Source organism: Ramlibacter pallidus, from assembly GCF_015070875.1.
GTDB classification, from domain to species: domain Bacteria; phylum Pseudomonadota; class Gammaproteobacteria; order Burkholderiales; family Burkholderiaceae_C; genus Ramlibacter; species Ramlibacter pallidus.
In genome coordinates, this window is the sequence record NZ_JADDIV010000002.1 from 332145 (window position 1) to 558095 (window position 225951).

Here is a 225951-nt window from a genome sequence, read left to right on the forward strand (position 1 = left end):
GACAACGGCATCGGCCTGTCGCAGCAGGAAGCCATCGACAACCTGGGCACCATCGCCAAGAGCGGCACCCGCGAGTTCATGAACCGCCTCTCGGGCGACCAGAAGGCCGACGCGCAGTTGATCGGCCAGTTCGGCGTGGGCTTCTACTCCGGCTTCATCGTGGCCGACAAGATCACCGTGGAGTCGCGGCGCGCCGGGCTGAAGCCCGAGGAAGGCGTGCGCTGGGTGAGCGGCGGCGCGGGCGACTTCGAGGTGGAGGCCATCACCCGCCCGCAGCGCGGCACCAGCGTCACCCTGCACCTGCGCGACGATGCGCTGGACTATCTTTCCACCTGGAAACTCAAGTCCATCATCGGGAAATATTCCGACCACATCTCCCTGCCCATCCTGATGCAGAAGGAGGAGTGGAAGGAGGGCGTTGAGGGCCAGCCCGGCGAGCACGTGCTCACCGACGAATGGGAGGCCGTCAACAAGGCCACGGCCCTCTGGAGCCGGCCCAAGAAGGACATCACGCCGGAGCAGTACAAGGAGTTCTACAAGACGGTCAGCCACGACTTCGACGACCCCCTGGCCTGGAGCCACAACCGGGTGGAGGGCAGCACCGAATACACGCAGCTGCTGTACGTGCCGGCGCGCGCGCCCTTCGACCTGTGGAACCGCGACAAGGCCGCGGGCGTGAAGCTGTACGTCAAGCGCGTGTTCATCATGGACGACGCCGAAGCGCTGCTGCCCTCGTACCTGCGCTTCGTGAAGGGCGTGATCGACTCGGCCGACCTGCCGCTGAACGTCAGCCGCGAACTGCTGCAGGAAAGCCGCGACGTGAAGGCCATCCGCGAAGGCAACACGCGGCGCGTGCTGGGCATGCTGGAAGACCTGGCGAAGGCCGAAAAGGAAGAAGGCGCGAGCGAGGAAGACAAGGGCAAGTACGCGAAGTTCTGGGCCGAGTTCGGCGCCGTGCTGAAGGAAGGCCTGGGCGAGGACTTCGGCAACCGCGAGCGCATCGCCAAGCTGCTGCGCTTCGCCTCCACCCAGAGCGATACGCCGGCCGTCTCGCTGGCCGACTACAAGGCGCGCATGAAGGAAGGCCAGGAGGCCATCTACTACATCACCGCCGACACGCAGGCCGCCGCCGCCCACAGCCCGCAGCTGGAGGTCTTCCGCAAGAAGGGCCTCGAAGTGCTGTTCATGACGGACCGCGTGGACGAGTGGGCGCTGAACTACCTGCAGGAGTTCGAGGGCACGCCGCTGCAATCGGTGGCGCGCGGCCAGGTCGACCTGGGCAAGCTGCAGGACGAGGCGGAGAAGAAGGCGGTGGAGGAAGCCGCCGAGACCTTCAAGCCCGTGTTGGCGCGGCTGAAGGAGGCGCTGAAGGGCAAGGCGGAGGACGTGCGCGTCACCACCCGCCTAGTGGACTCACCGGCCTGCCTGGTGGCGCCGGAAGGCGGCATGAGCCTGCAGCTGGCCCGCATGCTGAAGCAGGCCGGGCAGAAGGCGCCGGAGGTCAAGCCGGTGCTGGAAGTGAACGCGTCGCACCCGCTCGTGCAGAAGCTGGATGCCTCGCCCCACTTCAACGACCTGGCGCACATCCTGTTCGACCAGGCGCTGCTGGCCGAAGGCGGGATGCCGGAGGACCCGGCGGCTTACGTGAAGAGGGTGAACGCGCTGCTGGGCTGAGCTTCGTCGGCTGCACCGCGCAATAGTCCCAGGTGAAGAACGCCAGGTCCTCCCTGGCGACGTTCTTCAGCTGCACCCTTTCCCCCGACCAGATGCGGACGCGCTCGCCCAGGGGCAGCGGTGCGCCGTTGGCGCGCAGCCGGCCCCGGACGGCGGCGAGGTGGCCGCAGCGACGCGGCTGCAAGGTGGTCGCTTCGCCCGCGGCGAGCGACCAGGCACCGGTGGGATGTTCTGGTTTCATGATTCGACAATAGTCGAATTATGTCCGGGATGCAACTGCCCGAGATGCCGGCCCCAAAGAGAAAGCCCCGCCAGGCCAGGGACCTGCGGGGCTTTGCGTGGGGCGGGAACGGGTTCTTAGGCCGTCACCGACGCCTGGCAGTAGTGCTTCACCAGGCTCATCAGTTCCTCTTCCGAGTACGGCTTGCCCAGGTAGTGGTTCACGCCCAGTTCCTTGGCGTGCTCGCGGTGCTTCTCGGCGATGCGCGAGGTGATCATCACGATCGGCAGGTGGGCCAGGCGGCTGTCGCCGCGGATGTTGCGGGCCAGGTCGAAGCCGTCCATGCGGGGCATCTCGATGTCCGACAGCACCACCGACGGCAGTTCGTCCGCCAGCTTTTCCAGGGCCTGCAGGCCGTCGGCGGCGAGCGCCACGCGGTAGCCTTCGCGCACCAGCAGGCGCTGCGTCACGCGGCGCACGGTGATGGAGTCGTCGACCACCAGCACCAGCGGCACGGCGGGCACGGCCGGGGCGACCGGCGTCACCACCTTCACCGCGCCTTCGCCCAGGGCGTCCGGGCTGGCACGGTCGGCGCTCAGCGCGCGGGCCTGCTCGCCGTACACCTGCGTCAGCGCCACCGGGTTGTAGATCAGCACCACGGCACCGGAGGCCAGCACCGTCATGCCGGCCAGGCCGGGCAGGCGCGCCAGTTGCGGGCCGAGGTTCTTCACCACCACTTCCTGGTTGCCCAGCACTTCGTCGACGTGCACGGCGACGCGCTGCGCGGCGGAGCGGAACACCACCACCGGCATCGTCTTGCCTTGCGGTTCGGTGCTGTGGGCGGAAGACTGCAGCAGCGCACCCGACCAGAAGAAGGGCAGCGACTCGCCGGCGAACTCGAAGCTGCCGGAGTTGTAGGCCTGCTGCACTTCCTTCTGGCTGGCGCGGCGCACCAGTTCCACCAGGTTGGCGGGCACGCCGATGGCGAGCTTGCCGGAGCGGATCATCACCACCTGCGTCACGGCGGTGGTCAGCGGCAGCACCAGCTTGAAGCTCGTGCCCTGCCCCGCCTGCGTCGCGGTTTCGATGCGGCCGCCCAGCGCATTGACTTCAGCGCGGACGACGTCCATGCCGATGCCGCGGCCGGCGAGTTCCGTCACCTGCGCGGCGGTGGAAAAGCCGGGCAGGAAGATCAGGTTGGCCGCTTCGGCGTCGGTGATCTGCTGGTCCGGCGCGATCATGCCGTTCTGCACGGCCTTCTCGCGGATGCGGGCGATGTTGAGGCCGGCGCCGTCGTCCTGGAACTCCACCGAGACGTCGTTGCCTTCCTGGCGCACCGAGATGACGATGGTGCCCGCGGCTTCCTTGCCGGCGGCGGCGCGCGCGTCCGGCGTCTCGACGCCGTGCGCCACGCAGTTGCGCAGCAAGTGTTCGAAGGCGGGCGTCATGCGGTCCAGCACGCCGCGGTCCATCTCGATGGAGCCGCCGATGATGTCCAGCTTGACCTGCTTGGCACTTTCCTTGGCGGCCAGGCGCACCACGCGGTACAGGCGGTCCGAGATGCCCTCGAACTCCACCATGCGCGTGCGCAGCAGGTCACGCTGCAGTTCGCGCGTCTGGCGCGCCTGCGCGATCAGGTCGTCTTCGGTCGCTTCCACCACGCGGTGGATGTTGCGCTGCACCGTGGCCACGTCGTTCACCGACTCGGCCATCAGGCGCGTCAGTTCCTGCACGCGCGTGAAGCGGTCGAACTCCAGCGGGTCGAAGCCCGCGGCGGTGTCCTTGGCCTGCGCCATGCGCGACTGCATCTGCGACTCGGCCTGCACCTCGATCTCGCGCAGCTGGGCGCGCAGGCGGTCCAGGTTGCCCGAGAGGTCGCCGAGCGAGCCGCGCAGCTGGCGCAGTTCGGATTCGAGGCGCGAGCGGGTGATCATCACCTCGCCGGCCTGCGTGACCAGGCGGTCCAACAGCTGCGAGCGCACGCGCACGGCCTGGTTGGCGGCCTGGCGCGAGGGCGCGACGCTGGTCTGCACGGGCATCGCGATCGCGGTGCTGCGCACGGGGGCAGCAGCGGGCTGCGCGGGTGCGGCCTGCGCCGGGGTCGGCATCTCGAACACGGGCGCGGCCGGTGCCGGCTTCGCTTCCGGCGCCTTCACCTCCACCTGCGGCTGCATCTGCAGCGGCGCGGACGGCGCGGGCGTTTCGGCCGGGGCGACGCCACCGGTGGCACGCAGCGTGTCGAAGCGCGACTGCATGGCGTCGAAGCGGTGCAGCAGGGCTTCGATGTCGGCCGAGTTGATGTTCTCGTGGCCCAGGTATTCCACCTCGGACTCGAGCCGGTGCGCCAGTTCGCCCAGCTGCAGCGCGCCGGCCAGGCGGGCGCTGCCCTTGAGCGTGTGCAGCGCACGCAGCACGATGTCGCGCGGCTCGCGCTGGTCCGGACGCGCGGCCCACTGGCGCAGCGAGCTGCCCAGTTGGGGCATCAGTTCGGCGGCCTCTTCCTCGAAGATCGGGAACAGGTCGGGGTCGATCGCGTCGACGACGTCGAGTTCTTCCTCGGTGTCGACCTGCACCACCGGCGCGCGCGGCGCGGCTTGCGTCGTCAGGCCGAGCGGCTGCGCGATCGGGCCGCGCGGCACCACCGGGGCGGCCTTCGGCTTTTCGGCAACGACGACCTTCTTGTCGCCGAAGCCGGTGAGCGTGTCGTCGCCGTCGCGGCGGTCGGAGCGCGTCTCGCCTTCGGCGTCGCGCAGCGCGTGCAGGGCCTGCAGCAGGCGCGGGTCGGGTTCCTTCAGGAAACCGGCGGCGAACTGGTGCAGCAGGCGGCGCACTTCTTCCGCGGCCTCGGTGAAGATGCGCGCGTGCTGCTCGCTGCCGCCCGCGAGAGACTGCGTGTGCTGCAGCGCGCCTTCGAGCGCGCGGGCGATCTCGGACAGCGCCTGGAAGCCCACCGTGGCGGAGCTGCCGGCCAGCGAGTGCGCCCAGCCCACCGTGGAGTCGGACACGCGCTGGTTCATCTCCAGCGTCCACTCGCTGATTTCGGTGGCGAGGCGGCGCGACCATTCGTCCGCCTCGTTCAGGTACACGTTGTAGAGCGGGATGCCGATGCGCAGGTTGCCGATCACCTTGACCTGCTCGTCGCGCGACGCGTCGGCATCGTTGGCGGCGGGCTCGGGTTCCGGTTCCGGCATCGCGGCGGCGACGACCACTTCGGGGGCCGCCGGTGCCGGCGTGTCGAACACGAAGTCGTCGTTGCCCAGGGTGATGGGTTCGCCAGCGGGCGCGGCTTCGACCACCGGCTCCGTCGGGCCGGCGACGGCGGACAGGCTGGAGAAGTCGATGCCGGAGATCTCCATCGGCTCCTGCATGTGCGCCGGCGGCTCGATGTCCATGCGCGGGAGGATGGCCGTGGAGACGAGCTCCGGCAGTTCCTCTTCGGGCTGCGCCGGCGCGGCGGCGCCGAAGTCGGCGAACTCGGGCGGCAGTTCGTCCGCGCTGAGTTCGGCGATCTCGGTGGAGGGCGTCGCGGGGGCGGTACCGAAGTCGATGTCGAATTCGGCGGGCAGTTCGGTGGCTTCGATGGCCACCGGCGCTGCGGGTTCGGCGGGCAGGTCGATCGAGAAACCGAGGTCCTGCAGTTCCGCGACGGGCGCCGCAGGGGCTGCGTCCGGCTGCGGCGCGGCGCCGTCGTCCAGCGCCATCAGGTTGGAGAGGATGGCGCTGTCGGTGGCGGGCAGTTCGGCCGGTGCCGCTTCGGCGGCGGGGGCTTCGGCTTGCGCGGTTTCGCTCACGACGGCCTGCAGCGCCTGCGTCGCTTCGTGGCTCACGCCAGGCATCTCGATGGCCACCAGGCGCGACTCGGTGCGCAGCGTGTCGGCGGCGGTGCGGAAGGCGGCGGCCGTCCAGCCGGAGTCCTTGCCGTCGGCGATGTCCTCGACCCAGCGGCCGAAGCCCAGCATGGCCTGCGTGGACAGCGAGCGCAGTTCGTCGCCGGCGGGCTTCTGGTCGGCCAGCCAGGTGTTCAGCACCTGCTCCAGCGACCAGGCGGCTTCGCCGAATTCGTTCAGGCCCACCATGCGCGAGCTGCCCTTGAGCGTGTGGAACGCGCGGCGCAGCGTGGTCATGTCGGCCAGGTTCTTCGGGTCCTCGGCCAGGGCGGTCAGCGCGGCCAGGCCGTTGCCGACCACTTCGCGCGCTTCCTCCAGGAAGATCTCGCGCAGTTCGCTGTCGCCGTCGTCCTCGTCGGCCGCGGCGGCAGGGGCCGGAGCGGGTGCGGGGGCCGGCGCAGGCGCGGCGGCGCGCACGGGCGCGACCGGCGCGGGGGCCGGTGCCGGCGCGGGTGCCTTCGCGGCGGGCGCGAAGTCGAGCGGCGGCAGTTCGAACGTGGGCTCGGCGGCCACGGCGGGAGCAGCCACCGGCGCCGCCACGGGGGCGACCGGTGCGCTGAACGCCGGCAGTTCCGGCGCCTGCGGCCGCGCGGCGGGCTGCTGCGCGGGCAGGTCGGCACGGCCCATCAGCGGGCGCAGCTCGCCCTGTGCGTCGTCCCACACGAACAGCTTCTTCGCCAGGCTCGGCTGGTAGTTCAGCATGTCGATGAGGAAGCCGAGCGCACCGAGGTTGGTGCCCAGCTTGTCGAAGGTCCCCGCGGCGCGGGCCTTCTCCTCTTCGATCTCGGTGGTGATGATGTTCTCGACCGTCTCGCGCATGCGCATGACGGCCTGCGAGGCGTGGTCCAGCCCCAGCACCGACAGCACGCCGCGCATCTGCGCGAGGAAGGTCGGGGCGTCGCGCAGCGGGCCCTTGTCGGCCGGGTTGCGGAAGAACTGGTCGAGCAGCTTCTCGAGCTCGCCCATGGTGCCGCGCAGTTCGCCGACCACGCTGCCCATGGTCTGCTTGTCGCTCACGCGGCGGTAGAGGTCTTCGACCCAGTGCTCGAGCGGCTCGGGCTGGCCGCCCTGCACGACCTTGCGCAGGCGCTCGGACAGGCGCTGCGTGCGGTCGGCCAGCTGCGCGTCGTTGGGGTCCAGGTCCTGGAAGGCGGCTTCGAGGTACAGCACCGCGGTGGCGACTTCCATCGCCAGTTCGGCGCTGGGCGGACGGTTGCTGCGCACGACGTTGTCGATGGCCGTGTTCAGCGTCTGGGCCAGCGGCTGGCTGCCGGGGTACAGCTTGATCAGCGTGTCGGCGAGGTTGTGGAACTGCTCGCCCACGCCCTTGACCTTGCTGGCTTCGCCGCCGGACAGCGCGGACCAGGTTTCCTTGGCCGTCGCCAGGCGCTTGCGCAGCTGGTTCAGCAGCGTGGGGTCGAAGCGGCCGAACGGGCTGCTCGCGTAATCCACCGGCTTGCTGGCGGACAGGCCGTAGCCTTCGCGCGCGGCGACCAGGGCCGGCGCGAGCGCCGGGTCCGTGGGCATCGCTTGCGCGCAGAAGAACAGGAGGTCCTGCGCCAGGCGGTCGGAGACGGTCTCGTCACCCTTGGCGAGCGAGGCGTACTGCAGCAGCACGCGCGAAGCGGCGCGCTTGACGTACACGTCCGGCGGCAGCAGGCCCAGCGCGATGGCTTCGAAGTAGCCGGCGGCGATCTTCCAGAACACCTTGGGCTGGCGTGCCGCCTGCGAAGCGGCCAGGCCCATGCTCACTTCCGCGAGCTCGCGCCCGGCGGCGGGGTCGGCCGCCTTGACGATCTTCAGCACCGCCTGGTCCATCCGCGAACGGGTGGACGGCTCGTAGGCCAGGGGCTGCGTGCCCTGCGGGCCGGCGAAATCGTTCCAGCGCCAGTCGGTCGTCCAGAGGTCGGCCGGGTGCACGCGGTCGGCGCCGCAGACGTCCTGGACTTCCTTGTACTGCAGGAACAGGCTGACGGGCGAGACGGCCTTGCCGCCGAGCATCGCCTCGAGGTATTCGGTCAGCGCGAAGCCGGCACGTTCCACCTTGGCGGCGGCCGCCTCGGTGCACAGCTCGGGACGCTCGATGAACTTCTGGGCCGCGCCTTCCATCGTGCGCAGCATGTGCGCGGGCGCGCCCATGCCCACCATCTCCAGCGCGCCGACGGCCTGGTGCATGTGCTGGCGGGCGATGCGCAGGTGGCCGGTGTCGACCGAGGACATGTCCTGCCCGCGGGCCTGCGCGGCGTCGCGGACGAAGCGCCGCAGCGCGGAGGAGGCGGACTCGAGGGACTTGCGCAGTTCGTCCAGCACCCAGGCCAAGGGGCCCAGGTCGTTGTTCGGCGCCAGTTCGAGATCTTGGGCTGCTTGCATGAGGATTCCGTCTGGTGACGCGCTGCGCGTGGTGCCGCGCACGCGGCGCCACTGCGTCTGTTGTTATGCGATCTTGAACCGCGACACAGACTGGCGCAGTTCCTCGGCCATCCGCGTCAGTTCGCGCACCTGCTGCGCCGTCGAGCGCGTGCCTTCACCGGTCTGCTCCGTCACGGCGAAGATGTGCTGGATGTTGCCGGCCACCACGTTGGCGGACTCGGCTTCGCGGGAGGCGGAGGTCGAGATCTGTTCGATCAGCTCGGCGAGGCGGCGCGACACCTGGTCGATCTCGGTCAGCGCGGTACCGGCGTTGTCGGACAGCTTGGCCCCTTCCACCACGCCCTGCGTCGAGCGTTCCATGGCGGCCACGGCGTCCTGCGTGTCGGTCTGAATGGCCTTCACCAGCGCCGAGATCTGGCGCGTGGCGTCCGCGGAGCGTTCGGCCAGTCGCTGCACTTCTTCCGCAACCACCGAGAAGCCGCGGCCCGCTTCACCGGCCGACGCGGCCTGGATGGCGGCGTTCAGGGCCAGCACGTTCGTCTGTTCGGTAATGTCGGAAATCAGTTCGGTGATTTCGCCGATCTCCTGCGACGACTCGCCCAGCCGCTTGATCCGCTTGGAGGTTTCCTGGATCTGGTCGCGGATGGCGTTCATGCCGCCGATGGCGTTCTGCACGGCCGCGAGACCCTGCTCGGCGGCGTTCAGCGACTGGCGCGCAACCTGTGCCGATTCCTGCGCTTGACCGGCCACCGAGTTGATGCGGGAGGCCATGTCCAGCACCGACTGGCCGGTTTCGCGGATCTCGCGCAGCTGTTCGGTCGAAGCGGCCAGCAGCTCAGTGGAGGTGCTTTCCACCTGCGCCGTCGTCTGCGCCACCTTGGTCGCCGTGCTCTGCACGTTGCCCACCAGCTGGCGCAGTTCTTCCACCGTGTAGTTCACCGAGTCGGCGATGGCGCCCGTGATGTCCTCGGTCACCGTCGCTTCCTGCGTCAGGTCGCCCTCGGCGACAGACTGCAGTTCGTTCATCAGCCGCAGAATGGCCGCCTGGTTGGCGTCGTTCACGCGCTTGGCTTCCTGCTCCTGGCGCTCGGCTTCCTGGCGCTGCGATTCGGCGCGTTCCTGGCGGGCCCGGCTGTCCTGCAGCTGCACGTAGGCGAGGCCGATGGCGCAGAGGATGGCGAACACGGAGGAGATCGCCAGGGCGGCCAGCGCGCCGGCGCCCAGGCCGGTCTGCGCGGACAGCTTGGCCTGCAGGCCTTCCAGCGCGCCGCGCAGCTTCTCGCTGTCGGCAATGATCTTGGACTGCGCTTCACGGGCGGACACCAGGCCCTGCAGGTTGCCCAGGATGGCGCCGGCCTGCGTGCGGGTCTGTTCGTACAGCTTCAGCAGCGCGTCGAGGCGTTCGCGGGTCTGTTCGTCCTTGGTGGCGGCCAGGCGCAGCTCGGGGCTGCCATCCAGCATGCCCTGCGCGATTTCCTTGAAGGAGTTCAGGTCCTTGCCCAGCAGGAACACGGCTTCCGGCGACACGCCTTCCATCGTCAGGAATTCGTTGGCGGACTTGCCGATCCGCTGGGTCAGCATCACCAGCTGGCCGGCGGCGGAGATCTCGGCCGGGGGCGCGTTCTGCTGCAGCTTGAGCGAAGACACCGTTTCGGCGATCTCCAGCAGGTCGGACGACTGGCGGTTGATCGTGCGCAGGGCGGCGCCCACCTGCGTCAGGATCTTCTGCTGGCTCATCACGGTGTTCGCGTTCTTCTCCGCGTCCTGCATCATCGGCATGATCACGGCGATGTCGTTCTGCAGCTCCTCGGAGACCGGGGCCACGTTGACGCCGGCGTCGCCGTCCTTCAGCGCGCGCACCGTCTGCGCCAGCACGCGGGCGCTGTCCTGCACGTCGGGGAAGGCGGCGGGGCTGCCGATCAGCGCCTGCGACACCGACTTGGCCAGCCGCTGCGACTGCATCAGCGAGTTACCGGTACCGGCCACCTGCTGGGCGACCTTGTCGGCCTGCCGCACCGCGAACACCGCCACCGCGGCCAGCACGAACAGCGAGAACGCCAGCAGCGTGAACAGCACGCGCTGGTGCGTCGCCGCGGTGCGCTTGCCCAGCACCGGGACGGAGATCCGTTCCGCTTCGTAGGCCTCGTCGCCGACCTCTTCGCCGATGGTGTCGGGGTCGTTCGGGGCCTGCGTGCTGCCGGCCTCGATCGCCGCGGTCGAGCCCATGCTCATTTCCTGGGTGACGGACGGGTCGATGTCCTCGGCGTCTTTCTTGCCGAACAGGTTTTTCAGGGTAAAAGCGGACATGGTTGCAGCCTTCGGAGAGGGTCTAAGCGCTGATGCTCAGGAATTGCTGTTGTTGCGAAAGCGCCTGGAGATTGATTTCCTGCCAGTAGGCGCCACTGGCATCGGTGTAGCCGCTGCCGAAATAATCCGGCGAGCCTTCGGGCGCGTTGCCCGAGGCGACGAATGCGTCGGTGTTGCGCAGGCCGGCGAGCCGGTCGATCAGCAGTGCGCAGTTCACTTCGAGGAGCTGGTTCAGGGCGACCAGGCGCGCTTCGGCGCGGCCCGCATCGGAGCGCTGGGCCGGGGCCTGCCCGCTCACGTAGCTGGCGAGGTCGACCACGCCGAACAGGCCGCCGCGCAGGTTGGCCACGCCCAGGAACCAGTCCTGCGTGTAGGGGACGGCCTGGGCCGGGCTGTACGGGAAGATCTCCCCGGACTGGCTCAGGGGGAAGAGGTACTTGCGCCCGGCGGCTTCGACGGCGAGCCAGCCGGCCTGCACGCCTTCGGTACGTGCAGCCTGCAGCCGGCTGGCGAGCCGGCTTTGCAGCTCGCGGAGGGCTTCGCGGTTGGCCATGGTCGGTGGGTGGTACTGCTCGAAAGCGTGGTCAGCCGAGGGCCTTGATCTTGGCCATCAGCTCGCTGGCGTCCACCGGCTTGGTGATGTAGTCGCGCGCGCCCTGGCGCATGCCCCACACACGGTCGGTTTCCTGGTTCTTGCTGGTGCACATGATGATCGGCACGTCGGCGTAGGCCGGGTCGCGCGTGATGGCGCGCGTGAGCTGGAAGCCGTTCTGGCCGGGCATCACGACGTCCATCAGGATCAGGTCCGGCTTCTCTTCGCCCAGGCGGCGGAACGCGTCTTCGGCGCTCTCGGCCGTCTTGACGGAAAAGCCGTTCTTCTGCAGCAGGTCCGTCATGAACATCAGCTCGGTCTTGGAATCGTCGACCACGAGAACTTTGCGGATGGCCATTGCATCTCTCCTTGTTATTTCCCAGTGCCGAACTGCTGCACGGTCTGCAGCAGCTGGTCTTTCGTGAACGGTTTGGTCAGGTAGTCCTGCGAGCCGACCATGCGGCCCCGCGCCTTGTCGAACACGCCGTCCTTGGACGAAAGCATGACGACCGGCACGCCGGAGAACTTGGCGTTGCGCTTGATGATCGCGCAGGTCTGGTAACCATCCAGCCGCGGCATCAGGATGTCGCAGAAGATCAGGTTGGGCTCGTAGTCGTTGACCTTGGACAGGGCATCGAAGCCGTCCTCGGCCAGCATCACCTCGTGGCCGCCTTGCTTCAGGAAGATCTCCGCACTGCGCCGGATGGTGTTGCTGTCATCGATCACCAACACCTTCAATCCAGTGGTGCTCACTTGACGCCTCTCCTCATCTTGTTACTGCTCGAGGTGCGGCATCCCTCTTGCGTCCCAACGCCGCGGCCTCTGTTAGATCTGGACCATTTCGAAGTCTTCCTTGCGTGCCCCGCATTCAGGGCAGGTCCAGTTCATCGGCACCTGCTCCCACGGTGTTCCGGGGGCGATGCCATGTTCAGGAGAGCCTGCGGCTTCGTCGTAAATCCACCCGCAAATCAGACACATCCAGGTCTTCGTATCAGTCACAGCTTAAAGGGCCTTCGCATAGAATGCAACGATTGTATCGGGGCCTTTTCCCTACCCTTCCCAATGGAGAGGGTGCACAAGATACGGGCCGCCATGACGAATTCCACACCTATCCAGACGAAGCCCTCCGAGCCCGAAGGCGAGGACGCGGGGCCGGCCTGCGTGCTGGTGTTCAACGCGAGCGACCCGAGCGGCGCCGGCGGACTCTCCGCCGACATCACCGCGATCGCATCGGTCGGCGCGCATCCGCTGCCCATCGTGTGCGGCGCGTATGTGCGTGACACCGGCGAGGTGTTCGACCATTTCGCCTTCGACGAAGACGCTGTCGCAGAGCAGGCGCGCACGATCCTCGAGGACGTCCCGGTGCAGGTGATCAAGGTCGGTTTCGCCGGCAGCCCCGAGACCCTGAGCACCATCGCCGAGATCGCCGCGGACTACCCGGACGTGCCCGTCATCTCGTACATGCCGCAGCTTTCCTGGTGGGACGAAGGCCCCACCGACCTGTACGAAGACGCCTTCCGCGAGCTCATGTTGCCGCAGACCACCGTGTTGGTAGGAAACCACAGCACCTTGTGGCGCTGGCTGTTGCCGGATTGGAACAACGAGCGTTCGCCGACCGCCCGCGACCTCGCCAAGGCGGCTTCCGAGATGGGCGTTCCGTACACGCTGGTCACCGGCGTGCCCTTGCCGGACCAGTTCGTCGAGAACGTGCTGGCCACGCCGCAGACCGTGCTGGCCAGCGAGAAGTTCGAGCGCTTCGACGCCGTCTTCTCCGGCGCGGGCGACACCTTGTCCGCCGCCCTCGCCGCCCTGGTGGCGGGCGGTGCCGACCTGTCCGCCGCCGCGGGCGAAGCCCTGGCCTACCTGGACCGCTGCCTCGACGGCGGCTTCCGCCCCGGCATGGGGCACGTCGTCCCGGACCGCCTGTTCTGGGCGCAACCCGACCTGGAAGGCGACGAAGACGAAGTCGCCGCCGATCCGGCCGAAGGCTTCGACCTCCCCGCGCACGACACCAAGCACTGATCCCCTGCCACGCATGGCCACCGACAAGAACCTGGAACTCTTCGAGCGCGCCCGCGCGCTGATCCCCGGCGGCGTGAACTCGCCGGTGCGTGCCTTCCGCGCCGTGGGCGGCACGCCCCGCTTCGTGGCGCGCGCGCAGGGTGCGTACTTCTGGGACGCCAACGGCGACCGCTACATCGACTACATCGGCTCCTGGGGTCCGATGATCCTGGGCCACGGCCACCCGCGCGTGCTCGAGGCCGTGCAGAAGGCGGCCACCGAGGGCTTCTCCTTCGGCGCGCCGACCGAGCGCGAGATCGAGCTGGCCGAGGAGATCGTCAAGCACCTGCCGGCCGTGGAGATGGTGCGGCTGGTCAGCTCCGGCACCGAAGCGGCGATGAGCGCCATCCGCCTGGCGCGCGGGGCCACCGGCCGCAGCCACATCATCAAGTTCGAGGGCTGCTACCACGGCCACGCCGACGCGCTGCTGGTGAAGGCAGGTTCGGGCCTGGCCACCTTCGGCCACCCGACCAGCGCCGGCGTGCCGCCGGAAGTGGTGCAGCACACGCTGGTCCTCGAATACAACAACGTCGCCCTGCTCGAGGAGGCCTTCGCCACGCATGGCGCCGACCTCGCCTGCGTGGTGATCGAGCCGATCGCCGGCAACATGAACTTCGTGCGCGCCAGCGTGCCCTTCATGCGCCGCCTGCGCGAGCTGTGCACGCAGCACGGTGCGCTGCTGGTGTTCGACGAGGTGATGACCGGCTTCCGCGTGGCCCTGGGCAGCGCGCAATCGGTCTACGCGAAAGCGATCCCGGGCTTCAAGCCCGACCTGACGGTGCTGGGCAAGGTGATCGGCGGCGGCATGCCGCTGGCGGCCTTCGGCGGGCCGCGCGCGGTGATGGAGCAGCTCGCGCCGCTGGGCCCCGTCTACCAGGCCGGCACGCTTTCCGGCAACCCGGTCGCCACGGCCTGCGGGCTGGCGACGCTCAAGGAGATCACGCAGCCCTCGTTCTTCCCTGCCCTGGCGAAGAAGACGCAGGCGCTGGTCGACGGCCTCAAGGCCGCGGCGTCCGAGGCCGGCGTGCCCTTCGCCGCGGATTGCGAAGGCGGCATGTTCGGCTTCTTCCTGCTGCCGGAACTGCCGCAGAACTATCCGGCGGTGATGAAGAGCGACGCCCCGCGGTTCGGCAAGCTGTTCCACGGGCTGCTGGATCGCGGCGTGTACATCGCGCCGGCGCTGTACGAAGCGGGGTTCGTGAGTTCGGCGCACAGCGACGAGGACATCGCGCGGACCGTGGAAGCCGCGGGCGAGGTCTTCCGGTCCTTGCGGACCTGAGAAGCCGCCATTCCCGCGCAGGCGGGCATCCAGGGCGCCCTGGGTCCCCGCCGGCGCGGGGACGACGTTCAGTGCCGGAAGTGCCGCACCCCTGAGAACACCATCGCCACGCCGCGCTCGTCGGCAGCGGCGATGACTTCGGCATCGCGCATCGAGCCGCCCGGCTGGATCACGCAGGTCGCGCCGGCGTCCACCACCACGTCGAGGCCGTCGCGGAACGGGAAGAAGGCGTCGCTTGCGACCGCCGTGCCCTGCAGCGACAGCTTGGCGTGCTGCGCCTTGATGCTGGCGATGCGTGCCGAGTCCAGCCGGCTCATCTGCCCCGCACCCACGCCCATCGTCATGCCATCCTTGCAGAACACGATGGCGTTGGACTTCACGTACTTGGCGACCTTCCACGCGAACAGCAGGTCCTGCAGTTCCTGCGCGGTCGGCTGCTTCTTCGTGACCACCTTCAGGTCGGCCAACGCGAGCTCATGGTTGTCGGCGGTCTGCATCAGCAGGCCGGACCCCACGCGCTTGATGTCCATGAGGTTCTGGCCCTTGTCCCAGGGTTGGGCGCCGCCCGGCGGCAGCGCGATCTTCAGCAGCCGCACGTTGGCCTTGCCGGCGAAGGCCGCCAGGGCCTCCGGCGTGAAGTCCGGTGCCATCAGCACCTCGACGAACTGCTTGGCGACCGCCTGCGCACCGGCGCCGTCGAGCGGCCGGTTGAAGGCAATGATGCCGCCGAAGGCCGAGGTCGGGTCGGTCTGGAACGCCTTCGAGTACGCTTCCAGCGGATCCTTGCCGACCGCCACGCCGCAGGGGTTGGCGTGCTTCACGATCACGCAGGCGGGCGCGTCGAAGCTCTTGACGCATTCCCACGCGGCGTCGGCGTCGGCGATGTTGTTGTACGAGAGTTCCTTGCCCTGCAGCTGCTGCGCCATGACCAGCGAGCCGGGCGCGGGATGCAGGTCGCGGTAGAACGCCGCCTGCTGGTGCGGGTTCTCGCCGTAGCGCAGGTCCTGCAGCTTGACGAAGCGGCCGTTGGCCTGCGCCGGGAACGCCGCGCGGGAGCCGTCGTCCTGCAGCGACGACAGGTAGTCGCTGATCGCCGCATCGTAGTTGCTGATGCGGTTGAACGCGGCCACGGACAGCGCGAACTTCGTCTGCTTCGAGACCTGGCCGGAAGCCTTCAGCTCCTGGACCACCTGCGCGTACTGCGAGGCATCGGTGAGCACCGCGACGTCCTTCCAGTTCTTCGCGCCGCTGCGCACCATCGCCGGGCCGCCGATGTCGATGTTCTCGATCGCGTCCTCCAGCGTGCAGCCCGGCTTCGCCACCGTGGCCTCGAACGGATAGAGGTTCACCACCAGGATGTCGATGGTGGCGATGGCGTGCCGGTGCAGCGCCGCCATGTGCTCGGGCAGGTCGCGCCGGGCGAGCAGGCCGCCGTGCACCTTGGGGTGCAGCGTCTTCACGCGGCCATCGAGCATCTCCGGGAAGCCGGTGAGCTCCGCCACCTCGGTGACGGGCAGGCCGCTGTCGGCCAGCAACCTGGCGGTGCCGCCGGTGGAGAGGAGGCGCACGCCCAGGTCGTGCAGCGCACGGGCCAGGTCGACGATGCCGGTCTTGTCGGAGACGGAAAGGAGGGCGTTCATTTCAGGAGCTTGTGTTCGATCAGCTTCTTGCGCAGCGTGTTGCGGTTCAGTCCCAGCCATTCCGCCGCGCGGGACTGGTTGTTCTCGGCCTTGGCCATCACCACTTCCAGCAGCGGCTTCTCGACCACCTTCACCAGCATCTCGTACATGCCGTCCGGCTCCGTCCCGCGCAGGTCGCGGAAATACGCCTCCAGGCTGGCACGGACGCACTCCTCGATGTGCTTCTTGCTCATGCGTCGTTCTCTTCGTATTCCTCGGCCGCCACCGGCACCACGGCCGGCATCCGGTCCGTGCGCGCCGCCAGCGCGTCGAAGAAGCGTTCCACCGCGGACAGCTGCGTGAAGCTGTCCTCGATGGCATTCATCTGCGCGCGGAACGCTTCCCCCTCCGGAAGCGACCGCACGTACCAGCCGATGTGCTTGCGCGCGCTGCGCACGCCCGTGAACTCACCATACAGCGCGTAGTGGTCCTGCAGGTGCGCGGCCAGCGCCCTGCGCACCTCCTCCACCAGCGGCGGCGCGAGCTCGGTGCCGGTGGCGAGGAAGTGGGCGATCTCGCGGAAGATCCACGGCCGGCCCTGCGCGGCGCGCCCGACCATCACCGCGTCGGCACCGGTCGCACGCAGCACCTCGCGGGCCTTGCGCGGCGAATCGACGTCCCCGTTGGCCACGACCGGGATGCGCACCGCGGCCTTGACCGCCGCGATCGTGTCGTACTCGGCCTCGCCCTTGTAGCCCTGCTCGCGGGTGCGCCCGTGCACGGTGAGCATCTGCACGCCGGCCTGCTCGAAGGCCCGCGCCAGCGCCACGGCGTTGCGGTGGGACGCCGCCCAGCCGGTGCGCATCTTCAGCGTGACCGGCACGCCGTGCGGCAGGCAGGCCTGCACCACGGCGCTGGCGATCGCGACGGCGAGCGGCTCGTCCTGCATCAACGCGGAGCCCGCCCACTTGTTGCACACCTTCTTGGCCGGGCAGCCCATGTTGATGTCGATGATCTGCGCGCCGCGGTCGATGTTGTATTGCGCGGCCTCGGCCATCATCTGCGCGTCGGTGCCCGCGATCTGCACCGCGACCGGGCCCGGTTCGCCCTCGTGGTTCGCGCGGCGCGAGGTCTTGAGGCTGTTCCACAGGTCGCGGCGCGACGTCACCATCTCGCTGACCGCATAGCCGGCGCCGAACGCGCGGCACAACTGGCGGAACGGCCGGTCCGTCACTCCCGCCATCGGCGCCACGAACACGTTGTTCGCGAGGGTGTAGGGGCCGATGTGCATGGGAGGGGCGAAAGGGGCTGCCGAAAAAAGAGGCACGATTGTAGGCCCGCGGGATTTCAGCGCTTGAAAAGCATGGAGCTGTCCAGGACGGCCGCCGGCGGGCCTTGCGCGCTTACGATGCGCGCCGATGCAAGCGTGGTTCGATTCCCTCCTGGCGCTCCTGGCGCTGCCGCAGTACGGGCTCAGCAGCCTGTTCGCCGCCGCCTTCGTTTCCGCCACGCTCCTGCCGATCGGTTCGGAGCCGGTGCTGTTCGGGTTGCTCAAGCTGAACCCTGGCCTGTTCTGGAGCGCCATCCTCGTGGCGACCGCGGGCAACACGCTGGGAGGCATGCTCGATTGGTGGATCGGCTACGGCGCCCACAGCGTCGCCGACAAGTACAGCCATTCGCGCCACCACCTGAAGGCGCTCGACGTGCTGGAGCGCCTGGGACCGCGGGCCTGCCTGCTGTCGTTCCTGCCGATCGTCGGCGACCCGCTGTGCGCGGTCGCCGGCTGGCTGCGCCTGCCCTTCTGGCCGTGCGCCGGCTACATGCTGGTCGGCAAGTTCCTGCGCTACCTCGTCGTGACGGTGCTGCTGCTGCGCGTGTTTCCGCACTGAACGGTTTCCGCCGCGGCGACCTGGCCGGCCGCTTCGAAGGCGGCAAACGCCATGGCGAGCAAGGAAGCGCACAGCGCGGCTTCGTAGCAGTACAGGGCGCGCCGGCGCAGGCGCAGCGAAAGGCGGGGGAAGGAGGGCATGGCGGTCTCGGCTGGCGTGGAGCCGCCATGGTCCGCGCAAGCCGCGCGCATTGCAGTGATGTCTGCACGCGCCCGGCGGGCGTCGCCGGGTCGGTCAGCGCGCGGCGACCGTCCCGGTGTAGCTCAGGCTGCCGAGTTCGGCTTTCGCCTTCTCCGGCGTCTCCGGTTCCAGCACCACGCGACCCACCATCACGCCGAAGCCGATGGAGGACCGGATGTACTTCGTCTCGCCGGCCTGCAGGTTGAAGCTCACGGTCTTTTCGGTCTCGGTGCTGGTGCTCGCCACGTAGTTGCCCGCCGGGCGGTCCACGTAGAAGAAGCCCCCTGGCTTCGACTGGCCCACCACCTGGCCGCTGAGGCGGATGTCCGGCTGCACCGCGGCGCCCAGCATTGAGGCGGAGCGCAGGAAGTAGATGCGGCCGTGGCCGGCTTTCAGGCTGGGCATGCTCGATGCCATCTGGTCGTGCTTGACGCCGGTGGCGCAGCCGCTGACCAGCGCCAGCGCGGTGGCCGCGAAGGCCAGCTTGAGGAAACTCCGTCTCATCGTTTTGCTCCTGTGGAGGGTGGAAGGGAAAGCGGGGGAACGAGGGGTGAGTAGTTGCCCTCGCCCGGAAGATAGAAGCCCTGGACTGCGCCTGCGTGCACCACCAGCCAGGCTTCGTGCACTTGCCGGCCTTCGATGGCGAAGACGGTCCCGACCGGACGGTAGACGGCGCCCTGCGGCAAGGCACCCGCGAGGCGCCACAGGCTGCCCTTGGGAATGGCGCGCGTGTACCCGGTGGAGAGGCGGATCGGAAGTTCGGTGTCGAAGCGGAGTTCGGGGACGGCAGCCGGCGGCGCGGCGGCAAGCGGGTCCGCAGGCTGCACGGGCACGACGCTCGCACACCCGCCGAGCATTGCGCAGAGCAACAGCGCGCCGGCGGCGCGCGCGACTTCGAGATGCATGTTTCCCCCTCCGCTGTCTCCTGCCGGGACTTTGGAGGCAATCACGCGACACCGCAAGCGGCGGCGCTCCTGCATTCGGGGGAAACGTGGCGCGGCAGCCACGTGCAGGCCCCTCCTTTGGGAGGAGCCGTGCCGTCAGACGTTGAAAAGGAAGTTCATCACGTCGCCGTCCTTGACGACGTATTCCTTGCCTTCGCTGCGCATCTTGCCCGCGTCCTTCGCGCCCTGCTCGCCCTTGTAGGCGATGTAGTCGTCGAAGGCGATGGTCTGCGCGCGGATGAAGCCGCGCTCGAAGTCGGTGTGGATCACGCCGGCCGCCTGCGGTGCCGTCGCGCCGATCGCCACCGTCCACGCGCGCACTTCCTTTTCGCCCGCCGTGAAGTAGGTCTGCAGCCCCAGCAGCTTGAAGGCGGCGCGGATCAGCCGGTTCAGGCCGGGCTCGTCCTGGCCGATCTCGGCCAGGAACATCTTCTTGTCCTCCTCGGCCATCTCGGCGATCTCGGATTCGATCTTCGCGCAGATCGCCACCACCGGCGCGTTCTGCGTCACCGCGTACGCGCGCAGCTTCTCCAGGTGCGGGTTGTTCTCGAAGCCGCCTTCGTCGACGTTGCCGACGAACATCGCCGGCTTGGCGGTGATCAGGAACAGCGGCTTGAGCAGCGCCTTCTCGTCGTCGGTCAGCGACAGCGTGCGCACCGGGCGGCCTTCGTTCAGCGCCGCCTGCACCTTGGGCAGCAGCTGCACCATCTTCGCGGCTTCCTTGTCGTTGCCCGACTTGGCGGCCTTGCTGTAGCGCGCGAGCGTCTTGTCCACGGTGCCCAGGTCGGCCAGGCACAGCTCGGTCTGGATCACCTCGATGTCGGCGACCGGATCCACGCGGCCCGCGACGTGGATCACGTTCGCGTCCTCGAAGCAGCGCACGACGTTCACCACCGCATCCGTTTCGCGGATGTGCGCGAGGAACTGGTTGCCCAGGCCCTCGCCCTTGCTGGCGCCCGCGACCAGCCCGGCAATGTCGACAAACTCGACAATGGCTGGCACGATGCGTTCAGGCTTGACGATCCCGGCCAGCGCGTCCAGGCGCGGGTCCGGCAACTCCACCACGCCCACGTTGGGCTCGATGGTGCAGAAAGGATAGTTCTCGGCGGCGATGCCTGCCTTGGTCAAGGCATTGAACAAGGTGGATTTGCCCACGTTGGGCAAGCCCACGATCCCGCACTTCAAACTCATGTCAGCACCCGGTAGCGAAGCCCGAAAGTGTATGCGATGGTCCCCGGCCCGGTCGGCCGCGGTCCTGCTGGGCCTGGTGCTGTGCTGCCTCTCCGCCCCCGCCGCGGCCGAGACGTTGCTGCGCGACGCGGTCCCGTCCGTGGAGGCGTCCGCGCAGGCCCGGGCCTGGGTGGACGCGCGGGGCGACGCCACGGTGGCGCAGGTGCACCGCGGCGCCGGCACGCTGTTCCAGTCCCCGCCGCCCGGCGCCGTGCACCGCCTGTCCACCGAGGGCGCGCTCTGGCTGCACCTGCGCTTGCGGCGCGGCCCGGCGGAGCGCCAGGACTGGGTGCTGCGGCTGCCGATGTCCGTGCTCGACAAGGTCACGGTGCACCAGCAGGACGGCAGCGGCTGGCGCGCCGAGAGCGCGGGCGACACGCTGGCGGTCGACCGCTGGCCGGTGCGGGGCCGCTACCCCGTGTTCCGGCTCGACCTGCCACCCGGCGAAGCGCGCGACGTGTACGTGCGCATCCAGCACTCCACGCCCACCCAGTTCCCCATCGAACTCGTCACCGGCACGCACCACACGGAATCCGTGCAGCTGGATTACCTCGGCCTCGGGGCGGCGCTCGGGGCGCTCCTGCTGCTGATCGCCAGTTGCCTGGCCACCGGCTGGGTCTACCGGGACCGGGCCTTCGCCTGGTATGCCGCCTACGCGGCGCTGACCAGCCTGGCCATGTCGGCGTACACCGGCATCGCCAGCCAGTTCCTCTGGCCCGGTTTCGGCCTGCTGCAGGACGCTCCGACCAACATGCTGGCCTGCATCGCGGTGGGCGCCGCGGTGCTCTTCGTGCGCAAGACGCTCGGCCTGCGGCGGCGCCTGCCCACGCTGGACCGCCTGTGCCTGGTGCTCGGCGCGGCCGCGCCGGCGGCGGCCCTGCTCGCCCTGGTGGTCGGCAAGACGGCCTTCTACGCCGCCATGGGCGCCTACGTGTGCGTGGCCAGCTGCACGACGCTCCTGATGTCGGCCATGGCGTGGCGGCGCGGCGACACCGTCGCGCCCTGGGTGTTCGCCGCCCAGTTCCCGCTAGTGGCGGCCGTGGTCCTCACCGTCACCCGCAACCTCGGCTGGGTCGACCTGCCCTTCGTGCCGCAGTACCTGGTGATCCTGGCGCTGGGCATCGAGGTGCCGCTGCTGCTGGTGGCGCTGTTCATGCGCTCGCGCGATCGCCACAGCGCCGAGGTGCGCGAACAGGCGCTGAGCACCCACGACGCCCTGACCGGCCTGCTGGCGCCGCACCTGTTCCAGGACCGCCTCTCGCAGGTGGTCACGCGGTTCCGCCGCGACCAGCAGAACGCGGCCGTCATGTTCATCGACCTCGTGAACCACGCGCGCATCCGCGAGATCTACGGCAGCGCCGTGGCGGAGCAGAGCCTGCTGCGCAGCGTGATCAAGCTGCGCCGGCTGCTGCGCGACGTCGACACCGTGGCCCGCGTCGGGGAGGCGCGGTTCGCCGTGGTGCTGGAAGGCGCCATCGCGCGCTCTTCCGTGACGGACCGTGCCACGCGGCTGATCGCCGCGGGGCTGATGCCCTTGCCGGGGCTCAAGCCTGACGTGACGCTGCACTTCCATGTCGCCGCGCTCCTGCTCAGCGACCGCCCGATGGAAGCCGACGGGATCCAGGCCGCGCTCTCGGACCAGCTGGCCCGCATGTCGCGGCGCACGCGCCGGCCGATCCGCTTCATCGAGAAGGAACTGCCGCCCGCCGCCGCCGACGAGCCCGATTCGCAGTTCCCGAACGACGACGAGGGCGTGCCCGAGCGCGGGCTGGCGCCCGCGCCCTAAGGCGTCAGTCGAACTTCCAGTCCGCCAGCACGTCCTGGCCGACGCGCAGCTTGCAGCCGTCGCCCGCCAGCACGATGGCGTTCATCGCGAAGCTGATCGCGCCGCCCAGCACCTCGCTGCGGCGGTAGCCCTGCAGGGTGTCCGTGACGATGGGGTCCACGGCCGCGGTGGCCGGGTCGACGTTGGGGATCGGGCAGCGCGCACAGGGCTTCACCGCCTTCAGTTGCACCTCGCCCTCGGCCGTGGCGATGCGCATCACGTCCAGCCGGTCCTCGTCGTGGGCCTCGATGCCTTCCAGCACGATGTTGGGACGGAAGCGCTCCATGCCCACCGCCGGCCGGCCCTGCGCGGCCAGCTTCTCGTTCAGCTGCGCCAGCGACGCGGTGCTCGCCACCAGCACGGGATAGCCGTCGCTGAACTGGTTGAGGGCCTCGATGCCGTTGGTCCACTTCATGTTCGACAGGCGGCGGTGTTCCGGGTCGAAGCGCACCAGCCGCAGCGGCTGGCCGAGGAAATCCGTGAACCATTGCTCGGCCACCGCACCCATGTCGTAGGCCGGGACCTCGTCGTTCCACAGGCGCACCTTGACCGGCTCCTCCACCGTGTCCACCTTCAGGTGCAGCGCCAGCATGCCGGGCGCGCGCAGCACCACTTCGCTGCCGCGCAGCTGGGTGCGCACCAGCGCCATGCGGGGCAGTTCGCGCTGCGTGACGAACTCGCCGCGCGCGTCCACCACCATCCAGGCCCGGTCCAGGTCCAGCCCGGCGTCGGTGAGTTCGGCCTCCACCAGTTCGATGCCGGCGCAGGATTTCACGGGGTAGACGAACAGGCGGGCGATGCGGGCGGTGACTTCGGCGTTGCTCATGGGCGTGGGTGCGGCTTGGCGACAGGGGCTGGCGGATGCCAGCCGGGATTGTGCCCGGCTCCTACAATGCCCTCATGCCCGCTCCTCTCGACGTCTGTATCCGCGGCGCCGGCATCGTGGGCCGGACGCTCGCGCTGCTGCTGGCGCGCGACCGCCTGCGCGTCGGCCTGGTGGAGACGCCGCCCCCCGCCGAGGCCCGTGCCGACGTGCGCGCCTATGCGCTGAACGCCGCCTCCCGCGAACTGCTGCTGCGGCTGCGCGCCTGGCCGGACGACCCGCACGCCACGCCCGTGCTGGCCATGGACGTGCACGGCGACGACGGCGGGCGCGTGCAGTTCTCCGCCGCCGCCGAGGCGGTGGGGGCGCTGGCCTGGATCGTCGACGTCGAAGCGTTGCTCGCGCGGCTGGCCGAGGCCGTGCGCTACCAGCCGCAGGTCGAGGTCCTCTCCGCACCCCGCGACGCCGCGCTCACCGTCGTCTGCGAAGGGCGGGCGAGCGCCACGCGGGCCGAATTCGGCGTGAACTTCGAGGTCACCTCCTATCCGCAGCGCGCCATCGCGGCCCGCCTGGAATGTGAGAAACCGCATGGTGGCGTGGCGCGGCAATGGTTCGACGACGGCAACATCCTCGGCCTGCTGCCGCTCGGCGGCCCGTCGGGGAACTCGGCGGCGCTGGTGTGGTCGGTACAGGAGGCGCGTGCCGACGAGCTGCTGGCGCTGCCCGCCGCCGACTTCGAGGTGCGCCTGCAGGAGGCCATGGGTCACGAACTCGGCGCCGTGCAGCTCACCACCGAGCGCATGGCCTGGCCGCTGCAGCGCGCGCAGGCGGACCGCTGGTGCGGTGCCGGCTGGGCCCTGGCCGGCGACGCAGCGCACAACGTGCATCCGCTGGCCGGGCAGGGATTGAACCTCGGCCTGGCCGACGCGGAGACGCTGGCGCAGGTGCTGCACGGGCGCGAATACTGGCGCGGCCTGGGCGACGAGAAACTGCTGCGGCGCTACGAGCGCGCCCGCAAGCTGGACGTGCTGGCGATGGGCTGGACGACCGACGGCCTGCAGCAGCTGTTCGCGCAGCCTGCGGAACCTTGGGCGGTGTTGCGCAACTGGGGCATGCGCGGCTTCGACCGCAGCGGCCCGGTCAAGCGCTGGGTGGTGCGGCAGGCCATGGGCAACGGACGGAACCTCTTGAGAACGGGAAGAACATGAAGAAGAACACGTTGCGCGGCCTGCTGGCGACGGCGCTGCTGGCGGCGATGCTTCCGGCCGGTGCCAACACCGGCAGCCAGGCGCCCACCGTGGCGAACGCCGCCGCGCAGGTGCCGCCGGCCGTGGAAAGCGCGCTGCGCCGCACGCTCGCCGAGCGCCTGCCGGGCGCCGGCCGCGTCGACGAGATCCGCCGCACGCCGATGGCCGGGCTGTACGAGGTGCGGATCGGCTCCGACATCCTCTACACGGACGCCGAAGGCAACCACCTGATCCAGGGCGAGATGATCGACCTGCGCAACCGCCGCAACCTCACCGAGGAAAGGGTGGAGAAGCTGATGGCGGTCGACTTCGACGACCTCCCGCTCAAGGACGCCTTCGTGATGGTGCGGGGCAACGGCAAGCGCAAGGTCGCCGTGTTCGAGGATCCGAATTGCGGCTACTGCAAGCGCTTCGAACGCGACCTGCAGAAGGTGGACAACGTCACGGTCTACCTGTTCCTGTACCCGATCCTCGGGCCGGACTCCACGGAGAAGTCGCGCAACATCTGGTGCTCCAGGGACAAGGCGCGCGCCTGGCTGGACTGGATGATCCGCAACGAACCCGCCGCCCGCGCCGACGACAAGTGCGATGCCGGCGCGCTCGCCCGCAACACCGAGTTCGGCAAGCGGCACCGGATCACCGGCACGCCCACGCTGATCTTCACCAACGGCACGCGGGTGCCGGGGGCCATCGGCCCGGCGGACCTCGAGAAGCTCCTGGCGGCCGGCGGCAAGTGATCGCGTCGCGCCACGCCGGCCCGCACTACCGCGTCGAGGCCGCGGACCCGGCGGCCCACCTGTTCCAGGTCACGCTGACCATCGCGCAGCCGCAGGCGGCCCAGCGCGTGTCGCTGCCCGCGTGGATCCCCGGCAGCTACCTGGTGCGCGAGTTCGCCCGCCACCTGCAGAAGCTGGGCGCGCGGCAGGACGGCAAGACGGTCGCGGTGCACCAGCTGGACAAGGCCTCATGGCAGGTGGACTGCGTGGCGTCCAGCCCGCTGGTCCTCACCTACGAGGTCTACGCCTTCGACAACTCCGTGCGCACCGCGTGGCTCGACAGCCAGCGCGGCTTCTTCAACGGCACCAGCCTGTGCCTGAAGGTGCACGGGCAGGCGCAGGAACCGCACGAGCTGGAACTGGTGGCGCCCCGGGCCTATCCGCATTGGGAAGCCGCGACGGGGCTGGAGCCGCTCAAGACCGGCAAGCGCGGTTTCGGCACCTACGTCGCCGTTGACTACGACGAACTGGTCGACTGCCCGGTGGAGCTCGGCGCCTTCTTCAGCGCGGAGTTCCGCGCCTGCGGCGTGCCGCACCGCATCGTGGTCGCCGGGGCGACGGAAGCCTTCGACGGCGACCGCCTCGTCGCCGACACGCAGCGCATCTGCGAACAGCAGATCCGCTTCTGGCACGACCGCCGCAAGCCGCCGTTCAAGAGCTACGTGTTCCTGCTCAACACGGTCGACGACGGCTACGGCGGGCTCGAGCACCGCAATTCGACGGCGCTGATCGCCGGCCGCCGCGACCTGCCGCGCCGGGGCGACACGCGCATGAGCGAAGGCTACGTCACGCTGCTGGGCCTCATCAGCCACGAATACTTCCACACCTGGAACGTGAAGCGGCTGCGTCCGGCGGAATTCGCCTACTACGACTACAGCGGCGAGAACTACACCCAGCTGCTGTGGTTCTTCGAGGGCTTCACCAGCTACTACGACGACCTGCTGCTGCGGCGCGCCGGCCTCATCGACGACGCCACCTACCTCAAGCTGCTGACCAAGACCGCCAACCAGGTGCTGCAGACGCCCGGCCGCGAGGTGCAGTCGGTGGCGCAGGCCAGCTTCGACGCCTGGGTGAAGTACTACCGGCAGGACGAGAACACGGCCAACGCCACGGTGAGCTACTACACCAAGGGCGCGCTGGTCGCCCTGTGCTTCGACCTCACGATGCGCCTGGAAGGCCACACCACCCTCGACGAGGTGATGCGCGCGCTCTGGCTGCGCTGCAAGTCCGGGCCGATGGCCGAGGCCGATTTCGCCGCGGTGCTCAAGGAGCTCGGCGGCCGTTCGTACAGCCGCGAACTGGCCGCGTGGGTGCACGGCACGCGCGAGCTGCCGCTGCGCGAACTGCTGGAACGGCACGGCGTGCAGGTGATGGACGAGCCGGCGCAGCTGCAGCAGCGGCTGGGCGTGCGCGTGAGCGAATCGCAGGGCGTCGTGCTGAAGAACGTGCTGCGCGGCGGCGCCGCCGAACAGGCGGGGTTCGCCGCGAACGACGAATGGGTCGGGGTCGAAGTGGCCGGCAGCGCCTGGCGCCTGTCCAAGCTCGACGACCTGCTGCTCTATGCCGGCAGCCACCGCAAGGTCACGGCCATCGTCGCGCGCGACCGCCGGCTGCTGCGGCTGGAACTGGGCATCCCCGCGGCCGTCACGACCTGGCGGCTGGTCCTGCGCGACGCCTCGCGCGCCCAGCAGTGGTACGCCGCGCAGCACTGAAGCTGGCGCTGCTCGCGGCGCTGGTGCTCGCCGGCCACCTCGTCGCGCTGGAGTGGCTGGGCCGCCAGGCCGACGCCATCTCCGGCATGCCGCGGATGGCGCCGCCGATGTTCACGCGCATGCTGCGGCCGGCTACGCCGCCGCCGGTGGTGTCGATCGCGCCGGCACCGGCCGCCGTGCCGAAGCCGCGAGTGGCGCCGCGTCCCAAGCCCGCGGCGTCCGCCGCGCAGGAACCGGCCGAGGTGCAGCCGGCGGCCGCCGAACCGCCGATTCCGCCGGAGGAACCCGTGGTCGCGCAGCCTCCCGAGCCCGCCGCATCGGCGGCCGCGGCCGCGGCCGTCGCCGCATCGCCCGCGGCGAGCGCCGCCACCACGGACAGCGCGGCCCTCGACACCTGGCCCACCGACACGCGGCTGAACTACCGGCTCACCGGCCACTGGCGCGGCCCGCTGCACGGCAACGCGCGCGTGCTGTGGCAGCGCGAGGGCGACAAGTACCAGGTGCGGCTGGAGGTGACGATCCACCTGCTGGGCGACCAGGCGCTCACGAGCCAGGGCGAAGTCACGCCGCAGGGCCTGGTGCCGCGCGCCTACGAGGAGCTGCGCCCGGGCAAGCGCCGGTTCGCGCAGTTCGGCGACCAGGTGCTGGTGTTCGAGAGCGGACGCACGGCAAAGCGGCCGCCCGGCGTGCAGGACACCGTCAGCCAGTTCGTCGAGCTCACGCACCGCTTCGCCACCGGCCGCGAGGTGCTGGAGGTGGGCCGCAGCGTCGACATCTGGCTGGCGCGTCCCAGCGCCGTGGACCTGTGGACCTACGACATCGTCGCGCGCGACCTGCTGCAGACCGGCAGGCTCGGCGTGGTGGAGGCGTACCACCTGAAGCCGCGGCCGATCGCCAACCCGCGCGGCAACATCACCGCGGAGATGTGGTTCGCGCCGAACCTGCTGTACCTGCCGGTGCGCATCAAGGTGGTGATGGGCACCGAGGCCTGGCTCGACCTCGTGGTCGAGCACATCGAGCAGCGCTGAACCTACGGCCTGCGCTGGTCGACCACGCGCCGGGCCTTGCCCATGCTGCGCTCGACGCCGCCGCAGGGCCGCAGCTCGATGCGTGCGGTGGTGCCGATGTACACCTTGATCTCGTGCGCCAGCAGCTCCGCCGCCGCCTGCACCTCGCCATGCCCGGGGTCGCGGCCGGGGCCGCACTCCACCGCCACGGTGAGCGCGTCGAGCGGCCCTTCGCGCGTGAGGATGCACTGGTAATGCGGCGCCAGCGCCGCCTGTTTCAGGATCAGTTCCTCGATCTGCGTCGGGAACACGTTGACGCCGCGCACGATCATCATGTCGTCGCTGCGGCCGGTGATCTTCTCCATGCGGCGCATCGTGCGCGCCGTGCCGGGCAGCAGGCGCGTGAGGTCGCGCGTGCGGTAGCGGATGATGGGCAGGGCTTCCTTGGTGAGGCTCGTAAACACGAGTTCGCCGAGCTCGCCGTCCGCCACCGGCTCGCCGGTTTCGGGGTCGACGATCTCGGGGTAGAAATGGTCCTCCCAGATCGTCGGGCCGTCCTTGGTCTCGACGCACTCGTTCGCCACGCCCGGGCCCATCACTTCCGAGAGTCCGTAGATGTCGACGGCGTCGATGCCCATGCGCTGCTCGATGGTGGCGCGCATGTCGTTGGTCCAGGGTTCGGCGCCGAAGATGCCCAGGCGCAGGCTCGAAGCCCGCGGGTCCAGCCCCTGACGCTCGAATTCATCGGCGATGGCCAGCATGTAGCTGGGCGTGACCATGATGATGTCGGGGCGGAAGTCGGTGATCAGCTGCACCTGCCGCTCGGTCTGGCCGCCGCCGAAGGGCACCACCGTCAGCCCGAGCTTCTCGGCGCCGTAGTGCGCGCCGAGCCCCCCGGTGAACAGGCCGTAGCCGTAGCTCACGTGGACCATGTCGCCCGGCCGCGCCCCCGAGGCGCGGATGCTGCGCGCCATCACGTGCGACCAGGTCTCGACGTCGTTCTTCGTGTAGCCGACCACCGTGGGCTTGCCCGTGGTGCCGCTGGAGGCGTGGATGCGCACGCACTGTTCGCGCGGCACGGCGAACATGCCGAACGGATAGGCGTCGCGCAGGTCGCCCTTGCCGGTGAACGGGAACTTGCGCAGGTCCGCGAGGGTGGCCAGGTCGTCCGGGTGCACGCCGGCGGCGTCGAACTTGCGGCGGTACACGGGCGAATGCGCATAGGCATGCCGCAGGGTCTGCTTCAGCCGCTTGAACTGCAGCGCCCGCAGTTCGTCGACGCTGGCCTTTTCGATCGGCTCGAGCGGGAACGCCTTCATGCGCCCTCCGGCAGCACCGTGCCCTGGAGGCTGGCGCTCTTGCCGCGGAACATCGCGACGACCTCGCCGTCCTGGTTCGTGACCTTCATGTCGTAGATGCCGTGGCGCCCCTGCAGGACCTGCTCCACGCCTTCGCACGTGAGCACGTCGTCGAGCTGGCCGGGCTTGAGGAATTCGATGCTGCAGCCGGCCGCCACCGTGACCTTGTTGCGGCTGTTGCAGGCGTACGCGAAGGTGGAGTCGGCCAACGTGAAGATCAGGCCGCCATGGCAGATCCTGTGGCCATTGAGCATGGGGGCGCGCACCTTCATGCGCATCACGGCGCGGCCGGGTTCGCAGGCCAGCAGTTCGATCTGCATGAAGTCGCGCACGGCGGGGTCGTTCGCGTACATCGCCTCGCCGACGGCGGCGGCGAGCTGTTCGGGCGTGCGCATGCTCATTCGCCCTTGAAGCGTGCGGGGCGCTTCTCGCGGAAGGCCATCACACCCTCGATGTAGTCGTGCGTGCGGCCCAGGGCCGACTGCGTGTCGCGCTCCAGGTCCAGCTGCGCGTCGAGGTCGTTGGAGGCCGCCGCGCGCAGCAGCTTGCGCGTCTGCGCCAGCGCCGTCGTCGGCAGGACGGCCAGGCGCTCCGCTAGCTTCATCGCCGCGGCGACGCAGTCCTCGCCTTCCGGCGCCACGTCCCAGATCATCCCCCACTCCTTCGCGTCCTGCGCCGACAGCTTGTCCCCCAGCATCGCGCAGCCCATCGCCCGCGCGAGCCCGAGCTTCTTGACCAGGAACCAGGAGCCGCCGGCGTCGGGCACCAGCCCGATCTTGCTGAAGGCCTGGATGAAGGACGCCTTCGGGTCCGCCACCGCGAGGTCGCAGGCCATGGCGAACGAGGCGCCGGCGCCGGCGGCGACACCGTTGACGGCGGCGATGGTCGGCACGCGCAGCGCCATGAGCTTGCGGATGGAGGGATTGAAGGCCTGGTCGATCACGGGGCCCGGATCGGCGCGCTTCACCAGGTCCGGGCCCGGCTCGAAGTCGAACTCCGCCAGGTCGGCCCCGGCGCAGAAACCGCGGCCCGCGCCGGTGAGCACGGCGGCGCGGATGGACTTGTCGGCGTTGATGCGATCGAGGATGTCCCAGAGGTCCTGGTGCATCCTGCGCGTGAAGCTGTTCAGCGCCTGCGGCCGGTTCAGCGTGATCAGCGCGACGCTGGCGCGCGCCTCGAAGAGGACGGTGGCTTCTTCGCTCATGGGGTCTCCTTGCCGCCGAATCTAGCATCCGTGCGCGCGGCCCTGCAGCATGGTTTCCCTTGGTTATAGTTCCCCGATCCCACTGGAGAAACCATGGCCTACGAACTGATCGAGGTGCGCACCGAAGGCGGCAAGGTCGGCGTGATCACGCTGAACCGGCCCAAGCAGCTCAATGCCCTGAACGACGCGCTGATGGACGAGCTGGGCGCGGCGCTGAAGGCCTTCGATGCCGACGAAGCGATCGGCTGCATGGTGCTCACGGGCAGCGAGAAGGCCTTCGCCGCGGGCGCCGACATCGGCGCGATGGCGAGCTACAGCTTCGCCGACGTCTACAAGGGCGACTACATCACGCGCAACTGGGAAGCCATCCGCGCCATCCGCAAGCCGGTGATCGCCGCCGTGAGCGGCTTTGCCCTGGGCGGCGGCTGCGAGCTGGCCATGATGTGCGACTTCATCATCGCCGCCGACAACGCGAAGTTCGGCCAGCCGGAGATCAAGCTGGGCATCATCCCCGGGGCCGGCGGCACGCAGCGGCTGCCGCGCGCCGTCGGCAAGGCCAAGGCGATGGACCTCACGCTGACGGGCCGGATGATGGATGCCGCCGAGGCGGAGCGCGCCGGCCTGGTCAGCCGCGTGGTGCCGGTGGACAAGCTGATGGACGAGGCCCTGGGCGCGGCGCTGATGATCAGCGACTACTCCCGCGTCTCCGTCATGGCGGCGAAGGAGTCGATCAACCGGGCGTTCGAGTCCGGCCTGGCCGACGGAGTGATGTTCGAACGGCGCCTGTTCCATGCGCTGTTCGCCACCGAGGACCAGAAGGAAGGCATGGACGCCTTCGTGAACAAGCGCAAGGCGCGGTTCCGCCACCAGTGAACTAGCGCAGCAGGCGGGCGACCTCTTCGCGCAGGTCCTCGTCGAGGGAGGCCGCCGGACGCAGCAGCCGCGGGACCTGGCCGGGCTCCACCGGCGTCCACCGCCAGTGCTCGCCGAGGCGTTCCAGCACGCCGAGCGCTTCGTTGCCGCGGGCGAGTTCGAGGCGCAGGGACGCCGTGCCCGCCGTGGCGCCGTTCGCCGCGGCCGGCGACGCGAACAGGCGCACGACCAGGGCGGGCAACAGGCCGGCCTGGTCCGCCGGCAACACCAGCGACCTTCCACCGGCTTCGACGCGCACCTGCGTGAAGGTCGCCGCTTCCGCGCGCGCACGCGCCGCGGGGGCGGCCGCCGCGAGCGGCGCTGGCGGAGCGGCGGCGGGTGGGGGTGCAGGCGCGCGTGCGAGTGCAGGAGCGCTGCGGCGTTCCTCCAGCGCCTGCGGCGCGGGTTGCGCGGCATCCGCCATGGCGGCCGGCGGCGCGGTCGCGGGCGCGGGTGCGGGTGCGACGGCAGGTGCGGAGGGCGCCGACGGTGCAGCGGGAGCCGGCACCACGGACGGAGACGCGGCGCGTCCCTGCGGCGTGATCGCAAGGCCTGGCCGCGGCGCGGGCGCCGGTGCCTTGGCGGATTCCGGCAGCACGGTCGGTGCGGGGGGCGGTGCCGGCTGCGGCGCCGGCTGCACCGCCGGGGCGGCCGGCACCTCCGGCTTGGCGGCGGCCTGCGGCGCCGCCGCCACGCGTTCGCCCGCCGGCTCGGTCCTCGCGCCGGGCACTTCTTCATCGTTCCACAAGACGGTGACCAGCGTGGCCACCATCAGCGTCGCAAAGGCGGCGGCCCACGGCGTGCCGCTGCGGCCGACGGGACGCCACCAGCGCCGCCATGCGGGCTGCACCGCCGCACGGGCGGCGGCATGGATGGCCTCGCGCGTGCGCGCCTGCGGCTGCAGACCGGCGTCGGGTGCGGCATCCAGCGCCTGGCGCAGCCGCGCGTCGCGCAGGTCGGTCATCGCGCGGGCTCCAGGGCGGCCAGGTAGTCGCCCATGCAGCCCCGCAGCTTCTTCAAGGCATAGCGCAGGCGGCTCTTGGCCGTCTCGAAGGGCAGCGACAGGCGCCGCGCGAGGTCCTCGACGCTGGCGCCGTCCTCGTGGTGCAGCAGGAAGGCCGCGCGCTGTGCCTGCGGCAGCGCCTCCAGGCAATGCAGCAGCTGCGCGCCGGCCGCGCGCCAGTACGCGAGGTCCTCGCTCGAAGGCGCGAGCTGGTCGGCCCGCGCGAGCAGCCAGTCGAGCGGATCGTCGCCGTCTTCGTCGCGGTCCACGCTGACCTCGCGCCCGGCCACGCGCAGGCGGTCCATGGCGGCGTTGTGCGCGATGGTGAACGCCCAGGTCCGCCAGGCCGCGCCCTGCGGCTGGAAGCTCGCGCGCGCGGCGACGATGCGCAGCCAGGCGTCCTGGAACACCTCGTCGGCCTGGGCGGCCAGCGACGCGCCCAGGAGGCGCCGCACGAAGCGGTACAGGCCCGCCTCGTGGCGCGCATAGAGCAGGTCGAAGGCGGAAGCGTCGCCGCGGGCATAGGCGAGCATCAGGTCCTCGTCCGGCAGGTCGCGCTGGGGATGCATGGGCAGATTCTCACATCACGTTCTACGGCGGCCACCGGGCATCGGGGTTAAACCGGGCGCGGGCACCTGACCCCGTCCGCGTGCGCGCCGCGTGCAAAGGACATCCCAACCAGGAGTGGTCCATGAAGAAACGCAGTCCGTCCCGCTTCCTTCCCTGCGCCCTGTGCGCGCAATTCCTGCTGGCCGCCTGGCCCGCAACGGCGCAACCCCTGTGGCCGGAGCCCCGGCTGGAGCCCACGCGCTCGCTGGTCGCGCGGCCGACGCCCGGCTTCCACGCACCGTCCGCAACCCACTGCGCCCGTCCGGTCGGCACGCGCGAGGTGCCGGGCCGCGCGCACGCACAGCACGGAGGCGACCCGCGGCTGGAGGAATCCGCGAAGCCGTCCGCCGACGCACGCCTGGAGCGCCGCAGCCGCGGCGAAGCCGCCGCGTCCGCACCGGCGCTGGCCGCGGCGCCGTCCGCCGTCCCGGCACCTCCCGCCGGCGCCCGCGCCGCCGCACCGGTGGCGCCCCAGGCCATGCACGACGGCATCGCGCCGCACCAGCCGTCACACGGCCAATGGACGGCACCGCCCGTGGTCACGGCTGGCGTGGTCGACGACAACGCGGACTTCAGCGCCTACCTCGCCTTCCGGGATCGCACGCAGGTGCACCACCGGCCCCGCGACGTGCGCGAGCGCCACCTGCTGGAAGTGAAGGACCGCCGCGGCCGCCCGGTCGGCGACGCCGAAGTGTCGGTGCAGGGCACGAGCGGACACGCGATGTGGGCGCGCACCGATGCGGGCGGGCGCGCCTGGCTGCACCCGGACGCCTTCGACCCCGCGGGCTCGATGCACTACGACGTGGCCGTGCGCAAGGACGGCCGCGAGACCGCCGCCCGCCTCGCGCGCGGGCAGAAGAGCGCCGTGCAGGTGGTCCTCGATGCTGCGACGGCTCCCGCGCGGGCCCGCCTGGACCTCGTCTTCCTGGTCGACGCGACCGGCTCCATGGGCGACGAGATCGACAAGCTCAAGGCCACCTTGCGCACCATCACGGCGGAAGTGGCGTCGCTCCCCAGCCGGCCGGACATCTGCCTGGCGCTGGTGGCCTATCGCGACCGCGGCGACGCCTTCCTGCTGCGCAGCCACGACTTCACCAACGACGTGGGGGCGTTCCTGCAGCACGCGCTGTATCCGCTGCGCGCCGGGGGCGGCGGCGACTACCCGGAAGCCATGAACGAGGCGCTGCACGAGACGGTGCACCAGCTCAGCTGGCGCGGCGACGGCGCCACGCGCCTCGTGATCCTGCTGGCCGATGCCCCGCCGCACCTGGACTACGGCGCGCCGCAGTACGACGACGACATGCTGGCCGCGTTGGGCAAGGGCATCAAGGTCTTCGGGGTGGGCGCCAGCGGGCTGGACCGCCAGGGCGAGTTCATCCAGCGGCAGATCGCCCAGTACACGGGCGGCAAGTTCGTCTTCCTGACCTATGCCGACCCGCACCGGCCTGCCAGCGGGCCGGGCCGCGAGACCGTGCACGACGTGAAGAACTACTCGGTCGACACGCTCGACCGGCTGGTCGTGCGGCTGGTCACGGAAGAACTGGCGAAAGGCGCGCCGCGTTGAGTGCAAGGCCCGTCCGCGCGTTGCTATAATCTTGGGCTCAGGCGCTTTAGCTCAGTCGGTTAGAGCGACGGAATCATAATCCGCAGGTCCGGGGTTCGAATCCCTGAAGCGCCACCAGATACACCGCGCCGCTCGGCCTGCACGGGCGGGGTTGCGGCCCGCGATGGACATCCCCGGGGCCCAGAAATCCCGCCAGGCGCTGCGGCCCAGGCCGAGCCCGGGCCGATCGCGGGATCTCCGCAGCACATGATCGAGAGATGCCGCGCGCCAGCGGCGGGCCGGGCACGACCCGGAAGACGCGAGGACGCAGAATGACTGGTTTCATCCGCCTCGTGCTGGCCGTCCTGGCCGCAGCCTGCGCAGCCACCGCGGCTGCCGCGCCTGCTCCCGCCGACGTCCAGCCGAGTGGTTCCGGCAAGTACAAGATGTACTTGTGGAGCTTCTCGCCGTCGCACAAGTACGAGCTCGAGAAGCACCTGAAGGACGGGGATCCCCTGCGGGCGGTCTGGAGTACCTGGGCGCAGTACCACCACACCCGCGACCTGCCCCTGGCGCTCCGCAACGTCGACGCCATCGTGCGCCACTGGAACGTCGACAGCACGGCGAAGGTGACCTACGGCTACGCGTACAACAACATGCCGGCGGGCTGGTGGTCCGGCATGGACGGTCTGATGCTGCCCTGGCTGCTCGTCCAGCTCGGACAGGAAGGCGGGCGCCGCGACCTGGTCGACCTGGGACGCAAGGTGCTGAAGAAGTCCCTGGCCTCGCCGCTGGAAGGCGGAACGCTCTGGCGCGAGGGCAACCGCTGCTGGTTTTCGGAGTACGCCTGGCCCGGGATGAAGAAGTCCGAGGAGTTCTACGTGCTGAACGGCCACCTGTTCTCCCTGGGAGCGGTGTTCGAGCTGGCACGGCTGCTCAAGGACAAGGAGGCCGCCGCAGCCTATGAATGCGGGATGCGGGGGATGCGGGAGCGGCTGCCGGAATTCCTCGGGGCGGGCGACCACTGGGCGCGGTACATGACCACGCCGTCCACCATCAACCCCAGCCTGTACCTCATCTACGAGATCGTCCAGCTCGATTCGCTGCACGCCATGACCGGGGAGTCGGTGTTCTTCGACGAGGGCATCCGGCGGCGCGCCCTGCTGCAGCGCCAGTATCCGATCTATGCGGTGGAGAAGAACGGCCGGAAGGAGGTCTTCTTCAGTTCGAGCGGCGCGCCCCACCCGTACCAGCTCGATCCCTACCAGCGGGTGGTGCGGTGCCGGGGCCCGGGCGGCGCGGTGTCGCTCGCCACCTTTCCGGCCAGGGACGGGTTCGACAAGTCGGCCTTCCTGTCGGCACCGGTGCGCGACTTCGACCTCACGTGCGAGTTGTACGCACGGGCCGGGTCGAGCGAGATCCTCATCTACTCCACGTCCGATTTCGTGAAGGCCGGTGCCGCGGCGCCCCAGCCCCTGCGGTACGAAACCCGGGACGTCATGCTGGATGCGGTGCCCCAGAAGGACGGCTCGATCCTGCTGCAGCCGGACATCGTGTCCGCGCCGAACGGGCCGCAGTACCTCAACACCTCGGGGCGGGTGTCGCTCGCCTTCCGCTCGCGTCCGCTGTCGCCCACGGACCTGGTCGTGCTGGAGGTGGAAGCGTCGGAGCCCCTCAACTACAGCATTTCCCTGAATGCCGCCGGCAAGACCATCATGCGCTACGGCAAGCCGCTGAAACAGGGCCGGCAGCTGGTGGTGCTCTCGTCGCTGGGTTTCGACGAAGGCATGCATTTCCACGCCATGGACGGCATCACCTTCTACTTCGACACCACGCGCCTGGGGAAGCAGGCCCGGGTGAAGCTCGCCAACCTGTACGTGGTGGATCAGTACGGCTTGTACCTGGTGCACAAGTCGACCGGCATTCCCATGTTGAGCGAAGATCCGGCTTCGCTCGTGAAGATGTGATGGCGGCCGCTGTTGATGTGCCGCCACAACGCGGCGGCATCGTTTGACACCACGTGCCCCGCATTGCACAGTCACCCGCACTACCCCTCAGCCCCTGGCTCTACACCATGACCCGCTGGACCCGCACCACCCTCCTCGCCCTCGGCCTGGCCGCCGCGGCCGCCACCGCGCAAGTCACCTCGATCCGCGGCGCGCCCCTGAACGTGAAGCCGGCGATCATCGCCGTCAGCGCCACGCCCCCCATCATCCAGCTTGACGGCAAGGAAGACCGCTTCTCGCCCGGCGCGCGCATCCGCGACCGCGACAACCGCCTGGTGCTCACCGGCACGCTGGCCGGCAAGTCGGTCTACACCGTGTACAAGCGTGACCCCGCCGGCCTCGTGCACGAAGTCTGGCTCCTCAACGAGGAGGAGTTCCGCAAGGTGGGCGGCATCAGCGACCTGGGCAACCCGGAAGGCTACAAGCGCTTCGCCGAACTGCTGGACCTGATCTGGGCGGCGCGGTCGCTGTACATGCTGCGATGAACGCGTCCCCGAAAAAGGTCTTCATCAAGACCTTCGGCTGCCAGATGAACGAGTACGACTCGGACAAGATGGCGGACGTGATGAACGCGGCCCAGGGCTACGAGCCCACGCAGGACCCCGAGCAGGCCGACCTGATCCTCTTCAACACCTGCTCGGTGCGCGAGAAGGCGCAGGAGAAGGTGTTCTCCGACCTCGGGCGGGTGAAGCACCTGAAGAAGAAGGGCGTGCTGATCGGCGTGGGCGGCTGCGTGGCCAGCCAGGAAGGCGCGGCCATCATCGAGCGTGCGCCCTACGTCGACGTGGTGTTCGGCCCGCAGACGCTGCACCGCCTGCCGGAGCTGCTGGAGGCGCGCCGCCGCCACCGGCGTCCGCAGGTGGACATCAGCTTCCCCGAGATCGAGAAGTTCGACCACCTGCCGCCGGCACGGGTGGAAGGTGCCTCCGCCTTCGTCAGCATCATGGAAGGCTGCTCCAAGTACTGCAGCTATTGCGTGGTGCCGTACACGCGGGGCGAGGAAGTTTCGCGCCCCTTCGACGACGTGTTGACCGAAGTCGCCGGCCTGGCCGACCAGGGCGTGAAGGAAGTGACCCTGCTCGGGCAGAACGTGAACGCGTACCGCGGGCGCATGGGGGACACGGCGGAGATCGCCGACTTCGCGCTGCTGCTGGAATACGTGGCCGGGATCCCGGGCATCGCGCGGATCCGCTACACCACCAGCCACCCGAACGAGTTCACGCAGCGCCTGGTCGACGCGTACGCGAAGGTGCCGCAGCTGGTCAGCCACCTGCACCTGCCGGTGCAGCACGGCAGCGACCGCATCCTGATGGCGATGAAGCGCAACTACACCGCCATGGAATACAAGAGCACCATCCGCAAGCTGCGGGCGGTGCGGCCCCAGCTGTCGCTGTCCAGCGACTTCATCGTGGGCTTCCCCGGCGAGACCGACGATGACTTCGCGAAGATGATGAAGCTGGTGGAGGACGTCGGCTACGACGCGAGCTTCTCCTTCATCTTCAGCCCGCGTCCCGGCACGCCCGCCGCGGCCCTGCACGACGACACCCCGCACGAAGTGAAGCTCGCGCGGCTGCAGCAGCTGCAGGCCGTGCTGGAGGACAACGTGCGGCGCATCAGCGCCAGCCGCGTCGGCACGGTGCAGCGCATCCTGGTCGAAGGGCCTTCGCGCAAGGATGCGAACGAGCTGATGGGACGCACCGAGTGCAACCGCATCGTCAACTTCGCCGGCCCGCAGCGGCTGGTGGGGCAGATGGTGGACGTGACCATCACCCAGGCCCTGCCGCATTCGCTGCGCGCCGAGGTGCCGCTGGCCGAATCGGTGCTCGCGGCCTGAAGGCGCGATGGGTTCGTTCCGGCAGCTGCTGCTGGTGGCCTTCATGCTGATCGCCGCCCTGCTGGGCGGGACGGCGTGGCGGGCGGTGGTCATCCTGGAACGGCTGGTCGCGCAGAGCGGCCAGGAGGCGGACCGCGCACTGGCGCTGAACGCCGCGGCCCAGGCGCTCGCCACCCGCACGGCGGGCATGGAGCGCACCGCTCGCCAGTCGCTTGTGCTCAACGACACCCCGTTGCGGCGCCGCTTCGACGAGGAGTGGCGCGCCGCGCGCACCGCCTTGCAGCAGATGGCCGAAGCCGGGCTGCAGAGCCCCGACCTGGCCGCGTGGCGCCAGCAGGCCGAAGGCATCGCGCAACTGCTGCAGGGACCGGCCGAAACGGCGCTCGACCGCGAGCGCCTGGTGGCCGCCGAGTTCCGGGAGCTCGATGGCGTGAACGCGCGGCTCGCGGGCCGGGTGCAGGCGCTGGTCGAGGACCGCGACCGCGCGCTGCGCCAGCAGCTCAACGTCGAGCGCAACCAGCTGGTGCAGCAGGTCTGGGGCGCGATCGGCCTCGCCGTCCTGCTGGCGGTGGCCTTCGGCATCTGGCTGGCGCGGCCGTTCAAGCAGCTCGAACGCGCCATCGTGCGGCTGGGTGAGAACCGGCTGGAGGCGCCGGTGGACATCCGCGGGCCGTCCGACGTGCGCCGGGTGAGCCAGCAGCTGGACTGGCTGCGGCTGCGCCTGACCGAACTCGACGCGGACAAGGCACGCTTCCTGCGACACGTCTCGCACGAGCTGAAGACGCCGCTGGCTTCGCTGCGCGAAGGCGTGGCGCTGCTGGAGGACGGCGTCGCCGGCAAGCTCGCCCCCAAGCAGGAGGAAGTGGTGGCCATCCTTCGCCAGAACACGCTGTCGCTGCAGGGCCAGATCGAGGCCCTGCTGCAGTTCAACGCCGCCGCCTTCGATGCCCGCCAGTTGCGCCGCCGCCGCACGGACCTGCTGGCCTTGCTGCGTTCCGAGGTGGAAGCCCAGCAGCTGCAGTGGCAGGCCCGCCAGCTGGACGTGCGGGTGGAGGGCGCGCCGGTCACGCTGGAGATCGATGCCGGCAAGATCGGCACGGCGGTGGCGAACCTGCTTTCCAACGCCATCCGCTTCTCGCCCCCGGGCGGTACCATCGCGCTGCAGGTGGCCGCCGGCGACGGCGCCGTCCGCATCGACGTGCGCGACGACGGGCCCGGCGTGGCCGAGGGCGACCGCGCGCGGGTCTTCGAACCCTTCTACCGTGGCGAACGCCAGCCGGAAGGCGCCGTGCGCGGCACCGGCATCGGCCTGTCCATCGTGCAGGAATACATTGCAGCCCATGGCGGGCGGGTGCGGCTGGTGCCGGCCACCGCCGGCGGCCACTTCCGGATCGAGCTTCCCCATGCATCGTGAATCCACCGCCGCGCACGCGCTGGCGGCCACCTTCGTCCTCCTCGTGGCCGGCTGCGCCGCTCCGGTGCCCGCGACGGCGCCCCCGCCCGCGCCCGAGCCGATGCGGGCCATGGTGCTGCCGTCGGCGCCGCCCGCGGTCCCCTTGCCTGCGCCCACGCCCCCGCGGACCGAGGTCCACCCGCTCGAAGCCGCCGTCGCGCATGCCGAACGGGTGCGCGGCCTGCCGGCTTCCGAACTGGCGACGGAGATCCAGCGCCTCGGCGAGACCAGCTACACGCCGCTGCGCGCCACGCAGCTGGCGCAGGCCCTCGCCTTCGCGCGCGGCCCCGCCAATGCCAGCCGGGCGCAGGCCCTGCTGCAAAGGGTGCTGGCCGACCCCGCGGGGGAGGCGCAGCCCTTGCACCCTTATGCACGCGTGCTCGCGGCGCAGATCGCCGAGCAGCGGCGCGTGGACGAACAGGCCGAGCGGCAGGCGCAGCAGCTGCGCGAGGCCCAGCGGCGCATCGAGCAGCTGAACGACCGGCTGGAGGCCGTGCGCGCCATCGAACGCAGCCTGCCCGGCGCGCCGCGCGCTCCGGCGCCGAGATCCCCATGACCGGCCCGAACGCCGCACGCCTGCTCGTCGTCGACGACGACGGCGACATGCTGCGGCTGCTGTCCATGCGGCTGGAGGCCGCCGGCTACCGTGTCGCCACGGCGGGCTCGGCCGAAGCCGCGCTCGCACAGCTCGACGTCGAACGGCCGCAGCTGGTGATCAGCGACGTGCGCCTGCCCGGGCGCGACGGCCTGGCGCTGTTCGACGAGGTGCGCCAGCGCCATCCTTCGCTGCCGGTGATCCTGCTCACCGCGCATGGCACCATCCCGGACGCCATCGAGGCCACGCGGCGCGGCGTCTTCACCTATCTCACCAAGCCGTACGACAGCAAGGAGTTGCTGGAGCGGGTCGCACAGGCGCTCGCGCTGCACGCGCCGGCCCCAGCGAGCCCGCAGGCCGAGGAGAAATGGCGCGCGGACATCATCAGCCGCTCCGCGCGCATGGCGGACCTGCTGGCCGAGGCGCGGATGGTGGCGCGGTCCGACGCCAGCGTGCTGCTGCGCGGCGACAGCGGCAGCGGCAAGGAGATGCTGGCGCGCGCCATCCACCGCGCCAGCGCCCGCGCGGCCAAGCCCTTCATCGCGGTGAACTGCGGCGCCATCCCCGAGGCGCTGCTGGAGTCCGAGCTGTTCGGCCACGTGAAAGGGGCCTTCACCGACGCCGTCGCCAACCACAAGGGCCTGTTCCAGGCGGCCGACGGCGGCACGCTGCTGCTCGACGAGATCGGCGACATGCCGCCGGCCCTGCAGGTCAAGCTGCTGCGCGTGCTGCAGGAACGCGCGGTGCGGCCCGTGGGTTCGAGCCAGTCGCACCCGGTCGACGTGCGCATCCTTTCCGCCACCCACCGCGACCTCGAGGCCGCGATGGCCGCCGGCCAGTTCCGCGAAGACCTCTACTACCGCCTCAACGTCGTGACGCTCACGCTGCCGACGCTGGCCGAGCGGCGCGAGGACATCCCGCTGCTGGCGAACCACTTCCTCAACAAGCTGGCCGCCAAGTACGGCCGGCGCCTCTCGGGTTTCGCGCCCGAGGCATTGAAGGCGCTGATCGCCGCGCCCTGGCCGGGCAACGTGCGCCAGCTCTACAACGTGGTGGAGCAGGTCTGCGCGCTGGCGACCACGCCGCTGGTGCCATTGGCCCTGGTGCAGCGCGCGCTGCGCGTGCCTTCGGTGCAGGTCCTGACCTATGCCGAGGCCAAGCAGCGCTTCGAACGCGACTACCTGGTGGGTTTGCTCAAGCTCACCGACGGCAACGTCGCGGACGCGGCGCGCCTGGCCGACCGCAACCGGACCGAGTTCTACCGCCTGCTGCAAAAGCATGAGCTGACCCCTGGCCATTTCCAGTCGCAGGCCGGCGACCGTGCCGTGTCGCCGTCCGGCGACGACGGCAAGTAGTTGATCCGCAAGGCTTTTCTTCCACTCGCCTGGATGGGCTGTCGCCGTGCGGCGACAAAAACGCCGCTGCGGCGCAGCAATCTTCGGGAAAACCCGAACTGCCGAGCTGATGAACCGCGCAAGTCCCTGATCTAGAAGGACAATTTCCGCTGGCACGGGCCTTGCCCTGTGGCCTGCATGAAAGCGTTGTTCCGTCTGCTGCGGCTGCTGGCCCTGCCCGTCGTGGCCGTGCTGCCGCAGGCCGCCACGGCGCAGTCCGCGCCGGTGCCCGCCTTCGACTTCGAAGGTGTCGCGGCGATCGCGCGCGAACGCGCCGCCCGGCCGCACCGGCCCGACGCCGCGCCGCTGCCCCCCGAGCTGGGCGCGCTGGACTACGACGCCTACCGCGACATCCGCTTCCGTCCGGACCGCGCGCTCTGGCGCGAAGCCCAGCTGCCGTTCGAAACGCAGTTCTTCCATCGCGGGCTGTACCAGCGCGAACAGGTGCGCGTGCACGAACTGCACGAAGGCCAGGCGCGCCCCGTCCCCTACGCCAGCGGCGACTACGACTTCGGCCGCAACGCCTTGCAGCCGCAGTCCTGGGCCGACCTCGGGCACGCCGGCCTGCGCATCCACTATCCGCTGAACACGCCGCAGTACAAGGACGAACTGGTCGTCTTCCTGGGCGCGAGCTACTTCCGGGCGCTCGGCCAGGGGCAGCAGTACGGCCTGTCCGCCCGCGGGCTGGCGATCGATACGGTGGGCGGCAGCGGCGAGGAGTTCCCGCGCTTCACGGACTTCTGGCTGCAGCGGCCCGCGCCGGACGCACGGCAGGTCACGCTCTACGCGCTGCTCGAATCGCCGCGCGCCACCGGCGCCTACCGCTTCGACATCGTCCCCGGCGAGCAGACCGTCACGCGCGTGCAGGCGCGCATCTTCCTGCGCGCGCCCGTCGCGCGACTGGGGATCGCGCCGCTCACGAGCATGTTCCTCTCCGGCGAGAACCAGCCGCGGCCGGGCGACTTCCGTCCCGAGGTGCACGATTCCGACGGGCTGATGGTCGCCGCCGGCAACGGCGAGTGGCTGTGGCGGCCGCTGCAGAACCCGCGCCGCACCAGCGTCAACAGCTTCGCCGTGCAGCAGCTGCGCGGCTTCGGCCTGATGCAGCGGGACCGCGCGTTCGCCAGCTACGAGGACACCGAGGCCCGCTACGAACGGCGTCCCAGCGCCTGGGTCCGGCCTCTGTCCGACTGGGGACCCGGCCGCGTGGAGCTGCTGCAGCTGGCCACGCCCGACGAAACGCACGACAACATCGCCGCCTACTGGGTGCCGGACCGCGTGCCGGCGCCGGGCGAGCCGCTGGACCTCGCCTACGAGATCGCCTGGCAGGGCGACGCGCAGCAGCAGCCCCCGGGCAGCCGCGTCGTGCAGTCGCGCCGCGGCGTCGGCTACACGCGCCTGACGCCGCTGGAGCTGTCGGCGCAGGTCCAGTACGTCCTCGACTTCGAAGGCCCCGCCCTGGCGGCGCTGCCGCCCGGTGCGCCGGTGCGCGCCGTCGCCAGCGCCGACGACAACGGCCGCGTCCTCGAAGCCATCGCCTATCCGCATCCCGCCGGCCAGCGCTGGCGCCTCACCCTGCGCGTGCAGCGCCTGGACCCTTCGCGGCCGGTCGAACTGCGCGCCTTCCTGCAACACGACACCCACATCCTGAGCGAGACATGGAGCAACATCATCCTTCCCGAGTGAGCGCCGCACAGGCGCCCGGCCGCTCCCGCCTGCGCGAGGAGCGCCACCCGAATTCCGTCACCGCGCCGCCGATCCGGCGCGGCTCGATGCCGCCGCGTCCCTGGCGCGGGTTCTGGAACGGCGTGGGGACCGCGCTGCTGTCCGGAGCGGACCGCCTGCTGCCAGGCGGCGCGCGTCCCGCCGCGCGCGAAGTGCGCGAGCCGTGGCAGGACGCGGCCGCGCGCCGCCGCCTGGTCTTCGCGCTGCTGACGCTGGTCACGACCAGCGTGGCCAGCTGGCTGTTCGCGCAGGCGCAGCCCGACTACGGCAACGAATTCCTCGAATGGGGCCAGATCGCGCTGTTCGCCATCCTCTCCACCTGGGTGGTGACCGGCTTCGTCACGGCGCTCATGGGCTTCTGGGTCAGCCTGTTCGGCGACGCCGCCTCCGTGTCCGCGCGCGCCGTGCAGCACCACGGCATCGCACCCGACGCCCGGACCGCGATCATCATGCCGATCTGCAACGAGGACGTCGCAACCGTCTTCGCCGGGCTGCGCGCGACCTGCGAATCGGTGGCCGGCACCGGCCACGCGCCGGTGTTCGACGTGTTCGTGCTGTCCGACAGCAACGACCCGGCCATCATCGCCGCCGAACGCGCCGCCTGGGCGGACCTGCGCGCCGCGCTCGCGGGCCATCCGCAGCAGCCGCAGATCGAGGTCTACTACCGCCTGCGCCAGCGCCGCACGCACCGCAAGGCGGGCAACGTCGCCGACTTCTGCCGGCGCTGGGGCAAGGACTACCGTTACATGGTGGTGCTGGACGCCGACAGCGTGATGAGCGGCGACTGCATCGCCACCCTGGTCAAGCTGATGGAGGCGCACCCGCGCGCCGGCATCATCCAGACCGCCAGCCAGGCCGTCGGCCATGCCACGCTGCATGCGCGCGCGCAGCAGTTCGCCTCGCGCGTCACGGGCCGCCTGTTCACGCTGGGCATGCAGTTCTGGCAGCTGGGCGAGTCGCACTACTGGGGCCACAACGCGATCCTGCGCGTCGAGCCTTTCATGCGGCATTGCGCGCTGGCGCCCATCCCGGGCCGTGGCGGCCTCTGCGGCCCCATCCTGTCCCACGACTTCGTCGAAGCCGCGCTGATGCGCCGCGCCGGCTACCACGTGTGGCTGGTGTCCGACCTGGAAGGCAGCTACGAGCAGCAGCCGCCCGACCTGCTGTCGGAGCTGCAGCGCGACCGGCGCTGGTGCCAGGGCAACCTGCAGAACTCGCGGTTGATCGCCGAGCCCGGCCTGCACCGCGTGCACCGCGCGATGTTCGCCATCGGCGCCATGTCGTATCTCTCCGCGCCGCTCTGGCTCGCGTTCCTGACCTTCGGCACCGTGCTGTGGATGACCGGCGCCGCGATCGAGCCGGGCTGGCATGCGGTGCCCGCGGAACTGCGCAGCCTGTGGCTGTGGACGCTGGCGATGCTGTTCATGCCGCGCGTGCTGGGGCTGGCCGCCGTGTTCCTGAAGCGCGGCCAGAACGGCTTCGGCGGCACGCTGCCGCTGCTGGGCAGCGCGGTGGTCGAGACGGTGATGGCGCTGCTGCAGGCGCCGGTGCGCATGCTGGCGCATTCGCTGTTCGTGCTGGTGGCGCTGACCGGCTGGAAGCTGGAATGGAAGTCGCCCCCGCGCGAAGCCTCGGGCCTGTCCTGGGGCCAGGCCGCGCGCCGCCTCGCACCGATGACGGCGCTGGTCGCGGTGCACGGGACCGCGCTGGCCGCGATCCAGCTCGGCGCGCTGGTGTGGCTGGCACCGGTGGCGCTGCCGCTGCTGCTGGCGGTGCCGCTGGCCGTGCTGACCAGCCACGTCGCGCTCGGCGACTGGATGCGAGCGCGCGGCGTGCTGGTGATCCCGGAAGAGTCGCGTTCGCCCGCGGTGCTGCGGCGCGCGTGGCGGCATGCAGGTTTGCTGGCCGCGTAAGTCGACCTCTCTCCTGCACAGCCACCCTCGCGTGCAAAGCGGCCCACGGGCCGCTTTTTTCATGGGGCAGGCAGCGTGCGGCGGACGTGGCACAGCAATCAACGGTTGCACGATGACCTGTTGGTTTTTGTCTCGCAACGGGCCAAACCGCCCCAGGCCGCTCTGCTCTTCCCGATACTCCGCCTTCGCATTTGATCGTCGTTCGGAGCTTCATCGTGAAACCACAAGAGTCATCCTTCTTCCGCCACCGCCTGCATGCGGTCGGCCTCGCCGTGCTCGGCGCCACCCTCGGCGCACCGGCCATGGCGCAATGGGCGCAGTGGTCGCAAAGCGGCTATGTGGGCGGCAGCATCGGCGCCACCCAGTCCCGCTTCGACAACGCGCCGGCGACCTCGCCGCCCACGGCGCTGACCTCGACCAGCGAGGACGACAGCGAGATCGGCGGCAAGCTGTTCCTCGGTTACCAGTTCCACCGCAACTTCGCGGTGGAAGCCGGCCTGTTCCACCTGGGCAGCTTCGACTACGCGTATGGCGGCCCGGCGGGCACCATCAGCGGCACCTCGCGCTTCCGCGGATTGAATCTCGACCTGGTCGGCACCCTCCCGATCACCGACCGCTTCTCGGGCATCGCGCGCATCGGCGCCGCCTACACGCAGACCCGCTCGAGCGTCGCGACCACCGGCGCCATCGGCGGCGGCGGCACGAGCAGCGACCGGAACTGGGGCCCGAAGATCGGCGTCGGCCTGGAGTACGCCTTCACGCCCACCCTGTCGATGCGCGCCGAACTGGAGCGCTACCGTGTCGAGGACCGCGCGCGCGGCCGCGACTATGTCGACATGGCTTCGATCGGCCTGGTCTACCGCTTCGGCGCGCCGGCGCCGACCATGACGCGCGTCGTCTCGCCGCCGCCCCCGCCTCCGCCGCCGCCCCCGCGGGCTGTCGCGGTGCCGCCCCCGCCGCCGGCGGTGCAACCGCCTCCGCCCCCGCCGCCGCCGGCCCCCGCACCCGCACCGCTGCCGGCCAGGCCGTACCGCAACTGACGGCCAACACGCAAACCCGCTTCGGCGGGTTTGTCGATGGTGCGGTCAGGGACGCTGGAAAGCGGCCGCCGTCGACGCGTGCACGACGCGGGGCGCGTCCACGTCGTACGAGCCGAACAGTTCCTGCGGGCGCCGCTGTTCCGGCAGGATGTAGACCACGCCGCCTCCCGCGAACGCCGGCCGCACCACGCCGTCGTAGAAGGCCGCGGGCACGTTGATGCAGCCATACGTGATGCGGCGGTCGCCCGCGACCTGGCTGGCCAGGCGCTGCAGCCGCCGCTCCTGCGGCACGTTCGTCACCACGCGGTGCAGCGCGAGCGCGTTCTGGTAGTCCACCCAGAGGATGTCCTCGCCCTTGGGCCCCACGCCCATGCGGGCTTCGAAGCGGCCGGCCGGCGTCGTCCGTTCCTCCGGCCGGATGCTGGCGATGGGACGCTCACCGATGCCGGGCACGGACAGGTCGCCCGGCGCGGAACCCACGAGTGCCGCTGTCGCTCCCAGCAGCCCGCCCTGCGCGTCGAACACGTAGAGCCGGCCATGGACCTTGTCCACCACGGCGAAGGGCCGGCCCTGCGGGTCGCGCGAGTGCACCGCCCAGTCCGCCACGTGGCGCACTTCCGGCGAAGCGCCTTCATGCCCGGCTTCCGCGACCTTGGCCGAGCGCAGGCTCTCGCCGCCTTGCTGCGCAAGGGCGTGCGTGCCGTGCAGCGCGACCATGCACGCCACCCACACCGCCACGGCCGACACCGGATACCTCGCCAACGGGCGCATCGTCTCGCCTCCCTGTGCAGAACTGAGGCGAGATTCTTCGGCGCGCGCGCACGCGTCCGCGTGGCTCCGCAGGCAGCAGCGCGCGCCGGATCGCGCGCGAGATCAGGAAGGACGGCGCCTACAGCGGCGCGAAGCGGCGGCTATTCGATGCGCGCGCCGGACGCCTTGACGATGGCGCCGGCGGAGTCCCAGTCGGCGCGCAGCAGCTTCTGGAACTCGTCCGGGGACAGCGTGCCGCCCTCGACGCCCAGGCGCGTCAGGCGCTCCTGCACCACCGGGTCCTGCAGCACCTTGTTGATCGCGGCGTTGAGGCGATCGACTTCGGCCTTCGGCGTCCCCGCAGGCGCCAGCACGCCGATCCAGGAATCGAACTTGTAGCCGGGGACGCCGGCCTCCGCCACGGTGGGCAGCTCCGGCATGAACTTGGACCGCTGCGTGCCGGTATAGGCCAGGATCTTCAGCCGCGCATCCGACTTGAACCCGGTCACGCCGATCAGCGACGAGGTCACGCCCTGCACGCGGCCGGCCAGCACCTCGTTGACGGCATCGCCGGTGGACTTCATCGGCACGTGCTGCATCTCGAGGCCGGCCTTCGCGAGGAAGTAGGCCATGCCCATGTGCGTCGCGCTGCCGTTGCCGGCCGACGCGTAGTTCATCTGCCCGGGCTTCGCCTTCAGCAGCTTCACGTAGTCGGCGAGCGTGTTCACGCCCAGGTTGCCGGGCGCGGCAATCACGTAGCCGGAGTTGCCGACGTACGAGACGCCGACGAAATCCTTCACCGGGTCGTAGGCCAGCTTGCTGTACAGGTGGCCGGCCAGGGTGTGGCTGGCCGCCGCCAGCACCAGCGTGTTGCCGTCGGCGGGCGCCTTCGCGACCGCGGCCGTGCCGACGGTGCCGCCGGCGCCGGGGCGGTTCTCCACCACGACGGAGGCGCCCAGCGCCTGCCCCAGTTCGGCGTTGAAGGTGCGCGCCACGGTGTCCTGCACCGCGCCGGGGCCGAAGGGCACCACGAGGCGGATCACGCGCTGGGCGAATGCGGGCGAGGCCGCGGCGGCCGCGAGGACGAGGGCGACGGTGGCGCGGCGGAAGACGAGGTTCGGCATGTTCACGGCTCCTGGATGCTTTGGGCAAGCCACTTCTGCGCCAGGCGGACGAAATAGCTGGCGCCGATGGGGATGATCTCGTCGTTGAAGTCGAACGAGGTGTTGTGGATGATGCAAGGACCGGGCCCATGGTCCGGCAGGCGGTGGCCGCCGTCGCCGTTGCCGATGAAGGCGTAGCAGCCGGGCCGGACCTTCAGCATGTGGGCGAAGTCCTCGGCGCCCATCACCGCCGGAAAGTCCGCGTCCACGCGGTCGCCGCCCACGATGTCGCGCATCACTTCGGCGGCGAAGCGGGCTTCGTGCGCATGGTTCACCACCGGCGGCGACGCGCGGCGGAAGAAGATCTCGGCGCGGCAGCCGTGCGCCTGGGCGATCCCGTCGGCGATGCGGCGCATGCCGCCCTCGATCGCATCGGTCGCCGCTTCGGAGAAGGTCCGCACCGTGCCGCCCACCCAGGCTTCGTCCGGGATCACGTTCGGCGCTCCCGAGCCCTGGATCTGCGTGACGGCCAGCAGGGCGCGCTCGGTGGACGCGATCACCCTGGGCACCAGCGTCTGGAGTTGCTGCCCCAGGTCGATCACCGCCGCCACCGGGTCGATGCCGGTGTGCGGCAGGGAGGCGTGCGTGCCACGGCCGTGCATCGTCACCTTCCAGGTGTTGCTCGACGCCATCAGCGCGGCCTCGTTCAGCGCGAACCCGCCGACGGTCTCGATCGCGAAGTTGTGCAGCGCGAAGACGGCCTCGCAGGGAAAGCGCTCGAACAGGCCGTCCTGGATCATCTTCAGCGCCCCGGCCTTGCCCATTTCCTCGGCCGGCTGGAAGATGAAATGCACCGTGCCGTCGAAGTCGCGCGCCTGCGCCAGGTGCCAGGCCGCGGCCAGCAGCATGGTGGTGTGGCCGTCGTGGCCGCAGGCGTGCATGCGGCCGTCGTGCGTGGAGCGGTGCGGGAAGCGGTTCTCTTCCTGCAGCGGCAGGGCGTCGAGGTCGGCGCGCAGGCCGATCGTGCGGCGGCCGGTGCCGCACTTCAGGACGCCGACGACGCCGGTGCCGGCGATGCCCTCGTGCACCTCGATGCCCCATTCGCGCAGGAGGTCCGCAACGACCTTCGAGGTGCGGTGCTCCTCGAAGCCGAGCTCCGGATGGGCATGGATGTCGCGGCGCAGCGCGACGAAGCGAGAGATGTCGGCGAAGCTGTCAACGAGGTTCATGGCCCCGGAGTATGCAACGCCGCCCGGCGCTAGAACGGAAGCTTCGGCATCCCTTTGCCGCCGCCGCCCATGCGCTTCATCATCTTCATCAGCCCGCCGCCCTTCATCTTCTTCATCATCTGCTGCATCTGCTCGAATTCGTTGAGCAGGCGGTTCACTTCCTGGACCTGGACGCCGGCACCGGCGGCGATGCGGCGCTTGCGGGTGGCCTTGATGATCTCGGGCTTGCGGCGCTCGGCGGCCGTCATGCTGCAGATGATCCCCTCCTTGCGGCGGATGTCGCGCTCGGCCTTGTCCATGTCGACCTGGCCCGCCTTGGCCTGCACCTGGGCCGGCATCTTGTCCATCAGCGTCGACAGGCCGCCCATGCTCTTCATCTGCTGCAGCTGCGCGAGGAAGTCGTTCAGGTCGAAGCCCTGGCCGCTCTTGACCTTGGCCGCGAGCTTCTGCGCCGCCTCCATGTCGACGCCGGCCTGCACCTGCTCCACCAGCGCGACGATGTCGCCCATGCCGAGGATGCGGCCGGCATGGCGTTCGGCGTCGAACACCTCCAGCCCGTCGATCTTCTCGCTCACGCCCGCGAACTTGATCGGCGCGCCGGTGATCTGCCGCACCGAGAGCGCCGCGCCGCCGCGCGAGTCGCCGTCGAGCTTGGTCAGCACGATGCCGGTGAGCGGCAGCGCCTCCCGGAAGGCCTTGGCGGTGTTGACCGCGTCCTGGCCCTGCATCGCGTCGACCACGAACAGCGTCTCGACCGGGTTCACGGCCGCGTGCAGTTCCTTGATCTCGCGCATCATGGCCTCGTCGATCGCCAGCCGGCCGGCCGTGTCGACCAGCAGGACGTCGAAGTACTGGCGGCGTGCGTGGTCCAGCGCGGCGCGCGCGATGTCCACCGGCTTCTGGTCCGGCGTGCTCGGGAACCACTCGGCGCCCGCCTGCTTCGTGACGGTCTTCAGCTGCTCGATGGCGGCGGGGCGGTAGACGTCGCCGGACACCGTCAGCACCTTCTTGCGGCGTTTCTCGATCAGGTGCTTGGCCAGCTTGGCCGTGGTCGTGGTCTTGCCGGCGCCCTGCAGGCCCGCCATCAGGATCACCGCCGGCGGCTGCGCGGCGAGGTTGATGTCGCTCACGCCCTCGCCCATGGTCGCGACGAGTTCGCGATGGACGATGCCCACCAGCGCCTGCCCGGGGTTCAGCGAGCCGACCACCTCCTGCCCGAGCGCCTTGTCCTTGACGCGCGCGATGAAGTCGCGCACCACGGGCAGGGCGACGTCGGCTTCGAGCAGCGCCATGCGGACTTCGCGCAGCATCTCCTGCACGTTGTCCTCGGTGATGCGGGCCTGGCCGCGCATCTGCTTGACGAGGCGGGAAAGTTTGTCGGAGAGGGCGGAGGCCATGGGAAGTGGGGGTGGCGCCACAGGCTGGCCGCGGAGCGGCAGAGGCAGGAAGGCCAGGGGCTAAACTTGGTCCATGATTTTATCCAGTGCCTCCCCGGCGAGTGTGGCGCTCTCCGTCGCCGCGGCCACGGCCTATGCCGTGCCCGCCGCGGCGGCGGCCCGCCTCAGCGAGGGGGCGGCACGCGCGGCCCTGCTGGTCGCATGGGTGCTCCACGGCGCGGCCCTCGCGTGGGGCCTGGTCGGGGATTCGCCCCGGTTCGGCTTCGCGCCGGCGATCTCGGTGACCGCGTGGCTGGTGCTCACGGTGTATGCGGTGGAACGCCAGGTGTTCCCGCAGCTGCAGGCCCGCTGGGTGCTGGCCGCGCTGGGCGCCGCGGCGGTGCTGCTGGCCGCGGTGTTTCCCGGGACGCCCCTCCACGTCAACACCTCCGCGTGGTTGCCGCTGCACTGGGCGCTGGGCATCGCCTCCTACGGCCTCTTCGCCGCCGCGGTGGTGCATGCCTGGCTGATGCAGCGCACCGAGCACACCATGCGCATGGCCACCGCCGAACCGCAGGCCGGGCTGCCGCTGCTGACGCTGGAACGCCTCACCTTCCGCTTCGCGGGCGCCGGGTTCGTGCTGCTGACCGCCACGCTGGTGGTGGGCGTCTTCTTCTCCGAGCGCGTGTACGGGCGCGCCTTCCGCTGGGATCACAAGTCGGTGTTCTCGGTGCTGGCGTGGGTCGCGTTCGCCCTGCTCCTGCTGGGGCGGCTGCGCTTCGGCTGGCGCGGACGCAAGGCGGTGCGCGTGATCTACATCGGCTCGCTGCTGCTCCTGCTGGCGTACGTCGGCTCGCGCTTCGTGCTCGAGGTGGTCCTGAGGCGGCCCGCATGAAATACCTCCTGCTGCTGGCCGTCCTGGGGGTGGCCTACTTCCTCTGGCGCAACGCGCGGGTGGCGGCACGCGGCGCCCCGAAGCGGCCGCCGCCGCCCCTGCCGCAGGAGATGGTGCGCTGCGCCGAATGCGGCGTGCACCTGCCGCGGGCCGATGCCGTCGCCGGCACCAACGGCCTGCCCTACTGCAGCGCGGAGCACCGGCTGCGCTCCGGCAGCTGAGGCGGCACATGGCACCGCCTCCGTCCACCTGGGCGAACTCCACGTGGGCCTGGGACACGCCTCCCGCGCCGCCGCCCGAGCGGCCGGAAGACTCCGCCTTCTACCGTCTCTGGCTCGGCTTCATGATGGCGCGCATCGCCATCGCGATCACCCTGCTGGTCCTGCTCGGGGCGCTGATGGTTGCCGGCGTCGCCCCCATGAACCCGTGGCAGCTGGGGCTGTGCGGCACCTACCTGGCGGCCTCGCTGGCGGTGCGCGCGTTCACCCGGCCGGCACCGCCCGGGCGCACCTTCGATCCGCAGTGGGTCTCCACCATCGGCATCGACCTGGTGGCGTTCTCCACGCTGCACTTCCTCGAGGCCGCCAGCCTCAACTACGCGCCGCTGTTCGCCCTGCCGGTGCTGACCGCGTCGGTGCTCGGTTCCGGGCTGCTGGCGCTGGGCACCGCCGCGGCGGTCACGCTGCTGCTGCTGGTCGACGCCTGGCTGCAGTCGCTCGTGTTCCTCGACCCTGCGGCCCGCCTGGTGCAGGCGGGCTTCGCCGGCGGCGGCTACTTCCTGGTGGCCTTCCTCGCCAACCAGCTTTCGCAGCGACTGGCCGGCGAGGAGCAGGCCGCGCGCCGCAGCCTGTCGGCGGCGCGCACGCAGGGGCAGGTCAACGAGCTCGTCATCGAGAGCCTGCGCGACGGCCTCCTGGTGGTCAGTGCGGACTGGCGGGTCCATGCCGCCAATCCCGCCGCGCGCGCGCTCCTGGGGTGGCAGGCCCGCGAGGCCCCCGCGTCGCTGGCGCTGGTGTCCCGCCCCGGCTGGAGGCCGCTGGCCGCGCTGGCGCAGCGCACCTTCGACACCGGCGACCCGCAGAGCGCGGAGCTCGCGCTGGAACTGGCGGCGGGCGAGAGCCTGCACCTGAAGGTGCGCACGCGCCTCACGCCGCCGCCGGACGCATACGCCGAGACGCTGTGCGTGATGTTCCTGCAGGACCTGCGCGAGGTGGAGGCGCAGCTGCGCACCGAGAAGCTGGCCGCCATGGGCCGCATGTCCGCCGCCGTCGCCCACGAGATCCGCAATCCGCTCGCCGCCATCGCACAGGCCAACGGCCTGCTCGCCGAGGAGCTGACCGAACCGGGCCAGCAGCAGCTGACGACGCTGGTCCAGAAGAACGCGCAGCGCCTGTCGCAGATCGTGGAGGAGATCCTCAACCTCGCGCGCGTGCAGCCGCGCACCGCCGACTGGCTGGAGCTCGACGCGGTCGTCCGGGGCTTCGCGGGGGAATGGGAGCGCAACGCGCAGGCGGGAGACCGCCTGCGGCTGCAGCTCGATTCGCACGCCGCCTGGGCGGCGTTCGACGGCGAGCACCTGCGGCGCGTGCTCGTGAACCTCCTCGACAACGCGCTGCGCTACGTCTCCGGCGCGCCCGCCGCGATCATCGTCGCCACCGATTGGTCGGCAGGCGACTGCCGGCTGCACGTCTGGAGCGACAGCCCGCCGCTGGATGCCAGCGTGCAGCGCCACCTGTTCGAACCCTTCTTCTCGTCGGAGAGCCGCTCCAGCGGCCTGGGGCTCTACATCTGCCGCGAGTTGTGCAAGCGCCACGATGCGGAAATCTCTTATGCCCGCGCGCCCGCGCCCGACGCGAGCGGCCGCGAGGGGAACGCGTTCACCGTGACTTTCCGCACGCGCACGACGGTGGTGCCAGGCGGCGCACCGTTTGCCACAATACGCGCCTGATGGCAGCGCCCAATCCGTCCCCGGCCCACGTCCTCGTCGTCGACGACGAACCCGATCTCCGCACGCTCTACGAGCTGACGCTGCTGCGCGAGGGCTACCGGGTGGATGCCGCCGGCACGCTGGCCGAAGCCTGGCAGCTGCTCGAAGGCGCGAAGTTCGACGCGGTGATCACCGACATGCGCCTGCCCGACGGCCTCGGCCTGGAGATCCTGAACCGCATGGCCGCGCAGCAGCGGCGCGAACGCTGCGTCGTGATGACCGCCTACGGCTCCGCGGAGAACGCGGTCGAGGCCCTCAAGGCCGGCGCCTTCGACTACCTCACCAAGCCGGTGGACCTGAAGCAGTTCCGCAGCGTCGTCGCGGCCGCCATCCTGGAAGGCAACGCACCGGAACGCACGCGCGGCAGCGGCGGCACGCGCCCCGGCATCGCGCAGGAACGCTCCGGCGGCTCCGCGCTGCAGCGGCTGGTCGGCGATTCGGCGCCCATGCGGACGGTGAAGGAGCGGATCGGGAAGGTCGCCCGCAGCATGGCGCCGGTGCTGGTGCGCGGCGAGTCGGGCACCGGCAAGGAGCTGGTGGCGCGCGCCATCCATGCCTGCAGCCACCGCGCCGACGGCCCCTTCGTCGCCGTCAATTGCAGCGCGATCCCGGAGACGCTGCTGGAAGCGGAGTTCTTCGGGGCGAAGAAGGGTTCGTACACCGGCGCCGCCGCCGACCGCGAAGGGTACTTCCAGGCCGCCCGCGGTGGCACCTTGTTCCTCGACGAGATCGGCGACCTGCCGCTGCCCATGCAGTCCAAGCTGCTGCGCGCCATCCAGGAGCGCAGCGTGCGCGCGCTCGGCTCCACGCAGGAAGAGGCCGTGGACGTGCGCATCGTCAGCGCCACGCACAAGGACCTCGCCGCGGACGTCCAGGGCGGCCGCTTCCGGCAGGACCTGTTCTACCGGCTGAACGTCATCGAGATCGTGGTGCCTCCGCTGCGCGAGCGGCGCGAGGACCTGCCGGCGCTGTGCAACGCCCTGCTTGCCCGCATCGCGCAGGAAGCCGGCATGCCCGCGCCGCACCTGTCGGAGCAGGTGCTGCAGCAACTGCAGGCGCACCCCCTGCCGGGCAACGTGCGCGAGCTGGAGAACCTGCTGCATCGCGCCCTGGCGCTCTCCGACGGCTCGCAGTTGCAGGTGGACCTGGCCCCCGGCGCGGCCCCGGCGACCGCCTCGCCCGCGCCCGCCGCCGGGGCATCGGCCCCGCCCGCGGCGCCGGAGGCCGCGGCGCCGGCGGCCGTGCCGAACGACCTGCAGGCCTACCTGGACCAGCAGGAGCGCGAGATCCTGGTCAAGGCGCTGCGCGAAACCAATTTCAACCGCACGGCGGCGGCCCAGCGCCTGGGCCTGAGCCTGCGCCAGATCCGCTACCGCATCGCGCGCCTGGCGATCGCCACGCCCGGCAGCGACGAAGCCGATGACCCCGCCACGCCGGCCTGAGGGCGCCGCGGCGCTCTGGGACGGCGGCTGGTACCGCTTCGCGCACCGCATCGCCTCGCCGAACTTCGGCCCGCGCCCCGGCGGCGCCAGCATCGACCTGGTGGTGGTGCATTCGATCAGCCTGCCGCCCGGCGTCTTCGGCGGCGACGAAGTGCAGCGCCTGTTCACCAACACGCTGGACTGGGACGCCCATCCCTACTTCCAGCAGATCCGCGGCATGCAGGTGTCGGCGCACTTCTTCATCCGCCGCGACGGCGCGCTGATCCAGTTCGTGGATTGCGACGCGCGCGCCTGGCACGCCGGACCTTCGCGCTGGCGCGGGCGGGACAACTGCAACGACGATTCGGTGGGCATCGAGCTGGAAGGGCTCGAAGGCGGGAGCTTCGAGCCGGCGCAGTACGAGGCACTGGCGGTGGTGTGCGCCGCCCTCGCGGAGCGCTACCCGATCCGCCATGTCGCCGGCCACGAGCACATCGCGCCGGGCCGCAAGAACGACCCCGGCGCCGGCTTCGCATGGCCGCTGCTGCAACGCGAACTCGGCTGGCCCGCCGAGTGGTTCCCCCCTTCCGCCTGAAGCACCCGCCGGCAAGTTGCTGAGGCACAACGCGACAACTGCGAAGCAGTTCACGCTTTGGGGCGGCGCGTCGCGGCGTCCGGCCCGCCTCACAGGCTGCGCACAGCGTTGTCCACAGCTCGTTCACCGGGTTGCTCGGTACAACCACTACCTGTAGTGGCTTGCAATGCCCCGAGACCCTATCTATAGTGCCCCGGCAGACGGAAGGCGATTAAACTTCGCCCCCTTCGCAGAACAACCGCAGCACGAGGACGAACCGCATGCAACCTGCCCTGAGCACCCCCACCGTTGCCTCACCCGGCGCCGCCGCCGCTCCGCTGGCCTCCGCCGCGCAGTCCGGCGCCACGCCGCTGGCGCACTACCAGATCATCCGCCGCAACGGCGCGGTGGTCCCGTTCGAGCCCAGCAAGATCGGCATCGCGATGATGAAGGCCTTCCTGGCGGTGCACGGGACGCAGGGCGCGGCCTCGGCGAGCGTGCGCGAGACGGTGGACGTGCTCACCCAGAGCGTCGTGCGGGCGCTGGTGCGCTCCCGCCCGGGCGGCGGCACCTTCCACATCGAGGACGTGCAGGACGCGGCCGAACTGGGCCTGATGCGCAGCGGCCACCATGAAGTCGCCCGCGCGTACGTGCTGTACCGCGAGCGCCGCGCGCAGGAGCGCGCCAAGCAGTCGCAGGACCAGGCGCCGGTCGCGCCCCAGTTCCACGTGCTCGACGGCGGCCAGCGCGTGCCGCTGGACACCGAAGGCCTGCGCGCCCTGATCCTCGCGTCGTGCGAAGGCCTGGGCGCCGACGTGAAGCCCGAGCCGATCTACGCCGAGACCCAGCGCAACCTGTACGACGGCGTGCCGCTCGACGAGGTCTACAAGGCCTCCATCCTGGCCGCCCGCACGCTGATCGAGAAGGAACCCGACTACACCTTCGTCACCGCCCGCCTGCTGCTGCACACGATCTTCAAGGAAGTGGTCGGCCGCGAAGTGGCCCCGGCCGAGCGCGCCGAAGCCTACGCCGACAACTTTCCGCTGTTCATCAAGAAGGGCGTGGAAAACGAGCTGCTGGACGAGCGCCTGCTGCAGTACGACCTGGCCCGCCTGGGCGGCGCCCTGAAGGCCGACCGCGACCTGAAGTTCGACTACCTCGGCCTGCAGACCCTGTACGACCGCTACTTCCTGCACGTGCGCAAGACCCGCATCGAGCTGCCGCAGGCCTTCTTCATGCGCGTGGCCATGGGCCTGGCGCTCAACGAGATCGACCGCGAAGCGCGCGCGATCGAGTTCTACGAGGTGCTCAGCAGCTTCGACTTCATGTCGTCGACGCCGACGCTGTTCAACGCCGGGTCGCTGCGCTCGCAGCTGTCCTCCTGCTACCTGACGACGGTGCCGGACGACCTGGACGGCATCTACGAGTCGATCAAGGAAAACGCGCTGCTGTCCAAGTTCGCCGGCGGGCTGGGCAACGACTGGACCCGCGTGCGCGCGCTGGGCTCCCACATCAAGGGCACCAACGGCGAGTCGCAGGGCGTCGTGCCCTTCCTGAAGGTGGTGAACGACACCGCCGTGGCGGTGAACCAGGGCGGCAAGCGCAAGGGCGCCGTCTGCGCCTACCTGGAGTCCTGGCACCTCGACGTGGAAGAGTTCCTGGAGCTGCGCAAGAACACCGGCGACGACCGCCGCCGCACCCACGACATGAACACGGCCAACTGGATCCCGGACCTGTTCATGCGCCGCGTGATGGAAAAGGGCGACTGGACCCTGTTCTCCCCCTCCTCCGTCCCCGACCTGCACGACAAGTTCGGCGCCGACTTCGAGCGCGCCTACCTGGCCTACGAGGAAAAGGCCAGGCGCGGCGAGATCAAGCCGAGCAAGACGATCCCCGCCAACGACCTGTGGCGCAAGATGCTCTCGATGCTGTTCGAGACCGGCCACCCCTGGATCACCTTCAAGGACGCCTGCAACGTCCGCTCGCCGCAGCAGCACGTGGGCGTGGTGCACTCGTCCAACCTGTGCACCGAGATCACGCTGAACACGTCCGACACGGAGACGGCGGTCTGCAACCTGGGTTCCGTGAACCTGCTGCAGCACCTGAAGGACGGCCAGGTCGACCACGAGAAGCTGAAGAAGACGATCGCCACGGCGATGCGGATGCTCGACAACGTCATCGACATCAACTACTACGCCGTCAAGAAGGCCCGCGACTCCAACATGCGCCACCGCCCGGTGGGCCTGGGCGTCATGGGCTTCCAGGACGCGCTGTACGAACTGCGCATCCCCTACGCCTCGAAGGACGCGATCGAGTTCGCCGACCGCTCCATGGAAGCCGTCTGCTACTACGCCTACTGGGCGTCGACCGAGCTGGCCCGCGAGCGCGGCAAGTACTCCAGCTACAAGGGCTCCCTGTGGGACAAGGGCATCCTGCCGCTGGATTCGCTGAACCTGCTGGCCGACGCCCGCGGCGAGCAGTACGTGGACGTGGACCGCTCCACCACCTTGGACTGGGACGCCCTGCGCAAGAAGATCGCCGCCGACGGCATGCGCAACAGCAACTGCGTGGCCATCGCGCCGACCGCGACCATCTCCAACATCATCGGCGTGGACGCCTCCATCGAGCCCTGCTTCGGCAACCTCTCGGTCAAGTCCAACCTGTCCGGCGAGTTCACGGTGATCAACCACTACCTGGTGCGCGACCTGAAGCGCCTGGGCCTGTGGGACGACGTGATGGTCATGGACCTGAAGCACTTCGACGGCTCGCTGCGGCCGATCGACCGCGTGCCGCAGGAAGTCAAGGCGCTCTACGCCACCGCCTTCGAGGTGGAGCCGGTGTGGCTGGTGGAAGCCGCCGCCCGCCGCCAGAAGTGGATCGACCAGGCGCAGTCGCTCAACATCTACATGGCCGGCGCCTCGGGCAAGAAGCTGGACGAGACCTACAAGCTCGCCTGGCTGCGCGGCCTGAAGACCACCTACTACCTGCGCACCACCAGCGCGACGCAGGCCGAGAAGAGCACGGTGCAGTCCGGCCGCCTGAACGCGGTGAGCAACGGCAACGGCGCCGGCGGCATGAGCGCGCTCGAAGCGGCGGCGGCGGCGGCGCGCGCGCAGATCGAGGCGCAGACGTCGGGTGCGACGCCCGCGACCGACATCAAGTTCTGCGGCGTCGACGATCCCACGTGCGAGGCTTGCCAGTAATTCGAAGCGCGAAGCACACGCGAAATGAACGAGGTATCGGCGTTCTCCGACAGAACGCCGATGCAATCAAGCAACAAAATGCGAGCCGGATGTGAACGGACACTTTGATTCCACCATCCGGGCTCGCATAATCCGAGCACTGGAACACCTATGTTGACCTGGGACGACGAAGTCACGCCCACACCGTCAAAGCCCGTGAGCAGCGGTTTAGCCACCAACCGCGAGGCGATGCATTCACCGCTCGCGACCGCACCCGCTTCCGTTCCCCAGCCTGCACTGCGCACCCTCGACGACGGCGCCATCGCGCCGGCCGCCGTCACGCCGATCGTGACGAAGCCCGCCGCCGCCGCACAGACCGCCGCACGCCGCGTCACCGCCGCCGACAAGCGCATCATCAACGGGCAGACCGACGTCAACCAGCTCGTCCCCTTCAAGTACAAGTGGGCCTGGGAGAAGTACCTGTCCACCTGCGCCAACCACTGGATGCCGCAGGAAATCAACATGAACCGCGACATCGCCCTCTGGAAGGACCCGAACGGGTTGTCCGAGGACGAGCGCCGCATCATCAAGCGCAACCTCGGCTTCTTCGTGACGGCCGACTCGCTGGCCGCCAACAACATCGTGCTGGGCACCTACCGCCACATCACGGCGCCCGAGTGCCGCCAGTTCCTGCTGCGCCAGGCGTTCGAGGAAGCGATCCACACCCACGCCTACCAGTACATCGTGGAGTCGCTCGGCCTGGACGAGTCCGAGATCTTCAACGCGTACCACGAGGTCGCCTCGATCCGGGACAAGGACGAATTCCTGATCCCGTTCATCGACGCGATCATGGACCCCAACTTCCACACCGGCACGCCGGAGACCGACCAGACGCTGCTCAAGAGCCTGATCGTGTTCGCCTGCCTGATGGAAGGCCTGTTCTTCTACGTCGGCTTCACCCAGATCCTGGCGATGGGCCGGCAGAACAAGATGACTGGCGCCGCCGAGCAGTACCAGTACATCCTGCGCGACGAGTCGATGCACTGCAACTTCGGCATCGACCTCATCAACCAGATCAAGCTCGAGAACCCGCACCTGTGGACCGCCGACTTCAAGGCGGAGATCAAGGCGCTGTTCCTCAAAGCCGTCGAACTCGAGTACCGCTACGCCGAGGACACCATGCCCCGCGGCGTGCTGGGACTCAATGCCTCCATGTTCAAGGGCTACCTGCGCTACATCGCCAACCGGCGTGCCACGCAGATCGGCCTGGAAGCGCTTTTCCCGAACGAGGAAAACCCCTTCCCGTGGATGAGCGAAATGATTGACCTGAAGAAAGAGCGCAATTTCTTCGAGACCCGCGTGATCGAATACCAGACGGGTGGCGCTCTTTCCTGGGATTGAAACGGCAACTGCGAGTGAGTTTGGAATAGTGCCCGCATGCACCACCGCCCGGAAAGAGGCGGGGGCATGACGGGTGATGGTGTTCGTGGGGCTGGGCCAAGGCCCAACCCCGCGGATCGCTTCGCGCTACCAACAATGCGCGGAGTGCTTCTTATGGTTGATGTGATCAACTTGACTAGGAGATAGAGAAAATGGCAACTGCGAAGAAATCGGCCGCGCGTAAAGCCCCGGCCAAGAAGGCATCCGCGAAGAAGACGACGGCGAAGAAGGCCACCGCCAAGAAGACGACGGCGAAGCGCCCGGCCGCCAAGAAGACGGCCGCCAAGCGCCCGGCCGCCAAGAAGACCGCGGCGAAGCGCCCGGCCGCGAAGAAGGCCGCAGCGAAGCGCCCGGCCGCCAAGAAGGCCGCCGCCAAGCGCCCCGCCGCCAAGAAGTCGGCTGCGAAGAAGACGACGGCGAAGAAGGCCACCGCGAAGAAGAGCACCGCCCGCAAGGCGACTGCGAAGAAGAGCACGGCCAAGAAGGCTGCGAAGAAGGCCTCCGGCGGCGCGAAGAAGGCTGCGAAAGCGCCTGCTGCGAAAAAGGCTGCCAAGAAGGCGCCTGCTGCCAAGCCGGCTGCTTCGGCCTCCGCTTCGGCTGCGCCCGCGGCTCAGACCACCCTGAACCCGCAGGCCGCCTGGCCTTTTCCGACCGCGGCCAAGCCGTAAGTCGCACCACGGGGAAGACGCCCTCGCGTTTTTCCCCGTGGCCGGCAGGTCACCCGACGCCACGGCGATGCCGTGGCGTTTTTCATTGGCGCGATACTTCGCGCATGCAGCCGCAGGACGACCTTTCCGGCGATGCACCCGGGCCGGTGCTGCCGGACGGCATGCGCTACGAGGCGGGCTTCCTCTCGCCCGGCGAGGAAGCAGCGCTGGTGCAGCGCATCGCGCAATTGCCGCTGGCGCCCATGAAGTACCAGCAGTACGAGGCCCGGCGGCGGGTCGTGAGCTACGGCGGGACGTACGACTTCAGCGCGCAGAAGCTGCATGCGGCCGCCCCCCTTCCGGATTGGCTGGAGCCACTGCGCTCCCGTGCCGCCGCCTGGATCGGCGTCGCGCCCGAGGCGTTCACGCAGGCGCTGGTGGCGGAGTACAGCCCCGGGACGCCCCTGGGATGGCACCGCGACGTGCCGGACTTCGAGGACATCGTGGGCATCTCGCTCGGCCACGACGCCGTGATGCGGTTCCGGCCGTACCCGCCCGAGGGCGGCCGCCGCGCCGACGTGCTCAAGCTGGTGGTGGCGCCGCGCTCCATCTACCTGCTGCGCGGGGCGGCCCGCTGGAACTGGCAGCACGCGGTGTCGCCGACGAAGGCCCTGCGCTACTCCATCACCTTCCGCACGCCGGCGGCAGCCCCGCGCGGGAAGCGCTAGCGCTCCTCGGCGGCCAGCTGCATGCGGCGGCGCAGCCGCGCGGCTTCCTCGGTGGCGCCGGCCTTTTCGGCACGCAGCGCCTGCGCCCCGAGCCAGGCCATCACCGCGCGCCGCCAGCCCTGCGCGGAAGCGGTGTCGGTGGCGAGCTGGAGCACCTCGGGGTCGGCCCGGTCGGTGCGCAGCAGGACCGCGGCGGCGACCAGCCGCGACAGCGGCACCTCGATGCCCTTGACGGCCGCGGCGCCGCCGGAGCCGCCCGCGACGCCGCGATAGGCCTCGGGCAGCGCCTTCGCCTGTTCCGGCGACAGCGGCACGCCGGCCAGGAAGTCGGCATACGCGCGCTCCGCATCGCTGGCATCGCGCCGCAGCGGCTCGAAACCCGCGCAAGGCGTGAAATCCAGGCTGGCGACCTGCACCGCGCAGCGCGTGAGTTCGGCCCGCGCGACCAGCGCCGGCTGCGCCGTGCTGGCGACCTCGCTGCGAAAGCGCGTGAACTCGGCCTGCGCCACGCGGTCGCGCGCCGACAGGTACGCGCGCTCGTAGCGCTCCTGCGCACCGTCGGCGTTCACCAGCCAGTCGGGCTGGCGCGGCTTGTTGCCGCAGGCCGTCAATGCGAGCACGGCCAATGCCAGGGCCGCCGCGGAACCGGCTTTGCCGGGCCGCTGGGGGCGCCCCCTCGAGGGGGAGGCGGCCGAAGGACGCTTCGGGGGGGAGTCCATCACGGCAACTCGACCTTCCGGTCCTTGGCGAAGGGCCAGCGGCGGTTGAGGTCGTTGATCATGTCCTCGATCTTGCGCAGGTTGGCCTCGACGTCGCCGCGCAGCGCGCCGAGATCCTCGGTCGCCTTGTTCACGTTGCCGGCGATGCCCTGCGCTTCCTTCAGCACCGCATCCACGCGCTGCAGGCTGCCGCGCGTTTCCTGCAGCAAGGCCTGCAACTGCCGCATGCTGGCCTGCGCGTCGTCGGCGATGCCGTTCTGGCCGAACACGCGCTGGTCGGCGTTGGCCACCAGGCGCTGCCCGTTGGCGGCCAGGCCCTGGATCTGCGCCATCGCGGCGTTGGCGCGGTCGACCGCGGCCACCAGCTTGCGCGCGTCCTGCTCGTTGCCGAAGATGGCGTGCAGCGCGCCCTGCCGGCTTTGCAGTTTGTTGGTGAACACCTGCAGGTTCACCATGGCCTGGTTGAGCTCGGAGTTCGCGGCCGTCATCTGGTTCACGTTGTCCAGCACGTCCTTCGCCGCCCCGATCACCCGTCCCACTTCCTCGTTGAAGTCCCCGCGCAGCACCGGGCGCTCGGCGCCGTCCGGCAGGGGCGGGTCGGTCAGCACGCCGCTGTAGGCGCGCAGCGTGGCGCCACCGAACAGCGGCTTGATCAGCGTGAACACGCTGGACGTGCGCAGCCACTTGGCGTCCTTCTTCGCGACGTCGATCTCGATGCGGACCTGGCCCTGGTCGCTGAGCGACACGCGCTGGACGCTGCCGATCGGGAAGCCCGAGAAGCTCAGGTCCATGCCCGCCACCACGCCTTCGGCGTTGTCGGCCACCAGGTACAGCTGCTGCTTGGGCTCGAAGTACCCGCGGGCGCGCATCAGGAACAGCCCGGAGCCGATGATCAGCGCCAGGGTGAAGGCGAGCAGCATGATCGCCTTCAGCTCCAGGTTGCGGATGTTGCGGTTCTTCGCCGTCGGCTCCGATTTCTGCACCGGCGTCTCGGGCGGCGGCGGTGCGGTGGGTGACGGAGGGCCGGGGCGCGGGGGGTCTTCGACCATGCTCAAATGTAATTGGCGACCAGCGACAGCGCCTCGAGCATCAGCAGCACGCCGAACATGCGGACCAGGCCCTGGAGCGCCGCGCTCTCGCGCGAGCCGTCGTCCTCGATGTTGTTCAGGCCCGAAGCCATCGGGATGACCGAGACGGCGATGGCGAAGAACAGCGTCTTCAGCACGAAGATGAACGTGAACATGGGCTCGAACACCCGCCCCACCATATGGACGTACGCGGACGTGCCGGCCACCGTGAACCCGTAGACCGCCAGGTAGGCCAGCGTGCCGGCGACGACGCAGCTGAGGGCCGCCAGCGTGATGCAGCAGAAGATGCCGGCCAGCAGCCGGGGCAGGACCTCGACGGCGATGGGGTCCAGCCGCCGGCGGTGCAGCGTGCGGAAATGGCCGATGCGGCGCATCTCCACCAGCGCGGCGCCGCTCGGGATGGTGCAGCGCAGTGCCACGAAGAGCGCGGCCGTCAACGGGATGAGCTCGATCACCAGGACCCGGATCACCATTTCCAGCGCGTATTGCGAGAGGCCGTAGCTGGCCGACGTGACGATCACGATGCGCGTGATGATCAGCGTGAAGAGCGCGATCATCACCGTGAACCAGCCGAGGATCGGCGCGGTGTCCACGTAGACGTGGCGCGCCAGGTTGCTGCGCGTCTCCGGCCCGTAGCTTTCGGGGGAAAAGGCCCGCACTACCATCACCGAGCCGAAGAAGGTGATGCGCGCCCATGCCGCCGCCCAGCGCACGGGCGCCATGCTCCTGTGCCCTACGGCGCGGTACCAGGTCGTCAGCGGCATAACGCCCGCATGGTAATGGGGCGCCGCCAGCGCGGGCGTAAGGCGGCGCCTACAGTTGAGCCACGCGGGGCATGTTCAGGACGCCGCGACGGCCGCGTGACAACTTCACGCAGCCTGCGGGCAGGTCGGACGCGGACTACGGCCTTTACACGCCCTTAGCTGACATCCAAGCTGACTCAGGCGTTCAATAGCGCATGAGCGCGATCGACACACGGACCGGAGGTGCGGGCTGCCGCCGGTGGAATCATGGCCTTGCAGCCCTGGCCCTGGTGTGCAGCGGCGTCGGCTGGGCGCAGGTGGTGTCCGTGCCCACGGCACACCTCCACCACGCGGAAGGGTCGGTCGCGCACGCGCCGCAGGGCGACAAGGAATGGCACGACGTGCAGCCCCGCAGGCTGCTCAAGCGCGGTGACCGCCTGTGGACCGACCGCGGCTCGCGGGCCGAACTGCAAGCCGCCGGACACCAGCTGCGCATCGACGGCCAGACCCAGCTGGTGCTGGAGAACGTCGGCGAAACGGCCACCCAGCTCAGCCTGACGCAGGGCAGCCTCGCGTTCAGCGTCACGCGCATGAACGCGGGCGACAGCTTCGAGGTGGGCACGCCGAACCTGGCGTTCCGCGCCCGCCAGGCCGGCGACTACCGGATCGACGTCGACACGAAGCAAGGCGTCACGCGCGTCGTCGTGCTCTCGGGCGCCGGCGTCGTGTACGGCGAACAGGGCGAGGTGCTGGAGATCCGCAACGGCCAGCGCTTCACGTTCCGCGAGCGCAGCCTGCACAAGGTGCAGCAGGCGGCTTTCGCCGTCACCGACGATTTCGACCGGTGGGCGGGCGCACGCCGGCGCGGCGAACCCACGGTGTCCATGCCCGCCGTGGCGTCCGCGGAGAAGGCCCCGGCCCCGGCCGTCACGGACGGCCGCAAGACGATCATCATCCCGGGCGGTCCGCTCGTGGCCGCGGCGAAGCCCGCCGCGGTGCCGCCGATGCCGGCGCCGCAGTCCACCGCGGCACCGATGCGCGTGACCGCCGCCGCAGCGCCGGCGGCAGCCTCCCTATCCAACGCGGCGATCCCGGCGGCCCCTTCGGCCATGCTCCCGCCCGCGGCCACGGCGCAGAAGGCACCCGCCCCGCAGTCCGCACCCGCCGCGCCGCCGGCGCAGGCGGCTGTGCAGGCCAAGGCAGCGGCCGAGGCCCAGGCGGCGCGCGAACAGCAGGAACGCCAGCGCGCCGCGCAGTCGAGGGCCGAGCAGGAACGTGCCGCCCAGGCCCGTGCGGAGCAGGAGCGCACTGCGGCCGCGGCCGCACAGCGCGCCGAGCAGCAGCGCCGGCTGCAGGCGGAGGCGCGCCGCGCCGAGGAACGCCGCGCCGCCCAGGCGAAGCGTGAAGCCGCGGAACAGAAGCGTGCGCTCGTGGCGAAACGCGCCGAGGACGAGCGCCGCCAGGTCGCCGCGAAACGCGAGGCGGATCTCAAGCGCGTGGCCGCGGCCCGACGGGCCGAGGACGAGCGCCGGCAGGCGCAGGCCCGCCGTGCCGCCGAGGAAAAGCGGCTCGCCGCCGCGCGGCAGGCGGAAACGCAGAAGCTGGCGGAGCAGGCGCGGCGACAGCAGCTGGCCCGGCTGCAGGAACAGGCGCAGCGCGAGGAGCAGTCCGCGCGCAGCCGCCGCGAGGCCGCAGCGCGGCGCGCCGAGGAAGACCGCCAGGACGAAATGGCGCGCCGGGAAGAACAGGCGCGGCGCGAGGATCAGGCCCGCCGGGACGAAGCCCGTCGCGACGAGGAGGTCCGGCGCCAGCGCATGCTGGCGGACCAGTGGCGGCGCGAGCAGGAGCGCCGCGAACAGGAAGTCTGGCTGCGGCAGCAGCAGTACCAGCCGCCGCCGATGATGCGCCCCGCCCCGATGGGCGTGCCGGCGCGCAGGGTCAGTTGACGCGGCGCGTGTAGGTCCGGGTCACCGGTGCCGGCTTGTCTTCTTCCGGCGGCAGGTAGATGGTGGTCCGGTCGATCTTGGCGTCGAAGGCCGCGATCTCCGCGCTGGCGCAGCGGATGACGGCTCGGTCGAGCGGATGGCACTGGCGCTGGCTCAGCTTGCCGAGTTCCTCGGAACGGTCGATGTGTTGCTTCACCTGGGCCGGATCGACCATGAGGGCAAAAGGATTGCTGGCCATCGCTGTCGTCATTTTCTTGGACTCCTTGTGCTGCGTTTTCGTCGGTCAACGACGTCGTTCTGGATGACGCAGACTGTCGGCCCTGGCTGAAAAAAGCCCGGTCAGCGGAGTGCGTTACACCTTGTAGGACACCGGCGCACTGCCGGCCGCGGGCGAGGCGCGCGAGGGCAGTTGCACAATAGGCGCATGCCTTTCATGCCGCCCTTCATCGCCCCCACCTTCCACACCGACGCCGAGAGCGCGCTGGCGCAGGTCGGCGCGATCTACGCGCAGCAGATCAACCACCTGCGCGAAGCGATGCAGAGGTTCGTCGCGGGCGAGGCCATGCCGGGCCGCGTGCGAGCCTGCTATCCCTTCGTGCGCATCCACACCGAAAGCGTGGTGCCGCAGGCCGCGCTGGAGAACGCCGGCCTGTCCTACGGCTTCGTGGCGAGCGCGGGCCGCTACGAGACCACGATCACGCGTCCCGACCTGTACGCGAACTACTACCTGGAGCAGTTCCGCCTGCTGCTGCAGAACCACGGCGTGCCGCTCGAGGTGGGCACCAGCAACGAGCCGATCCCGGTGCACTTCTCGTTCGCCGAGCATGACCACATCGAGGGCAACCTGCCGCCCGCGCGCCGGATGCTGATGCACGACGTCTTCGACCTGCCCGACCTGGGCACCATGGACGACGGCATCGCGAACGGCACGGTGGGCTTCGCGCCGGGGCAGCCGCATCCCTTGTCGCTGTTCACCGCTTCGCGCGTCGACTACTCGCTGCACCGCATGCGCCACTACACCGGCAGCGCGCCCGACTGGTTCCAGAACTACGTGCTGTTCACGAACTACCAGTTCTACATCGACGAGTTCGTGAAGCTCGGGCACCAGGAGATGAACCGGCCGGAAAGCGAATACATCGCCTTCGTCGAACCGGGCAACGTCGTCACGCGGCGCATCGGCGCGCCGCGCGAACCGATGGACGCGCTGGGCGCCCCGCCGCCGCGGCTGCCGCAGATGCCGGCCTACCACCTGATCCGCCCGGGACATGGCGGCATCACGATGGTGAACATCGGCGTGGGCCCGTCCAACGCGAAGAACATCACCGACCATGTCGCGGTGCTGCGCCCGCACGCGTGGATGATGCTGGGCCACTGTGCCGGTCTGCGCAACAGCCAGCAGCTGGGCGACTACGTGCTGGCCCACGGCTACGTGCGCGAGGACCACGTGCTGGACGAGGAGCTGCCGCTGTGGGTGCCGATCCCGGCCCTGGCGGAGATCCAGCTGGCGCTGGAACAGGCGGTGGCGGACGTGACGCAATGCCAGGGCGCGGACCTGAAGCGGATCATGCGCACCGGCACCGTGGCGAGCACGGACAACCGCAACTGGGAATTGCTGCCCGGCAACGAGCCGCAGCGGCGCTTCAGCCAGAGCCGCGCGGTGGCCCTCGACATGGAAAGCGCCACGATCGCGGCCAACGGCTTCCGCTTCCGCGTGCCCTACGGCACCCTCCTGTGCGTGAGCGACAAGCCGCTGCACGGCGAGATCAAGCTGCCCGGCATGGCCAACCAGTTCTACCGCGAGCGGGTCGACCAGCACCTGCGCATCGGCATGCGCGCCATCGAGATCCTGCGCGCCCAGGGCTCGCAGCGGCTGCACAGCCGCAAGCTGCGCAGCTTCGACGAGGTGGCGTTCCAGTAGGCGCGGCGGCCGGGGAGGGTCAGCCCTTCACCGGGGCGTCCGGCGTGGCGTGCACGGTGCGCCGCCGGGCACCGCGGAACGGTACCGCTTTGCCCAGGACCAGCAGCACGGCGAGCCCCGTGGCCATGCCGATCGACACCGAGTAGCCGGCCGCCACGAAGTACTCCGCCACTTCCTCGCTCAGCACGATCAGCGCAGTGAGCGCGGCGACGGACATGGCGAGCGCGGCCATGAAGAAGGCGAGGAAGTCACCCAGGACCACTTCCTGGCCGCAGGCGGCGCAGGTCGAGATGTCCTGGAGGAAGAGCTTGCGGACGTTCAGGCCCGCGTGGCACATGGGGCAGCGATAGTTCATGGTGCGACTCCGGCAAGGCGGCGAAGGTACACCGCCCCGCGCCGCATCGGCCTCTACCGACCAGGGGAGCCGGGGCTCCCGACCGTGTCAAAGTGCCGCTTCCGACTCCAGGAGCGTGGCCATCGCCTCGCCCAGCCGCACCGGCCGCGTCGGCGCCCAGTCGGGCGTGAAGGTCAGCACGTTCTTCGGGAACAGCATGACCACGGTCGAGCCGAGCAGGAAACGGCCCATCTCGGCGCCCTTGGCAAGGACGATCTCCTGGCCGTCGTAGCGCCACTCGCGCGGCTCGCGGGTGCGCGGCGGGTTCACCTGCCCGTGCCACACGGTGGCCATGCTGCCGACGATGGTGGCACCGACCAGGACCAGCACCATCGGGCCGTGGGCACAGTCGAATTCGCAAACGACGCGTTCGTTGCGCGCGAAGAGGCCGGGCACGTGCCGCGCCGTCAGCGGGTTCACCGAGAACAGGTCGCCGGGGATGTAGATCATCCGCTTCAAGCGCCCTTCGCAGGGCATGTGGATGCGGTGGTAGTCCTTGGGCGCCAGGTAGAGGGTGGCGAAGTGCCCGTGGTCGAACCGCTGCGCCAGCGCCTGGTCGCCCCCGACCAGGGCGCGCGTGGAATAGCTGTGGCCCTTGGCCTGGAACAGCTGGTCGTGCTCGATGGGGCCGAACTGGCTGATCGCGGCGTCGACGGGGCAGATGAACGGCGACGCCGCCAGCGGCCTGGCACCTTCCCTCAGGGGCCGGGTGAAGAAATCGTTGAAGGTGGCGTAGCTCCCGATCCGCGGGTCCGCCGCCTCCTGCATGTCGACGCGGTAGGTCGCGACGAAGCGCCGGATCATCCATTGCGTGACGGGGCCGAGGCGGGCAGAGGCCAGCTTGCCCATCAGGACGGTCAACAGCTTCTTGGGCAGCGCGTACTGGTGGGCGATCGAAAGCGGTGGGAACAAGCGCGGTCCTCGGAGTGAAGGGAAATTCTAAGGGCCCGGTGCCGTCTCCGGCAGACCGGGCGGCTCTGCGACACAATGGCCCCCGCCCATGACCGAGCCCCTCTTCGCAGCCCGCGCCCTGACCAAGCGCTACGGCGCCACCACCGTCGTCGACGACCTCTCGTTCGCGATCGCCCCCGGCGAATGCCTCGGAGTCATCGGCCCCAACGGCGCCGGCAAGACCACCACCATCCGCATGTGCCTCGGCCTCACGGAGCCGGACAGCGGCGAGATCGAGGCCCTCGGGCTGCGCATGCCGCGCGACGCGCTGGCGATCAAGGCGCAGCTCGGCGTGGTGAGCCAGTTCGACACGCTGGATCCGGACTTCAGCTGCGCCGAGAACCTGATGGTGTACGGCCGCTATTTCGGCATGCCGGAGGCGCGCATCCGGGAACGCATCCCGCAGTTGCTGGAGTTCGCGGCCCTGTCGCACAAGGGGCAGGCCAAGCCGGGCGAGCTCTCGGGCGGCATGCGCCGGCGGCTGTCGCTGGCGCGCGCGCTGGTCAACGACCCGCGCCTGCTGCTGCTGGACGAACCGACCACGGGCCTCGATCCGCAGGCGCGCCACCTGATGTGGGAACGGCTGCAGGTGCTGCTGCAGCAGGGCAAGTCGATCCTGCTGACGACGCACTTCATGGACGAAGCCGAGCGCCTGTGCACGCGGCTGCTGGTGCTGGACCACGGCCGCAAGATCGCCGAGGGCACGCCGCGCGACCTCATCGCCGAACACCTGGAGCCGGACGTGGTGGAGGCGTACGGCAACGGCGCGCTGTCGCTGGTGGATTCCCCGCTGAAGGCGCTGGCCGGGCGCACCGAGGTCAGCGGCGAGACCGTCTTCTTCTACACGCAGGATGCCGGCCCGCTGCTGCAGGCCCTGGGGCGCGACCACCCCAAGCTGCGCACCCTGCACCGGCCGGCCAACCTGGAGGACCTGTTCCTCAAGCTGACCGGCCGCCAGATCCGGGAGGGTGGATGAACAACCATTGGCGGCTTCCTTCGCTGTCGCTGCGCTGGTGGCCGGTGTTCCGGCGCAACCTGCTGGTGTGGCGCAAGCTGGCGATCCCCAGCCTGATCGGCAACATCGCCGAGCCCCTGATCTGGCTCGTGGCCTTCGGCTACGGCATGGGGGCCCTGATCGGGCAGCTGCAGGTGAACGGCACCACCGTGCCCTACATCCTGTTCCTGGCCAGCGGCTCCATCTGCATGAGCGCGATGAACGCGGCCACCTTCGAGGCCTTGTACTCCGCCTTCTCGCGCATGCACGTGCAGAAGACCTGGGACGGCATCCTCAACGCGCCGGTGAGCCTGGACGACATCGTGATGGCGGAGATGCTGTGGGCCGCCTGGAAGGCCATCTTCACCGTGACGGCCATCCTGCTGGTGATGCTGGCGCTGGGCATCAGCTACAGCCCCAAGCTGCTGGTCGCCTGGCCGGTGCTGCTGGCCGCCGGCATCACCTTCTCCTGCATCGCGCTGATCTTCAACGCGCTGGCCAAGGGCTACGATTTCTTCACCTACTACTTCACGCTGTTCCTCACGCCGATGATGTTCCTGTCGGGCGTGTTCTTCCCTCGAGAACAGCTGCCCGGCGCCGTGCGGGCGTTCTCGGATTGGCTGCCGCTCACCAGCGTGATCGAACTGGTGCGCCCGATGTTCATGGACCAGTGGCCGACGCATCCGGTGCGCAACCTGCTGGTCCTGGGGGCGTACGCGGTCGTCACGTTCTGGATCGCCCTGGCGCTGACGCGGCGCCGCTTCGCCACCTGAACACGCCATGGCTGCCGTGCTGCCCGCCGACCTGCTGGCCATGATGGAGCGCGGCGTATCGGTGATCGTCGGCTCCCGCGACGCGGCCCTGCGGCCCAGCGTCATGCGCGGCGTCGGCAGCCGCATCGAGGCGGACGGCCGCGCCATCACCGTGTACCTCTCGCGGCCGCAGTCGCGGCAGCTGGTGCAGGACCTGGCCGCGACCGGCCGCATCGCGGTGGTGTTCAGCGAGCCTTCCACGCACCGGACCGTGCAGCTGAAGGCGTCGCGGGTCGAGATGCGCAATGCGGACCCCGGCGACGCACCGGTGCTGGAGCGCTACCTGCGCTCGATGGAGCACGAGGTGCAGAAGGTCGGCTTCGGTCCGCCGCTCACGCGGGCCATGCTGGCGCACCGGCTGGAGGACGTGGTGGCCGTGCGCTTCACGCCCGAACAGGCCTTCGACCAGACGCCCGGGCCGCGTGCGGGCGCGGCGCTCGGGAGCGGCCGGTGAGCGCTCCGACGCTGCAGGACATCCGCGCCTGCTTCGAGGGCGCGATCCCGGCGATCGTCGGCACCTGCAGCGCCGACGGCGTGCCGAACGTCGCGTACATCTCGCAGGTGTTCTACGCCGACGAGCGCCACGTGGCGCTGTCGTTCCAGTTCTTCAACAAGACGCGCCAGAACATCCTGGCCAACCCCCACGCCACGGCGCTGCTGCTGCACCCGGGCACCGCGCGCTTCTACCGCCTGCACATCCGGTACCTGCGCACCGAGACGGCCGGGCCGCTGTTCGAAGGCATGCGGGCGCAGCTCGCCGGCATCGCGTCGCACAGCGGCATGCAGGACGTGTTCCGGCTGCTGGGCGCGGACGTGTACGAGGTGGAACAGGTCGAGGCGCTGGAGGGCGACACGCTGCCCGCGCCGCCACCGCGCGCGGGCTTGCTGGGCGCCGTGCGCCGCGCGAGCGAACGGCTGGCCCGTTGCGCGGGCCTCGACGACGCGCTGGCCGCCGTGCTGGCCAGCCTCAACGACCACCTCGGCATCCGTCACGGCATGGTGCTGATGCTGGACCCCGCGGCGCGGCGCCTCTACACGGTGGCGAGCTGCGGGTATGCGACCTCCGGCGTGGGTTCGGAGGTCGGCCTCGGGCAGGGCGTGATCGGCGTGGCGGCCCGCGAGCGCACGCCGGTGCGCATCGGGCACATGACGAACGCGGCGCTCTACGGCCAGGCCATGCGCAGCAGCTTCGACGCGAACGTGCCCGACTTCGAGCCGGTCACGGAGATCCCCTACCCCGGGCTGGCGCAGCCGCACAGCCAGCTGGCGGTCCCCATCGTGAACGGCGGAAGGCTGCTGGGCGTGCTGTTCGTCGAAAGCAGCCAGGAGCTGCAGTTCACCTACGAGGACGAGGACGCGCTGGTGGCGATCGCGGGCCACCTCGGCGCCGCCATCGAACTGCTGCAGGCCACCGAAGCGAGCGATGCGGCGAGCCCGCCCGCCCCGGCGTTGCCGGACCCGCCTGCGCGCGCCGCGCCGCTGACGGTGCGCCACTTCGCGGCCAACGACAGCATCTTCCTGGGCGACGGCTACCTGATCAAGGGCGTGGCCGGCGCGATCCTCTGGAAGCTGTTGCGCGACCACGTGGCGCAGGGACGCACGGAGTTCACCAACCGCGAACTGCGGCTCGATCCCGCGCTGGGCCTTCCGGACGTCAGCGACAACCTCGAGGCCCGGCTGCTGTTGCTGCAGCGGCGGCTGTCGGAACAGGGCGGCGGCCTGCGCATCGAGAAGACCGGGCGCGGACGATTCCGGCTGGTGGTGGAGCGGGCCGTGGTCCTGGTCGAAGCCTAGGCCGGCAGCCCGAGGTCGCGCGACAGCTTGTCCCAGTCGCGCTGCGCGAGGCAAGGGCGCACGCCCTGCAGCATCGCGTCGAACGCCGCGGCGGGCGCCTTCGCGCGCATGTCGGCGACCACGTGGAAGCGCTCCAGCGGGTTCATGAAGGGCACCAGCCAGCGGGAGATGACCATCATCTCGTCCGGCGGGATCGAGGCGACCAGCGCATCGTGCACGGCCACCAGCTCCGCGTCGGTGTAGCGGGCCCAGAGCACGGCGTTGTGCGCCGTTTCCTCGACGTGCATGTGCCGGAAGTTGTCGGCGACGAAGAGGGCGAGTTCGCGGTACAGCGTGGTCGCGAGCGCATGCCGCTGCGCGTCACCGGCGGTTTGCAGGATGCCTGCCAGCTCGCCAAGGGACGCGATGTGCTGCCGGTGTTCCTCGTGTTCGTGCGCGATCGCGTCGCTGGCGCCGGCGGCGCGCGCTTCGATCGCCGCGTGCACGAAGCGGTTCTCGTGCTCCAGGTGCGATGCACAGAAGCCGAGCAGCTGCAGCACGCGTCCGGTGGTCTCGGCGACTTCGGCGGGGTCGGCCGGGTCCATGCGGCCGACGGCGACCAGGGTGTCGGCCATGAAGGCGCGCAGCGCCTTGTGGATGCCGGTGTACATGTCGAAGCGCGGTGCTTCGGCGGCCGCGACGCGGGCCAGTTCCTGCGGGGAGATCTGCATGGTCTTCTTTCGTGGGAGGACGGCGGGTTGCCGTGGAAAGAAGTCTAGGAACGCACCCCGCGGCGCGTTCTGAAGAATCCCTTAAGCAAACCTTCCAGGAACCTTAAGCAGCGACGGCCTCGCGCGGCACGTGAACTGGTTCACGGCCCGCGCGCGCCGCGGCCCGGACGAGGTCGGCCGCCTTCTCGCCGATCATGATGACCGGCGCGTTGGTGTTGCCGCCGACGATGGTCGGCATGATCGACGCGTCCACCACGCGCAGGCCTTCGAGTCCGTGGACCCGCAACTGCGCATCCACCACGTCGAGCGGGCCGGTGCCCATGCGGCAGGTGCCCACCGGGTGGTAGATCGTGTCGGCGTGGTTGCGCACGAAGGCCTCGATCTCGGCGTCGGTGCGGGCGCCGGCGGACGCCGCCAGTTCGCGCCCGCGATGGCCGGCCAACGCGGGCTGCGCCAGGATGTTCCGCATGGCCTTGAAGCCGCGCACCAGGCGCTGCACGTCGTCGGGATCGGCGAGGAAGTTCGGGTCGATGCGCGGCGCGGCCAGCGGGTCCGCGCTCTTCAGGCCGACCGAACCCCGGCTCTTCGGCCGCAGCAGGCAGACGTGGCAGGAGTAGCCGTGGCCGAACACCGTCTTGCGCCCGTGGTCCACCAGCTTGCCGATGACGAAGTGCAGTTGCAGGTCGGGGATCGCTTCCGCCGGGCTGCTGCGGATGAAGCCGCCCGCCTCCGCGAAATTGGTCGTGAGCAGTCCGGTGCGGGAGCGCCGCCATTCGAGGATGCCCTTCACGGCATTCACGAGGCCGGAGAACGACAGCCCGAACAGCTCCGTGACCGTCGGCGCGTCGACCACCTGCACCACGTCGACGTGGTCGTGCAGGTTGCGCCCGACGCCCGGCAGGTCGTGCAGCACCGGAATGCCGTGGGCCTGCAGTTCCGCGGCGGGGCCCACGCCCGACAGCATCAGCAGCTGGGGGGACAGCAACGCCCCGGCGGAGAGGATCACCTCGCGCCGGGCCCGCATCTGCCGGCGCTGGCCGCCCTGCTCGTATTCGACGCCGACCGCGCGCCGGCCCTCGAACACGACGCGGCTGGCGTGCGCGCCGGTCACCACCTGCAGGTTCGCGCGGCCGCGGTTCGGCGCGAGGTAGGCCTTGGCCGCGCTGTACCGCTCGCCGTCCTTGTGCGTCACCTGGTAGAGGCCGACGCCTTCCTGCTGCGCGCCGTTGAAGTCGCGGTTCTCGGGATAGCCGGCCTGCTTGCCCGCCTCGACGAATACGCCCCCGAAGCGGTGCGGGCTGCGCAGGTCCATCACGTTCAGCGGCCCGCCCGTCCCGTGGAAGGCGTCGGCGCCGCGCTCGTTGTGCTCGGAGCGGCGGAAGTACGGCAGCACGTCGTCCCAGCCCCAGCCCGCGTTGCCTTCCGCCGCCCAGCCGTCGTAGTCGGCGCGGTGCCCGCGCGCATAGATCATCGCGTTGACCGAGCTCGAGCCGCCCAGCACCTTGCCGCGCGGCTGGTAGCCGCGACGGCCGTTGAGGCCGGGCTGCGGCTCGGTCTGGAAGCCCCAGTTCGCCTGGCCGTTCTTCGCCAGCAAGGCGAGGCCCGCCGGGCAGTGGATCAGGATGCTGGTGTCCGGCGGGCCGGCCTCCAGCAACGCCACCTGCACGTCCGGGTCTTCGCTCAGGCGTGCCGCCAGCACGCAGCCGGCGGAGCCGCCGCCCACGATCAGGTAGTCCACAGTGGCGATGTCGCTTGCAGCCATGGCTGTCTCCTCCGTTGCACCAGTCTAGGCCGCCGCCCCGCCGCGGCCACCGGGTGCCTGCTCTAATGACGCTCATGGAAAACGCCAGTCCGCCCGCCGAGGGCACCATCCGCACGGAGCGACGTGGCCCGCTGCTGCTGGTCGGCATCGACCGCCCCGCCAAGCGCAACGGCTTCACGCCCCGCATGTTCCGCGAGCTGGCGCAAGCGTACACCCTGCTCGACGACGACGCCGAGCTGCGCGCCGGCGTGCTGCACGCCCTCGGCGACCATTTCACGGCGGGGCTGGACCTGCCGTCGATCGCCCCTTTCATGCAGAAGGGCGAGAAGTTGTGGCCGGCCGGGCTGGTGGAGCCGCTGGACCTGGGCAGCCCGGGCTACCGCCGGCGGACCAAGCCGATGGTGGTGGCCGTCCAGGGCATCACCTTCACGCTGGGCATCGAGCTGATGCTGGCCGCCGACATCGTCGTCGCGGCGGACGACTGCCGCTTCTCGCAGCTGGAGGTCAAGCGCGGGATCATGGCCACGGGCGGTGCCACGCTGCGGATGGCGGAGCGCGCCGGCGTCGGCAACGCGCTGCTGCACCTGCTGACCGGCGACGAGTTCGGCGCGGCCGAAGCGCTCCGGCTGAACTTCGTGCAGAAGGTGGTCCCTGCCGGACGGCAGCTGGAAGAGGCAATCCGCATCGCAGAAGCCGTCGCTGCCCAGGCGCCGCTGGCCGTGGTGGCCACGCGGGCGAACGCGCGCAAGGCCGTGGAAGACGGCCCGCTGGCGGCCATGGCCGAGTTCGTGACGGTGCAACAGCGGCTGTCGCGCAGCGAAGATGCGGCGGAGGGCGTGCGCTCGTTCATCGAGAAGCGCGCGGCGCGGTTCAGCGGCCGGTAGGGCCGGACGGCGCAGGGACCCTGCCGCCGGCGCCAATGCATTGCACGCAATTTGATTTTGAACTACACTTCACGCCATGCCGGCCCGCAACCCTTCCGTCGACCCGATGCTCCTGCTGGACAACCAGCTGTGCTTCGCGCTGTATTCGGCTTCGCTGGCCATGACCAAGCTCTACAAGCCGCTGCTCGACGAACTCGGCCTGACCTACCCGCAGTACCTCGTGATGCTGGTGCTGTGGGAAGGTGACGGCCTGATGGTCTCCGAGCTCGGCCAGCGCCTGTATCTCGATTCCGGCACGCTCACGCCGCTGCTCAAGCGGCTGGAGGGCGCGGGCCTCGTCAGCCGTCTGCGCGACGTGGCCGACGAGCGCCGGGTGCACGTGCACCTCACGGCGGCCGGCCGCAAGCTGAAGGCCCGTGCGGCCCGCGTGCCCGCCTGCGTGCTGCAGGCCAGCCAGTGCTCGCTGCCCGAACTGAAGCAGCTCACCGACCAGGTGCGCAGGCTGCGCGAGCGGCTCGCCGCCTGACGCCCATCCTTTTCCCCTCCCGCTTCTCCCGAAGCTCCAACCCCCAAGGACCTCCATGACCACCCAACTCGACAAAGTGCTGTACACCGCAAAGTCCCACGTGACCGGCGGCCGCGAAGGCGAAGGCCGCTCCAGCGACGGCCGCATCGAAGTGAAGCTGTCCTCGCCCGGCGGTCCCGGCAATGGCACCAACCCGGAGCAGCTGTTCGCCATCGGCTATTCCGCCTGCTTCATGGGCGCGATGAAGGCCGTCGCGCCGAAGCTGAAGGTCACGGTGCCGCAGGACGCCGCGATCGACGCCGAAGTCGACCTGGGACCCACCTCGCTGGGCTACGGCATCGCCGCCCGCCTGAACATCAGCCTGCCCGGCATGGAGCGCGCGCAAGCCGAGCAGCTGGTGGCCGAGGCGCACAAGGTCTGCCCCTATTCCAACGCCACCCGCAACAACATCGACGTCCAGATCAACGTCGTCTGACGCTCCTGGGTGTCCCGCAGGCGGCCCGCCGGTGTTGAGCCGGCGGGCCGCCTGCCTTAGCGTGCGGGCATGAGCAACACCACCCTCCTCGTGCGCAAGGACCGCATCGCCGACGCCCGCCTGGACGAGAGCGAAGACCCGGCCCTGTCGGCCGGCGAAATCCGCGTGCGCGTCGACGCCTTTTCCCTCACGGCCAACAACATCACCTACGCGGCATTCGGCGACGCCATGCACTACTGGCGCTTCTTCGCGGCGCCGCAAGAGGGCTGGGGCATCGTGCCGGTCTGGGGATTCGCCACGGTGGTGCAGTCGCTGCATCCTGGTGTGGCCGTCGGCGAGCGGCTCTATGGCTACTGGCCGATGGCGCGGCATGCGGTGCTGCGGCCCGACCGGCTGGACGAAGGCGGCTTCCTCGATGCCACGCCGCACCGGCGCGAGCTGCCCGTCACTTACAACCACTACGCGCGCAGCAGCCGCGACCCGTTCTACACGCCGGACAGCGAGGACGCGCAGTCCGTGCTGCGGCCGCTGGCGACCACCGCCTGGCTGATCGACGATTTCCTCGCCGAACAGGGCTTCTTCGGCGCGCGGGCGGTGCTGATGTCGAGCGCCTCGAGCAAGACCGCGTACAGCACGGCGTTCCACCTCCGGCGGCGCCAGGGGATCGAACGCATCGGCTTCACGTCGCCGGCCAACCGGGCGTTCTGCGAGAGCCTGGGCTGCTACGACCGCGTGCTCGCCTACGAAGAGCTGCCACGGCTGGATGCCACCCTGCCCTGCGTGTACGTGGATTTCGCGGGCAACGCGGACTTCCGGGCCCGGCTGCACGGCCACTTTCCCGACCTGAAGTACAGCTGCGCCGTGGGCGGCACGCACGTGTCGGCGCTGGGTGGCGGCAGCGGCTTGCCCGGTCCGCGGCCGACCCTGTTCTTTGCCCCGGCGCAAGCGCAGAAGCGGCAGAAGGAATGGGGCGCCGCGGACTTCGGCAAGCGCCTGGTCGAAGGCTGGAATGCCTTGCGCGACCGCGCCACGGACCCCGCACGCCCCTGGCTGCGCGTGCAGCACCACGACGGACCCGACGCGGTGCTGGCGGCCTACCGCCGCATGGCCGCGGGCGACACCGACCCGGCCTTCGGCCACGTGCTGAGCCTGCGCTGAGGGCGGGCAGCGACAATCGCTGCATGACCGACGCCCTGCACCCTTACGAGACGCTCACGCCCGACGTGGTGATGGACGCCTTGTCCTCCATCGGGCTGCATGGCGACGGCCGCCTGCTGGGCCTGAGCTCCTACGAGAACCGGGTCTACCAGGTGCACCTAGAGGACGCCTTCGAAGGCTGTCCCATCGTGGTCGCCAAGTTCTACCGGCCGGCGCGCTGGAGCGAAGCCCAGATCCTGGAGGAGCACGCCTTCGCCGCGGAGCTGCTGCAGGCCGAAGTGCCGGCGGTGGCGCCGCTCGCGCCGGGCGGCGCCACGCTGCACCACCACGCGGGGTTCGCCTTCAGCGTGTCGCCGCGGCGCGGCGGCCGCGCGCCCGAGCTCGACGACGGCGAGGTGCTGGAGTGGATCGGCCGCTACCTCGCGCGGCTGCACACGGTGGGCGCGCGCCGGCCCTTCGCGGTGCGGCCGGCGCTGGACGTCGCCTCCTTCGGCGAGGAGCCGCGCGACTGGCTGCTGGCGCACCACGGCATTCCGCTCGACGTGCAGGGCGACTGGCAGCGCGCCTGCGAGCTGGCGCTGGCGCGGATCCGCACGGCGTTCGACGCGGCGGCCGCGGCCGGCGTGCGCACGCTGCGCCTGCACGGCGACTGCCATCCCGGCAACATCCTCTGGACACCCGATGCCGGACCGCACTTCGTGGACCTCGACGACGCGCGCACCGGCCCCGCGGTGCAGGACCTGTGGATGCTGCTGTCGGGAGAGCGGGCCGATCGCCAGCGGCAGCTCGGCGGGCTGCTGGACGGCTACGAGCAGCTGCGCGACTTCGACCGCACGGAGCTGGCGCTGATCGAGCCGTTGCGCACGCTGCGGCTGATCCACTATTCGGCCTGGCTGGCGCGGCGCTGGGACGACCCCGCCTTCCCGCATGCGTTCCCCTGGTTCGGCACCTCCGACTATTGGCGCGGCCAGGTGCAGATGCTGGAGGAGCAGCTGGAGGCGATGGACGAACCGCCCGTGGTCGCCTGAGCGGTCAGCGCAGCGGGTTCTCCAGCACGCCGATGCCGCCGATCTCGATGCGCACGACGTCGCCGGACTGCAGGTACTTCGGCGGCTTGTAGCCGATGCCCACGCCAGCGGGAGTTCCGGTGGCGATCAGGTCGCCGGGGTACAGCGTGATGCCGGCCGAGATCGTTTCGATCAGCGTGGGGATGTCGAAGATGAAGTCCTTCGTGTTGGCGTCCTGGCGCAGCTCGCCGTTGACCCAGCACTTCACGTCGGTGGCCTGGCCGTCCATCTCGTCGGCCGTCACGAGCCACGGGCCCATCGGGCAGAAGGTGTCGAAGGACTTGCCCAGCAGCCACTGCGAATGCCGGCCCTGCCAGTCGCGCGCCGTCATGTCGTTGATGATCGTGTAGCCCCACACGTGCTGCATCGCGTCCGCCTTGCGGATGCCCTTGCCACCGCGGCCGATGACGACCGTGAGTTCGGCTTCGTAGTCGATCGAGGTCGACACCTCGGCGGGGATCAGGATCGCCTCCTTCGGGCCGATCACGGACTCCGGCACCTTGGAGAAGATGATGGGCGCGGAGGGGATGTCGCCGCCCGACTTGGCGCTGGAATCGAAACCGCTGCCGGCGAACTCCTTCGCGTGCGCGTGGTAGTTCTTGCCGACGCAGAACACGTTGCGGCGCGGGCGCGGGATCGGCGCGACGAGCTGCACCTGCTGCAGGGGAATGGCGGGGCCGGTGGCGGGCAGGGGACGACCCGCGGCCTGCGCCTCCACCAGCGGCAGCGCGCCCAGCGCCGCCTCGGCGTCGCCGAGCTGGTAGGGTTCGACCTGCTGGCCGTCGGCGGAAACAACGCCGACGCCAGCGCGGCCCTGGTAGCGGAATGCAGCGATTTTCATCGGGAAAACTCTCTTTCGCGCCGCCGCCGGCGCTTCATAGCATGCTAACAAAACCCCACCGGAGTGATCCCCCCATGATCCGTCGTTTCCTCCTCGCCGCAGGCCTTGCCGCCGCGGCCGGCCTGGCTGCCGCCCAGGCCGCGTACCCGACCAAGCCCGTCACCATGGTCGTGCCGTTCCCGCCCGGCGGCCTCGCCGACATCGTCGCGCGTCCGGTCGCCGAAGCCATGGCACGCGAGCTGGGGCAGCCGGTCGTGATCGAGAACAAGGGCGGTGCCGGCGGCGGCATCGGCATGGCCCAGGTCGCGAAGTCGGCCCCGGACGGCTACACCCTCCTGATGGCGCTGTCCTCGTACAGCGTGCTGCCCGAAGCGGACGAAGTGCTCGGCCGCCCGCAGATGTACGCGTACAGCGCGCTGCGGCCCATCGCGCGCTTCACCGCGGACCCCACCGTGCTGGCCGTGCGGGCCGACGCGCCGTGGAAGACGGTCAAGGATTTCGTCGAGGACGCGAAGAAGCGCCCCGGCGCGATCAACTTCGGCAGCTCGGGCAACTACGGGACCATGCACGTGCCGATGGAGATCCTGAACCAGGTCGCCGGCATCAGGCAGACGCACATCCCCTACACGGGCGCCGGCCCGGCCGTCGTGGCCCTGCTCGGCGGCCAGGTGGATGCGCTGTCCACCGGGCCGGCCACCGTGCTGCAGCACGTGAAGGCCGGCAAGATCCGCGTGCTCGGCCACTGGGGCACCGGCACGCTCGCATCGATGCCCGAGGTGCCCTCGATGAAGCAGGCCGGCTATGACGCCGAGTACGCGCAATGGTCCGGGCTGTTCGTGCCGGCCGGCACGCCCGATGCGGTCGTCCAGCGCCTGCGGGCCGCCGCCCGCGCCGCCGCCAACGACGCCAGGGTGAAGGACGTGATCCTCGGCGCCGGCAGCCCGGTGCTGTACCAGGACACGCCGGACTTCGAACGCTACGTGCAGAACGACGTCAAGCGCATGTCCGACGTGGTCAAGAAGATCGGCAAGGTGCAGTAGACCCCACCAGGAGCACGCCATGCAGCGTCACGCCTTCCTTCGCCGGCTCGCCGGCGCTGCCTGTGCCTGCGTGCTGCTGCAGGCGCTGCCTGCCGCGGCGCAGGCGTGGCCCACGCGGCCGATCCGCATCGTCGTGCCTTTCGCGGCCGGCGGCTCCGCCGACGTGTACGCGCGCTTCCTCGCGCAACGGCTGCCGGACATCCTGGGGCAGCCCGTGGTGGTGGAGAACCGTCCCGGTGCGGGGGCGGTGATCGGCACGGACCTCGTGGCGAAAGCGCCGCCGGACGGCTACACGCTGCTGCTGATGTCGAACACGCACACCGTGAACGAGACGCTGGTCGCGAACAAGCCCTACCACCTGACGCGTGACTTCGTGGCCGTCGCGCCCATCAACTCCGCGGACCTGGTCTTCGTGGCGCACCCCTCGGTGCGCGCCGGCAACGTCCGTGAAGTCCTCCAGCTCGCGAAGGAACGGCCGGGCCGCCTGAACTATGCGTCGTCCGGGACGGGTACGCCGTACCACATGGCCGGCGAGCTGTTCAAGAGCCTGTCGGGGACGTACCTGGTGCACATCCCGTACAAGGGCAGCTCGGGCGCGCGCGCCGACCTGCTCGGCGGCCAGGTCGACCTGATGTTCGATGCCGTGACGACCATGGTGGAACAGGTGAAGGCAGGCAAGGTCAAGGCCATCGCCACCACCGGCAGGCAGCGCTCCGCCGTGCTGCCGGAGGTGCCGACGGTGCACGAATCCGGCCTGCCGGACTACGAAGCGACGATCTGGCTCGGGCTGCTGGCGCCGAAAGGCACGCCACCCGCGGTGGTGAGCCGGCTGAACGAGGCGGTGAGCCGCATCACCAGCCAGGCGGACGTGCAGCAGGGCTGGACCCGCCAGGGCGCCACCGCGATGGTGATGAACCCGCAGGCGTTCGACCGCTACCTGCAGGAGGACATCCAGAAATGGGCGCGGCTGATCCGCTCCGCCCAGATCAAGGCCGAGTGATGGAACGCACCCTGCATCTCCTGAGCGGCGGTGCCGCGCAAGGCCTGCTGACCCGCCTGCAGCCCGCTTTCGAAGCAAAGCACGGATGCCGCATCGCGGGGACCTACGGCGCCGTGGGACTGATGAAGGACAAGCTGCTGGCGGGCGCGCCCTGCGACCTGCTGATCCTGAGCCACGCGCTCATCGCCGACCTCGTCGCGCAGGAGCGCGCGGAAGGCGCCACGGCGGCACCGGTCGGCGTGGTGAAGACCGGCGTGGCGTTGAAAGCCGGTGCCGCGCCCGCGGCCCTGCGCACGGAAGGCGACCTGCGGGCGCTGCTGCAGGCGGCCCCCGCGATCTACTTCCCGGATCCCGCCAAGGCGACGGCAGGCATCCACTTCATGAAGGTGCTGCACGCCCTCGGCCTGGCCGGCGAGGACGGCAAGCTGCGCACGTTCCCCAATGGAGCCACCGCCATGGCAGCCCTCGCGCAGGCCGCGGAGCCCGGCGCCGTCGGCTGCACGCAGGTGACCGAGATCCTCTTCACGCCGGGCGTGCAGCTCGCCGGCTTGCTGCCGCCGCCGCACGAACTGGCAACGACCTACACCGCCGCCGTCGCGGCGGGCGCGCAAGAGGCCGCGCTGGCCCGGGAACTGGTCGCGGCACTCACCGCGGCCCAGGCGGCCGGCGTGCGCAGGGACTGCGGCTTCGAATGAATCGCGCCGCCCCATGAAAAAAGGGCTGCATCGCTGCAGCCCTGCTTCTTCAGGGAGGTGAAGCCGCGGGATCAGAAGCTGGCTTCGCCCGACGGGATCTTGCCCAGGCGCAGCGCCTGGATCGCTTCGGCGCGGACGGTGCCGGCTTCCAGCGAGGTCTTCATCGGTGCGAGCACGCGCGAACCGGCCGGCTCGGTGCTGCGGGTGGCGGCGACCTTGGAGGCTTCGGCCATCACTTCGGCGCGGGTGCGGTTGCCTTCGAACTTGATGGCGAACTGGGACGCATCGGCTTCGTCGGCGCGGGCGGCACCGGAGGCGGCGGCAGCGAAGGCGACGGCGGCGAGGAGGAACTTGGCGTTCATGGCGAGGGACCTTTCAGTGGATGAGGAGTTTCTTTTTCCCGGTGAGCGGGAGGGCCCGTATTCCCTCGCGTTCACCGTGACTCCACTGTAGGTTTCGCCCTTTAGGCGAGCCTTAGCGCTCTCTTAGCTGCGCATTAGGCGATGGACTCGACGCGCGCGATCAGCCCGCTGCGGTCCTGGCGATTGCGCAGCGTGAGCAGCAGGCCGGCGCGTTCGGCGGCCGCCTGCGCGATGGCGAGGCCCAGGCCGCTGCCGTTGGCGCCGTTGCCCGGCACACGGAAGAAGCGGTCGAACACGCGCGGCAACATGTCCTGCGGGATGCCGGGGCCGGTGTCCACGACTTCCACCGCGACGCGGCCCTGGTCCTGCACCAGCCGCACGTCGACGACGCCGCCTTCGGGGGTGTAGCGCAGCGCGTTCTCGATCAGGTTGTCCAGCAGGCTGCGCAGGTCGCCCGCCGCGCAGTGCAGCGGCACCGGGGTGGTTTGCTCCGGGCCGACGAAGCCCAGGTCGATGTTGCGCTGGTCGGCGATGCCGATCAGCGTGTTCATGCTGTCGCGCAGTTGCGCGCGCAGGTCGACGATCGCGGGGCCGTCGGCGCCCGCGGCTTCCTGCCGCGACAGCCGCAGCAGCTGGTCGACGAGGCGCTGCGCCCGGCGCACGCCGGTCTCCAGCTGCGCGAACCGGTCGGCCGCGGCCTGGCAGTTGACGTCCTGGCGCATGTTCTCGACCTGCAGCGCGATCGCCGTGATGGGCGTGCGCAGTTCATGCGCGGCGTCCTGCACGAAACGGCGCTGGGTGGCGAAGGCATCGCGCAGGCGCCGCAGCAGGCTGTTGAAGGACTGCACCAGCGGCGCGATCTCGCTCGGCACGTGGCTGACCGGCAGCTCCGCGATGTTGTGCTCGTCCTGCTGCGCGGCCTGGCGCGCGATGTCCTGCAAGGCGCGCGACATCGTGCGGGCCACCAGCCAGAGCACCAGCATGGACAAGGGCAGCAACAGCACGATCGGCAGGACCGCCGCGCCGGCGCGCTCGGCGGCCAGCTTCGCGCGGAACCCTTCGCTCTGGATCACCTGCACGGTGTGCCCGCCCGCCTGGCGGGCCGGCAAGGTGTAAATGCGCCACTCGCGGCGGTCGTGCCGCACCTGGTGGAATCCGGGCGCCGGCTGCAGCGGCACGCGGAGCTCCGGCCAGGACGTCACCTGCAGGTGGCCGGCGGCGTCATAGGTCTGCACGACGTATGCGCCCCACTCCAGCACGCGCTCGGCGTTCTGGCGCGCCGGTTGCACCGCCTGGTTGTCCTCGAGCGCGGTCGCGAGCTGCTGCATCTGTTCGTCCATGAACGTGCTCACCATGCGCGAGTACGACCAGTACGACAGGCCGGCGGCGGAGATGCCCACGGCCAGGAACACCGGCACCAGCCAGAGCAGGAGCGCATGGCGGATCGAGCACAGCGGGCCGCGCGGGAAGACGTGGACGTGCCAGTGTTTCATGCCACCGCTCCGGCGCCCGTCGCGCTGCCGCCGCTGACACGCCAGCCCAGCCCCCGCACGTTGCGGATCGCGTCCGGCCCGAGCTTGCGGCGCATCCCGTGGATCAGGACGTCGACGGCGTTGCTGCTCACTTCCTCGCCCCAGCCATAGATGCGGTTCTCCAGTTGCTCGCGCGAGAGGATCGCGCCGGGCCGCTCCAGCAAGGCGTGGAGCAGTGCGAATTCGCGGGCGGACAGCTGCGCGCGCTCGCCCTGCACCAGCACCTCGCGGGTGGTGAGATCGAGCTGCACATTGGCGTTGCCGATGACCGAGTGCGCGCTGCCGTCGCGCCGGCGGATCACCGCCCGCATGCGCGCGAGCAGTTCACGGACTTCGTAGGGCTTCACCAGATAGTCGTCGGCGCCGACATCGAGGCCGCCGACACGGTCATCGACGCCATCGCGCGCCGTCAGCACCAGGACGGGCGTGGTGTCGCCGCGCGTGCGGGCGTGGCGCAGGACCTCGACACCATCGCGCTTGGGCAAGCCCAGGTCGAGCAGCACGCAGGCGTAGTCGCCATCGGCCCACGCGCTCTGCGCGAGGAGTCCGTCCTTGACCCAATCGACCGACCAGCCTTGCGTCGACAGCGCCTCTTTCAGGCTGTGGCCAATCATCTCGTCGTCTTCGACCAGCAGGACACGCATCGTCACCTTCCCTCGTGAGAAGCGAAAGATAGCCCCACTCTCTTACGTTGCCGTTAGCCCCTGGCGCGGCGTCCGTTGCATTTTCGCCAATGCCGGGCCCGCCGGTCCTGCGACCGGCGCCACTCGTCCCGGGGGGCCGTGTTGCATAGCCGTTGAAGTATGCCCCTTAGGTATCGTGCTTAATCCACAGCCGGGCCGGGTTTTCAGGGGGCCGGGCCGCCAAGTGGCTGATTCCGCGGGCCTTAACGGCGTAATGCCGAGCTGCAGCAGCTTCTCGCTGGCTGACAAGCTCGTAACAGGAAGTTGCAAAACCGGTCCGTAGATTCTAGATTCGGCCCAGATGCAGGTCCCCATGGATGCCCAACAACAGATCGTCAACAGCAGGGAAGCGGGTGAGCGCGTGGCGCTTGCCCACCGCCGCGGCCCTGGCCCTGGCGATCGCGGCACAGGCGTCCGCGCAGGGGAACGTGCAGTCGCTGGACCGGGCGCAGGCTGAACAGGAAAGGTTGCGGAAGATGCTCGAGGGCAGGCCGAAGGCCTACGAGGACAAGGTGATGGATACGACGCCGCTGCCGGACGCGTCGGATCCCGCCACGTCCGTGCCCGCCGAGGAAGGCCTGCGGACCTGGATCTCGGAAACGCGCGTCGGTCACGGCACCGGCGACTCCGGCCTGGAACTGCGCCAGTCCACCGAACTGGGCCAGCGCATGGAATACCGCCGCGAAACCCTGAGCCACGGGACTCTCCTGGCGCAGGTGGACGTGCGCCACGCCAACGGCGACACCAGCTTCGGCCCGCTGGGATTCACCAACAAGGCGACCAGCGGCCGCGTCACCCTGCGCAACATCGGCTTCCCCGTCACGACCCGCACGTTCGCGGACACGGCACTGGGCGACGTCGGCAGCGAGGTGACCGATGCGCTGTCGCGCTCCTACCGCCTCTCGCTGGGCAGCAGCGTCGTGCGGGGCGCCAGCGCCCGGGTGTTCGACGCCGAATCCGACCTGCGCGCCGGCTACGGCCTGCGCGGCAACCTGCGCGGCGGCCCTTATCCGGGCTTCGAACGCACGCGGGGCGCCCTGGGGTGGGCCGGCTACAGCCGGCGTTTCGGCGAACAGGCCTTCGCCGGCGTGCAGGCCAGCCACGCCACCGAGGTGCCCGTCTTCTCGCTCACCGCTCCCGCCGGCGCGGCGACGGCCACCATCCACAGCGCCGCCGCGAGCGTCGGCTATGGCAAGGAACTGCTGGGACCGGGCGAGCATCGCGCCCGCGCGACCGTCCTGCACAGCTCCACCTCCGGCGTCGGCCCGGCCAGCGGCCTGTTCCTGGAAGGCGCGGCGCGCACGGGCAGCCTGCGCCACGAATTCGGCGCGTATCGCGCGGATGCCGACCTCTATTACGGCGACTACCTGCTGGCTTCGGACAACCGGGGCGCGTACTGGCGCGTCGATTCCAGCAGCCTGCGCCTGAACTGGGGCGCCGGCATCGACGTCGAGGAACAGAACCCGGGCCGCGAGGCCGGCCGGCCGAACCGCCTGGCCGTCGGCCTGCAGGGCAACGTGCAGTTGCGCATCGACCGTGACCAGATGATCGGCGGCAGCGCGGTGGTGCTGAACAGCCGCTACGACGCGGCCGCTTCGCTCGCTTCCGGCTTTCCCGAGGGGGCCCGCAGCGCCCACCTGAGCGCCTACTACGACGTGCGCATGCGCGAGTGGGGCCGCAGCCGCTTCCGCGTGACGCTGCGGCGCAACGAGGTGCTGGTCGCCAACGAGGCGCCCGCCACCGGCGAGGAATTCGAGTGGGAGCATGACTGGATCACCGGCCGCTACGAAACCATGCGCCCGGAGTTCACGACCGTGCTGGGCGTCTCGCGCGAGCGCAACAACGGCACCACGGAACTGCGCCCCATCGCCGGCGTGAACTTCCGCTGGTGGCCCACGCCGGACTGGACGGTCGGCGGGAACCTGCGCTACACGGCCACGAACAGCAACCTGGCCATCTCGCGCGGGCTGTCCGGCGCGGTCGACAGCGAAGTCACCTTGGCCGGCGGCTGGGTGCTGGGCGGGTCGCTCACCCTCAACCAGGCGGTGGTGGAGATTCCCCCCGGCGGCATCGGCACCCCCGTGGTCACCCGCAGCAACGACAAGTACGCGTCGGTGTACCTGCGCTGGCAAGGCACCAGCGGCGGTGGCTTCAGCGGCGCGGGTGTCGGCGTGGGCGGCGCCGTGGGCGCGGGCTCGGTGGCGGGCACGGTCTACTTCGACGCCGACCGCGACGGCGAGCAGTCGTCCGGCGAAGCCGGCGTGCCGAACGTGGAGGTCGTGATCGACGGCCGCTATCGCACGACGACCGACCGGCAAGGCCGGTTCGCATTTCCGCTGGTGGGCACGGGACGCCACCAGCTGACGCTCACGCTCGAAACCGTGCCGCTGCCCTGGGGCGCGTCGTCGGAACAGGCCGTGAGCATCGATGTCCCGCTGCGTGGTCAGGCCAACCCCCGCATCCCCGTGGTGCGGGTGGGGGAATGAGCATGTGGACCATCCGACCCAGCGGGGCAGCGGCCATGCGGGTCCATTTCGTTGTTTGACAAATCGTTGGAAGGAAAGACCATGAAGACCAAGATGAAGGCGATCGCCGCAGCCGTCGGCACCGTGATGCTGTTCGCCGCGCAGCAAGCTGCCGCGGAAAGCACCTACGGCTACGAGACGAACGCGCTCAACCCCGTCACCGCGACGTCGCGCGTGACGATCACCGTCACCACGCCGAAGCTGATCCTGCTGCGTGTGGGCGTTCCCGGCGCGACCTGGCAGACCGTGAACCTGGGCCTCACGCCGGACGTGCAGACCGCCCCGGGCCCGCTGCCCACGACCGTGGGCAACAGCCAGGCCGCCACGTGGGACGGCAACGCGCCGGTGTTCACGGCGAACACCGTGAACGTCAACGCGTTCCTCTGGCACAACAACAACGGCAACGCGCAGCTGACCTGCGTGGTGGGCACGCCCTTCCCGACGCTGGCGGCTTCGGCGGTGACCGTCAGTTCCCTGGCCGGCGGCCTGCAGCACCCGGGCAGCGACACCACCTGCGCGACGCCCACGACCGGCCTGGCGCGCAACACGGTGCACACCGGCACCTGGACGTACGGCGTCTCCGCGGCCGCGCTGACCAGCGCGATGCCCGGCAGCGAGTCGCAGACCGTGACGTACATCGCGACGACCCTGTAACGCGCAAGTGTCGCCGGGCGCGGCCCGGCGACGGGAGCAACCATGAAGAACATTCGTTGGGGAGCGCTGGCGACAGCGCTGGGCGCAGCCGTGGTCTCGAGCGGCGCGATCGCCGAAAGCACGTACGGCTACAACGCCGCAGGCACCGGCTCGGTCACGGCCACGGCCCGCGTCAACCTGCAGGTCACGGTGGCCAAGCTGATCCTGCTGCGCGTGGGTTCGACCAATGCGGCGGTCGACACGCTGGCGTGGACGGTCGGCAAGTCCATTCCGGCCGTGCCGACGACGCCGGCCACCGGCAACAACACCGCCGTGGACTGGAGCGGCGCGGCCCCGACAACACCGGCGCTGGCCAACCCTGCCGCGGTGAACGTGTTCGCCTGGACCAACGCGACCACGCCCACGATCAACTGCGCGGTCGGCGCCTGGACCGGCCCGGCCGGCGGCCCGACCAACGCCAACTTCACCGTGGCGGTCGGCGGAGCCACCCCCGTGCCGCACCCCGGCGCGAACCTCGGCGCCTGCGCGTCGACGAACTTCACGGCCAACACGCTGCTGACCGGCACGTGGACCTATGCGCTCGGCGGCACGCCGGGGACCTGGCCGGCCGGCGTCTACTCCACCACGGTGACGTACACGGCGACCGGCCTCTAAGATGCGGGGATGAGCACGTCCCGGACCGTCGAACGCGCCCGCGGCTGGTTGTTGGCCGCCGCGGCGGCCGCAGCCGCGGCGCCCGCCGGCGCGGTGTTCACGTTCACGCCCCTGGACACGCCGCGCGAGGTGACGCTGCAGGTCGGCTCGCCCGGCAACCTGGTGAACGAAGTGCGGTTCACGGTGAACAATGCGGCGGTGGCGCCGAACCCCGTGCCGGTGACAGGCATCCCCAGCAACAACACCCCCAACACGTCGCCGGCGGGCGGCGTGGAGATCATCGTCACGACCCGCATGCCGCCTTCGGTCTTCGGATCCGACACGATGACGCTGACCGTCGATTCGACCCAGGGCCTGGCCTGCGTGGGCGGATCGGGATGCGGCACCACCGTCATCCCGTTCACCACCATCGGCTGGACCTCGTACAACACCGACCCGTCCGGCCAGGACATCCAGGCCGGCACCTTCAACGCGACGGCCACGCAGCAGCTGGCCACGTACACCGTGTACACGGGCTTCCCCTGGACGGGGCAGAGCGTCAACATGCGCAACGTGCTGGTCTTCCGGTACGACAACGCGACGCTGTATCCGTCGGGCACCTACGAGGGCCGCGTGGTCTACACGGCAACCAACCTGTGAACCCGAAGTGGGCCATGGCCATGTTGCTTGCCGCCGCCACGGCGGCACAGGCCGTCGAGCGGCTGGACGACAGCGCGTCGCCGCGCAGCCGCGTCCGCGCGCCGGTGGTGCTCGGCGAGGACGGCAGGCCGCTGCAGGACAGCCGCAACGCCACCCGTGCCACCGTCCGCTTCGGCCGGGTGGACTACAAGCTGTCCACCGCACGCCATGCAGGGCGCACCGCGCGCATCTACTACGTGGTGCCGGCGGCCATTCCCGGCCTGCGTTCGCCATCGGGCCTGCGCGTCGAATGGCGGGGCAGCGGCCTCTTCGCCGACGGCAGCGCCATGCCCGGGGAACGCCGGCTGGTCTGGAGCGGCGTGGTGCCCGGTCCGTGGATGACCGAAGGGCTGGACCTCACCTTCCACGTGGACCTGCGACAACTGCAATTGCGTCCGAACGAACCGTTCGGCTTCGAGTCGTACTTCGAGATCGAGATTTCCCCATGACTTCCCTCCTGCGCTCCGCCGCCCTGCTGGCCCTTGCCCTGGCCGCAGCCGCGCCCGCCTTCCCGGCCTCCTTCGAGGTGGCGATCTCCCCTTCGCGGTTCGAAGTGGCCGGCAAGGCCGGCGCCCGCATCGGCCAGTCGCTCACCATCCACAACCTCGGCAACACGGCAACCGACGTCTCCGTGCGCACCCTGGACTGGAGCTATTCGCCCGAAGGCCAGATCACGTACCACGACGAACTCGTTCCCGGCAGCTGCCGGCCCTGGGTGACGCTGGAACGGCGGACGTTGCGCGTGCCGCAGCAAGGCCGCAGCAACTTCCGCTTCCAGATCGACATTCCGCCGGAAGCCCCGCGCGGGGAGTGCCGCCTGATGCTGGCGGTCGAGGGCATCGAGCCGGCGTACCAGGCCCAGATCCAGAGCGGCAACGCCAGCCTCAGCCTGCCGGTGAGCGGGCGCATCGCGCTCGCGGTGTACGTGAAGGTCGGCGGCGCGGAGCCGAAGCTCGAGGTGAACCAGGTGGGCGTGAAGTCCGTCAACGGCAAGCCGACGCCGGTGATCACCGTGACCAACAAGGGCGATGCGCACGGGCGGCTGGAAGGCGGCCTCGAATCGACCGATGCGAAGGGCCTCCGGTTCGACCTGACGCCCGAGAGCACGCCCATCCTGCCGGGCCAGACCCGCACGCTCCCGCTGGCACCGCGGGGCGAAGCCAACCAGAAGCCCCCGGAGATCACCCTGCCCGTCCGGAGCAAGGGCCAGATCGACTGGGAACTGGGAAGCTTCAAGGTGGACGTGGAGTTCAAGTGAATCCGCTCGCGCGCCGGGCCTGCTGCGCTGTCCTGGCGCTGGCGCCAGCGCTCGCCTCGGCCGACCGCGGGTCGGGCACGAACGCCGCCAGCGCGGATCTCGACTTCCGCATCGACATCGGGAAGTTCCTGTTCTTCCGGGTCGGCAGCGGCGCGTACCCGACGGCGAGCACCACGGTCGACACCGTCACGCTGAACACCGCCCCGAACATCCCGCCGGGCGCCGTCGTGCCGGTGCCCGGCAACAGCACCACCGTGAACTGGGACGGCACGCTGCCGATCCCGGCGAACTCGGCCAGCGTGCCGGTGGAAGTGCGCAGCAATGCAGGTCAGGTGACCATCCGGGCGACGGTGGTGCAGCCGCTCACCAGCGGCGCGAACACGATCCCGATGTCGCAGATCGTGATGGGCACGAGCGACCCCGCCTTGCCCGCGCCGGTGCTGCCGAACACGCTGACGGGGCCCGCGGTGAACGTGGCCGGCACCGCGTTCAGCAACCTGGTGACGCTGCGCAGCGCCACCTGGAGCTTCAGCTATTCCCCTGCGCCCGGGCAGCCGGCAGGCAACTACACGGGGCAGGTCCGCTTCACGGCCTCCTCGCCGTGACGGCGCTCAGGCTCAGACGGCGCCGGGCGGCAGGGCGGTAGGCGCATCGGGCGCGGGTGCGGGGCCTTCGCCGTACTGGTTGGCCGCACCGGTCGGCTGCACCAGGAAGTAGATCATCACGGCCCAGCCGAGCACGGGGATGAACCACAGCAGCTGGAACCAGCCGCTCTTGCCGATGTCGTGCAGGCGGCGCGCGCCGACGGCGAGGGACGGCAGCACCAGGCCCAGGTTCACCAGCATCGCGAGGATGTCGCTGACCATGCCGACCACCAGGCCCACGACCAGCGTGAACAGCGCGAACCACCAGAACTCCGGACGGCCTGCGCGGCCGCTGAAGTCGACGTACTTGTCCTTCAGGCAGGTGATGACCGATTGCTTGAAATCCATGGGGGAGACCCTCCTCGTTGTTGTGGCGGGGCCATCATACGGACGGGGCCGGCGAAGACAAGCCGCCGGGAGTCACATTTCCGGTACTCCTCCTCGGAACGGCGCGCTTCCGGAAGGCTACGGCGGCCGTCAGGCGTCCCGCTTCGGGATGTCGAGGCCGCGCGCCACGGCCGGACGCGCCACGAACGCATCGAGCACCCGCCGCACGTGGGGGAACGCATCGAAGCCCACCAGGTCGCCCGCGCCGTAGAAGCCCACGAGGTTGCGCACCCACGGAAAGATCGCGATGTCCGCGATGCCGTAGCTGTCCTCCACCATCCACTCGCGGCCCTGGAGGTGCCGCTCCAGCACGCCAAGCAGTCGCTTCGATTCGTTCACGTAGCGGTCCCGCGGCCGCTTGTCCTCGAAGTCCTTGCCCGCGAACTTGTGGAAGAACCCGAGCTGGCCGAACGTGGGTCCGATCCCGCCCATCTGGAACATCACCCACTGGAGCGTCTCGTAGCGTGCGCCAGGGTCCCGAGCCATCAGCCGCCCGGTCTTCTCTGCCAGGTACACGAGGATGGCGCCGGACTCGAACAGCGCGAGCGGCTTTCCTCCGGGTCCGGCCGGATCGAGGATCGCCGGGATCTTGTTGTTCGGATTGAGCGACAGGAATTCGGGCGACATCTGGTCGTTCGTGTCGAACGAAACCTTGTGCACCTCGTACGGCACTCCGAGCTCCTCCAGCGCGATGGAGACCTTGACCCCGTTGGGCGTGGGAAGCGAATAGAGCTGCAGCCGGTCCGGGTGCTGCGCCGGCCACTTGCGGGTGATGGGGAAGGCGGAAAGGTCGGGCATGGGGTGCGTGTTCTTGTTTTCCCTGGGCGTCCCTAGATCTTCTTGCGGCCGGCCGAGGTGGTGGAAAGCGGGTCGTCTTCCTGCGGCAGGGAAAGGACGGTGCGCACCGCGCGCATCAGTGCGTCCGGGGTGCAGGGCTTGGTGACGTAGCCGTCCGCGCCCAGGGAGATGCCGCGGATCACGGATTCGCGCGTGGCCTTGCCGGTCAGCATGATCACCGCCACGTCCTTCAGCGCCGGGTGCTGGCGCACGCGCAGCAGGATGTCGAAGCCGTCCGCGTCCGGGAGCATGACGTCCAGCAGGATCAGGTCCGGGATCGGGGGGCGGCGGATCTCGGCGACGACCTCCGCACGGTCGCCAGCCTGGCGCACCTGGAAGCCGTGCAGCGTGAGGAGCGTGGTCGTGAACTTCGCGAGCACGGCTTCGTCCTCGACCACGATCGCCGTCAGGGGCTTGTCCGCGGCGCGCACCGGCGCCGCCCGCGGCCGCGCGATCTGCACGAAGAACCCGCTGCGCTGCAACGATGCAAGGCTGGTATCGACCTCGGCGTCGCCCACGTTGCGGCTCAGGCGCTGCACGTCGGCGTTCCACTGCGCGGTGAAGGGGTCCGGCTCCGCAAGCTTGACCAGGTTGCGCATCTGCAGCGCGGTCAACATCGCCCCGGCGCTCTTGCGTGCCTCGGGCTGCATGCCGTCGACCACCTGCTGGTAGCTGAGCACGCCGTCGAAGCGCACGAGCAGATCGAGCTGTGCCGGCGTCAGGCTGGTGGCGCTGCTGTGCAGCTCACTCTCGCCGAGGGGCGTGAGGGCGTAGATGTCGTCTGGGTGCATGGCGGTCGGTCCGGCGGAGACAGCCTCCACCTTATCGCAGAACACGCCATTCATGGTCACAAGGAAAAACGCCCACTCGAAAGTGGGCGTCTCAATGTGGTTGCGCGGGCAAGATTTGAACTTGCGACCTTTGGGTTATGAGCCCAACGAGCTACCAGGCTGCTCCACCGCGCGTCAGAGGGGGAAGTATAGCTTATTCGGCTGCGGCTTGCTCGTTGCCAGCGGCTTCCGTCGGCTCGGGGCGGTCCACCAGTTCGACCAGCGCCATCGGCGCGTTGTCGCCGACGCGGAAGCCCATCTTCAGGATGCGCGTGTACCCGCCCGGACGGGTCTGGTAGCGCGGGCCGAGTTCGTTGAACAGCTTCGTCACGTTGTCGCGGTTGCGCAGGCGGTCGAACGCCAGGCGCTTGTTCGACAGCGTGGGTTCCTTGCCGAGCGTCAGCATCGGTTCGATCACGCGGCGCAGTTCCTTCGCCTTCGGCACGGTGGTCTTGATGACCTCGTGCTCGATCAGCGAATTCATCATGTTGCGCAGCATGGCGAGGCGGTGCTCGCTGGTGCGATTGAGTTTGCGGAGTCCGTGTCCGTGGCGCATGGTGTGTTCCTTTCCTTATCTGAAAGGCAGCCGTGTCAGGTACTGCCAGTTCACCAGTGTTTAACTAATCAGTCGAGGACAGAGCAGCGCGCTACGCGCTCCTGGTCTGTCCCACGATTACCTTTTATCCAGGCCGGCGGGCGGCCAGGATTCCAGTTTCATGCCAAGGGTCAGGCCGCGCGAAGCGAGCACTTCCTTGATTTCGTTGAGCGACTTGCGACCCAGGTTCGGGGTCTTGAGCAGCTCGTTCTCGGTGCGCTGGATCAGGTCACCGATGTAATAGATGTTCTCGGCCTTCAGGCAGTTGGCGGAGCGGACGGTGAGCTCGAGCTCGTCGACCGGGCGCAGCAGGATCGGGTCGAACTGCTGCGAGCTGCGCTGCACCGGCGCGTCGAACGCGGCCAGTTCGGAGCCTTCCAGCTGCGCGAACACGGCGAGCTGCTCGACCAGGATCTTGGCCGAGGCACGCACCGCGTCTTCCGCCGTGATGGCGCCGTTGGTCTCGATCTCCATGACCAGCTTGTCCAGGTCGGTACGCTGCTCCACGCGGGCGCTTTCGACCGTGTAGCTCACGCGCTTGACCGGCGAGAACGAGGCGTCCAGGACGATGCGGCCGATCGACTTGGTCGGCTCGTCGCCGTAGCGGCGCATCGTGCCCGGAACGTAGCCGCGGCCCTTCTCCACCTTGATCTGCATGTCGATCTTGCCGCCTTGCGACAGCGTGGCGATCACGTGGTCGGGATTGATGATCTCGACGTCATGCGGGGTCTGGATGTCGGCGGCCGTGACGACGCCTTCGCCGTCCTTGCGCAGGGACAGCGTCACCTCGTCGCGGTTGTGGAGCTTGAACACCACGCCCTTGAGGTTCAGGAGAATGCCCACGACGTCTTCCTGCACGCCGTCGATCGACGAGTACTCGTGCAGGACACCGGCGATGGTCACTTCCGTCGCCGAATAACCCACCATCGACGAGAGCAGGACCCGGCGCAGCGCGTTGCCGAGCGTGTGGCCGTAGCCGCGCTCGAAAGGCTCCAGGGTCACCTTGGCACGGTTGGTGCCAAGCTGTTCCACGTTGATGGACTTGGGTTTCAGCAGGTTGGTTTGCATGCAGGACTTTCCTCTCAATACCCCCGGCTCGTTACACCGGTAAGGCTGGGGTCCCATCGCCGTGCCCGGCGTGGGGAATGAAACGGGGCGAGGGCGGTGCCGCACCGGCGGCGCCGCCCTTCATGCGCCTTAGCGCGAATACAGTTCGACGATCAACGATTCGTTGATGTCGGCGCCGAATTCGTCGCGGTCCGGGACCTTCTTGAAGGTGCCTTCCGCCTTGTCGACGTTCACTTCGATCCAGGCGGGGATGCCGACTTGGGTCGCCAGCTGCAGGGCCTCGACCACGCGGTTCTGCTTCTTGGACTTCTCGCGCACGGCGATCACGTCGCCCGGCTTGACCAGGTACGACGGGATGTTCAGCGGCTTGCCGTTCACGGTGATGGCCTTGTGGCTCACCAGCTGGCGTGCTTCGGCGCGGGTGGAGCCGAAGCCCATGCGGTACACCACGTTGTCCAGCCGGGACTCCAGCAGGAACAGCAGGTTGGCGCCGGTGTTGCCCTTGCGGCGGTCGGCTTCCTCGAAGTAGCGGCGGAACTGCTTTTCCAGCACGCCGTACATGCGCTTGACCTTCTGCTTCTCGCGCAGCTGCAGGCCGAAGTCGGACGTGCGCTGGCCGGAAGTGCGGCCGTGCTGGCCGGGCTTGGAGTCGAACTTGGCCTTGTCGCTGATGGCGCGGCGGGCGCTTTTCAGGAACAGGTCGGTGCCTTCACGGCGGGAGAGTTTGGCCTTGGGGCCGAGGTAACGTGCCACTTTCTCTATCCTTCAAATGACTACCGCGGCCTGTTGCCGCGGGAGCCGGCAGCGCATGCGTCGCCGGCGGTGGGCTTCAACAAATCAGCTTAGATGCGACGACGCTTCTGCGGGCGGCAGCCGTTGTGCGGGACCGGCGTCACGTCGGAGATCGACGTGATGCGGATGCCCAGCGCGGCGAGCGCACGCACGGACGATTCACGGCCCGGGCCGGGGCCGCGGATTTCGACGTCCAGGTTCTTGATGCCCTGCTCCATGGCGGCACGGCCAGCCACTTCCGAAGCCACCTGCGCGGCGAACGGGGTCGACTTGCGCGAGCCCTTGAAACCCTGGCCGCCGGAGGACGCCCAGGACAGGGCATTGCCCTGGCGGTCGGTGATCGTGATGATCGTGTTGTTGAAGGACGCGTGCACGTGGCAGACGCCGTCCGACACGTTCTTGCGAACCTTCTTGCGCACACGCTGCGCGGCGTTGTTGGCAGGAGCCTTGGCCATGTCTTGTCTTTCTCGAAGTGAGGGGTCGGGGTAGTCGCGCCGGGCGCTTCTTGGTCCGACCCCAGGTACTTGTTACTTCTTCAGCGCCTGCGCCGCCTTGCGCGGACCCTTGCGGGTGCGGGCATTGGTGCGGGTGCGCTGGCCGCGCATGGGCAGGCCGCGGCGGTGACGGAAGCCGCGGTAGCAGCCGATGTCCATCAGACGCTTGATGTTCATCGTCGTTTCGCGGCGCAGGTCACCCTCGATGGTGAACTGGGCGATCTGGTCGCGGATCTTTTCCAGGTCGGCGTCGGTCAGGTCCTTCACCTTCTTGGAATAGGGGATGCCCGTCGCTTCGCAGATCAGGCGAGCGCGCGTGCGGCCGATGCCGAAGATCGCCGTCAGGCCGATTTCGGCGTGTTGGTGCGGCGGGATGTTGATGCCAGCAATACGTGCCATGTCGTTCCTCTAAATCTCTCTCAGCCCTGGCGCTGCTTGTGGCGCGGGTCCGTGCAGATCACGCGCACGACGTTCTTGCGGCGGATGATCTTGCAGTTGCGGCAGATCTTCTTGACGGAAGCCGAAACTCTCATGTTCTTTCTCCTAAATCTCTAAATCAGCCGCCAAGCGACGTCTTGAAGTTGGCCTTCTTCAGCAGCGATTCGTACTGCTGGCTCATCAGGTAGTTCTGCACCTGCGCCATGAAGTCCATCGTGACCACCACGATGATCAGCAGCGAGGTCCCGCCGAAGTAGAACGGCACGTTGTACTTCAGGATCAGGAACTCCGGCAGCAGGCACACGAAGGTGATGTAGATCGCGCCGGCGAGCGTCAGGCGCGCCAGGATCTTGTCGATGTACTTGGCCGTCTGTTCGCCCGGGCGGATGCCGGGGACGAACGCGCCGCTCTTCTTCAGGTTGTCCGCCGTCTCGCGGCTGTTGAAGACCAACGCCGTATAGAAGAAGCAGAAGAAGACGATCGCTGCAGCGTAAAGCATGACATAGATCGGCTGGCCGGGACTCAGCGTGGACGCAATGTCCCTCAGCCAACGCATGCTATCGCCGGTCGAGAACCAGCTGACCACGGTGGCGGGCAGCAGGATGATCGAGCTGGCGAAGATCGGCGGGATCACGCCGGCCATGTTCAGCTTCAGCGGCAGGTGCGACGACTGGCCGCCGTAGACCTTGTTGCCCACCTGGCGGCGCGCGTAGTTGACCAGGATCTTGCGCTGGCCGCGTTCCACGAACACCACGAAGTAGGTCACCAGGGCCACGGTCAGCACGATGAAGATCGCCACGAGCGGTCCCATCGCGCCGGTGCGCACCAGCTCCAGCAGCCCGCCGATGGCGGAAGGCAGCCCCGCCGCGATGCCGGCGAAGATCAGGATCGAGATCCCGTTGCCCAGGCCGCGCTCCGTGATCTGCTCTCCCAGCCACATCAGGAACATGGTGCCGGCCGTCAGGCTCACGACCGCCGTCATGCGGAAGCCGAAGCCCGGGTTCATCACCAGGCCGGCGGAACCCTCCAGCGCCATGGCGATGCCGAGGCTCTGGAAGATGGCGAGGGCCAGCGTGCCGTAGCGCGTGTACTGCGTGATCTTGCGGCGCCCGGCCTCGCCTTCCTTCTTCATCTGCTCGAACGTGGGGACCACGTAGGTGAGCAGCTGCATGATGATGGAAGCCGAGATGTACGGCATGATCCCCAGCGCGAACACCGTGAACCGGCTCAGCGCGCCACCCGAGAACATGTTGAACAGGCTCAGGATGCCGCCCTGCTGGCCCTTGAACAGCTGCGCGAGCTGGTCCGGGTTGATGCCGGGCACGGGAATGTGCGCGCCGATGCGGTAGACCACCAGGGCGAGCAGCAGGAACACCAGCCGGCGACGCAGGTCGCCGAACTTGCCGGTCTTCGCGATCTGGGCTGCGCTAGTTGCCACGGACGCCTTTCAGTCGTTTCAGGCCAAGGAGCCGCCGGCCGCCTCGATGGCAGCCTTGGCACCCGCGGTCGCACCGATGCCGGTGAGCTTGACCTTCTTGGTCAGCTCGCCCGACTTGATGACCTTGACGTTCTTCACGTTCTGGCCGACCAGCTTGGCACCCTTGAGCGTCAGCAGGTCCACTTCGGCGGCGCCGAGCTTTTCCAGGTCGCCCAGGGTGACTTCGTCGTTGAACTTGAGGTTCTGCGACTTGAAGCCACGCTTGGGCAGGCGGCGCTGCAGCGGCATCTGGCCGCCTTCGAAACCGACCTTGTGGTAGCCGCCCGCGCGGGACTTCTGGCCCTTGTGGCCGCGACCGGCGGTCTTGCCCAGGCCGGAGCCGATGCCGCGGCCGACGCGGCGGCGCGGCTTCTTCGAGCCGTCCGCCGGCTTGATGGTATTGAGTTCCATGTCAGAGCACCTTCACCAGGTAGTCGACCTTGTTGATCATGCCGCGCACCGCGGGCGTGTCTTCCAGCTCGCTCGTCGAGTTCAGCTTGCGCAGGCCCAGGCCGCGGACGGTCGCGCGATGCGATTCCTTGGTGCCGATCGGGCTGCGGACCAGCTGGACCTTCACGGTCTTTTGCTGTTGGTTGTTGGCCATCGTGTTTCTCCTCAGGCGGCGAAGATGTCTTCGACCGACTTGCCGCGCTTGGCCGCCACCTGACCCGGGGTCGTGGAGTTCCTCAGCGCGTCGAACGTGGCGCGGACCATGTTGTACGGGTTCGTCGAACCGTGGCTCTTGGCCACGATGTCCGTGATGCCCATGACTTCGAACACGGCGCGCATCGGGCCGCCGGCGATGATGCCGGTACCCTTCGGGGCCGGCGCCATCATGACGCGGGCGGCGCCGTGCTGGCCCAGCACCATGTGGTGCAGGGTGCCGTTCTTGAGCGACACGCTGGTCATGTTGCGGCGGGCTTCTTCCATCGCCTTCTGCACGGCGGCGGGCACTTCCTTGGACTTGCCCTTGCCCATGCCGACCTTGCCGTTGCCGTCGCCGACCACGGTGAGCGCCGCGAAACCGAGGATCCGGCCGCCCTTCACCACCTTGGTCACGCGGTTCACCGCGATCATCTTCTCTTTGAGGCCGTCTTCCGGACCGTCACCCTGACGGTTAGCTTGAATCTTTGCCATGTCGTCTTTCCGTGTCCGTTAGAACTGCAGGCCGGCTTCGCGGGCCGCTTCGGCCAGCGCCTTGACGCGGCCGTGGTACGCGAAACCCGCGCGGTCGAACGCCACCTTCTCGACGCCGGCGGCCTTCGCCTTCTCGGCGATGCGCTTGCCCACGTTCTGCGCGGCGGCGACGGTGGCGCCCTTGCCGGCACCGCCGAGTTCCTTGCGCAGGTCGGCTTCGACGGTGGAGGCCGTGGCCAGCACCTTGGAGCCGTCGTCCGAGATCAGCGTCGCGTAGATGTGCAGGTTGGTGCGGTTCACCGTCAGGCGAGCCGTGCCCTGCTGGGCGATGCGGATGCGCGTCTGCTTCGCACGGCGCAGACGCTGTTCCTTCTTGGTCAACATCGTCATGCTCCTTACTTCTTCTTGGTCTCTTTGATCACGATCTTTTCGTCCGCGTAGCGGATGCCCTTGCCCTTGTAGGGCTCAGGCGGACGAACAGCCCGGATCTCGGCGGCCAGCTGGCCCACGCGCTGGCGGTCGGCGCCCTTGACCACGATTTCCGTCGGGGTCGGGGTGGCCACCGTGATGCCCGCGGGCATTTCGATGTTCACGGGGTGGGAGAAGCCCACCGCCAGGTTCAGCTTGTTGCCTTGCGCCGTGGCCTTGTAGCCCACGCCGACCAGCGACAGCTTCTTCTCGAAGCCGGCGGTCACGCCGTTGACCATGTTGTTCACCAGCTGGCGCATGGTGCCGCTCATGGCGTTGGCTTCGCGCGATTCGTTGGCGGCCGCGAAAGTCAGCTTGCCGCCTTCGTTGGTCACCTTCACCAGTTCGTTCTGCGCCAGGGTGAGCGAACCGCCCTTGCCCTTCACGCTGATCTGGTCATCCTTGATCGCCACGTCCACGCCCTGGGGGACGGTGACGGGCATTTTTCCGACTCGGGACATTTCTCTATCCTTCCCTTAGGCGACGTAGCACAGCACTTCGCCACCGACACCGGTAGCGCGCGCCTTGCGGTCCGTCATCACGCCCTTCGGCGTGGTGACGATCGCCACGCCCAGGCCGTTCATGACCTGGGGAATGGCGTCGCGGCCCTTGTAGACGCGCAGGCCGGGGCGGCTGACGCGCTCGATACGCTCGATCACCGGACGGCCGGCGTAGTACTTCAGGGCGATCTCGAGCTCGGACTTGCCGTTCTCGCTCTTCACCTGGAAGCCGTCGATGTAACCCTCGTCCTTCAGCACCTGGGCGATGGCCACCTTCACCTTGGAAGAGGGCACGCTCACGGTCGCCTTGGAGACCATCTGCGCGTTACGGATACGCGTCAGCAGGTCGGAGATGGGATCACTCATGCTCATATCTGTCTCTCCTCGCCCGGCTTACCAGCTGGCCTTGACGATGCCCGGGATGTCGCCGGTGAAGGCCATCTCGCGCACCTTGTGGCGGGTGATGCCGAACTGGCGGAAGGTGCCACGCGCGCGGCCCGTCAGCTCGCAGCGGTTGCGCTGGCGCGTCGGGTTGGCGTTGCGCGGGAGCTTCTGCAGCGCCTGGCGTGCGGCCATGCGCTCCTCGTCGCTCTTCTTGGCATCGCTGATGATCGCCTTGAGTTCCGCCATCTTGTTGGCGTACTGGGCGACCAGCTTGTCACGCTTGAGTTCGCGTTGGATCAAAGCAGTTTTAGCCACGATGCACCTTCAGTTCTTGAACGGGAAACGGAAGCCCGCGAGCAGCGCCTTGCACTCGTCGTCGGTCTTGGCCGTGGTGGTGATGGAGATGTTCAGGCCGCGCAGCGCGTCGACCTTGTCGTACTCGATCTCCGGGAAGATGATCTGTTCCTTGACGCCGATGTTGTAGTTGCCGCGGCCGTCGAAGGCCCGGCCGCTGACGCCACGGAAGTCCCGCACGCGCGGCAGGGCCACGGTGACGAAACGGTCCAGGAATTCGTACATGCGCGCGCCGCGCAGGGTGACCATGCAGCCGATGGCCTGGCCTTCGCGGATCTTGAAGCCGGCGATGGCCTTCTTGGCCTTGGTCACGACGGGCTTCTGGCCGGCGATCTTGGTCAGGTCGCCCACGGCGTTGTCCATGACCTTCTTGTCCGCCACGGCCTCGCTCACGCCCATGTTCAGCGTGATCTTGGTGATGCGCGGCACCTGCATCGGCGACTTGTAGCCGAACTTCTCGGTCAGCTGCGGCACGACCTTGGTGCGATAGTGTTCTTGGAAACGGGACATGGTCAGGCCACCTTGATTTCGTCGCCGGACGACTTGAACACGCGCGAGCGCTTGTTGCCGTCGACCTTGATGCCCACGCGGTCAGCCTTGCCGGTGGCGGAGTTGAAGATCGCCACGTTCGACTGGTGGATCGGCATGGCCTTTTCCACGATGCCGCCGGTGGTGCCCTTCAGCGGATTGGGCTTGGTGTGCTTCTTCACCAGGTTGATGCCCTCGACGACCAGGTACTGGTCGTCCTTGCGCAGCGTGACGCGGCCGCGCTTGCCCTTGTCCTTGCCGGCCAGGACGATGACTTCGTCACCCTTCACGATCTTGTTCATTGGCGGGTTCCTTACAGGACTTCCGGGGCCAGCGACACGATCTTCATGAACTTCTCGGTACGCAGCTCGCGCGTGACCGGGCCGAAGATGCGGGTGCCGATGGGCTCCAGCTTGTTGTTGAGCAGCACGGCGGCGTTGCCGTCGAACTTGATGAGGGAGCCATCGCCGCGGCGGATGCCCTTGGCGGTGCGGACCACCACTGCGCTGTAGATCTCGCCCTTCTTGACGCGACCCCGCGGAGCGGCTTCCTTGATGCTCACCTTGATGACGTCGCCGACGCTGGCGTAGCGACGCTTGGAGCCCCCGAGCACCTTGATGCAAAGGACGGACTTCGCGCCGGTGTTGTCGGCGACTTCGAGCCGAGATTCAGTCTGGATCATTTCGTTGGTTCCCAACTTGTCCCGAACGCACCCTGATGGACGATCCATCAGGACATCGGGGCAGTCTTGGTCCCGTCGTCGCCCCCGGCGGCCTGGCCGGCCGGTGGCTTCGAATGGGTAGAAGCTCGCCCAAAAAGGCGAGCCCGCGATTATGGCAGAAGGAGGGCGTTTGTCAAACGCCTCCTACACGAACCCGCTCAGGCGGGCATGCGCACGTAGGTCTGCGCCAGTTCCCGGAACGCCGCCGCCTGCGGGTCGATGCCGGTTTCCTCCAGCAGGATCGCGCCCACCTCGGCCGACAGCGCGGCCGCCTGGGCGGCATCGAGGAACAGCAGGCGGATGCGGCGGGCCAGGACGTCTTCCACGGTCCGGGCGTACTCGTGCCGGGCGGCGAAGCGGACCATCGCGACCGTCAGCCCGCCGCCCAGGTGCCGGTCGCCCCGGATCGCCGCCACCTCGCCGGCCTCGGCGCCGTACAGGTGCAGGCCCGGTGCCGCACTGATGGACATCGGCTGCGCCTCGGCCGGAGGCGCCCCGACCAGCCGCAAGTTGGCAGTCACTCCCGCAGGAGTCCGCTCCAGCAGGCCGGCGGTGAAGCATTTCTCCAGCACATCCTCGGCCATGGCCCGGTAGGTGGTCCACTTGCCGCCGGTCACCGTGACCAGCCCGGTCTTGCTCACCAGGACGGTGTGCTCCCGGCTGAGCGACTTGGTGGTCTCGGCGTCGTCGCCCACCGGCTTGACCAGGGGGCGGAGGCCCACCCAGAGACTGCGGATGTCCTCCCGGCGGGGCGCACGGACCAGGTAGCGGGCGGATTCGCCGAGGATGAAGTCCAGCTCCTCGCGAAAGGGCCGCGGCTCGCGGGCGAGGTCGCCACGCGGCGTGTCGGTCGTCCCCAGGATAAGCTTGCCCATCCAGGGCACGCCGAACAGCACCCGGCCGTCCGAGGTCTTCGGGACCATCAGCGCGTGGTCGCTGGGCAGGAATTCGCGGTCGACCACGGCGTGCACGCCCTGGCTGGGCGCCACCATCGGCTCGACCTTGCGGCCGGCGGCCACGCCGTCCTGCCGGCGCAGCTCGTCGACCCAGACCCCGGTGGCATTGACTACGCAGCGTGCGCGCACCGTGAATTCGCGTCCCGTCTCCGCGTCGCGGCAGTTCACGCCGGCCAGCTTGCCGCCCGTGTGCAGCAAGCCGGTCACGGCGCAGTAGTTCACTAGCAGGGCACCGCGTGCGGCCGCCGTGCGCGCGAGCGCCAGCGCGAGGCGGGCGTCGTCGAACTGCCCGTCCCAGTACTTGACCCCGCCCTTGAGGCCGTCCGGCCGGGCCGTGGGCAGGCAGGCGAGCGTCTGCCGCCGGCTCAGGAACTCCGTGCGGCCGAGGCCGGCGGCCCCCGCCAGCGCGTCGTACATCTTGAGCCCCGCGCCGTAGAAGGGCGTCTCCCACAGCTTGTACGAAGGCATCACGAAGGCCAGCGGCTGCGCGAGGTGCGGTGCGTTTTTCAGCAGCGTCGTGCGCTCCTGCAGCGCCTCGCGCACCAGGCCGATGTTGCCCTGCGCCAGGTAGCGCACGCCGCCGTGCACGAGCTTGGTCGCGCGCGACGATGTGCCCTTGGCGAAGTCGTGCGATTCCAGCAGCACCACCTTCAGCCCGCGCGCGGCGGCATCGAGCGCCACGCCCAGGCCGGTGGCGCCGCCACCCACCACGGCCAGGTCCCAGGTCCCGCCCTGCGCCAGGCGCGCCAGCAGGTCTTCGCGCCGCGTCGGGGCGGCGCTCTGCGTCGAGGAATCGTTCAAGTGCGGGTCCAGCCTTTCGCGCGCTCGACCGCTTCGCGCCAGCGCGCGAGCTTGGCCACGCGTTCCCGCTCCGACAGCCGGGGTTCGAACCGGCGGTCCACCTTCCACTGCCTCCCGATCTCGGCGGGGTCGGCCCAGAAGCCGGTCGCCAGCCCCGCCAGGTAGGCGGCGCCGAGCGCCGTCGTTTCCGTGACCTGGGGCCGCACCACCGGCACGCCCAGGAAATCCGCTTGCATCTGCATGAGCAGATTGTTGCGCGAAGCGCCCCCGTCCACGCGCAGCTCCGTCAGCGGAATGCCAGCGTCGCGCGACATCGCCGCGAACACGTCGGCCGACTGCAGTGCGATGGCCTCGAGCGCCGCGCGGGCGATGTGCGCCCGCGACGTGCCGCGCGTCATGCCCACGAGGGTGCCCCGGGCATGCCCGTCCCAGTCGGGGGTGCCGAGACCGGCGAAGGCGGGCACGAGATACACGTCGCCGGTGTCTTCCACCTGCGCCGCCAGCGACTCGACTTCCGGTGCCGACTGGATCAGCTGCAATCCGTCGCGCAGCCACTGCACGGTGGCGCCCGCCATGAAGACGCTGCCTTCCAGGCAATACGCCAGGTTGGTCGGGCCGTCCGGGCCGCGCCAACCCACCGTGGTGAGCAGGCGGTTGCGGCTGGTCACGCGCTGGCCGCCGGTGTTCATCAGCATGAAGCAACCGGTGCCATAGGTGTTCTTGGCCATGCCGGGCGACCAGCAGGTCTGGCCGAAGGTGGCGGCCTGCTGGTCGCCCGCGATACCGGCGATCGGCAGTTCGGTCCCCAGCACGGTGGCGTCGGTGGTCGCGACCAGCCCGCTGGACGCGACGACCTCTGGCAGCACCGCGCGCGGCACGCGCAGGAGCTTCAGCAGTTCGTCGTCCCACGCGCCGGTGCGCAGGTTGAACAACATCGTGCGCGAGGCGTTGCTGGCGTCGGTGGCATGCACGCGGCCGCCGGTGAGCTTCCAGACCAGCCAGCTGTCGATGGTGCCGAAGGCCAGCTCGCCGGCCTCGGCACGCGCCCGCGCGCCCGGCACGTTGTCGAGAAGCCATTCCAGCTTGGTGCCGGCGAAGTACGCATCGATCACCAGGCCGGTCTTCTGCTGCACCCGGGCGGCATGCCCGCGGGCGCGCAGTTCGTCGCAGCGCGTGGCCGTGCGGCGGTCCTGCCAGACGATCGCGTTGGCGACCGGTTCACCGGTGGCGCGATCCCACAGGAGCGTCGTCTCGCGCTGGTTCGTGATGCCGATGGCGGCGATGGTGGCCGCGCCGCCGGCCTTCTCGATGGCTTCCAGCGCCACCGCGTGCTGGGTCGCCCAGATCTCGCGGGCGTCATGCTCCACCCAGCCCGGCTGCGGGAAGATCTGCGCGAACTCACGTTGCGCCAGGGTCACCACCTGGCCGGCGGCGTCGAAGACGATCGCGCGCGACGAGGTCGTCCCCTGGTCGAGGGCAAGAACGTATCTCATGGGCCGGCAGCGTAACGCATGGGCGCGGGGGCGGGCGCTAGACTGCCGCCTCCATGGCCCTTCCTCCTTCGCCCGCCCTGCCGTCGCGGCGGGCCGTCCTGCGCGCCGGCGGCGCGGCCTGCGTGCTGTCGGCCATGGGCTGCATGCCGCGCCAGGACGCGCCCGCGGTGCCCTCCGGGCCCAGCCGCCTGCGCCTGCTGGCAGAGACGCGCCTGCCGCACGGGCTGCGCGTGCAGGGGACCACGGTCGGTGGCCTCTCGGCGATCGATCACGACCCGGCCACCGGCGCGTGGGTGGCCCTGAGCGACGACCGTTCCGAGCTGCAACCGGCCCGGTTCTACCGGCTCGCCGTCACGCTCTCCGCCGCGACCCTGGTCGTCGAGGTGACGGAGTCCGTCACGCTGCTGCAGGCGAACGGCCAGCCCTTCCCGCCGCGGCGCGCCGGCGGCGAAGTCGTGGACCCGGAAGGCATGCGCCTGTTGCCGGGCGGGCGGGGCGTCCTGTGGTGCAGCGAAGGCGAAGAACGGGTCCACCAGCCGCCGACCGTGCGCGAAGCCCGCCTGGACGGCACCCATGTGCGCGACCTTCCGGTCCCTGCCCTGCTGCAGTTCACCCGTCCGGGGACGGGGGCGCGCGTCAACCAGGCCCTGGAGGGACTGGCGCTCACGCCCGATGCGCGCTTCGCCTGGGCCGCCATGGAGGGCCCGCTGCACCAGGACGGGCCCGAGCCCGGCGTAGGGCGCCCCGGCGGCCCGTGCCGCCTCACCGCCTTCGACCTCTCCAGCGGCCGCGCCGTCCGGCAGGTCGCGTACCTGCCGGATGCGGTGCCCCTGCCGCCCGTGGTGCCGGGCGGATACGCGGACAACGGCATCAGCGAGGTCCTGATGCTGGACGGCGCACGCATGCTGGTGCTCGAGCGCGCCTACAGCATGGGTGCCGGCAATTCGTTGCGGCTGTACGAAATCGATACGCGTTCCGGCAGCGACACGCTCGCGCTGGAGCGCCTGCGCGAAGGCAGCTACCATCCCGCGCCCAAGCGGCTGGTCGCCGACTTCGCGCACCTGGGCCTGTCGCTCCTCGACAATACGGAGGGCATGTGCTGGGGCCCGCGCCTGCCGAACGGCCGGCGCACGCTGGTGGTGGTCAGCGAGGACAACTTCAGCGCCCGGCAGGTCACGCAATTCGCAGCCTTCGAATACCTGGAATCCCCATGACGCAGACGAACGAACGGATCGCCTTCATCGGCGGCGGCAACATGGCCAGCGCCATCATCGGCGGCCTCCTGAAGCAGGGCCTGCCCGCCGCGGACGTGCAGGTGGTCGAGCCGGTCGCCGAAGCACGCGAGCGCCTCGCGCAGCAGTTCGGCGTGCAGGCGCAGGCGCAGGCGGATGCGGCCCTGTCCCGCGCGGCCCTGGTGGTCTGGGCCGTGAAGCCGCAGACCTTCCGCGACGCGGCCGAAGCCGCGCGCGCGCACGTGCAACAGGCGCTGCACCTGAGCGTCGCCGCCGGCATCCGCTCCGGCAGCATGGCCGCCTGGCTGGGCACCGAACGCATCGTGCGATCGATGCCGAACACGCCGGCGCTGGTCGGCAAGGGCATGACCGCCCTGTACGCACGCCCCGCCGTGGCCCAGGCGGACAAGGCGCGCGTCGAGCGGGTGATCGCCACGACGGGCGAACACCTCTGGGTGGCCGAGGAGCAGCATCTCGACGCGGTCACCGCGCTCTCCGGCTCCGGCCCCGCCTACGTCTTCTATTTCCTCGAAGCGATGGTGCAGGCCGGCACGGAGATGGGACTGTCGGCGCAACAGGCGCGCCGGTTGGCCATCGCCACCTTCGCGGGAGCTTCGGAGCTGGCGCGGGCCTCCGCCGATCCGCTGGAAACCCTCCGCGAGCGGGTGACGTCGAAGGGCGGCACCACGTATGCGGCCCTCACGTCCCTGGAAGGAGACCAGGTGAAGGCGTCGTTCGTGAGGGCCTTGCATGCCGCGTGCGAGCGGGCCGGCCAGCTGGGCGACGAGTTCGGGAAGTAGCCCTCAGGCGATCGCGTAGCCCACCGCCGTGCCGGCGAACAGGGCGAATCCCACCCAGTGGTTCAGGCGGAAGGCCCGGAAGCAGCCCTCCCGCGTGCGGCCGCGGATCAGCGTGAAGTGCCAGAGCGCCTGGGCCGCCGCGCCGGCGACGGCCAGGCCCACGACCCACGCCGGGATCCGCCCCGTCATCACGACCGCCCAGGCGCCGATGGCCACGGCATAGCAGGCCATCACCACCGGCACGTCCGCCTTCCCCAGGGTGATCGCCGAAGTCTTGATCCCGATGCGCAGGTCGTCGTCGCGGTCCACCATGGCGTACTCGGTGTCGTAGGCCAGCACCCAGAACAGGTTGCCGAGCAGCAGCCCCCAGGCGAGCAGCGGCACTTCACCGCGCACGGCGGCGAACGCCATGGGGATGCCGAAACTGAACGCGACGCCCAGCACCGCCTGCGGCATGGAGACGAAGCGCTTCGCGTACGGATAGGCGATCGCGATGGCGAGGGCCGCGAACGACCAGGCGATGGTCGCCGCGTTGGTCGTCAGCACCAGCAGGAAGGCCAGCAGCGCCAGCACCGCGCCGAGGACGAGGGCCTCGCGCACGGAGACCCTGCCGCTCGTGACCGGGCGCTGCGCGGTGCGCTTCACGTGCCGGTCGAACTCGCGGTCGGCCACGTCGTTCACGCAGCAGCCGGCGCTGCGCATCAGGATCGTGCCGAGCGTGAACACCGCGACCAGGTCCCAGCCCGGGAAGCCGTCCGCCGCGATCCACAGCGCGGACAGGCTGGGCCACAGCAGCAACAGCCAGCCCGCCGGGCGGTCCCAGCGGACCAGGTCGAGGTAGAGCCGGGCCCGGTCCCTCACGTCACGCCGAGGCCCAGGCGCCGCAGGTCCAGGCGCCCTTCGCGCATGGGCGGGCACCAGAAGTACGCACCGGTCACCGGCTTGGAAATGGAGAACAGCGCGTCCACCACGCCGTCCTCGTGCCCGGCCATCCGCCGCATCTGCTGCTCGAAGGCCTGGTGCGACTTGCCGAATGCCACGAACATCAGGCCCGCCTGCATGCTGAGCATCCAGGGCATGGAGCGGCGCAGGACGAACGCCGGCGGATCGAAGCTCTCCTGCGCGGTGCGCTTGACGTGCGCGGTTTCGGGCGCGTCGTCGATCTCCTCGTTGTCGGAGAGGCGGCGGCCGAAATGGTGGTCGCGCTCCTCGTCACCCAGCGCCTCGAAAGCGTCCAGGTCGTGCACCCACTGCTGCACGGCGACGTAGCTGGAGCCGTCCACGCCTTCGCCCAGGCCATGGGCGAACGCCGCCTCCTCCGCGGCCTCGCCCGTCGGGTTCTCGGTGCCGTCCTCGAAACCGGTGAGGTCGTGGCCGTGGCCGCCCTCCTTGTAGGCGTGCCGGAACGCGTCGACGGCGTGCCGCACGGTGAAGGCCGGGGCCAGGGCCTTCTGCACCTTGCGCGTGACGTGCAGCAGGTCGCCGAGGTCGGAGCCGCGCATCCAGCACCAGAGCGTGCCGGGCGTGACCGGCACCTTGATGTCGCCGCGCGAGAAGTCGGGGAATTCGTGCAGGTTCGGGATGTCGGCGCCGAGCGCCTTCGCCAGCGACGGCCCGATGCCGACCACGACGTCGCTGCCGTCCACCAGCGGCGTGAGGCGGGTGAGCGCTTCGCGGATGGCCGCGGCGTCCACCTTCGGGTCGCTCAGGTTGAACAGGACGAAGCGCGCCACGGGCGGGACGCCTTCGAAGATGCCGGGCTGGTACGGCTTGTCGGCGGGGACGGGGCTCGTTTCTCTCATGACAGTCTCTTCACGCCCGGAAGTTCGCAGGCGTAGATGGCGTTGCGCAAGGCGGCGACCGCCTCGTAGCGCGTGAAGCTGCGCCGCCAGGCCAGCACCACGCGCCGGCTGGGCGGGTCGCCTTCGAAGGGGATGTACTTGACGAAGGCCTGGTCGTCGTTGCGCCGCTTCGGCTTCGCGGCCAGGGCGTCCTTCGGGACCGACAGGCGCGGCACCAGCGTGATGCCCATGCCGGCGGCGACCATGTGCTTGATCGTTTCCAGCGAGGAGCCCTCGAAGCTCTTGCGGATGCCTTCGGCATCGCTGGAGAAGCGCGCGAATTCGGGGCAGACCTCCAGCACGTGGTCGCGGAAGCAGTGGCCCGTCCCGAGCAGCAGCATGGTCTCCTTCTTCAGCTCCTCGGCCTTCACCGCCTTGAGCTCGGCCAGCGGATGCGTGGTCGGCACGGCGACCAGGAAGGGTTCGTCGTACAGCGGCGCGATCGCCAGGCCGGTGTCCGGGAACGGCTCGGCCAGCACGGCGCAGTCGATCTCGCCGGTGCGCAGCATCTCCAGCAGCCTGGCGGTGAAGTTCTCCTGCAGCATCAGCGGCATCTGCGGGGTGCGCGCGATGGCCTGGCGCACCAGGTCGGGCAGCAGGTAGGGCCCGATGGTGTAGATCACGCCCAGCCGCAGCGGGCCCGCCAGCGGGTCCTTGCCGCGCTTGGCGATCTCCTTGATCGCCGCGGCCTGCTCCAGCACGCTCTGCGCCTGGCGGACGATTTCCTCGCCCAGCGGCGTGACCGACACCTCGTTGGCGCTGCGCTCGAACAGCTTGACCTCGAGTTCGTCCTCGAGCTTCTTGATGGCCACGGACAGCGTCGGCTGGGACACGAAGCAGGCCTCGGCCGCGCGGCCGAAATGCTTTTCCCGCGCGACGGCGACGATGTATTTGAGTTCTGTGAGCGTCATGGGTGCGGCGGGTCCATTGTCGTGGAATTGGGTGACCCGCGGGCACGGACGGCGGTGCGGCCCCTCACGCCTTCAGGTAGTCCTGCCGCCCTCCCAGCCAGCGGGCCACGTGCTGCTCCGCCAGCCCCGGATGCCGGTCGAGCATGGCCGGCGCCGCGGCACGGGCCCATTCCAGCAAGGGCCCATCGGTCAGGAGGTCGGCGAAACGCAGCAACGGCGCGCCCGACTGCCGCGCGCCGAGGAACTCGCCCGGCCCGCGGATCTCGAGGTCGCGCCGCGCGATCTCGAAGCCGTCGTTCGTCTCCGCCATCGCCTTCAGGCGCGCGCGCGCGGTCTCACCGAGGCGGCCGCTGTCGCCGGCGGAGTACAGCAGCACGCAGGCGGAGGCAGCGGCGCCGCGGCCCACGCGCCCGCGCAGCTGGTGCAGCTGCGACAGGCCGAAGCGTTCCGCGTGCTCGATCACCATGAGCGACGCGTTCGGCACGTCGACCCCCACTTCGATGACGGTGGTGGACACCAGGACCGCCATCTGGCCGCCGGTGAAGAGCGACATCACCGCTTTCTTCTCGGGGCCCGGCATCCGCGAGTGCAGCAGGCCGACCATCACGCCGGGCAGCGCGGCCCCCAGCGCCTCGTGCGTCGCGGTCGCGTTGGTGAGATCGAGGTTCTCGCTCTCCTCGATCAGCGGGCAGACCCAGTACACCTGCCGGCCTTCCGCGACCTGGGCGCGGATGCGCTCGACCACTTCGTCGCGGCGGTTGTCCGAGATCAGCTTCGTCACCACCGGCGTGCGGCCGGGCGGCAGTTCGTCGATGGTGGAGACGTCCAGGTCCGCGTAGTAGCTCATGGCCAGCGTGCGCGGGATGGGGGTCGCGGACATCATGAGCAGGTGGGGCTCCCCGCCGTCACGCAGCTTGCCGCGCAGCGCCAACCGCTGCTCCACGCCGAAGCGGTGCTGCTCGTCGATCACCGCCAGCGCCAGGGCCTTGAACTGCACCTGCTCCTGGATGACGGCGTGCGTGCCCACCACCAGTGCCGCCTCGCCGCTGGCGACCAGCTCCAGCATCGCCTGCCGCTCCTTCTTCTTCTGGCTGCCGGTGAGCCAGGCGACACGCAGGCCGCGCGGCGCGAGCAAAGGCTCCAGCCAGCCGATCAACTTGCGGAAGTGCTGTTCGGCGAGGATTTCGGTGGGTGCCATCAGCGCGCACTGCCAGCCGGCGTCGATCGCGATGGCGGCCGCGAGCGCGGCGACGATGGTCTTGCCGGAGCCGACGTCGCCTTGCAGCAGGCGGTGCATGGGGCGGTCGCGCTGCAGATTGGCGGCGATCTCCTCGCTGACGCGCCGCTGTGCCCCGGTCAGCCGGAAGGGCAGCGCCGCCAGCAGTTGCTCGTGCAGCCCGCCCGGCCCGGCCTGCAGCGTCGGCGCGCGCAACGCGTCGTGTTCGCGGCGGCTGCGCGCCTGCGAGAGCTGCTGCGCGAGCAGCTCCTCCGCCTTCAGGCGCAGCCAGGCGGGATGGCTGCGGTCCTCCAGGGCCGCGAGCGAGACTTCGGGCGTCGGATGGTGGAGGAACTGCAGGGCGCGCCGCAGCGGCCATGCCGTGGCATCGCCCGGCGCCGGCGGTGCATCGGGAGGGATCGTCTCCCGCAGATCCGCACGCTCCAGCCCGCTCGCCACGGCCTTGCGCAGGTACGCCTGCGGCAGGCTGGCCACCGTGGAATACACGGGCGTGAGCGCCTGCGGCAACTCTCCACCGGCCGCCCGCCAGCCCGGATGCACCATCTGCCAGCCGAGGAAGCCGCCCTTGAGCTCGCCGCGGATGCGCAGGTGCGCACCGACGGCCAGCGACTTCTGCTGCGAGGGATAGAAGCTGAAGAAGCGCAGCACGCAGGTGTCGCTGCCGTCGTCCACCGTCACCACCAGCTGGCGCCGCGGCCGGTACTGGATCTGGCAATCGGTCACCGTCGCTTCGATCTGCACCGTGTCGCCTTCGCGCGCATCGCGCAGCTTCACGATGCGCGTCTCGTCCTCGTAGCGCAAAGGAAGATGCAGTGCAAGGTCGATGTCCCGCTCCAGGCCCAGCTTGCGCAGGGCCGCATCAGGGCCCCCAGGCCGCCGCGATGCGGCGTCCGCCCCCCCAGGGGGTGCAGAAACCTTGGGGCGGCCCGGCGGTTTCTTGGGGTTCGGCATCGCCTGCTTCTCTGCCATGGGACAATTCTGCCCTGCTCCTCCCTCCACCTTGGAACGGGCCCGTCCGGCCCTCAAGCGCATGCGCCCCTTCACCCTCGGCGATTTCGATTTCGCCCTGCCTCCCGAACTGATCGCCCAGCACCCGGCCGCGGAACGCAGCGCCTCGCGCCTGCTCGATGGCACCGGCGAGACGCCGGTCGATCGCGTCTTCCGCGACCTGCCGTCGCTGCTGCGAGCCGGCGACCTGCTGGTCTTCAACGACACGCAGGTCGTGAAGGCCCGCCTGTTCGGCGAGAAGCCCACCGGTGGCAAGCTCGAACTGCTGGTCGAGCGCGTGCTCGGCGGCTCCGAGGTGGCGGCCCACATGAAGGTCAGCAAGAAGCCGCCGGTGGGCACCGTGCTGCGCATGGACGGCGGCTTCCAGGCGACGCTGCTCGGTCGCTGGCCGGAGGCCGACGGGCCGCTGTTCCGCCTGGCGTTCGACGTCGACCCCTACCTGGCGATGGAGCAGCACGGGCATGTGCCCCTGCCGCCCTACATCACGCACGCCGACACGGCCGAAGATGCGCAGCGCTACCAGACCGTGTTCGCGAAGAACCCGGGCGCGGTCGCGGCCCCCACGGCGGCCCTGCATTTCGACGAGCCGCTGCTGGCCGAACTCGCGGCGCGGGGCGTGCAGCGCGCCAGCGTCACGCTGCACGTCGGCGCCGGCACCTTCCAGCCGGTGAAGACCGAGGACATCGCCCGGCACCGCATGCACAGCGAGTGGTACGAGGTGCCGCCGGCGACCCAGCAGGCCATCGCGGACCTGCGGGCGCGCGGCGGCCGCCTGGTCGCCGTCGGCACGACCACCGTCCGCACGCTGGAGTCCTGGGCGCGCAGCGGCCAGGCCAGCGGCGACACCGACATCTTCATCACGCCGGGCTTCGCCTTTCGCCAGGTGGACCTGCTGGTGACCAACTTCCACCTGCCCAAGTCCACGCTGCTGATGCTGGTGAGCGCGTTCGCGGGCCACGAACGCATGCGCGCGCTGTACCGGCACGCGGTGGAAGCTCGCTACCGTTTCTTCAGCTACGGCGACGCGATGCTGCTCGCCCGCGCCTCCTGAGATCCCGATGCTCCAGTTCGAACTCCTGAAAACCGAAGGCCTGGCCCGCCGCGGCCGCCTCACCCTGAACCACGGCGTGGTGCAGACGCCGATCTTCATGCCCGTGGGCACCTACGGCACGGTCAAGGGCGTGACGCCCCGCTCGCTGGAGGAGATGGGCGCGCAGATCATCCTGGGCAACACCTTCCACCTCTGGATGCGCCCGGGCCTGGACGTGCTCCAGCAGTTCGGCGGCCTGCACCGGTTCGAGCAGTGGGACAAGCCGATCCTCACGGATTCCGGCGGCTTCCAGGTCTGGAGCCTCGGCGAGATGCGCAAGATCGCCGAAGAAGGTGTCAAGTTCGCGTCGCCGGTCAACGGCGACAAGCTGTTCCTCACGCCCGAGATCTCCATGCAGATCCAGACGATGCTCAACTCCGACATCGTCATGCAGTTCGACGAATGCACGCCCTACGACACCAAGGGCCACATCACCACGGAAGCGGAAGCGCGCTTCTCCATGGAGCTGTCGCGCCGCTGGGCGCTGCGCTGCAAGGCGGAATTCGCCCGGCTGGAGAATCCCAACGCGCTGTTCGGCATCGTGCAGGGCGGGATGTACGAGAACCTGCGCGAGGAGTCGCTCGCGGCGCTGGTCGAGATGGATTTCCCCGGATACGCCGTCGGCGGCGTCAGCGTGGGCGAGCCCAAGGAGGAGATGCTGCGCATCATGGCGCACACGCCGCACCGGCTGCCGGCCAACAAGCCCCGGTACCTGATGGGCGTCGGCACGCCGGAAGACCTGGTGGAAGGCGTGGCGCAGGGCGTGGACATGTTCGACTGCGTCATGCCCACCCGGAATGCGCGCAACGGCCACCTCTTCACGCGCTTCGGCGACCTGAAGATCCGCAACGCCAGGCACCGCAGCGACGAGCGGCCGCTGGACGAAACCTGCACCTGCTACACGTGCAAGGGCCACGTGCGGCCGGACGGCACGGCGGTGGGCGGCTTCTCGCGCGCCTACCTGCACCACCTGGAGCGCTGCGGCGAGATGCTCGGCCCCATGCTGGCCAGCATCCACAACCTGCACTACTATCTGAACCTGATGCGCGAGGTGCGCGAGGCGCTGGACCTCGGCACCTTCGCGGCCTTCGTCGAGGCGTTCAGGCGCGACCGGGCGCGCGGCGTGTGATGGTCCGCCCGGCGATCCCCGCGCGATGCCATCGGCTATAACGCGGCCATGAACGCGCCGCGCGAACGCAAGTACGTGGTGGCCGCCAAGGCGGTCAATCGCCGCACGACCCCGCGTGCGCCGGCGCCGCCCGCACCGGTCGCCAGGGAGAGGGCCGCTGCCACGCAGGCGCGCCGGCGAGTGGGCGCGCCGCTGGCCGAACTTCTCCGCACGCGCGCGGATGCGCGGCGGCGGGTCTCGGCGCTGGCGGTGGCCGGTGGCATGGTGGCGGCCGGCAGCGGCATCGCGTTGTTCCTGGGCTGGCTGCAGGGGTCCGTCATCCTGGGGGGACTGGGTGCCCTGGGCGCCGGCGCAGGGCTGCTGGCGGTTCGATCGTCCGGTGGGCGGGCGGCAGGCCGGCAGGACGAGGGCCCCCAGGCCCCCCTGCTGGACGAGCCGGCGATGCGCAGCTTCGACGACGCAATGGCGCGGGTGGCGCCGGAACTCCCGGCCGATGCCGCGCAGCAACTGTCGGACGTCAAGCAGCTGGTCGTGCGTATCGCGCGCCATCCGGCCGCCTCCGGTGCGGACGAGCATTTCACCCTCGAAGACCGGATGTACGTGGTCGAGTGCGTCCGGCGCTACGTGCCCGATGCCCTGCAGGCTTATCTCAGCGTGCCCAGGGCGCAGCGCTCGGTCGAAGTGGCCGAAGGCCGGACGGCCCAGGCCGTGCTGTCGGGCCAGCTGGCGCTGCTGCGCACGGCGCTGCAGGAACGCGAGCAGAAGCTGGCCCGCAGCGCCGCGGAAGCGCTCCTGCGGCAGGAGCGCTTCCTCAAGTCGAAACGCTAGCCGCGCTCGGCCAGCGGACCGGTCTCGGTCGGCGGGCCCTGGCGCTCCATGATGTCCGCTTCGTGGCCGTCCCGCAGCGTCTTGGCCAGCGTGAAGGCGCTCGACACCATGAACAGCCACGTGACCATCATGTACGCCTTCTGCCAGTACGGGATGTTCATGCGCCACAGGCCCCAGGCGGTCAGGGCAACGGCCGCCGCGAACGCGATCCACACCGTCATCACCCAGGACGAAGTGTCGACCTGCGAATCGCGGTTGTCGCGGATCGTCTTGGCGACCGCGAACACGGTGAACAGGCAGAAGAAGAAACCGATCGCCAGGAAAGCGCGGTCGAGCTCGGCGCCGGGAAGCTGGATGACCCCGACGGCAGCCGCCAGGATGGAGAGCGCGAACGACAGCCACACCTGGAGCCGCCAGGTGCTGGTGTCGCGTTGCATGATGTATTGGGTGGCCATGGTCGTCTCCTTCTTTTGACCGGATTCAGAGCGCGACCGGGCCGCTCACGGCCGATCGCGTGGCTTCACGGGCTTGCTGCTGCCGCAGCCGATCCACGTACTGGTCGGCCTTGGCGAGCTGCTCCTGGATGATGATGTTGTTCTGCCCCATCACCTCGATGGCCTTGGAGCGGAAGTTGTCCATCGCGTCCATCGCCTTGTAGGTCTGGTCGAACATCTCCTTGAGCTTCTCGATGCCGATCACGGGGTTCTGCGCGAACTGCGTCGTCTTGTCCACGTGCGTGTTCAGCTGGCGGCCCGTTTCCGCGATCAGCCCTTCGATCGATGCGTTGACGCCCGAGAGCATCTCCATCACCTTGATCTGGTTGCCGGTGGCGCGGGCGACCGTCTGGGCGACCGCCAGCGCGCTCATGCCGCTGGTCGCCACCCGGCTGCAGCCGTTCATCATCTCGCGGCCGGTCTTCTTCAGCACGTCGAGCGCCAGGTAGCCGTTGGTGCACACCGCCTGCTGCGTCAGCATGTCCTGCAGGTTCTGGCGCACGTAGAAGAGCACTTCCTGCTCCAGCGCCTTCGCCCGGGTCGCGTCCGTGGCCTTCATCGCCTCGACCTTCTGCGCGAGCCGCCCATCCAGCGTTTCGGCGAAGTGGATCGCCGCGGTCAGCTTCTGCATGGCGTCCCACAGCTTCGTCCGCGTGGCCTCGAGGTCCACCACGTCCCGCTGCATGTCGTCGCGCGCGGCATAGAGCTGCTGCATGGTCTTCTGCAGTTGCCCGGAAGCCGACTGGTACCGGCGGAAGTAGGCCTGCAGCTTGTTGCCGTACGGGATCAGGCCGAGCAGCTTCTGCGGCTGGAACAGGTCGCCCTGGCGGCCGGGATTCAGCTCGTCGAGCTGCTGGCGCATGTCCTGGATGGCCTTGAAAGCGGAGGTGTCCTCCATGCCGATGAAGTTGCGCTGCAGCAGGCGGCCCTGCATGAGGCTGGAGGCGACGGAGACTTCCTCCCGGCCCAGGGCGAACGCGCTGTCGAGGCGCGCCTTGAACCCGTCGCTCTGCACGTCCTCAGTGAGCAACCCGTCCATGAAGCGCTGCACCTGGTCCTCGACGGCCGACTTCAGCTCGGGCGTCAGTGGCACCGCGGTGCGCGCGCTGGCCTCGCCGACGGGTTGGATGACCTCGGGCGGCTGCAGGCGAAAGCCGTTGTCCGCCGGAGCCGGCGTTTGTGTTTCCATGTCCCTCTCCCTCCACCTTGGTGGTTACCAAATGAATCTAACCCGCGCAATGCAGACCCGCAACGCCCGCGTGGAGGAGGCGGCGCGAAGTGTGCGCTGCGGCCAACGCCGGTGTCGCTTTCGTCCATGCGCGATCCCGCGCACGCCGTGCCGATCGAGACGGGCCCCGCAGGTTCGGTGCCGGTCACTCCGCGAGCAGGTGCCCCACCTTCGCTTGCAGGAGGGCGGGATCCGCCTGTGCCGCAGGCAGCGGCGCGCCGACATTCAGCCCCACCCGGCTGAAGAAACCGCGCCGGAACGGCCGCACCATCGCGCCGCCCTGCTCGACCCGGCTGAAGAACGAACCCCAGAGGTTGGTGAGCGCCATCGGAACCACCGGCGGCTCGACCCCTTCGGCGCGGGCAGCCTCCAGCACCTTCATGATGCCGCCCTTGAAGGGCTGCAGCTTGCCGTCGCGCGTGATGCCGCCTTCGGGGAAGATCGCCAGCAGGTCGCCGTCGCGCAGCACCTGCGCGGCGCGCGCGAACGCCGCCTCGTAGACCGCCGGGTCGTCCTTCTGCGGGGCGATCGGAATCGCCTTCGCCAACCGGAACAGCCAGCCCAGCACCGGCACCCGGAAGATGCGGTGGTCCATGACGAAGTAGATGGGCCGGGGGCTGGCTGCCATGAGCAGCACCGCGTCGACGAAGCTGACGTGGTTGCAGGCCAGGATGGCGGGGCCTTCGGTCGGGATGTGTTCCTCGCCGCGCACGCGGAAGCGGTAGACGACGTGCGTCGCCATCCAGGCCGTGAAGCGCAGCAGGTATTCCGGCACCAGCAGGAAGATGTAGGCCGCCACGAGCGCGTTGGCGATGCCGACGAACAGGAACACCTGCGGGATGGTGAACCCGGCCGACAGCAGCGCGCCGGCGATCAGAGAACTCGCGATCATGAACAGCGCGTTCAGGATGTTGTTGGCGGCGATGATGCGCGCGCGGTGCGTGGGCTGCGCGCGCAGCTGGATCAGCGCATACATCGGCACCGAGTACAGGCCGGCGAAGAAGGACAGCAGCCCCAGGTCGGCCATCACCCGCCAGTGCGCCGGCTGGGCCACGAACTGCGACAGCGTCAGCGCCGCGGACGGCGGCAGCCCGCGGGCGGCGAAGTACAGGTCGACCGAGAACACCGTCATGCCGATCGCGCCCAGCGGCACCAGCCCGATGTCGACGTGCCGGCGCGACAGCATCTCGCAGGCCAGCGAGCCCGCGCCGATGCCGACCGAGAACACGACCAGCAGCAGCGAGGCCACCTGCTCGTTGCCGTGCAGCACCTCCTTGGCGAAGCTCGGGAACTGGCTCAGGAAGACCGCGCCGAAGAACCACATCCAGCTGATGCCCAGCAGCGAACGGAACACCACGACGTTGCCGTGCGCCAGCTTCAGGTTGCGCCAGGTCTCGGTGAACGGGTTCCAGTTGATGCGCAGCCCCGGGTCGGTGGCGGGAGACAGCGGGATCCACTGCGCGGAGAGGCGCCCGGCGATCGCCAGCACGATGCAGCTCACGCCGACCCAATGCGGCCCCACCTGCGGCACGGCGATGATCAGGCCTCCAGCGACGTTGCCCAGGAGGATGGCCACGAAGGTGCCCATCTCCACCATGCCATTGCCGCCGGTGAGCTCGCGCTCCGAAAGGTGCTGCGGCAGGTAGGCGAACTTCACCGGCCCGAACAGCGTCGAGTGCAGCCCCATGAGGAAGGTGCAGGCCAGCAGGATGGGGATGTTCGGCAGGAAGAACCCCGCGGCGGCGAGCGCCATGATGGCGATCTCGAGCCACTTCACGAAGCGGATCAGCGTGCGCTTCTCGAACTTGTCGGCCAGCTGCCCGCTGGTGGCGGAGAACAGCAGGAAGGGCAGGATGAACAGGGCACCGATCACCAGGCCGGCCATGGCGGGCGGCAGCCAGCCGACCTGCAGCTGGTAGGTGACCATGACGGTGAAAGCGAACTTGAACAGGTTGTCGTTCGCGGCCCCGAGGAACTGCGTCCAGAAGAAGGGCGCGAAGCGGCGCTGGCCCAGCAGCGCGAACTGGTTCGGGTGCGCATGGGGCGCGGCGGCGGGCGCGGTGTCGGCAACAGCGGTGTTCATCTTTTTCTCCTCCGGGTCAGGCGGCGTGGGCCGGCGCTCGCGGCCCATTCTGCCGCCGAACAGGGCCGTTCACCGCGGCGATCACGGGCCATGCGGCCGCGGCCGCGAGGACGTGCTTCAGCGTGTGGCCGGAGAGCAACTCGCCGCTCGCCTCGAAGATCGCGTGGTCGTTCACCTCCAGCCACTTGGCCACCGCATAGGCCAGCAGGACCAGGCTCCAGCGCACGTCGAGCGCGCCGGGTCGGACGCGGGTCGTCGCGAGCACCAGCACGATCACCGCAATGCCGCCGAACTGCACGATCGCCCAAGGCAGCACGTTGCCGGTCTGGTACCAGGTGGCCACGCTGGCGGGGGCGAGCAGCAGCACCGCGGCCCCCAGTGCGATCCCGGCGCGTGCGCTGACCCGCGTCGCCGCCAGCAGCGCCAGCAAGCCCGCGAAGGCGATCGCCATCCCGCCGCGGTCGATGGCCAGGCCCGCGTCGGAAGGCTGCAGGTGGTACCAAGCCGATGCCGCCGTCGTGACGAGCAGCCCGATGAAGAAGAGGCGGGCACACGCGCGCTCCGTGGCGTCGACCGACCGCGCCGGGAGCCCCTGCAGCGCGTGCAGGCCGAGCACGCCGGCGAACGCGAACGGAAGGTTGGACAGCACGTCGAGCGCGAAGGGCACCCCCCACAGCACGCGCCGGTCGGCGAAGTCATGCAGGTGCGCGGGTTGCGCGAGCGGCGGCGCGAAAACCGCCGCCAGCAGCATGGCGGCGCAAGCGAACAGGAGGATCGCTTCGGAACGGGTGGGCATGGGGCGCATGGCGGCTCCTTGTGAAGAGGAGCGCAGTCTCTCCGCCGCGGCGCGGCCGGTCGCTGGATTTCGGCTACATTGCACTCCATCGACCCCTTCGGTATCGCATTCCTGTACTTTCATGAGCACCACCGCCGACCTCGTCACCGCACTGAAGAAGGAACTGAAGGCGGCCCAGATGACGTACGCGGACCTTGCCACCGGCCTCGGGATGGCGGAGTCCAGCGTCAAGCGCATGCTCGCCAAGGGCGACATGGCGCTTTCGCGCATCGACGCGATCTGCCGGGTGCTGAAGCTGGATTTCGCCGAACTCGCGCGCCGCGTCGCCGATGCGCAGCCGCTCCTGAGCGAGCTCACGCAGGAACAGGAGCGGGCGGTCGTCGCCGACAAGAAGCTGCTGCTCTGCGCGATCTGCGTCCTCAGCCAGTGGACGCTGGAGCAGATCGGGGCGGAGTACCGGCTCAGCGAAGCCGAATGCATCAAGTACTTCGCGCAGCTGGACCGGCTGGGCATCATCGAGCTGCGGCCGATGAACCGCTACCGCCTGAAGCTCGCCAAGACCTTCCGCTGGCGGCCGCACGGCCCGGTGATGCACTACTTCCGCGACCACGCCGTGCTGGATTACTTCAACGGCGGCTTCGACGGACCCGCCGAAAGCGTGCTGCTGGTGCACGGCTCGGTGAGCCGCGCGATCGCGCCCTCGTTCGTCGACCGGCTGCAGCGCGTGGCGCAGGACTTCGCCCAGCAGCACCAGGCGGACCAGAAGCTGCCGGCGAAGGACCGCGAGGGCTACACGCTGGTGCTGGCGATGCGCAGCTGGGAGTTCGCCGCGTTCACCTCGCTGCGCCGCAAGCCCGGCTGACCGCTAACGGAACACCGTGAGGACGCCGGTGTAGCCGTACAGGTGGCTGCGGGCGATCTCGCCGCCGGCGAAGAAGCCGACCAGCGGGACGTCGCCGAGCGCGCGGCGCACGATCTGCATCTCCGCGCTGGGCCCGCCGAAGTGCGGCCCGCCGCGGCCGGAGCAGCTGACGTAGATGGCCCCGGCGATGCGCGACTCCGGGCTCGGGCCGGCGGCGGGGTCCGGCGCGGCGAGCGCGCTCGCAACCGCCAGCGGCAGTTCCTCCGGCTCCAGCTCTTCGCGGATCTCGGCGCAGATGCGCACCAGGTCCGCACGCGCTGCCGCGACGTCGCGCCGGCAGAACGCCAGCCGCATGCCTTCGTCGACCTTGTCCGCGACGGCCACGCCGCGCCGGCGCGGATCGACGCCGATGATGTGGCGCACGACGACATCGGTGCCGAAACTGCCCATGCGCGTCACCACGTCCTCGCTGGGCTGCGTGAGGCCGACCAGCGTGGTCCGCAACGCGGCCACCGCGGCCTGCGGCTGGTCCAGCGTGATGCGCAGGTCTTCCAGCAGCACGTCGAGCGCCGGTTCGCCATCGAGCTCGGTCACCAGGTTGACGTCCGCGCCGGTGATGCGGCGCGCCGGCGCCACCGGCTGGCAGCCCTGGGTGACGCGCGAGACCAGCTGCACGCCTTCCGCGAAGGCCACCCCGGAGAGGCCGCCGCGGAACACGCCGCCCGCCTTGCCGTGGCCCTGCAGATTGCCGTTGCCGCCGACGGCGAACTGCACGGTGTCGGCCCGGCTCGATGCCAGGCCTCCGAACAGGTAGCCGCTGGTGGTGCGATCGGCCAGTTCGGCGATCAGCTCCGCGACGTCGGGGGTGGATGCGTCGGCATGGACCAGCGCCGTGTGCGGGGTGAAGGTCGCCGGCAGCGGCGCGACGCCGGAGAACACGCGGTATTGGTCCGTGGGCAGCGCGCAGAGCATCACGGCCATGGCGGGCTCGTCGAAGTACTCGACGTTCGACGAAGCGATGCCGACACCGACGGTGCCCGACCAATCCGTCACCAGCGGCAGTTCGGCGCCGAGGTGGTCCAGGATGTCCTGGGCCGCGGCGGCGTAGTGGTCGGTGATGTACAGCAGCCCCAGAGTCGGCGATGCCGCATAGCCGTGCAGGCTCATCTGCGCCCGCAGCTGCGCGAGCACCAGGCCGGCGGCCATCTGCCATTGCGGATGCGTGGCATGCCCGAAGGGGAAGAGTTGCACCGGGGGCTCCTACGGCTTCGCGCGGCCCTAGCGCGCGGGGGACTTGGCAGGCGCCTTCTTCGCGGCTTTCCGGGGCGCCTGCGCGGGCGCTCTTGCCGGCGGCGCCACCACGGTGTTGGCCTTGTCGAGGCCCACGGCGCCACGTGCCATGCCGGTGGCCGCCTTCATGGCCTCCTTGGCGACGCCCGTCGCCATGTTGCGGGCGGTGTCCACCGCGGTCTTCTGCGCGACGTCCTTCATGGCGCCCGCCGCGATCTCCTGGAACTGCTGCGTGAGCGCGCCCCACCACTGCATCGGGTCGACGGTGCCGCCGGCGGCGGCTTTCCCCTTGCGCGCCGCAGGCGCCGGCCGCCCGGTGGCCTTGCGCGCGGCCGCCGTGACCTTCTGCGCGCCGCTCGCCACGGTCTCCGCCGTCTTGAGCTTCAGGGCATTGGCGACGTCGCCCATGTTGAAGTTCATGCCGTGCAGCGTGGCCAGCGTCATCTTCTGCACTTCCAGGGCCTGGATGGTGGCGCCCAGCGCCTTGCTGTTCTGCTCCAGCCAGAAATGCACCGCCTTAAGTTCGGTGATGCGCTTTTCCAGCTCCTCCACGTTCAGCGTGGGGGCCACCCAGTTCGACAGGTTCGGCAGCTGCGGGATGTTCTGCGCCGCGCCCTTGGCGATGTTCTGCAGGAAGTCGAAGCCCGGCACGAGCTTGGCAAAGCCGAGGGAAGGGTTGTCGCTCATGGCCGCGCGCTCCGGAGTGGTCCTGCGGACAGCTTACCCCAAGGGCGCGCGGCGCTGGCGCGAGGGCTAATGCCTGTGCGGCACGGGCGGCGCATGGAGGACCGGCACGGCGACCTCCAGCACGCGGGCCTGGCCCTTTGCGTCGCGGAACTGCAGGGCCAGCGGCACCTGCGTGCCCGCGCGGAATGCCGCCTTCAGGTCCATCAGCATCAGGTGGTAGCCGCCCGGCTTGAGTTCCACCGGCTTGCCGGCGGGCAGGTCGAGGGTGTCGACGGCGCGCATCTTCATCACGTCGCCTTCCATCTTCATCTGGTGGATCTCGATGATGCCGGCGGCGGGCGAGGTCACGCCCGTCAGCGTCAGGGGCTCGCGCGCGGTCAGCGTCATGTAGCCGCCGCTGGAGCTCTGGCCCTGGAGGAGCGCGCGGGCCCAGGCGCCCTGGACCGAGACGGGCGCCGGCGCGGGGGCCTGCGCGTGCGCGGCGAAAGTGGCGGCCAGCGCCAGCGTGCAGAGGATGTTCTTCATGGGGGCTCCTTCAATGGCGGTGTTCGCCGGCCTGGCCGGTGGGCAGCAGTTCCAGCAGCGCGGCCGGGGACTTCAGGTCGGATCGCTTCTGCCCGGGTTTCGGCACCTCGACCCAGTCGTTGCGGCCCTCCTCGCACACCTGGCGCACGGGCCAGTACAGCGATCCGGCCTGCGCCGGCAGGCGCGCCACCAGCACGAACTCGTCGTAGTGCGCGTTGGGCAGCATGTCCTCGCGCGTCTTCGCCGTCCAGGTGATGCGCGCCACGTCCTCGGTGACCGTGCGGCCATGGTCCGTCTCGGGTTGCGGCAGGGGCGCGCGCTCGATCGCGAGTTGCCAGCCGGGCTTGGGCATGGGATGCGCGCCGCGGACGCCGGCGGGGATCTCGACGACGATCTGGCGGGTGGCCGACGTGCCGCAGCCGTGGCCGACCTTGAAGGTGGCCTTGTAGCTGCTGCCGGCCGGCGCGGCCTGGTGCTCGAGCACGACATGGGCGCCGGCGGTGCCGGCGGCGAGCGCGGCGCAGGCAAGCAGCCCACGGCGCGGGAAAAACGATGCAAACGGGAACGGCATGTCCAATCCTTGTTCTTGAATCCACGGGTTCGCGCCGCCGCGGGCGCGGCGGTGCTGCGCAGCGGCGTGCCGCTGCGGGTCGACGATCAGGTGGAAAGGACCGGCGGGCCGCGCGGCGGCAGCGCCGGAGCGGCGGCCGTGGCGCTGCGGGAGGCGGGATTGAAGGCGGGCAGCACGCCCACCGACGCCGTGGGGGTGGCCTGCAGTTGCGCAGGCGGCGGCAGGACGGCGACGCACAGCGGGCAATCGAGGCCGGCCGGCTGCGGGGCGTCCCCGTCACCCGCATCCACCGGCACCAGCTTCATGCCGCTGCCGGTGCACACCAGGTCCAGGGCCTGCGGGTGCAGCGCAGGGGCCGCGGCGGCGAGGCCCACGACCAGCGTGAACCACGCCAGCACGAGGCGGGCGAGGAAGCGGGCGGAGCGCAGGCCTTGCATGGAGGAGACGATTATCGCTGCGCCGGGGGATGCGCGCCGGCTAGTCGAAGCGTGGCGCCCGCCGCGCGCGCAGCGATGCGATCCCTTCCTTCACGTCCGGCCCCGCGAAGCCCATGAACTCGAGCGCCAGCGAGGTGTCGAAGGCCGGGCCGGCCTGGCGCAGCCAGTTGTTCAGCGAATACTTGGTCCAGCGGATGGCGCTCTGGCTGCCCTGCGCCAGGCGGTCGGCCACCTCGTAGGCCCTGGGCAGCAGCTGGTCCGCATCGACGGCCAGCGAGACCAGGCCGATGCGCTCGGCCTCCTCCCCGCTCACCGCCTCGCACAGCATCAGGTAGTACTTGGCCTTGGCCATGCCGCACAGCAGCGGCCAGACGATGGCCGCATGGTCGCCCGCGGCGACGCCCAGCCGCGTATGGCCGTCGACGATCTTCGCGTCCCGCGCCGCGATCGAGATGTCCGCCAGCAGCCCGGCCACCAGGCCGGCGCCCACCGCGGGCCCGTGCATGGCGCTCACGATCGGCTTGTCGCAGTTGATCACGTTGTAGACCAGGTCGCGCGCTTCCTTCCAGACCTGCGCGCGCACGGCGAAGTCGTTCGCCATGTCCTCCACCAGCCCGAGGTCGCCGCCGCCGGAAAAACCCATGCCCTCGCCGCGCAGCACCGCGCAGCGCACGCTGTCGTCCTGGCCCACGTCGCGCCAGATCTCCGCCAGCTCGCGGTGGCCGGCGTGGCCGGCCGTCGGCAGCTTGCCGTTGGCCGCCTTCATCTGGATGTCGAGCACGGACTGGCCCGGCCCGCGGCGGCTGATGTTCAGGGTCTCGTAGCGGGCGTAATCCATCGTGGCTTGCGGTAGTCTTGGCGGGATGGCTAGCTTATTCCACCTCGCCTTCCACGTGACCGACCTCGACGCGGCGCGCCGCTTCTACGGTGGCGTGCTCGGCTGCCGCGAAGGGCGCAGCACCGCCACCTGGGTCGACTTCGACTTCGACGGCCACCAGCTGTCGCTGCACCTCGGGCAACCCTTCCCTACCGAACGCACCGGGCGGGTCGGCGACCAGCTGGTGCCGATGCCGCACTTCGGCCTGGTGCTGGAGCTGCCGCGCTGGCAGGAGATGGCGCGCAGCCTCGAAGCCGCGGGCACGGCGTTCATCCTGGAGCCGCAGGTGCGTTACCCGGGTGAGCCGGGCGAGCAATGGACCATGTTCTTCTGCGACCCGTTCGGCAATCCGATCGAGATCAAGGGCTTCCGCTCGCTGGAAGGCCTCTACGCCGCCTGATTCCCGCCCGCCTGTAGGCCCTCTCCTACGCGGCGCGGAGGCCGCGGGGTCTGGCGAGCCCGGTCCTCCTTTGCTACGGTCACGCCCAATGACGCTCGCGGAGATCCTCTCCCCTTCCTGCGCACTGTTCCTGGATTTCGACGGGACCATGGTCGACATCGCACCGCAACCGCAGGCCGTGCACGTACCGCAACCGCTGCTGGACACCCTGCGCGAAGTGCAGGCCCTGCTGCAGGGCGCGGTCGCGGTGATCTCCGGCCGGCCGATCACGCAGATCGACGACTTCCTCGATCCGCTGCGCCTGCCGGTCGCCGGGGTGCACGGCGCCGAACGCCGCGATGCCGCCGGCCGGCTGCACCTGTTGCACACGCATCCGCTCGACCATGTGGAGCAGGCCGCGCGCGGCCTCGCCGCCGAGCACGACCGGCTGCTGGTGGAAAGCAAGCGCGGCTCGCTGGCCCTGCACTACCGGCAGGCGCCCGAACTCGAGGAACTTTGCCTGCGCACGATGGCCGACGCCGTGGCCGAATCGCCCGGCATCTCGCTGCTGCGCGGCAAGATGGTGGTCGAGGCCAAGCCGGGCGGCGCCAGCAAGGGCCGCGCGATCGAGGATTTCCTGGCGGAGGCGCCCTTCGCGGGCCGCACCGCCGTATTCATCGGCGACGACGTCACGGACGAAGTCGGCTTTTCCACCGTGCAGCGCCGGGGCGGGCTCGGCATCAAGGTCGGCGAAGGCGCCTCCGTGGCCCACCGCCGGTTGGCCGACCCGGCCGCGCTGCATCGCGAACTGAGGGAGGCCCTGGCCGCCCGCACCACGAGAACCGCATGAACGACAAGAACCTCACGCCTTCGACCCTGCAGGTCGGCATGATCGGCAACTGCGCGTACAGCGCGCTCATCGACCAGCAGGCGCGCATCGTCTGGTGCTGCCTGCCCCGTTTCGACGGGGACCCGGTCTTCAACGCCATCCTGGACCCGAGCGAGAACGGCAGCCTGTGGTCGTTCGAGCTGGAGGACTACGACCGCAGCGAGCAGCACTACGAGCCGAACACCGCCGTGCTGCGCACGCGGATGTACGACCGGAAGGGCCAGGGCATCGAGGTCACCGACTTCGCGCCGCGGTTCTGGAGCCGCGGCCGCATGTTCCGGCCGCTCACGCTGGTGCGGCGCGTCAAGGTGCTGTCGGGGTCGCCGCGCATGCGCGTCCTGCTGCGGCCGCGCTTCGACTGGGGCAGGGCCAAGCCGGCGGTGACGCAGGGCAGCACGCACATCCGCTTCGTCTCCGGCAACAGCACGCTGCGGGTGAACACCGACGCGCCGCTGTCGTACATCCTGTCGGAAACCTTCTTCGTCGTCGACCGGCCGATGAACTTCATCATGGGGCCGGACGAGACGCTCTCCACCGGCATCGAGGAGACGGCGCGCGGCTTCGAGCAGGAGACGGTGGCGTACTGGCGCCAGTGGACGCGCGCGCTGGCCCTGCCGCTGGAATGGCAGGAAGCCGTGATCCGCGCCGCCATCACGCTGAAGCAGTCGCTGTTCGAGGACACCGGCGCGATCGTGGCCGCCATGACGACCAGCATCCCCGAAGCACCCGGCAGCGGCCGCAACTGGGACTACCGCTACTGCTGGCTGCGCGACGCCTTCTTCGTGGTGCGCGCGCTCAATTCCATCTCGGAAGTGGCGACGATGGAGGAGTACCTGCGCTGGCTGATGAACGTGGTGATCCGCTCCGGCGGCGGCCACATCCAGCCGCTGTACGGCATCGGGCAGGAGGAGAAGCTGCCGGAGTTCATCCTCGACCACCTCCCCGGCTACCGCGGCATGGGCCCGGTGCGCGTGGGCAACCAGGCCCAGGAGCACTTCCAGTACGACGTGTACGGCAACATCGTGCTCGGCGCCGCGCAGGCCTTCCACGACCATCGCCTGTTCAAGCGCGCCGGCCGTGCCGAGTTCGCGCACATGGAAGCGGTGGGCGAACAGGCCTTCCGCGTCTACGACCAGCCCGACGCCGGCATGTGGGAACTGCGCACGCGGGCGCGCGTGCACACGTCCTCGGCCCTCATGAGCTGGGCGGCGTGCGACCGCCTGGCCAAGATCGCCGCCGCCATCGGCCTGCCGGACCGCATCCGCTACTGGCGCGAGCGGGCCGACATGATCCGCGGCCGCATCCTGAAGGAGGCGTGGAACCAGGACCGCCAGGCCTTCGCCGAAAGCTTCGGCGGCCGCGACCTCGACGCCAGCGCGCTGCTGATGGCGGAAGTCAACATGATCGACCCGAACGACTCGCGCTTCATCGCCACGGTCGACGCGCTGGAGAAGTCGCTCTGCGACGGACCCTACATGCGCCGCTACGAAGCGGCCGACGATTTCGGCAAGCCCGAGACGGCGTTCAACATCTGCACCTTCTGGCGCATCGACGCGCTGGCGCGCATCGGCCGCAAGGCGCAGGCCCGCGAGATCTTCGAGGTGATGCTCAAGAGCCGCAACCACCTGGGGCTGCTGTCCGAGGACACGCACCCCGTCACCGGCGAGATGTGGGGCAACTTCCCGCAGACCTACTCGATGGTCGGCACCATCAATGCCGCCGTGCGGCTGTCCGCGCCCTGGGACACCGTGATCTGAAGGAGCCCTGTTGAGCCGCCTCGTCGTCGTCTCCAACCGCATCGCCGACCCCCGGCAGACCGCCGCCGGCGGCCTGGCGGTGGCACTGGCGGAGGTGTTGAACAACACGGGCGGCCTCTGGTTCGGCTGGAGCGGCAAGATCGTCGACGATGCCGAGGGCGACGACGTGCACATGCTGCAGGCGGGGCCGGTGAAGCTGGCGACGGTGGACCTCTCGCACGTGGACCACGACGCCTTCTACCTGGGCTACTCCAACGGCGTGCTGTGGCCGGTGTTCCACTACCGCGTCGACCTCGCCGACTTCGACGCCGGCTACATCAACGGCTACCGGCGCGTGAACCAGCTGTTCGCGCGCAAGCTGCTGCCGCTGCTGCGGCCCGACGACGTGATCTGGGTGCACGACTACCACCTGATCCCGCTGGCGGCCGAATTGCGGGCGCTGGGCTGCACGCAGCAGATCGGCTTCTTCCTGCACATCCCGCTGCCGCCACCGTTGATGCTGGCGGCGATCCCCGGGCACGACTGGCTGATGCGGGCGCTCTTCGCCTATGACCTGGTCGGCTTCCAGAGCCAGTCCGACGTCGACCACTTCACCAAGTACGTCGAGACCGAGGCCCACGCGCAGCCGCTGGATGGCCAGCGCTGGCGCGCGTTCGGCCGCACGGTGCGGGCCGGCGCCTTCCCCATCGGCATCGACGTCGACGAGTTCACCGGCCTCACCTACGCGAGCGAGGCGGTGGAGATGTACGAACGCATGAAGCGCGAGTACTCGCGCCGCAAGCTGCTGGTGGGCGTCGACCGGCTCGACTACTCCAAGGGCCTGCCGCAGCGCATGCGCGCCTTCCGCGAGTTCCTCACCCGGCACCCGGAGCTGCGCTCCAGCGCCACGCTGATCCAGATCGCCTCGCCCAGCCGCGAGAACGTCAGCGCGTACACCGACCTCCTGCGCGAACTCGAGACGCTGTGCGGTTCCATCAACGGCAACTTCGGCGAGCTGGACTGGATGCCGGTGCGCTACATCCACCGCACCGTGCCGCGCGCCCGCCTGCCCGGGCTGTACCGCGCCAGCCGCGTCGCGCTCGTCACGCCGCTGCGCGACGGCATGAACCTGGTGGCCAAGGAGTTCCTCGCGGCGCAGGACGAAGCCGATCCCGGCGTGCTGGTGCTCTCGCGCTTCGCCGGCGCGGCCGAGCAGCTGAAGGAAGCCCTGCTGGTGAACCCCTACGACACCGAGGGCACGGCGGCGGCGATCCAGCTGGCGCTGCAGATGCCGCTGGAGGAAAGGCGCGACCGCCACCAGGCCATGATGCGCACCGTCCGCCAGTACGACGTGCACTGGTGGTGCGAGAGCTTCCTGGCCGCGCTGGCCGAGGCGCAGCCCGAAGAGAAGGGCACGTCCTGGCTCAGGCTGTAGCGCTGGCGCCAGCGCCTTGCGGACGCGGTGGGCAAAGCCCCCACGTCTTTCTGGAAATTCCTGAATCCACCCGCGCGCCCGCCGCGTATTCAGGGGGCGAGGTCCGGCCATCCCGCCGGTCCCGCTTCCAAATTTCAGGAGATCCTCCATGCAACGCCAACTCATCGCGGCCTGCGCCGCCACCCTGCTCGCCGCCGCCGGCGGTGCCGCTTTCGCCGAAGGCTATGGCCGCAACGTCATGGTCGACATGAACGCTTCCGTCGCGGGCTCCACTGCCGTGATGGGCGCGTCGGGCGCCACCAAGATGGTCGGTGGCGCGGCGATGTACCCCACCAAGGACATCGTCGACAACGCAGTGAACTCCCGCGACCACACCACGCTCGTTGCCGCCGTGAAGGCCGCCGGCCTGGTCGACACCCTGAAGAGCACCGGTCCGTTCACCGTCTTCGCGCCGACCAACAATGCGTTCTCCATGCTGCCGGCCGGCACGGTCGACACGCTGCTCAAGCCCGAGAACAAGCAGACCCTGACCCAGGTGCTCACGTACCACGTGGTGCCGGGCAAGGTCGACGCCGCATCGCTCGCGCAGCAGATCAAGGCCGGCGGCGGCAAGGCCATGCTGAAGACGGCCAGCGGCGGCACCCTCACCGCCAGCATGCGCGGCAACGACGTGCTGATCACCGACGCCAAGGGCAACGCCGCGGTGGTGACCACCGCCGACGTGTACCAGTCCAACGGCGTGATCCACGTCGTCGACAAGGTGCTGCTGCCGTCCTGATGCAGCGCGGGTGGGCGGCCCCGCCCGCCCCTTACCGCAACACCGCGGCGAGCCCCACCAGCCCGATCCCCAGGGCGGCGAGGGCGTCGCCCGCGATCATCCCCCCGCCGAACAGCGACGTGCCGCTCATGTCCTCCGGCAGGTCGTCGCGCTTGGCCGTGTTCCGCTCCAGCAGGCTGGCCACCACGCCGCCCGCGGCAAACCACAGCGCCGTCGGCAGGTTCACGAATCCCCCCAGCGACATCGCATAAGGCGAAGGCAGCAGCACCGCGTCCACCAGGAACGACCGCGGCCGCAGCACCTTGCGCGCGACTTCGATCGCGAGCCCGAGCCCCACGCCCAGCATGATCGCCGTGCGCTGGTGCGGCTGGTCGTCCGTCAGGCTGCGCAGCACGCCCACGAACTTGTAGGTCATCGCGGACGTCCACTCCACCGGCTGCTCGTCGGCCTTCATCACCGTCTGGTCCAGCAGCAGCACCGGGTACGCCGCCATGAACACGCGCGCGAACCCCACCGCGAGTAGGGCCCCGACCAGGACGCCGAGCACCTGGTAGCGGAACTGCAGCACGCGCGGCGTGCCGAGGCGCCAGCCGGTGGAGCGGTCCTGCTGCATGTCGCAGGCGACGCTCGTGGACACGAGCAGGATCGCACCGGCCATGAGCCCGACGCCGGGATCGGCGAGCCCGAGCAGCGCCATCAGGACCACGGCGACCACGAACGCGGACGAGATCGGGTTGGAATCGCTCACGCCCACCGAGATGCCGTTGACCAGCGCGAAGACGAACACCAGGGCGATGGCGAGCGCGAGGAAGAACAGCGGCTGCCCGAGCAGCAGGTGGCCGGTGGCCAGCGTTCCCCCGGTCCATGCGAGGACCCACAGCCAAAGGCGGCCCCGGTCCACGCGCTGCCACGCTTCGGCGGCGGGGGCGGCGGCGGCTCGCCGGCGCGCCGCGGGCAGCGCGTCGCGGAAGATCAGCGCCAGGTCCACGAGGGCCGCGCCCATGATCGTGCCCAGCGCGATCAGGAAAGTGATCTTGCGGAACGGATCGCCCGGCTGCAGCCAGCCCACCGCGACGAACACGGGTTGCAGGGACCAGCCGAGCAAACCACCGACCGCGGCGGCGACGCCGATGCGCGCGCGCACCACCAGCCCGGCGCCGAAGGTCGAGGCCGAGAACTCCGCGGCCGCGAGCCAGGGGATGCGTCCGGCGGACAGCCCGCCCACCAGTCCCGCGACACCGCCGCCGGCCAGCCGTCCCACCGAGCGCCGCAGCAGCACGGGATCGGTCAGCGCGCGCAGGATGTTGGCCACCGCCAGCCCGGACGGGAACGTGAGCCGCATGCGGTCGACCAGGATGGGCGTGTAGAGCATGCCGATGCCCACGCCCAGCATGCCGATGCAGGTGAAGTACGCGACCAGCTGCCATGCCGGCGGCTGCGGCAGTCCCATCCACACCATGGCCTGCACCAGCACGCCCATCGCGGCCATGCTGGCCACCGACGCGGCCGCGGTCTGGATGTAGTTGGCACCGTGCCTGCCGCGCGCCCCGTAACCCGCGGTGACGGCGGACCCCAGCAGGCCGGCGAGCACCTGGCCGCCGACGAAGAAGCCGAGGGAGAAATTCATGTACGCCGCCGTCAGCCCGGCCAGCGGCCCCAGCACCAGCATGCCGCTGGCGGCGAGCAGCAGGTGGTAGCGCCAGCTGCCCTCCGCGGGCAGCCAGCGCCAGCGGGGCGGCGCGTCCATGGCCACAGTATGGCCTGCGCTGCGCAATCGCATTGCTTGGCGATTGCCGGGTGTCGGATTAGCATCCCTCGCATGCAGTTGCTCCCCGTCCTGCTGCTGGCGGGCGTCCTGGCCGCGCCTGGCGCGACGCAGGCCGCTCCGGACGAGGCCGCCCTCGGCAAGGCGGCCGGGTACCCGGTGCAACGCTCCGGGCCCGGCTTCAGCATGTTCACCGACCACTACAAGGTGGGCACGTTCAGCCAGATGGACCAGGTCTTCTGGCCCCGGGTCGTGCAAGCCCCGGCGGAGGCGTCGCCCCTGCCGGCCGATCCGGTGCCGCTTGCCAACTTCCGCTACACCTTCGATGGCGCCAGCCTCGGCATCGACGACTTCCTGGCCCGCCAGAGGATCACGGGGCTGCTGGTCATCAAGGACGGCAAGGTGCTGGTCGAGCGCTATCAGTACGATCGCACCGCGGCGCACCGCTTCGCATCCTTCTCCGTCGCGAAGACGGTCACGGCCTTGCTGGTCGGGTTGGCCCTGCAAGACGGCCACATCGTGTCGCTCGACGACCCGGCGGCCAGGTATGCGCCGGAGCTGAAGGACTCGGCGTGGGGACCCGTCACCGTGCGCAACTTGCTGCGCATGTCCTCCGGCGTCCGCTGGAACGACAAGGTGATGGCCGGCGCGGAAACCGACGGGGCCCGCCTGGCGGTGGAATCGTTCTACCAGCGTGGGCGCGGCGGGGCCAGCGCAGTCGCTTGGGTACGCCAGACGGAGCACCCGCAAGGCACGCGGTTCAACTACAACTCCGCGGAGACTTTCGTCCTGGGGGTGGTGCTGCGCGGCGCGCTGCGGACCGACCTTTCCACCTATCTGTCCGAGAAGGTCTGGAAACCCATGGGCGCCGAGGCCGACGCCTCCTGGCTGGTCGACCGAACCGGCCTGGAAGCCGCGAACTGCTGCCTGAACGCAACCCTGCGGGACTACGGCCGCCTGGGCATGCTGCTCGCCAACGACGGCCTTTGGAACGGGCGGGAAGTGCTGCCGCGGGAGTTCCTGCTGGACGCGACCGACCCCGCACGGCAACCTGCGCACCTGCAACCGCGCAAGGCAACCCCTTATTTCGGCTACGGCTACCAGGCCTGGCTGTATCCCTATCGGACGCGCACTTTCGGGATGCGTGGGTTGTTCGGGCAGGAGCTCATCGTGCAGCCCGATTCGCGCTTCGTCATGGTGATCACGTCCGCCCTCCAGTCGGCCGACCAGCCCGCGCACATCGCGGTGGAGCGGAACACCCTGCTGGGCGCCCTTCTCACGACGCTGGGCGGCAAGGCCGACCTGTACCGCTAGCTCCTGATCCCGGCCTACGCCGGGATCGTCGACCCCTGCGGTCCGACCACCTTCTGCTCGATGGCGCCGAACACGCTCTGCCCGTCCTTGCCCTTCATCTCGATGCGGATGGTGTCGCCGAAGCGCATGAACTCCGTGGTGGGCTTGCCGTCCTGGATCGTCTCTATGGCGCGCTTCTCGGCGATGCAGCTGTAGCCCTTGGGCCACTCGGTCTTGCCGCCCGCGCCCGCCACGCCCTTGTTGCTGACCGTGCCGGAGCCGACGATGCTGCCGGCCCGCACGTTGCGCGTCTTGCAGACGTGCGCGATCAGCTGGCCGAAGTGGAAGGTCATGTCGGGGCCGGCCTCGCACATCCCGACCTTGCGGCCGTTCCAGCTGCTTTGCAGCACCAGGTGCACGCGCCCGCCCTGCCAGGCATCGCCGAGCTCGTCGGGCGTCACCGCGACGGGCCCGAAGGCGGTGGCCGGCTTGCTCTGGAAGAAGCCGAAGCCCTTGGCGAGTTCGTTGGGGATCAGGTTGCGCAGGCTCCAGTCGTTGGCGATCATCACCAGCCGCACGCCGTCCAGCGCCTGGTCGGGCGTCGCGCCCATGGGGACGTCGCCGGTGACCACGGCGACCTCGGCCTCGAAATCGATCCCCCACGCCTCGTTCCGGAAATGCGCGTCCTCCTGCGGGCCGAGGAAGTCGTCGCTGCCGCCCTGGTACATCAGCGGATCCTCGTAGAAGCTCTGCGGCACTTCGGCATTGCGCGCGGCGCGCACCAGCTCCACGTGGTTGATGTACGCGGAGCCGTCGGCCCACTGGTAGGCCCGCGGCAGCGGCGCCATGCACTGCGCCGGGTCGAACGGAAAGGCATGCCGCGCCTTGCCCTGGTTCAGCGCGTCGTACAGGTCCTGCAATTGGGGGGCGAGGAAGTTCCAGTCGTCCAGCACCTGCTGGAGGCGCCCGGCGATGCCGGTCGCATAATGGGCCGACTGCAGGTCGCGCGAGACCACCACCAGCTGCCCGTCGCGCGAGCCGTCCCTGTACGTCGCAAGCTTCATCGATTGCCCCCCGTTTCCGGATGCGCTAGAGTCCCGCGGACATTACGCATTGTGAAATGAATTTACCTAAACGTAATTCTAGTGGATGGTCGCGGTGCTGAAGGAAAGGGCGGGCATCCAGTCGGTCGAGGTCGGCTTCGCGCTGCTGCAGGTGCTCGGCGAAGCCGAGGGCCCGCTGATGCTGCGCGACCTGGCGCGCGCCGCCAACATGAGCGCGGCCAAGGCGCACCGCTACCTCGTGAGCTTCCAGCGCCTGCAGCTGGTGGTGCAGGACGCCGCCAGCACCCGCTACGACCTCGGCCCCGCCGCGCTGAAACTCGGGCTGGCTTCGCTGTCGCGGCTGGATGCCGTGAAGCTCGCGCGCGAGCGCGTCACCCTGCTCATGGAGGAGATCGGCCACACGCTGGCCCTGGCCGTCTGGGGCAACCACGGCCCGACGATCATCCACTGGGAAGAGTCGCCGACCGCGGTCACCGTCAACCTGCGCCTCGGTGACGTGATGCCGCTGCTCACCTCCGCCACCGGGCAGTGCTTCGCCGCCCACGCGCCGCGCGATGCGATCACGCCGATGCTGAAGGACGAGATCGCCCGGGCGCAGAAGCAGGGGCGCAAGGACGTGCCGTCCACCCTCGCGGAAGCGCGCGCGCTGCTCGAGGAGGTGCGGGCGCGCGGGTCGTCGCGCGTGGTCGACTCCGTGCTGCCCGGCATCGTCGGCTTCTGCGTGCCGGTGTTCGATTCGGACGGCCACATGGCCCTGGGCATGGTCGCGCTCGGCCCGGCCGGCGTCTTCGACGCCGCCTTCGGCGGCGCGGTGGAAAGGCCGCTGCGCGAGGCGGCGGCGCAGCTCTCCAGCGACCTGGGCCACCGGGGATGAACCCCGGCCCCACCGGCCCGTGGCCGCGGCTCCTGCCGCTCACGGTGCTGGTGGCGGTCGTGCACGTCCTGCTCCTGCAGGCCGGGCCTAATCGCGTCGCGCCGCCGCGCGAGGACCTTCGTTTCCGCACCCGCAGCGTGGCGTCGCCGGCGGTCACCGCGCCGGTCGCGGAAGCGCCCCCACAGGTCGCCCCGCCTTCCGCGTCCGTTGCCAGCCCTCGCGCGGCCGTCGCACGACGCGGGGGCAGCCGGCGAAGCCCTCGAGACGCGGCCCCGGCGGTCGCGTCCATGCCTGCGGCGCTCCCGACGGAACCTGTCGCGGTTCCCGCCAAGGTCGCCGTGTCCCCGCCCGCGCGGCTGCACTATGAACTCGTGGTCCACTCCCGCGGCGCGACGCTGACCGGGCAGGCGCTTCTCGACTGGACACACGATGGGCAGGACTACGAAGCGCGGCTCGAGCTCACCGCGCCGGGCTTCCGCGGCCGGGTCCAGCGCAGCACGGGCCGCATCACCGCGCAGGGGCTGGAGCCCGGCTACTTCTCGGACCGCTACCGCGGGGAACAGGCCACGCACTTCGACCGCGCGCAGGACCGCGTCGTCTTCAGCAGCAACCGGCCCGAAGCCGCGCTGGCGCAAGGCATGCAGGACCGCCTGAGCGTGGTGCTGCAGCTCGCCGCCCTGGTGGCGGGCGATCCGGCGCGGTTCGTGCAAGGGACGCCCATCGAGGTGCCGACGGCGGGCACGCGCGACGCGGAGCCGTGGACGTTCACCGTGCAAGGCGAGGAAGACCTGGTACTCCCGGGCGGGCCGGTGCGCGCGCTCAAGCTGCAGAAGGACCCGCGGCGGGAGTACGACCAGCGCGTGGAACTGTGGCTCGCGCCCCGCATGGATTACGCCCCGGTGCGCTGGCGTCTGACAGCCCCGGACGGTGGGGCGGTCGAACAGCGCTGGGCCTCAACCGACAGGTCCCGCTAGGCGGCCCCCCGTACATTGGATCCATGGCCAATCCGGCCTGCCTGCGGATTCCACCTCGAGTGGCACACTTGAATCGGAGCGCCCGCAGCCAGCTAAAGGCAAAAGGAATAGATCATGCAAATGCTTTATGACTCCGATTCTTTCGTGGTGGTGCATCTGCAGGCCAATGAGCCCGCGGAGGGCGAGGCGCACCCCCAACTGGTGCGGCATGGCTTCGAGATCGTCGACAAGCGCTCCAACAAGGAGGTCTACCTCGACGGTTCGTGGGCGGACGCCTTCCAGCGCCAGATCAACGCCTGGCAACTGAACACCCCCACCCAGGAAGAGGTGGAAGAGACGCTGGACGGCTATGCCGAACTGGCGCAGAACCCGCTCGTCATCCATTGATTTCTCCACGCCGGGGGTTGGGCACGCAGCCCCCGGCGCTTCTCTTTTCCCCGCGCACCCACGCCAGGCCGCCCGCTACGATCGGCCGATGCCGATCCGACCGCTCCTCGCCAGCCTGCTGCTCTCCGGCTGCGCGCTCCTCCCCCACGAATCCGCCACGGATGTGCTGCTGCTTGGCGAGCAGCACGACGCCGTCGCCCATCCTGCCCTGCAGGAAGAGCGGGTGACCCGCCTCGCGCGGGCAGGACGTCTGCGTGCCGTGGCGCTGGAGATGGCGGACCGCGGCACCACCACGGCCGGCCTGCCGCCGGGCGCCAGCGAAGCGCAGGTGCGCGAGGCCCTCGGCTGGAACACGGACGGCGGCTGGCCCTGGGAACGCTATGCGCCCGCCATCATGGCGGCGGTGCGCGCCGGCGTGCCGGTGGCTGGCGCGAACCTGCCGCGCGCGCAGATGCGGCAGGCCATGGGTGACACGTCGCTCGACACCCTGCTGCCGGGTCCTGCGCAGAAGGCGCAGCAGCAGGCGATCCGCAAGGGCCATTGCGACATGCTGCCGGAAGGCCAGGTGACCCCCATGACGCGCGTGCAGGTCGCCCGCGATGTCGCGATGGCGCAGACCCTCGCCGCGCTCGCGCGGAGCGACGGCACCGTCGTCCTGATCGCGGGGGCGGGCCACGTCGACCCGGAGCTCGGCGTGCCGCGCCACCTGCCGCGCGCGTTGCGGGTGAAACCGGAAGTGCTGCCGCCGGAGGACACCGGCAAGGACTATTGCGCGGAGTTCCGGCGGCAGATGCAGCGGCGCTAGCGCCGCCGTCCGCTCAGGCGTTCGCCCGGATCGAATCGGCCAGCGTGTTCACCAGCTGGTCGATGTGCTGCTTCTCCACGATGTACGAAGGCGCGATCACCACGACGTCGCCGGCGGGCCGCACGAGCGCGCCCTTGCGGAAGCAATCCAGGTAGATGTCGTAGGCCCGCTTGCCGGGCGTGCCGGCGATCGGCGCCAGTTCCACCGCCGCGGCCAGGCCCAGGCTTCGGATGCCGACGACGTTGGGGAGGCCCTTGAACGCCGAGTGGAACGCGTCGCCCAGCACCTTGCCCATCTCGGCGGCGCGCGGGAACAGCGCTTCCTTCCGGTACAGCTCCAGCGTGGCGATCGCCGCGGCGCACGCCACCGGATGGCCGGAGTAGGTGTAGCCGTGAAAGAACTCGATGACGTGCTGCGGCGCATCGGTCTTCATCATCGTGTCGTAGATCTTGTCGCGGCAGATCACGCCGCCCATCGGGATCACGCCGTTGGTGACCGCCTTGGCGAAGTTCAGCATGTCCGGCACGACGCCGTAGAAGTCGGCGCCGAAGTTGGTGCCCATGCGGCCGAAGCCCGTGATCACCTCGTCGAAGATCAGCAGGATGCCGTGCTTGTCGCAGATCTCGCGCAGGCGCTTCAGGTAGCCCTTGGGCGGCAGGTACCAGCCGGCCGAGCCCGCCACCGGCTCCACGATGATCGCGGCCACGTTGCTCGGGTCGTGCAGCGGCAGGATGCGGTTCTCCAGCTCCAGCAGGTAGTCCTCCTGCGACACCGGCTCCTCGTTGTGGATGAAGGCGTTGGCCGGGTCGTGGATGAAGCGCATGTGGTCCACGCGCGGCAGCAGCGCCGTGCCGTACACCTTTCGGTTCGCCGGGATGCCCCCCACGCTCATGCCGCCGAAGCCGACGCCGTGGTACCCCTTCTCGCGGCCGATGAAGACGTTGCGGTGGCCTTCACCGCGCGCGCGGTGGTAGGCCAGCGCCACCTTCAGCGAAGTGTCCGCCGCCTCCGAGCCCGAGTTGCAGAACAGCACCTTGTTCAGATCGCCGGGCGCCATCGCGGCGATCATCTCCGCCGCCTTGAACGCCTGGTCGTTGCTGGCCTGGAAGGCCGTCGCGTAGTCCAGCGTGTCCAGCTGCTTCTTGATGGCCTCGTTGATCGGCTTTCGGTTGTGGCCGGCACCCACGCACCACAGGCTGGAGATCCCGTCGATCACCTGGCGGCCGTCGTGGGTGGTGAAGAACATGCCATCGGCGCCCGTGAAGACGCGCGGTTCCTTGCGGAAGTGGCGGTTCGGCGTGAAGGGCAGCCAGTGGCTGTCCATGTTGAGGTCGTTGAATCCCATGGGTGCTCCTGCGAGGAGCCCCCATTTTGCGCCGATCGGCGCCGGCTGCCAGCCGGCCGAAAGTGCTCAGCGCAACGCGCCGAACACCCGCCCGAGCAGCGCGCTGCCGGTGCCCACCGGGTCGCGCCGGATCTTGCGCTCCTCCTCGCCGATGACGAGGTACAGCGCGTCGAGCGCCTTGCGCGTGACGTAGTGGTCGATGCTGGGGTCTTCCATCCGCACCAGCCCGAAGGCCTGGGCCTTCTTCGCCAGCTGGTCGGCCTTCTCGGCGAGCTGCACCTTGGCGGTGGCCTGGCGCACGACCGGCAGGAAGGACGCCGACAGCGGCTGGCGCGTGCGGTCCGCGAAGAAGGTGGTGACGGAGGTCTCGCCGCCGGTGAGGATCTGCTTGGCGTCCTGCACGGTCATGGTCCGCACGGCATCGGCCAGCAGCTTCTTCGCCATGGGCACGGCGTTCTCGGCGGCGCGGTTCATGGCGGTTTCCAGTTCCTCCACCTCGCGGCGGCGGCCGATGGCGCTGAGGATCTTGGCCGCATCCTTCAGGTACCCGGGCAGCGGGATCCGCACCTGCGGGTTGCCCAGGAAGCCGTCCGGCCGCCCCAGCAGCCTGACCGCCGCCATCGCGCCCGTTTCCAGGGCCGTCTTCAGCCCCCGGCTGGCGTCGACGTCGCTGATGCCGGCCAGCCCCTGCGCGGAAGCGGGCGCCGCCAGCGGCGCGAGGACGAACATGGGGAGGGCGGAGGCGAAGCGGCGGCGTTGCATGCAGCGGACCGGAAGTGGCGATCCCCCGATCATGCACATCCGGCCGGGCGCGTCCATCGCGCCCCTGCGACAATTGCACGGATATGTCGACCGCCTACATCCTCACCCTGTCCTGCCCGGACCGCCCGGGCATCGTGCACGCCGTCTCGGGCTTCCTGCTGGAACGCGGCGGCAACATCGAGGAAGCCGCCCAGTACAACGACCACGACACGGGGCTGTTCTTCATGCGCGTGCGCTTCGCGTGCGGGCAGCTGACGCAGGACGACCTGCGCACGCAGCTGCGCCTGTTCGCCGAAGGCTTCCAGATGCAGTGGAAGCTGCACGACTCCACCCAGCCGATGCGCACGGTGATCTTCGTCAGCCGCGAGGGCCACTGCCTGAACGACCTGCTGTTCCGGTGGAAGAGCGGGCTGCTGCCGCTGGACATCCGCGCGATCGTCTCCAACCACCGCGACTTCTACCAGCTGGCGGCCAGCTACAACATCCCGTTCCACCACATCCCGGTGACGGCCGCGACGAAGGCGCAGGCGGAGGCGCGCCAGTACGAGGTGATCGAGGCGGAAGGCGCCGACCTGGTGGTGCTCGCGCGCTACATGCAGATCCTGTCCGACGACCTGTGCCGCAAGCTCGCCGGCCGCGCGATCAACATCCACCACAGCTTCCTTCCCAGCTTCAAGGGCGCGAAGCCCTATTACCAGGCGCACGACCGCGGCGTGAAGCTGATCGGCGCGACCGCGCACTACGTGACGGCCGACCTCGATGAAGGCCCGATCATCGAGCAGGACGTCGCGCGCGTGGACCACGGCTACACGGTCGAACACCTCACGGCCCAGGGCCGCGACACCGAAAGCATGGTGCTGGCGCGCGCCGTGAAGTGGCATGGCGAGCACCGCGTGCTGATCAACGGCCACAAGACGGTGATCTTCCGCTAGCGGCCGGGCAAGGCATGGCCGTGCGCATCCCGCCGATCCAGTGCCTGCTGACGTTCGAGGCACTGGCCCGGCTGCGTTCGGTGTCCCTGGCGGCGGATGAACTCTGCGTGACGCCCAGCGCGGTGAGCCATCGCGTGCGGCAACTCGAACAGATCCTCGGCACCAAGCTGTTCGGCCGCAGCGATTTCTCATTGACCACCGAGGGCAGCGAATACCTGGCGCACGTGCGCGAGGGGCTGGCGGTGCTGGGCCGCTTTCCGGGCCGCGACGGCGGCGCGGGCAAGCGCAAGCTGCGCGTGGCGGTGACGCCCACCTTCGCGCGGTCCATCCTGATGCCGCGGCTGCGGGGCTTCACCGAGGCCTATCCGGAAGTCGACCTGACGCTGCAGGTCTCCATCCCGCTGCTCGACGTGGTCGCCGAGGACGCCGACCTGATGATCCGCTTCGGCACCGGCCGCTACGCCGACGTCGAACACCTGTGCCTGCTGACCGACGAAGTGACGCCGCTGGCCGCGCCGGCCTACCTGCGCGAGCACGGCCCCTTCGACACGCCGCAGGAGCTGCTGGCGGCGAAGTTGATCAAGAGCCCGCTGGAGCCGTGGCGCACGTGGTTCCTCGCGCACGGCATCGACGCGCCCGAGCCCGCCGAGGGATCGTCCTTCAACGACATCGGGCTGATGTGCGACGCCGCGGCGCAGGGACTCGGCGTCGCGCTGGTGCGCCTGAAGCTCGGCCAGCCCTGGCTGGAGAACGGCACGCTGGAGCGCGTCTCGGCACGCAACGTGCCGAGCCCGCATGCGCACTACCTGTGCTGGCGCACGGGCACGATGGACCGCTGGGAGTGCGCGGCTTTCGCCGACTGGCTGAGGAAAAGCCTGGCGTAGCGGCCCGAATTTATTTCAGCCCCGATGGCCGCGCCGCGCGCCACAATGGCCGCATGAACGCCCCCGCCGACAACGCCGTCCTCGATCGCGCCGAACGCCAGTCGCAGGTCGTGGCGGCCCTGCAGCCGCTGCTGCCGCAGGGCGCGCTGCTGTGGCACGCGGAAGAAACCACGCCCTACGAATGCGACGGCCTGACGGCCTACCGGCAGCGGCCGCTGGTGGTGGCGCTGCCGGAGTCCGAGGGCCAGGTGCAGGCGGTGCTGAAGGCCTGCCACGCGCTGGGCGTGCCGGTGGTGGCGCGCGGCGCCGGCACGGGGCTGTCCGGCGGGGCGATGCCGCACGGACTGGGCGTCACGCTGTCGCTGGCCAAGTTCAACGCCATCCGCAAGGTGGACCCGGTCTCGCGCACGGCGGTGGTCCAGTGCGGCGTGCGCAACCTGGCCATCAGCGAGGCCGCGGCGGCCTACGGGCTCTACTACGCGCCCGATCCTTCCAGCCAGATCGCCTGCACGATCGGCGGCAACGTGGCCGAGAACTCCGGTGGCGTCCACTGCCTGAAGTACGGGCTGACCGTGCACAACGTGATGAAGGTGCGGGGCTTCACCGCGGAAGGCGAGCCGGTGGAGTTCGGCAGCGACGCCCTGGACATCCCGGGCTACGACCTGCTCGCCATCCTGGTCGGCAGCGAGGGCATGCTGGCGGTCGCCACCGAGGTGACCGTCAAGCTCGTGCCCAGGCCGCAGCTGGCGCGCTGCATCATGGCCAGCTTCGACGACGTGCGCAAGGCGGGCGACGCGGTGGCCGCGGTGATCGCGGCCGGCATCATCCCTGCGGGCCTGGAGATGATGGACAAGCCGATGACGGCGGCGGTGGAGGACTTCGTGCACGCCGGCTACGACCTCACGGCCGAAGCGATCCTGCTGTGCGAGAGCGACGGCACGCCCGAGGAGGTGGAGGAGGAGATCGGGCGCATGAGCGCGGTGCTGCGCAACGCCGGCGCGACCGCGCTTTCGGTCAGCCGCGACGAAGCCGAGCGCCTGCGCTTCTGGAGCGGCCGCAAGAACGCCTTTCCCGCCTCGGGCCGCATCAGCCCGGACTACATGTGCATGGACTCCACCATCCCGCGCAAGCGGCTGGCCGACATCCTGCTGGCGATCCAGGAGATGGAGAAGAAGTACGGCCTGCGCTGCGCCAACGTGTTCCATGCGGGCGACGGCAACCTGCACCCGCTGATCCTGTTCGACGCGAACGATGCGGACCAGCTGCACCGCTGCGAGCTGTTCGGCGCCGACATCCTGGAGACCAGCGTCGCCATGGGCGGCACCGTCACGGGGGAACACGGCGTCGGCGTCGAGAAGCTGAACTCGATGTGCGTCCAGTTCAGCGGCGAGGAGCTGGAGCAGATGCGCGCGCTCAAGGCGGCCTTCGACCCCGCCGGCCTGCTGAACCCGGGCAAGGTGGTGCCCACCCTGAACCGCTGCGCCGAGTACGGGAAGATGCTGGTGCGGGGCGGGCGCATCGCCCACCCCGACCTGCCGCGCTACTGAGACGGTCCTAGCGCGGGAGGCAGGACGTGTCGGTCACGACGATGTCGTCGCGGCCGATCCGGTTCTCGCGCACTTCGTCCAGCCGCTGCTGCTCGGACTCCTGGACGAACAGGTTGGCGAATTGCACGACCTGGTTGCCCACCTCCATCGTCTCCGCCGAGTTGCCGGGCAGCACCGCAGCCTGCGCCACGAGCACCAGGTTGCTGCCGCTGGCGGCGGCCGTCAGCTCGGGCTTGTTCACCGCAGGCAGCGTGGAAGCGTCGAGGCTGCCCGCCTGGATCACGGCGAAGCTGTCGCCCTGCAGGAAGCCCCCGCCCGGCAGCAGGTTCACGGCCACGGTTCCGCCGGTCGCCGCGGTGCCGGTCACCTTCACGACGTCGAAGTTGGTCGTCGATTCCAGGTCCACCCCGAGCGTGCTGCCCGACTGCATCGCCAGCGCGCCTTCGATGGTCAGCGTTCCCGTGCCGCCGATGCTGCCGGCGTTGATGGTGCCGAAGTTGTTGACGAGGCCATTGCCGTTGTCCACGGCGATCGTGCCGTTGCCGGTCAGCACGCCGGTGGACTCGTTGACGAAGGTCGCGCCCGACACCGTCGGGACGGCGGAAAGCACCTCGCTGGGCGGCTCGCTGGGCGTCGACGGCGTGCCGGTCTCGAGCCGGCCGTCGACCTTGAGGGTGCCCTTGTTGCTCAGGAATCCCGGCGTGCTCAGGCGGCTGCCGGCCACGACCTCCACGGTGCCGTGGTTCTCCGTCAGGTTCACCAGGTTGTCGCCGAAGCTGGTGAGCCGTCCCTTGTTCTCGACCCCGAGCGAGACGTTGATGCTGGCGGCGCCGTAGAGGAACAGGTCGCTCAGGTTGCTGAAGGCCCCGTTGCCGGTCACCGCTGCGCCCCGGATGTGCACGTTGGAGCTGTTGTTCCAGATCGCGTTGAGCATGAACGGAGCTTCCACTTCCACCGACGTGCCCATGGCCGCCAGCGTACCGAGAGCGCCCTTCGCGCCGGTCGCGGTGGCGTCCGCGTTCGTGCCGCCTTCGCCGCCTTCGGCGACGATGATCGGGCTGCGCAGGACAACGCGTCCCGCGGACGCCAGGAGCTCGATGCTGCCGCCCTGGCCGCCGGCGCCCGCCGTGCCGCCGTTCGCGGTCGAATCGCCGCCCTGGCCGCCTTCGGCGACCAGCCACACGGTGTCGTCGAGCACCATGTCGCCGCTGCCCGTGCGTTCCAGCTTGATCGTGCCGCCCTTGCCGCCCGTGCCGCCGGTGGTGCCGTAGTCGCCCTGGCCGCCGCCGGCGACCACGATGGTGTCCGTGATGGCATTGCCGAAGCGCAGCGTGACATCGCCGCCCTGCCCGCCCGCGCCGCCGGCGCCCGCCGAGCCGGCGCCGCCATAGGCCTCGACCAGCCCCATGTTCATGGAGCCGCCCGCTTCCGCGACGACGCTGCCGCCCGTGCCCGCGGTCATCCCCCAGCCGCCGACGGCCGACACGGAGACCGCCGTGAAGGGCGGCGCCTCGATCGCGGCCACGAGGACCTCCTCCTCGAGGGGCGGCGACACCAGGACGATGTTGCCGCCGGCCTTGAGTTCCACGCGGCCGCCGTTGCCGGCCTGCCCGTCGTAGTTGTCCCCGCCGTCCGAGCGGATGGCGATGAAGGTGGACGACTCGCCATCGTCCTGCGGCGCCAGGGTGATGTCGCCCGATGCCGCCACGACGACCTTGCCGCCGTTGCCCGCGGGCGCCGAGGTCTGGGAATAGCCGCCGGAGGCGTCGATCGTCTCGATGCGGACGTTGCCGGCGCTGGCGGTGACGGTGATGTCGCCGCCCTTGGCACCGCCGGCACCGCCGCCGCCCTGCAGCAGCGCATAGCCGATGTCGATGTCGCCGCTGTTCGCCGTGACGGAGATGGTGCCGCCCATGCCACCGGGCCCGGGCGCCGACGAGAAATACTCGCCGCTGCCGCCGGAGACGTCGATGCCTTCCACCGTGATGCCGCTGCCGGCGACGAGGGTCACCATGCCGCCCTTGCCCGCGGCCACCGAGTGGCTGCCGCCGTAGCTGTAGACGTAGCCCAGGTCGATCGTGCCGCCCGCGGTGACGTCGACCCGGCCGCCGTCCCCGCCTCCTGCGGAACCGAACCCGTATCCCTGGGCACTGATCTGGCCGCCGCTGACGGTGCCGTTGGCGGCCGTCACCGTCACGTTGCCACCGTGCGGTGACGAGAAATTGCCGTAGGTGGAGATGGTGCCGAACTGGACGTTCCCCGTCTGCGCGACCAGCGTCACGGCGCCCTCAAGCCCGTCCGCCGAGGCGCTGCCGTCCGTGCCGACGAACACGCTGCCGAGGATGCTGCCCGTTGCAACGACCTTCACGGGCGAGGAATTCCCCTGCAGCGACGTGTGCTGGTTGAACTGCGCGTCGCGGCCCACCTGGAAGTCGATGCCCTTGCCGAGCCCGCCGCCGCCGTAGAAATAGGCATAGGCGGCATTCGGAGACCCGCCGTTGCTGGCGACCACGTCGCGCCCGGACTGCACGAGGAGCTTGCCGCCCGCATAGACGGTGGTGCTGGTGGTGGCCGCCGCGGCCACCGTGCCGACGATCACGTCACGGCCGGCCTTCAGCGTCATGTCACCGCTGGCGCTCACCGTGGCGGTCTGGATCTGCAGGTCCTGGGCCGCATCGAGCGTGACGTTGGCGCCGGTGACGTCGTTGCCCGGCAGCACCTGGATGTCGCCTGCCGTGGTGCTGACCTTGACGTCGCCCGCGGCGATGATGCCGACCGCCGTCGCGCCGTAGGCACTGCCCACCGAGCCGATGGTGACCGACTGCGCGTTCTTGAACGAAGCGCCGTTCGTGCCGCCCGAGGCCTGGATGCCGACCACGTCGACCAGGTTGTTGCCTTCCAGGGCGACCGCGCCGTTGTCGGCGTTCACCTGCAGGTAGGACAGGTTGATCACGCTCGTCGCGCTGTTCTGCGTGATGTTGCCGTTGATCGCATGCAGGGAGAGGGTGGCCGTCCCCGCGGTGTTGGTGAAGCTGCCCTGCAGGTCGATGCTGCCGTCCGCCTGCAGGCCCAGCGTGTTGTTGTTCGCCCACTCGACGTTCACGCCGTCGGCCACGGTGATCAGCCCGGTGCCGCCGGTGGCGCTCGGGTTGGTCATCACGAGCACGTCGGAGAGGGCGAGTTGCGCCTCGAGGTCGGATTCCTTGATCTTCGAAGTGCCGTTGGCGGTGCTCGAGAAGGTCGAGCCGGTGCTCACGGAGGTGTCGGTCGGGCCCGTCACCTCGATCACGAGGTCGTTGGGGTCGAGCAGCAGGGTACCGTTCCGCCCTTTGGGTGCGCGCAGGTCGGCGCGCCCGGTGAAGGCGAGGTGTTCCTTGCCCGACACCTCGGCGAAGCCGCCGTCGCCGCCACCGGCACCGCCACGCGCGGAAATCTGGCCGTGCATGCGGGTGTCGCCATCCGCCCAGACGATCACGCGGCCGCCGTCGCCCCCGACGATGGCATCGGCGCTGATGCGCGCGTTCGCGTCGACATAGGTGCGGCGTGCGTTCGGCACCGCCGCGTTTGCCCCCTGGTAGTCGCCGCCGATTCGCACCTGGCCGCCACCGAGCTGGCCGCTGACTTCCACCGATGCGCCGGCGAGCAGCGCCACGCGGTTGCCGAGGACGTCCACGCTGCCGCCCCGGTAACCCGGTCCCGCGGCCACGATGCGGCCGTCGACCAGCGCGTCGCCGCCGATGGCCTTGAGGACCACCTTGCCACCTTCGGCGGTGACCGCTTCGGCCTGGACCAGGCCGCTGTGCTTGAGCGTCTGCGCGAAGATGCCGACCGCATCGCCCTTCAGCGTCCCGAGGTTCACGGCTTCGTTGCCCGCCTGCACCTCCATGTGGATGCCTTCCAGCCCGCGCCCGGTGATCTCCACCTTGCCGCCGGCGGCCAGGATCGTGGAACCGTTGCTCTCGACCAGCGCGCCGGCGCCCGTCTGGACCTTGGGCGCGATCAGCACGACGTCGCCGTTGCGCGCGACGATGCGGCCATCCACCTGCAGCAGCCCGCCGGCATTGCCGCCGAAGCGCAGGCGGCCCGCGAGCGCATCCGCGTCCGACATCTTCAGGGTGGAGGCGGTGAAGCCGCCGGTGTCGACCACCGCTCCCGGGCCGACGGCGATGCCGGACGGGTTGACCAGCACGAGGCGGCCATTGGAGCTGAGGGTGCCGTAGATCGCCGACGGGTCCGGGCCCATCACGCGGTTGATCGAGGTGCTGGTGGCGGACGGCTGGTGGAAGTGCGTCACGCTGCCGGTGGGCACCGAGAAGCTTTGCCAGTTGATCGCGGAGTGGTTGGTGCCCGCGCCGTTCTGCGTCGTGATCGACAGCGTGTTGCCGTTGCGCGCGAAGCTGGCCTGCCCGTGGATGACCTGCGCGCCGCTCGGCTGCGCCTGGGCGGCGAGCGGCTGGAGGACGAAGGCGGCGGCGACCGCGAGCGCGGCGCCCGCGGGGCGGAAGCCGGCGACCGCCGGGCTGGAGGCGACCGGGCGCGCGATGCGGACGGACCGGTGACGAACGGTGGACATTGCTTGTGCTCCTGCGAACGTGAACGGCTGTGGCGCCGTTTCCCGTCCGGAACTCCCCTGATGCAAACACGGCTGCCGCAACCCACCGGCTGGTGGTGCGGCATGCCCCCTATGGTGTTTCGACGGTAGCACAGCGTTACAGGGGTCGCAATCTGCCCGCGGGGTGAACCGCCGCATGCAATACACGCGAATGCGGCATCCATCACGCTCGGGCGCACCCGCCGCGGGCGGAAGCACTTGCTACCATCCGGCGCAAGTGTCCATGGGCATCTTCGTCAGCATCGCCTCCTACTGCGACCCCGTCCTGCCGTTCACGCTGGAACGGGCCGCGGCCATGGCCTCCGACCCCGCCGGCCTGCATTTCGGCGTGGTCGACCAGTCCCCGGCAGGCAGCCCGCGCCCCTTCCTCCCGACGGGCGGCGCCCGCCTGAGCCAGGTGCAGCTGGACGTCGCCGACGCCCGGGGACCCTGCTGGGCCCGCGCGATCGCGATGTCGCTCTACGACGGCGAGGCGTGGTTCCTGCAGCTCGATTCGCACATGGACTTCGATCCCGGCTGGGACGAGCGCCTGGTGGCGCAGGCGCAGGAACTCGGCGCGCCGGCGCGCGACCTCGTGCTCACGACCTACCCGGATGCGTTCCGTTTCGTCGACGGACAACCGGTGCGCCAGCCCACCGCATCGGGCGTGCTGGCGCAGGTGCTCAGGCCCGGCACCACCTTCGCGACCGACCACCCGGTGCTCTCCTTCGAGGCGCAGCCGGTTCAGAGCAGCGTGGCCCTGCCCGCCTTCCACGTGGGCGCCGGCTGCCTGTTCGCGCCCGGCCGGATCGCGCAGCAGCTGCCCTACGACCCCTGGCTGTACTTCCACGGCGAGGAACAGGCCTATGCCCTGCGCCTCTACACGCACGGCTGGGACCTGTTCCACGTCCCGGGCCTGCCGATCCACCACCTGTACAACGATCCGGGCTCGGGCGCGCCGCCGCGGCCGCTGCACTGGGACGCGGCCCACGATGCCCTGCGGCAGACCGGCTGGTGGAGCCTGGAGCAGCGCTCGCGCGCACGGCTGGCGGCGCTGGTCGCCGGCGAAGATCTCGGCGTCTACGGCCTGGGCTCGGCGCGCACGCTGGCGGCGTATGCGGACTTCTGCGGGATCGACTACGCGGCGCGCACCCTGGCACCGCGCGCGTTCACCCCCCGGCTCCCCTAGGGCGCCTCGAGCAAGAGCGAGCGCGCCAGGCACAGGTCGGCCCAGGCCCGCCCCTTGTCGGCCGGCGTGCGCAACAGCAAGGCCGGATGGAAGGTCACCACCACCGGGACACCCTCGAAGCGATGCACCTGCCCGCGCAGGCGCCCCGGCGGCTCGTTGTTCTGCAGCACGGCCTGCACCGCGAAGCGACCCATCACGAGGATCACGCGCGGCTGCAGCAGCGCGACCTGGCGGCGGAGGAAGGCGAGCGATTGCGCGACCTCTTCCGCTTCCAGCGACCGGTCCTGCGGCAGCCGGCACTTGAGCACGTTCGTGAGGTAGGCGCCCTTGCGGCGGCCGGCGCCGACCGCCGCCAGCATGTTGTCCAGCAGCTTGCCGGCGTCGCCGGCGAACGGCAGGCTTTCGCGTTCCTCGTCCTCCACCGGCGGCTCGCCGATGCACAACCAGTCGGGCCGGGGGTCCCCGATGCCGAAGACGGCCCGGCGCCCGCGCGCATTCGCCCACTCCGCCACTGCTTGCTGCAGTTCGTCCCATCCGAGGGCATCGACCTCCGACGTCGCCCGAGGCGCCGCCGCTACCACTTCCACGGGGATCGGCACGGGCGCCTGCATGGATCCTGCCGGCCGCACGTCGGCCATCGCCGCCGCTGGTCGGGGCGGCGCAGGGGAGGTGACGGCGGTCCGCCCGCAGGAGCGGGGGTCGAAGACCCTCACTCCCATCTCTTCCAGCATGGCCCGCTGGCGCGCGTCGAGGGCCAGGCTCACAGCTTGTAGCTCATCACGATGGCGTCCTCGCGGCCCTGCTCCGCCGGGTAATAGTTGCGCCGCTCGCCGACGCGGCGGTAGCCGTAGCGCTGGTACACGTGCTGCGCGCGGACGTTGCTGGTGCGCACTTCCAGCCACAGCCACTGCGCGCCCTGGCCGCGCGACCACAGCGCCAGGGCGTCGAGCATGACACGGCCCCAGCCCTGACCCTGGTACGCCGAGTCCACCGTGATGTTCAGGAGGTGCACTTCGTCGACGCCCCGCATGGCCACGAAGTAGCCGATGAGGACCTCCCCGGCGCACAGCAACTGCGCTTCGTAGCCGGACCGCAGCGAATCCGCAAAATTGCCGCGCGTCCAGGGATGCGCATAGGCGCGGCGCTCCACCGCCACCACCTCGTCGAGGCGGGCTTCGGTCATGGGCTCGAAGCCCGCTTCCATCGTCCGGAAGACTGCACTCATGGCATTCCCGCCGCGGCCGTGCCGCGCAGCATGTCCTTGCGCGCGCGGTCGGCCGCGCGCTCCTCGGTAGTTTGCGCCACTTTGTCCCGCACGTAGAGCGGCAGGGCCCGGGCGGCCTCGTGGGCGGTGCCATCGGCGAGGGCGGCGGGCGCCAGCCGCAGCAGGGCCCGGGCCGTGGGAAGGACGGCGCAGCGCGGCATCCCCGCCGGCAGGCGCGCCGCATGCAGCTCGACGGCGTTGCCGGCCAGCGTCCAGCCCGCGGGCGCCTCCACCGCTTCCGGCCGCAGCAGGGCTGGCGCCCGGCGCTGCGTCCAGCCCCCGCCATCGCGTTCGTAGGCGGCCGCATAGACCTCGTCCATGCGCGCATCGAGCAATGCAACGACCCGCTGGGCGCCGCAACGGCCGTGGGCCTCTTCGGCCACCGCCAGCAGGGTGTCGATCGGCAGGACCGGGACGCCGCTGCCGAAGCCAAGGCCCTGGGCCACGGCCGTCGCCGTCCGCAAGCCGGTGAACGAGCCGGGCCCGCGCCCGAACGCGATCGCATCCAGCTGCGCCAGCCGCAAGCCGGCGCGGGCGAGCAGGTCCTGGATGGCCGGGATCAGCGCGGCCGACGCCTGCGCGCCGCCGGGGCCGGCGTGTTCGAACAACGGCCCCGCGGCGCCCGCGCGGACGGCGACGGAGAGCGTTTCGGTGCTGGTGTCGAAGGCGAGCAGGTTCACGGAAGTCCCGGGGCAGTCCGCCATTATCGAAGCTTCGCCGACCCATAATGGCGCGCATGCCCCTGCGCCGGTTCCGCATCGCCTGCTGCCTCCTGGCCCTTGCCGCGGCGTCCGCCGGCGCACAGCGCCTGCCGCCCGAAGTGGAAGCGGCCCTGGCCGAGGCCGGCCTGCCGCGCGAGGCCGTGACGCTGCTGGTCGCGCCCGCGGAAGGCGGCACGCCGCGCCTCGCGCACCGGGCGGACGTCCCGGTGAACCCGGCGTCGATCACCAAGCTGACCACCACCTACGCGGCGCTGGAGTTGCTGGGCCCCACCTTCAGCTGGTCGACGCCCGTCTATTTCGACGGGCCAGTGCGCGACGGCGTGCTGTACGGCAACCTCGTCATCAAGGGCCAAGGCGACCCCAAGCTCGTCATCGAGCGCCTCTGGCTGCTGCTGCGCCGGGTGCAGGCGGCCGGGGTGCGCTCCATCGCCGGCGACATCGTCCTGGACCGCAGCGCGTTCGCGGTGCCGGCGCGCGACCCGGCGGCGTTCGACGGCGAGCCGCTGCGGCCCTACAACGTGGGGCCCGACGCGCTGCTGGTGAACTTCAAGACCGTGACGCTCACCTTCACGCCCGAGGCGGGGACGGCTCGGGTGCGGGCGGAGCCCGCGCTGGCCGACGTGCAGTGGCCCGCCACGGTGCCGCTGGCGGGCGGCGAGTGCGGCGACTGGATCACGCCGCTGCAGGCCGACTTCCGCAACCCGGCGCAAGTGCGCTTCGGCGGCGCGTTCCGCGCGTCCTGCGGCGAGCGCGTCTGGCAGCTCGCCTTCCCCGATGCCGGGGGTTACGCCGCGCGGGCCGTCGCCGCCACCTGGCGCGACATCGGCGGGCAGCTGCGCGGAGGCGTGCGCGAGGGCCTCGCGCCGGCCGGCGTGGCGCCCGCATTCGAGTTCGCCTCGCCGCCGCTGGCGGAAGTGGTGCGCGACATCAACAAGTTCAGCAACAACGTGATGGCGCAGCAGCTGTTCCTCACGCTGTCGCTGCAGCTGCGCGGCTCGGGCACCCTGGAAGGGTCGCGCGAGCTGCTGCGGACCTGGTGGCGCGACCGTTTCGGCGGGGAACCGCCCGTCACCGACAACGGCTCCGGCCTGTCGCGCACGGAAAGCATCTCGGCGCGGCAGCTCGCGCAGATGCTGCAGGGCGCCTGGGCCTCGCCGCTGATGCCCGACCTGGTGGCCTCGCTGCCCGCGCTGGGGCTGGACGGGACGCTGCGGCGCCAGCGGCAGAACGTGGGACTGGCGCACCTGAAGACCGGCAGCCTGAACGAGGTCACCGGCGTGGCCGGCTACGTGCACGGGCCCGGCGGCCGCCGCTACGTGCTCGTCGCGATCGCCAACCACCGCAAGGCCGGCGCGGTGCGCCCGGCCATCCAGGCGCTGGTGGAATGGGCCGCGCGCCAACCGTGACCGCATGACCGAACTCGTAGGCTACTTCGCCGCCGCCCTCACCACCTGCAGCTTCATGCCGCAGGCCTGGCTCACCTTCCGCACGCGCGACGTGCGCGGCATCTCGCTCGGGATGTACAGCGTGTTCACCCTCGGCGTGGCGCTGTGGCTCGCCTACGGCGTGCTGCAGGGCGCCTGGCCCATCATCGTGGCCAATGCGATCACGCTGACGCTGGCCAGCGTGATCCTCGCGATGAAACTGCGCTACCGCAATGCGGAGCGGACTACCAGCGTTCCTTGATGCGGGCCTGCGCGAAGTCGCCGAACAGGCGGTGCGCATGCGGCGTGGGATACACGCGGTCGGCGAAGAGGTAGCGGTTGTACGTGCTCTCGCGCACGTCGCCGGCGCCACATTCGCTCGAGTCCACCTGGCCGCCGCCGGTGCCGATGCCGGTGTCCGGATCCCCGGAATCGATGGACGTGCAAGCCGGCACCGTCACCACGCCCAGGTCGTAGCCCGCCGCGTTCGAGTAGTAGACGTTGAACTCGCGCTCGGCGTCCACGTACAGCAGCTTGTCGCCCAGGTCTTCCAGGCGCACCAGGAGCTCGGTGTTGAACTCGCGCGTGGCGGTCTCGAACAGGGTGCTTTCGCCGGTCTCCACCGCCCAGGGGGTACGGCCGAGGTTGATGGGCGGCACCACGACGACGTGCGTCGCGCCCGCGTTCACCAGGCGGCGCACCTGCGCGGCCAGCTCGCGCGCGGCCAGCTCCACGGCGGCAATCATCTGATCGCGCGTCTGCGCGCCCGAGCGGGCCGCCTCCGCCTGCACGATCAGGTCGGACGTGCCTGCATTGACGATCACCAGGTCCAGCGCCGTCGGCGTGGCGGTGGCCAGGAAGGTGTCGATCTGCTCCTTGACGGTCGGCGTGCTCGTGAGACCGCCCGCGTCCGGCTCGGCCACCACGCGCGCGTTGCCGGTCGCATAGGAGTACCCGCCGGCGGAGGACGCCGCCAGGGGCCGGCCGTACGAGTCGGCGACGAACTGGGTCCAGTTGTTGACCGAGCCGTCGTTGACGGTGTACCGGGACCCGTTCTGGCCCAGGTCCGCCATCGCGTCGCCGAACGCGACGATCCGGCTGGGGGTGAATTCGGATTCGACGCTGCCGCCGCCGCAAGCGGCCAGCAGCAGGGCGGACGCGCCGGCCACGAGCCAGCCGCGACGCAACCACTGAGATGCCATGGAAGTTCTCTCCGGGTGAAACCGGCGAGTTTAGCGACCCGCCGGTCAAGGGGTGGTAAAGGGCTATCCGGCGGCCGCCCGCTGCAGGCGGTCGCGCACGCCGTCCCAGTCGGGGTCGGCCGGCGGCGTCTCCACCCAGATCAGCTTGACGCCCTGCGCATCGAAGTCGCGCAGCACGGCGAACAGCTGGCGCGCCGTTTCCGCCGCGTCGTCCGGCATGCGGCGGTGGTGGCGCGAGCGGCTGCGCAGGGCACTGCGGGCATAGACCGCGATGCCGGCCGCATCGGCGCCGAGCAGGTCGAGGGCCGTCTGGAGGCTCTTCGCATCCATGAGGCGCACCTTGGCGTCGGGCGCATAGTGGGACTCGAGCGTGCCGGATGCCCGGGGCGCGGCGTCGGGCCGCTCCTCGGGCAGCCACAGCCGCTCTCCACACGCGGCCTCGATCCGGCTGCGCGCCAGCGTGCCCGGCCGCAGCAACACGGGCGCGCCGCGGGTGCAGTCGACGATGGCGGATTCGATGCCGACGGGCGTCGCGCCGCCATCGAGCACCAGCAGGTCCCCGCCGAACTCCGCGGCGACGTGCTGCGCGGTGGTGGGGCTCACGCGGCCGAAGCGGTTGGCACTCGGCGCCGCCAGGCCGCGGACCGGGGGCGTGGCCCCGGCGCAGGCGAGCAGCAGCGCGTGCGCGACCGGGTGCGCGGGACAGCGCAGCCCGATCGAATCCTGTCCGCCGGCGGCGGCCGCGCCGACGTCCGGGCGGCGGCGCAGGATCAGCGTCAGGGGTCCGGGCCAGAACGCCTGCATGAGCCGCCGCGCCACGGGCGGGACCTCCGCCGCGAAGGCTTCGGCGGCGGCGGCATCGGGGACATGCACGATCAAGGGGTGGTCGCTGGGCCGGCCCTTGGCCGCGAAGATCTTCGCCACCGCGCTTTCATTGCCGGCGTCGGCCCCGAGCCCGTAGACGGTCTCCGTGGGGAAGGCGACCAGGCCGCCGCCCGCGAGGAGCTGCGCCGCCTGCGTCACCGAAGCCTCTTGGGCGCCGTTCAGGATCATGGCGTCAGAACGTCGCGATCCCGAGCTGCCGCGCCGCCGCGAGCGCGGTCTCGCGCGCGGCTGCCGGTGTCGGGCCCGTCAGCGTCAGGTGGCCCATCTTTCGGCCCTTGCGGGCCGACAGCTTGCCGTACAGGTGCAGGTGCGCGCCCGGCAGGGCCAGCACGCCGGCCCAGTCCGGCGTCGCCTCGGCAGCGCCCCTGGCGAACCACAGGTCGCCCAGCAGGTTCAGCATGACCGCGGCACTGTGCTGGCGCGGCTGCACCAGCGGCAGCCCCGCCAGGGTGCGCACCTGCAGCTCGAACTGGGAGACATCCGCGGCATCCATGCTCCAGTGGCCGCTGTTGTGCGGGCGCGGTGCCATCTCGTTGACGACCAGCGAGCCGTCCTCGAGGCCGAAGAATTCGACGCACAGCACGCCGACGTAGTCGAGGCCGTCGGCGATCCGGCGCGCGGCGGCGATGGCGCGATGGGCCTGGGCGTCGGGGATGCAGCCTTCGTGCACTTCCGTCACGGCCAGGATGCCTTCGCGATGCAGGTTGCGCTGCACCGGCAGGTGCACCATCGCGCCGTCGTGGCCGCGCGCCACCACCACCGAGCATTCGAAGGCCAGCGGCAGCAACTTCTCCAGCACGCAGTCCGCGCGCCCGAGCTGCTCCCAGGCGGCGCGCAGTTCGGCGCGGGTGCGCACGCGCGCCTGGCCCTTGCCGTCGTAGCCGAGCCGCGCCGTCTTCAGGATGCCCGGCAGCAGGTCGTCGTCGACGGAGGCGACTTCTTCCTCGTTCGTGACCACGGCATGCGGCGCGCAGTCGACGCCGCACCGCACGAAGTGCGCCTTCTCTAGCGCGCGGTCCTGCGCGATCGCGACCGCCGCCGCCCCCGGCGCGACGTCGCGGTGCTGCGCCAGCCGCGCCAGCGCGTCGGCGGGGACGTTCTCGAATTCCGTGGTGATCGCCTGCGCGTGCCCGCACAGGGTGGCCAGGCCGATCTCGTCCAGGTAGTCCGCGCGCACGTGGTGGTGGCTCACGCGTCCGGCGGGGCTGCTTTCGTCCGGGTCCAGCACCGCCGTGAAGTAGCCCATGCGCTGCGCCGCGTGCACGAACATGCGCCCGAGCTGTCCGCCGCCCATCACCCCCAGCGTCGCCCCGGGGAGCAGCACCTTCGGTCCGCTCATGCGGGATCCCGGGGGGGCAGGCTCATGGCACGGGCGGCTTCGGTCTGCCGGGCACGGTACGCCTCGAGTTTCGCGCGCAGCGCGGCGTCGTGGCCGGCCAGCATGGCCACCGCGAACAGCGCCGCATTGGCCGCGCCGGCCGCGCCGATGGCGAAGGTGGCCACCGGGATGCCCTTGGGCATCTGCACGATGCTGTGCAGCGAATCGACCCCCTGGAGGTGCCGGCTCGCCACGGGGACGCCCAAAACGGGGACCGTCGTCTTCGCGGCGAGCATGCCGGGAAGGTGGGCGGCGCCGCCGGCACCGGCGATGATGGCCTTCAGCCCGCGGCCGGCGGCCGCCTCGGCGTAAGCGAACATGTCGTCCGGCATGCGATGCGCCGAGACGACCTTCGCCTCGTGCGGGATGCCGAATTCCTGGAGAATCTGCACCGCTTGCTGCAGGGTGTCCCAGTCGCTGCTGGAGCCCATCACGACCCCGACTGTCACGGTGCTCATGTCCATAGAATCCCCGAAGAAGCCCCGATTTTACTTTTCCGCCCGGAGGGAGCCGGCATGATCGACGTCACCATCGAGAACTTCGAACAGGAGGTCATCGCCGCCTCCCTGACCCAGCCGGTGCTGGTGGACTTCTGGGCGCCCTGGTGCGGGCCCTGCAAGGCGATCGGTCCCATCCTCGAAAAGCTGGAGGTCGCCTACGGCGGCGCCTTCAAGCTGGTCAAGATCAACTCCGACGAGGAGCAGCAGCTCGCCGGCGCGTTCGGCATCCGCAGCATCCCGACGGTCATCCTGCTGAAGAACGGCCAGCCGGTGGACGGCTTCATGGGCGCGCTGCCGGAAGGCAAGGTCCGCGAATTCCTGGACAAGCACGTGCAGGCCCTCGCGCCCGAGGACGAAGAGGCGGAGGAAGCCGCGCTCGAGGAGCCCGCCGCCCTGGATCCCGCCGCGCAGCTGGAGAAGCTGCAGCACGCGGTGGCGACCGACCCGGCCAACGACGATGCCCGCTTCGACTACGTCAAGGCGCTGCTGCTCGCCGGCCGCGAGGACGATGCACGCCGCGCCTTCGAGCCGGTGGCGAACAAGGCCGCCGTCGTGCGCCGCGTCGACGCCTTGGCGCGCTGGCTGGACGCGCTGTCCTTCGCGGCCAGCCAGCCGAAGGCCGCCGAGCTCGATGCGAAGATTGCCGCGAACAAGCGGGACTTCCAGGCCCGCTTCGACCGCGCCCGCCTGCTGTTCGCGCAGCAGCAGTGGACCGCCGCGATGGACGAGCTGCTGGAGATCCTGATGCGCGACAAGGCCTGGAACGAGGACCTGGCGCGCAAGACCTACATCGCCATCCTGGAAGTGATCGAGCCCCCGAAGCCGAAGGTGGCCGAAGGACAGATCCCGCCGGACGACCCGACGGTGGCGACGTACCGTCGCCGGCTGTCGTCCGTGGTGCTGAGCTAGCGGGTCACCATCACCACGCGCTGCGCGGGAACGCGCACGCGCAGCTCCACGAGCTCCCCACCGGTGCGCAGTTTCGGGAAGGCAACGCCTTCCACTTCGACCGTGCCGGCGGCGACGGCCGGCACCTGCGTCCTGCGGCCCGGCGCCTCGCCGTCCGCTTGGAAGAGAGGCGCATCGCCGTCGCAGCGCGAAAGCAGCGCCGGCTGCGCCAGCCGGGCCTGCTTCACTGCGGCGAGCGCTTCGCGGCTCGCGGCGGTCACGACGCGGCCATCGCCGCCGAGCAGTTGCACGCCGGCCAGCCGCGGCGCCCATCGGGCGTCGCTCAGGCGGCCGGCGACGATGCATTGCGCTTCGGATTGCGCGAACGCCGGGGCGCCCAGCAGCGCCGCGGCGGCGAGGAGGAAGAGGCGGTTCGTGCGCATCGAACCAGCATAGCGCGCAGGCCGGCGCTCGGCGCGGGCCTTTACATCCGGCAACTCAGGAGGTCAGCCGCTGCAGCGCCTCGCGGTACTTGGCCGCGGTCTTCGCGATCACTTCCTGCGGCAGGTGCGGCGCCGGCGGCGTCTTGTCCCAGGGCTTGCCGTCGACCTTGACCTGTTCCAGCCAGTCGCGCACGAACTGCTTGTCGTAGCTCGGCGGGTTCTCGCCGCGGGCGAACGCCGCTTCGTAGCCTTCCACCGGCCAGTAGCGCGACGAGTCCGGCGTCAGCACCTCGTCCATCAGCACCAGCCGGCCCTGCGGGTCGAGGCCGAACTCGAACTTGGTGTCGGCGATGATCAGGCCCTTGGTCAGGGCGTAGTCGGCCGCTTCGCGGTAGATGCGGATGCTGGTCTCGCGGATCTGCTCCGCCAGTTGCGGCCCGATCATCTCCACGACCTTCTCGTACGGGATGTTCTCGTCGTGGCCCGAGGCCGCCTTGGCGGCCGGCGTGAAGATCGGCTCCGGCAGCTTGCTGGCGTTCTTCAGGCCGTTCGGCAGCTTGACGCCGCAGACCGACCGGCTCTCCTGGTACTCCTTCCAGCCGCTGCCGGCCAGGTAGCCGCGGACGACCGCCTCGACCAGGATCGGCTTCAGGCGCTGGACGAGCATCGAGCGGCCCTGCACCTGCGGCACCTCGGCCGGCGTCACCACGCTTTCGGGGGCCTCGCCCGTCAGGTGGTTCGGGCAGACGTGTCCCAGGCGGCCGAACCAGAACAGCGCCATCTGCGTCAGGATCTCGCCCTTGCCGGGGATGGGCTCGCCCATGATGACGTCGAAGGCCGAGAGGCGGTCGCTGGCCACCATCAGGATGCGGTCGCTGCCGACCGCATAGTTGTCGCGCACCTTGCCGCGCGCGAGCAGCGGCAGCGAGGCGATGTGGGAGGTGTGGAGGGCGGCGGTCATGCGGCGTGCAAAGCGAAACGGCCCGCAAGGCGCGGGCCGTCCATTATCGCCAAGTGCGAAGCGGGGTCAGTTCACCGTCTGGGCGAGCTCGCCCTGGGCGTACTTCTTCGCCACGACCTGCAGGTTCTCGCCCTTGATCTTGCCGGCCTGGCCTTCGCAGCCGAACTCGATGTAGCGCTGCTTGCAGACCTGCTTGGCGGCCTCGCGCGCCGGCTTCATCCATTCGCGCATGTCGAACTTGTCCGGGTTCTCGGCCAGGAACTTGCGCACCGCGCCGGTCATCGCCAGGCGGATGTCCGTGTCGATGTTGATCTTGCGCACGCCATGCTTGATCGCTTCCTGGATCTCCTCGACCGGCACGCCGTAGGTTTCCTTCATGTTGCCGCCGTACTGGCGGATGATCGCCAGCAGCTCCTGCGGCACCGACGAGGAGCCGTGCATGACCAGGTGCGTGTTGGGGATGCGGCGGTGGATCTCCTTGATGCGGTCGATCGCCAGGATGTCGCCCGTCGGCTTGCGGGTGAACTTGTAGGCGCCGTGGCTGGTGCCGATGGCGATGGCCAGCGCGTCGAGCTGCGTGCGCTTGACGAAGTCGGCGGCCTGCTCGGGGTCGGTCAGCAGCTGCTCGCGCGTCATCGTGGCATCGGTGCCGTGGCCGTCTTCCTTGTCGCCCTTCATGGTCTCCAGCGAGCCGAGGCAGCCGAGCTCGCCCTCGACCGTCACGCCCAGCCGGTGCGCCATGTCGACGACCTTGCGGGTCACGTCGACGTTGTAGTCGTAGCTGGCGATCGTCTTGCCGTCGGCTTCGAGCGAGCCGTCCATCATCACGGAGGAGAAACCGAGCTCGATGGCGCCCTTGCACACGTCCGGGCTCTGGCCGTGGTCCTGGTGCATCACCAGCGGGATCTGCGGGTAGGCCTCGATGGCCGCCTGGATCAGGTGCTTGATGAAGGACTCGCCGGCGTACTTGCGGGCACCGGCGCTGGCTTGCAGGATCACCGGCGCGTTGGTTTCCTTCGCCGCTTCCATGACGGCCTGGACCTGTTCGAGGTTGTTGACGTTGAAGGCCGGGATGCCATAGCCGTTGGCGGCGGCATGGTCCAGCAGTTCGCGCATGGAAACGAGAGGCATGGCAGTTCCTGGAGGTACGACGGAGGGGTGCCCGGCGGCCTTGGTAACCGCCTGGTAACTCGTCGCATTTTAGCGGCTGAGCCTTGCGCCGTGGGGCGCGGGCCTGCCCGCCGGCCTCAGCTCGCGCGCACGATCTTCAGCATGTTGGTGCCGCCCGGCGCGCCCATGGGTTCGCCGCAGGTGATCGCGTAGATGTCGCCGGCCGCCAGGATGCCGCGGGTCTTCAGGTGCGCTTCGGCCTCGGCCAGGGCCATGTCGCGTTCGACGTTCTGGTCCATCAGCAGCGGCCGCACGTTGCGGTACAGCGCCATGCGCCGCTGCGTCACGAGCTTGGGCGTCAGCGCGTAGATCGGGATGTGGATGCGGTGCCGGCTCATCCACAGCGCCGTGGAGCCGGAGTCGGTCAGGGCGACGATCGCCTTGCAGCCCAGGTGGTAGGCCGTGAACAGCGCGCCCATCGCGATGGACTGGTCGATGCGCGAGAAGGACATGCCGCTGAAATCGGCATCGAGCCGCACGTCCTCGGCCATCTCGGCCTCGGCGCAGATGTTCGCCATCTGCTCCACCACCTCGACGGGGTACCTGCCGGTCGCGGTCTCGGCGCTGGTCATCACCGCGTCGGTGCCATCGAGCACCGCGTTGGCCACGTCGCTTACCTCGGCGCGCGTGGGCACCGGCGCGGAGATCATCGACTCCATCATCTGCGTGGCAGTGATCACCACCTTGTCGTGCTCGCGCGCCAGCCGGATCATGCGCTTCTGCAGCGCCGGCACCGCGGCGTTGCCGACTTCCACGGCGAGGTCGCCGCGCGCGACCATGATGCCGTCGCTCGCCTTCAGGATCGATTCGAGGTTGGGGATCGCCTCCGCGCGTTCGATCTTGGCGATCAGCGCCGGCTTGTGGCGGAACTCGGCGGCGGCCACGTTGCACAGCTGGCGCGCCATCTCCATGTCGGTGGCGTTCTTTGGGAAGCTCACGGCGACGTAGTCGGCCTGGAAGGCCATCGCGGTGCGGATGTCCTCCATGTCCTTGGCGGTCAGCGCCGGCGCCGTCAGGCCGCCGCCGTGCTTGTTGATGCCCTTGTTGTTGGACAGCACGCCCCCGAGCTTCACCTTGGTGTGGATGCGGTCGCCCTTCACGTGGTCCACCGTCAGCACGATCAGGCCGTCGTTCAGCAGCAGCAGGTCGCCGGGGCGGACGTCCCGCGGCAATTCCTTGTAGTCGAGGCCCACCGCTTCCACGTTGCCCGGCTCGGTGCGGGAGGCGTCGAGGATGAAGCTCGCGCCGGGCTCCAGGTGCACCTTGCCCTCGGCGAACTTGCCGACCCGGATCTTGGGGCCCTGCAGGTCCGCCATGATCGCGACCTCGCGGCCGGCCGCGTGGCCCGCTTCGCGCACCTGGCGGGCGCGGTCGATGTGGTCCTGCGCGGTGCCGTGGCTGAAGTTCAGGCGGACGACGTTGACGCCGGCGCGGATCATGGCTTCGAGCACGGCGGGGTCGCTGGACGCGGGCCCCAGGGTGGCGACGATCTTGGTGGCGCGACGAGCCATGGACTGCGGTCTCCTGTAACTTAGTTTCGGATTCTCACATGGAAGGCGGAACGGCGCGGTTACCAAGCGCGCGCTTGACGCAGGTCACGACGCGGTCGCCGGCCCCGGCCTAGCATGGCCGGTTCCATGACGACCCTCCAAGCTCCCGTCCCGGCCCACGCGCCGCTGCCGCACCGCAAGCACATCCGCGAATGGCTGTTGCCGCTCTCCGCCCGCGCCACGGCCTGGCCCGTGCTGCTGCTCCTGTTCGACTACGCCCTGCTGCTCGCCGCACTGGGCGGCGCCGTCCTGCTCGGTCCCTGGTGGGCGCGCCTGGCCTGCGGGCTCGCGGCCGGCTTCGTCATCGGGCGCCTGTTCATCGTCGGCCACGATGCCTGCCACCAGAGCCTGACACCGCACCGCCGCCTGAACCAGTGGCTGGGGCGCATCGCGTTCCTGCCTTCGTTCACGCCGTACAGCCTGTGGGAGGTCGGCCACAACGTGGTCCACCACGGCTATACCAACCTCAAGGGGTTCGACTTCGTGTGGGCGCCCTATACCGCCGAGGAGTTCGCGGCGCTGACGCCCCTGCGGCAACGCCTGGACCGCATCTACCGCAGCGGCTGGGCGCCCGGGCTGTACTACCTGGTGGAGATCTGGTGGAAGCGCATGTTCTTCCCGAACCGGCGGCACATGCCGACGCGCCGGCGCGTGTTCCTGCTCGACAACCTGCTGGTCTCCGGCTTCGCGCTGCTCTGGATCGGCGCGCTCGCCGTTCTCTCGCACGCGACCGGGGAATCCTTCCTTGCGCTGCTGCTCACCGGCTTCGTGGCGCCCTTCGTATTCTGGTGCGCCATGATCGGCTTCGTCGTCTACGTGCACCACACGCACACGGCGGTGCACTGGCACGACGAACGCGCCGCCTGGTCGCGCTCGCAGCCCTTCGTGTCGACGACGGTGCACCTCACCTTCCCGCTGGGCCTCGGCGGCGCCATGCACCACATCATGGAGCACACCGCGCACCACGTGGACATGACGATCCCGCTGTACAAGCTGAAGCAGGCGCAGGCGAAGCTGGAGGAGATGCTGCCCGGGCGCATCATCGTGCAGCCGTTCTCCTGGCGCTGGTACTTCGACACCGCGCGCCGCTGCAAGCTCTACGACTTCGCCCGCGACGGCTGGACCGACTACGCGGGGCGGCCGACTTCGCCGGCCCCCGCCGCCTGAGCCGTCAGCCGTTCGCGCGCTTCTGCAGGATCTCGAAGGCCGGGAGCGTCTTGCCTTCGAGCACTTCCAGGAAGGCGCCGCCGCCGGTGGAGATGTAGCCCACTTCCTTCTCGATGCCGTACTTGGCGATGGCCGCCAGCGTGTCGCCGCCGCCGGCGATGCTGAACGCGTCGGACTCCGCGATCGCGCGCGCGATGGTCTCGGTCCCCTTGGCGAACGCATCGAACTCGAACACGCCGACCGGCCCGTTCCAGACGATGGTACCGGCCGACTTGAGCTGCGCGGCGAGACGGGCGGCCGTTTGCGGCCCGATGTCCAGGATCATGTCGTCCGGTGCCACGTCGCGCGCCGCCTTGACGGTCGCGGGCGCATCGGGCGCGAAGCCCTTGGCCACCACCACGTCGGTCGGGATGGGCACTTCCGCGCCGCGGGCCTTCATCGCCTCGATCACCGCCTTCGCGTCGGCGAGGAGGTCGGCCTCGGCCAGCGACTTGCCGATCGGCAACCCGGCCGCCAGCATGAAGGTGTTGGCGATGCCGCCGCCCACGATCAGCTGGTCCACCTTGCCGGCCAGCGCCTGCAGGATCGTGAGCTTGGTCGAGACCTTGGAGCCGGCGACGATCGCCACCAGCGGGCGCTTCGGCTGCGCGAGCGCCTTCGTCAGCGCATCGATCTCGGCGGCCAGCAGCGGACCGGCGCACGCGACCTTGGCGTATTGCGCGATGCCGTAGGTGGAGGCCTCCGCGCGGTGGGCGGTGCCGAAGGCGTCGTGCACGAAGATGTCGCACAGCGCCGCCATCTTCTTCGCCAGCTCCGGATCGTTCTTCTTCTCCCCCTTGTTCAGGCGGCAGTTCTCCAGCAGCACGACCTCGCCGGGCTGCACGTCGACGCGGTCGATCCAGCCGGACTTCAGCGGCACCGGGCGCCCGAGCAGCTCGGACAGGCGCTGGGCGACGGGGGCCAGCGAATCCTCCGGCTTGAACTGTCCTTCGGTCGGCCGTCCCAGGTGCGAGGTGACCATCACCGCCGCACCGCCGGCCAGCGCCATCTGGATGCAGGGCACCGAGGCGCGGATGCGCGTGTCCTCGGTGATGGTCCCGTCGTCGTCCTGCGGCACGTTGAGGTCGGCGCGGATGAAGACGCGGCGGCCGCGGGCGCGACCCTCGTCGCACAGGTCGGAGAAGCGGAGGACGTTCATGGCAACAGCTCGGGTTGGGGCAAAACCCCGATTCTAGGAAGGCGCGACCGGGCCGGGCTACCAGCCGAGCCCGAGGTGCAGCGGCAGGTACACCGCCATGCCCACCAGCAGGGTGGCCAAGACGCTGCGGCGCCAGAAGAAGACCGCGGCGCCGGCAGCGGCGGCGAACAAGCGCGCGTCCTGCCAGGTCGCGACGAGTTCGCCGTTCGTCATCACCACTTCCGGCACGACCACGCCGGCCAGGGCGGCCACCGGGGCGTAGTGCAGCGCGCGGTGCGCCCAGGCCGGCAGCGACCAGGGCCGGTCGAGGATGAAGAAGAAGCAGCGCGTGAGCACCGTCACGCCGGCCAGGCCGAGGATGATGAACAGCGTCCAGCCGTCGGTCACGCCCCTCATGCGGCCTTCTCCCGCGGCGGTGCCGGCGGCACCCGCCCTTCCAGCCAGAAGCAGGCGAGCACGGCGACCGCGATGGCCGCCACGATGTTCAGCTTCAGCGGCAGCGCGTAGGCGGCCACCGCCGCGGCACCGGCGATCACCGCCGCCAGGATGCGCAGGCGCGTGTTGGCGAGCGAGCACAGCACGCCGACCAGGCACAGCACCCCCGCGAAGCCGAGACCCCAGGCGCTGGGGATCAGGTTGCCGAGGGCCACACCCAGCAGGCTCGCGCCGGTCCACGCGCACCACGTCAGGAAGTAGTTGCCGGCGAGGAAGGACTCCTGCCCCAGCTGCTCCGCGGGCTCGGTCGCCGGTTGCGGGAAGCGGCCGGTGAAGATCGCATAGCTCATGTCGGCGGTCAGGAAACCGTTCACCAGCCGGCGCCAGCGCGGCAGGTGCATGAGGTAGCTGCGCAGGTGCAGGCTGAAGACCACGAAGCGCAGGTTGACGCAGAAGCCGGTCGCCCACACCACCCAGGCCGGTGCGCCGGCCACGATGAGGGGGATCGCCGCCAGCTGGGAGCTGCCGGCATAGACGAACAGCGTCATCGCGACGGCTTCGGGCACGCTCATGCCGGACTTCACCATCGCCACGCCCGTCATCAGCCCCCACGCGGCGATGCCGGGCGCCACCGCGCTGCTGGCACGCATGCCCTCGCGGAACAGCGGATGCCGGTGGATCTCGCGCCGGAAGAACATCAGCGATCGAAACGCTGGCCGGGCTCCAGCGGGAAGCCGCGCAGGAAGTCCGCGGCGGGCAGGCGCTTGCCGCCCGGCCGCTGCAGTTCCGTGATCTCGAGCCGGGTCTGGCCGCCGCAGGCCACGCCGATGCCCCGCGCGTCGACGGCCACCACGGTGCCCGGTTCGACGCTGGCGCGCCCCGGCAAGGCGTTGGCGCGCCAGACCTTGATGGTTTCCCCCGCCGCCTGCGCCGTCGCGCCGGGGAACGGGTCGAAGGCACGGATGCGCCGCTCGATCACGTCGGCCGGGAGCGTCCAGTCGATCGCCGCTTCGCCCTTCTCGATCTTGTGCGCATAGGTGACGCCCTCGGTCGGCTGCGGCACGGGCTTCAGCCCCCCGCAGGCCCCCAGTTCGAGCGCCTCGACGACCATGCGGCCGCCCAGCACCGCCAGCCTGTCGTGCAACGTCGCCGTGCTGTCCTGCGGCGAGATCGCGACCCGCTCGCGCAGCAGCATGTCGCCGGTGTCCAGGCCGGCATCCATCTGCATGATGGTGACGCCGGTTTCCGCGTCGCCGGCTTCGATGGCCCGGTGGATCGGGGCGGCGCCGCGCCAGCGGGGCAGCAGCGAGGCATGGATGTTCAGGCAGCCGAGACGCGGCAGGTCCAGCACCCATTGCGGCAGGATCAGGCCGTACGCCGCCACCACCAGGACATCGGGCGCCGCCTCCAGCAGCGCCGCACGTGCGGCCTCGGCGTCTTCCGGGAACTTGCCGTCGAGCCGCAGGCTGCGCGGTTGCGCCACGGGGATCCCGTGCGCCTGCGCGAAGGCCTTGACCGGGGACGGCTGCAGCTTCATCCCGCGGCCGGCGGGGCGGTCCGGCTGGGTGAGGACCAGCGGCAGCGCGAAGCCGGCCGCGTGCAGGCGCTCCAGCGCAACCTGCGCGAAGACGGGCGTGCCCGCGAAGGCCACCCGCATCACGGGCGGTCGTTGGGCGTGTTCACGTGTTCGATGGCGGGATGGGCCCGCTGGACCACGCCCTGCGGGTCCACGTACACGTGATAGAACATGTTGCTGTTGGCCAGGTCGCGCCAGCGGTAGGTCATCACCGTGCCGCGGAAGCTGCCGACCCCCTCCAGCAAGGCGGGCGGTCCGAACTCGCGCTCGATGTCCGCCCGCGTCCAGCGTCCCGGTTCGATCCGGTGGAACTCCGCTTCGGTCAGGACCTGGCGGGACCGGACGACGCGCCCGGCCGGGTCGAGGTCCACCATGAACGCGTAATGGCCCAGGGGCTGCAGCGTGTACTGCAGGCGCTGGCCGCCGCCGGGGAGATCCACGACCCGGGACGGCGCGCCCGACTGCGCGATCACCTGGTCGCGGGTGGCACCGGCGGGAACCCCGACCGCGTGCCAGGGATGCGCGCAGGCGCCCAGGAGGGCGAGCGCGGCGAGGGCAACCAAGTGGCGCATGGGAGTCCCTTCCTCAGACGCGCTCGGTGTCCCGGCGCGCCTTGATCATCTTGGTCTTGATGCGGTTGCGCTTGAGCGGCGACAGGTATTCCACGAACACCTTGCCCAGGAGGTGGTCCATCTCGTGCTGGATGCAGACGGCCAGCAGGCCCTCGGCCTGGATGTCCCGCACCTTGCCGTCGGCGTCGAGCGCCCGGACCGTCACCGCGCTGGAGCGCTCCACGCCGTCATAGATGCCGGGGACGGAGAGGCATCCCTCGTCGCCCACCTGCTTCTCGTCGCTGGCCCAGATGATCTCGGGGTTGATCAGCACCAGCGGCTGGTTGCGTTCCTCCGAGGTGTCGATCACCACCACCCGCTCGTGCACGTCCACCTGCGTGGCCGCCAGGCCGATGCCGTTGGCGTCGTACATCGTCTCCAGCATGTCCTGCACCAGCGCGCGGATGCGCGCGTCGACCTCCTTCACCGGCTTGGCTACCGTGTGGAGGCGCGGATCGGGGTAACAAAGGATCGGAAGGACGGCCATGGCGGACAGGTGGGGGTGGTGTCGCTATTTTCGCCACTTTTAGCGTCGCGAATGGACCACATGGCCAATAAACATTGCCCGATCAAGGACTTGAGGCCAGAATCGCCAGCAACTTGTCAAGAGCGGACGAAACAGAGATGGCTCCTTCCAAGGCAGCTTTTGGCCTCGCCAACCGCACCATCGTGGCAGTCGCCGCGCTGGTCGTTGCCGGTGGCCTGGCCTCCACGGCTTCGGCACAGAACTACCCGATCACCCCGGCCCAGCGGTCGACGGCGGAACAGGTGGCCAGTGCCGGCGTGCCGCTCTCCGAGCTCGCGCCCAACGCGCCCGACAGCTACACCGTGAAGTCCGGCGACACCCTCTGGGCGATCTCCGGCATGTTCCTCAAGAGCCCCTGGCGCTGGCCCGAGCTGTGGGGCATGAACATGGAGCAGGTGCGCAACCCGCACCGCATCTATCCCGGACAGACCCTCTACCTCGAAAAGCTGAACGGACTGGCCCGCCTGCGCATGGGCCCGGCCGGCGCCGGCCAGCCCACCGAGACGGTGCGCGTTTCGCCGCGCACCCGCATCTCCAGCCTGGCCGACCTCTCGCTGCCGACCCTGCCCCCGCACGTGATCGAGCCGTTCCTCAACGAGGCGATCCTGGTGGAGCGCGCCGAGGAACTCGAACTCGCCCCGCGCATCGTGGCCGGCCCCGCCGACCGCGTGCTGCTCACGCAGGGTGACCGCGCCTACGTCCGCGGCTACGCCGGCACGCCGTTCGTGGAACGGGACCCGAGCATGATCGACACCTATCGCGTGTTCCGCAACGCCACGCCGCTGCGCGACCCGGTGACCGGCAAGGTCCTCGGCTACGAAGCCAAGTACCTGGGCAGCGCCGAACTCGTGCGCAACGAATCCGTCCAGCCGGTGCGCACCAGCAGCGGCGGCACCGAGCCGCTGCTCGTGCCGGCCACCGTCGACATCACGCGCGCCAAGGAAGAGATCCGCGCCGGCGACCGCCTGCTGGCGGCGCCGCCGCGGCAGATCACCAGCTACGTGCCGCGGGCCCCCAGCCAGCCGATCGAAGGCACGGTCGTCTCCGTCTACGGCGACGCGGTGACTTTCGTCGGGCAGAACCAGGTGGTCGTGATCAACCGCGGCCTGGCCGACGGCATCGAGAACGGGCACGTGATGGCCGTCATGAAGGCCGGCCGCCGGATCGACGATCGCACGATGCCGTCCGAGCGCAGGAGCGTGCAGCTGCCCGACGAGCGCAGCGGCCTGCTGATGGTCTTCCGTGCCTACGAGAACCTCTCGTACGCGCTGGTGCTCGAGATCACCGACACCGTGGGCGTCGGCGACCGGATCAGCAACCCGCGCTGAGCGCCGTGGAGCGCGACGAGCTGGCCGGCTGGCTGCGACTCGCGCTCACCCCCGAGATCGGCTCCATCACCGCCCGCCGGCTGCTTGCCAGCTTCGGGCTGCCCGCCACGCTGTTCGCGCAGGATGCCGAGGCCCTGGCGCAGGTCGCCGGGCCTGCAGCGGCGGCCGTCCTGGGCCAGGAACCCGAAGGCCTTCAGGCGCAGGTGGATGCCACCCTGGCCTGGCTCCAGGCCGACCCCGACCACCGCCAGGTGCTCACGCTGGCCGACCCCGGCTATCCGGCTTCCCTGCTCGCCATCGACGACCCGCCGGCCATGCTGTACCGGATGGGCCGGTTCGATGCCGCGCCGCCACGGGCGCTGGCGATCGTCGGCAGCCGCAATGCCACCGCCCAGGGACTGCAGAACGCGCGGCGGTTCGGCCGGGCCTTCGCGGAAGCCGGTGTCACCGTCGTCTCGGGCATGGCACTGGGCATCGACGGCGCCGCGCACGAAGGCGCACTCGAAGGTGCGGCGCCCGATGCGATCGCCACCATCGCCGTGGTCGGCACCGGCCTCGACCGCGTGTACCCCAGGCAGCATCGCGACCTCGCCCACCGCATCGCGGACCGCGGCATGCTCCTGAGCGAATACGCGATCGGGACGCCGCCGTTGCCGGCCAACTTCCCGCGGCGCAACCGCCTCATCTCCGGCCTGTCCCAGGGCACGCTGGTGGTCGAGGCGGCCCTGCAATCCGGCTCGCTGATCACGGCGCGGATGGCGGCGGAGCAGGGCAAGGAGGTCTTCGCGATCCCCGGCTCCATCCACTCGCCCCACGCCCGCGGCTGCCACGCGCTGCTGCGGCAGGGCGCCAAGCTGGTGGAAAGCGCGCAGGACGTGCTGGAAGACCTGCGCTACGTGCTGCCCGCGGACGCTGCAGCACCGGGCGCCGTGGAAGACGCGGCGGGCGAAGACCCGCTGCTGCACGCCATGGGCCACGACCCCGTGGGCCTCGACGCGCTGATCGCGCGCACCGGCATCCCCGCGCCACGCCTGCAGGCGCAGCTGCTGGAACTGGAGCTCGCAGGCCACGTCGCACGCCTGCCCGGCGGCCTCTACCAGCGCATCGCGCAGGCCTGACGCGGCGCCGGCGCGACGCGCCGGTGCAACAAGCGCGCGAAACCCCTTGCGCACGGGCTTCGCTTCCCGGCTATATTGGGGTTCATGTTTGAAGTGCTGGTGTTCGTCTACGAAAACTACTGGCGCGGCGATGCCTGCCCCGAGCTCCACCAGCTCGAACGCAAGCTCAGCGCCCATGGCTTCGAACCCGACGAGATCCACGAGGCCCTGGTGTGGCTCGACGGACTCAACTCCGCGGCGCAGAACATCCTGCTGCCCGCCCCCTCCCAGGCCGAATGGGCCCCCCAGCCGAGCGACGCCAGCATGCGCGTGTTCTCGGTGGCGGAGCAGGACCACCTCGGCGCGGACTGCCTGGGCTTCATCAGCTTCCTCGAAAGCGCCGGCGTGCTGCCGGCGGCGCTGCGCGAGATCGTCGTCGACCGCGCCATGGCCGCGCCCGGCGACCCGGTGCCGCTCGACGCCCTGAAGATCATCGTGCTGATGGTGTACTGGCGCTTCGGCCACGAACCCGATGCGCTGATCCTCGACGAGCTTTGCGGCGACGCCGAGGAGCGGCTGGCCCACTAGCAGGGCATCGTCGCCGGCACGCGGGCCGGCGGACGCGGGCACCTATTCGAACAGGCGCTCGGGATTCGCGTCGAGCTTGGCGAGCGCGTCGCGCGTGGCGCGCACGGTGAGCGCCTCTTCCTCGGTGGGCACCAGCAGCCCCGCCTGCAGGTAGGCACCGAGCCGGCGGATCGGCATCAGGTAGCAGTGCCCGTCGCCCGACGCGAACAGGTGCAGCTGCCGCCGGTCGCTGCGCCAGGCGTACTGCACCTGGGCGACGCGGTTGTTGTGGTCCAGGGTGAACCAGTTCCCCAGCTGGAGCTCGTTGGCCCAGCCCATCATCGCGCCGTTCGGCTGCGACCCGCCGGTGCTGATCACCTCGATCATGGACGCGTCGATGCCGAGCATCATCTCGATGCTTTCCTGGTCCAGCGGCAGCTCGCCGGCGTCGTCGTCCGAGACGAAGTCCTCGAGGTTGGCGAGGCGGCGCGTCATCTCCTCGATGCGTGCGTGCGGGATGGCTTCCGTCTTGGACAGGAAGGCATCGGCCAGCGTGTCGCCGATCACCTTGATGTGGTTCTCCTGCTCGGGCGGCTCCAGCCCCAGCAGCGACATGCCGCGGCGCAGGCGCGCCAGCAGGTCCGGCAGGTCCTGGATCACCTTCGCGCGGTCGTTGCGGTTCGGCTTGGCGCTGGCCGCCCAGACCAGGTCGCTGGCGGACTTCTTCAGCGCCAGCGTCTCCTCGTGCTGCGGCCCGTTCTTCACGGCCGCCACCGCCAGCACCTCGGCCCAGACCTTGAACAGGTACTCGCGGATCTCCTCGCGCACCGGCACGTCGGAGAGCATCTTGCGCAGCTCGATGGTGTACTGGATCGCCATCGTCTCCTTCTGTTCCACCTGCTGCGCGACGCTCACCAGCTTCTGCGTCGGGCCCTTCTCGGTCAGGAAGCGCGACAGGAAACGCTGGAACTCCTCGTAGACCAGCTGGAACACGCGGCGGCCGGTCTCCGGGTACTGTTCGATGACCTGCACGACGCGGCGGATCTCGTTCTCGAGCGCGCTGCCGGAGATGGTGGAGGCATCGAAGCCGAGCACGCACGAACCCATGCGGTCGATCAGCTGCCGCGCGGGATGCTCCATGGAACCGAAGAACTCCGGCTCCGCCAGCGCGACGCGCAGGACCGGCATCTGCAGCCGCGCGAACCAGACCCGGACCGCGGGCGGAATGCGCTCCTCGGCCAGGATGCTCTGGAACATCAGCGCCACGATCTCGATCGTCGCCTTCTCGTTCGAGGACGAGGCCTTCTTCTTCAGCTCCTGGGTGCGATGCCGCAGGTCGAGAGCGACCTCCTCGACCGCGTCGTCGTCGAAGACCACGATGTCGCCGACCGTCATGGCCTCGTTGACGCGCGACTGCACCTGCGTCTGCACCTGCGTCGCGTGGTGGGTCACCGCCGCGACGAGGGACGGCGAGGGCGGCACGCCGGTGCCCTCGTGCACCCCGGCGCGGTCGCGCAGCAGCCGCTTGAGCTGGCCGAGGACGCCGCTGGCCTTGGCACGGGCGCGGGCCAGCGGGGTGGCACCGGCGTCGGCCGGCCCGCCACCCTCGGCAGGGGCGAAGAAACTGGTCGGGCTGGAACCGCCGCCGGGCGCCTGGCCTTCGCCGCCCGCGGCACCACCGCCGCGGGGCCCGCCGCCGGCAGGCCCTGCGGCACCGTCGAAGCGCGGGCCACCCGGTCCGCCGCCGGCGCTGCCGCCGCCGCGGTTGCCGCCCCCGGACCCGCCCGGGCCGCCGCCGCCGGATGCCGCCTGGCCGGAGCCGCCACCGGCCTGGCCCTGCTGTGCCTCGCTGCGCGGCGCCACGGGGGGCCGCTTGACGCGGGACCGCAGGTCGATGTGCGGCAGGACGCCGCTCTCCACCAGGAACTCGTTGGCCTGCTGGTAGCCCTCCAGCGCCCTCGGCACGACCAGTTGCTGGATGACGTCCTTCACGGCCACCCAGGTGTCGCGCGGCAGCTTGGACGCGCTCCACTGTTCCACGATGACCTGGCACAGCGCTTCCGGCCGCAGCACGTCCTCGGTGGCCAGTTCCTCGCCGCCTTCGAGGTGGGTGATGCGCAGCTTCAGGTCGTTGAGGTCCCAGACCGCCTTTTCCTGCACCGCCATGGCCAGGCGGGACGACAGGATCTTGTTCTCCACCACGTCGTCGCCGATCAGCTCCAGGCTGGCCAGCTCCATGCGGACCCGGCCGGTCGCGGTGGGCGGGATGATGGCGCGCCGCCAGGCCTTGGAGGTCGCCTCGGTCCAGCGGCTGCCGTAGTGCTCGAAGTCGACCAGCGCGTCGCGCCGCTGCTGCATGTCGCGGCTGCTCTGCGCGGAGTTCATCTGCTCCTGCAGCAGGTTGCGCACCGCGTTCACCAGCTCCGGCAGCCCGCCCTCCATGTGGGCGACGAACCGCTCACGCGCCTGCCGGGCCAGGGGCGCGGCGGTGGGAGTGAGCGTGGACGACATGGGTGGCCGCTCCTCAGACGGTGGCGCCCGCGTTCGGGTCGTTCGGGTCGCCGTCGCGCTTGGGGGCGGCCTTGACGAGGTCCTCGCGCTTGACGCCGAGCCACATGGCGATGGCCGCCGCGACGAACACCGACGAATAGATGCCGAACAGGATGCCGATGGTCAGCGCCATGGCGAAGTAGTGCAGGGTGGCGCCGCCGAACAGCAGCATCGACAGCACCATGATCTGCGTGGAGCCGTGGGTGATGATCGTGCGGCTGATCGTGGAGGTGATCGCATGGTCGATCACTTCCACCGTCGTCATCTTGCGCTGGCGCCGGAAGGTCTCGCGGATCCGGTCGAAGATCACCACCGATTCGTTCACCGAGTAGCCCAGCACCGCCAGCACCGCCGCCAGCACCGCCAGCGAGAACTCCCACTGGAAGAAGGCGAAGAAGCCCAGGATGATGACCACGTCGTGCAGGTTGGCCAGGATGGCCGCCACCGCGAACTTCCACTCGAAGCGCACGGCCAGGTAGATCATGATCCCCACGACCACCATGGCCAGGGCCTTGAGGCCGTCGGTGGTGAGTTCCTCGCCCACCTGCGGGCCCACGAATTCCGTCCGCTTGAGCGTGACCGTCGGGTCGGACGCCCGGAGCGCCGCCAGGGTCTTGTCGCTCTGTTGCGCCGAACTGACGCCCTTTTGCGCCGGCAGGCGGATCAGGACGTCGCGGGCGGTGCCGAAATTCTGCACCTGGACGTCGGTGTAGCCCAGGCTGCTGACGGTACGGCGCACCGATTCGACGTCGGCGGGCTGCGCGTACTGCACCTGCATCACCGTGCCGCCGGTGAACTCCACCGACAGGTGCAGCCCCTTGGTCACGAGGAAAAACACGGCGGCCGCGAACGTGAGGAAGGAAATCACGTTGAAGACCAGCGCGTTCTTCATGAACGGGATGTCCCGCCGGATCTTGAAAAACTCCACTGCTTTGTCCCTTTTGGAGCCCCCGGCCCCGTCCTTGTTTTTCCTACTCGGCCTTGGTTATAGCGTTATCGCCGCCGGGCCGCCAGACCGTCCCGATGGAAACCGCCTTGAGCTTCTTCTGCCGGCCGTACCAGAGGTTCACCAGGCCGCGCGAGAAGAACACGGCGGAGAACATGGAGGTCAGGATGCCCAGGCAGTGCACCACCGCGAAACCGCGGACGGGGCCGGAGCCGAACGCCAGCAGCGCCACGCCGGCGATCAGGGACGTCACGTTGGAGTCCAGGATCGTGGCCCAGGCGCTGTCGTAGCCGGCGTTGATCGCCGCCTGCGGCGAGGCGCCGCGCCGCAGCTCCTCGCGCACCCGCTCGTTGATCAGCACGTTCGAGTCGATGGCCATGCCCAGCGCCAGCGCCATGGCCGCCATGCCGGGCAGCGTCAGCGTGGCCTGCAGCATGGACAGGATCGCCACCAGCAGCAGCAGGTTGACCCCCAGCGCGACGCTGGAGAACACCCCGAACAGCATGTAGTAGAGGATCATGAACACGCAGATGGCGGCGAAGCCCCAGGCCACGCTGTTGAAGCCCTTGGCGATGTTCTCGGCCCCCAGCGTCGGGCCGATGGTCATCTCCTCGATGATCTCCATCGGCGCGGCCAGCGAACCGGCGCGCAGCAGCAGCGCGGTGTCGTTGGCTTCGACCGTGGTCATGGCGCCCGAGATCTGCACGCGGCCGCCACCGATCTCGCTGCGGATCACCGGGGCCGTCACGACCTCGCCCTTGCCCTTCTCGAACAGCAGGATCGCCATGCGCTTGCCGATGTTCTCGCGGGTGATGTCACGGAAGATGCGCGCGCCCTTGGCGTCCAGCGTCAGGTGGACGGCCGCTTCCTGCGTCTGGTTGTCAAAGCCGGCCTGGGCATCGGTCAGGTTCTCGCCCGTCAGCACGACCTGCTTGCGCACGACCACCGGACGGCCTTCGCGGTCCAGGTAGCGCTCCGAGCCGAACGGCACCGCGCCGCTGCCGGCTTCGGCGCCGCGGCCTTCGGCGCTCTCGTCCACCATGCGCACTTCCAGGGTCGCGGTGCGGCCCAGGATGTCCTTGGCGCGCGAGGTGTCCTGCACGCCGGGCAGCTGCACCACGATGCGGTCGAGGCCCTGCTGCTGGATCACCGGCTCGGCGACACCGAGCTCGTTGATCCGGTTGTGCAGGGTGACCATGTTCTGCTTCAGCGCCTGGTCCTGCACGCGGCGGGCCGCCTCCGGCTTGATGGTGAGCGTCAGCCGGGTGCTGTCGCCGTCGACGGCCTCGGCGACCTGCAGGTCCTGGAACTGGTCGGCGATGACGCCGCGGGCGGACTGCAGCGCCGCCGGGTCGCGGAAGGCGACTTCCACGGCCTGGTTGTTGCGGTTGATGCCGGCGTGGCGGATGTTCTTCTCGCGCAGCACGGAACGCAGGTCGCCGGCGAAGGACTCGGCCTTCTTGGTCAGCGCGGCCTGCATGTCCACCTGAAGCATGAAGTGCACGCCCCCGCGCAGGTCCAGGCCCAGGTACATCGGGCGCGCGTTGACCGCGGCCATCCAGGCCGGCGTGCGCGACAGCAGGTTGAGGGCGACGATGTAGTTGGCGCTCGACGCCTCGGGCGCCAGCGCGCGCTGGATGGCCTCGCGCGCCTTCAGCTGCGTGTCCGGCGTGTCCAGCCGGACCTTGATCGAGGTTTCGTCCTGGACGATGCCGAGCGGCTGGATGCCGGCCTGCGCCAGCGCCTGCTCGATGCGCGCGCGCGTCGAGGCGTCCACGCGCACGCTGCTGCGCGCCGCTGACACCTGCACGGCCTCGTCCTCGCCGAAGAAGTTGGGCAGGGTGTACAGCACCCCGATGATCAGCGCGACCGCGATGACCAGGTATTTCCAGAGCGGGTATCGGTTCATCAGGCGGACGCGGGCGCACCGGGCGCCCGCGCATGGACCTCGTGTTTACTTGATGGAGCCCTTGGGCAGGACCTGGACGACGGCGGTGCGCTGCACCTGGACCTCGACACCCGGCGCGACTTCCACGCCCAGGTACTGGTCGCCCAGCCTGGTGACGCGGCCCAGCAGGCCGCCGGCGGTGGCGACCTCGTCGCCCTTGGCCAGGGCCTCGATCATCGAGCGGTGCTCCTTCTGGCGCTTCATCTGCGGCCGGATCATCACGAAGTACAGCACGACGAACATCAGGACCAGCGGCAGCAGGCTCATGAAGGAGGACTGCATGTCGCCGCCCGCGGCGGCCGGCGCCGCTTGGGCGAAGGCGGAGGAAATGAACACGGTGTCTCCAGGTCGGATCGGCTAAGGGAAAGGCGAGCTCCCGCGCACGGCGGCACGCACCGCCGGCGGGGGAGGAAAAAGGATTGTATGCGGCGCCCCGCGGGACGCGCGCGCCGGCCTCAGGCGGCCTGCCGTTGCGCCGGGACTCCCGCGCGCCACTGCTCCATCAGGCGCTGCCACTGCGGGCGCACGGCGGCGAGGTTGCGCTCCTTGACATGGCCGTAGCCGCGGATCTGCTCCGGCAGGTTGGCGATCTCCACCGCCAGGGCGTGGTTGCCGGGCTGCAGGCGGCCGATGAGCTCCTCCACGGTCGCCCGGTATTCGTCGACCAGGGCCCGCTCGGTGCGGCGCTCCTCCGTGTAGCCGAAGACGTCCAGCGGCGTGCCGCGCAGGCCCTTCAGGCGGGCCAGCACGCGGAACAGCTGGTACGTCCAGGGGCCGAACTTGCGCTTCACCAGCTCGCCCTTTTCGTTCTTCTTCGCGATCAGCGGCGGGGCCAGGTGGTAGTGCACCTTGAAGTCGCCTTCGAACTGGGCTTCCACCTTCTCGCGGAAGCCGGTGTCGGCGTGCAGGCGCGCCACCTCGTATTCGTCCTTGTAGGCCATCAGCCGGAACAGGCCCTTGGCCACCGTTTCCGTGAGGACGGTCTTGCCGAGCGGGGCTTCGGCGGCGCGCACGCGCTCGACGAGCTCCTGGTACTTGCGCGCGTAGCCGGCGTCCTGGTAGGCCGTGAGGAACTCCGCCCGGCGCGCCACCAGCGTGTCCACCGTCTCGCGCTTCTTGAACGCGATCACCTGGGCGGCGGGAGCCACCAGTTCCATGACGCGCGCGAGGTCGTGGGCGGCGCGGCGGCCCCATTCGAAGGCCGCCTTGTTGTTCTCGACGGCCACCGCATTGAGCTCCATCGCGCGCAGGATGGACTCGCGGCCCAGCGGCACCCACCCCTTCTGCCAGGCGTAGCCCAGCATCATGGGGTTGGTGTAGATGCTGTCGCCCAGCAGCTTGGAAGCCAGCGCGTCGGCATTGAAGGCGCCGAGGTGGTCCGCGCCCACGGCCTTGCCGATCTCGGCGGCGCAGGCATCGGCGGGGTTCTCCCAGGCCGCGTTCTTCACGAAGGCCGCGGTCGGCGTGCTGTGCGCGTTCAGCGCCACGCGGGTGCGGCCCGGGCGCATGCGCAGCACCGTTTCCTTGCCGCCGGTGACGATGGGGTCGCAACCGATGATGAGATCGGCCGCCGCCATGCTGACGCGGGTGGTGCGGATCGCATCCTGGTCGTCGGCGATGAGCACGTGGCTCCAGGTGGCGCCGCCCTTCTGCGCCAGGCCGGCGGAATCCTGCGTGACGATGCCGCGGCCTTCCATGTGCGCGGCCATGCCCAGCAGCTGCCCGATGGTGATCACGCCGGTGCCGCCCACGCCCGCCACGACGATGCCGTAGGCCTCGCCGGTCGCCGGCAGCGGCGGCTCCGGGAGCTCGCCGCCGGTCCAGGCAAAGGTCGCCGCTTCCTTCTTCTTGCCCTTCAGCTGCCCGCCTTCGACGGTGACGAAGCTGGGGCAGAAGCCCTTCAGGCAGCTGGTGTCCTTGTTGCAGGTGCTCTGGTTGATGGTGCGCTTGCGCCCGAACTCGGTCTCCAGCGGCTCGACCGACAGGCAATTGGACTTCACGCTGCAGTCGCCGCAGCCCTCGCAGACCAGGTCGTTGATGACCACGCGCAGGGCCGGGTCGACCATCGCGCCACGCTTGCGCCGGCGCCGCTTCTCGGTGGCGCAGGTCTGGTCGTAGATGATCGCCGTGGTCCCCTCGATCTCGCGGAACTCGCGCTGGACGCGATCGAGCTCGTCGCGGTGGTGCACGGCGACGCCGGCCGGCAGCTTCGCGCCCTCGTACTTCTCCGGCTCGTCGGTGACGACGACCATGCGGCGCACGCCTTCGGCGTCCAGGCTCTGGGCGATCTGCAGCACCGAATGGCCCTCGGGCCGTTCGCCGACCGGCTGGCCGCCCGTCATCGCGACGGCATCGTTGTAGAGGACCTTGTAGGTGATGTTGACGCCGGCCGCGATCGACTGGCGGATGGCGAGCAGGCCGCTGTGGAAGTAGGTGCCGTCGCCCAGGTTGGCGAACACGTGCTTCTCGTTGGAGAAGGGCTGCTGCCCGACCCACGGCACGCCCTCGCCGCCCATCTGCGTGAAGCCGATGGTGGCGCGGTCCATCCAGGTCGCCATGAAGTGGCAGCCGATGCCGGCCATCGCGCGCGAACCCTCGGGCACCACCGTCGACGTGTTGTGCGGGCAGCCGGAACAGAACCAGGGCATGCGGTCGCCCTTGACCTCCACGACCTGCATCGCGCGTTCCTTGGCCTCCAGGATCGCCAGCTGCGCGTCGATGCGGGCCTGCACGTCGGTGTCCAGGCCCATCTTGCGCAGGCGCTTCGCGATGGCCCGGGCGATCAGCGCCGGCGAGAGGTCGGCGTTGGCGCGCAGCAGCGTGTGGGCCGTGGGGTTGGGCCGCGACCATTCCCCGCCCGAGTAGTCGCCCTCGACCTCGTCGAACTTGCCCAGCACGTTGGGACGCACGTCGGGACGCCAGTTGTAGAGCTCTTCCTTCAGCTGGTACTCGATGACCTGGCGCTTCTCCTCCACCACCAGGATCTCGCGCAGGCCCTGCGCGAACTCGCGCGTGCCCTGGGCCTCCAGCGGCCACACCACCCCCACCTTGTGCAGGCGGATGCCCAGGCGGCGGCAGGTCGCGTCGTCGAGACCCAGGTCCAGCAGGGCCTGGCGGGTGTCGTTGTAGGCCTTGCCGCTGGCCATGAGGCCGAAGCGGTCGTTCGGGCCTTCGATGACGTTGTGGTTCAGGCGGTTGGCGCGGATGTACGCGAGCGCGGCATACCACTTGTAGTCGTAGAGGCGCGCCTCCTGCTCCAGCGCGGTGTCGGGCCAGCGGATGTGCAGGCCGCCGGGCGGCATCTCGAAGTCGGTGGGGAGCTGGATGCGCACGCGCTCGGGGTCGATCACCGCGGTGGCGCTGGACTCGACGATCTCCTGGATCGTCTTCATGCCCGACCAGATGCCGGAGTAGCGGCTCATGGCGAAGGCATGCAGCCCCAGGTCGAGGATCTCCTGCACCGTCGCCGGGAAGAACACCGGCAGCCCGCAGGCCTTGAAGATGTGGTCGCTCTGGTGGGCGGCGGTGGAACTCTTGGCCACGTGGTCGTCGCCGGCCACAGCGATCACGCCGCCCCAGGGCGTGGTGCCCGCCATGTTGGCGTGCTTGAACACGTCCGAGCAGCGGTCCACCCCCGGCCCCTTGCCGTACCAGATGCCGAACACGCCGTCGAACCGGTTGCTGCCCGCGGGCGCGAAGCCCATCTGCTGGGTGCCCCACAGCGCGGTCGCGGCGAGTTCCTCGTTCACGCCCGGCTGGAACACGATGTTCTGCGCGGCGAGGTACTTCTTGGCCTTCCACAGCGCCTGGTCGTAGCCGCCCAGCGGCGAGCCGCGGTAGCCGCTGATGAAGCCGGCGGTGTTCCTGCCCTGGAGCGCATCGCGCTGCCGCTGCAGCATGGGCAGCTTGACCAGCGCCTGGACGCCGCTCATGAACGCGCGCCCCATGTCGAGCGAATACTTGTCGTCGAGCGTGACGGTTTCCAGCGCCTTGCGGATGTGTTCGGGCAGGGGTGCGTTCATGCGCAAAGTGTATGGCCGCATGCCGGGATATGTCTTTGCGTTCTGTGCCTGGAATCCCCTAGGATGGGAAAGATTCTTTCCCTGGAACGCTGAAAATGGAAAAGCTCGACCGATATGACATCCAAATCCTTACCGAGCTCCAGGCCGACGCCCGGCTGACCAACGCCGAACTGGCCCAGCGCGTGGGCCTGTCGGCGGCGCCCTGCTGGCGCCGCGTGCGAGCGCTGGAGGAGGCCGGCTTCATCAAGGGCTACCGCGCCGAGATCGACCGGCACCGCATCGGCCTGGGCGTGCTGGCCTTCGTCCGGCTCGACGCCGACCGCAACACGGGCGAGCGCACCCGCGAGATGGAGGAAGCGATCCGCAAGATCCCGGAGATCGTGTCCTGCCACTACATCAGCGGCGCTGGCACCTTCGAACTGCAGGTGGTCTCGCGCGACCTCGACACCTTCGCGCAGTTCGCGCGCGAGGTGCTGATCAACCTGCCGAACGTGAAGGACATCCACACCAGCTTCTCGCTGGGCGAGGTGAAGGCCAGTTCGAGCTGGCCCCTCGCGCACCTCGCGCCCTGACGCGGCCGCGCCCGCGGCGCTGTCACAGATCGGTCACGCCGCCGTCATCGGTCTTTCATCGCGCCTTCCTACGCTCCCGGGTTTCGCCAACCCCAGCAAGAGCAAGGAAAGACATGTCCCACTTGACCGACAAGTACCGCGCCGCCTCGCGCGCCAGGAACCAGTTGCCGGACGTGCCCGGCCAGATGATGGAAGACGTCCTGGGCCAGGCGCAGCTGCAGCGCCGGACGCTGCTGCGCGGCAGCTTCGGTGCCACCTTCGCCGCCGCCTTCGGTGGCAGCGCCCTCCTGAGCGCCTGCGGCGGCGGCAGCGACGACGTCGCGGCAGCGCCCGCGCCCGCGCCGGGCCCGGCCCCCGCTCCCGCGGTCAGCTACGACGTGACCTTCAAGGGCATCCCCGCCATGGTCGGCGACCAGGTGTTCATCCCCGAGGGCTACACGATGGACGTGCTGTTCGCCGCCGGCGATCCGGTCGTCGCCGGTGCGGCGGCCTACACCGGCACGCTGCTGGATTCCGCGGGCTACGAGAAGGTCTCGGGCGGCAACCACGACGGCATGCACTTCTATCCGCTGGCCGGCGTGGACCCGAACAAGGGCGGCCTGCTGGCGATCAACCACGAAGCCCCGGACGTCCAGATCCTCTTCCCGGCCGGCTTCACCTACAACGCCGGGACGGCGACCGCGGAGCAGAAGAAGATCGCCCTGTCCGCCGTGGGCGTCTCGGTGATCGAGGTCGAGCTCGCCAGCGGCAAGTGGGCCGTGAAGGCGAATTCCCCGTACAACAAGCGCTACAGCGGCAACACCGTCTACAACGTGGGCGGGCCCGCCGCAGGCGTCGTCGGCCCCACCGTGGTCGGCACGCTGAACAACTGCGCCAGCGGCCGCACGCCCTGGGGCACCTACCTCACCTGCGAGGAAACCACCGACAACTACCTCGACCCGACGCAGCCCGCCAACGGCTACGGCTGGGTGGTTGAGATCGATCCCCAGGGCAGCTTCGCGGCGACCAAGCGCACCGCCCTCGGCCGCTTCGACCACGAGAACACCGACTACATGGTCGACGCCGACAACAGCCTGGCGATCTACATGGGCGACGACAGCACGCCGGGCTGCGTCTACAAGTTCGTTCCCTCGGGCAAGTACAACCCGGCCGACCGTGCCGCCAACCAGAACCTGCTGGACGCGGGCACGCTGTACGCCGCCAAGTTCAACGCCGACGGCACCGGCCAGTGGATCGAGCTCACGCAAGGCAAGAACGGCCTCGTGGTGGGCGCGCAGGATCCCGGCAACTTCACCCAGAGCGCCGTGCCGCCCGCGCCCGTGACGGTCGACTTCGCGACGCAGGCGGACGTGCTGCTGAACACCAAGTCGGCCGCCCGCGTGGCCGGCGCGACGCTGATGGACCGTCCCGAGTGGGTGTCGGTCGGCCCCGACCGCAAGATCTACTTCACGTTCACCAACAACGGCGGCCGCCAGGTCACCGACGCCGCCAACCCGCGCGTGACCAACTCGCACGGCCACATCATTCGCTGGACGGAAGACGGCGACACCGCCAAGGCGACCAGCTTCAAGTGGGAGATGTTCCTGCTGGCCGGCGACCCGCGCCTGACCGCCGCCAACCTCAAGGGCAACATCAACGGTGACACGTTCTCCAGCCCGGACGGCCTCGGCGTCGACCCGAAGGGCCGCCTCTGGGTGCAGACGGACGCCTCCACCAGCGCCACCACCACGAACACGTTCGGCAACAACGCCATGTACTACGTGGACCAGGCGACGAAGGAGTCCACCCGTTTCCTGGTGGGCCCGAACGGCTGCGAGATCACCGGCCTGACCTACACGCCGGACCTCACCACCTTCTTCATCAACATCCAGCACCCGACAGGCACCTGGCCCTCGAACGTGCAGGGCAACGCACTGCCCCCGCGGTCGGCGACGATCGTCGTCCGCCGCACCGACGGCAAGCCGGTCGGCGCCTGAGCGTCCGCCCTCTCCAAGGGTGAAGGCCCGCGTCCCGCCAGGGGCATGGGCCTTTTTCCATGCGCGTCAGCGCGGCCAGAGCACCCAGAGCTGCAGCGGCTGCTTCAGGCGCCCGGCGACTTCCCCGGCTTCCGGCCCCCAGCCGACGAAGTAGTCGGCCCGCACGGCGCCGACGATGGCGCTGCCGGTGTCCTGCGCGATCACCAGCCGCTGCAGGTTCAGCAGCGGCCCGGGCGAGGCCAGCCAGACCGGCGTGCCGTAGGGGATGCTGTCCTTGTCCACCGCGATCGACCGTCCCGGCGTGAGCGGCACGCCCTGCGCGCCGCGCGGCCCGAAGGCGGCGTCGAGCGCCGAGAGTGGCTCCTCGCGGAAGAACACCACCCGCGGATTGCTCCAGAGCATCTCGTTCACGCGCTGCGGATTCGCGCGGGCCCAGGCCTTGATGCCCGGCCACGACGCATCGCGCAGCGCCCCCTGCTGCAGCAGCCAGCCGCCCACGCTGCGGTAGGGATGTTCGTTGGTGCCCGCATAGGCGACGCGCACGAGCGTGACGCGGCCGTCGGGTTCGGTCACGCGGATGCGGCCGGAGCCCTGGATCTGCAGCGCCAGCGCGTCCAGCGGGTCGGCGAGGTAGGCGATCTCGCGCCCGCGCAGCGCCGCGCGCGCCTGCGGCAACGTGTCGATCTCCTGCCGGCTGTACCAGGGACGGCGCGCGTTCAGGTCCGCCGGCGGGCGGTAGAGCGGCACCTGCTGGGTGGCCGTGGGAGCGCGGCTGCCATCGAGCAGCGGCTCGTAGTAGCCGGTCAGCAGCGATTCCGCCCCGGCCTGCAGCGGCTCCACGCGGTACGGCTGCAGCCGCTGCTGCATCCAGGCCCGCTGCTCCCCGGGGCTGGCGATCGACAGGCGCCGGATCTCGGGACACAAGGCGGCGAGTGGGGGCGCAGGGCGTTCGCAGCTGCGCACCCACGCGTTCCAGGCTTCGTGCAGCGCGTCGGCGTCGAAGCCGGGCAGGTCGCTCCAGCGCACGGGCTGCCAGCGGCTCTTGCCGGACTGGCGCGCGGGCGGCAGCGGCGCACCGTCGTCCGGCGGGGGGCGCGTGGCCAGGGGGGGCAGCGGCGCGGTGCCGGGAATGGAAGGCTCCGGCGGCAACGCCACCGAAGCGCAGGCCGCGAGCATTCCTACAATGGCGGATGAAGTCAGGACCCGGAACATGCTGCTGATTCTGCTGGAAGCCCTGTTGGCGCTGGTGCTGCTCGTCGGCATCGTGTGGTGGACCATGTTCTCGGGACGCAAGGACGGCGAGCCGCCGCGGGATGCCGGCACGGACGGCCGGGACGACGACTAGACGTCGCGCAGCAGGTTGGCGAGCTCCACCGCCGACTTCACTTCCATCTTGTCGAAGACGCGGGCGCGGTGCACTTCCACCGTGCGCACGCTGATCGCCAGCTGGTCGGCGATCAGCTTGTTCGGCAGGCCTTTCGCCACGAGCCGCATGACGTCGCGTTCGCGTTCCGTCAGTTCGCCGAGCCGGTCGCGCAGCGCACCGATCTCCTTCTGCGAAGCGATCACCTCGGCCGAGCGCCGCAGCGCCTCCTCGATGCGGTCGACCAGCGCGTTGTCCGAGAAGGGTTTCTCGCAGAAGTCGAAGGCGCCGCGCTTGACCATGTCGACGGCGGTCGGCACGTCGGCGTGCCCGGTCAGGAAGATCACCGGCAGCACCTGCGCCAGGTCGCGTTCGACGATCCGCTCGAACAGCGCCAGGCCGCTCATGCCCGGCATCCGCACGTCCAGCAGCAGGCAGGCAGGCTGCTGCGGCCGGAAGCCCTGCTGCAGCAGCGCGTCGAACGCCTCGGCGCTGTCGAAGCTGGAGGACAGCAGGCGGCGCGAACGCAGCAGCCAGGCGAGCGCGTCGCGCACGCCCGCATCGTCGTCGACGATGAAGACGCTGGCGTCGGCGGGCGGCGGCATCACGGTTTCTGGGCGGGCAGGGTGAAGCGGAAGATCGTACCCTGCGGCACGTTGTCCTCGTAAACGAGCTGGCCGCCGTGCTGTTCCACCACGGTGCGACAGAGGCTCAGGCCGAGGCCCATGCCCTCCTCCTTGGTGGTGAAGAAGGGCGTGAAGAGCCGGCTGCGCACCTCCGGCGCGATGCCGGGCCCGCAGTCGGCGACGGAGAACTCCAGCCAGCGCTTGCCGGCTTCCGTGAGCGGCGAGGCCTGCGCCTGGATCACCAGCCGGGGCGCGGGCACGTGCGCTTCGTCCATCGCCTGCATCGCGTTGCGCGCGAGGTTCAGGAGCACCTGTTCGACCATGGTGCGGTCGCACAGCACGCGCGGCAGGCCGCCGGCCACGCGCACGTCCACGCGCACGCCCAGCTTGCGCGCCTGCAGGTTCACCAGCGGCAGGATCGCGTCCACCAGCGCTTGCGGCGCGAGCGCCTCGCGCGCCTGGTCGCGGCGCCGCACGAAGTCGTGCACGCTCTTGATGACGCGGCCGGCGCGGTCGGCCTGCTCGGCGATGCGGGCCATCGCCACCCGCAGGTCCGAGGCCGGCGCCGGGGCCTGCTGCAGCAGGTTCATGGAGCCGTTCGCATAGCTGGCGATCGCGGCCAGCGGCTGGTTCAGCTCGTGGCTCAGCAGCGAGGCCATCTCGCCCACGGTCGCCAGCCGGGCCGTCGCCTGCAGCCTTTCCTGGCTGGCACGCGACAGCTCCTCCACCCGCCGCTGTTCGCTGATGTCCAGCACCGCCGACATCCAGCCGGTCTGCAGGCCCTGCGCGTTGATCAGCGGCGCCTCGATGATCAGCACCGGGAAGCGCGTGCCGTCCTTGCGCATGAACACCGACTCGAAGCCGTCGCGCGGCGGCACCGCGTGGCCGGCCAGCCGCACCTCCTGCCGCTTGCGGTAGTCCTCCGCCAGCTCCGGCGGCCAGTAGGGCGCGGGCGATCCCTGGCCCAGGAGCTCGTCGCTCGTGAAGCCGACCATCTGGCAGAACGCGGGGTTCACGTAGGTCGTGCGGCCCTGCAGGTCGCGCGCGCGCAGGCCGGTCACCAGCGAATCCTCCATGGCCTTGCGGAAGGCCAGGGCGTCGGCCAGGTCCTCCTCCACGCGCAGGCGCCGGCGCGTGTCATGCCCCAGCAGGAACAGCACCGTGACCAGCGCGATCGACATCACGGTGACCAGCGCCGTCATCACGTTGGGAAACAGGTCGGGTTCGGCGTGCCGCCAGCTGTCCATGCGCAGCACCATGGTGCTGCCCGGCAGGTCCAGCAGCTGCTGCGCGGAGAACACGCGCTGGCCGCGGCGCGCCAGGCCGTGCATCGCCAGGCGCGTGCCGTCGGCCTCGGTGAAGGAGATCTCCTGGCTGCGTCCCATCTGCGGACCGATCTGCGTGGCCAGCAGGTCCGACAGCGAATACGTGGCGACGATGAAGCCCATGAGGCGGCCGACCTCCACCTGCGGCAGGCACAGCTCCATCAGCTCCAGCCCGAGGCCGTCCGCCTGCGGCACGAAATGGCTGCGCGCATAGGCATGGCTGCTGATGCGGCGGGCCGCGGTGCAGGCCTGCTGCACTTCGGGCAGCGAATTGGCGCGGCCGAAGCGCGCGAAGGCGGGGTTGCGGTAAGGACTGTCCGCCTCGGCGCGCAGCTCCAGGTCCGGGCCGCGCCATTCCAGGCGGACGAACTCGCGGTGCGCGCGCAGCAGTTGGTCCGCCGCGGCGAGCCAGCGCTCGCGGTCGCGCTGTCCCGCCTGCAGCGCCTGCAATTCCTGCACGTTGCGCGTGAGCGCCGAGCGGATGTCGCTGAGCGCGTCGGCGGCGTCGCGCTCGACGTCGCCCTGGGCCACGCTCGCTTCATAGCGGGCCGCCAGGTAGACCACCGTGACCAGCAGCGCCAGCACCAGGGCGCCCAGCAGCCCCCAGAGTGACCAGCGGCGCCAGCTGGAGAGCCGCACGCCGGCCGGTGCGGGAATCGCCGCGGCGCTCACAGCACCCGGTGGTCCAGCGCCGGCAACTGGCCGCGGACTTCGGCGATGCGCGCAGCCTCCAGGTCCGCGAGGACCACGCCGGGGCCGTCGTCGCCGCGCTCGGCCAGCACCGCGCCCCAGGGATCGACCACCATCGAATGGCCCCAGGTGCGGCGGCCGGTCGGGTGCCGGCCGCCCTGCGCCGGGGCCACCACGTAGGCCAGGTTCTCGATCGCGCGGGCGCGCAGCAGCACCTCCCAGTGCGCCTGGCCGGTGGTGTGCGTGAAAGCGCTCGGCACCAGCAGCAGGTCGGCCTGCAGCGCGCGGTACAGCTCGGGGAAGCGCAGGTCGTAGCAGACGGTCAGGCCGACGCGCCAGGCATGGCCGTCGCGCGACGGCAGCGTGAAGGCCTGCGGCGTGCCGCCGGCCTCGATGACGCGCGACTCGTCGTACTGCTCCCGGCCGTTGTCGAAGCGGAACAGGTGGATCTTGTCGTATCGCGCCACGCACTCGCCCTGCGGCGAGAAGGCGAGGCTGGCGTTGCGCACGTGGCGGTCGTCGCCCGCGGCCAGCGGGAGCGTGCCGCCCACGATCCACAGGCCGCACTCGCGCGCCGCCTGCGCGAGGAAGGACTGCACGGCGCCTTCGCCGAACGGCTCGCGCACGGCGAGCTTGTCCGTGTCGCGCTGGCCCATGAGGCAGAAGTACTCGGGCAGCACCGCGAGCTCGGCGCCGGCCGCCGCCGCTTGGCGCAGCAGGTCGTGCGCGGCGGCCAGGTTGGCCGGGACGTCGGGGCCGGAGACGGTCTGCAGCGCGGCGATCTTCATGGCGGGCCTTTCCTCAGCGCACGGTGCCCGCGTTGGCGGGCGGCTCGGTGGCGCCGGTCGTTTCCGTCACCGGCGTGCGCGCCACGCGCGTGACGCGCGGGTCGCTCCAGGTGCCGTCGATGTGGAACTCCTGGGTCGCTGCCCGCATCAGCGGCTGGCGCAGGAACAGCTGCGCGAGGAACGAGCCGAGGCCGATCGCGGGGTTGATGACGGTGGCGACCAGCGACACCGTGCCGGCGTTGATCTCGGGCACGACCACCACCTTCAGGTCCTGCGTCTCGCGGGCGATATCCGCCTTGCCCTCCATCAGCACCGCGGCGTTGACGCCCTTCATCTGCAGGTTGTTCGTGGACGCGATGCCCTGCTCGATCACGATGTCGCCGCGCAGGAAGTCGAACGAGAAGCCCTCCGTGAACACGTCGCGGAAGTCCAGCACCAGCCGGCGCGGCAGCGACTGCAGGCTGACCACCCCGAGCAGCTTGGCGATGCCGGGATCGGCCTTGAGGAACTGGCCGCCGCCCACCTCGACGTGGAAGCCGCCGGTGAGGCTGGCATGGTTGAAGGCCAGCGGCGAACCGAGCCAGGAGACGTTGCCTTCCATGCTGCCGCGGCCGCGCCGGACCACGTCCTTCATGCCGAAGCGCGCGAGCAGCAGGCCGGCATCGCCGATGTCCAGGCGGAACTTCATCGACGTCCGGCGCCGCTCCCCCGGCCTGGGGTCCTGCCGCGGCGCACCGGCCGGCAGCGGCTGCGCGCCGATGGCGGCCCAGTTGCCCGACGCCGTGAACAGCGCCTCCGGCGTGCGCAGGCTCAGGTTGTTCAGGCGCCACTCGCGGATGCCGCCCTCGCGCACCACCGTCCCGGCCCCGCGGTTGACCGCGTCGATCTCCAGCCGACCGAGCTTGTGGCCCTTGAGCTCGAACTCGTCGACGACGACGTCCAGCGCCGGGATGTTGGCCGGTTGCTGTTCCAGCAGCGCCTCGACCTCGCTCGCCTCCGACGCGCCGATGCTCAGGCGCGCGAGCCGCGCGTGCACGCGGCCCGCACCGGTGTTCTGCGGCTGGCGGTATTCCACGTAGCCGTTCAGTTCGTCGGCGTCGACGTTGACGCGCCAGGTGCGGTCCTCGCGGGAACCGCCGACGACCACGTTGCGCAGGGTGCGGCCTTCGACCTTCAGCTCCTTCGCGCGCACGGCCAGCACCGACGGCAGGTACGACAGCCCCGGCGCGTTCTCGCCGCGCAGCGCCACCGGACTGCCGCCCCCGGAAGCCCGCGCGATCGCGTCCTCCCAGGCATCGACGTCGAAGGTCGCCAGCTGCACGTTGGCCGTCACGCCCTGGTCCGGCATCGCCACGCTCTCGCCGGGCGCCAGGCCCACGGCCACGCTGCCGCGCAGCACGCGGGCATCCGCCGCCGCCAGGTCGCGCACGAACTGCACGGACGCGAGCCGCCCGAGGTCGAGCGACATCTGTTCCTGCAGGGGCGCGCCCGGCGCCAGGGCTTCGCGCGTGAGCGCCGTCTCGAAACGCAGCGGCATCGCCGCCTCCGCCGGCTTGTTCAGCGGGGCGGGCAGGTTCAGCGCCATGCCCTGCAGGTTGCTGGTGACCTGCACTTCCGGCGTGCCCCGGCGGAATGCGAGCGCCAGTGCATAGGCCGTGCTGCCCTGGAAGTCGCGCGCCAGCCGCGCGACGAAGCCGAGTTCCTGCGCCTGCCGCAGCCCCTCGGCCGTGGCCGTGCCTTGCGCCCGCAGCTGCACGATCGCCGGCTCGCCCGCCGCGCCCGGACGGGTGCCGCCTTCCAACCGCACGTCGCCGCCGAGCGCGCGCGCCTGCACGCCGGCCAGCTGGAAGCCCTTGTCGCCGAACTGCACGCTGCCGCGGGCCCGCGCCAGCAGCGGGCTGTCGGGCGTGACCTGGACGTCGTTGCCCGCGAGGACCACGCTGCCCTGCACCTGCGAACGTGCAAGGTCCGCCAGCGGCATCGCCAGCCGCAGGTCGACCTCCGCGTTGCCCGTGATGGTGGCGCGGGCGAGGGCCTGGTTCAACATCCCGCCCGCGGGCGAGCTGTTCACCACCCACAGCGCTTCGCTGGCGACCCCCGCGATCTTGCCCTGCACGTTCACCTGGGGCACGTGGAAATCGGGGATCTGCGCCTGCGCGTTCACCTGCAGCCGCGGCGCACCCTGCACCCGGCCCTTCGCGTCGCGCACTTCCATGCCGTTGCCGCGGAACACGAGTTCGCCCGCCAGCTGCACCAGCGGCGGCCACGCGCCCGAACCCGCCGCGCCCGTCTTCGGGACGTAGGCGAAGGTGACGTCGCGCACGTCGGTGGTGATGAGGAACTCGCCGCCGCCGTCGGCCCAGGGGAAGCGCCGCAGGTCGCCGCGCACGCGCGCCTTCGTGTTGGCCGCCGTGCCGGCCTGGACCGACTGCCGCACATAGTCGCGCGCGTTCTTCCCCACGCCGTTGGGCAGGTAGCGCCAGACGCGCGTGCCGTCGGCGCGGCTCAGGCTGGCCTGCAGGTCCAGCACGCCCGGGAAGCGCGCGCCGCCCGGTTGCGACGCATCCCCCGTGCGCCAGGAGCCTTTGCCTTCGCCCTGCACGTCCTCGTTGGCGAACCGCAGGTTGCCGACGCTGACCGACCAGTCCTGGCCCTTCACCTGCCACTGCACGTCGGCCCCGAGCGCATCGAAGGGGAGGGAGGCTTCCTCGAACACGCCGGGGAACTCCAGCGCGCCCCGCTCGATGGCCAGGCGGGCCTTGCCGCCCCCTTCGGTGAAATCGAACTCCAGCGCTGCGCCACGGATGCCGGGCACCCCCGCCGCGCCGTCCGGGCCGGGCCGCGCCGCCACCTCCAGCCCCTTGGCGCGGCCGCGCGCCTGGTACTTGTGCAAGGCATCGAGCGGGCCCTGCCAGCGCGCGTGCACGGTTTCCACCAGCCCTTGCGGCGCGTAGGCCTGCAGGGCGGCGTGCGTCGCCGCCCCCAGGGGCAGGCGCGCCGCGATCTGGCTCAGGGCGCCGAGGTCCAGCCGGTCGGCGCGGAATTCGCCCTGGGCCGGCATCCGCCCTTCCGCGGCGTTCCAGGTCACCGAGACGTTGCCGCCCGGCCAGCGCTGGCCTTCCTGCGTGACGAACTGCAGGTCCTGCGTGTGGAACTCGAAGCCGTCGGCCAGCCGCTTGCCGCCGAGCCGGCCGGACACCGACTGCAGCGCCAGCGGCTGCAGCTGCGGGCCGAGGGTGGCATTCACGTCCTGCAGGACGACGTCGGCGGTGCCGCCGACCACCTGGCCGCGCTGCACGTCGGCCCATGCCCGCACCCGGCCGCGGCCTTGCGCCAGCTCGAAGCCGAGGGCGGCGTGGCGACGCAGCTGCGACACGTCGACGGCCGCGAAGTCCGCGTGCATCTCGCCGGTCCATTCCTGCCACCGGCCCGCGTTCGCGGTCAGCAGCGGCTGGCGGAACACGCCGGTGACGGTGAAGCGGTCGCCCCATTCCGGCGGCGGGGTGGCCGCCAGGCGCAGCGCATGGCGGCGCGCGCCGTTGCGGGCGACGAACTCCACCTGGCTCAGCACCAGCGGCGGCGCCCGGCGCAGTTCGTCCGTCCATTGCACCCGCCCGCCCTGGAGGATGAATTCCGTCTGGCTGAAGAACCAGTCGGCGGCGCGGCCCTCGTTGTCGCTGCTGCGCGAGACGTCCAGGCCGGCCACGAACACCCGGCCGTCCGCGGCGCGCCGGATCTCCAGCTCGGGGCGGTCGATGTACAGCTGCGTGAAGCCCAGGTTGAACATCGACCGCGGCGAGAGCGCGCCCACCACCAGGGGCAGGCGCAGCGCCACGCGCCCGCGCGGGTCGAGCAGTTCCACGTTCTCCAGGGTGAACGAAGGGATCAGGCCTTCGGTCTGGGCGCGGATGGCGCCGATGCGCACGGGAATCCCCAGCACCTGGCTGGCCCGGATTTCCAGCGCGGAACGCATCTCGCCGATTCGCGGCACAATGAATCCATGGAGCGCACCCCACGCGATCGCCAGCAGCAAGGACGCGGCCAGCAGCAGCCCGAGCGACCACCTCGCAGCGGCTGCGAAGAGCCTCAGGGCGCGTGAGGGATACGGCGGCGTCGCATTCATGAAGACTTCGAAGTGGCGGGAATTATGACCCTGGGCGTTGCGCCGGGTTCGGCATCGGACGGCACCCCTGGTTCCGACAACGGCGGCGGCGTCGCGACGGACGACACCGCCGGCGGACAAATTCCACTCTCGGGCCACTCGCGTTTCGTGCAGCGCCTGCGCCGGCGCTACGCCGCCGAACTCGCGCTGCTGCCGCCCGGCGTGCCCACGCACGACGCCCTGCGCACCGCGTACCAGGCTTTACACGCGCGTTACGACGTGCCCTCGGCGCTGCGCGTGCTGCGCCAGCTGGTCATGGAACGGCTGGCGGTGCTCGATTGCGACCTCCAGGCGCCGCTGCAGGACATCACCTCCGCGGTCACCGAACTGGCGGAGTTCGCGCTCGACGCCGCCTGCGTCCATGCCTGCGGCGAGCTCGATGCGCTGCACGGCGCGCCCCTCACGCCGGAAGGCACCCGTGCGCAGCTTTGGGTGGTCGGCATGGGCAAGCTGGGCGCCCGCGAGCTGAACGTGTCGAGCGACATCGACCTGGTGTACGTCTACGACCAGGACGGCGAGACGGCGGGCAATGCCGAAGGCCGCAACCGCATCAGCAACCACGAGTATTTCGCCAAGGCCGTCAAGGCGGTCTTCGGCCTGATCGGCGACGTCACCGAACACGGTTTCGTGTTCCGGGTCGACCTCGCCCTGCGCCCGAACGGCAATTCGGGCCCACCGGCGGTGTCGCTGGGCGCGCTGGAAGACTACTTCCAGGTGCAGGGCCGCGAATGGGAGCGCTTCGCCTGGATGAAGAGCCGGGTCGTCGCGCCGCGCAGCTGCATCGACGACGGCTCCGCCCAGGCGCTGCGCGCCGCGGTGCTGCCCTTCGTGTTCCGGCGCTACCTGGACTACGCCGTGTTCGACGCCCTGCGCGTGCTGCACCGGCAGATCCGCGAGCACGCCGCGCGGCGGGCCGCGGGCCGGCCCGAGCGCTCCAACGACGTGAAGCTCTCGCGCGGCGGCATCCGCGAGATCGAGTTCACCGTGCAGCTGCTGCAGGTGGTGCGCGGCGGCCAGTTCCCGGAGCTGCGCACGCGGCCGACGCTGCAGGCGCTGCAGCGGCTCGCCGCGGCGGGCCTGATGTCGGAGGAGACGGCCCGCTCGTTCGAGGCCGCCTACGTCTTCCTGCGGCGCGTGGAGCACCGCATCCAGTACCTCGACGACCAGCAGACCCACGTGCTGCCCCTGGGCTGCAGCGACGACGAGGACGACTCCGACCTGGCGTGGATCGCGCGCAGCATGGGTTACGCCGACTGCTGTCCCTTCCTGCACGAACTCGACGGCCACCGCGAGTTCGTGGCGGAGGAGTTCGACAAGCTGCTGGGCGGGGGCGCGACCGAATGCCGCAGTTGCGCCGGGCCCAGGGGCAGCAAGGCGCCGCCGGACCTGGAGACCATCCTCGAACAGCTGCCCGCGCAGCTGCAGCAGCGCGTGCACGGCTGGTGCAGGAGCCCGCGCGTGATGGCGCTGCGCGACGACGCGCGCCACCGGCTGTCCCGGCTGATCGCGCGCACCGGCCAGTGGCTGAACGAAGGGCGCGTCTCCGAGGAAGCCGCCCTGCGCATGGCCGACTGGATCGAGCCGCTGCTGCGGCGCGAGAGCTACCTCGCGCTGCTGTGGGAACGGCCCGCCGTGCACGAGCGCCTGCTGCGCGTGCTCGGCGCCGCGCGGTGGCCGGCCCGCTACCTGATCCAGCATCCCGGCGTGATCGACGAACTGGCCAGCGACGGGCTCCTGAGGGAGCGCTTCGCCGCCGCCGATTTCGAGCGCGAACTGGAGCACCGCAAGCGCTCGCTGACCATCACGGGCGAAGCCGACGACGAGACCCTGCTGAACCTGCTGCGGCGCGCCCACCACGCGGAGCTGTTCCGCACGCTGGCGCGCGACGTCGAGGGCGTGCTGACGGTCGAGGAGGTGGCGGACGAACTGAGCGCGCTGGCCGACACCACGCTGCGGGTCACCGCGCGCTGGTGCTGGGAGCGCCTGAAGCAGCGCCACCGGGAGGACCCGCTGTTCGCGATCCTGGGCTACGGCAAGCTGGGTGGCAAGGAACTGGGCTACGGCAGCGACCTCGACATCGTGTTCGTCTACGAGGACGAGGACGAGCGCGCTCCGGACGCGTACGCGGCCTACGTGCGCAAGATCATCAACTGGCTCTCGACCAACACGGCCGAAGGCGACCTGTTCGAGATCGACACCGCGCTGCGGCCGAACGGCAGCTCGGGCCTGCTGGTGACCACCTTCCGCGCCTACGACGACTACCAGCAGCGCCGCGGCAGCAACACCGCCTGGACCTGGGAACACCAGGCCATGACGCGGGCACGCTTCGTGGTCGGCCTGGAATCGCTGCGCCCGCGCTTCGACGCGGTCCGCGAGGCCGTGATCACCGCGCCGCGCGACGTTGCCGCCCTGCGGCGGGAGATCGTGGCCATGCGCGAGAAGGTCCGGGCTGCCCACCCGGTGCGGGCCGGCCGTTTCGACTTGAAACACAGTCCGGGCGGCATGGTCGACGCCGAGTTCGCCGTGCAGTTCCTGGTGCTGTCGCAGTCCGGCGCGCATCCCGAACTGGTTCCCAACGTCGGCAACATCGCGCTGCTGCGGCGCGCCGAAGCGGCCGGCCTGCTGCCCGCGGGCGCCGGCGAGGCCGCGGCCTCTGCCTATCGGGAGTTGCGCCGCATGCAGCACCATGCCCGCCTGAACGAGGAACCGACCTCCGTCCCGCAGGATCACCTCGCGGCCGAACGCGCGGCGATCCTGGCGCTCTGGAAGCACGTCTTCGGTTGAGCACCCCGCGCCCTGAAACGGGGCGTACCTTCGGGTGACAAGATCGCCCGGCCGATGGTAGGCTCGCGGGTTTCGCTGCTTCGCGCCGCACGAGGGCGCGCCCCCGCGGCGACGAAGAAGCCCCATCAGGGAAGGAAGCATGAAGCTCTCGCGCACGCTCGCGGCGGCGGCCGGCCTGCTATGGCTTGCCGGTTGCGCCGTCCCCCGTCCACCCGCCGCCGCCAGCACCGAAGCCCCGCCGCGCTGGCATGCGCCGCTGCCGCATGCCGGCACGCTCGCCGACCTGCGCCAGTGGTGGCAGCAGTTCAACGATCCCCTGCTCGTCGACCTGGTGGAGGCGGCGCAGACGGTGAACCCGAACGTGGCCACCGCCGGCGCCCGCATCGCGGAGGCGCGCGCCGCGCGCGTCGCCGCGCGTGCGGCCCTGCTGCCGGCACTGGACGGCAACGCCTCCGTTTCGCGGGGCAACGCGCAGCAGGGCGTGCCCACGGTCGCCACGATCGCGCAGACCGGCCTGCAGCTCGCCTGGGAGCTCGACGTGTTCGGCGGCCGCACCGCGCAAGCCGACGCGGCGCGGGCGCGCCTGGCCGGCTCCGAAGCCGGCTGGCACGAAGCGCGCGTCGCCGTCGCGGCGGAAACGGCGCTGTCGTACCTGGACCTGCGCACGTGCGAACGGCAACTCGCGGTGACCCGCAACGATGCCCGCTCGCGCGCCGAAACCGCGCGGCTGACGCAGCTGAGCGCCGATGCGGGCTTCACGGCCCCGGCGGTCGCCGCGCAGGCCCGCGCCAGTGCCGCGGAGGGCTCCGCGCGCAGCACGCAGCAGCAGGCGCAGTGCGACCTCACCGTCAAGGCGCTGGTGGCGCTGACCGGCCTCGCGGAGCCGGCGCTGCGCCAGCGCCTGGCCGCGCCGTGGGCGGAGCCGACCGGCTTCGCGCTGCTGGCGATGCCGGCCGTGCCCGCGCGGCTGCTCGCGCAGCGGCCGGACGTCTTCGCCGCCGAACGCGCGGTCGAGGCCGCCAGCGCCGAAGTCGGGGTCGCGCGCGCGGACCGCTTCCCCCGTGTCTCGCTCGGCGGGCAGATCTCGACCGGCTGGATCCGCGCCGGCGGCCAGACCAACGACGCGCAGACCTGGACGATCGGCCCGCTGGCGCTCACCGTGCCGGTGTTCGACGCCGGCCGCCGCGCCGCCGCCGAGGATGCGGCGCAGGCCCGCTACGAGGAAGCCGTGGCGCTCTATGCGGCGCGCGTGCGCCAGGCCGTGCGCGAAGTCGAGGAAGCCCTGGTCAACCTGGAGAGCGCGCGCGAACGCAGCGAGGACGCCCGCATCGCGGTGGAGGGCTACCGCGCGTCGTTCGCCGCGAACGAGGCCCTGTACCGCAGCGGTCTCGGCAGCCTCATCGAGCTGGAGGACCAGCGGCGCGTGGCGCTCGCCGCCGAGACCGCGCTGGTGTCGCTGCAGCGCGAACGCGTCGCCGCCTGGATCGCGCTGTACCGCGCGCTGGGCGGCGGCTGGGAGCGGCCCGATGCCGCGCCGGCCGCGCCGCAGCCCTGACCCGAAGAACCACGAAGAACAAGGAACAAGAAACGTGATGCACCCGACCCCCCGGAACCGGCGCGCCCTCCTGCTCGCCGCCTTCACCCTGCTGCTGGCCGCCTGCGGCGACAAGGCCGCCGAACCCGCCAAGGCCGGCAAGCCGGCCCTCACCGTCACGACGACGACGCCGGTGCAGGCGATGCTGCCCGTCACGCTGGCCGCCACCGGCAACCTCGCGGCCTGGCAGGAAGCCAGCATCGGCGCCGAGGCCGGCGGCTACCGCATCACCGAAGTGCTGGCCGGCGTGGGCGACCGCGTGCGCCGCGGCCAGGTCCTGGCGCGCTTCGCCAACGACACGCTGGAGGCCGAGGTCGCGCAGGCCCGCGCCGCCTTCGCCGAGGCCGAAGCCAGCGCCGCCGACGCCGCCAACAACGCGGCCCGGGCGCGCACGCTGCAGCAGACGGGGGCCATGAGCGCCTCGCAGATCAACCAGTACATCACCGCCGAATCCACGGCCCGGGCCCGCGTGGCCGCCGCCCGCGCACAGTTGCAGGCGCAGCAGGTGCGGCTGTCGCAGACCGCCGTGCACGCGCCGGACGACGGCGTGATCTCCGCGCGCACCGCCACCGTCGGCGCGGTGGTGCAGAACGGCGCCGAACTGTTCCGCCTGATCCGCAAGGGCCGCCTGGAATGGCGCGCGGAAGTGACCGCGTCCGAGCTGGGACGCCTCACCGCCGGGACGCGCGCCATCATCACCGCCACCAGCGGTGCGCGCCTCGAAGGCCGCGTGCGCATGATCGGCCCGACCGTCGACCCGCAGTCGCGCGTCGCCATCGTCTACGTGGACGTGTCGCCGCTGCCCGGCCCCGCTTCGGGCAGCGCCCGCGCCGGCATGTTCGCGCGCGGCGAGTTCGACCTCGGCGCGCAGCCCGCGCTCACCGTGCCGCAGCAGGCGGTGGTGGTGCGCGAGGGCTTCAGCTACGTCTTCCAGGTGCAGCCGGACAACCGGGTGCGCCAGGTCAAGGTGCAGATCGGCCGCATCGCCGACGACCGCCTGCAGGTGCTCTCGGGCATCACCTCGGACATGCGCATCGTCGCCAGCGGCGGCGGCTTCCTGAACGACGGCGACCTGGTGCGCGTGGCCGGCGGGCCCGCCGCGGCGCCGGCTTCCGCGGCTTCTGGCCCGGCCCGTCCTGCTTCCGCTTCCGCATCGGCGCCCGCGGCCGCTGCTTCCGGCGCCTCGCGCTGAGGACCCGTCCATGAACGTTTCAGCCTGGTCCATCCGAAACCCGATCCCGGCGGTGATGCTGTTCGTGCTGCTCACCTTCGCCGGGCTGCTGTCCTTCAAGGCCATGAAGGTGCAGAACTTCCCGGACATCGACCTGCCGACCGTGATGGTCACGGCCGCCCTGCCCGGGGCCGCACCGTCGCAGCTGGAAACCGACGTGGCGCGCAAGCTGGAGAACTCCATCGCCACGGTGCAGGGCCTCAAGCACATCTACACCAAGGTGCAGGACGGCGTGGTGACGCTCACCGCGGAATTCCGGCTGGAGAAGCCGGTGCAGGAAGCGGTGGACGACGTGCGCTCGGCGGTGGCCAAGGTGCGTTCGGACATGCCGACCGACCTGCGCGACCCCATCGTCAGCAAGCTCGAACTCGCCGGCCAGCCGGTGCTCGCCTTCACGATCGCCTCGCGCAGCATGGACGACGAGGCGCTGTCCTGGTTCGTCGACAACGACCTCTCGCGCCGGCTGCTGGCCGTGCCCGGCGTCGGCGCGGTGAACCGCGTGGGCGGCGTCACGCGCGAGATCCGCGTGGCGGTCGACCCGCTCAAGCTGCAGTCGCTGGGCGTGACCGCGGCCGACATCTCGCGCCAGCTGCGCCAGGTGCAGACCGAAAGCGCCGGCGGCCGCGCCGACCTGGGCGGGGGCGAGCAGCCGGTGCGCACGCTGGCCACCGTGCAGAGCGCGCGCGAGATCGCGCAGATGGAGATCTCGCTGCCCGGCGGCCGCAGCATCCGGCTGTCCGACGTGGCCGAGATCAGCGACACCATCGCCGAGCCGCGTGCCGCCGCGCTGCTCGACGGCAAGCCGGTGGTCGGCTTCGAGGTGGCGCGCAGCCGCGGCGAGAGCGAAGTGGCGGTCGGCGCCGCCGTGCAGAAGGCGCTGGCCGAACTGAAGGTGCAGCGCCCGGACATCGAGCTCACGCAGGCCTTCGACTTCGTCACGCCGGTGGAGGAGGAGTACGAGAGCTCGCTGAAGCTGCTGTACGAGGGCGCCATCCTGGCGGTCATCGTGGTCTGGCTGTTCCTGCGCGACTGGCGCGCCACCTTCGTCTCGGCCGTCGCCCTGCCGATGTCGGTGATCCCCGCGTTCATCGGCATGTACCTGCTGGGCTTCTCGATCAACGTGGTGACGCTGCTGGCGCTGTCGCTGGTGATCGGCATCCTGGTCGACGATGCCATCGTGGAGGTGGAGAACATCGTGCGCCACCTGCGCATGGGCAAGACGCCGTACGAAGCCGCCATGGAGGCGGCCGACGAGATCGGGCTGGCGGTGATCGCCACCACCTTCACGCTGATCGCCGTGTTCCTGCCCACCGCGTTCATGAGCGGCGTGGCCGGCAAGTTCTTCAAGCAGTTCGGCTGGACGGCGTCGCTGGCCGTCTTCGCCTCGCTGGTCGTCGCGCGCGTGCTGACGCCCATGATGGCCGCCTACCTGCTCAAGCCGATCGTCACGCACGAAGCCGATCCCAAGTGGATGCAGCTGTACATGAAGTCGGTGAACTGGACGATGCGGCACCGCGTGAAGACGATGATCTTCGGCACGCTGTTCTTCATCGGCTCGGTCTTCCTGATCCCGCTGCTGCCCACCGGCTTCATCCCGCCGGACGACAACTCGCAGACGCAGGTGTACCTGGAACTGCCGCCCGGCTCCACGCTGGAGAACACGAAGGCGATCGCGGAACAGGCGCGCCGCGCCGTGGCCGGGGTCCAGCACGTCAAGACCGTCTACACCACCATCGGCGGCGGCAGCGCGGGCACCGATCCCTTCGCCAGCGCGGGCGCGGCCGAGGCGCGCAAGGCGACGCTGACCGTGCTGCTGGCCGACCGCGGCGACCGCCCGCGCAAGCAGCCGATCGAGAACGAGATCCGGCGCGCGCTGGAGCAGCTGCCCGGCGTCCGCACGAAGGTCGGCCTCGGCGGCTCCGGCGAGAAGTACATCCTCGTGCTGAGCGGCGAGGATCCGCAGGCGCTCCAGACGGCGGCACTGGCGGTCGACAAGGACCTGCGCACGATCCCCGGCCTTGGCCAGATCGCCTCCACCGCGTCGCTGGTGCGGCCGGAGATCGTGGTGCGGCCGGACTTCGCGCGTGCCGCGGACATGGGCGTGACCAGTTCGGCGATCGCGGAGACGCTGCGCATCGCGACGGCGGGCGACTACGACGTGGCCCTGGCCAAGCTGAACCTGTCGCAGCGGCAGGTGCCGATCGTGGTGAAGCTGCGCGACGACGCCCGCCGCAACATCGAAGTGCTCGAGCGCCTGTACGTGCCGACCGCCTCCGGCGGCACCGTGATGCTGGGACAGGTGGCGACGCTGGAACTCACCGGCGGCCCGGCGGTGATCGACCGCTACGACCGCTCGCGCAACATCAACTTCGAGATCGAGCTGTCCGGCCAGGCGCTGGGCGACGTCGCCGCCGCCGTGCAGCAGCTGCCGGCCGTGCGCAACCTGCCGCCCGGCGTGAAGGTCGTGGAGATCGGCGACGCCGAGGTGATGGGCGAGCTGTTCGCGAGCTTCGGCCTGGCCATGCTGACCGGCGTGCTGTGCATCTACATCGTGCTGGTGCTGCTGTTCAAGGACTTCCTGCACCCGGTGACCATCCTGAGCGCGCTGCCGCTGTCGCTCGGCGGCGCCTTCGTCGGCCTGCTGATCGCGCAGAAGTCCTTCTCCATGCCCTCGCTGATCGGCCTGATCATGCTGATGGGGATCGCGACCAAGAACTCGATCCTGCTGGTGGAGTACGCGATCGTCGCGCGGCGCGAACACGGCATGGGCCGCTTCGAGGCGCTGCTGGACGCCTGCCACAAGCGCGCGCGTCCCATCATCATGACCACCATCGCCATGGTGGCGGGCATGCTGCCCATCGCCATCGGCTGGGGTGCGGCCGACCCGAGCTTCCGCTCGCCGATGGCGATCGCGGTGATCGGCGGCCTCTTCACGTCCACGGTTCTCAGCCTGCTGGTGGTGCCGGTGGTGTTCGAGTACGTGGACGACGTGGAGCACTGGCTGCGCAAGCAGGGCGGCCGGCTGATGCGCCGCGGCAAGGACAAGCCGGCGCAGGTCAAGGCGGGAACCGCCACCTAGGGCGGCGCCGCCCCCGGCGCTTCAGGCCTGCCTGATGCGCCGGACCAGCTGCGTCGTCGAATAGCCGTCGACGAAGGGAATGGCCAGCGCCCGGCCGCCGTACCCTTCCACCAGGCGCGTCTCGGCGAGCTTCGCCATGTCGTAGTCGCCGCCCTTCACGTACACCTGCGGCTTCAGTTCGGCCAGCAGTTCCACGGGCGTGTCCTCGTCGAACCAGGTGACCAGGCTCACGGCTTCGAGCGCGGCGATCACGATGGCGCGGTCCTGCTGCGCGTTCAGGGGCCGGTCCGGGCCCTTGCCCAGGCGCCGCGCGGAGGCATCGGTGTTAAGCGCCACCACCAGGCTGCCGCCCAGGGCGCGCGCCTGCGCCAGGTAGGTGACGTGGCCGCGGTGGAGCACGTCGAACACGCCGTTGGTGAAGACGACGGGGCCGGCCAGCGCCGCCATGCGCGCCGGCGCCTGCTCGCGCGCGACGATCTTGGAGAGGAAATCCGGCGGCGCGCTCACGCCGGGTTGGGCGCGGCGCCGCCGCCGCTGGCCAGGCTGGCCTGCAGCTCCTTGCGGTAGCGATTGAGCTCCTGCACGCTCTTGAAGCTGCGGTCCATCAGCAGGCTCAGGTTGTGCAGGATGCGTTCGACGACCTTCGTTTCCCAGACCGCGTCGAACTTGATCTGCGTGTCCAGCCAGTGCTCCAGCCATTCCGGGTTGGGCAGGCGGGACTGGATGGTGTCGCGCGGGAACAGGGCCTTGTTCACGTGCAGGTTGGTCGGGTGCAGCGCCTGCGCGGTGCGGCGCGCGCTCGCCATCAGCACGCCCACCTTGGCGAAGGCGGCCTTGGCCTCGATGCCGAACTTGTTGATCGCGCGCTTCATGTAGCGCAGGTAGGCGCCGCCGTGGCGGGCCTCGTCCTGGCTGAGGGTCTGGTAGATGTGCTTGATGACCGGCTCGGTGTGCCACTCGGACGCGCGGCGGTACCAGTGGTTCAGGCGGATCTCGCCGCAGAAGTGCAGCATGAGCGTCTCGAGCGGGGGCGCCGTCTCGAACTCGAAGCGGACCTCGTGCAGTTCCTCCTCGGTCGGCACCAGGTCCGGACGGAAGCGCTTCAGGTATTCGATGAGGACGAGGGAGTGCTTCTGCTCCTCGAAGAACCAGATCGACATGAAGGCCGAGAAGTCGCTGTCATGCTTGTTGTCCCGCAGGAACATCTCGGTGGCGGGCAGCGCGGACCACTCGGTGATCGCGTTCATCTTGATGGTCTGCGCCTGCTCCTCGGTGAGCAGCGAGGCGTCGAACTGGTCCCACGGGATGTCCTTGTCCATGTCCCAGCGGACGGATTCGAGCTGCTTGAAGAGTTCCGGATACAACATGGCGGGCTTTCGTGTAACCGTTGATTTTAGGTGCTCGCCGCGTCAGGTGGATGACAGCCGGGCAGCTTCCGCCGCGCGGTAGGGCCTTGGCCGTGGACAGCGCGCCGGCGCGGGGCCATCATGGCCCCCATGCTCCGCTCCCTCCTCCTGCTGGCCCTGGCCTGGCCCGCCGCGGCTCCCGCACAGGCGCCGGCCGCGCCTGCGGCCTGCCCGGCCGTGCTGCAGCACACCTTCGCCCGGCTGCAGGACGAGAAGCCCCAGCCGCTGTGCCAGTACGCCGGCCGCGTGCTGCTGGTGGTGAACACCGCCAGCTTCTGCGGCTTCACCCACCAGTACCAGGGGCTGGAGGCGCTGCACGCCAGGTACCGCGACCGTGGCCTGGTGGTGCTGGGCTTCCCCTCCAACGACTTCGCGCAGGAGAAGGGCAGCAACAAGGAGATCGCGGAGTTCTGCGAGAACACCTTCGGGGTCAGGTTCCCCATGTTCGGCAAGAGCGCGGTCCGCGGGGCGGACGCCAACCCGCTGTTCCGCCAGCTCGCCGCTCAGACCGGGCAGGCGCCGACCTGGAACTTCCACAAGTACCTGATCGGCCGGGACGGCAGGGTGGTCGCGCACTGGGGCAGCCGGACCGCGCCGGACAACGCGCAGCTGCTGCAGGCCGTGGAAAAGCAGCTGGCCGCGCGCTAGCGGGTCACAAAAATTTACCTCCCCGCGCGCCACGGCCGGGGAACCGCAGCGCCGGCGGCGGAGTCCATCACCGCACGAGGCAGGACTCCATTGTTCCTTTTGCAGCTGCGAAGCCGTCCGGTGCCAAGGTTCCGGATCGCAATCCCGAGACGACTCTTCTCCTCCTCCCTCCCTCCCTCCTTCGTCCAGGGGCGCTTCGCAGCGTTTTTCTTCTCCAGCGAAAACGGCGGCCCTCGGCCGCCGTTTTGCCTTGGATGCACGCGCTTCAGGAAGGCATGGTCTCGGCGAAGCTCGGACGCTGCACCAGCTTCTCGTACAGCTTGGCGAGGTTGGGGTAGGGCGAGCGCCAGTCGATGTCCTTGAAGCGGAACTCGAGGTAGCCCAGCGCGCAGCCGACCGCGATGTCGGCCAGGCTCAGGTAGATGCCGGCGCAGAAGGGCTTGTCGCCCAGGCCCTGGCTCATCGCCTTCAGGCTTGACTGGGTCTTGGCCAGCTGCCGCTCGATCCAGGCGTCGCTGCGCTGCTCCTTCGTGCGGCCCGACCAGTGCGCCTCCAGGCGGGCGGAGACCAGGGCGTCCAGCACGCCGTCGGCCAGTGCCTCCCAGGTCTTCACCTCGGCGCGCTCGCGGCCGACCGCGGGAATCAGCTTGCCCACCGGCGAGAGGGTGTCCAGGTATTCCACGATCACGCGCGAATCGAACAGCGCCTCGCCGCCTTCCATCACCAGGCACGGCACCTTGCCGAGCGGGTTGGAATGCATGATCGCCGTGTCCGCGGACCACACGTCCTCCTCGACGAACTGGTAGTCCAGCTTCTTCTCGGCCATCACGACGCGCACCTTGCGCACGTAGGGGCTGGAGAGCGATCCGATCAACTTCATGGGTGGCCTGCTGTTCGAGTTCTTGGGAGGTTCGGTTTCATTCTAGGGGAACGGATTTTCCCTGCTGTCGCCGGCCTGCGACAGCCCTGCGCGCCGGGCGCCCGGAAACGCGCGGCCTACAATTCCGCCCATGGCACTCTCCCCGATCTCGGCGCTGTCCCCCCTGGACGGCCGCTACGCCACGCGGCTGGCGCCGCTGCGTCCCCTGATGAGCGAACAGGGCTACATGCACAAGCGCGTGCAGGTGGAGGTGTGCTGGTTCATCGCGCTGTCCGATGCGGGCTTCGCCGAATTCAAGCCGCTTTCGCCCGGAGCGCGCACTTACCTCCTGGGCCTGGTCAAGAACTTCTCGGAGGCGGACGCGACCGCCATCAAGGAGATCGAGAAGACCACCAACCACGACGTGAAGGCGGTCGAGTACTGGATCAAGTCGAAGTTCGAGGCCCGTCCGGAACTGCGCGCCGCCAGCGAGTTCGTGCACTTCGCCTGCACCAGCGAGGACATCAACAACACCAGCCACGCGCTGCAGCTCAAGGGCGCGCGCGAGCAGGTGTTGCTGCCGGCCCTGGATGCCGTGATCCAGAAGATGCGCGAGCTCGCGCACGCGCACGCGGACGTGCCGATGCTCAGCCGCACGCACGGCCAGACGGCGAGCCCCACCACGGTGGGCAAGGAGATCGCCAACGTGGTGGTGCGCCTCGCCGCCGCGCGCGAGAAGGTCGCGGGCGTCAGGCTGCTGGGCAAGATGAACGGCGCGGTGGGCAACTACAACGCGCACCTGGCCGCGTGGCCGGACTTCGACTGGGAAGCCTTCAGCCGCAAGGTGATCGAGTCGCCCGAGCCCCTGGGGCTGGGCCTGACCTTCCAGCCTTACAGCATCCAGATCGAACCGCACGACTACATGGCGGAGCTGTTCGACGCGGTGGCGCGCGCGAACACCATCCTGGTGGACTTCAGCCGCGACGTCTGGGGCTACGTCAGCCTCGGCTACTTCAAGCAGAAGCTGCGCGAAGGCGAGATCGGCTCGTCGACGATGCCGCACAAGGTCAACCCGATCGACTTCGAGAACGCCGAGGGCAACCTGGGCCTCGCGAACGCGCTGCTGCGGCACCTGTCCGAGAAGCTGCCGGTCTCGCGCTGGCAGCGGGACCTGACCGACTCCACGGTGCTGCGCAACATGGGCGTGGCCCTGGGCTACGCGGCGCTGGCGTATCACTCGCTCGGCATCGGCCTGGGCAAGCTGGAACTCAATGCCGAAGCGCTGCACGAGGACCTGGACGGCGCCTGGGAAGTGCTGGCCGAGCCGATCCAGACCGTCATGCGCCGCTACGGCGTGCAGGGCGCCTACGAGAAGCTCAAGGAAGTCACGCGCGGCAGGACGGTCGCGGCCGCGGACCTGCACGCGCTGATCCGCTCGCTGGAGATCCCGCAGGCCGAGAAGGACCGCCTGCTGGCCATGACGCCCGGCTCGTACACCGGCAAGGCCGCCGAACTCGCGCGCCGCGTCTAGCCGGACCGACCTTGGCCCTCAAATCCACCATCTTCAAGGCGCAGGTCGCCGTGGCCGACATCGACCACGGCTACTACGCCGACCACGCGCTGACGCTCGCGCGCCACCCCAGCGAGACCGACGAGCGCATGATGGTGCGACTGGCGGCGCTGGCCTTCCACGCGCACGAACTGCAGACGGTCTGCGGCGGCGACGGCACCCTCGCCTTCGGCATGGGCCTGAGCAACCCGGACGACCCGGACGTCTGGCTGCGCGACTTCACCGGCCGCACGCGCCGCTGGATCGAGGTCGGCCAGCCCGACGACGCCGCGATCACCAAGGCCTGCCGCCAGGCCGACCAGGTGGCGGTGTACGCCTTCCACCACGCCGCGGAGGTCTGGTGGAAAGGCATCGAGACCAAGCTCACGCGCCTGGCGAACCTGTCGGTGTACCGCGTGCCGGCCGAAGCCTCGCAGTCGCTCGCCGCGCTGGCGCAGCGCTCCATGCAGCTGCAGGCCACGCTGCAGGAAGGCGTGCTGATGCTGGGCGACGGCGCGCGCAGCGTCGACATCGAGCCGGTGCGCTGGAAGGGCCCGGCCGCCTAGGGCATCGGCCGGCCGCAGTTCCAGCAGGACTCGAAGCCGCCTTCCACCAGCTCGCCGCAGGCGCAGTGCCAGCGCCGCTGCGGCAGGGCCTGCAGTTCGTCCAGCAGCGCGCGCGCCGCGCCTTCCTGCTCGTCGTGCGTGATCCAGACCTCCGGCAGGCACTGGTCGGGCGGGATCTCGCCGGCCACGCTGGAGAGGTACTGGCGCTGCACGCTCGCCGCGATGCCGGCCTCCTGCAGCATGTCGGCCCAGAGCGATGCGATCGCGGCGTTGGGGGCCCGGGCGATGCGCCGCACTAGGAACGCTCGGCGTACCGGTTGAAGCGCCAGGCGTCGCCCTGCAGGGTGATGCGGCGCCACACCGTGCGCTTCTCGGCGGGCGACATCTCGGTCCAGCGCTGGACCTCCTCGAAGCTGCGGCCGCAGCCCTTGCACTCGGCGTCGCCCTGGCTGGTGGAGCAGATCGCGATGCAGGGGGTGTCCGGCTGCGTGTCGTACCAGGCCTTCCAGGCGGCATAAGCCTTGGGCGGGAACGTCGACTCGTCCGCTTCGTCCTCGCGGTAGTACACCATCAGCGCATACACCTCGGCCAAGGCGCGCAGCTCGGGCGCCAGCGTCACGCCGTCCGGCGAGGGCTTCTTCTCGCGCCAGTGGTTGATGGCGGCTTCGATGTCGGTGATGTGGATGCCGGCCATGGGAGGGGAGAGCTCGGCGGGCCATGATAGCGCCGGGCGCCTGCCCGCGCGGCCGCGTTGTGGTGTAATCCGCTCCGCGAAGGGGAGTAGCTCCCATTCGGCCGGCCGTCAATACGAAGCTCGCGCTTCCGGCTCGCCGGGCCCGCCGCGTGCGGGCCGAGCAAGACCTTCGAAACGGGCCCGGGTGCCCGGCTTCGAAGCGCACCTTTCGTCTTCCCCGCGACTTCGCTGCCGGCTGCCCGGGTGGATCCACACCCTTTCGGAGTTGCTCATGGAGTTCATGTCCACCGCCTGGTGGTCGGCCCTGCTGGCCATCATCCTCATCGACCTGGTGCTCGCCGGCGACAACGCGATCGTGATCGCGCTCGCCGCCCGCAACCTGCCGCCCCACCTGAAGAACAAGGCCATCGTCTGGGGCACCGTCGGCGCGATCGCCGTCCGGTCGGTGATGACACTGGGCGTGGTCTGGCTGCTGAAGGTCCCGGGCCTCATGGCGGTCGGCGGCCTCGGCCTGCTGTGGGTCGCCTACAAGCTGCTGGCCGACGACGGCGGCGGCGACGAGCACGGCCCGGCCGCCACCACCTTCTGGGGCGCGATGAAGACCATCATCGTCGCCGACGCGCTGATGGGCGTGGACAACGTGCTCGGCGTCGCCGGCGCCGCGCACGGCTCCATGGACCTCGTGGTCATCGGCCTGCTGATCAGCGTGCCCATCGTCGTGTTCGGCAGCAAGGTCGTGCTGACGCTGGTGGAGCGCTTCCCCGTCATCATCCAGCTCGGCTCCGCCGTGCTGGCGTTCACCGCGGCCAAGATGATCATCGGGGAACCTTTGCTCGATGGCGTATTCGATCCGCAGGGTGCGGTGCACACGGCGGCGCGCTGGGGCACGTATGCGGCCTGCGTGGCCGGCGTGCTCGCCGCGGGCTGGCTGGCCGGCCGTTCGGCGGCCCGCCGGTCGGCCGCCGCCGACGCCGCCTGACGCGCGCACCCGCAAGGAGCTTCGCATGGACAAGGTCATCGTGTACCTGGACGACCCGGCCTACGCCAGCCAGCGCATGCCGCCGGTCGGCGGCGCCCCCACGCACTGGGTGCTGGTCGCCTGCGCCCCGCGCATGACGCATCGCATCAGCAAGTGGGTGAGCCACTCCGCGCGCGAGAACTGGCGGGCCAAGTGGGCGGACCGGCTGTTCGGCGAGGTGGTGCCGCCCCTGCGCGCGCGCGGCGACGACGTGACCCCGGTGCTGGCCCGCGGGCCGCTGCCGGAGCTCACGCGCAGCCTCATGGCCGAACACGGCACGGCGCGCGTCATCGACGTGCGGCGGCCGAAGACCCACGACGGCACGGACGGACGGCGTGCCGCGCCGGGGCTGTTCGGCGTCGGCGCGCTGCTGCTGCTGGCACTGGACTAGCGGCCGGCCCGGGCGGGACCCGGGTGCTATCCTCCCGCCATGCTGAAGCTCATCGTCAAGTGGCTGCTCAGCGCCGCCGCGCTGCTTTTCGTCGCCTACGTCTACAGCGGCGTGCAGGTCACCAGTTTCACCGCCGCGATGCTGGCGGCGCTGGTGATCGGGCTGCTCAACACGGTGGTGCGGCCGGTGCTCGTGGTCCTCACCCTGCCGGTGACGGTGCTCACGCTGGGCCTGTTCCTCTTCGTCATCAACGCCCTGGTGTTCTGGGCGGCCGCCGGCGTGCTGGACGGCTTCCAGGTGCGCGGCTTCTGGGCCGCCCTGATCGGCTCGCTGATCTACACCGTGGTCGGCGTGGTCATCGAATCAGCGCTCGAGCGCCTGTTCGCGAAGAAGTGATTCCACCTCGCGGGCGCGGGTGTCGACGATCGACGCCTCGATGTGGTCGCCCCCGCCCTTGCGCGCGAGTTCCTGCGCGGCCTTGAAGCGGTCGAGCGCCGCCGTGTAGTCGAGCTGAGCGACGCGGGCCTCCGCCTCGGCGCGCACCGCGCGCAGCGGCTGGCCCTGTGCGGCATGGGCCGCCGACAGCTGCTGCCAGGCTGCGGCATCGCGCGGTTGCGTCGCCACCCAGGTCTGCAGCCGCTGCGCCGCGTCGGCGGCCCGCCCGGTCTGCACCTGCGCCTGCGCAGCCAGCAGAAGTTCCGGCCGGCGTCGGCTCTCGGTGTCGATCGTGCGCAGCGCCCGTGCGGCATCGCCCTGGGCCATGGCGATCTCGGCGGCCAGCAAGCGGGCGAGCCGCTGCGCAGCCGCATCGCCCGCGGTGGCCGCATCCAGCCGCGGCTGCAGGCGCGCGACCACGGCCGGCTCGCGCAGGCGGGCAGCCGCGAAGGTCGCCGCGTACAGCACGCCGGCCTGGCGCACGCGCGGCAGCGCGGCGAAACTGCCCGCGTCGGCCTCGGTGACCATTGCGCGGAGCGCGTCCACGCCGGGATTGGAGATCACCCGCGCGCGGCCGGCCGCCAGCGCATGCTCCAGCGTCGGCTGCAGCGGGCCGCGGCCGGACAGCTGCTGGCGCGACTGCATGTCGGCGGCACGCTCGCTGGTCATCGGGTGCGTGCGCAGGTAGGGGTAGTTGCCGTTGTCGTTCAGGCGCGCGGCCTGCTGCAGCTTCTCGAACATCGCGACGAAGCCCTGGGGCTCGAAACCCGCGGCCGACATGACGCCCAGGCCGATGCGGTCGGCCTCCCGTTCCATGTCGCGCGAGAAGTTCAGCTGCTGCTGCGCGGCCAGCGCCTGCGCGCCGGTGCCGATGGCGGCGGCCGCGTGCGAGTTCTTGCTGGCCGCCAGCGCCCCCAGGATCATGGCGGCGAGCATCAGCGGCGCCTGCTGGTTCTGGTTGGTCACCAGGCGCGAGATGTGGCGCTGCGTCACGTGGCTCAGTTCGTGGGCCAGCACCGAAGCGAGTTCGTCGCGGGTCGCCGTCACGCTCACCAGCCCGAGGTGCAGGCCGAGCCAGCCTCCGGGCAGCGCGAAGGCATTGATGCTGCGGTCCTTGCCCAGCAGGACCTGCCAGGCGAAGCGCTCGTCGAGTTCGGGCGTGAGTTCGCCGCGCGCGCGCGCCGCCGCCATCAGCGGCTGCCAGATGCCCTGCACGTATTCGACGAGCACGGGGTCGTCGATGTAATCCGGGTCGCGGTACAGCTCGCGCGCGATGCGTTCGCCGAGCTTGCGCTCCGCGGCCGTGCTCATCTCGCTGCCGTCACCCAGCGAGGGCAGCTGGGCCCGCGCCGGGGTGATGGCGACGCCGAAGGCCAGGAGGGCCGCGGCAAGGCGGCGGGAAAGGGAAGGGGTCAAAACGAATCCAGGGGCAGGTAACCGATCACTTGCGCGGAGCGCGCATCGAGCAGGACCGTCCAGGCTTCCGCCTTGCGCGCGATCAGAGGCAAGTATGCCGCCTGCGCTGGCTCGGCATTGGCCTTGCGCAGCGCGGCCTCGATCTCGGCGGCGCGCGCCGGGAAGCGGCGTGCGAGGTCCTGCACCGGCCTCGCCGCGGCCAGGATGCGCTCGCGACCGGCTTCGTAGGGCTCCCACAGGTCGGGGCGGGCGGACAGGTGCACGCCGCCGAGGGCCGCCAGGGTGAAGTCGAGCTTCTCCTGCTCGCTGCGGAAGGGCCGCAGGGACAGCAGCGTCGGCCGGCCGAGGGGAATGGCCGTGATCCCGGGAGGCGTGCGATCGAGGATCTCCAGCGGAATGTCCACCTGGTGCACCACGCGAAAGCGGTCCAGCTCGAACACCATGTGCACGGGACGGGCCAGGTTGACGGTCCACAGGCCGTAGGCCAGCCCTGCGACCTGCAGCAGGCCCACCACCGCGAGATCGCGCCGCAGTTCGGTGCGCGGCTTGCGGCGGTTGAAGATGGCCAGCGTGATGAGCGGACCGAGCACGACGTCGACCGACACCACGAGCAGGAACAGCGCGCGGCCGCCGGACAGCTCGCCGTACGGATAGGGATACCAGAGCGCGAAGACCAGCAGCGCCGCCAGTGCCGCCACCACCGCGCTCAGCGAGAGGTGGATGCCGGCGGCGCGCAGCCGGCCGGGCCAGTCGAAGCTGGCCGTATGATCGTTGACCGGAATCGAGGGTGGTTGCATGAGCGGATTGACCCATTTTGACGCGCAGGGCCAGGCCCACATGGTGGACGTCGCATCCAAGGCAGCGACGCACCGCGTTGCCGTGGCGCGCGGGCGGATCGAAATGCTACCCGCTACCTTCGCGCTGATCCAGAGCGGCAGCGTGAAGAAGGGTGACGTCCTCGGCATCGCACGCATCGCCGCGATCCAGGCCGCCAAGAAGACCAGCGACCTGATCCCGCTTTGCCACCCCTTGGCCCTCACCCGCGTGGCGGTGGACTTCGCGCTGGAAGACGGCCCGACGCCCGCGGTCGCGTGCAGCGTCACCGTCGAAACCGTCGGCCCCACCGGCGTCGAGATGGAGGCGCTGACCGCCGTCAACGTCGCCCTGCTCACGGTCTACGACATGTGCAAGGCGGTGGACCGCGGCATGACGATCACCGACGTGAAGCTGCTGGAAAAGCACGGCGGCAAATCGGGCAGCTACCGAGCCACCTGACGCGGGTGGCGCTGCCGCTGCTGCCACTCGGCATGCGCCTGCGGGAACGCGGCACGGTAGCGCGCCAGGTGCAGCATCGCCTCGTCGTCGCGCCCCAGCAGGACCGCGCTTTCGATCACCCGCTCGATCACGCGCGGCTCCGGGGAATCGTGCAGGGCGCGGCTCGCGGCGTCGTACATCCACGTCGCGTTGGCCCGCGTCGGCGTCGCGAGGGTCACGTCGGCGAAGCGGGCCTGTCCCTGGAACAGCCAGGAGGCGCGCACGTGCTCCAGGGTGTCCTCGCGCCAGGCCGCCTGGCGCTGCTCGGGAGGCAGGTAGATCTGCGCAACGCGCAGGTAGTCCCAGGCGCCGTAGCCGACGGCGGCCACCAGCAGCGCGGTCCCGGCGCCGCGGCGCCAGCGGCCGTGCGCCAGTGGCTTGGCGTCGGCATTCGCCGCTCCTTCGGCGGCAGACAGCCAGCCGATGCACAGCCCCAGCACGAGCTGGAACGGGCCGTACCAGAGGGGGTACTCGAGCAGGCTGTGCAAGCCGACGAGCGCGAGCAACGCCCAGGCAAGCCGGCGCAGGGGCTGGCCTTCGGCCCAGGGCCGGCGGCGCCACACCCAGGCCAGGAGGCCCGCCGTGGCGAGGACGGCGACCGGCGCGCCGAGTTCGACCGCCAGGTGCAACGGCAGGTTGTGCGCGTGGTCGAGGATGTCGCAGAAGCGCGCGCCCTCGTAGAGGGTGGCGTAGTGGGCGAAGTCGAGCTCGCCCCAACCCCATCCGGCCAGGGGGCGCTGCGCGACGAGATGCAGCACGTTGGACCAGAGCACCCTGCGGCTGACGCACGTTTCGCCGGCGCCGAGCCGTGCCCAGAGGCGCCGGCCCGGGACCACGCCCGCGAACACCTCCAGCAGCAAGGGCAACAGCAGGGCGCCGGCCGCATAGGCGGCGATCGCCGTCGCGCACAGCACCAGGCGACGGGGCTGGTCGGGACCGGGCCATGCGGCACAAAGGGCGGCCAGCACGCCCAGCGCGAGCAAGCCGGTGCGTGACGCCGAGGCGGCGCAGCCGATCGCCAGCAGGGCCACCAGGCCGGCGGCGAGCACGGGTCGCAGCCGCAAGGTGCCGAAGCAGGCGACCGCCACCCCGATCCAGCACAGCGTGGCGTACTGGTTGGTCTGGCGCAGGTTGGCGTAGGCGACCCCCACCTCGGCGGCGTGGATCCAGGGCGCGGCGCGCCCTGCGCCGCCGAAATACTGCAGCAGCCCGAAGACCGCGCTGGCCCCGGCGGCGCCGAGCAACGCCCATTGCAACGCGGTCGACAGGCGCGGGTCGCGACCGGCCGCGGCCGACAACAGCACGAGCGCCAGGCCGCCCGCCAGGTACACGAGCGCCGGCGTCACCTGGCCCGCGACGACGACGCCCCAGGCCACGAGGGCCAGCGCGAGCCCTGCCAGCTGGCGCGGCCCCGGACCGGTCAACGGCGGCCGCGCGAGTGCCCACAACGCGACCACGCAGGCCGCGGTCGCCAGCCACGACGACACCGCCGGCGAGGGTCCGCCAGCGAGCGGCTGGAGCCACGGCAAGGCGCCGAGAGCACCGGCCGCCACGGCGCGTCCCGTCGCGGGGGCACGCCAGCTTGCAGGGGTCATGGCACGACGACGGGAGCCAGTTCCGGATGATTGACGCGGAAGTTCCTGAACATGCTGTACGCCTGGGAGGCGCTTTCTCCGCCGTATGTCCCGCGCATGTGCGCGAGTTCCCGCGAGGCTTCCTCGTGGCGGCCGTTCATGCCCAGCGCCGTCGCGTAGGTCAGGTCGAGCGTGGCCCAGCCGTTGCGGCGCGAGGCCTCGCCCAGCCGCCGAAGCAGTTCGGGCGGCATGCCCGGCCGCGCCTCCACCCGCCCCAGTTCGATCAGGTCGCCCAGCTGGGTGAGCAGCAGGAGGTCGGGTGCTTCATGCCCCGGCGGCCTCTGGCCGATCTTGCGGAGTTCGAACCGCATGACCTGGTAGTCCTGTTCCACCTGGAGGTAATCACGGACGACCACGATGCAGGTGGCGATGTAGATGCCGACCAGCGCAAACACCTGCGCACGCACCCACGTGCCCGGCGACGGCGACGGCAGGCGGCCGGCGGCGCGGCCGGTCCGCTGGCTCGCCTCGAGGGCGCCCAGCAGCCAGGCCACGGGAAAGAGGAAGTACGCGTAGGCGAACGGGAACTCGAACAAGCTGTGGACCAGCACCGGGGATGCGGCCCCGAGCAGGAGCAGCTGCCGCGTGTCGGCGATGCGCAGCCAGCTGCGTGCCGCCCAGAACCCGAAGCCGCCGAGCAGCAGGACGCCGAGCGGGACGCCGACCCAGACCAGCACGTCGAGCACCACGTTGTGCGCATAGTCGGTCACGAGCGTGCCGGGCACCTGCGCGGCCGCCTGCTTCAATGCCAGGAGGGTCTGGCGCCAGCCGTGCCCCAGCCAGGGTGCATCGGCGATCGCAGCGAGCGCCTGGCGCCACATCGTGACACGCAGGCCGTGCTGGGCGATCTGCTCCTCCCGGGCGGGCAGGAGGTAGAGCGCTTCGTTCAGGACCGGCAGGAGCACGTATCCGGCCACCAGCGCTGCCCACCATGCGGGGATGATGCTCCAGTGCACCGGCGAAAGGCGGCGGCTCCACAGGAGCAGCAGGCCCAGCGCGAACGCGCACGCGAGGACGGCACGCGATTCCGTGAGCACCATGCCCAGCGAGAGCCACGCCACCATCGTCGCGAGCTGCCATCGGTTCAGCACGGCGCGGCTGTGCAGCCAGAGCGCCATCGCCACGCCCGTCAGGCACAGCGTCGCCAGGTGGTTGGGCTGCGCGAGATTGGAGAAGACGCGCAGGTTCGGCCCACGATCGGTTGCGTAGATGCCCCAGGAAGGCTCGAGCCCATGCCACTGGAGCACGCCGATCAGCACGGCGACGCACGCGCCCGTCGTCACCAGCGCCGCGAGCCAGGTGAAGGCGTCGGGCTTGCGGAGGGTGTCGCTGTTCTGTCCCAGCCAGAAGGCCAGCGCGGCGCCGAGGACGAACAGGGCGCTCATGGCGGCGTCCCCGCGGTAGTAGATCCATCCGCCCAGCCATTGGGCGCCGATCAGCAGCGCCAGCGGGACGAACAGGACGAAGGCCGCGCCCGCGCGCACGGGATGCGGATGCAGCAGGCGCGCCAGCACCAGGCAGGCGAGCGCGGTGAACGCCGGCGCCTCGCTGTGGAAACTCGTCCAGGGCGGGTAGTGGTTGGGCGCCAGCCACGACGCGAGCAGGGCGAGCGACCCCAGCACGGCGAGAAGCTGGACCGCCAATGCAAAAAGGCGCCCCGTGGGGGGCGCCTTGGCGGGATGCAGGACCCCTTGCAGCATCAGCCGCGGCAGGAACCCGGCAGGAACTTCGACAGGATGGTGGTGCCATCCGTCGTGTTGCCGCAGCGCCAGCCGAACAGCGAGGAGCCGGCGTTGTTGGCGAAGGTCGCGGCCGTGGTGGCGCTGGCCATCGGCGTCAGCGTCACGAGCTTGGCGTCGATGTTGCTGTCGTTGAAGCCCTGGGCCGTCACGCGGATCTGGCCGTCGGCCGTGGTGTGCACGGAAGCCACGTACTTCGATTGCAGCGTGGGCTGGGACGTGCCCGTGCCCGCTTCGCAGCCCCAGCCGTTGACGCCAGGCGCGGTGGAAGCGCCGCCGGAGACGGTCTGGTACACCTCGGTGATGGAGGTGCGGCACGAAGACGCAGCCAGGATCACTTCGGACATCTTGGCACGCTTGGTGTAGTCCTGGTACGCGGGCAGCGCGACGGCCGCCAGGATGCCGATGATCGCGACCACGATCATCAGTTCGATCAGGGTAAAGCCCTTTTGCAGTTGACGCTTCATGAATTCTCCGGAGTATTCGTTAAAAAAAAGAGGCGCCCCCTTGTCAGGGGCGCCTTCGCGGGGTGCGATCACCCCAGCGGCATCAGCCGCGGCAGGAACCCGGCAGGAACTTCGACAGGATGGTGGTGCCATCCGTCGTGTTGCCGCAGCGCCAGCCGAACAGCGAAGAACCAGCGTTGGCGGCGAAGGTCGCCGGCGTGGTGGCGTTGGCCATCGGCGTCAGCGTCACGAGCTTGGCGTCGATGTTGCTGTCGTTGAAGCCCTGGGCCGTCACGCGGATCTGGCCGTCGGCCGTGGTGTGCACGGAAGCCACGTACTTCGATTGCAGCGTGGGCTGGGACGTGCCCGTGCCCGCTTCGCAGCCCCAGCCGTTGACGCCAGGAGCGGTGGAAGCGCCGCCGGAGACGGACTGGTACACCTCGGTGATGGACGTGCGGCACGAAGACGCAGCCAGGATCACTTCGGACATCTTGGCACGCTTGGTGTAGTCCTGGTAAGCCGGCAGCGCGACGGCGGCCAGAATACCGATGATCGCGACCACGATCATCAGTTCGATCAGGGTAAAGCCCTTTTGCAGTTGACGCTTCATGAATCCTCCGGTTGTTGATGAAGAAGCGAGGAGGAAGTGCAAGCGCTGTGCCAGGGACGTTTCGTGAAGTAGTTCCGGGATTTTCCGCCGCCGGGCGCCGCGGGCCGACCTTTTACGTCCGCCGCGCTGACAATTTCGTCAACTAGCGGATACAGACTGACCGAACCTGTTTCAGGTCCGTCAGGCCCATGAGGATCTTCTCCATGCCGTCCATCTTCAGCGTGCGCATGCCGCTGCCGACGGCGGCGACGAAGAGGTCGGCCACGCGGGCGCGCTCCTGGATCAGGCGCTTGACCTCGTCGTCCGCCACCAGCAGTTCGTGCAGGCCGACGCGGCCCTTGTAACCGGTCTTGCCGCACTTGTCGCAGCCGACGGCGCGGTAGAGGCGAAGCTCGCCGTCCTTGCCGTACTGCTCGATCCACTCCTCGAACAGCTTCTGGGCCTCGCCGCCTTCGTCGGCCTGCCACGCGGGCGTCTGCTTCAAGTCCAGGGCGTACTCGTTGATGAAGGAGCGCAGTTCCGCGTTGGCCGGGACATACGACTCCTTGCAGTCGCACAGGCGCTTGGCCAGGCGCTGCGCCAGGATGCCCAGGAGCGCGTCGGCGAAGTTGAACGGGTCCATGCCCATGTCCAGCAATCGCGTGATGGACTCGGGCGCGGAGTTGGTGTGCAGCGTGGAGAACACCAGGTGGCCGGTGAGCGAGGCTTCCACGCCCATCGACACCGTTTCCTTGTCGCGCGACTCGCCCACCATGATGATGTCCGGGTCGGCCCGCAGGAAGGCGCGCATCACCAGCGCGAAGTCGATGCCGGCCTTCTTGTTCACCTGCACCTGGCGCAGGCCCTTCTGCGTGATCTCGACCGGGTCCTCCGCCGTCCAGATCTTGGTGTCCGGCGTGTTCAGGAACTTGAGGATCGAGTGCAGCGTCGTCGTCTTGCCCGAGCCCGTGGGACCGCACACGTAGAACAGGCCGTACGGCTTGGTCACCGTCTTCTCGAGGTTCTCGCGGTTGTGCGGCGTGAGTCCCAGCTTCTCCAGCGGGATCGGTTCGCCGGCCGCCAGGATCCGCATGACGACGTCCTCGACGCCGCCCGCCGACGGGATGGTCGCCACGCGCAGCTCGATGTCGAGCGGGCCGTACTTCTTGAACTTGATCTTGCCGTCCTGCGGCTTGCGCTTCTCGGAGATGTCGAGGTCGCACATGATCTTCAGGCGCGTCACCAGCGCCTGGCGGAAGTGCGCCGGCACTTCCACGTAGGGCATGAGCGTGCCGTCGATGCGCAGGCGGATGCCGGTCTTCGCCTTGCCGGGGAGGGGCTCGATGTGGATGTCCGACGCGCGCTGGTTGTAGGCGTCGATGATGATCTTGTTGACGAACTTGACCAGCTCGTTGTCCGCCGCGGCCGACTCCAGGGCGCTTTCCTCGCCGCCTTCGTCGTCCATCGGCGCGCTCAGGTCGGCAAGCATGTCCTCGACCGAGGCGTCGTCCGTCCCGCCGCCCCACAGCTGCGCCAGGGTGTCCTTGAATTCGGTGAGGGTGGTCACGCGCCAGGCCAGCTTGGATGCGCGCGGAAAGACCTGCGGCACGATGCGGGAGTTGCGCACCGCCTCCGGGTCGAGGCACATGAGCACCAGGCCCTCGGGGCCTTCCTCGAGCGGGATCCAGCCCTGTTCCAGCACGAACTCGCGCTTGAGCGCGCCCTGCAACGCCTCCAGGCGCAGCCGGCCCTCGTTGAACGGCTCGTACGGCACGCCGAAGAACTTGGCGAGCGACGGCCCGATCTGCGCCGGCCGGATGGAGTAGTCGGACACCAGCACCTGCTCGACCGACAGCGCTTCCTCGCGGGCCTTCTGCACGGCCGCCTGCAGTTCGTCCTGGGTCAGGACGCCGTCGGCGATGAGGCCGTCGTACTTGGTCGACTTGCGGCGCGCGCCGCCCTGCGCGCGGTCCATGCGCTGGCGGATCGCGGTGGCGAGCGTCTTGCAAAGCTGCGCGGCGCCCTCGACCTCGAGCTCGCCGAACGGCATGTCGCTCTTGTTGTTGATGACCTGCAGCACGCCGTGCAGCACGGCGCCGTCCAGGATCGGCACCACCAGCATCTGCTTGGTGCGGTAGCCGGAACGCTTGTCCACTTCCTTCAGGAACGACAGGCTCGGGTGGATGCGCTTGAGCGCCTCGTCGTCGTAGACGTCGGCGATGTTCACCAGCTCCCGCGAATGCGCCACGTAGCCGGCGATGGATTGCGCGCTGATCGGCAGCTTCAGGTCGCGGCTGGTGTTCAGGCCCGTCTTCACCTTGGAGACGATCGAGCCCCGGTCGTCGCTCACCGCGTACAGCGTCAGGCGGTCGGCGTTGAACAGCTTGCAGATGTCCTGGCTCGCCTCGAGCATGATCTCGTCGATGTTCTCGGTGGCGTGGATGCGGGTCGTCACCGCCTGCAGCTGCCGGAAGAACAGGGCCTCGAACGAGATGCCGCGCTTGTCCGGCGGCAGCTGCTGCGAGTTGATGAATTCCTGCTCGCTGTCGCGATTCTTGAGGACCGCACTCACAATTCGAACTCCTGGCCGGCGCGCAGCCAGCGGATGTCGTGCGTCACGTTCGGGCCGAAGGGCTGGGTCTGATCGAAGCGCTGGATCTCCGTCATGATCAGCTCGGTCTCGGCCGGCTTGGTGTGCGTGATGAAGATCGGGAAGCTCCTGCCCTTGTCGATGCAATCGAGCTCCTCGGCCAGCGCCAGCGGCGACAGGTGCAGGCTGCGCCGCGCGAGGTCCTGTTCGCGGTTGCTGAAGGCCGTCTCGATCACCAGGGCCGCCACGTCCATCTGGTTGATCCGGCGCCAGAACGCCGGGTTGCGCTCGGTGTCGCCGGTGAACACCCAGCTGCCGCGCGCGCCGCCGACCGCATAGCCGCACGCCGGCACGGTGTGCACGGCGGGCAGCACCTCGATGGTCTTGCCGCACAGGTCCAGCGTCTGGCCCACCTGGATCTCGTGGAAGCTGACGAAGGGCGCCTGGGGCGAGGGGATGCGGCTGAAGTCGGGCCAGATCACGTTGTTGAAGACGTGGGCCTTGAGGGCGGCGATGGTCCCCGGGAGCGCCGACACGCGGATCGGCTCGGTCAGCTGCGAAGCCACCGAATCGATCATCAGCGGCAGGGCCGCGACGTGGTCCAGGTGCGAATGCGTCAGCAGCACGTGGCGGATGCCGCGCATTTCCTCGAGCGTGAGGTCGCCGACGCCCGTGCCGGCATCCACCAGCACGTCGCCGTCGATCAGGAAGGACGTGGTACGGCAGTCCTTCGCGATCGCGCCGGAACAACCCAGCACCCGCACCCTCATCTCGCTGCCTTTAGATGTTTATTTCGTCTCGAAGTTGGTCGCGCCGTCCCAACCCGGGTCGAAAGGCAGCAACCTCATCGAGGCTACACGTTCGGAGTACAGCTCGTAAAGGTATTTTTTGGCGCCCATCCGCTGCAGGTTGAGGAGCTGCAGGTCGCACTGGTCCCAGTCCTGCGCGCGGTAGGCCTTCAGGAAAGCGCCCCAGGTCCGGAGTTCCTCGATGGTCTCCTTCCCGGCGGCGCCGGCGGGGGCCACGGGATAGAAGATCCCGACCGCCTGCTCCTTGCCCTTCACGCGGACCCGGTCCAGTTCCTGCCAGGCGAACTCCGGCGCCTGCTTGCGGGCCGACTCGCTGACCACGATGTCCACGCCGTACACCTTGGACAGGCCCTCCAGCCGGGAGCCGAGGTTCACGGCGTCGCCAATCACCGTGTAGCTGCGGCGGATGTCGGAGCCCATGTCGCCGACGCACATCGAGCCGGTGTTGAGGCCGATGCCCACGCCGATCTCGGGCAGGCCCTTGGCGCGGTGCTCCTCGTTGATCTGGTGGACCGCGCGGGCCATCTCCATCGCGGACTTCACCGCCAGTTCCGCGTGGTTCGGCGTGTCGACGGGCGCGCCCCAGAAGGCCATGACGCAATCGCCCATGTACTTGTCGATGGTGCCGCGGTTGGCGCGGATGATGTCGGTCAGCCGGCTGAAGACGGCGTTCAGCAGTTCCTGCAGCTGCGTCGGCTCCATGCGCTCGGACATCTTGGTGAACCCGCGCATGTCGCAGAACATCACCGTCAGCTCGCGGCTGGCCGCCTTCATGCTGTAGCTGTCCGGGTCCTTGACCATCTCGTCGACCAGTTCCGGCGGCACGTACGTGCCGAACAGGTTGGCCAGCTCGCGCTTGCTGCGGCTTTCGACGAAGTAGCCGTAGCTCATGTTCAGAGCGAAGGCCATGCCCGCCATCACCAGCGCGGAGGCCAGCGGCATCACCAGTTCGTGCGCGGCGAACAGGTAGTAGTTCAGCGCCACCAGGACCAGCATGACCCCGACGCTCACCAGCACGGCGACCGTGGCGGAGAGCAGCGGCAGCAGGAAGGCCAGCAGCAGTCCGGCCGCCAGCAGGATCACGACCTCGTAGCCGATCGTGTAGTCCGGCTTCACGGGCAGCTTGCCATCGAGCAGGCCCGAGATGACGTTGGCGTGCGTCTCGACGCCGGGGTAGGTCTCGCCCACCGGCGTCACGCGCAGGTCCAGCAGGCCGGGCGCCGTGGTGCCCACCAGCACGATCTTGTCGCGCAGGCTGCCTTCGGGCAGGCGCTTGGCGAGCACGTCCGCGGCCGACACGTACTGGAACGAGCCGCCGCCGGCCCCGCCCTCGCCGCGGAAGGGCACGAGCGTCGCCACGCGGTCGTCGACCGGCACCGCCAGCTGGCGCTGGCCCTGCTTGAGGACGATGCTTTCCAGCCCCGAGTAGCTGCGGCCCACGAAGCGGTCGCGCGGGAATCCGGGCTCCACCGCCGGCTGGCCGACCATCGTGCGGAAGACGGCGAGCGACAGCGACTCGTAGTAGGCGCCCTTGTGCTCCGCCACCAGCGGGATCGAACGCACCACGCCATCGCCGTCGGTGATGGAGTTGAAGTAGCCGGCCACCGGCGCGGCCTTGGCCAGCTGCTCGATGTTGGAGCCGTAGCCGTTCCAGCGCGTGAAGGCGATCGGCCGGCCCTGCAGCGCGGCCCGGTCCATCACCGGCGCCGGCAGCACGCCGCTGGTGCGGCCGTCGCGGTCGCTGGTGAGGTAGTAGCCCAGCACCACCGGCCGCTTCTCGAGCGAACGGGCGAACACCGCGTCGTAGTCCAGCCCCGCCTGCAGCTGCCCCAGCCGCTCCTGGAAGCCGCCGACGTCCTTCAGCTCGCGCTGCGCCATCTCGCGCAGCTGCTTCAGGCCGGAACTGTCGTCGGGTTCCGCGAACACGACGTCGAAGCCGAGGATCGCCACCTTCTGGCGGTCGAACAGTTCGTCGACCATGGCGGCCAGGCGGTGGCGGCCCCAGGGCCAGCGCCCCACCTCGGCGAGGCTCTTCTCGTCGATGTCGACGATCACGACGCGCTGTTCCAGCGTGCGCGGCATCGTGGCGCGCAGCCGCGCGTCGTAGATGATGGCGTCGAGGCGCTGCAGGAAGCCGATGGGCAGCACGCCGGTGGCGTGCAGCAGCGCGAAGACGAGCGGGACCAGGGTGATCGCGATGCGCGACCAGTGCCTGGCGAGCAGACCCATGGAGCCGGGGCCGGGGGCGGCTTAGCCGACCTGGAGGAACTGCATCTGGGTGCCGGCGAGCTCCAGCATGTCGCCGTTCTTCAGCGTCACCGGTTCGGGACCGATCGCGGTGCCGTTGAGGGTGGGCTTGTTCGAGCCCTCGACATGGGCCACCACGAAGCCGTGCGAGCGCTTGGTGATGGCGGCCACCGCCACGCCCGGCTTGCCGATCGTGGTCACCACCTTCACCAGCGGCACCTCGCGGCCGGCAGCGGCTCCGGACAGCACCTTGATGCTGGCGGTGCCGCCCGGCGCGCCGGCTTCGGCGGGCTTGGCCGCGGCGGGTGCGCCGGCGGCGGCCGGGGCCGCGCCCGCCGGTGCGCCCGGCTTGGCCGGGGGCATGGGCGGGACCATGCCCGGCTTGATGATCATGGTCTTCTCGAACGTGGCGCCCGGCGCCTCGTTGATGAACTTGATCTTGTACTTGCCGATCTCGACGGTGTCGTTGTTCTGCAACAGCTGCTTCTTCACAGCCTTGCCGTTCACGTACGTCCCGTTGGTGCTGTTCAGGTCTTCCAGGAAGACCTCGTTGCCCGTCAGCTGCAGAACCGCGTGCTCACCGGACACGGCGAGGTTGTCGATGACGATGTCGTTGTACGGACGGCGCCCGAGCGTCGTCCGGTCTTTCGTCAACTGCACTTCCTTGATGACGACCCCGTCGATCGACACGATCATTTTCGGCATGGCCGACTCCTCTTCCTCTGTTCAAGCCTGCGTGTTCTGCCGCCCGGTCATTGTCCCAACCACCTCGAGATCAATCCCCGCTTCTTGGAGCCGCTGTTGGCCCGTGCCAGCAGCACCGAGATGTTGTCGCGCCCGCCGTTGGCGTTCGCTCCATCGATGAGTTGTACCGATTTCTGCTCCAGCGAGCCATCTGTCGACAGGAGGGCCGCGATGGCCGCGTCGTCCAGCATATCGGAGAGCCCGTCGGAACACATCAAATACAGGTCGCCGGGCTCCACCTTGTGTTCGTTCACTTCCAGCAGCACGGCGTCCTCGACGCCCAGGGCGCGGGTCACCAGGTTCTTGTTGGTGGAAGTCGCCGCCTGCTCCGGCGTGATGAGGCCGGCGTCCATCTGCTCCTGCAGCAGCGAGTGGTCCTTGGTGATCTGTTCCAGCTGCGCGTTGCGCAGCCGGTAGCAGCGGGAATCGCCGATGTGCCCGAGGATGAGGCGGCCGTCCTGGAACACGCCGACCACCAGGGTGGTGCCCATCCCGCTGTACTGCGGGTTGGAATTGGCGGCGTTGAAGATGGAACGGTTCGCGTTGTCGACGCAGATCTCCATGGCCCGGCGCACCTCGCGCGCGTTGGCATGGCGGCCCGCCTGGGCGAGCCAGCGTCCCAGCTCGGACTTGATGAAGGTCGTGGCCATGCCGCTGGCCACTTCGCCGGCGTTGTAGCCGCCCATGCCGTCCGCCAGGATGCCCAGGCGGGTCGGCTCGTCGACGGTGACGGAATCCTCGTTGTTTTCCCGCGCCAGACCAGGGTCCGTGCGGAAGCAAAACTCGTAGTTCATAGTTCGCGGGTCAAGGCTCCTGGCCGGCCTGCCCGGGCAGCCCGTCATTCTCGCCCGCATCATAGCCGGGCTCCCCGGGCTGACGCTGACTTGTCACGAAAGCGTTGTCGGCACCCATCACCACGGTCTTTTCGGCGTCCGCGACCGGCGCCGGGGCGCGGAAGGCGACCGTCTTGTCGCCTTCGCCGCCGGCCGGCGCGGGCGCCGCGGCCGCCGGGGAAGCGGCCGCCGGTGCCGGCGCGCCGCCCAGGATGGCGATCACCTCGCGCAGGTCGCGGGCGAATTCCTCGCCGTCGGCATAGCGCAGGTCGGGCTTCTTGGCCAGGGCCCGGGCCACGACCTGTGCCAGCCGCTCCGGCAGCTGGGGGCGCACCACCTTCAGGTCGGGGGCCTCCTCGTTGGCGATCTTGTACATCAGCTCCGCCATCGAGTCGCCGCGGAACGGCAGCACCCCGGTGAGCATCTGGTACAGCATGACGCCCAGCGAGTACAGGTCCGAGCGGCCGTCCACCTTCTTGCCGGCGATCTGTTCCGGCGACATGAAGCTGGGCGTGCCCAGCACCAGGCCGGTCTTGGTCTTGCTGGAGTCGGTGATGCGCGCGATGCCGAAGTCGGTGACCTTCACGACGTCGGCCTCCGGCTCGTACATGATGTTGGCCGGCTTGATGTCGCGGTGCACCACGTTCTGGCGGTGCGCATAGGCCAGCGCCTCGGCGACGCGCGCCACGATCGAGAGCACCTTGGGCGCGGGCAGCAGGTTGCCGTCGCGGCAGTGGTCCGCGAGGTCGCGGCCCTTGAGGAACTCCATCGCGATGTAGGCGAGGTCGTGCTCCTCGCCGGCGTCGAAGATGGTCACGATGTTCTGGTGCTGCAGGCGCCCGGCCGTCTCGGCCTCGCGGAAGAAGCGCTCGCGGGCATCGGCGAGTTCGTCGCCGTCGAACTCCTGCGCCAGCGCCATCGTCTTGATCGCCACCACCCGCCCGATCTTCGGGTCGCGACCCTGGTAGACGATGCCCATGGCGCCCTTGCCCAGTTCCTTCTCCACCTGGTAGCGGCCCAGCATCGGCTTTTCGACGGCGCCGCCATCGAGCAGCATGGTGCCGCCCGGATGCGCGCCGCCGCCGCCCAGGATGACCGTCTCCGACAGATTCTTGGCCCGATTGAGCTTGGACTGCAGGTCCTTGTACTTCGGGTTGAAGGCGGCCATGTGCTCGTACACGGCCTGGGCCTTGTTGAACTGCCGCTTGCGCTCGAAGTCCAGCGCCAGGTTGTACATGTTGGCCATGACCTCGTCGCCCATGGGCACGCGGCGGAAGCGGTCGAAGGCCATGTCCAGCTGGCCCTGGCCCTGCAGCGCCAGGCCCATCATGCGGTTGGTTTCCGCGGATTCCTCGTCCGATTTCTGCTTGCCCGCCTCGGTGACCAGGAAGCGCTTGGTCGTCAGCGCGACGTGCCCGATCAGCAGCAGCGTCGCCGGATACACCAGCGGGATCCAGAGCGACGCGCTGGAGAGCAGGCCGTACTCGGCACCCACCAGCAGCAGGAAGAGGGCGGCGGTGACGGCACCCGCCATGCCGGCGGACAGCCGCGGCAGCAGGGCGATGATGTACGCGGCCACCAGCAGGAAGGCGCCCAGCCCGGCCAGCACCGACCAGGAAGGCTGCACGATGAAGTGCTCGCTCAGGATGCTGGAGGTGACGTGCGCCATCATCTCCACCGGGGTCGCGGCGGGGTTGCCCGGCACCGGCGTCGGGTCGCCGACGCCCGTGGCGGTGGCGCCCACCAGCACGATCTTGTCCGCGTACTTGGAGGCGGGAATCTTGCCGGAGATCACGTCGTAGAAGGAGTCGATGGCGAAAGGCTGCTTGTCGCCCGTGCCGCGGTAGAACTGCGGCAGCACGCGGGCGGCCTCGTCCGTCTTCACGCGCAGCTTGCCGATCTGCACCGAGTCGCCGACGTTCAGCTTGATGTCCGCCGGGCTCAGGTTCAGGCTCTTGGCCGCCGCCAGCAGCGCCATCGAGGGCACGGCCTTGCCGTAGTAGTTCACCAGCAGCGGGTCGCGGCGGACGGTGCCGTCGCGGTCGCTGTCCAGGTTCAGGTGGCCGATGCCGGCGGCCGCATTGCCGATCAGGTCGATCGGCTGCTGCGCGCTGACGCTCGGGAGCGAGAACGCCTCGTTCTCGTCGATCGCGCTTTTCAGCACCGCGGCCGACAGCGGCTTGTCCGGCTTGCCCTGCGGCTCGCCGAGGCGGAACACCGAGGGCACCAGCACGTTGCCCGCCTTCTGGATGCTGGCGGCCAGCTTGGCATCGGTGTCGAGCGCCTGCTCGGCCTCGACGATCAGCTGCGTGGCCGCGGGCGAGGCTTCGCCCAGCGCTTCCTTGATCTTGCGGATGTGCGCCAGGCCGCGGTCGGTCTGCGGTTCGAAGAAGAAGGCGGTGTGCACCACCGTCTTGGCCTTGGCGGCCGCCAGCTTGTCGATCAGTTCGGCGTGGACGTCGCGCGGCCAGGGCCAGCGGCCGATGTTGGCGATGCTCTGGTCATCGATCGCGATGATGGCGATGCGGTCGGAGGGCTGGCGCGAGGTCTGGGTGCTGGCGTGGTCGTAGAGCCGGCGCTCCAGCGTGTCGATGATGTCGGTGCTCTTGTACAGCACCATCACGCCGATGACGACGAGGACCCCGACGAACCAGTCGGAGCGCCAGAATGTTCCGCGCCTCGCGGACGACGACGATGTGCTCACTTCCCGCCCCTTGTCCGGCGTACTGCCGGCCGAACCTTGGCGAATCTGGCGCGCAGCCTGTGGATTTCACCAGCCATTGCATTCCCAACCGCCGCCATGCGGGGCGCAGGACCTCTGAGGCTGGCAAGGTAGCAGACGGCACAGCAACGGGCAAGGGAGTTTGTCGCTCCCTTGAACCTTTCGTTGCATGGCCGCTTCGCGCGGCTCAGGTCGCCTCGGGAGCTTCCTTGGCGCGACCGAACACGAACTTGCCGAGGACCAGCACCAGCAGGGCGCCGGCGGCGGCCGTGGCGTATTCCCAGGTCTTGGCGTCCGGCAGGTAGGGCTTCAGGCCCGGGTCGGTGTACATCATCTGGCCGGCGATCCAGCCAAGCAGCATGCCGCCCAGGACGATGATGACCGGGAAGCGGTCCATCAGCTTCAGCACGATCTGGCTGCCCGCCACGATGATCGGGATGGAGACCAGCAGGCCGAAGATCACCAGCGGCAGCTGGTGCTGGCCCGCGCTCTCGGCGGCGCCGGCGATGGCCAGCACGTTGTCCACGCTCATCACCAGGTCCGCGATGATCACCGTCTTGACGGCGCCCCACAGCTTGTCGCTGGACTGGATGTTGCCGTGCTCGTCGCCGTCGTCCTGGGGCAGCAGCAGCTTCACGCCGATCCAGATCAGCAGCAGGCCGCCGACGAACTTCAGGTAGGGGATGGCCAGCAGGGCGAGCGCGAAGGCGATCAGGATCACGCGCAGCACGATGGCGCCGGCGGTGCCGTAGATGATCCCCAGCTTGCGCTGCTTGGGCGGCAGCCCGCGGCAGGCGAGCGCGATCACCACCGCGTTGTCGCCGCCCAGCAGGATGTCGATGAGGATGATCTGGCCGACGGCGACCCAG

General features: G+C 70.1%; 211 protein-coding genes and 2 tRNA genes (2 of these 213 running past the window's edge). 92 read left to right on the forward strand and 121 right to left on the reverse strand.

Annotated elements, in window-relative coordinates; genetic code table 11:
- On the forward strand, positions 1-1674 hold the 3' portion of the coding sequence (htpG, locus tag IM787_RS06510) for a molecular chaperone HtpG (RefSeq protein WP_193675830.1). Its footprint begins 237 nt before the window's first position; only the last 1674 of its 1911 coding nucleotides appear in the window; the start codon falls outside the window, past its left edge; it ends in the stop codon at positions 1672-1674.
- 357 nt (positions 1675-2031) lie between these two features.
- Here the strand turns inward: htpG and IM787_RS06515 are convergent, their stop codons facing one another.
- The 6 genes from IM787_RS06515 to IM787_RS06540 form a co-directional block, all read right to left on the reverse strand.
- Positions 2032-8151 (reverse strand): hybrid sensor histidine kinase/response regulator, encoded by a 6120-nt coding sequence (locus IM787_RS06515; protein ID WP_193675831.1) that lies wholly within the window; start codon positions 8149-8151, stop codon positions 2032-2034.
- A gap of 63 nt (positions 8152-8214) precedes the next feature.
- Positions 8215-10458, reverse strand: a complete 2244-nt coding sequence (locus IM787_RS06520; protein ID WP_193675832.1) for a methyl-accepting chemotaxis protein — start codon at positions 10456-10458, stop codon at positions 8215-8217.
- Positions 10459-10480: 22 nt separating this feature from the next.
- Positions 10481-11011 (reverse strand): chemotaxis protein CheW, encoded by a 531-nt coding sequence (locus tag IM787_RS06525; protein ID WP_193675833.1) that lies wholly within the window; start codon positions 11009-11011, stop codon positions 10481-10483.
- 31 nt (positions 11012-11042) lie between these two features.
- A complete protein-coding gene (locus IM787_RS06530) occupies positions 11043-11408 on the reverse strand; it encodes a response regulator transcription factor (protein ID WP_193675834.1) in 366 nt (121 codons plus the stop codon).
- 14 nt (positions 11409-11422) lie between these two features.
- Complete coding sequence (locus IM787_RS06535; RefSeq protein WP_193675835.1) at positions 11423-11803, reverse strand: response regulator; 381 nt, start codon at positions 11801-11803, stop codon at positions 11423-11425.
- A gap of 72 nt (positions 11804-11875) precedes the next feature.
- Positions 11876-12049 (reverse strand): rubredoxin, encoded by a 174-nt coding sequence (locus IM787_RS06540; protein ID WP_193675836.1) that lies wholly within the window; start codon positions 12047-12049, stop codon positions 11876-11878.
- A gap of 93 nt (positions 12050-12142) precedes the next feature.
- Between IM787_RS06540 and thiD the strand changes: the two genes are divergently transcribed.
- Positions 12143-13072 carry a bifunctional hydroxymethylpyrimidine kinase/phosphomethylpyrimidine kinase gene (thiD, locus tag IM787_RS06545; protein ID WP_193675837.1) on the forward strand — a complete coding sequence of 310 codons (930 nt, stop codon included), beginning with the start codon at positions 12143-12145 and terminating at the stop codon, positions 13070-13072.
- A 13-nt stretch (positions 13073-13085) separates the two neighbouring features.
- Positions 13086-14390, forward strand: a complete 1305-nt coding sequence (gene hemL, locus IM787_RS06550; protein WP_193675838.1) for a glutamate-1-semialdehyde 2,1-aminomutase — start codon at positions 13086-13088, stop codon at positions 14388-14390.
- A 68-nt stretch (positions 14391-14458) separates the two neighbouring features.
- Here the strand turns inward: hemL and purH are convergent, their stop codons facing one another.
- From purH to dusB, 3 genes are read right to left on the reverse strand one after another with little or no spacing between them, the layout of a single operon-like run.
- Positions 14459-16030, reverse strand: coding sequence for a bifunctional phosphoribosylaminoimidazolecarboxamide formyltransferase/IMP cyclohydrolase (gene purH / locus IM787_RS06555; protein WP_193675839.1), 1572 nt, complete (start codon positions 16028-16030; stop codon positions 14459-14461).
- The gene (locus tag IM787_RS06560) at positions 16027-16263 is read right to left on the reverse strand and encodes a Fis family transcriptional regulator (RefSeq protein WP_193675840.1); all 237 of its coding nucleotides are present in this window, start codon (positions 16261-16263) and stop codon (positions 16027-16029) included. Before IM787_RS06560 ends, purH begins: the two co-directional genes overlap by 4 nt.
- Positions 16260-17300: a tRNA dihydrouridine synthase DusB gene (gene dusB / locus IM787_RS06565; protein ID WP_193675841.1), complete on the reverse strand. Its 1041-nt coding sequence runs from the start codon at positions 17298-17300 to the stop codon at positions 16260-16262. Before dusB ends, IM787_RS06560 begins: the two co-directional genes overlap by 4 nt.
- Positions 17301-17427: 127 nt before the next feature.
- Here dusB and IM787_RS06570 point away from each other — a divergent pair, with 127 nt between their 5' ends.
- On the forward strand, positions 17428-17898 hold the full coding sequence (locus IM787_RS06570) for a YqaA family protein (RefSeq protein ID WP_193675842.1): 471 nt from the start codon (positions 17428-17430) through the stop codon (positions 17896-17898).
- Between the two features lie 234 nt (positions 17899-18132).
- On the opposite strand, the gene IM787_RS06575 is transcribed toward IM787_RS06570, so the two are convergent.
- The 3 genes from IM787_RS06575 to ychF all read right to left on the reverse strand — a co-directional run bounded on the left by IM787_RS06575 (position 18133) and on the right by ychF (position 20213).
- Entirely contained in the window at positions 18133-18582 is a 450-nt protein-coding gene (locus tag IM787_RS06575; RefSeq protein ID WP_193675843.1) for a DUF2846 domain-containing protein, read from the reverse strand.
- Positions 18579-18983 carry a hypothetical protein gene (locus IM787_RS06580; protein ID WP_193675844.1) on the reverse strand — a complete coding sequence of 135 codons (405 nt, stop codon included), beginning with the start codon at positions 18981-18983 and terminating at the stop codon, positions 18579-18581. Before IM787_RS06580 ends, IM787_RS06575 begins: the two co-directional genes overlap by 4 nt.
- A gap of 135 nt (positions 18984-19118) precedes the next feature.
- Positions 19119-20213: a redox-regulated ATPase YchF gene (ychF, locus tag IM787_RS06585; protein WP_193675845.1), complete on the reverse strand. Its 1095-nt coding sequence runs from the start codon at positions 20211-20213 to the stop codon at positions 19119-19121.
- 31 nt (positions 20214-20244) lie between these two features.
- Here ychF and IM787_RS06590 point away from each other — a divergent pair, with 31 nt between their 5' ends.
- Positions 20245-22038, forward strand: coding sequence for a sensor domain-containing diguanylate cyclase (locus tag IM787_RS06590; protein WP_193675846.1), 1794 nt, complete (start codon positions 20245-20247; stop codon positions 22036-22038).
- Positions 22039-22042: 4 nt separating this feature from the next.
- Here IM787_RS06590 and IM787_RS06595 read toward each other — a convergent pair whose 3' ends face one another.
- Positions 22043-22903, reverse strand: coding sequence for an MOSC domain-containing protein (locus IM787_RS06595; RefSeq protein WP_193675847.1), 861 nt, complete (start codon positions 22901-22903; stop codon positions 22043-22045).
- A 74-nt stretch (positions 22904-22977) separates the two neighbouring features.
- Between IM787_RS06595 and IM787_RS06600 the strand changes: the two genes are divergently transcribed.
- The 4 genes from IM787_RS06600 to IM787_RS06615 are packed head-to-tail and all read left to right on the forward strand — an operon-like array spanning position 22978 to position 27663.
- Positions 22978-24108: an FAD-dependent monooxygenase gene (locus IM787_RS06600; protein ID WP_193675848.1), complete on the forward strand. Its 1131-nt coding sequence runs from the start codon at positions 22978-22980 to the stop codon at positions 24106-24108.
- Positions 24105-24884 carry a DsbC family protein gene (locus IM787_RS06605; protein WP_227494149.1) on the forward strand — a complete coding sequence of 260 codons (780 nt, stop codon included), beginning with the start codon at positions 24105-24107 and terminating at the stop codon, positions 24882-24884. Before IM787_RS06600 ends, IM787_RS06605 begins: the two co-directional genes overlap by 4 nt.
- A complete protein-coding gene (locus tag IM787_RS06610) occupies positions 24881-26635 on the forward strand; it encodes a M61 family metallopeptidase (protein WP_193675849.1) in 1755 nt (584 codons plus the stop codon). The genes IM787_RS06605 and IM787_RS06610 overlap by 4 nt, the downstream gene beginning before the upstream one ends.
- Positions 26614-27663 (forward strand): DUF3108 domain-containing protein, encoded by a 1050-nt coding sequence (locus tag IM787_RS06615; RefSeq protein ID WP_193675850.1) that lies wholly within the window; start codon positions 26614-26616, stop codon positions 27661-27663. The genes IM787_RS06610 and IM787_RS06615 overlap by 22 nt, the downstream gene beginning before the upstream one ends.
- 2 nt (positions 27664-27665) lie before the next feature.
- Here the strand turns inward: IM787_RS06615 and paaK are convergent, their stop codons facing one another.
- From paaK to IM787_RS06630, 3 genes are read right to left on the reverse strand one after another with little or no spacing between them, the layout of a single operon-like run.
- Entirely contained in the window at positions 27666-28961 is a 1296-nt protein-coding gene (gene paaK / locus IM787_RS06620) for a phenylacetate--CoA ligase PaaK (RefSeq protein ID WP_193675851.1), read from the reverse strand.
- Positions 28958-29395: a hydroxyphenylacetyl-CoA thioesterase PaaI gene (gene paaI / locus IM787_RS06625; protein ID WP_193675852.1), complete on the reverse strand. Its 438-nt coding sequence runs from the start codon at positions 29393-29395 to the stop codon at positions 28958-28960. Before paaI ends, paaK begins: the two co-directional genes overlap by 4 nt.
- A gap of 2 nt (positions 29396-29397) precedes the next feature.
- Entirely contained in the window at positions 29398-30204 is an 807-nt protein-coding gene (locus IM787_RS06630; RefSeq protein WP_193675853.1) for an enoyl-CoA hydratase-related protein, read from the reverse strand.
- A 93-nt stretch (positions 30205-30297) separates the two neighbouring features.
- On the opposite strand from IM787_RS06630, the gene IM787_RS06635 reads away from it, so the two are divergent.
- Positions 30298-31077 carry an enoyl-CoA hydratase gene (locus IM787_RS06635; RefSeq protein WP_193675854.1) on the forward strand — a complete coding sequence of 260 codons (780 nt, stop codon included), beginning with the start codon at positions 30298-30300 and terminating at the stop codon, positions 31075-31077.
- Between the two features lies 1 nt (position 31078).
- Here IM787_RS06635 and IM787_RS06640 read toward each other — a convergent pair whose 3' ends face one another.
- Both IM787_RS06640 and IM787_RS06645 read right to left on the reverse strand, forming a co-directional pair.
- Positions 31079-32080 (reverse strand): hypothetical protein, encoded by a 1002-nt coding sequence (locus IM787_RS06640; protein ID WP_193675855.1) that lies wholly within the window; start codon positions 32078-32080, stop codon positions 31079-31081.
- Entirely contained in the window at positions 32077-32688 is a 612-nt protein-coding gene (locus IM787_RS06645) for a sigma-70 family RNA polymerase sigma factor (RefSeq protein ID WP_193675856.1), read from the reverse strand. The genes IM787_RS06640 and IM787_RS06645 overlap by 4 nt, the downstream gene beginning before the upstream one ends.
- A gap of 122 nt (positions 32689-32810) precedes the next feature.
- On the opposite strand from IM787_RS06645, the gene IM787_RS06650 reads away from it, so the two are divergent.
- From IM787_RS06650 to IM787_RS06700, 11 genes are all read left to right on the forward strand, one after another.
- A complete protein-coding gene (locus tag IM787_RS06650) occupies positions 32811-34292 on the forward strand; it encodes a vWA domain-containing protein (protein WP_193675857.1) in 1482 nt (493 codons plus the stop codon).
- 40 nt (positions 34293-34332) lie between these two features.
- Positions 34333-34409, forward strand: a tRNA-Met gene (locus tag IM787_RS06655).
- A gap of 194 nt (positions 34410-34603) precedes the next feature.
- Positions 34604-36238, forward strand: coding sequence for a D-glucuronyl C5-epimerase family protein (locus IM787_RS06660; RefSeq protein ID WP_193675858.1), 1635 nt, complete (start codon positions 34604-34606; stop codon positions 36236-36238).
- Positions 36239-36345: 107 nt separating this feature from the next.
- Entirely contained in the window at positions 36346-36762 is a 417-nt protein-coding gene (locus IM787_RS06665; RefSeq protein ID WP_193675859.1) for a hypothetical protein, read from the forward strand.
- A complete protein-coding gene (gene miaB / locus IM787_RS06670; RefSeq protein WP_193675860.1) occupies positions 36759-38111 on the forward strand; it encodes a tRNA (N6-isopentenyl adenosine(37)-C2)-methylthiotransferase MiaB in 1353 nt (450 codons plus the stop codon). The genes IM787_RS06665 and miaB overlap by 4 nt, the downstream gene beginning before the upstream one ends.
- A gap of 7 nt (positions 38112-38118) precedes the next feature.
- Positions 38119-39525, forward strand: a complete 1407-nt coding sequence (locus IM787_RS06675; RefSeq protein WP_193675861.1) for a sensor histidine kinase — start codon at positions 38119-38121, stop codon at positions 39523-39525.
- Positions 39515-40120 (forward strand): hypothetical protein, encoded by a 606-nt coding sequence (locus IM787_RS06680; protein WP_193675862.1) that lies wholly within the window; start codon positions 39515-39517, stop codon positions 40118-40120. The genes IM787_RS06675 and IM787_RS06680 overlap by 11 nt, the downstream gene beginning before the upstream one ends.
- On the forward strand, positions 40117-41514 hold the full coding sequence (locus IM787_RS06685) for a sigma 54-interacting transcriptional regulator (protein ID WP_193675863.1): 1398 nt from the start codon (positions 40117-40119) through the stop codon (positions 41512-41514). Before IM787_RS06680 ends, IM787_RS06685 begins: the two co-directional genes overlap by 4 nt.
- A 177-nt stretch (positions 41515-41691) precedes the next feature.
- On the forward strand, positions 41692-43239 hold the full coding sequence (locus IM787_RS06690) for a glucan biosynthesis protein G (protein WP_193675864.1): 1548 nt from the start codon (positions 41692-41694) through the stop codon (positions 43237-43239).
- A complete protein-coding gene (gene mdoH, locus IM787_RS06695; protein WP_193675865.1) occupies positions 43212-45191 on the forward strand; it encodes a glucans biosynthesis glucosyltransferase MdoH in 1980 nt (659 codons plus the stop codon). Before IM787_RS06690 ends, mdoH begins: the two co-directional genes overlap by 28 nt.
- Before the next feature lie 215 nt (positions 45192-45406).
- Positions 45407-46231: a porin family protein gene (locus IM787_RS06700; RefSeq protein WP_193675866.1), complete on the forward strand. Its 825-nt coding sequence runs from the start codon at positions 45407-45409 to the stop codon at positions 46229-46231.
- 45 nt (positions 46232-46276) lie between these two features.
- On the opposite strand, the gene IM787_RS06705 is transcribed toward IM787_RS06700, so the two are convergent.
- The 4 genes from IM787_RS06705 to ffh form a co-directional block, all read right to left on the reverse strand.
- A complete protein-coding gene (locus IM787_RS06705) occupies positions 46277-47002 on the reverse strand; it encodes a hypothetical protein (RefSeq protein ID WP_193675867.1) in 726 nt (241 codons plus the stop codon).
- A gap of 140 nt (positions 47003-47142) precedes the next feature.
- Positions 47143-48105, reverse strand: a complete 963-nt coding sequence (locus IM787_RS06710) for a tripartite tricarboxylate transporter substrate binding protein (RefSeq protein WP_193675868.1) — start codon at positions 48103-48105, stop codon at positions 47143-47145.
- Between the two features lie 2 nt (positions 48106-48107).
- Positions 48108-49313: a M20 aminoacylase family protein gene (locus IM787_RS06715; RefSeq protein ID WP_193675869.1), complete on the reverse strand. Its 1206-nt coding sequence runs from the start codon at positions 49311-49313 to the stop codon at positions 48108-48110.
- A 29-nt stretch (positions 49314-49342) separates the two neighbouring features.
- Entirely contained in the window at positions 49343-50710 is a 1368-nt protein-coding gene (gene ffh / locus IM787_RS06720) for a signal recognition particle protein (protein ID WP_193675870.1), read from the reverse strand.
- A gap of 73 nt (positions 50711-50783) precedes the next feature.
- On the opposite strand from ffh, the gene IM787_RS06725 reads away from it, so the two are divergent.
- The 9 genes from IM787_RS06725 to IM787_RS06765 all read left to right on the forward strand — a co-directional run bounded on the left by IM787_RS06725 (position 50784) and on the right by IM787_RS06765 (position 61563).
- Positions 50784-51584, forward strand: a complete 801-nt coding sequence (locus IM787_RS06725) for a cytochrome C assembly family protein (RefSeq protein WP_193675871.1) — start codon at positions 50784-50786, stop codon at positions 51582-51584.
- Positions 51581-51805 (forward strand): PP0621 family protein, encoded by a 225-nt coding sequence (locus tag IM787_RS06730; protein ID WP_193675872.1) that lies wholly within the window; start codon positions 51581-51583, stop codon positions 51803-51805. Before IM787_RS06725 ends, IM787_RS06730 begins: the two co-directional genes overlap by 4 nt.
- Positions 51806-51813: 8 nt before the next feature.
- Positions 51814-53532 (forward strand): sensor histidine kinase, encoded by a 1719-nt coding sequence (locus IM787_RS06735; RefSeq protein ID WP_193675873.1) that lies wholly within the window; start codon positions 51814-51816, stop codon positions 53530-53532.
- On the forward strand, positions 53532-55013 hold the full coding sequence (locus IM787_RS06740; protein ID WP_193675874.1) for a sigma-54-dependent transcriptional regulator: 1482 nt from the start codon (positions 53532-53534) through the stop codon (positions 55011-55013). Before IM787_RS06735 ends, IM787_RS06740 begins: the two co-directional genes overlap by 1 nt.
- On the forward strand, positions 54991-55587 hold the full coding sequence (gene ampD / locus IM787_RS06745; protein WP_193675875.1) for a 1,6-anhydro-N-acetylmuramyl-L-alanine amidase AmpD: 597 nt from the start codon (positions 54991-54993) through the stop codon (positions 55585-55587). Before IM787_RS06740 ends, ampD begins: the two co-directional genes overlap by 23 nt.
- Positions 55588-55847: 260 nt before the next feature.
- Complete coding sequence (locus IM787_RS06750) at positions 55848-58769, forward strand: ribonucleoside-diphosphate reductase subunit alpha (RefSeq protein ID WP_193675876.1); 2922 nt, start codon at positions 55848-55850, stop codon at positions 58767-58769.
- Positions 58770-58919: 150 nt separating this feature from the next.
- A complete protein-coding gene (locus tag IM787_RS06755) occupies positions 58920-60149 on the forward strand; it encodes a ribonucleotide-diphosphate reductase subunit beta (protein ID WP_193675877.1) in 1230 nt (409 codons plus the stop codon).
- A gap of 191 nt (positions 60150-60340) precedes the next feature.
- The gene (locus tag IM787_RS06760) at positions 60341-60856 is read left to right on the forward strand and encodes a histone H1-like DNA-binding protein (protein WP_193675878.1); all 516 of its coding nucleotides are present in this window, start codon (positions 60341-60343) and stop codon (positions 60854-60856) included.
- A 104-nt stretch (positions 60857-60960) separates the two neighbouring features.
- Positions 60961-61563 (forward strand): alpha-ketoglutarate-dependent dioxygenase AlkB, encoded by a 603-nt coding sequence (locus IM787_RS06765; protein ID WP_193675879.1) that lies wholly within the window; start codon positions 60961-60963, stop codon positions 61561-61563.
- Here IM787_RS06765 and IM787_RS06770 read toward each other — a convergent pair.
- From IM787_RS06770 to IM787_RS06780, 3 genes are all read right to left on the reverse strand, one after another.
- Positions 61560-62183 (reverse strand): hypothetical protein, encoded by a 624-nt coding sequence (locus IM787_RS06770; protein ID WP_354004366.1) that lies wholly within the window; start codon positions 62181-62183, stop codon positions 61560-61562. The two genes, IM787_RS06765 and IM787_RS06770, sit on opposite strands and share 4 nt — an antisense overlap.
- 98 nt (positions 62184-62281) lie before the next feature.
- Positions 62282-63331: an MlaD family protein gene (locus IM787_RS06775; protein WP_193675880.1), complete on the reverse strand. Its 1050-nt coding sequence runs from the start codon at positions 63329-63331 to the stop codon at positions 62282-62284.
- A 2-nt stretch (positions 63332-63333) separates the two neighbouring features.
- Positions 63334-64134, reverse strand: coding sequence for an MlaE family ABC transporter permease (locus IM787_RS06780; protein ID WP_193675881.1), 801 nt, complete (start codon positions 64132-64134; stop codon positions 63334-63336).
- A gap of 194 nt (positions 64135-64328) precedes the next feature.
- On the opposite strand from IM787_RS06780, the gene IM787_RS06785 reads away from it, so the two are divergent.
- Positions 64329-66059, forward strand: coding sequence for a FecR family protein (locus IM787_RS06785; protein WP_193675882.1), 1731 nt, complete (start codon positions 64329-64331; stop codon positions 66057-66059).
- Here the strand turns inward: IM787_RS06785 and IM787_RS06790 are convergent.
- Positions 66052-66309 (reverse strand): hypothetical protein, encoded by a 258-nt coding sequence (locus IM787_RS06790; protein ID WP_193675883.1) that lies wholly within the window; start codon positions 66307-66309, stop codon positions 66052-66054. The genes IM787_RS06785 and IM787_RS06790 overlap by 8 nt on opposite strands.
- Before the next feature lie 174 nt (positions 66310-66483).
- Here IM787_RS06790 and IM787_RS06795 point away from each other — a divergent pair, with 174 nt between their 5' ends.
- Complete coding sequence (locus IM787_RS06795; RefSeq protein ID WP_193675884.1) at positions 66484-67977, forward strand: AMP nucleosidase; 1494 nt, start codon at positions 66484-66486, stop codon at positions 67975-67977.
- Between the two features lie 19 nt (positions 67978-67996).
- Here the strand turns inward: IM787_RS06795 and IM787_RS06800 are convergent, their stop codons facing one another.
- Positions 67997-68332: a hypothetical protein gene (locus IM787_RS06800; RefSeq protein WP_193675885.1), complete on the reverse strand. Its 336-nt coding sequence runs from the start codon at positions 68330-68332 to the stop codon at positions 67997-67999.
- A gap of 87 nt (positions 68333-68419) precedes the next feature.
- Complete coding sequence (asd, locus tag IM787_RS06805) at positions 68420-69283, reverse strand: archaetidylserine decarboxylase (protein WP_494338044.1); 864 nt, start codon at positions 69281-69283, stop codon at positions 68420-68422.
- Between the two features lie 88 nt (positions 69284-69371).
- On the opposite strand from asd, the gene IM787_RS06810 reads away from it, so the two are divergent.
- Genes IM787_RS06810 through IM787_RS06825 form a run of 4 tightly spaced genes read left to right on the forward strand, consistent with a single transcriptional unit; the run spans position 69372 to position 72922 of the window.
- The gene (locus IM787_RS06810; RefSeq protein ID WP_193675886.1) at positions 69372-70298 is read left to right on the forward strand and encodes an ATP-binding cassette domain-containing protein; all 927 of its coding nucleotides are present in this window, start codon (positions 69372-69374) and stop codon (positions 70296-70298) included.
- Positions 70295-71089 (forward strand): ABC transporter permease, encoded by a 795-nt coding sequence (locus IM787_RS06815; protein ID WP_193675887.1) that lies wholly within the window; start codon positions 70295-70297, stop codon positions 71087-71089. The genes IM787_RS06810 and IM787_RS06815 overlap by 4 nt, the downstream gene beginning before the upstream one ends.
- A gap of 7 nt (positions 71090-71096) precedes the next feature.
- Positions 71097-71582: a pyridoxamine 5'-phosphate oxidase family protein gene (locus IM787_RS06820; RefSeq protein ID WP_193675888.1), complete on the forward strand. Its 486-nt coding sequence runs from the start codon at positions 71097-71099 to the stop codon at positions 71580-71582.
- Positions 71579-72922: a GAF domain-containing protein gene (locus IM787_RS06825; RefSeq protein ID WP_193675889.1), complete on the forward strand. Its 1344-nt coding sequence runs from the start codon at positions 71579-71581 to the stop codon at positions 72920-72922. Before IM787_RS06820 ends, IM787_RS06825 begins: the two co-directional genes overlap by 4 nt.
- Here IM787_RS06825 and IM787_RS06830 read toward each other — a convergent pair.
- Entirely contained in the window at positions 72919-73632 is a 714-nt protein-coding gene (locus IM787_RS06830) for a hemerythrin domain-containing protein (RefSeq protein WP_193675890.1), read from the reverse strand. The two genes, IM787_RS06825 and IM787_RS06830, sit on opposite strands and share 4 nt — an antisense overlap.
- A gap of 103 nt (positions 73633-73735) precedes the next feature.
- A complete protein-coding gene (locus tag IM787_RS06835; protein WP_193675891.1) occupies positions 73736-75394 on the reverse strand; it encodes a GMC family oxidoreductase in 1659 nt (552 codons plus the stop codon).
- 74 nt (positions 75395-75468) lie between these two features.
- On the opposite strand from IM787_RS06835, the gene IM787_RS06840 reads away from it, so the two are divergent.
- From IM787_RS06840 to IM787_RS06860, 5 genes are all read left to right on the forward strand, one after another.
- A complete protein-coding gene (locus IM787_RS06840) occupies positions 75469-76278 on the forward strand; it encodes a crotonase/enoyl-CoA hydratase family protein (protein WP_227494152.1) in 810 nt (269 codons plus the stop codon).
- Positions 76279-76354: 76 nt separating this feature from the next.
- Positions 76355-76804 (forward strand): MarR family winged helix-turn-helix transcriptional regulator, encoded by a 450-nt coding sequence (locus IM787_RS06845; RefSeq protein WP_193675893.1) that lies wholly within the window; start codon positions 76355-76357, stop codon positions 76802-76804.
- 55 nt (positions 76805-76859) lie between these two features.
- Positions 76860-77279 carry an organic hydroperoxide resistance protein gene (locus IM787_RS06850; RefSeq protein ID WP_193675894.1) on the forward strand — a complete coding sequence of 140 codons (420 nt, stop codon included), beginning with the start codon at positions 76860-76862 and terminating at the stop codon, positions 77277-77279.
- Positions 77280-77348: 69 nt separating this feature from the next.
- A complete protein-coding gene (locus IM787_RS06855) occupies positions 77349-78437 on the forward strand; it encodes a DUF2855 family protein (protein WP_193675895.1) in 1089 nt (362 codons plus the stop codon).
- Between the two features lie 23 nt (positions 78438-78460).
- Positions 78461-79465, forward strand: a complete 1005-nt coding sequence (locus IM787_RS06860) for a serine/threonine protein kinase (RefSeq protein WP_193675896.1) — start codon at positions 78461-78463, stop codon at positions 79463-79465.
- A 4-nt stretch (positions 79466-79469) separates the two neighbouring features.
- Here IM787_RS06860 and IM787_RS06865 read toward each other — a convergent pair whose 3' ends face one another.
- The gene (locus IM787_RS06865; RefSeq protein ID WP_193675897.1) at positions 79470-80345 is read right to left on the reverse strand and encodes a fumarylacetoacetate hydrolase family protein; all 876 of its coding nucleotides are present in this window, start codon (positions 80343-80345) and stop codon (positions 79470-79472) included.
- A gap of 74 nt (positions 80346-80419) precedes the next feature.
- Between IM787_RS06865 and IM787_RS06870 the strand changes: the two genes are divergently transcribed.
- Genes IM787_RS06870 through IM787_RS06880 form a run of 3 tightly spaced genes read left to right on the forward strand, consistent with a single transcriptional unit; the run spans position 80420 to position 83080 of the window.
- Positions 80420-81385 (forward strand): tripartite tricarboxylate transporter substrate binding protein, encoded by a 966-nt coding sequence (locus IM787_RS06870; RefSeq protein WP_193675898.1) that lies wholly within the window; start codon positions 80420-80422, stop codon positions 81383-81385.
- Between the two features lie 19 nt (positions 81386-81404).
- The gene (locus IM787_RS06875; RefSeq protein WP_193675899.1) at positions 81405-82385 is read left to right on the forward strand and encodes a tripartite tricarboxylate transporter substrate binding protein; all 981 of its coding nucleotides are present in this window, start codon (positions 81405-81407) and stop codon (positions 82383-82385) included.
- Positions 82385-83080 carry a substrate-binding domain-containing protein gene (locus IM787_RS06880; protein WP_193675900.1) on the forward strand — a complete coding sequence of 232 codons (696 nt, stop codon included), beginning with the start codon at positions 82385-82387 and terminating at the stop codon, positions 83078-83080. The genes IM787_RS06875 and IM787_RS06880 overlap by 1 nt, the downstream gene beginning before the upstream one ends.
- Before the next feature lie 71 nt (positions 83081-83151).
- Here IM787_RS06880 and IM787_RS06885 read toward each other — a convergent pair whose 3' ends face one another.
- From IM787_RS06885 to IM787_RS06895, 3 genes are all read right to left on the reverse strand, one after another.
- The gene (locus IM787_RS06885; RefSeq protein ID WP_193675901.1) at positions 83152-83442 is read right to left on the reverse strand and encodes a DUF4148 domain-containing protein; all 291 of its coding nucleotides are present in this window, start codon (positions 83440-83442) and stop codon (positions 83152-83154) included.
- Positions 83443-83576: 134 nt separating this feature from the next.
- A complete protein-coding gene (locus IM787_RS06890; protein WP_193675902.1) occupies positions 83577-84935 on the reverse strand; it encodes a sensor histidine kinase in 1359 nt (452 codons plus the stop codon).
- The gene (locus IM787_RS06895) at positions 84932-85618 is read right to left on the reverse strand and encodes a response regulator (protein WP_193675903.1); all 687 of its coding nucleotides are present in this window, start codon (positions 85616-85618) and stop codon (positions 84932-84934) included. The genes IM787_RS06890 and IM787_RS06895 overlap by 4 nt, the downstream gene beginning before the upstream one ends.
- Positions 85619-86010: 392 nt before the next feature.
- Between IM787_RS06895 and IM787_RS06900 the strand changes: the two genes are divergently transcribed.
- The 7 genes from IM787_RS06900 (at position 86011) to IM787_RS06930 (ending at position 92031) form a co-directional block, all read left to right on the forward strand.
- The gene (locus tag IM787_RS06900) at positions 86011-88143 is read left to right on the forward strand and encodes a hypothetical protein (protein ID WP_193675904.1); all 2133 of its coding nucleotides are present in this window, start codon (positions 86011-86013) and stop codon (positions 88141-88143) included.
- An 81-nt stretch (positions 88144-88224) separates the two neighbouring features.
- Positions 88225-88836, forward strand: coding sequence for a hypothetical protein (locus IM787_RS06905; protein WP_193675905.1), 612 nt, complete (start codon positions 88225-88227; stop codon positions 88834-88836).
- Positions 88837-88878: 42 nt separating this feature from the next.
- Positions 88879-89490, forward strand: a complete 612-nt coding sequence (locus tag IM787_RS06910) for a hypothetical protein (RefSeq protein ID WP_193675906.1) — start codon at positions 88879-88881, stop codon at positions 89488-89490.
- A gap of 9 nt (positions 89491-89499) precedes the next feature.
- Positions 89500-90129: a hypothetical protein gene (locus tag IM787_RS06915; RefSeq protein WP_193675907.1), complete on the forward strand. Its 630-nt coding sequence runs from the start codon at positions 89500-89502 to the stop codon at positions 90127-90129.
- A gap of 14 nt (positions 90130-90143) precedes the next feature.
- Positions 90144-90617, forward strand: a complete 474-nt coding sequence (locus IM787_RS06920; RefSeq protein ID WP_193675908.1) for a hypothetical protein — start codon at positions 90144-90146, stop codon at positions 90615-90617.
- The gene (locus IM787_RS06925) at positions 90614-91426 is read left to right on the forward strand and encodes a fimbrial biogenesis chaperone (RefSeq protein WP_193675909.1); all 813 of its coding nucleotides are present in this window, start codon (positions 90614-90616) and stop codon (positions 91424-91426) included. Before IM787_RS06920 ends, IM787_RS06925 begins: the two co-directional genes overlap by 4 nt.
- Complete coding sequence (locus IM787_RS06930; RefSeq protein ID WP_193675910.1) at positions 91423-92031, forward strand: hypothetical protein; 609 nt, start codon at positions 91423-91425, stop codon at positions 92029-92031. The genes IM787_RS06925 and IM787_RS06930 overlap by 4 nt, the downstream gene beginning before the upstream one ends.
- 12 nt (positions 92032-92043) lie before the next feature.
- Here IM787_RS06930 and IM787_RS06935 read toward each other — a convergent pair whose 3' ends face one another.
- From IM787_RS06935 to glpK, 23 genes are all read right to left on the reverse strand, one after another.
- Complete coding sequence (locus tag IM787_RS06935) at positions 92044-92418, reverse strand: DUF805 domain-containing protein (RefSeq protein WP_193675911.1); 375 nt, start codon at positions 92416-92418, stop codon at positions 92044-92046.
- Between the two features lie 129 nt (positions 92419-92547).
- Positions 92548-93255 (reverse strand): glutathione S-transferase N-terminal domain-containing protein, encoded by a 708-nt coding sequence (locus IM787_RS06940; RefSeq protein ID WP_193675912.1) that lies wholly within the window; start codon positions 93253-93255, stop codon positions 92548-92550.
- 32 nt (positions 93256-93287) lie between these two features.
- Positions 93288-94085, reverse strand: coding sequence for a response regulator transcription factor (locus IM787_RS06945; protein WP_193675913.1), 798 nt, complete (start codon positions 94083-94085; stop codon positions 93288-93290).
- 97 nt (positions 94086-94182) lie between these two features.
- Positions 94183-94259, reverse strand: a tRNA-Met gene (locus IM787_RS06950).
- A gap of 19 nt (positions 94260-94278) precedes the next feature.
- Positions 94279-94680, reverse strand: a complete 402-nt coding sequence (gene rplQ / locus IM787_RS06955; RefSeq protein ID WP_193675914.1) for a 50S ribosomal protein L17 — start codon at positions 94678-94680, stop codon at positions 94279-94281.
- A gap of 117 nt (positions 94681-94797) precedes the next feature.
- Positions 94798-95787 (reverse strand): DNA-directed RNA polymerase subunit alpha, encoded by a 990-nt coding sequence (locus IM787_RS06960; protein WP_193675915.1) that lies wholly within the window; start codon positions 95785-95787, stop codon positions 94798-94800.
- Between the two features lie 129 nt (positions 95788-95916).
- A complete protein-coding gene (gene rpsD / locus IM787_RS06965; protein WP_193675916.1) occupies positions 95917-96540 on the reverse strand; it encodes a 30S ribosomal protein S4 in 624 nt (207 codons plus the stop codon).
- Between the two features lie 89 nt (positions 96541-96629).
- Positions 96630-97034 carry a 30S ribosomal protein S11 gene (rpsK, locus tag IM787_RS06970; protein WP_193675917.1) on the reverse strand — a complete coding sequence of 135 codons (405 nt, stop codon included), beginning with the start codon at positions 97032-97034 and terminating at the stop codon, positions 96630-96632.
- 72 nt (positions 97035-97106) lie between these two features.
- A complete protein-coding gene (gene rpsM, locus IM787_RS06975; protein ID WP_193675918.1) occupies positions 97107-97472 on the reverse strand; it encodes a 30S ribosomal protein S13 in 366 nt (121 codons plus the stop codon).
- A gap of 20 nt (positions 97473-97492) precedes the next feature.
- Positions 97493-97606, reverse strand: a complete 114-nt coding sequence (rpmJ, locus tag IM787_RS06980) for a 50S ribosomal protein L36 (protein WP_027101758.1) — start codon at positions 97604-97606, stop codon at positions 97493-97495.
- A gap of 23 nt (positions 97607-97629) precedes the next feature.
- The gene (gene secY / locus IM787_RS06985; RefSeq protein ID WP_193675919.1) at positions 97630-98949 is read right to left on the reverse strand and encodes a preprotein translocase subunit SecY; all 1320 of its coding nucleotides are present in this window, start codon (positions 98947-98949) and stop codon (positions 97630-97632) included.
- A gap of 18 nt (positions 98950-98967) precedes the next feature.
- Positions 98968-99399 (reverse strand): 50S ribosomal protein L15, encoded by a 432-nt coding sequence (rplO, locus tag IM787_RS06990; RefSeq protein ID WP_193675920.1) that lies wholly within the window; start codon positions 99397-99399, stop codon positions 98968-98970.
- A gap of 1 nt (position 99400) precedes the next feature.
- The gene (gene rpmD / locus IM787_RS06995; RefSeq protein WP_193675921.1) at positions 99401-99592 is read right to left on the reverse strand and encodes a 50S ribosomal protein L30; all 192 of its coding nucleotides are present in this window, start codon (positions 99590-99592) and stop codon (positions 99401-99403) included.
- A gap of 11 nt (positions 99593-99603) precedes the next feature.
- Entirely contained in the window at positions 99604-100125 is a 522-nt protein-coding gene (gene rpsE, locus IM787_RS07000) for a 30S ribosomal protein S5 (RefSeq protein WP_193675922.1), read from the reverse strand.
- Between the two features lie 18 nt (positions 100126-100143).
- Entirely contained in the window at positions 100144-100509 is a 366-nt protein-coding gene (gene rplR, locus IM787_RS07005) for a 50S ribosomal protein L18 (RefSeq protein WP_193676351.1), read from the reverse strand.
- Between the two features lie 11 nt (positions 100510-100520).
- Positions 100521-101054: a 50S ribosomal protein L6 gene (gene rplF / locus IM787_RS07010; protein ID WP_193675923.1), complete on the reverse strand. Its 534-nt coding sequence runs from the start codon at positions 101052-101054 to the stop codon at positions 100521-100523.
- A 15-nt stretch (positions 101055-101069) separates the two neighbouring features.
- Positions 101070-101465: a 30S ribosomal protein S8 gene (rpsH, locus tag IM787_RS07015; RefSeq protein WP_193675924.1), complete on the reverse strand. Its 396-nt coding sequence runs from the start codon at positions 101463-101465 to the stop codon at positions 101070-101072.
- A gap of 21 nt (positions 101466-101486) precedes the next feature.
- Positions 101487-101792 (reverse strand): 30S ribosomal protein S14, encoded by a 306-nt coding sequence (gene rpsN / locus IM787_RS07020; RefSeq protein ID WP_193675925.1) that lies wholly within the window; start codon positions 101790-101792, stop codon positions 101487-101489.
- A 9-nt stretch (positions 101793-101801) separates the two neighbouring features.
- The gene (gene rplE / locus IM787_RS07025; RefSeq protein ID WP_193675926.1) at positions 101802-102341 is read right to left on the reverse strand and encodes a 50S ribosomal protein L5; all 540 of its coding nucleotides are present in this window, start codon (positions 102339-102341) and stop codon (positions 101802-101804) included.
- 2 nt (positions 102342-102343) lie between these two features.
- Positions 102344-102661, reverse strand: a complete 318-nt coding sequence (gene rplX / locus IM787_RS07030; RefSeq protein ID WP_193675927.1) for a 50S ribosomal protein L24 — start codon at positions 102659-102661, stop codon at positions 102344-102346.
- A gap of 11 nt (positions 102662-102672) precedes the next feature.
- Positions 102673-103041, reverse strand: a complete 369-nt coding sequence (rplN, locus tag IM787_RS07035; RefSeq protein ID WP_193675928.1) for a 50S ribosomal protein L14 — start codon at positions 103039-103041, stop codon at positions 102673-102675.
- 197 nt (positions 103042-103238) lie between these two features.
- Positions 103239-104837: a glycerol-3-phosphate dehydrogenase/oxidase gene (locus tag IM787_RS07040; RefSeq protein WP_193675929.1), complete on the reverse strand. Its 1599-nt coding sequence runs from the start codon at positions 104835-104837 to the stop codon at positions 103239-103241.
- Complete coding sequence (glpK, locus tag IM787_RS07045) at positions 104834-106330, reverse strand: glycerol kinase GlpK (protein WP_193675930.1); 1497 nt, start codon at positions 106328-106330, stop codon at positions 104834-104836. Before glpK ends, IM787_RS07040 begins: the two co-directional genes overlap by 4 nt.
- A 53-nt stretch (positions 106331-106383) precedes the next feature.
- Between glpK and IM787_RS07050 the strand changes: the two genes are divergently transcribed.
- Positions 106384-107544, forward strand: coding sequence for an esterase-like activity of phytase family protein (locus IM787_RS07050; RefSeq protein WP_193675931.1), 1161 nt, complete (start codon positions 106384-106386; stop codon positions 107542-107544).
- Complete coding sequence (proC, locus tag IM787_RS07055; protein ID WP_193675932.1) at positions 107541-108362, forward strand: pyrroline-5-carboxylate reductase; 822 nt, start codon at positions 107541-107543, stop codon at positions 108360-108362. The genes IM787_RS07050 and proC overlap by 4 nt, the downstream gene beginning before the upstream one ends.
- Positions 108363-108365: 3 nt before the next feature.
- Here the strand turns inward: proC and ubiA are convergent, their stop codons facing one another.
- From ubiA to recG, 4 genes are all read right to left on the reverse strand, one after another.
- Positions 108366-109223, reverse strand: coding sequence for a 4-hydroxybenzoate octaprenyltransferase (gene ubiA, locus IM787_RS07060; protein WP_193675933.1), 858 nt, complete (start codon positions 109221-109223; stop codon positions 108366-108368).
- Positions 109220-110164 (reverse strand): Dyp-type peroxidase, encoded by a 945-nt coding sequence (locus tag IM787_RS07065; RefSeq protein WP_193675934.1) that lies wholly within the window; start codon positions 110162-110164, stop codon positions 109220-109222. Before IM787_RS07065 ends, ubiA begins: the two co-directional genes overlap by 4 nt.
- On the reverse strand, positions 110161-111114 hold the full coding sequence (locus IM787_RS07070) for a LysR substrate-binding domain-containing protein (protein WP_193675935.1): 954 nt from the start codon (positions 111112-111114) through the stop codon (positions 110161-110163). Before IM787_RS07070 ends, IM787_RS07065 begins: the two co-directional genes overlap by 4 nt.
- Before the next feature lie 64 nt (positions 111115-111178).
- A complete protein-coding gene (recG, locus tag IM787_RS07075) occupies positions 111179-113320 on the reverse strand; it encodes an ATP-dependent DNA helicase RecG (protein ID WP_227494154.1) in 2142 nt (713 codons plus the stop codon).
- 61 nt (positions 113321-113381) lie between these two features.
- On the opposite strand from recG, the gene queA reads away from it, so the two are divergent.
- From queA to IM787_RS07090, 3 genes are read left to right on the forward strand one after another with little or no spacing between them, the layout of a single operon-like run.
- Positions 113382-114410: a tRNA preQ1(34) S-adenosylmethionine ribosyltransferase-isomerase QueA gene (gene queA, locus IM787_RS07080; RefSeq protein WP_193675936.1), complete on the forward strand. Its 1029-nt coding sequence runs from the start codon at positions 113382-113384 to the stop codon at positions 114408-114410.
- A 7-nt stretch (positions 114411-114417) separates the two neighbouring features.
- On the forward strand, positions 114418-115578 hold the full coding sequence (gene tgt / locus IM787_RS07085; RefSeq protein ID WP_193675937.1) for a tRNA guanosine(34) transglycosylase Tgt: 1161 nt from the start codon (positions 114418-114420) through the stop codon (positions 115576-115578).
- Positions 115579-115626: 48 nt separating this feature from the next.
- The gene (locus tag IM787_RS07090; RefSeq protein ID WP_193675938.1) at positions 115627-116406 is read left to right on the forward strand and encodes a hypothetical protein; all 780 of its coding nucleotides are present in this window, start codon (positions 115627-115629) and stop codon (positions 116404-116406) included.
- Here the strand turns inward: IM787_RS07090 and IM787_RS07095 are convergent.
- From IM787_RS07095 to IM787_RS07110, 4 genes are all read right to left on the reverse strand, one after another.
- Positions 116403-116861 (reverse strand): YiaA/YiaB family inner membrane protein, encoded by a 459-nt coding sequence (locus IM787_RS07095; RefSeq protein WP_193675939.1) that lies wholly within the window; start codon positions 116859-116861, stop codon positions 116403-116405. The genes IM787_RS07090 and IM787_RS07095 overlap by 4 nt on opposite strands.
- Before the next feature lie 25 nt (positions 116862-116886).
- On the reverse strand, positions 116887-118089 hold the full coding sequence (locus IM787_RS07100) for a toxic anion resistance protein (protein ID WP_193675940.1): 1203 nt from the start codon (positions 118087-118089) through the stop codon (positions 116887-116889).
- Between the two features lie 184 nt (positions 118090-118273).
- The gene (locus tag IM787_RS07105) at positions 118274-120211 is read right to left on the reverse strand and encodes an MFS transporter (RefSeq protein WP_193675941.1); all 1938 of its coding nucleotides are present in this window, start codon (positions 120209-120211) and stop codon (positions 118274-118276) included.
- A gap of 16 nt (positions 120212-120227) precedes the next feature.
- A complete protein-coding gene (locus tag IM787_RS07110; RefSeq protein ID WP_193675942.1) occupies positions 120228-121007 on the reverse strand; it encodes a hypothetical protein in 780 nt (259 codons plus the stop codon).
- Between the two features lie 121 nt (positions 121008-121128).
- Here IM787_RS07110 and IM787_RS07115 point away from each other — a divergent pair, with 121 nt between their 5' ends.
- Entirely contained in the window at positions 121129-121869 is a 741-nt protein-coding gene (locus IM787_RS07115) for a helix-turn-helix domain-containing protein (protein WP_193675943.1), read from the forward strand.
- A gap of 3 nt (positions 121870-121872) precedes the next feature.
- On the opposite strand, the gene IM787_RS07120 is transcribed toward IM787_RS07115, so the two are convergent.
- The 6 genes from IM787_RS07120 to IM787_RS07145 form a co-directional block, all read right to left on the reverse strand.
- Positions 121873-123120, reverse strand: a complete 1248-nt coding sequence (locus tag IM787_RS07120) for an FIST signal transduction protein (protein WP_193675944.1) — start codon at positions 123118-123120, stop codon at positions 121873-121875.
- 27 nt (positions 123121-123147) lie between these two features.
- Positions 123148-123846: a PhaM family polyhydroxyalkanoate granule multifunctional regulatory protein gene (locus tag IM787_RS07125; RefSeq protein WP_193675945.1), complete on the reverse strand. Its 699-nt coding sequence runs from the start codon at positions 123844-123846 to the stop codon at positions 123148-123150.
- A gap of 66 nt (positions 123847-123912) precedes the next feature.
- Positions 123913-124371 (reverse strand): copper chaperone PCu(A)C, encoded by a 459-nt coding sequence (locus IM787_RS07130; RefSeq protein WP_193675946.1) that lies wholly within the window; start codon positions 124369-124371, stop codon positions 123913-123915.
- 10 nt (positions 124372-124381) lie between these two features.
- Positions 124382-124942 carry a YcnI family copper-binding membrane protein gene (locus tag IM787_RS07135; protein WP_193675947.1) on the reverse strand — a complete coding sequence of 187 codons (561 nt, stop codon included), beginning with the start codon at positions 124940-124942 and terminating at the stop codon, positions 124382-124384.
- An 86-nt stretch (positions 124943-125028) separates the two neighbouring features.
- Positions 125029-125379: a DUF2946 domain-containing protein gene (locus IM787_RS07140; RefSeq protein WP_193675948.1), complete on the reverse strand. Its 351-nt coding sequence runs from the start codon at positions 125377-125379 to the stop codon at positions 125029-125031.
- Positions 125380-125419: 40 nt separating this feature from the next.
- Complete coding sequence (locus IM787_RS07145) at positions 125420-126217, reverse strand: enoyl-CoA hydratase/isomerase family protein (protein WP_193675949.1); 798 nt, start codon at positions 126215-126217, stop codon at positions 125420-125422.
- 25 nt (positions 126218-126242) lie between these two features.
- Between IM787_RS07145 and IM787_RS07150 the strand changes: the two genes are divergently transcribed.
- From IM787_RS07150 to IM787_RS07170, 5 genes are all read left to right on the forward strand, one after another.
- Positions 126243-126656 carry a VOC family protein gene (locus IM787_RS07150; RefSeq protein ID WP_193675950.1) on the forward strand — a complete coding sequence of 138 codons (414 nt, stop codon included), beginning with the start codon at positions 126243-126245 and terminating at the stop codon, positions 126654-126656.
- An 88-nt stretch (positions 126657-126744) separates the two neighbouring features.
- Complete coding sequence (gene otsB, locus IM787_RS07155) at positions 126745-127485, forward strand: trehalose-phosphatase (protein WP_193675951.1); 741 nt, start codon at positions 126745-126747, stop codon at positions 127483-127485.
- A complete protein-coding gene (locus IM787_RS07160; RefSeq protein ID WP_193675952.1) occupies positions 127482-129281 on the forward strand; it encodes a glycoside hydrolase family 15 protein in 1800 nt (599 codons plus the stop codon). Before otsB ends, IM787_RS07160 begins: the two co-directional genes overlap by 4 nt.
- Before the next feature lie 10 nt (positions 129282-129291).
- Positions 129292-130695: an alpha,alpha-trehalose-phosphate synthase (UDP-forming) gene (gene otsA, locus IM787_RS07165; protein WP_193675953.1), complete on the forward strand. Its 1404-nt coding sequence runs from the start codon at positions 129292-129294 to the stop codon at positions 130693-130695.
- Positions 130696-130942: 247 nt separating this feature from the next.
- Complete coding sequence (locus IM787_RS07170; protein WP_227494215.1) at positions 130943-131473, forward strand: fasciclin domain-containing protein; 531 nt, start codon at positions 130943-130945, stop codon at positions 131471-131473.
- A gap of 31 nt (positions 131474-131504) precedes the next feature.
- Here the strand turns inward: IM787_RS07170 and IM787_RS07175 are convergent, their stop codons facing one another.
- Positions 131505-133220 carry an OPT/YSL family transporter gene (locus IM787_RS07175; protein WP_227494155.1) on the reverse strand — a complete coding sequence of 572 codons (1716 nt, stop codon included), beginning with the start codon at positions 133218-133220 and terminating at the stop codon, positions 131505-131507.
- A 72-nt stretch (positions 133221-133292) separates the two neighbouring features.
- On the opposite strand from IM787_RS07175, the gene IM787_RS07180 reads away from it, so the two are divergent.
- On the forward strand, positions 133293-134552 hold the full coding sequence (locus IM787_RS07180; protein WP_193675955.1) for a serine hydrolase domain-containing protein: 1260 nt from the start codon (positions 133293-133295) through the stop codon (positions 134550-134552).
- Positions 134553-134566: 14 nt separating this feature from the next.
- Here IM787_RS07180 and IM787_RS07185 read toward each other — a convergent pair whose 3' ends face one another.
- Positions 134567-135595: a fumarylacetoacetate hydrolase family protein gene (locus IM787_RS07185; RefSeq protein ID WP_193675956.1), complete on the reverse strand. Its 1029-nt coding sequence runs from the start codon at positions 135593-135595 to the stop codon at positions 134567-134569.
- A gap of 94 nt (positions 135596-135689) precedes the next feature.
- On the opposite strand from IM787_RS07185, the gene IM787_RS07190 reads away from it, so the two are divergent.
- The 4 genes from IM787_RS07190 to IM787_RS07205 all read left to right on the forward strand — a co-directional run bounded on the left by IM787_RS07190 (position 135690) and on the right by IM787_RS07205 (position 138635).
- Positions 135690-136469 carry an IclR family transcriptional regulator gene (locus tag IM787_RS07190; protein ID WP_193676354.1) on the forward strand — a complete coding sequence of 260 codons (780 nt, stop codon included), beginning with the start codon at positions 135690-135692 and terminating at the stop codon, positions 136467-136469.
- Between the two features lie 287 nt (positions 136470-136756).
- Positions 136757-137443: a DUF3108 domain-containing protein gene (locus tag IM787_RS07195; protein WP_193675957.1), complete on the forward strand. Its 687-nt coding sequence runs from the start codon at positions 136757-136759 to the stop codon at positions 137441-137443.
- Between the two features lie 114 nt (positions 137444-137557).
- Entirely contained in the window at positions 137558-137830 is a 273-nt protein-coding gene (locus IM787_RS07200) for a BTH_I0359 family protein (protein ID WP_193675958.1), read from the forward strand.
- Positions 137831-137918: 88 nt separating this feature from the next.
- Positions 137919-138635, forward strand: a complete 717-nt coding sequence (locus IM787_RS07205) for a ChaN family lipoprotein (RefSeq protein WP_193675959.1) — start codon at positions 137919-137921, stop codon at positions 138633-138635.
- Positions 138636-138648: 13 nt separating this feature from the next.
- On the opposite strand, the gene aptA is transcribed toward IM787_RS07205, so the two are convergent.
- Positions 138649-139980 (reverse strand): omega-aminotransferase AptA, encoded by a 1332-nt coding sequence (gene aptA / locus IM787_RS07210; protein WP_193675960.1) that lies wholly within the window; start codon positions 139978-139980, stop codon positions 138649-138651.
- Between the two features lie 66 nt (positions 139981-140046).
- A complete protein-coding gene (locus IM787_RS07215) occupies positions 140047-140742 on the reverse strand; it encodes a DUF4197 domain-containing protein (protein WP_193675961.1) in 696 nt (231 codons plus the stop codon).
- Positions 140743-140825: 83 nt separating this feature from the next.
- On the opposite strand from IM787_RS07215, the gene purU reads away from it, so the two are divergent.
- From purU to IM787_RS07230, 3 genes are read left to right on the forward strand one after another with little or no spacing between them, the layout of a single operon-like run.
- Positions 140826-141674 carry a formyltetrahydrofolate deformylase gene (gene purU, locus IM787_RS07220; protein ID WP_193675962.1) on the forward strand — a complete coding sequence of 283 codons (849 nt, stop codon included), beginning with the start codon at positions 140826-140828 and terminating at the stop codon, positions 141672-141674.
- Between the two features lie 14 nt (positions 141675-141688).
- The gene (locus IM787_RS07225; RefSeq protein WP_193675963.1) at positions 141689-142558 is read left to right on the forward strand and encodes a LysR substrate-binding domain-containing protein; all 870 of its coding nucleotides are present in this window, start codon (positions 141689-141691) and stop codon (positions 142556-142558) included.
- A 53-nt stretch (positions 142559-142611) separates the two neighbouring features.
- Positions 142612-144105 (forward strand): FAD-linked oxidase C-terminal domain-containing protein, encoded by a 1494-nt coding sequence (locus tag IM787_RS07230; protein ID WP_193675964.1) that lies wholly within the window; start codon positions 142612-142614, stop codon positions 144103-144105.
- Positions 144106-144112: 7 nt separating this feature from the next.
- On the opposite strand, the gene IM787_RS07235 is transcribed toward IM787_RS07230, so the two are convergent.
- The gene (locus IM787_RS07235) at positions 144113-148678 is read right to left on the reverse strand and encodes a beta strand repeat-containing protein (protein WP_193675965.1); all 4566 of its coding nucleotides are present in this window, start codon (positions 148676-148678) and stop codon (positions 144113-144115) included.
- 262 nt (positions 148679-148940) lie between these two features.
- On the opposite strand from IM787_RS07235, the gene IM787_RS07240 reads away from it, so the two are divergent.
- Complete coding sequence (locus tag IM787_RS07240) at positions 148941-149885, forward strand: GlcNAc-transferase family protein (protein ID WP_227494216.1); 945 nt, start codon at positions 148941-148943, stop codon at positions 149883-149885.
- Here IM787_RS07240 and IM787_RS07245 read toward each other — a convergent pair.
- The 3 genes from IM787_RS07245 to tsaB are packed head-to-tail and all read right to left on the reverse strand — an operon-like array spanning position 149882 to position 151829.
- Entirely contained in the window at positions 149882-150649 is a 768-nt protein-coding gene (locus IM787_RS07245; RefSeq protein ID WP_354004367.1) for a uracil-DNA glycosylase, read from the reverse strand. The genes IM787_RS07240 and IM787_RS07245 overlap by 4 nt on opposite strands.
- Positions 150646-151110 (reverse strand): ribosomal protein S18-alanine N-acetyltransferase, encoded by a 465-nt coding sequence (gene rimI, locus IM787_RS07250; RefSeq protein WP_193675967.1) that lies wholly within the window; start codon positions 151108-151110, stop codon positions 150646-150648. Before rimI ends, IM787_RS07245 begins: the two co-directional genes overlap by 4 nt.
- Entirely contained in the window at positions 151107-151829 is a 723-nt protein-coding gene (tsaB, locus tag IM787_RS07255) for a tRNA (adenosine(37)-N6)-threonylcarbamoyltransferase complex dimerization subunit type 1 TsaB (RefSeq protein WP_193675968.1), read from the reverse strand. The genes rimI and tsaB overlap by 4 nt, the downstream gene beginning before the upstream one ends.
- A gap of 56 nt (positions 151830-151885) precedes the next feature.
- Between tsaB and dacB the strand changes: the two genes are divergently transcribed.
- On the forward strand, positions 151886-153277 hold the full coding sequence (gene dacB / locus IM787_RS07260; RefSeq protein WP_227494158.1) for a D-alanyl-D-alanine carboxypeptidase/D-alanyl-D-alanine endopeptidase: 1392 nt from the start codon (positions 151886-151888) through the stop codon (positions 153275-153277).
- Between the two features lie 4 nt (positions 153278-153281).
- The gene (locus IM787_RS07265; protein ID WP_193675970.1) at positions 153282-153557 is read left to right on the forward strand and encodes a SemiSWEET transporter; all 276 of its coding nucleotides are present in this window, start codon (positions 153282-153284) and stop codon (positions 153555-153557) included.
- Here IM787_RS07265 and IM787_RS07270 read toward each other — a convergent pair.
- The 4 genes from IM787_RS07270 to purE form a co-directional block, all read right to left on the reverse strand.
- Positions 153541-154497, reverse strand: a complete 957-nt coding sequence (locus tag IM787_RS07270) for an SGNH/GDSL hydrolase family protein (protein WP_193675971.1) — start codon at positions 154495-154497, stop codon at positions 153541-153543. The genes IM787_RS07265 and IM787_RS07270 overlap by 17 nt on opposite strands.
- 63 nt (positions 154498-154560) lie before the next feature.
- Complete coding sequence (locus IM787_RS07275) at positions 154561-155550, reverse strand: L-threonylcarbamoyladenylate synthase (protein WP_193675972.1); 990 nt, start codon at positions 155548-155550, stop codon at positions 154561-154563.
- 4 nt (positions 155551-155554) lie between these two features.
- Positions 155555-156721, reverse strand: coding sequence for a 5-(carboxyamino)imidazole ribonucleotide synthase (locus IM787_RS07280; RefSeq protein WP_193675973.1), 1167 nt, complete (start codon positions 156719-156721; stop codon positions 155555-155557).
- Positions 156718-157218 (reverse strand): 5-(carboxyamino)imidazole ribonucleotide mutase, encoded by a 501-nt coding sequence (gene purE, locus IM787_RS07285; RefSeq protein ID WP_193675974.1) that lies wholly within the window; start codon positions 157216-157218, stop codon positions 156718-156720. Before purE ends, IM787_RS07280 begins: the two co-directional genes overlap by 4 nt.
- 57 nt (positions 157219-157275) lie before the next feature.
- Between purE and trxA the strand changes: the two genes are divergently transcribed.
- Entirely contained in the window at positions 157276-158169 is an 894-nt protein-coding gene (gene trxA / locus IM787_RS07290; RefSeq protein WP_193675975.1) for a thioredoxin, read from the forward strand.
- On the opposite strand, the gene IM787_RS07295 is transcribed toward trxA, so the two are convergent.
- The 4 genes from IM787_RS07295 to pyk all read right to left on the reverse strand — a co-directional run bounded on the left by IM787_RS07295 (position 158166) and on the right by pyk (position 162233).
- On the reverse strand, positions 158166-158591 hold the full coding sequence (locus tag IM787_RS07295) for a hypothetical protein (protein ID WP_193675976.1): 426 nt from the start codon (positions 158589-158591) through the stop codon (positions 158166-158168). The genes trxA and IM787_RS07295 overlap by 4 nt on opposite strands.
- A 55-nt stretch (positions 158592-158646) precedes the next feature.
- A complete protein-coding gene (locus tag IM787_RS07300) occupies positions 158647-159552 on the reverse strand; it encodes a phosphoribosylaminoimidazolesuccinocarboxamide synthase (RefSeq protein ID WP_193675977.1) in 906 nt (301 codons plus the stop codon).
- 66 nt (positions 159553-159618) lie between these two features.
- Positions 159619-160683, reverse strand: coding sequence for a class II fructose-bisphosphate aldolase (gene fba, locus IM787_RS07305; RefSeq protein WP_193675978.1), 1065 nt, complete (start codon positions 160681-160683; stop codon positions 159619-159621).
- Between the two features lie 116 nt (positions 160684-160799).
- Positions 160800-162233 (reverse strand): pyruvate kinase, encoded by a 1434-nt coding sequence (gene pyk / locus IM787_RS07310; protein WP_193675979.1) that lies wholly within the window; start codon positions 162231-162233, stop codon positions 160800-160802.
- 114 nt (positions 162234-162347) lie between these two features.
- On the opposite strand from pyk, the gene IM787_RS07315 reads away from it, so the two are divergent.
- Positions 162348-163439, forward strand: coding sequence for a fatty acid desaturase (locus tag IM787_RS07315; protein WP_435531145.1), 1092 nt, complete (start codon positions 162348-162350; stop codon positions 163437-163439).
- A 4-nt stretch (positions 163440-163443) separates the two neighbouring features.
- Here IM787_RS07315 and IM787_RS07320 read toward each other — a convergent pair whose 3' ends face one another.
- The 6 genes from IM787_RS07320 to def are packed head-to-tail and all read right to left on the reverse strand — an operon-like array spanning position 163444 to position 167746.
- Complete coding sequence (locus IM787_RS07320) at positions 163444-164637, reverse strand: phosphoglycerate kinase (RefSeq protein WP_193675981.1); 1194 nt, start codon at positions 164635-164637, stop codon at positions 163444-163446.
- A gap of 57 nt (positions 164638-164694) precedes the next feature.
- Complete coding sequence (locus IM787_RS07325) at positions 164695-165033, reverse strand: AzlD domain-containing protein (RefSeq protein ID WP_193675982.1); 339 nt, start codon at positions 165031-165033, stop codon at positions 164695-164697.
- A complete protein-coding gene (locus tag IM787_RS07330) occupies positions 165030-165770 on the reverse strand; it encodes an AzlC family ABC transporter permease (RefSeq protein WP_193675983.1) in 741 nt (246 codons plus the stop codon). Before IM787_RS07330 ends, IM787_RS07325 begins: the two co-directional genes overlap by 4 nt.
- Positions 165770-166729 carry a methionyl-tRNA formyltransferase gene (gene fmt, locus IM787_RS07335; RefSeq protein ID WP_193675984.1) on the reverse strand — a complete coding sequence of 320 codons (960 nt, stop codon included), beginning with the start codon at positions 166727-166729 and terminating at the stop codon, positions 165770-165772. Before fmt ends, IM787_RS07330 begins: the two co-directional genes overlap by 1 nt.
- Positions 166729-167220, reverse strand: coding sequence for a hypothetical protein (locus tag IM787_RS07340; RefSeq protein ID WP_193675985.1), 492 nt, complete (start codon positions 167218-167220; stop codon positions 166729-166731). Before IM787_RS07340 ends, fmt begins: the two co-directional genes overlap by 1 nt.
- 13 nt (positions 167221-167233) lie before the next feature.
- Positions 167234-167746, reverse strand: coding sequence for a peptide deformylase (gene def, locus IM787_RS07345; RefSeq protein ID WP_193675986.1), 513 nt, complete (start codon positions 167744-167746; stop codon positions 167234-167236).
- A gap of 137 nt (positions 167747-167883) precedes the next feature.
- Here def and IM787_RS07350 point away from each other — a divergent pair, with 137 nt between their 5' ends.
- The 3 genes from IM787_RS07350 to IM787_RS07360 all read left to right on the forward strand — a co-directional run bounded on the left by IM787_RS07350 (position 167884) and on the right by IM787_RS07360 (position 170798).
- Positions 167884-169113: a LysM peptidoglycan-binding domain-containing protein gene (locus IM787_RS07350; protein WP_193675987.1), complete on the forward strand. Its 1230-nt coding sequence runs from the start codon at positions 167884-167886 to the stop codon at positions 169111-169113.
- 5 nt (positions 169114-169118) lie between these two features.
- Positions 169119-170231: a DNA-processing protein DprA gene (gene dprA / locus IM787_RS07355; protein WP_193675988.1), complete on the forward strand. Its 1113-nt coding sequence runs from the start codon at positions 169119-169121 to the stop codon at positions 170229-170231.
- Positions 170232-170315: 84 nt separating this feature from the next.
- Positions 170316-170798, forward strand: a complete 483-nt coding sequence (locus IM787_RS07360; protein ID WP_193675989.1) for a Smg family protein — start codon at positions 170316-170318, stop codon at positions 170796-170798.
- A gap of 42 nt (positions 170799-170840) precedes the next feature.
- On the opposite strand, the gene IM787_RS07365 is transcribed toward IM787_RS07360, so the two are convergent.
- The 5 genes from IM787_RS07365 to IM787_RS07385 form a co-directional block, all read right to left on the reverse strand.
- The gene (locus tag IM787_RS07365; protein WP_193675990.1) at positions 170841-173288 is read right to left on the reverse strand and encodes a DUF1631 family protein; all 2448 of its coding nucleotides are present in this window, start codon (positions 173286-173288) and stop codon (positions 170841-170843) included.
- A 13-nt stretch (positions 173289-173301) separates the two neighbouring features.
- The gene (secF, locus tag IM787_RS07370) at positions 173302-174255 is read right to left on the reverse strand and encodes a protein translocase subunit SecF (RefSeq protein ID WP_193675991.1); all 954 of its coding nucleotides are present in this window, start codon (positions 174253-174255) and stop codon (positions 173302-173304) included.
- Positions 174256-174298: 43 nt separating this feature from the next.
- On the reverse strand, positions 174299-176182 hold the full coding sequence (gene secD, locus IM787_RS07375) for a protein translocase subunit SecD (RefSeq protein WP_193675992.1): 1884 nt from the start codon (positions 176180-176182) through the stop codon (positions 174299-174301).
- Positions 176183-176227: 45 nt separating this feature from the next.
- Positions 176228-176557, reverse strand: coding sequence for a preprotein translocase subunit YajC (gene yajC, locus IM787_RS07380; RefSeq protein ID WP_193675993.1), 330 nt, complete (start codon positions 176555-176557; stop codon positions 176228-176230).
- 119 nt (positions 176558-176676) lie between these two features.
- The gene (locus IM787_RS07385) at positions 176677-180243 is read right to left on the reverse strand and encodes an indolepyruvate ferredoxin oxidoreductase family protein (protein ID WP_193675994.1); all 3567 of its coding nucleotides are present in this window, start codon (positions 180241-180243) and stop codon (positions 176677-176679) included.
- A gap of 95 nt (positions 180244-180338) precedes the next feature.
- Here IM787_RS07385 and IM787_RS07390 point away from each other — a divergent pair, with 95 nt between their 5' ends.
- Positions 180339-180815 (forward strand): Lrp/AsnC family transcriptional regulator, encoded by a 477-nt coding sequence (locus IM787_RS07390; protein ID WP_193675995.1) that lies wholly within the window; start codon positions 180339-180341, stop codon positions 180813-180815.
- Positions 180816-180928: 113 nt separating this feature from the next.
- The gene (locus tag IM787_RS07395) at positions 180929-182791 is read left to right on the forward strand and encodes a PhoX family protein (protein WP_193675996.1); all 1863 of its coding nucleotides are present in this window, start codon (positions 180929-180931) and stop codon (positions 182789-182791) included.
- A gap of 66 nt (positions 182792-182857) precedes the next feature.
- On the opposite strand, the gene mltA is transcribed toward IM787_RS07395, so the two are convergent.
- Entirely contained in the window at positions 182858-184054 is a 1197-nt protein-coding gene (gene mltA / locus IM787_RS07400) for a murein transglycosylase A (RefSeq protein ID WP_227494159.1), read from the reverse strand.
- Here mltA and IM787_RS21650 point away from each other — a divergent pair.
- Positions 184002-184136, forward strand: a complete 135-nt coding sequence (locus tag IM787_RS21650; protein ID WP_255528526.1) for a hypothetical protein — start codon at positions 184002-184004, stop codon at positions 184134-184136. The two genes, mltA and IM787_RS21650, sit on opposite strands and share 53 nt — an antisense overlap.
- Here the strand turns inward: IM787_RS21650 and IM787_RS07405 are convergent.
- From IM787_RS07405 to IM787_RS07420, 4 genes are read right to left on the reverse strand one after another with little or no spacing between them, the layout of a single operon-like run.
- On the reverse strand, positions 184133-184759 hold the full coding sequence (locus tag IM787_RS07405; protein ID WP_193675998.1) for a response regulator transcription factor: 627 nt from the start codon (positions 184757-184759) through the stop codon (positions 184133-184135). The two genes, IM787_RS21650 and IM787_RS07405, sit on opposite strands and share 4 nt — an antisense overlap.
- Positions 184759-186777, reverse strand: a complete 2019-nt coding sequence (locus IM787_RS07410; RefSeq protein WP_354004368.1) for a sensor histidine kinase — start codon at positions 186775-186777, stop codon at positions 184759-184761. Before IM787_RS07410 ends, IM787_RS07405 begins: the two co-directional genes overlap by 1 nt.
- A complete protein-coding gene (locus IM787_RS07415) occupies positions 186774-187583 on the reverse strand; it encodes a carbon-nitrogen hydrolase family protein (protein WP_193675999.1) in 810 nt (269 codons plus the stop codon). The genes IM787_RS07410 and IM787_RS07415 overlap by 4 nt, the downstream gene beginning before the upstream one ends.
- 13 nt (positions 187584-187596) lie before the next feature.
- The gene (locus IM787_RS07420; protein WP_193676000.1) at positions 187597-191706 is read right to left on the reverse strand and encodes a YhdP family protein; all 4110 of its coding nucleotides are present in this window, start codon (positions 191704-191706) and stop codon (positions 187597-187599) included.
- A gap of 24 nt (positions 191707-191730) precedes the next feature.
- Between IM787_RS07420 and glnE the strand changes: the two genes are divergently transcribed.
- The 4 genes from glnE to IM787_RS07440 all read left to right on the forward strand — a co-directional run bounded on the left by glnE (position 191731) and on the right by IM787_RS07440 (position 200433).
- Positions 191731-194529 carry a bifunctional [glutamate--ammonia ligase]-adenylyl-L-tyrosine phosphorylase/[glutamate--ammonia-ligase] adenylyltransferase gene (gene glnE / locus IM787_RS07425; protein ID WP_193676001.1) on the forward strand — a complete coding sequence of 933 codons (2799 nt, stop codon included), beginning with the start codon at positions 191731-191733 and terminating at the stop codon, positions 194527-194529.
- A 139-nt stretch (positions 194530-194668) separates the two neighbouring features.
- Entirely contained in the window at positions 194669-196084 is a 1416-nt protein-coding gene (locus tag IM787_RS07430; RefSeq protein ID WP_193676002.1) for an efflux transporter outer membrane subunit, read from the forward strand.
- 37 nt (positions 196085-196121) lie between these two features.
- On the forward strand, positions 196122-197315 hold the full coding sequence (locus tag IM787_RS07435) for an efflux RND transporter periplasmic adaptor subunit (RefSeq protein WP_193676003.1): 1194 nt from the start codon (positions 196122-196124) through the stop codon (positions 197313-197315).
- 10 nt (positions 197316-197325) lie between these two features.
- Positions 197326-200433, forward strand: a complete 3108-nt coding sequence (locus IM787_RS07440) for an efflux RND transporter permease subunit (RefSeq protein ID WP_193676004.1) — start codon at positions 197326-197328, stop codon at positions 200431-200433.
- A gap of 21 nt (positions 200434-200454) precedes the next feature.
- Here the strand turns inward: IM787_RS07440 and rfaE2 are convergent, their stop codons facing one another.
- Entirely contained in the window at positions 200455-200880 is a 426-nt protein-coding gene (gene rfaE2, locus IM787_RS07445; protein ID WP_193676357.1) for a D-glycero-beta-D-manno-heptose 1-phosphate adenylyltransferase, read from the reverse strand.
- Between the two features lie 56 nt (positions 200881-200936).
- Positions 200937-201800: a ferritin family protein gene (locus IM787_RS07450; RefSeq protein WP_193676005.1), complete on the reverse strand. Its 864-nt coding sequence runs from the start codon at positions 201798-201800 to the stop codon at positions 200937-200939.
- Between the two features lie 129 nt (positions 201801-201929).
- Here IM787_RS07450 and IM787_RS07455 point away from each other — a divergent pair, with 129 nt between their 5' ends.
- Positions 201930-202487 carry a glutathione peroxidase gene (locus tag IM787_RS07455; protein WP_227494160.1) on the forward strand — a complete coding sequence of 186 codons (558 nt, stop codon included), beginning with the start codon at positions 201930-201932 and terminating at the stop codon, positions 202485-202487.
- A gap of 265 nt (positions 202488-202752) precedes the next feature.
- Here the strand turns inward: IM787_RS07455 and IM787_RS07460 are convergent, their stop codons facing one another.
- On the reverse strand, positions 202753-203367 hold the full coding sequence (locus tag IM787_RS07460) for a glutathione S-transferase N-terminal domain-containing protein (protein WP_193676007.1): 615 nt from the start codon (positions 203365-203367) through the stop codon (positions 202753-202755).
- Between the two features lie 130 nt (positions 203368-203497).
- On the opposite strand from IM787_RS07460, the gene purB reads away from it, so the two are divergent.
- Both purB and IM787_RS07470 read left to right on the forward strand, forming a co-directional pair.
- Complete coding sequence (gene purB, locus IM787_RS07465) at positions 203498-204877, forward strand: adenylosuccinate lyase (RefSeq protein WP_193676008.1); 1380 nt, start codon at positions 203498-203500, stop codon at positions 204875-204877.
- An 11-nt stretch (positions 204878-204888) separates the two neighbouring features.
- Positions 204889-205461, forward strand: a complete 573-nt coding sequence (locus tag IM787_RS07470) for a YaeQ family protein (RefSeq protein ID WP_193676009.1) — start codon at positions 204889-204891, stop codon at positions 205459-205461.
- On the opposite strand, the gene IM787_RS07475 is transcribed toward IM787_RS07470, so the two are convergent.
- Both IM787_RS07475 and IM787_RS07480 read right to left on the reverse strand, forming a co-directional pair.
- Positions 205458-205757, reverse strand: a complete 300-nt coding sequence (locus IM787_RS07475) for a putative signal transducing protein (protein WP_193676010.1) — start codon at positions 205755-205757, stop codon at positions 205458-205460. The genes IM787_RS07470 and IM787_RS07475 overlap by 4 nt on opposite strands.
- The gene (locus IM787_RS07480) at positions 205757-206155 is read right to left on the reverse strand and encodes a DUF3717 domain-containing protein (RefSeq protein ID WP_193676011.1); all 399 of its coding nucleotides are present in this window, start codon (positions 206153-206155) and stop codon (positions 205757-205759) included. The genes IM787_RS07475 and IM787_RS07480 overlap by 1 nt, the downstream gene beginning before the upstream one ends.
- A gap of 271 nt (positions 206156-206426) precedes the next feature.
- Between IM787_RS07480 and IM787_RS07485 the strand changes: the two genes are divergently transcribed.
- Genes IM787_RS07485 through IM787_RS07495 form a run of 3 tightly spaced genes read left to right on the forward strand, consistent with a single transcriptional unit; the run spans position 206427 to position 207960 of the window.
- Positions 206427-207134, forward strand: coding sequence for a TerC family protein (locus IM787_RS07485; protein WP_193676012.1), 708 nt, complete (start codon positions 206427-206429; stop codon positions 207132-207134).
- A gap of 25 nt (positions 207135-207159) precedes the next feature.
- Complete coding sequence (locus tag IM787_RS07490) at positions 207160-207564, forward strand: hypothetical protein (RefSeq protein WP_193676013.1); 405 nt, start codon at positions 207160-207162, stop codon at positions 207562-207564.
- Between the two features lie 42 nt (positions 207565-207606).
- Positions 207607-207960: a phage holin family protein gene (locus tag IM787_RS07495; RefSeq protein WP_193676358.1), complete on the forward strand. Its 354-nt coding sequence runs from the start codon at positions 207607-207609 to the stop codon at positions 207958-207960.
- Here the strand turns inward: IM787_RS07495 and IM787_RS07500 are convergent.
- Positions 207928-209415 (reverse strand): M48 family metalloprotease, encoded by a 1488-nt coding sequence (locus tag IM787_RS07500; protein ID WP_435531146.1) that lies wholly within the window; start codon positions 209413-209415, stop codon positions 207928-207930. The two genes, IM787_RS07495 and IM787_RS07500, sit on opposite strands and share 33 nt — an antisense overlap.
- A complete protein-coding gene (tfpZ, locus tag IM787_RS07505; protein WP_193676014.1) occupies positions 209412-210212 on the reverse strand; it encodes a TfpX/TfpZ family type IV pilin accessory protein in 801 nt (266 codons plus the stop codon). Before tfpZ ends, IM787_RS07500 begins: the two co-directional genes overlap by 4 nt.
- Here tfpZ and moaC point away from each other — a divergent pair.
- Positions 210211-210690 carry a cyclic pyranopterin monophosphate synthase MoaC gene (gene moaC, locus IM787_RS07510; protein ID WP_193676015.1) on the forward strand — a complete coding sequence of 160 codons (480 nt, stop codon included), beginning with the start codon at positions 210211-210213 and terminating at the stop codon, positions 210688-210690. The genes tfpZ and moaC overlap by 2 nt on opposite strands.
- On the opposite strand, the gene IM787_RS07515 is transcribed toward moaC, so the two are convergent.
- The 11 genes from IM787_RS07515 to IM787_RS07565 form a co-directional block, all read right to left on the reverse strand.
- Positions 210675-212324, reverse strand: coding sequence for a PglL family O-oligosaccharyltransferase (locus IM787_RS07515; protein ID WP_193676016.1), 1650 nt, complete (start codon positions 212322-212324; stop codon positions 210675-210677). The two genes, moaC and IM787_RS07515, sit on opposite strands and share 16 nt — an antisense overlap.
- On the reverse strand, positions 212321-214006 hold the full coding sequence (locus IM787_RS07520; protein ID WP_193676017.1) for a PglL family O-oligosaccharyltransferase: 1686 nt from the start codon (positions 214004-214006) through the stop codon (positions 212321-212323). Before IM787_RS07520 ends, IM787_RS07515 begins: the two co-directional genes overlap by 4 nt.
- A 56-nt stretch (positions 214007-214062) precedes the next feature.
- Positions 214063-214569 (reverse strand): pilin, encoded by a 507-nt coding sequence (locus IM787_RS07525; protein WP_193676018.1) that lies wholly within the window; start codon positions 214567-214569, stop codon positions 214063-214065.
- A gap of 82 nt (positions 214570-214651) precedes the next feature.
- Positions 214652-215158 (reverse strand): pilin, encoded by a 507-nt coding sequence (locus tag IM787_RS07530; protein ID WP_193676019.1) that lies wholly within the window; start codon positions 215156-215158, stop codon positions 214652-214654.
- A gap of 142 nt (positions 215159-215300) precedes the next feature.
- A complete protein-coding gene (locus tag IM787_RS07535; RefSeq protein ID WP_193676020.1) occupies positions 215301-217709 on the reverse strand; it encodes a GspE/PulE family protein in 2409 nt (802 codons plus the stop codon).
- Positions 217706-218497: a 3',5'-cyclic-nucleotide phosphodiesterase gene (locus IM787_RS07540; protein ID WP_193676021.1), complete on the reverse strand. Its 792-nt coding sequence runs from the start codon at positions 218495-218497 to the stop codon at positions 217706-217708. Before IM787_RS07540 ends, IM787_RS07535 begins: the two co-directional genes overlap by 4 nt.
- Positions 218498-218515: 18 nt before the next feature.
- The gene (locus tag IM787_RS07545; protein WP_193676022.1) at positions 218516-220765 is read right to left on the reverse strand and encodes a CHASE2 domain-containing protein; all 2250 of its coding nucleotides are present in this window, start codon (positions 220763-220765) and stop codon (positions 218516-218518) included.
- Between the two features lie 21 nt (positions 220766-220786).
- Positions 220787-221488, reverse strand: coding sequence for an FHA domain-containing protein (locus tag IM787_RS07550; RefSeq protein WP_193676023.1), 702 nt, complete (start codon positions 221486-221488; stop codon positions 220787-220789).
- A gap of 47 nt (positions 221489-221535) precedes the next feature.
- The gene (locus tag IM787_RS07555) at positions 221536-222321 is read right to left on the reverse strand and encodes a Stp1/IreP family PP2C-type Ser/Thr phosphatase (RefSeq protein ID WP_193676024.1); all 786 of its coding nucleotides are present in this window, start codon (positions 222319-222321) and stop codon (positions 221536-221538) included.
- Positions 222322-222331: 10 nt separating this feature from the next.
- Positions 222332-225064, reverse strand: coding sequence for a CHASE2 domain-containing serine/threonine-protein kinase (locus tag IM787_RS07560; RefSeq protein ID WP_354004369.1), 2733 nt, complete (start codon positions 225062-225064; stop codon positions 222332-222334).
- Positions 225065-225269: 205 nt separating this feature from the next.
- A protein-coding gene (locus IM787_RS07565) for a TerC family protein (protein WP_193676025.1) crosses the window boundary here: on the reverse strand, positions 225270-225951 show its 3' portion. Its footprint extends 32 nt past the window's final position; only the last 682 of its 714 coding nucleotides appear in the window; its start codon lies beyond the right edge, outside the window; the stop codon is at positions 225270-225272.

Coding starts and splice junctions, on each gene's coding strand:
- IM787_RS06515 (WP_193675831.1), bottom strand. CDS start 8,151: ATGCAAGCAGCCCAAGATCTCGAACTGGCGCCGAACAACGACCTGGGC.
- IM787_RS06520 (WP_193675832.1), bottom strand. CDS start 10,458: ATGTCCGCTTTTACCCTGAAAAACCTGTTCGGCAAGAAAGACGCCGAG.
- IM787_RS06525 (WP_193675833.1), bottom strand. CDS start 11,011: ATGGCCAACCGCGAAGCCCTCCGCGAGCTGCAAAGCCGGCTCGCCAGC.
- IM787_RS06530 (WP_193675834.1), bottom strand. CDS start 11,408: ATGGCCATCCGCAAAGTTCTCGTGGTCGACGATTCCAAGACCGAGCTG.
- thiD (WP_193675837.1), top strand. CDS start 12,143: ATGACGAATTCCACACCTATCCAGACGAAGCCCTCCGAGCCCGAAGGC.
- hemL (WP_193675838.1), top strand. CDS start 13,086: ATGGCCACCGACAAGAACCTGGAACTCTTCGAGCGCGCCCGCGCGCTG.
- purH (WP_193675839.1), bottom strand. CDS start 16,030: ATGAACGCCCTCCTTTCCGTCTCCGACAAGACCGGCATCGTCGACCTG.
- IM787_RS06560 (WP_193675840.1), bottom strand. CDS start 16,263: ATGAGCAAGAAGCACATCGAGGAGTGCGTCCGTGCCAGCCTGGAGGCG.
- dusB (WP_193675841.1), bottom strand. CDS start 17,300: ATGCACATCGGCCCCTACACCCTCGCGAACAACGTGTTCGTGGCGCCG.
- IM787_RS06570 (WP_193675842.1), top strand. CDS start 17,428: ATGCAAGCGTGGTTCGATTCCCTCCTGGCGCTCCTGGCGCTGCCGCAG.
- IM787_RS06575 (WP_193675843.1), bottom strand. CDS start 18,582: ATGAGACGGAGTTTCCTCAAGCTGGCCTTCGCGGCCACCGCGCTGGCG.
- IM787_RS06580 (WP_193675844.1), bottom strand. CDS start 18,983: ATGCATCTCGAAGTCGCGCGCGCCGCCGGCGCGCTGTTGCTCTGCGCA.
- ychF (WP_193675845.1), bottom strand. CDS start 20,213: ATGAGTTTGAAGTGCGGGATCGTGGGCTTGCCCAACGTGGGCAAATCC.
- IM787_RS06590 (WP_193675846.1), top strand. CDS start 20,245: ATGCGATGGTCCCCGGCCCGGTCGGCCGCGGTCCTGCTGGGCCTGGTG.
- IM787_RS06595 (WP_193675847.1), bottom strand. CDS start 22,903: ATGAGCAACGCCGAAGTCACCGCCCGCATCGCCCGCCTGTTCGTCTAC.
- IM787_RS06600 (WP_193675848.1), top strand. CDS start 22,978: ATGCCCGCTCCTCTCGACGTCTGTATCCGCGGCGCCGGCATCGTGGGC.
- IM787_RS06605 (WP_227494149.1), top strand. CDS start 24,105: ATGAAGAAGAACACGTTGCGCGGCCTGCTGGCGACGGCGCTGCTGGCG.
- paaK (WP_193675851.1), bottom strand. CDS start 28,961: ATGAAGGCGTTCCCGCTCGAGCCGATCGAAAAGGCCAGCGTCGACGAA.
- paaI (WP_193675852.1), bottom strand. CDS start 29,395: ATGCGCACGCCCGAACAGCTCGCCGCCGCCGTCGGCGAGGCGATGTAC.
- IM787_RS06630 (WP_193675853.1), bottom strand. CDS start 30,204: ATGAGCGAAGAAGCCACCGTCCTCTTCGAGGCGCGCGCCAGCGTCGCG.
- IM787_RS06635 (WP_193675854.1), top strand. CDS start 30,298: ATGGCCTACGAACTGATCGAGGTGCGCACCGAAGGCGGCAAGGTCGGC.
- IM787_RS06640 (WP_193675855.1), bottom strand. CDS start 32,080: ATGACCGACCTGCGCGACGCGCGGCTGCGCCAGGCGCTGGATGCCGCA.
- IM787_RS06645 (WP_193675856.1), bottom strand. CDS start 32,688: ATGCATCCCCAGCGCGACCTGCCGGACGAGGACCTGATGCTCGCCTAT.
- IM787_RS06650 (WP_193675857.1), top strand. CDS start 32,811: ATGAAGAAACGCAGTCCGTCCCGCTTCCTTCCCTGCGCCCTGTGCGCG.
- IM787_RS06660 (WP_193675858.1), top strand. CDS start 34,604: ATGACTGGTTTCATCCGCCTCGTGCTGGCCGTCCTGGCCGCAGCCTGC.
- IM787_RS06665 (WP_193675859.1), top strand. CDS start 36,346: ATGACCCGCTGGACCCGCACCACCCTCCTCGCCCTCGGCCTGGCCGCC.
- miaB (WP_193675860.1), top strand. CDS start 36,759: ATGAACGCGTCCCCGAAAAAGGTCTTCATCAAGACCTTCGGCTGCCAG.
- IM787_RS06675 (WP_193675861.1), top strand. CDS start 38,119: ATGGGTTCGTTCCGGCAGCTGCTGCTGGTGGCCTTCATGCTGATCGCC.
- IM787_RS06680 (WP_193675862.1), top strand. CDS start 39,515: ATGCATCGTGAATCCACCGCCGCGCACGCGCTGGCGGCCACCTTCGTC.
- IM787_RS06685 (WP_193675863.1), top strand. CDS start 40,117: ATGACCGGCCCGAACGCCGCACGCCTGCTCGTCGTCGACGACGACGGC.
- IM787_RS06690 (WP_193675864.1), top strand. CDS start 41,692: ATGAAAGCGTTGTTCCGTCTGCTGCGGCTGCTGGCCCTGCCCGTCGTG.
- mdoH (WP_193675865.1), top strand. CDS start 43,212: ATGGAGCAACATCATCCTTCCCGAGTGAGCGCCGCACAGGCGCCCGGC.
- IM787_RS06705 (WP_193675867.1), bottom strand. CDS start 47,002: ATGCGCCCGTTGGCGAGGTATCCGGTGTCGGCCGTGGCGGTGTGGGTG.
- IM787_RS06710 (WP_193675868.1), bottom strand. CDS start 48,105: ATGCCGAACCTCGTCTTCCGCCGCGCCACCGTCGCCCTCGTCCTCGCG.
- IM787_RS06715 (WP_193675869.1), bottom strand. CDS start 49,313: ATGAACCTCGTTGACAGCTTCGCCGACATCTCTCGCTTCGTCGCGCTG.
- ffh (WP_193675870.1), bottom strand. CDS start 50,710: ATGGCCTCCGCCCTCTCCGACAAACTTTCCCGCCTCGTCAAGCAGATG.
- IM787_RS06725 (WP_193675871.1), top strand. CDS start 50,784: ATGATTTTATCCAGTGCCTCCCCGGCGAGTGTGGCGCTCTCCGTCGCC.
- IM787_RS06730 (WP_193675872.1), top strand. CDS start 51,581: ATGAAATACCTCCTGCTGCTGGCCGTCCTGGGGGTGGCCTACTTCCTC.
- IM787_RS06735 (WP_193675873.1), top strand. CDS start 51,814: ATGGCACCGCCTCCGTCCACCTGGGCGAACTCCACGTGGGCCTGGGAC.
- IM787_RS06740 (WP_193675874.1), top strand. CDS start 53,532: ATGGCAGCGCCCAATCCGTCCCCGGCCCACGTCCTCGTCGTCGACGAC.
- ampD (WP_193675875.1), top strand. CDS start 54,991: ATGACCCCGCCACGCCGGCCTGAGGGCGCCGCGGCGCTCTGGGACGGC.
- IM787_RS06750 (WP_193675876.1), top strand. CDS start 55,848: ATGCAACCTGCCCTGAGCACCCCCACCGTTGCCTCACCCGGCGCCGCC.
- IM787_RS06755 (WP_193675877.1), top strand. CDS start 58,920: ATGTTGACCTGGGACGACGAAGTCACGCCCACACCGTCAAAGCCCGTG.
- IM787_RS06760 (WP_193675878.1), top strand. CDS start 60,341: ATGGCAACTGCGAAGAAATCGGCCGCGCGTAAAGCCCCGGCCAAGAAG.
- IM787_RS06765 (WP_193675879.1), top strand. CDS start 60,961: ATGCAGCCGCAGGACGACCTTTCCGGCGATGCACCCGGGCCGGTGCTG.
- IM787_RS06775 (WP_193675880.1), bottom strand. CDS start 63,331: ATGGTCGAAGACCCCCCGCGCCCCGGCCCTCCGTCACCCACCGCACCG.
- IM787_RS06780 (WP_193675881.1), bottom strand. CDS start 64,134: ATGCCGCTGACGACCTGGTACCGCGCCGTAGGGCACAGGAGCATGGCG.
- IM787_RS06785 (WP_193675882.1), top strand. CDS start 64,329: ATGAGCGCGATCGACACACGGACCGGAGGTGCGGGCTGCCGCCGGTGG.
- IM787_RS06790 (WP_193675883.1), bottom strand. CDS start 66,309: ATGACGACAGCGATGGCCAGCAATCCTTTTGCCCTCATGGTCGATCCG.
- IM787_RS06795 (WP_193675884.1), top strand. CDS start 66,484: ATGCCTTTCATGCCGCCCTTCATCGCCCCCACCTTCCACACCGACGCC.
- IM787_RS06800 (WP_193675885.1), bottom strand. CDS start 68,332: ATGAACTATCGCTGCCCCATGTGCCACGCGGGCCTGAACGTCCGCAAG.
- IM787_RS06810 (WP_193675886.1), top strand. CDS start 69,372: ATGACCGAGCCCCTCTTCGCAGCCCGCGCCCTGACCAAGCGCTACGGC.
- IM787_RS06815 (WP_193675887.1), top strand. CDS start 70,295: ATGAACAACCATTGGCGGCTTCCTTCGCTGTCGCTGCGCTGGTGGCCG.
- IM787_RS06820 (WP_193675888.1), top strand. CDS start 71,097: ATGGCTGCCGTGCTGCCCGCCGACCTGCTGGCCATGATGGAGCGCGGC.
- IM787_RS06830 (WP_193675890.1), bottom strand. CDS start 73,632: ATGCAGATCTCCCCGCAGGAACTGGCCCGCGTCGCGGCCGCCGAAGCA.
- IM787_RS06835 (WP_193675891.1), bottom strand. CDS start 75,394: ATGGCTGCAAGCGACATCGCCACTGTGGACTACCTGATCGTGGGCGGC.
- IM787_RS06840 (WP_227494152.1), top strand. CDS start 75,469: ATGGAAAACGCCAGTCCGCCCGCCGAGGGCACCATCCGCACGGAGCGA.
- IM787_RS06845 (WP_193675893.1), top strand. CDS start 76,355: ATGCCGGCCCGCAACCCTTCCGTCGACCCGATGCTCCTGCTGGACAAC.
- IM787_RS06850 (WP_193675894.1), top strand. CDS start 76,860: ATGACCACCCAACTCGACAAAGTGCTGTACACCGCAAAGTCCCACGTG.
- IM787_RS06855 (WP_193675895.1), top strand. CDS start 77,349: ATGAGCAACACCACCCTCCTCGTGCGCAAGGACCGCATCGCCGACGCC.
- IM787_RS06860 (WP_193675896.1), top strand. CDS start 78,461: ATGACCGACGCCCTGCACCCTTACGAGACGCTCACGCCCGACGTGGTG.
- IM787_RS06865 (WP_193675897.1), bottom strand. CDS start 80,345: ATGAAAATCGCTGCATTCCGCTACCAGGGCCGCGCTGGCGTCGGCGTT.
- IM787_RS06870 (WP_193675898.1), top strand. CDS start 80,420: ATGATCCGTCGTTTCCTCCTCGCCGCAGGCCTTGCCGCCGCGGCCGGC.
- IM787_RS06875 (WP_193675899.1), top strand. CDS start 81,405: ATGCAGCGTCACGCCTTCCTTCGCCGGCTCGCCGGCGCTGCCTGTGCC.
- IM787_RS06880 (WP_193675900.1), top strand. CDS start 82,385: ATGGAACGCACCCTGCATCTCCTGAGCGGCGGTGCCGCGCAAGGCCTG.
- IM787_RS06885 (WP_193675901.1), bottom strand. CDS start 83,442: ATGAACGCCAAGTTCCTCCTCGCCGCCGTCGCCTTCGCTGCCGCCGCC.
- IM787_RS06890 (WP_193675902.1), bottom strand. CDS start 84,935: ATGAAACACTGGCACGTCCACGTCTTCCCGCGCGGCCCGCTGTGCTCG.
- IM787_RS06895 (WP_193675903.1), bottom strand. CDS start 85,618: ATGCGTGTCCTGCTGGTCGAAGACGACGAGATGATTGGCCACAGCCTG.
- IM787_RS06905 (WP_193675905.1), top strand. CDS start 88,225: ATGAAGACCAAGATGAAGGCGATCGCCGCAGCCGTCGGCACCGTGATG.
- IM787_RS06910 (WP_193675906.1), top strand. CDS start 88,879: ATGAAGAACATTCGTTGGGGAGCGCTGGCGACAGCGCTGGGCGCAGCC.
- IM787_RS06915 (WP_193675907.1), top strand. CDS start 89,500: ATGAGCACGTCCCGGACCGTCGAACGCGCCCGCGGCTGGTTGTTGGCC.
- IM787_RS06920 (WP_193675908.1), top strand. CDS start 90,144: ATGGCCATGTTGCTTGCCGCCGCCACGGCGGCACAGGCCGTCGAGCGG.
- IM787_RS06925 (WP_193675909.1), top strand. CDS start 90,614: ATGACTTCCCTCCTGCGCTCCGCCGCCCTGCTGGCCCTTGCCCTGGCC.
- IM787_RS06935 (WP_193675911.1), bottom strand. CDS start 92,418: ATGGATTTCAAGCAATCGGTCATCACCTGCCTGAAGGACAAGTACGTC.
- IM787_RS06940 (WP_193675912.1), bottom strand. CDS start 93,255: ATGCCCGACCTTTCCGCCTTCCCCATCACCCGCAAGTGGCCGGCGCAG.
- IM787_RS06945 (WP_193675913.1), bottom strand. CDS start 94,085: ATGCACCCAGACGACATCTACGCCCTCACGCCCCTCGGCGAGAGTGAG.
- rplQ (WP_193675914.1), bottom strand. CDS start 94,680: ATGCGCCACGGACACGGACTCCGCAAACTCAATCGCACCAGCGAGCAC.
- IM787_RS06960 (WP_193675915.1), bottom strand. CDS start 95,787: ATGCAAACCAACCTGCTGAAACCCAAGTCCATCAACGTGGAACAGCTT.
- rpsK (WP_193675917.1), bottom strand. CDS start 97,034: ATGGCCAAGGCTCCTGCCAACAACGCCGCGCAGCGTGTGCGCAAGAAG.
- rpsM (WP_193675918.1), bottom strand. CDS start 97,472: ATGGCACGTATTGCTGGCATCAACATCCCGCCGCACCAACACGCCGAA.
- rpmJ (WP_027101758.1), bottom strand. CDS start 97,606: ATGAGAGTTTCGGCTTCCGTCAAGAAGATCTGCCGCAACTGCAAGATC.
- rplO (WP_193675920.1), bottom strand. CDS start 99,399: ATGGAACTCAATACCATCAAGCCGGCGGACGGCTCGAAGAAGCCGCGC.
- rpmD (WP_193675921.1), bottom strand. CDS start 99,592: ATGGCCAACAACCAACAGCAAAAGACCGTGAAGGTCCAGCTGGTCCGC.
- rpsE (WP_193675922.1), bottom strand. CDS start 100,125: ATGGCAAAGATTCAAGCTAACCGTCAGGGTGACGGTCCGGAAGACGGC.
- rplR (WP_193676351.1), bottom strand. CDS start 100,509: ATGTTGACCAAGAAGGAACAGCGTCTGCGCCGTGCGAAGCAGACGCGC.
- rplF (WP_193675923.1), bottom strand. CDS start 101,054: ATGTCCCGAGTCGGAAAAATGCCCGTCACCGTCCCCCAGGGCGTGGAC.
- rpsH (WP_193675924.1), bottom strand. CDS start 101,465: ATGAGCATGAGTGATCCCATCTCCGACCTGCTGACGCGTATCCGTAAC.
- rplE (WP_193675926.1), bottom strand. CDS start 102,341: ATGTCCCGTTTCCAAGAACACTATCGCACCAAGGTCGTGCCGCAGCTG.
- rplX (WP_193675927.1), bottom strand. CDS start 102,661: ATGAACAAGATCGTGAAGGGTGACGAAGTCATCGTCCTGGCCGGCAAG.
- rplN (WP_193675928.1), bottom strand. CDS start 103,041: ATGATCCAGACTGAATCTCGGCTCGAAGTCGCCGACAACACCGGCGCG.
- glpK (WP_193675930.1), bottom strand. CDS start 106,330: ATGAGATACGTTCTTGCCCTCGACCAGGGGACGACCTCGTCGCGCGCG.
- IM787_RS07050 (WP_193675931.1), top strand. CDS start 106,384: ATGGCCCTTCCTCCTTCGCCCGCCCTGCCGTCGCGGCGGGCCGTCCTG.
- proC (WP_193675932.1), top strand. CDS start 107,541: ATGACGCAGACGAACGAACGGATCGCCTTCATCGGCGGCGGCAACATG.
- IM787_RS07065 (WP_193675934.1), bottom strand. CDS start 110,164: ATGAGAGAAACGAGCCCCGTCCCCGCCGACAAGCCGTACCAGCCCGGC.
- IM787_RS07070 (WP_193675935.1), bottom strand. CDS start 111,114: ATGACGCTCACAGAACTCAAATACATCGTCGCCGTCGCGCGGGAAAAG.
- recG (WP_227494154.1), bottom strand. CDS start 113,320: ATGGCAGAGAAGCAGGCGATGCCGAACCCCAAGAAACCGCCGGGCCGC.
- queA (WP_193675936.1), top strand. CDS start 113,382: ATGCGCCCCTTCACCCTCGGCGATTTCGATTTCGCCCTGCCTCCCGAA.
- tgt (WP_193675937.1), top strand. CDS start 114,418: ATGCTCCAGTTCGAACTCCTGAAAACCGAAGGCCTGGCCCGCCGCGGC.
- IM787_RS07090 (WP_193675938.1), top strand. CDS start 115,627: ATGAACGCGCCGCGCGAACGCAAGTACGTGGTGGCCGCCAAGGCGGTC.
- IM787_RS07095 (WP_193675939.1), bottom strand. CDS start 116,861: ATGGCCACCCAATACATCATGCAACGCGACACCAGCACCTGGCGGCTC.
- IM787_RS07100 (WP_193675940.1), bottom strand. CDS start 118,089: ATGGAAACACAAACGCCGGCTCCGGCGGACAACGGCTTTCGCCTGCAG.
- IM787_RS07105 (WP_193675941.1), bottom strand. CDS start 120,211: ATGAACACCGCTGTTGCCGACACCGCGCCCGCCGCCGCGCCCCATGCG.
- IM787_RS07110 (WP_193675942.1), bottom strand. CDS start 121,007: ATGCCCACCCGTTCCGAAGCGATCCTCCTGTTCGCTTGCGCCGCCATG.
- IM787_RS07115 (WP_193675943.1), top strand. CDS start 121,129: ATGAGCACCACCGCCGACCTCGTCACCGCACTGAAGAAGGAACTGAAG.
- IM787_RS07125 (WP_193675945.1), bottom strand. CDS start 123,846: ATGAGCGACAACCCTTCCCTCGGCTTTGCCAAGCTCGTGCCGGGCTTC.
- IM787_RS07130 (WP_193675946.1), bottom strand. CDS start 124,371: ATGAAGAACATCCTCTGCACGCTGGCGCTGGCCGCCACTTTCGCCGCG.
- IM787_RS07135 (WP_193675947.1), bottom strand. CDS start 124,942: ATGCCGTTCCCGTTTGCATCGTTTTTCCCGCGCCGTGGGCTGCTTGCC.
- IM787_RS07140 (WP_193675948.1), bottom strand. CDS start 125,379: ATGCAAGGCCTGCGCTCCGCCCGCTTCCTCGCCCGCCTCGTGCTGGCG.
- IM787_RS07145 (WP_193675949.1), bottom strand. CDS start 126,217: ATGGATTACGCCCGCTACGAGACCCTGAACATCAGCCGCCGCGGGCCG.
- IM787_RS07150 (WP_193675950.1), top strand. CDS start 126,243: ATGGCTAGCTTATTCCACCTCGCCTTCCACGTGACCGACCTCGACGCG.
- otsB (WP_193675951.1), top strand. CDS start 126,745: ATGACGCTCGCGGAGATCCTCTCCCCTTCCTGCGCACTGTTCCTGGAT.
- IM787_RS07160 (WP_193675952.1), top strand. CDS start 127,482: ATGAACGACAAGAACCTCACGCCTTCGACCCTGCAGGTCGGCATGATC.
- IM787_RS07170 (WP_227494215.1), top strand. CDS start 130,943: ATGAACGCTTCCGTCGCGGGCTCCACTGCCGTGATGGGCGCGTCGGGC.
- IM787_RS07175 (WP_227494155.1), bottom strand. CDS start 133,220: ATGGACGCGCCGCCCCGCTGGCGCTGGCTGCCCGCGGAGGGCAGCTGG.
- IM787_RS07180 (WP_193675955.1), top strand. CDS start 133,293: ATGCAGTTGCTCCCCGTCCTGCTGCTGGCGGGCGTCCTGGCCGCGCCT.
- IM787_RS07185 (WP_193675956.1), bottom strand. CDS start 135,595: ATGAAGCTTGCGACGTACAGGGACGGCTCGCGCGACGGGCAGCTGGTG.
- IM787_RS07195 (WP_193675957.1), top strand. CDS start 136,757: ATGCCTGCGGCGCTCCCGACGGAACCTGTCGCGGTTCCCGCCAAGGTC.
- IM787_RS07200 (WP_193675958.1), top strand. CDS start 137,558: ATGCAAATGCTTTATGACTCCGATTCTTTCGTGGTGGTGCATCTGCAG.
- IM787_RS07205 (WP_193675959.1), top strand. CDS start 137,919: ATGCCGATCCGACCGCTCCTCGCCAGCCTGCTGCTCTCCGGCTGCGCG.
- aptA (WP_193675960.1), bottom strand. CDS start 139,980: ATGGGATTCAACGACCTCAACATGGACAGCCACTGGCTGCCCTTCACG.
- IM787_RS07215 (WP_193675961.1), bottom strand. CDS start 140,742: ATGCAACGCCGCCGCTTCGCCTCCGCCCTCCCCATGTTCGTCCTCGCG.
- purU (WP_193675962.1), top strand. CDS start 140,826: ATGTCGACCGCCTACATCCTCACCCTGTCCTGCCCGGACCGCCCGGGC.
- IM787_RS07225 (WP_193675963.1), top strand. CDS start 141,689: ATGGCCGTGCGCATCCCGCCGATCCAGTGCCTGCTGACGTTCGAGGCA.
- IM787_RS07230 (WP_193675964.1), top strand. CDS start 142,612: ATGAACGCCCCCGCCGACAACGCCGTCCTCGATCGCGCCGAACGCCAG.
- IM787_RS07235 (WP_193675965.1), bottom strand. CDS start 148,678: ATGTCCACCGTTCGTCACCGGTCCGTCCGCATCGCGCGCCCGGTCGCC.
- IM787_RS07240 (WP_227494216.1), top strand. CDS start 148,941: ATGGGCATCTTCGTCAGCATCGCCTCCTACTGCGACCCCGTCCTGCCG.
- rimI (WP_193675967.1), bottom strand. CDS start 151,110: ATGAGTGCAGTCTTCCGGACGATGGAAGCGGGCTTCGAGCCCATGACC.
- dacB (WP_227494158.1), top strand. CDS start 151,886: ATGCCCCTGCGCCGGTTCCGCATCGCCTGCTGCCTCCTGGCCCTTGCC.
- IM787_RS07265 (WP_193675970.1), top strand. CDS start 153,282: ATGACCGAACTCGTAGGCTACTTCGCCGCCGCCCTCACCACCTGCAGC.
- IM787_RS07270 (WP_193675971.1), bottom strand. CDS start 154,497: ATGGCATCTCAGTGGTTGCGTCGCGGCTGGCTCGTGGCCGGCGCGTCC.
- IM787_RS07275 (WP_193675972.1), bottom strand. CDS start 155,550: ATGATCCTGAACGGCGCCCAAGAGGCTTCGGTGACGCAGGCGGCGCAG.
- IM787_RS07280 (WP_193675973.1), bottom strand. CDS start 156,721: ATGAGCGGACCGAAGGTGCTGCTCCCCGGGGCGACGCTGGGGGTGATG.
- purE (WP_193675974.1), bottom strand. CDS start 157,218: ATGAGCACCGTGACAGTCGGGGTCGTGATGGGCTCCAGCAGCGACTGG.
- trxA (WP_193675975.1), top strand. CDS start 157,276: ATGATCGACGTCACCATCGAGAACTTCGAACAGGAGGTCATCGCCGCC.
- IM787_RS07295 (WP_193675976.1), bottom strand. CDS start 158,591: ATGCGCACGAACCGCCTCTTCCTCCTCGCCGCCGCGGCGCTGCTGGGC.
- IM787_RS07300 (WP_193675977.1), bottom strand. CDS start 159,552: ATGACCGCCGCCCTCCACACCTCCCACATCGCCTCGCTGCCGCTGCTC.
- fba (WP_193675978.1), bottom strand. CDS start 160,683: ATGCCTCTCGTTTCCATGCGCGAACTGCTGGACCATGCCGCCGCCAAC.
- pyk (WP_193675979.1), bottom strand. CDS start 162,233: ATGGCTCGTCGCGCCACCAAGATCGTCGCCACCCTGGGGCCCGCGTCC.
- IM787_RS07315 (WP_435531145.1), top strand. CDS start 162,348: ATGGCCGGTTCCATGACGACCCTCCAAGCTCCCGTCCCGGCCCACGCG.
- IM787_RS07320 (WP_193675981.1), bottom strand. CDS start 164,637: ATGAACGTCCTCCGCTTCTCCGACCTGTGCGACGAGGGTCGCGCCCGC.
- IM787_RS07325 (WP_193675982.1), bottom strand. CDS start 165,033: ATGAGGGGCGTGACCGACGGCTGGACGCTGTTCATCATCCTCGGCCTG.
- IM787_RS07330 (WP_193675983.1), bottom strand. CDS start 165,770: ATGTTCTTCCGGCGCGAGATCCACCGGCATCCGCTGTTCCGCGAGGGC.
- fmt (WP_193675984.1), bottom strand. CDS start 166,729: ATGCGGGTGGCCTTCGCGGGCACGCCCGTCTTCGCGCAGGTTGCGCTG.
- IM787_RS07340 (WP_193675985.1), bottom strand. CDS start 167,220: ATGCGCCACTTGGTTGCCCTCGCCGCGCTCGCCCTCCTGGGCGCCTGC.
- def (WP_193675986.1), bottom strand. CDS start 167,746: ATGGCCGTCCTTCCGATCCTTTGTTACCCCGATCCGCGCCTCCACACG.
- IM787_RS07350 (WP_193675987.1), top strand. CDS start 167,884: ATGGCTCCTTCCAAGGCAGCTTTTGGCCTCGCCAACCGCACCATCGTG.
- IM787_RS07360 (WP_193675989.1), top strand. CDS start 170,316: ATGTTTGAAGTGCTGGTGTTCGTCTACGAAAACTACTGGCGCGGCGAT.
- IM787_RS07365 (WP_193675990.1), bottom strand. CDS start 173,288: ATGTCGTCCACGCTCACTCCCACCGCCGCGCCCCTGGCCCGGCAGGCG.
- secD (WP_193675992.1), bottom strand. CDS start 176,182: ATGAACCGATACCCGCTCTGGAAATACCTGGTCATCGCGGTCGCGCTG.
- IM787_RS07385 (WP_193675994.1), bottom strand. CDS start 180,243: ATGAACGCACCCCTGCCCGAACACATCCGCAAGGCGCTGGAAACCGTC.
- IM787_RS07390 (WP_193675995.1), top strand. CDS start 180,339: ATGGAAAAGCTCGACCGATATGACATCCAAATCCTTACCGAGCTCCAG.
- IM787_RS07395 (WP_193675996.1), top strand. CDS start 180,929: ATGTCCCACTTGACCGACAAGTACCGCGCCGCCTCGCGCGCCAGGAAC.
- IM787_RS21650 (WP_255528526.1), top strand. CDS start 184,002: ATGCTGCTGATTCTGCTGGAAGCCCTGTTGGCGCTGGTGCTGCTCGTC.
- mltA (WP_227494159.1), bottom strand. CDS start 184,054: ATGCCGACGAGCAGCACCAGCGCCAACAGGGCTTCCAGCAGAATCAGC.
- IM787_RS07405 (WP_193675998.1), bottom strand. CDS start 184,759: ATGCCGCCGCCCGCCGACGCCAGCGTCTTCATCGTCGACGACGATGCG.
- IM787_RS07415 (WP_193675999.1), bottom strand. CDS start 187,583: ATGAAGATCGCCGCGCTGCAGACCGTCTCCGGCCCCGACGTCCCGGCC.
- IM787_RS07420 (WP_193676000.1), bottom strand. CDS start 191,706: ATGAATGCGACGCCGCCGTATCCCTCACGCGCCCTGAGGCTCTTCGCA.
- glnE (WP_193676001.1), top strand. CDS start 191,731: ATGACCCTGGGCGTTGCGCCGGGTTCGGCATCGGACGGCACCCCTGGT.
- IM787_RS07430 (WP_193676002.1), top strand. CDS start 194,669: ATGAAGCTCTCGCGCACGCTCGCGGCGGCGGCCGGCCTGCTATGGCTT.
- IM787_RS07435 (WP_193676003.1), top strand. CDS start 196,122: ATGCACCCGACCCCCCGGAACCGGCGCGCCCTCCTGCTCGCCGCCTTC.
- IM787_RS07440 (WP_193676004.1), top strand. CDS start 197,326: ATGAACGTTTCAGCCTGGTCCATCCGAAACCCGATCCCGGCGGTGATG.
- rfaE2 (WP_193676357.1), bottom strand. CDS start 200,880: ATGGCGGCGCTGGCCGGCCCCGTCGTCTTCACCAACGGCGTGTTCGAC.
- IM787_RS07450 (WP_193676005.1), bottom strand. CDS start 201,800: ATGTTGTATCCGGAACTCTTCAAGCAGCTCGAATCCGTCCGCTGGGAC.
- IM787_RS07455 (WP_227494160.1), top strand. CDS start 201,930: ATGCTCCGCTCCCTCCTCCTGCTGGCCCTGGCCTGGCCCGCCGCGGCT.
- IM787_RS07460 (WP_193676007.1), bottom strand. CDS start 203,367: ATGAAGTTGATCGGATCGCTCTCCAGCCCCTACGTGCGCAAGGTGCGC.
- purB (WP_193676008.1), top strand. CDS start 203,498: ATGGCACTCTCCCCGATCTCGGCGCTGTCCCCCCTGGACGGCCGCTAC.
- IM787_RS07480 (WP_193676011.1), bottom strand. CDS start 206,155: ATGGCCGGCATCCACATCACCGACATCGAAGCCGCCATCAACCACTGG.
- IM787_RS07485 (WP_193676012.1), top strand. CDS start 206,427: ATGGAGTTCATGTCCACCGCCTGGTGGTCGGCCCTGCTGGCCATCATC.
- IM787_RS07490 (WP_193676013.1), top strand. CDS start 207,160: ATGGACAAGGTCATCGTGTACCTGGACGACCCGGCCTACGCCAGCCAG.
- moaC (WP_193676015.1), top strand. CDS start 210,211: ATGAGCGGATTGACCCATTTTGACGCGCAGGGCCAGGCCCACATGGTG.
- tfpZ (WP_193676014.1), bottom strand. CDS start 210,212: ATGCAACCACCCTCGATTCCGGTCAACGATCATACGGCCAGCTTCGAC.
- IM787_RS07515 (WP_193676016.1), bottom strand. CDS start 212,324: ATGACCCCTGCAAGCTGGCGTGCCCCCGCGACGGGACGCGCCGTGGCG.
- IM787_RS07525 (WP_193676018.1), bottom strand. CDS start 214,569: ATGAAGCGTCAACTGCAAAAGGGCTTTACCCTGATCGAACTGATGATC.
- IM787_RS07530 (WP_193676019.1), bottom strand. CDS start 215,158: ATGAAGCGTCAACTGCAAAAGGGCTTTACCCTGATCGAACTGATGATC.
- IM787_RS07540 (WP_193676021.1), bottom strand. CDS start 218,497: ATGAGGGTGCGGGTGCTGGGTTGTTCCGGCGCGATCGCGAAGGACTGC.
- IM787_RS07545 (WP_193676022.1), bottom strand. CDS start 220,765: ATGGGTCTGCTCGCCAGGCACTGGTCGCGCATCGCGATCACCCTGGTC.
- IM787_RS07550 (WP_193676023.1), bottom strand. CDS start 221,488: ATGCCGAAAATGATCGTGTCGATCGACGGGGTCGTCATCAAGGAAGTG.
- IM787_RS07555 (WP_193676024.1), bottom strand. CDS start 222,321: ATGAACTACGAGTTTTGCTTCCGCACGGACCCTGGTCTGGCGCGGGAA.